Raw genomic sequence first — 227834 nt, forward strand, 5'->3', positions numbered from 1 at the left:
GTGGTCATGGCTTCCAGCGGATTGGCCGAGATGCGGGCGATGGCCCCTGCCCCCAGCACCACGATCATGGTCTCACCGATGGCGCGGCTCGCGGCCAGCAGCACGGCGCCCACGATGCCCGGCAGCGCCGCAGGCAGCACCACTTGGCGGATCGTCTCGGACTGGGTCGCGCCCAGCCCGAAGGAGCCGTCGCGCAGGGATTGGGGCACCGCGTTGATGATGTCGTCCGACAGGGAGGAGACAAAGGGGATCAGCATGATGCCCATGACCAGCCCCGCGGTCAGAACCGAGGTCGCCCCCGACATCCAATCGACGCCCAGAAGCCCCTCTTCCCCGCGTCCGAAGACTTGGACGAGGAACGGCCCAACCGTCAGCAGCGCGAAAAGGCCGTAAACGATTGTGGGGATGCCTGCGAGGATTTCGAGCAGCGGCTTGGCTGTGGCGCGCACCTTGGGGCCTGCATATTCGCTGAGATAGATCGCGGCGAAAAGCCCGATGGGCACGGCCACCAGTAGCGCGATCAGCGAGATATACAGCGTCCCCCAAAGCAGCGGCAGGATCGACAGGTCACTGTCGCCGCGGAAATTCGGCGCCCAGGAAGAGCCGAAGAAGAAGTCGGTCCAGGGGTGCAGGTTGAAGAAATTGATCGTCTCGAAGAGCATCGACAACACGATGCCCACCGTGGTCAGGATCGCGAGTGACGCCGCGAGGATCAGCAGCGCCTTCACGCCCCCTTCGACCCGGTTGCGGGCGCGGAAGGTGGCATCGGTTTCGCGGTAGACCATGGCCAGCCCGGCCAAGGCGATCAGCGCCACGATGATGTTGCGCCAGAAATTGCCCGTCGCCGTCATCTCGCGGTAAGTCTGCGCAGCTTGCAGCACCTCGGGGCTGATCTCGGCCCCCAAGGCAACGCCCTGTTCGCCCAGCCATGCGCGCAGGTCATCGGCAGCGGAAAGATCGGTCGCATCGGCCGCGCTAAGCGCGCCGGAAGAGACGGACGCGTCCAGCCCATCGGCCAGACGACGCACATCGCTCATGATCAGATTGACGGAGGAACCTTCGGGCACAGCCTCGGCGGGGATCATATCGACCACCGAAGATTGCACCAGCATCGGCTGGATCAGCAGCCAGAGTCCCAAAACCAAAAGCGCGGGCACCGCCACGCTCATCACCGCATTGTAGCCGTAGTAGCTTGGCAGCGAATGCAGCTTGCGGCTGTCACCTTGGGCAGAGGCCAAAGCCCGACGCCGCGCAAGGAAATACCCGCCCAGTGCCAGTGCCGCGATCAGGATGACCAGCGGCAGCACCGCGCCTGTTGTCAGTATTTGTCCCACATGTCCCCCGGTGGATCAAAAAGCGAAAAACCGGGGGCAGTCACCCGCCCCCGGCGATAAGGGTAAAGGCTTAGGAGCCGCTGCCCATCACGGTTTCATCGGCAACCACGGACTGGGTGTCGGCCAGTTCAGGGTCGGAGACCAGACCGTATTCGGCCAGCGGGCCGTCGGGGCCGGCAACTTCGTCGGCGACGAAGAACTCAGCGTATTCCTTAAGGCCGGGGATCACGCCGATGTGGGCTTTCTTGACGTAGAAGAACAGCGGGCGCGACACGGGGTAGTCACCCGAGGCGATGCTCTCGGTGGTCGGCTCGACGCCGCCCATGGTGGCAACTTGCAGCTTGTCGGTGTTGTTCTCGTAGAAGGCCAGACCGAAGACGCCGATGCCGTCTTGGTTGCTCTCGATGCGCGCCAGCGTCTCGGTGTAGTCGCCGTCGATGTCCACGGACTTACCGTCGGTGCGCAGGCTGATGCATTCTTTCTCAGCCGCTTTCTCGTCGCCGCCCGCCGCTTCGGCGAAAACTTCAAGATCGCCGGTCTCTTCGCAGCCCGCAAGGATCACTTTTTCTTCGAAAACTTCGCGCGTGCCGTGTTTGGTGCCGGGGATGAAGGCTTGGATCGGCTGAGCGGGGAAGTCGGGGTTGACCTGATCCCATGTGGTGTAGGGGTTCTCGGTCACTTCGCCGTCGACGACAACTTTGGCGGAGAGGGCTTTGTACCAATCGACCGGCGTGAACTCAAAGGTCTCGCCATTGATGTCGGAGGCAAAGACGATGCCGTCATAGCCGATGCGCACTTCGATGATGTCGGTCACGCCGTTCTCGGCACAGGCCGCCACTTCGGCGTCTTTGATCTGGCGCGAGGCATTGGCCACGTCGATGGTGTTCTCGCCCACGCCTTCGCAGAAGCGCTTGAGGCCAGCCGAGGAGCCGCCCGATTCCACGACCGGTGTCGGGAAGTCGAAGTTCTCGCCAAAGGCTTCGGCGACGATGGAGGCATAGGGCAGCACGGTCGAGGAACCGGCAACCTGTACTTGGTCACGCGCGGCAGCAGCGGTTGCGGATACGGCGGCAATCGCCAGGGCGGAAGTGGTGAGTTTTGCGAGTGACATGATATCTCCTGTCAGATGCGAATTGGTGACCACCCCATGGTGATCTGCGCCCCGTCTATGAAGGCGGTGCTGTGCTTTTGTGACAGCAACGTTACAGTTCCATGACAGTCGGCCTGAATCACCAAATTTCTGCAAAAATCAGTCAGAACCCGGTTTCATCGGCAGAATCACGCGGAATTCGGCCCCTTCGCCGGGGGTGCTGGTGATCTTGAGCCGCCCGCGGTGGCGATTCATGATGTGTTTGACGATGGCCAGACCCAGGCCCGTTCCGCCAAGCGCACGGCTGCGGTGGCTGTCGACCCGGTAGAACCGTTCGGTCAGACGCGGCAGGTGAATCGCGTCGATCCCGGGACCATGGTCACGCACGCTTACGTAAACCGCGGGGCCGCGCATCGCCGGGTCATGGGCCGTGCGTTTGACCGAAATCTCAACCCGGTTGTCGCGCCCGCCATATTTGATCGCGTTCTCGATGAGATTGGTAAAGACCTGCACCAACTGATCCGCATCACCCAGCACAAGGGCCGGTGCATCGCCCAGTTTTGGCGCCAGTGTCACATTGCTATCGACCGCCAGCGGCGCGAGGTTGCGTAGGGTGCCGCGCAGCACATCACACACATCAACCGGGGCCTCGGGGCGCACGCGTTCTTCGGCCTCCACCCGGCTGAGTGACAAAAGCTCCCCCACCAGCCGGTTCATTCGTTCGGCTTCTTGCGCCATGATCCCCAGAAACCGCTCGCGCGCCGCCGTGTCATCGCGTGCCGGGCCTTGCAGCGTCTCAATGAAGCCGATGAGCGCGGTAAGCGGGGTGCGCAACTCATGGCTCACATTGGCCACGAAATCGCGGCGCATCTGGCCTGCCTGCGCCATCTCCGTCACGTCGTTGAAACTGAGCAGGACAATCCCGTGGTTCCCCACCGGGCGCAGACTGACGTCATAGGTAGTGCCATGTTCGCCGCCGGTGCTGGTAAAGCGCGCTTGGCAGGGCCCCGCGCCCGCGAGACAGCGCTCGACCGCTTCGACCAGCCCCGGCTGGCGCAGCGCGGTGACGAAATGGCGGCCCAGCAGCCCCTTGCCCAGCAGATCCTCGGCAGGGGCGTTCAGAACGGTGATCCGCTCTTCGGCATTGATGGCCACACTCGGCAGCGGCAGCGCCGCCACCACATCGGAAAGGGTTACGGCGGTGCTGCCCATGTCAGAGCGGTTCAAGATCGCGGCGGAAGCGCGCGGCGTTCTCGGCATAGTGTTTGGCGCTCGCGGTCAACTGTTGGATCGCCCGCGCGTCAAGCTCACGCACCACTTTGCCCGGCACGCCCATGACGAGCGACCCATCGGGGATCACCTTGTTTTCGGTGATCAGCGCCCCTGCCCCGATCAGGCAGTTCTTACCGATCTTGGCACCATTCAGCACTGTGGCCCCCATGCCGATCAGAGAGTTGTCGCCGATGGTGCAGCCGTGCAGCATGACCTTATGACCGATGGTGCAATCTTCGCCGACGGTCAGTGGATAACCCATATCGGTGTGAAAGACGCAATTCTCTTGCACGTTGCTGCCGCGGCCCACGGTGATCATCTCATTGTCGCCGCGCAGGGTGCTGCCGAACCAGACGGAGGCTTCGGGGCCGAGCGTCACCTTGCCGATGACATTCGCATCAGGGGCGACCCATGCATCGGGGGAGACTTCGGGGCGGGCATCGGCGAGGGCGTAGAGGGTCATTTCAATTCCTCGAATTCGGATTGCAGACGGCGAACGTGATCCTTGATGGCGGGCTGTTGGCTCAGCCGCAGGCGCGCGGCGGTGATGATGGATTTCAGCCGCGCCTCGGTCTGGTCGAGATCGTCGTTCACCAGCACGAAGTCATAGCCATCCCAATGGCTGATCTCATCCCAGCTTTTGCCCATGCGCTTGGCAATCGTCTCGGCATCGTCTTGGCCCCGGCTTTCCAAACGGCGTTTCAACTCGGTGATCGAGGGCGGCAGCAGGAAGATCGACAGCGTATGCGTGTTCAGGTCGGAGTTGCGGATCTGCTGTGCGCCCTGCCAGTCGATGTCGAAAAGGATGTCCTGCCCCTGATCGATCGCCGCCTGCACGGGGGCTTTGGGGGAGCCGTAGAAATTGCCGAAGACATGGGCGTGTTCCAGCATTTCGCCCTCGGCCACGGCCTGCCGGAACTCCTCTTCGCCGACAAAGCGGTAATCCTTGCCATCCTCCTCGCCCGGGCGGGGGCGCGGGTGGTGGCGGAGACCGAGAAGTTGATCGTCGGATCCCATGCGCGCAGTGCGCGGGCCATGGTCGATTTGCCCGCCCCGGAGGGGAACTGAGGATGATCAGAAGGCCGCGTCGGCTTGGGTTTGTCACGTCTTACTCCACATTTTGCACTTGTTCGCGCATTTGGTCGATCACCGCCTTCAGGGCCAGACCGACAGTCGTCAATTCGGTGCTCTGCGCCTTGGAGCAGAGCGTGTTGGCTTCGCGGTTGAACTCCTGCATCAGGAAATCTAGCTTGCGCCCCACCGGCCCGCCCTGCCCGATCAGCGCGCGCGCGGCGGCGACATGGGCGGCAAGGCGGTCGATCTCTTCGGTGACGTCGGCCTTGACCGCGATCAAGGCCAGCTCCTGCGCCACCCGGTCCGCATCCGCGCCCTCACTGTTGTCAAGCACGCGGGCAAGGTTGCGGCGCAACTGGGCAGCGGTTTCTTCCTTACGGGCCTCGGCCAAAGCGGCGGCTTCGGCGGCGCGGTTTTCGACCTCGGTCAACTGCTCTTGCATCACATCGGCCAGCGCCGCGCCTTCCTGCGCGCGCATCTCGTTGAAATCACGCAGCAGGGTCGGCACTTCCGCCAGCAATGCGGCGCGCAGCGCGTCGATGTCCTGTGCCTGATCGGCCTGTTCCAACACGCCGCGCATGGAAAGAATGTCGCTCGCCCGCGAGGGCGCCAGCGATACGCCGGCATTCATCGCACGGGCCTCGATCTCATGCAGGGCGGTCAGCAGCGTGTCGACATGCGCCTCGTTGATCTGCAAGCTGCCGTCACTCTCAGCCGAGGAGATGCGCAGGTTGCAGGTGATATTGCCCCGGGCCACCTCCGCCGAAATTTGCTTGCGCAAGGCGGCCTCAAGCCCCTCGACCCAATCGGGCAGGCGCAGCCGCAGGTCTAGCCCTTTGCCATTGACCGCGCGTAGTTCCCAAGACCAGCTCCAACCCTCCAAAGCGCCGGAGGCAGAGGCGAAACCTGTCATGGACCTGATCATCAGCGCGTTCCTTGCAAGGGCGGTCATGTCCTGCCTTACGGCGAAACCCCCGCGAGGGGCAAGCCCCCGGCCCCTCGCCCGGCGGATCCCATGGCTCACGCGTTAACCACTTCAGCGAAAGCATGACGAATTCCTTAACCGCCTGCGGTATTAATGATTTGGTAATCATTTCGGCCGCATTGTGCCGCTGTCGTTTCAAAAACGGCTGCTGTATTGGCCAAGTCCTTATGGGTGAGTTTCAATGGGCAATACAGGCCACACCGCGCAGAATGTTGTCGCCATGTCAGATCATCGGACGCATGTTGGCTATGGCCCGCTGGCGCAGGTCGAAGCCTATTGGGAGGCCCTGCGCGGCAACAGATTGATGCCGCGGCGGTCGGATATCGACCCGCGCGGGATCGAGCAGGCATTGGAATATGCCTTTATCCTCGAACGTGTCGCCGTGGGTGTCGGACGGTTGCGGATTGCGGGCGGCCATCTGCGTGACCTCATGGGGATGGAGGTGCGCGGCATGCCGATCACCGCCTTTTTCGGCACGCAGTCGCGCCCCCGCGTCAGCGAAGCGCTGGAAGAAGTGTTTCAGATGCCCGGCCAGATCACACTGCATTTGGGCGCGGCGGCGAGCTATGGGCGGCCTGCCTTGACGGGGCGGATGCTGCTCTTGCCGCTGAAAAGCGACCTGGGCGATGTCAGTCGGGTGCTGGGCTGTCTCGTCGTGCTGGGGGAGATCGGCCAAACCCCGCGGCGCTTCGATCTGGCGCAGGCCACGCGGCAGAGCGCCTTTGGCGGGGTGGCCAAACCTGTGCGCCATGCCGATCCCTTGCAGCAGCCGCTTTTGCCACGCGAAACCGGATTCGCAGAGCCGAAGGCAAGCTTCACCGCCGCCCCATCGGGTGACATCCCGCCCTATCTCCGCCTAGTGAAGTCAGAGCAGGAATAGCCCGTCCGCCGCCCTCGGAACGCGAAAACGCCGCCCCGCAACTAGCGGGACGGCGTCTCTTTCGTCACAATCAAGTGCAGGCCGAGGCTGTTACCCTGCCGCCCGCGCCGTCTGTGCCACGCGGCGGTTCGACAGTTCCTCGGCCACGAGGAAGGCCAGTTCCAGCGATTGGCTGGCGTTGAGCCGCGGGTCGCAGGCCGTGTGGTAGCGATCGGACAGGTCTTCGTCGCTGACCGCCCGCACACCGCCGGTGCACTCGGTCACGTCTTGGCCGGTCATCTCGAAATGCACACCGCCGGGGACGGAACCTTCGGCGTTATGCACGGCAAAGAATTCATGCACTTCGCGCAGCACGGAATCGAAGGGCCGGGTCTTGTAGCCCGTGGAGGATTTGATCGTGTTGCCGTGCATCGCGTCACAGGTCCAGACGACATTGGCGCCCTCTTCCTGAACGGTCTTGATCAAACGCGGCAGGTGATCGCCCACCTGCCCCGCACCAAAGCGCGAGATCAGGGTGAGACGGCCCCCTTCATTCTCGGGGTTCAGCTTAGCCATCAAACGCTTGAGGTCATCGCTGGTCATCGAGGGACCACACTTCAGGCCAATCGGGTTTTGCACGCCGCTGGCAAACTCCACATGCGCCCCGTCGGGCTGCCGCGTGCGGTCACCGATCCAGATCATGTGACCCGAGCCTGCGAGCCACTTGCCGGTTTGGCTGTCACGGCGGCAAAGCGCCTCTTCATACTCCAGCAGCAGCGCCTCGTGGCTGGTGTAGAATTCCACCGATTGCAGCGTATGCGCGGTTTCGGCGGTCACCCCTGCGGCGGCCATGAAATCAAGCGTGTCGGAGATGCGGTTGGCGATCTCGCGGTATTTCTCGGCCTTTTCGTCATCGGTGAAGCCCAGCGTCCAGCCGTGCACCTGATGCACATCGGCATAGCCCCGGTCGAGAAGGCGCGCAGCAGGTTCAACGTGGCGGCGGCCTGCGTATAGGCGCGCAGCATCTTTTGCGGGTCGGGGATACGGGCCGCTTCGTTGAAGGCCAGATCGTTGATGATATCGCCGCGATAGCTGGGCAGTTCCACGCCATCCACCACTTCGGTCGGGGCCGAGCGCGGCTTGGCGAATTGACCGGCCATGCGGCCCAGTTTGATCACCGGCACCTTGGCCCCATGGGTCAGCACGATGGCCATCTGCAACATCACCTTGAAGGTGTCGCGAATGGCGTCCGAGCTGAACTGTTCAAAGCTTTCGGCGCAATCACCGCCCTGCAAAAGGAAGGCTTCGCCACGGCCCGCGGCGGCCAGATGTTTCTTCAACCGGCGTGCTTCGCCCGCAAAAACGAGGACCGGATAGCGTGCCAGCTGTGCCTCAACCGCTTCCAATGCGGCTTGGTCAGGGTAATCGGGCATCTGGACGCGCGGTTTGCTGCGCCAGCTCGAGGTGCTCCAGTCTGTCATCTTTCTACTCCGCTCCACAGCGCCGAGTGTCGGCGCTTCGTGATCTTTCTCTATACAAAGGCGCGGGGAAAGTGACCAGAACCGAAATGCGCCCTATTGACGTGGCGACAGGCCCGTGGGCAATGTTTCCGGCAAGTTCTGGCGGCCATGGCACATGTCGGCAGAGACGACCTGAATAGAAAGACGCCGTGATGTCCCAACCGCGCCCGGCCACCCGCATGCCCCCCAGACCGACAAGCCGCGGCGCTTCGTCTTTGTGTTGTTGGAGAATTTTACCCTTCTGAGCTTTGCCTCGGCGGTGGAATGCCTGCGGATCACCAACCGCATGCTCGAACGCGAGGTCTATGAATGGCAGGTCGTGGGGGAAAGCGGTGAGACCTGTGTAAGCTCATCCGGCGCGGTTTTCGCACTGGACGGCGGGCTTGAGGCGTTGGGCCGCGACGATACCATCATGATCTGCGGCGGCATCGGCGTGCAGGCCGCGACCACCAAGAAGCTGCTGGCATGGCTGCGCCGCGAGGCGCGCAAGGGGCTGGTTGTTGGCGGGCTTTGTACCGCGGCACATACGCTGGCCAAGGCGGGGCTGCTCGACGGCAAACGCGCCACGATCCATTGGGAGAATCAGGACAGTTTCGGCGAGGAATTTGAAGAGGTCATTCTGACGAAATCGGTCTTCGTGGTCGACGGCAACCGACTGACCACAGCGGGCGGCACGTCTTCTTTGGACATGATGCTGAAACTCATCGCCGATGATCATGGAGAGGAGACGGCCAATGCCGTGGCGGATCAGCTCATTTATTCCTCGATCCGCACCGACCAAGACACGCAGCGCCTGTCGGTGCCCACGCGAATCGGCGTGCGCCATCCCAAGCTTTCCCAAGTGATCCAGCAGATGGAGCGCAATATCGAAGAGCCGATCAGCCCCTCCATCCTCGCCCGCGACGTGGGCATGTCGACCCGCCAGCTAGAGCGTTTGTTTCGCCGCTACCTGAACCGCAGCCCAAAACGTTACTATATGGAATTGCGGCTGCAAAAGGCGCGCAACCTGCTGATGCAGACGGATATGAGCGTGATCAACGTGGCGCTGGCCTGCGGCTTTGCCTCGCCCTCGCATTTCTCGAAATGCTACCGGGCGCATTACCAGACCACGCCTTATCGTGAACGCGGCAGCCAATCCACCCGGCAGCCCGCCTGAGGGTCAGGGCGTGATCCGGTAGACCGTGCCGTTGACCTCTGAGATGAACCAGATCCCACCCTCGGGCCCTTCTACGACATCCCGCACGCGGGCGGTCTCGTCGGTCTTGATTTGCGCCACCTCTTCCAGCGGCGTGCCGCTTAGCCGGGCGATATAGTCGAACTTGAGCGAACCGACGAAGATGTCACCTTCCCATTCAGGGAAAAGCGCGCCGGAGTAGACCATCAGCCCCGCAGGCGCGATGGACGGGTCCCAGTAGAATTCGGGCTGCGCCATCCCCTCTTTCGCCGTGCCCTCGCCGATCTTCGCGCCCGAATAGTGCTCACCGTAGGAAATCACCGGCCAGCCGTAGTTCGTGCCCTTGGTGATGCGGTTCACCTCATCCCCGCCCTTGGCCCCATGTTCCGACACCCAAAGCCGCCCATCCAGATCCAGCCCCGCCCCTTGTGGGTTGCGATGGCCGTAGGACCAGATTTCAGGCAGCACGTCGGGCGTGTCGACAAAAGGATTGTCATCGGGAACCGAGCCGTCGCGGTTCACACGGATGATGCTGCCGTTATGGGTGCTGCGGTCCTGCGCCGCCGGACGATCGCCGCGTTCGCCAATGGTCACCAGCAGCGTGCCATCCGGCGCTTCGACCACGCGCGAGCCGAAGTGCTGGCCGCCACTGCTGCCCGGTTTCATGGCGAAAAGCTCGGTCAGGTTTTCCAGACTGCGGGTATCCTCTGACAGACGCGCGCTGGCCAAAGCGGTCCCCGCGCCGCCGCCCTCTTGGGGTTTGGCATAGGTCAGGAACAGCAGGCGGCTCTGCGCGAAATCCCCGGCCAAGGTGATGTCCAACAGACCGCCCTGCCCGACCACGGCCACTTCCGGCAGACCCGAGACTTCGTGCCGCGTGTCGTTCTTTTGATAGATCAAACGCCCGGCCTTCTCTGTCACCAACAGACCGCCACCGGGCAAGGGGCAACGCCCCACGGGGCTTCGAGATCCTCGGCCACGGGGGTGATCGTGAGACCGCTCTGCGCTGTGGCGGCACCCGCAGCGCAGAGGCTGCCGAGGCTGATGAAGGCGGCAGTGGCGAGGTGTTTTGCGCGGGTCATGGGCAGGCTCCTTTGGGCATGGGGCTTGGATCAAGACATAGCCAGCGCACCGCCCATTTCCACCATCGTTCCCGGTCCACGCGAAAACCCGCCCGCGAAAAACACTTTATAAATCGCCTTTTCTTTTTCGAAACCACGACCTAACGTTCGATCAGAACGAGAGTTCAACTAAGGGAGAGTACCAAATGAAAAAAATACTGATGGCCACAACGGCCGTTGCTCTGCTCGCCACGGGCGCGCATGCGGAAGACACCAAAATCGGCATTCTGCTGGGCTTCACCGGCCCGCTGGAATCGTTGGCCAATGACATGGCCGCCGGTGCCGAACTGGCGATTTCCGAGGTTAACGAGAGCGGCATGTTCCTCGACGGGGCCACCGTTTCGTCTGAACGTGGCGACACCGGCTGTATCGACGCGGGTTTGGCCGTGGCATCGGCTGAGCGTCTGATCACCTCCGACCGCGTGAGCGGCATCGTGGGCGGCATGTGCTCGGGTGAAACCACCGCCTCGCTGCAGAACGTCGCCATTCCGAATGGCATCGTGATGATCTCGCCCTCTGCGACATCCCCGGCCCTGTCGACGGTCGAAGACAACGGCCTGTTCTTCCGCACATCGCCCTCGGACGCGCGTCAGGGTCAGGTCATGGCCGACATCCTGAACGACCGTGGCATCAAGGAAGTCGCCGTCACCTATACCAACAACGACTATGGTAAAGGTTTGGCCGACAGCTTTGAGACCGCCTACAAAGAATCCGGCGGCACCGTGACCATCAACACCTCGCATGAAGACGGCAAAGCGGACTACTCCGCCGAAGTCGGCGCGCTGGCCTCTGCCGGTGGTGAGGTTCTGGTCGTGGCAGGCTATGTCGACCAAGGTGGCGCGGGCATCGTGAACGGTGCGCTGGACGCCGGTGCATTCGACGTCTTCATGTTCCCCGATGGCATGGTCTCCGACACGCTGGAAGAGAAATTCGCCGAGATCGCGGATGGCTCCTTTGGTCAGAACCCGAGTGCGGCTGGCGAAGGCCCGGACAACTACAAGAAGATGGGCAAGGAAGCCGGTTTTGAGCCGACCAACGCCTTCTCGCCTGAATCCTATGATGCGGCGGCGCTGATGCTGCTGGCGATGCAGGCCGCAGGCTCCAATGATCCGGCGGAGTACAAGGAAAAGGTGATGGAAGTCGCCAATGCCCCGGGTGAAAAAATCCTGCCGGGTGAACTGGGCAAAGCGCTTCAGATCATCAAAGACGGCGGCGACGTGGACTATGTCGGTGCCTCGGCGGTCGAGCTGATCGGACCGGGCGAGAGCGCGGGCAACTACCGCGAGATCGAGATGAAGGACGGCAAGATGGTCACGGTCGGCTACCGCTGATCCGCGTTACCATCTAACCGCTAAGAGGGGCCCGGTCGCAGTGCGATCGGGCCTTTTGCTTAGGAAATCGGCTTTTCTTCCGGGGATGCAGCCAGTACAAATCCCCTATTGAGGACGTGGAAAACACGTCCCGTCTGGGAGGACAGGATGAAAAAGCAACGTATGGCCGTCTCGGTCAGGGCTTTGGGCATGTATTTTGCTGAACGTGATTTTGGCAATACGGCGCAATCTGCCTCTGACAAGGCAGCGCAGGGCTTTCTTCAGATCAGGACCGCAGCGGTCCCTTCCAAGAATCTCAGCACATTGTAAACAGGTATGGCGGCGCGCATCTGCCTGCGCGGCCCATATGACGACCAATAAAAACCAGCCACAAGGTGGCGGACACGGGGATGGACATATGATCGTCGTAGACGACGTACACAAACACTTCGGCGGGTTTCACGCCGTCGACGGGGCGAGCCTGTCGATCGAGAAAGGATCGATCACCGGTTTGATCGGCCCCAATGGCGCGGGGAAAACCACGCTGTTCAACGTAATTGCCGGCGTGCTTCAGCCCACATCGGGCCGCGTCACCATGGATGGGGAGGACATCACCGGCCTGCCCCGCATGAGCTTTTCCATAAGGGGCTGCTGCGCACTTTCCAGATCGCGCATGAGTTTTCTTCGATGTCCTGCCGCGAGAACCTGATGATGGTGCCGGGCAACCAGTCGGGCGAGACGCTGTGGAACACATGGTTCGGCACCAAACGCATCGCCAATGAAGAACGCGCGCTCAAGGCCAAGGCCGATGAGGTGCTTGAGTTTCTGACCATCGAACATCTGGCGGAACAGAAGGCGGGCCAGATCTCGGGCGGACAGAAGAAGTTGCTAGAGCTTGGCCGCACCATGATGGTGGATGCAAAAATTGTCTTCCTCGACGAGGTCGGCGCGGGCGTGAACCGGACGCTGCTGAACACCATCGGTGACGCGATCATCCGCCTCAACCAAGAGCGCAATTATACTTTCGTCGTGATCGAGCATGACATGGATTTCATCGGCCGCCTTTGCGACCCGGTGATCTGCATGGCCGAGGGCCACGTGCTGGCCGAAGGCACGTTGGATGAGATCAAGGCGAACGAACAGGTGATCGAGGCCTATCTCGGCACCGGGCTGAAGAACAAGGACAAGGTAGGCGCATGAGCAATGATCCCTACGGCGACCGCGGCAACAAAGATTGGTCGGTCGGCAACGCGAAGGGCCAAGGCAGCATCATGCCCAAGGCCAGCGGCAAAACCCACCCCGCCCCCGGCGGCCCCTTCCTGATTGGTGACGGCATGACGGCGGGCTACGGCAACGGCCCCGACATCCTGCATGACTGCACCATCGCGGTCGACCGCGGCGAGATCGCGGTGATCGTCGGCCCCAACGGCGCGGGCAAATCCACCGGCATGAAGGCGGTCTTCGGCATGCTCGACATGCGCAAGGGCCATGTGCGGCTGGATGGTGAAGACATAACCGAACTCAGCCCGCAGGACCGGGTGGCCAAGGGCATGGGTTTCGTGCCCCAAACCTCGAACATCTTCACCTCCATGTCGGTCGAAGAGAACCTTGAGATGGGCGCTTTCATCCGCCGCGATGACTTTCGCGATACGATGGCGCAGGTCTATGACCTTTTCCCGATCCTCAAGGAAAAGCGCAATCAGGCGGCGGGTGAACTGTCGGGCGGGCAACGCCAGCAGGTGGCCGTGGGCCGCGCGCTGATGACCCAGCCCAAGGTGCTGATGCTGGATGAGCCGACGGCGGGTGTCTCGCCCATCGTCATGGACGAGCTTTTCGACCGGATCATCGAGGTCGCCCGCACCGGCATCCCGATCCTGATGGTCGAACAAAACGCCCGTCAAGCGCTTGAAATCGCGGACAAAGGCTATGTGCTTGTGCAGGGGACGAATGCCTTTACCGGCACCGGCAAAGAGCTGTTGGCCGATCCTGAAGTCCGCAAATCGTTTCTGGGGGGCTGAACATGGATCTGCTCAACGCTTTCATTGCACTTTCGAACTATGTGCTCATTCCGGGCATTGCCTATGGCTCGCAGCTGGCGCTTGGCGCGCTTGGCGTGACGCTGGTCTACGGCATCCTGCGGTTTTCCAACTTCGCCCATGGCGACACGATGGCCATGGGCACCATGGCGACGATCTTGATGACATGGCTGTTCCAGTCTATGGGTCTGAGCCTCGGCGTGCTGCCGACGGCGCTTCTGGCCCTGCCCTTCGGCATTGCCTTTACCATGTTGCTGGTGCTCGGCACCGACAAGGTGGTCTACAAGTTCTACCGTGAACAAAAGGCCAAGCCGGTGATCCTCGTGATCGTCTCGCTCGGCGTGACCTTCATTTACAACGGCATCACCCGCTTCATCATCGGCGCGGATGATCAGAACTTCCTCGACGGCCAGCGCTTCATCATGTCGGCGCGGGATTTCAAGGAAATGACCGGCCTGCGCGAGGGTCTGGCCTTTAAGACCACCCAAGGCATCACCATCGTCACTGCGATCATCGTCGTCGCACTGCTGTTTTGGTTCCTCAACAAGACGCGAGCGGGCAAATCCATGCGCGCCTATTCCGATAACGAGGATCTGGCGCTCTTGTCCGGCATCAACCCCGAGCGTGTGGTGATGATCACATGGATGATCGTGGCCGCCTTGGCGACGATTGCGGGCACACTCTACGGCCTTGATAAGTCGTTCAAACCCTTCACCTATTTCCAGCTTCTGCTGCCGATATTCGCGGCGGCCATCGTCGGCGGGCTTGGCTCGCCGGTCGGGGCCATCGCGGGCGGTTTCGTGATCGCGTTTAGCGAGGTCACGATCACCTACGCGTGGAAAAAGGTGCTGGGCTATGTGATGCCCGAAGGGTTGCAGCCGGACGGCTTGGTGCAGCTCATGAGCACGGATTACAAATTTGCGGTCAGCTTCGTCATTCTTCTGATCGTTCTGCTGATCAAGCCCACCGGCCTGTTCAAGGGGAAATCGGTATGACCCAGACTGTGAAAAACACGATTCTTTTCGCGATCATCGCCTTGATGATCATCTACACCGGCTTTGCGCAAAGCTGGAACTCGGCTCTGCTGATCATCGCCATGGGTCTGATCTCTTCGATCATGGCGCTTGGGGTGAACCTGCAATGGGGCTTTGCGGGGCTGTTCAACGTGGGCGTCATGGGGTTTGTGGCGCTTGGCGGTTTGGCGGCTGTGCTGGTCTCCATGCCCCCGACCGAGGGCGCTTGGTCCACCGGTGGTTTCGCCATTCTGGGGGCGCTGGCGCTTGGGGCGGCCACCGTGGTGGCGGCGGTCATGCTGATGAAACGGATGGCGCCGGGCACGCTGCGCACGCTTTCGGTGATCGCGGTCTTGGTCATCGGCTTCTTCATCTTCCGTGGCCTGCTTGACCCCGCCGTTCAGGCGGTCGAGGCGATTAACCCCGCGCAAACCGGCTATCTCGGCGGGCTTGGCTTGCCGGTGCTGATCTCATGGCCAGTGGGCGGCCTCTTTGCCGCTGGCGCGGCGTGGCTGATCGGCAAGACAGCCCTTGGCCTGCGGTCGGATTACCTAGCGATTGCGACGCTGGGGATTGCCGAGATCATCATCGCGGTCCTAAAGAACGAAGACTGGATGAGCCGTGGCGTGAAGAACGTGATCGGCCTGCCCCGCCCCGTGCCTTATGAGATTGACCTGCAAAACAACCCCGCCTTCGTGGAACGTGCGGCGGGCCTTGGCTTTGATCCCGTGGACGCCTCGACGCTCTGGGTCAAACTGCTCTATATCGCGCTCTTCGCGGCGGTGCTGATCGTCCTGTTGTGGATGAGCCAGCGTGCGCTGCATTCCCCATGGGGCCGGATGCTGCGCGCGATCCGCGACAACGAGGTCGCGGCGGAGGCCATGGGCAAGGACGTGACAGCGCGGCATCTGCAGGTCTTCATCCTCGGCTCCGCCATCTGCGGGATCGCGGGGGCGATGATGACGACGATGGATAGCCAGTTGACGCCCGGCACCTACCAGCCGCTGCGCTTTACCTTCCTCATTTGGGTGATGGTGATCGTTGGCGGCTCGGGCAACAACTTCGGCGCGATCCTTGGTGGCTTCCTGATCTGGTTCCTCTGGGTGCAGGTTGAGCCGATGGGCCTGTGGCTGATGAACCTGATCACCGCGGGCATGTCCGAAGGGTCGGCCCTGAAGGCCCATCTGATCGAGAGCGCGGCGCATATGCGGCTTTTGACCATGGGCATTGTGCTGCTTCTGGTCCTGCGCTTCAGCCCGCGCGGGTTGATCCCCGAGCGGTGAATCCCGCTGAGCTTCACGATGTAAAAAGGGGCGCGGTTGCAATACCGCGCCCCTTTTTCATTTCTCAGGCCGCTTCAGCGCCCCTTGAACAATCCGCCCAAGATGCCGCGCACGATACGGCGCCCGGTGGTGCCTTTCAGTTCTTTGATCACCGCGCTCGCGATGGCATCGCCGAAACCGTCCGTCGCCTTGCGGCTTGTCCGGCTGCCGCCGCTGCGTGCCCCGCCATAGCGGCGGGCCTTCTGGAATTCTCGCGCGGCTGCGTCCTCGGCCTCTGCCGCGGCTTCGATCTTTTCCGCCTCTTTGGCCGCCGCTTCTGCGCGGGCCTTCAGCATTTCATAGGCTGACTCGCGGTCCTGCACGGTCTCGTATTTCCCTGCTAAATCAGAGTCCGCCAGCACCGCCGCGCGCTCCGCCACAGTGATCGGGCCGAGCCGCGAAGACGGGGGCCGGATCAAGGTACGCTCCACCACGCCCGGCACGCCCTTGCGTTGCAGCATGGAGGTCACGGCCTCCCCAACACCGACCTCGCGGATCGCCTCTTCGGTGTCGAAGCGCGGGTTCTCGCGGTAGGTCTCGGCGGCTTGGCGCAGTTCCTTGCGGTCCCGCGCGGTAAAGGCGCGTAGCGCGTGCTGGATACGGTTGCCAAGCTGGCCGAGGATATCGTCGGGCACATCGGCGGGGTTCTGGGTCACGAAATAAACCCCGACGCCTTTGGAGCGGATGAGCCGCGCCACCTGCTCCACCTTATCGACCAGCGCCTTGGGCGCATCGTCAAACAGCAGATGTGCCTCGTCAAAGAAGAACACGAGTTTCGGTTTGTCGGGGTCGCCCACCTCAGGCAGTTCTTCGAACAGTTCGGACATGAGCCACAGCAGGAAAGTCGCATAGAGTTTGGGCGAGGCCATGAGCTTGTCAGCGGCGAGGATGTTGATCCGCCCGCGCCCTTCGGCATCGCCGCGCATGAGGTCCGAGAGCGCCAGCGCCGGCTCGCCAAACAACTGCGCGCAGCCTTGGTTCTCCAGCACCAGCAGCCGCCGTTGAATGGTGCCGACGGAGGCGGTCGAGACATTGCCATAGCGCAGCGCCAAGTCCTTCGCATTCTCTCCCACCCAGACCAGCAGGGATTGCAGGTCTTTCAGGTCCAAAAGCGGCATCCCCTCCTCATCGGCCACGCGGAAGGCGATGTTCAGGATGCCCTCCTGCGCCTCGGACAGGCTGAGCAACCGCGCGATGAGCAGCGGCCCCATCTCGGAAACCGTGGTGCGGACAGGGTGGCCCTGCTCACCAAAGAGATCCCAAAAGGTGACCGGGAAGGATTGATAGCGATAGTCGTCAAAGCCGATCTTGGCCGCGCGTTCGGTGAAAGCGCCGTGCAGTTTGGCGGCCTCGCTCCCCGCGACGGCAAGGCCGGACAGATCGCCCTTCACATCCGATAGGAACACCGGCACCCCGGCATTGGCAAAACCCTCGGCAAGGATTTGCAGCGTCACTGTTTTGCCCGTGCCCGTCGCCCCCGCGATCAGCCCGTGACGGTTGGCATAGCCAAGATCGAGGAATTGCTTTGTCGCATGGTCGGGACCGCCGCCGCCGATAAAGATGTCACTGCTCACGCTGGGGCCTTTCTGTCAATTTTAGCCATTCGTCCGTTCCACTAGAGCATACAAACTTAACCTTTGCGCGCCATAGTGAAGGCATCCCGCTCGCATGTCCTTTCATCGGGTGGGTGTACTTCCTCCCTGTTAGACTTGGCCGCGCCTTCGGGTGCGGCCCTTTTTCTGCCAGGGGCCGTGCTAAAACCCTGACAGATTGTCGCATTTTTCCTGTTGACCGGCATCACGCGCTTGCCTAACGTGGCATTAATAAGTCGGCCCAGTCCGACGGGGAGAAAGTACACCGAAAGGGGGCGCGCTGCGTCCCCTTTTGCATTTCTGGCGTTTAAGCCTCTGACATCGCGGGAAAACCGCGACTGCGGGGTCGGCATGAAATTGCCCGAACCTTGATCGAAATGCGGCTCTGGCCACTGACAATCCCGGGGCGGCGTGGTAAGGGGCGGTAACGCAACAAATGTGGATATGACATGAGCAAGTTTATGACCGCCCTGCCGCTTTGTGCAGCGCTTGCACTGACGGCCCCAATGACGGCTTTCGCCCAGACCGCCACGGAAGAAGACACCGCCCAGACCGAAGAGCAGCAGCCCCAGCCCGGCACCAGCGGCAATGCTTCGCAGATCGAAGAGCAGCTGAGCCTTGGTGAAGATGCGGACAAAGACCCCGATCTGGGCAAGCCCTACACCAAGAAAGAAATCGGTGCTTGGGAGATGCGCTGCATCAAGACCGAGGAAGAGGTCGACCCCTGCCAGATGTACCAACTCCTCGCCGATGGCGAAGGCGCGCCGGTTGCCGAAGTCTCGCTCTTCCGTCTGCCCGGCGGTGGTCAGGCCAAGGCCGGTGCCACGGTTGTTGTCCCGCTTGAGACCGCCCTGCCCGCGCAGCTGACCCTGTCGGTCGACGGTGGCAAGGCCCGCCGCTATCCCTATGCCTTCTGCAACCCCGTGGGCTGCTATGTGCGCATGGGTCTGACCGATGCCGATATCGGCGCCTTCAAGCGCGGCAAGGAAGCGGTGCTGACCATCGTGCCCGCTCTGGCCCCGGATCAGGAAGTGAAACTGACCCTCTCGCTCGACGGGTTCACTGCCAGCTACGACGAAGTCTCGGTGATCGAGCAGTAAGACTGGATTTTACCGATTTGAATGCCGCGCCCGACCTCGGGGGCGGCATTTTTTATGGCCGGGCGTCGCTCAGGCGCGGCGCAGCGCCAGCACGGCGTTCATCCCACCAAAGGCAAAAGCATTGCTGAGCGCCACATCAACCTGCGCTTCGCGCGCCTCATTGGGCACGACGTCGAGCGCGCATTCCGGGTCGGGTTCCTCATAGCCAATGGTCGGCGCGATCACCCCGTCGCGCAGCGCCATGATACAGGCCAAAAGCTCGACCGCGCCGGTGCCGCCGATGATATGACCATGCATCGATTTGCTGGAAGAGATCATCAACCGGTCCGCATGGGTGCCAAAGACATCCGCCACGGCGGCGCATTCGGTCTTGTCATTCGCCGCCGTTCCAGTCCCATGTGCGTTGATATAGCCGACCTCTTCGCGGTTGATCCCCGCATCGGCCAGTGCGCCCTGCATCGCCCGCGCGGCTCCCGCCTTGGAGGGCATGACGATATCGCTGGCATCCGAGGTCATAGCGAACCCCGCGACTTCGCAGAGGATCTCGGCTCCCCTCGCGCGCGCGTGTTCATAGTCTTCAAAGACAAAGACACCCGCGCCCTCGCCTTGCACCATTCCGTTGCGATTGGCTGAGAAGGGGCGGCAGGCATCGCGGCTCATCACGCGCAGCCCTTCCCAAGCCTTCACCCCGCCGAAGCAGAGCATGGATTCCGATCCGCCCGTCACCATCACCGGGCTCATGCCTGAGCGAACCATCGCGAAGGCCTGCGCCATGGCGTGGTTCGACGAGGCACAGGCGGTGGAGACGGTGAAAGACGGCCCGCGCAGGTTCCATTCCATGCTGACATGGCTGGCGGCGGCGTTGTTCATCAGCTTGGGCACCACGAAGGGATGCACCCGGTTTTTGCCCTCTTCGTAGACCGCGCGGTAATTATCGTCCCATGTCGAGACACCGCCCCCCGCCGTGCCCAGCACCACCCCTGCGCGGGCGGCCAAGTCATCGGTGAAGGTCAGGCCCGATTGTTCGATCGCTTCGCGCGCGGCGGTGAGGGTGAATTGCGTGAACCGATCATAGAGCGCGATTTGCTGGCGGTTGTAGCGGCCCTCGGCCTCGAACCCGCGCACCTGACCGCCGATGCGGATGGCCAGCCGCTCCACATCCCGGAACTCCAGCGGACCGATGCCGCATTTGCCCTCGCGCATGGCCGCCAGCGTCTCGGGCACCGACAGGCCCAAAGCGTTGATCGTGCCCGCGCCGGTGATGACAACGCGCCGCATCGATCAGCTCTGTTCGGCTTGCAGCCGTTCGACCCCGGCGACGACGCTGCGCACGGTCGAGATGTCGAAATCGCTTTCGCTGGGGCTGTTGGCGTTGAAAGGCACGTTGATGTCGAATGTCTCTTCAATCGCAAAGATGCATTCCACAACCCCCATGCTGTCGATCCCGAGGTCTTCGAGCGTACTGTCGAGCGTGACATCCTCCGGCTCGATCATGGCCTGTTCGGCGAGGATGGTAATGACCTGATCCTGAGTGTTCATGCGGCGTCCCCCAACATATGTCCGCGGCAGGTTTAGTCAGCCTTGTCGGCTTTGGAAACCACCTTTTGCAGGGCCGCGACATCGCGCAGCAGCTTGGGCAAACGGCGCAGCGCTTTGTAGATTTCGGTCTGCTTGCTCATTTGGGTGGCGGGGTAGCCCAACATGGTGCGTCCCTCGGGCACGTTGGAGAGCACAATGGTCCCCCCGCCCGCGATCACCCGGTCGCCAATGGTGATATTGTCGGCCAGACCGACCTGCCCGCCGAGCACCACATTGTCGCCCACGCGGGTCGAGCCGCCAACGCCCGCCTGCCCGCAGAGCAGGCAGTTTTTGCCGATCACCGCGTTGTGGCCGATATGCACGAGGTTGTCGATTTTGGTGCCGTCGCCGACCTGCGTGTCGCGGATGGTGCCGTTGTCGATGGTGGAACCCATGCCCATTTCGACATCCGCGCCGATGGTCACAGCGCCAAGCGAATGGATACGGGTCCAAGGCTGCGGGGCGGCATCGCCCTGATCGCCGAGCGTTTGCCGCGCGCTTTCCACGGTGGACAGCTCGGCCGTCACGAAAGAGAAACCGTCGCCGCCCAAGCGCACGCCCGACTGCGCGATGAAACCCGATCCAATGGTGACCCGCGCGCCGATGCTGACATGTTCGCGCAGAAAACAGCCGTCACCCAATGTCGCATCCACGCCAACAAAACACAGCGGCCCGATGACGCTGCCCGCGCCGATCCGCGCCCCGGCAGAGATCACCGCCAAGGGGCCGACCGAGACGCCTTCGCCCAGCACGGCCTCGGGGTCGATCGCGGCGGTGGGGTGAATGCCCGGCTTGAACCCCTGCCCCTTGTCGAGCATCCGCGTCACGCCGGAAAGCGCATAGCGCGGACGGTTGGGCAAGATCGCGGCCTTGAGGCCCAGAGCGCGCCAGTCAGCCCCTTCCCAAAGCATCGCCACTTCGGCGGCGCCATCGGAAAGGCTGCTGGCATAGCGCGGGTCCATCGCCAGCGCCATTTCGCCCGATTTGGCGCTGGCGGGTTCCGCGACGCCGCTTACCTTGAGTTCGATGTCGCCCTCGGCGCTGGCGCCGACGGCTTTGGCGATTTGCTGAACACTATAGGTCATTTCGGGCGGCCCTTACTTGTTGCGCGCCCGAGAGTTACCCCTGAACGCCGCGCAAGGCCACCCCCGCCTTGGAGAGCGCGTTCCAGATCAGCGCATCCCGGCCATATACGTCATCGCGGTATTCGGTATGGCCGCGCGCATTGGTCACGGCGGTGCGGTAGATCAGATGCACCGGCACCTGCTCTTCGAGAACGACGCGCGTCTCGCGCCCGCTGCGCAGAATGGCCTGAAACTCACCTTCCGGGTCTGCCGATTGCGGGGCCAGCAGCGCATAGGCGAATTCAAAGGGCTCGGCCAGACGCACGCAACCATGGCTGAAGGCACGCACGTCGCGGGCAAACAGGCTCTTGGCCGGGGTGTCATGCAGGTAGATGTTGTATTTGTTGGGGAACATGAACTTCACCAGACCCAAGGCATTGGTCTTGCTGGGCGGTTGGCGCATGGAGAAGGGGAAGGTCCGCGCGGTGTAGCGGTTAAAGTTCACCGCGCCGCGGTTCACCTTGCGGCCCCGGCTGTCGGTAATCTCGATATGGTTGACCGCATAGGGGTTGCGCTTGAGCTGCGGCAGGTATTCCCCAGTGACGATCGACCGCGGCACATACCAGCTGGGATTGACCACCATATGCTCCATCACGTCCGAGAATTCGGGCGTCGGGCGGTCCTCGCGCGCGGCCCCTACCACCGAGCGGGTCTGGAAGGTGATCTTGCCATCGTCGATGATCTTGGCCGAGAAATCGGGGATGTTCACAAGGATATGACGTTTGCCGCGGTCGGTGTTGAACCAACGCTCACGCTCAAGTGCGACCATGACCGATTGCAGCCGCTGCTCAACGCCAATGTTGATCTGTTTCATCGTGGCCGGACCGGCAACGCCATCGGTGTTCAGCCCGTGGGCCTCTTGGAACTGGCGCACGGCTTCGGTCAGGCTGGCGTCATAGCCCACGGCATTGGACCGCTCCAGAAAGCCCATGGCGATCAGACGGTTGCGCAGGGCAATGACGTCATTCCCGGTATCGCCCGGCTCAAGCTTGCCCGCAGGCACCGAGGGGCCCCAGCCGCCCTGCGACAGCAGCTTTTCCATCGCGATCTTCTCTTTCAGCAGCGCATTATACTCAAGGCTGCGCGGCGGCAGGGCGCGGAAATAAGCGGCGGGCGTGGATTCGGGCAGGTCTTGCAGATAGGTCTTCCGGTCACGGTAGGGGATTTCGCGCACGATCTGGCTGATGATCCGTTTGGGGATCAGCACACCGGTCTGCACGTCGCGGGCATAGCGCAGGAACACGCGGCTCAACTCCACCTCGGCGAATCCGCGATCACGCGGGGTCTCGGCCGTGCGCAGCATCTCCAACACTGCATCGGGGTTGTAACGGGTGACCGGCAGGCCATGATCATCCGCCGTGGTGATCGCCCGCATCAGTTCCGACCGGCGCGCGCGGTGTTCTTCGGCTGCCCCTGTCCAGATGGCGGTATAATCGTTCTCACGGTAGAAGGCGGCGATGTCATCGTCTTGGGCAGCAGCTTCGGCGACGGCTTGTTTGAAGGCGGTGACCTGCGCCGTGGCAGGCGCGGCAAGGACCAGGGCCGAAATCAACAGGGCAAACCCTGCGATAAATTTGGACAGTTGCCGTGAAAAAGTCGCGCTGAATCCCATGTCGTACCCCGTGAATATACCATTGCCGCCGCGCGACCCTATTGCCTGCCCGGTTTGCCAATAATACTACGCGCAAGTCCATTCAAATTTCCGTTCGCAGGAAAAACGCGTGATGGCCTGTGCGGATTGCGCATCGGTTGCCCCTGCAAACATTGAGTTTTTTAACCGCATTGCGCAAAAACTTGCCTAAATTTGAACCACTCGGGAACCATTCCGATTCAGCCCTTGGTCAGGTTTTCCCGCTATGCAATAACAATGTTGCATCTGGGGATGAGATGAATGGCCCATGTAACATCTTGGGTAACTTAGGCAGACGACGGGACAGAGACACATGACAGGCAAAAGCTCCTCGGGGATGACCCGGCGCGCCCTTCTCGGCGCATTCGCAGCAACCACCGTTGCAGCAGCTCCCACCTTCTCGAACGCGGCAGGCTTTCTGCGGGGCGCAGGCGACATTCGCCGCATCCGCATGTATTCGGGCCGCACCGGTGAGCGGTTGGACATGATCTATTGGATCGAAGGTCACTATATCAAAGACGCCTTTGCCGAGATCAACCACTTCATGCGCGACTGGCGGACCGACGATGTCATCAACATGGACCTGCGCACCATCGATATCATGGCCGCGTCGCATAATCTGCTGGATGTGAACGAGCCCTATATGCTCCTCTCCGGCTACCGCAGCCCGAAAACCAACGCGATGCTGCGCTCCCGTTCCAGCGGTGTGGCCAAGAATTCGCTGCACCTCAAAGGTCAGGCCGCTGACCTGCGCCTCGCCTCGCGCTCGGTGCATCAGGTGGCCCGCGCGGCGATGGCTTGTCGCGGTGGCGGCGTCGGGCGCTACTCCGGCTCCAACTTCACCCATATGGACTGCGGCACAGTGCGCAGCTGGGGCGGCTGATCGCAGCCTCTCGGACGGGATGAGTCAATTGTTAAGGGCGCCTTCGGGTGCCTTTTTTGTTGCGCGATATTGTCGCCGGTGGGCTTTCGCTGGCCGTGGTACGGCTCTACGGTCGCGCCAAACACATGCCGGGGAGAGAAATGCAGATAAAGACGGCGCGCATTGCGGTGATCGGTTTCGGGCCGCGCGGCCTTGGCGCGTTGGAGGCTCTGTCGCAACGGCTTACGGGGACCGAAGGGCGGATACAGATCGACATTTATGAACCCGGCCCCATCCCGGCGCGGGTCCGAACTTCGCCCCCTCCGAGCCTGCCTATTGTCTGCTTAACATCCCTAACCGCGATATCGCGATCCGCCCGCCAAAGGGGTCGCTGGTCGGGCATTTCGCGGAGTGGCAAGACCGCGCCGTAGATCCCGACAGTTTCCCCTCTCGCGCCGAAATGGGCCGCTACCTCATGGCGCGGCGGGAGGATCTTTTTGCCCGGGGTTTTACGAAAACGGGCGTGACTTGCAGGGTGATCCCCGCCGCTGTGGACCGCATCTCGCCCGAGGGGGCGGGTTGGCGTGTGCAATCGGAAAGCGGGGCGGAGGCGCCATATGACGAAGTGCTCCTCACCCTCGGGCAGCCCCCTGTCGAGCCGGACGCGCAATGGGCCGATTGGCAAGAGCACGCAGCGCGGCGCGAGGCAGAAGTCGCGCAGGCCTATCCAGCGGCGGATCTGCGCGCGCGGGCGGCGGCATGGCAGGGCAAGCACGTCGCGGTCCGGGGCTTGGGGCTGTCGACCTATGATGTGTTGCGCGGTCTGACCATGGGACAGGGCGGGCGCTTCGACGCGGCGGGTTATCATGCCTCGGGCCGGGAGCCCTGCCGCATTCTGCCCTTCTCGCTCAACGGGCAACCCCCTTCCCCAAGCCACAGGCTGCCGGCTTCGACGCGCTGTTCGATCCCACATCGGAAGAGACCACGGGCTTCTCAGAAGCGGCCATCGCTGCGGTCGATGCGGGACCCGAGGCGGCGCCTTCGTTGATCTCTGACGCCCTCCTCCCCGTGGTCGCGCGTATCCTTGCACCTCAGAATGTGCGGGTGACGGAAATCGCGGACTGGCTTAACGTCGAATGGTCAGACCCCGGCGCGCAGGACCAGTTGCCTCCAATGAAGGCGCTGCGTCACGGGATAGAACTGGCCGCCGGAGAGGTCGCGCCGAGTATTGGCTACACGCTTGGCCAAGTCTGGCGCAAATGGCAAGACACATGGCGTGCGGCATTCAATCCCCGCGACGCGTCGCCCCAGACAGCCAAGCGGCTGATAGACTTCGATGAGGGGCTGAAACGATATTCCTACGGCCCGCCCCTCGCCTCCGCCCGGGAGCTTTTGGCGCTGATCGACGCGGGGCTGGTCGACCTGTCCTTCGCCACCAATCCAGAGATCACGAACAGCGCGCAAGGCTGGACATTGCAGGCGGAGGGGCACGCGGCGGAGGTGTCGGTCATCGTCGATGCGGTGCTGCCTGCGCCGAACCTCTCGAGCATCGCAGCACCGCCCCTGCCCGATCTCATCTCCCAAGGTTTGCTCTCCCAGCTGTCATCCGATCTGGCCGCCGCGACCGCGCCTGACGGGACGCTGCGCGCCCCTGACGGACGCCCCGTGCCCGGCCTTTGCCTGTTGGGGCGGCTGGCGCTCGGCAGTGTGACGGCGGTGGATTCCCTGCACGATTGCTTTGGCCAATCCGCCGGCCGTTGGGCGCAGTGCGTGATCGACAGGCTGTCGGTTTGACGCGCTGCCGCTTGGCTACAACAGTTTGTGATCCGGCTCGCGCGATGGAACGGCAAGGCGCTGAAACGGTTTCCCTTTCAACACGAGATTGAAGAATAGGGGAACGACGCAATGAAGAGACGACATTTCATCACCGGTGTAGCCGCCAGCGGTGCCGCATTCGGCGGTGGCCTTGCCACGCCCGCATTGGCGCATCCGCCCAAGGAAATGCCGAGCTATGACGTGCCGCCAGAGATGATGCCGCGCAAAGTGCCAATCGCGGCGGGCGCGCCGCCCTATGAAATCCACGTCGATCCCGACAATTTCGCGCTCTACTGGACACTGCCCGACAATATGGCGTGGCGCTATACCGTGGGCGTGGGCCGCCCCGGTCTTTATGAATCCGGTGAGTTCTACGTTGGTGCCAAGAAGGAATGGCCGAGCTGGACCCCGACACCGGGTATGATTGACCGCGAACCGGAGAAATACAAGAAATACGCCGATGGTATGGAAGGCGGTTTGGACAATCCGCTGGGGTCGCGTGCCCTCTATCTCTTCACCGAGGAGCGCGGCGATACCTTCCTGCGCATCCATGGCACCAATGACCCCAGCACATTGGGCAAACGCGTCTCGAACGGCTGTGCCCGTTTGGTGAACGATCAGATGGCCGAGCTTTATGACCGCGTGCCAATGAACACCCGCGTGGTGCTTTACGAACCCATCGGCTGAGTTTTCTTTCGGCCACATCAAGCAGCCCGGAGCGGAGAATATCCGCTTCGGGCTTTTTTGTGCCTCTCTGTCGACCTGTAGGATTGAAACATTTCACACGGGCCAAAGAGGTTTGGGTGCGGTGGCGGCACACACGTTTCTGCGACGACTGTGTAACAGGTCTTGAACGCTCTTCGCGGGGCCGGCCAATGTCATAAGTCCCGTTCCGCGGCATGGTGATAACTTATTAAAAACAGTATCTTATGCGGATATGTCAATTTGTTACGATCCAGTCGCGCCGGGTCTCGTTCTGACACCGGGCCGTGATCCGAGTTGCTTTGTAACCGCCCCTCACCGCGCCTTAATATCATTGCATCGAACGGGCCTCCCGACATCCCCGCCTCTCCCCAGAGCGAGAAAGCCGACGCCCTTTCCCAAACCTGAAAGGACTAGAACAATGAAACTCTTTATCGCAACCGCCGCCGCCACTCTGATCGCCACCGCGAGCTTCGCAGGCCAGTCGACACGCTACGAAGACCTGCGCTTGGACACGTCCCTAACGGCTGATGTCGTCCATGCCGCGGATGCCGGTGAAACCCGCCCTAATGAGCGCGCCGCTGACCTGCGGTTGGAAACATTCTCGGACGAGAGTGCGCCGGTCGCCACCTTCTCGACCAGCGGCCCCGTGAGCAGCTTGGGCGAAGGTTTCGCCTATGGTGGTTACGGCGCGGGCAACGACTCCCGCTAAACTGTCATAGGTAGACCCGAGAGAGCCCGGCCCGAAAGGTGCCGGGCTTTTTTCTTGCAGGCGGAGCCGCATGGCCCGATGGGCAACAACTTCTTTCTGGAAAAAAGGGAAAATGGCGGAGCGACAGGGATTCGAACCCTGGAGACGGTCTCCCGCCTACACACTTTCCAGGCGTGCGCCTTCGACCACTCGGCCACCGCTCCGTTGAGGCGGGGTTTAGCTTGGGGGGGCAGTGAGTTGCAAGAGCGAATTCCCCCAGAGAGGATAAATTTATCTAACCGCCCAGATGAACATAGACCCGGCGGTTCAAACGGCCCTTTTTCTCAATCTTTCCAAGGCGAAGCCCGCCGATCTCGCCGGTGCGCGCGACATGGGTGCCGCCGCAGGGCTGTAGATCAATGGGGTCTTGCGCCTCTCCGATGCGGATCAGGCGAATGTCCCCTCGTCCGCGGGGCGGGGCGACCGACATGGTTTTGACCAGTTCGGGCGCGGCGTCCAATTCGGCCTCGGTGATCCAGTCCTCGCTCACCCGCGCGTCGAGGGAGACGAAGTGATTTAATGCCTCCTCCAGTTCCTCTCGGGCCTGCGGCGCATCGGGCATGTTAAAATCGAGCCGCCCATGGGTGGCCGAAATCTGTCCGCCCGTAACCGGATGTGGAATGACGACGGACAAAAGATGCAGCGCCGTATGCACGCGCATATGTTTATGGCGACGGTCCCAGTCGAGTTCCTGTTTCACGAAAGCCCCACCGGCGGCAAGGGACGCGGCTCTGCCGGGACCAGCGCGATGCCGCCGCTGTCGCGGTCGCGCACCGTGGTCGCGATGGTGAGCTCTTGCTTGTCCCAGGTCAGCCATCCGCTGTCGCCCGGCTGCCCGCCGCCCGTGGGGTAGAACAGGGAATTGTCCAAGATCACCCCCCCTTCGGGCGTATGGGCCGCCACGCGGGCCGGGGCATCGCGCAGATAGGTCTCGGTCCGGTAGAGCTCGCTCGTCATGCCTGCGGCTCCGCCTTGTCGCTGCCGTCTTGGACGCTGGCACTGGTCGCGTGCTGCAAGGTCTCAGGGTTGCGCAGCCATAGGTCGCGTTGGGCAAAGGGAATTTCGATCCCTTCCTCTTTGAAACGCGCGGCGATGGCGTGGTTGATGTCGTTCTTGACCTTCATCATCCAATTCACGTCCCGCAGGTAACAGCGCACCTCGAACTCCAGCGCATCGGCCCCGAAGTTCAAGAACAGGACCGCGGGCGGCGGGTTGGTCAGCACGATGGGCTGCGCCTCGGCGATCTCTTGCAGGATGCCTTCGATCCGTTTGGTGTCGGTGCCGTAAGCCACGCCCACGGGCACGATAAGGCGGCCCACGGTATTGCCGCGGGTGTAGTTGGTGACCGTGCCGCTGATCAGGTCGGCATTGGGCACGATCACATCGGTGCGGTCGAAGGTTTCGATCCTTGTGGAACGCACCGAGATGTCGCGCACATAGCCCATCTGGCCGCCCACCTCGATCCAATCCCCTTCGGAGATCGGGCGTTCGATCAACAGGATGATGCCCGAGACGAAGTTCGACACCACGTTTTGCAGGCCGAAACCGATACCGACCGAAAGTGCCCCGGCAACATAGGCCAGCGCAGAAAGGTCGATCCCCGCCCCGGTGATGGCGAGCAGCGCGGCGAGGAAAATCCCCACATAGCCGATCCCCGAGACGATGGCGTTCTGCCCGCCGATGTCCATCCGCGTCTTGGGCAGGACGTTGCTGCGCAGCGCCCCTTGGATCAGTCGGGTGACGGCATAGCCGATCACGAAGATCACCGCGAAGGAGAGGAAATCCGTGGGACGGATCCGCGTCTCGCCAAAGGCGAAGCCCCGGCTGAACAGCGCCCAAAGCTCAGTTAGGTCGGTGACCCGCGCGCCCCATGCCAGCGCCATCACAGGCAGCGACAGCAGCAGCAGGATCAGGCCAAAGAAGACGGGCATCAGCGCGTCGCGTGCCTGCACCCCTTGCCCGGTCATGGCACCGTAAACATCGGCCAAGAAGCGTTGCAGCGTCATCACCAGCCCCAGAAGCACCAGCGTGGTGACATAGGGCGGCAGCAGCGAAACGGCGGCGTTGTAATAGCCGCTGATCAGCAAGAGGGGCGCCACCACGGCCACGATCATCGCGCCCAAGCCCAGCCCGCGCACGACGCGGTTCAGCGTCGAGGTCCGCGGCTCTTCGGCGGCGGAGACATCTTCTGTCACCGGATCGCTATAACCGCGCAGAATTTTCCCGATGCGGAACAGGGCAAAGGCGCTCAGCAGCATTACCGGCAGGCGCAGCACGGCCTCGGTGGTTTCTGCCGGTTGCTGGCCGTCGAAAATGGCGGTGATGATGGCGCCAATGATGACGGTGACGGTGATAATGCTGACGTAGAAACGAACCGCTTTGCGCTCAGCCGCGGGCAGCAGGATCAGCGCCTCGTCCTCATCGCGAGAGAACACCCGTTCGGCGACCCAGCGAACACCCAGCATCGCGCCGCCGATCACCGGGATCAGCTGCACAAGGGTTGAGCCGCGCGGGCCGAGCCAATCGGTCGCCAAGACGGCCATGGCCAGTAAGACCAGACCCACCGTGGGCAGGATGATCCGCAAAAGAGACACGACAAAGCGCCAGATGCCAAAGCCGCGCGCGCCGAATTGCTGAAGCCGACCCACAATCGCGGTCGACCAATGATGGCCACGGAAGATCAGCACCAAGCCCAGAATGGTGAGAGCCAGAACCGCAGGGAGAGAGGAACGCAGGCTGCGTCGCGCCGTGTCGGCATCGTCAGGCGCTTCGGCGGCGATCTCGCCCGCCGCTGTCGCCAGATCGTCTATCGCGGTGCGCCAATGGACGGGGTTGAGCGGCGTGGGCACCACCTCCATCAACTGCTCGGTCTGGCGTTCGCGCAGGGCCACGTCGATCTGCCCGATCAGCGCATCGGCGCGCAGATATGCCGCTTCGGCCCGCTGAACCGGCGTCAGCAGGGTGTTGAGCTGTCGGTTCAACTCTTCACGGTTGGCGGCGACTTCGGGGGATTCCGGCTCGGCCCCTCGCCCTCGGGCGGGGTTCCGAGCGCGGCCAATTGTTCGCGCAGCGCGCTGATCCGCGCGGCATTCAGGTTGCGCGCCGCGTCGAACTCGGCACGGTAATCCACCAGCCGGGCGCGCTGCACCTCCAGCATGGTTTCGGTGGTATCGGGGCGTCCACCGCCTCTTCAGCCGAAGAGGCGACGGTTTCCCATTGGTCGAAATCCGGCAGAACCGGTTCCTGTGCGACAGCAGCGCCGGTCAGCCAGACCAGCAACGCGGTAAGGCCAAGGGCGAAGCGGAGCATTTGGGTCATGTATCCTCGAAAACACCTGGGATGGATTGCGGCGCGGCATCAAGCCAAGCGGGCGTCGGCAGCCCCTTCTCGCGCAGGAACTCCGGGTTGAAGAGTTTGGATTGATAGCGCGTGCCGAAGTCGCACAGCACGGTCACGATGGTATGGCCCGGCCCCATCTCTTTCGCCAAACGCATGGCCCCGGCGACGTTGACGCCCGAGGAGGCACCAAGGCAGAGCCCCTCATTCTCCAGCAGGTCAAAGACGACCGGCAGCGCCTCTTCGTCTGAGATGTTGTAGGAATAGTCGGGCTTGAACCCTTCGAGGTTCGCGGTGATCCGCCCCTGACCGATGCCCTCGGCGATGGAACTGCCTTCGGATTTCAACTCGCCTTCGGTATAGTAGCTGTGCAGCGCCGCGCCATCGGGATCGGCCAGTGCGATCTTCACGCCCTTGGGTTGCAGCGCCATGGCCACGCCGACGAGCGTGCCGCCCGAACCGACCGCGCAGCAAAAGCCATCGACCTCGCCGCCGGTCTGTTCCCAAATCTCGGGGCCAGTGGTTTCGATATGGGCTTGCCGGTTGGCGGTATTGTCGAACTGGTTGGCCCAAATCACCCCCTCGGGCGTGGTCTTGGCCAATTCCTTGGCCAAACGCTCGGAATAGCGGACGAAGTTATTGGGGTTCTTGTAGGGTGCGGCGGGCACCTGCACCAATTCCGCACCGGCCAGCCGAAGCATGTCTTTCTTTTCCTGCGACTGGGTCTCAGGGATGACGATGACGGTCTTGAACCCCATCGACGCGCCCACCAGCGCAAGCCCGATGCCGGTGTTGCCCGCGGTGCCCTCAACAATGGTGCCGCCGGGCTTCAACTCACCCCGTGCGATGGCGTCGCGGATGATGAACAGCGCCGCGCGGTCCTTGACCGATTGGCCGGGGTTCATGAACTCCGCCTTGCCCAAGATTTCGCAGCCGGTCTCTTCGCTCGCGCCGCGCAGCCGGATCAGCGGTGTGTTTCCAATGGCCTCGGCCAGATCTTTAGCAACCTGCATGTTTGCCCCCAGTTCATGTTCCGTCCGGTTTAGCTGTCGCGCCTTCGGACCTCAAGCGTTCGCGGTGGCGGGCAAGCCAATAGGCGCTTGCCACCAATGGCGCATTGGCCAGCGCCTGCGCATCGGCCAAGGCCATCAGATCATCGAATGACATAAGATGCGACCGGATATCCTCGCCCTCCGCAGCCAAACCGCCGGTGCCGATGATATGATCCGGCAAATCCGCCAATCCCACGAAAATGTGAAAGAATTCCGTCGCATTCCCGGGGAGGCATAGACGTTTCCGACCGGTTCCAAGGCGCCCAAGGTGATCCCCGCCTCCTCACGCGCCTCGCGCCGCGCGGCGGCCTGCGGTGTCTCGCCGGGGTCGATATGGCCCGCGATGGGCTCCAACTGCCAGCGGGTATGATCGCCGCGCGCCAGCGGGCCCATGCGGATTTGCTCGACCAGCAGCACGCGGTCGCGCAGCGGGTCATAGGGCAGCACCAAAGCTGCATCCGCGCTGACAAAAACCGCGCGGTCAATCTGCGCCGACATGCTGCCGTCAAAGGTCTCATGCCGCAGCGAGATTTCATCAAGGGCGAAGAAGTTCGCGTAAACGCGGCGGCGGTCGGTCACCTCGACCTTGCCATCGAGCGCCAGCGGATCATGCATGCCCTGTGTCGCCAGCACCTGCTGATGGGCCCGGCGGCGGATCATCGGAAACATCGCATCGACCTCGGCCCGCGGGCGCTTGCCCATATAGCTCATCACTTCGCGCGCGGCGTGGCAGGAAAGCGCGGCCCAATCACGCTCCCATTCAGGCAAGGACCATGGCCCCTGCGCGGTCCAGCGCCCGGGCTGGGGGAGATAGACCTCGGCCCCCTGCCCGTCTGCAAGTGTCACCGGGACCAAATCATAGTCGAACGCGCCTTCATAGAAGTCGAGCCGCGCGAAATCATCCGCGCTCAGGCCCCGCACCAGCAAGCCCTCGGCCTGCGCGCCATCGCGCGTCTCAATCGTGGGAAACGGGCCTTCGGCGGCGGCAGAGACTTGGTAGCCGGGCAGATTGGCGGGGCTGAGGTCAATCGCCTTGGCGGAGCGGCCAAGCACGATTTCCAACAGCGGCAGATGCCGCAGGGTGCCGTAGATAAAGAGATGTCGCATGGGGATCAGGGCCAACGGTTATAAGCAAATTCGGTCAAAAGCCCTGCAATCATGCCCCCGACGACAAGCGCCACGCCGATGGGCACGGTGGCGATCATCAGACCGAATTCCGCGCCGATCTGGAAGACGGCGACGATGGCCTCGAAGGGATCGTCATAGCGGTTGCGCAACGCCAGCCGAACCATTTCATTCGCCGCCTGCAAGAAGATCGCCCAGAGCATCAGCACGAAGACCCCGGCAAAACCGTTGTTGATCGCAGCCACGATGCCCCGGCCCGCGCGCCGGCCCATCACGCGCCAGCCCACGATGAGGCCAAGCACCACGTTAAGCGGCAGGAAATACCCGAAATCCGTGCTTTCCGGCATCAGTGGCACCACCATGCCCGACAGGACAAAGGCCAGCACGGCGAGTGAGATCGCCGCCATAAGTCGCGCACCAGTCGGCATTTTTCGGCTCCTTGCGGGGGCGGACCGCAGGGGCGGTCACACAGGTCGCCGTACCGTAATCTGCGTCACGTCGCAATTGCCACTGTCAAATGTCGCGGCACAGGAAGTGAGGTAAAAATTCCACATCCGGCGAAAGCGTTCGTCAAAGCCAAGCGTGGTGATCTGATCCCATTTCTCGTTAAAGGTCTCATGCCAACGGCGCAGGGTGATGTCATAGCTTTTGCCAAATTCGATCGACCGGTCGACCACCAGCCCTGCCCGCTCGACCTGCCCCCGCAGGATCGTGGGGCTGGGCAACATGCCGCCGGGGAAGATGTATTTTTGGATGAAATCCACTCCGCGTTTGTAGACCTCCCAACGGCGGTCGGCGACGGTGATGATTTGCAAGGTCGCGGCGCGGCCCGGTTTCAGACGTTGGTGCAGCGTATCGAAGTAGACCGGCCAGTATTTCTCGCCCACCGCCTCGAACATCTCGATGCTGGCGATGCCGTCATAGCTCTCGGTCTCATCGCGGTAGTCTTGCAGTTTGAAGGTCACGCGGTCCGAGAGGCCCGCCTTGGCGATCCGCTCCTGCGCGTAGTTGAACTGCTCTTGGCTGATGGTCAGCGCGGTCACTTTCAGCCCGCGTTCGGCTGCGGCATATTCCGCAAAACCGCCCCAGCCGCAGCCGATTTCCAAGACATGATCGCCGGGCTGCACGCCCATCTGATCGACCATGGATTTGTATTTCGCCCGCTGCGCGGCCTCCAGCGATTGCTGGGCGTCGCCCTCGAAAATGGCCGAGGAATAGGTCATCGTATCATCCAGCCAGAGGCTGTAGAACGCATTGCCGAGATCGTAGTGATAGCTGATGTTGCGCTTGGCCTGTTTGCGGTTGTTGCGCTGAAGCCAAAAGCGGAACTTCTCGAACTGACGCAGCAGCCCTTGGCCGGGGAAACCATCATAGACCGTCTCATTCCCCGCATGGACCAAATCCATGAAGGCTTGCAGGTCCGGCGTCGACCACCACTCATCTAGATAGGCGTCGCAAAAGCCCAGATCGCCCTCGCGGATCAACCGTGCGAAAAGGTCATCGTTATGGATATGCAGTTCCGCCACCGGGCCGGGCTTGGCTCCTTCGGCGCGGAACACGCGGCCATCAGGCAGGATAAAGTCCACCCGCCCGTGCTGCATCTCCTGCGCCATGGCGAAGACCTGCGGGAAATAGCGGGGCAGACCTTTCTGCCCCTCGGTGGTCGTAAGCTTCATACCTCGGTTCCGTTCTTGTTCTGGCCTACTGTAACCGCAGGCTGCTGTTTCGCAAAAAGTTAAAAGTCGCGGTTGCGGTAGGCGTCGAGCGCCCGTTCCCGCCCTTCTGACAGATCGACGATCGGATCGGGGTAATCATCCTCTGGGCTCCGGCCCCAGCGGCGTGGGATCGCGGCGAAATAGGCCAGCGCCTCGTCACTCGGTTTCGCGCGGCCCTCGGCGATCCAACGGCGGGTGTAGTCGCGCCCCTTGTCGAAACGATCAAGCTGGGTCTCGGGGTTGAAAATGCGAAAGAACGGCGTCGCATCGGGGCCGGATCCTGCGGCCCATTGCCAGCCCATCGCATTATTGGCCGGATCCCAGTCGATCAAGTGTTCTTCGAACCACTTTTGCCCGATCCGCCAATGGCACATCAGGTGCTTGGTCAGATAGCTCGCCACGATCATGCGACCCCGGTTGTGCATGCGCCCCGTGACCTGCAATTCGCGCATGGCCGCGTCGACGAAAGGCACCCCGGTGCGCCCCTGTTTCCACGCCAGCACCTCGGCGCGGCGCTCGTCCTCGTTCCATGGGAAAGCCTGCCATTCCTCGCGCCAGTTTTGGTCAAGGATGCGCGGCGTGTGATACATCAGGTGATAAGCAAACTCGCGCCATGCGAGTTCCTTGAGGAAGGTCTCAGCCCCGCGCTTGCCCTCCTGCATGGCCCGCTGGCCCGCGTGCCAGCACTGGGCCGGGCTGATCTCACCTAATGACAGGTTTTCCGACAGGGCCGAGGTCCCGTCTTCGCCCGGCATGTCGCGGCTTTCGTCATAGCCTTCGACGATATGGGCCATGAATGAGCCAAGCCGGGCCTGAGCCGCGGCCCCCCCAAGCGGACATAGGGGCGCACTACGTCGCGACCGCGCTGCATCTCGGCGTCCATTTGCCAATCGTCGAGCGCGGCGCTCTGGGGCCAGTTTGGCGGGGCTGGGATGTCGCTCGGGGTGGCCAAGGGGGTTGCCACATCGCGGCCCCGGACTGCCTTCCAATAGGGGGTGAAGACTTTGTAAAAAGCGCCGGTCTTGGTCTCAACCGTCCAAGGCTCGAACATCAGATGCCCGGCAAAACTGCAGGCCTCGGCCCCATCGTCCTTTAGCGCCTCTTTGACCTTGGCGTCGCGGTCGATCGCGGCGGGATCGTAAAGGCGGCTCCAATAGACCGCCCCGCGCCGGTGGCCTCGATTACCTCGCGCAGCACCTCAAGCGCATCGCCACGGCGCAGGATCAGGCGGCTGCCCTTCTCGGCCAAAGTCTCCCCAAGGCAGCCTAAGGCCAGCCCGAGGCGGAATTTTGGCGCCGCGCCCAAAGCTTCCGATTGTGCGTCGTGGATGAACAGCGGGATCACCGGGCGGCCCGACTGGCAGGCCGCCGTCAGGGCGGGATGGTCGCTCAGCCGCAGATCGCGGCGGAACCACATGATAATCGGGGAATTGTCGCTCACGTTCGGGGTCTTGCTCCTGCACTTGTCCCGAAACATAGCGCCCCTGCGCCGGGGTCAAGGATCAGAGCAGATCATCCAGCGCGTTCAACAGTTTGTCCATTTCATCCTGCGTTGTGTAATGGGTGAAGCTGAGGCGGAGCACGCCTTTGGCCTCATCCACCCCCATCGCACCAAGCGCCCGGCCCGCGTAGAAGGTGCCACCCCCTGCCATGATGCCGCGTGCGGCCAATGCCTGCGCCATCTCGACCCCCGGTCGATCAAGCGCCAAGGCCACCGTGGGCGCTCGGGTCGCCGCATCGGTGGGGCCGATGACTCGCACCGAGTTGCGCGCCGCCATGGCATCCAGCAGCGGTTGCAGCAAAGCCGTCTCATGGGCGCGCATTGCGTCATGCACAGCGACACCGCGTGCCGTGGCCCCGGCAGTGCCGCCGATATGGTGGGCGTGGAAGGCGTCGATATAATCCGCCATGCCCGCGCTGGCTGCGATCTGCGCGTGATCCGGCCCGGCGGGGGTGAAACGCTTGTAAAGCACGTCTCCATTGAAGTGATGCGCTTGGTTCGGCAGCAGTTCGGCCAGCGCCCGGCGGATGACCATGACACCCTGATGCGGCCCGAAGGTCTTGTAAGCGGAAAAGAGGTAGATATCCGGCCCCAGCACCCCGAGATCGGCAAATCCATGCGGCGCATAAGAGACGCCATCGACGCAGACGAAAGCACCGGCCGCATGGGCCAGCGCCGTGATCTCGGTCACCGGGTTGATCTCGCCCACCACATTTGAGCAATGCGGGAAGCAGACCAGCCGGACATTCTCGTCCAAGAGGTCTTCGAGCTTTGCCGGATCGAGATGCCCGGTTTCAGGGTCGATCTGCCATTCACGGATCTCGATCCCCCGCTCGGCCAGCCGCCGCCACGGGCCGGTATTGGCCTCATGGTCCTGATTGGTCACGACGATCGCCTCACCGGGCTGCATCATCTGGCCGAAAGCCTGCGCCAACACATAGGTGTTCTGCGTGGTCGAGGGGCCAAAGCTCAGCTCCTCCGGCGTCACGCCAAGGATCGCGGCCATGCGGGTGCGGGCTTCGTCCATCTCCTCCCCACCAAGGCGGCTGGCCTCATAGGCGCCGTAGGGCTGCACCTTTCGCTGGGAGTAGAAGCGATGCAGCCGGTCGATCACTTGGCGGCAGGTGTAAGACCCACCGGCGTTCTCAAAGAAAGCCTGCCCTTGAAGGCTCGGCTCGGCGAAGGCGGGAAATTGGGCGCGGACCCATTCGGAATCAATATGCATGGCGCGAAGGTTGACCGCAGCGCGGCCAAGGTCAAGCGCCCAAAGAAAACGGCGCCCCCGAAGGGCCGCCGTCATCCGTGTTGCAAAGGCTGTGCAGGTTAACGAATTCTACGCTCGTCCTGCAGGCCACGGAAGATGCAGAAGCACATGAAGAGCAGCAGCAGCGTGAACAGCAACCCGGTGGAGATCACCATGGATTGCAGCGCCGCCAAACCGCCGCCGATCAACAGCGCGATGGCCACGGCACCCTCAAAGATGCACCAGAACACCCGCTGCGGCACCGGCGCGTCGACCTTGCCGCCTGCGGTGATCGTGTCGATCACAAGCGACCCGGAGTCGGACGAGGTGACGAAGAACACCACCACCAGCACGATGCCGATGAAGGAGGTGATCGAAGCCAGCGGCAGCGCGTCGAGCATTTTGAACAGCTGCAACGGCAGACCCGCATCTTGCGCCGCGGTGTAGCCGTCGTTCAACACCTGATGGATCGCGGTGCCGCCAAAGATCGACATCCAGAGCACACAGACCAGCGAGGGGATCAGCAGCACGCAGATCACGAATTCCCGCACGGTGCGGCCCCGGCTGACGCGGGCGATGAACATGCCGACGAAGGGTGACCAGCTGATCCACCATGCCCAGTAGAAGGCCGTCCAGCCCTGGGAGAAGTTCACGTCTTCACGGCCAAACGGGTTCGCCAGCGCGGGCAGATATTCGATATAGGCCACCAGCGATTCCCAGAAGAAGGACAGCAGGAAGATCGTCGGTCCGACAAAGAGCGTGAACAGCGCCAGCAAGGCGGCCAGCCCCATGTTGATCTCACTCAGCACCTTCACACCGCCATCAAGGCCGCGCAGAACCGAGACCAGCGCCACGGCGGTGATCAGGGAAATCAGCACGATCTCGGAGGTGGTGCCGGTTGGGATGCCGAATAATTCGTTCAGACCCGCGTTCGCCTGCGTGGCCCCCAGACCGAGCGACGTCGCCAGACCAAAGAGCGTGGCGAAAACCGCGATGGTGTCGATGATATGCCCGGGCCAGCCCCAAACACGTTCGCCCAGAACCGGGTAAAAGGCCGAGCGGATCGTCAGCGGCAGACCTTTGTTATAGGTGAACAACGCCAGCGCCAGCGCGACGATGGCATAGATCGCCCAAGGGTGCAGACCCCAGTGATAGATCGTCGCCGCCATGCCAAGGCGCAGCGAACCGGCCTCGTCACCCGTGGCGGCACCCAAGGGGCCCAGTCGGTGCGCAAACCGTTTTCTGTCGTGATCTCGCCCATGGAGGTCGAGAAATGGGTCAAAGGCTCGGAGACGCCGTAGAACATCAGGCCAATGCCCATGCCCGCCGCGAAAAGCATCGCAAACCAGCCCAGATAGGTATAATCCGCGACCGCTTCATTGCCGCCAAGGCGGACACTGCCAAAGGGCGTGACGATCAGCAAAAGTGCAAAGATCACCACCAGGTCGGCAGAGCCGATCAGGAACCAGTCGAAGTTCTTGGTGGTAAAGTTGAACATGGCCGAGAAGATCGCGGCGGCCTGTTCCGGCAATGCGATGGTGTAGAACACGAAGACCACGACCGCGATCCCCGAGATTAGAAAGACCGGGTTGTGAATATCCAGCCCGAACGGCCCGATCTGCCGTTCGATATTGTCCTGACCGATCTCATAATCGGTATCGATCACATCCGCCTTGCCCTCAGGCTCGGGATGCCGTGCGAATTGGTATCGCTCATTATCTGTTCCCTCTTTGATGACAGATTACCGCGCAAAACGCGGCCTTCTGTTTTTCTCATCCGTGCGCAACAGGATAGAGGCCTGCGGCCATTGGGCAAGCCATTGCGGCCAAGCCCCCTTGGAAACTTGGCTAAAACGACCTTTTCGGTATCTGCTGCGACGTAAGTTTGGGGGACTACCCTGTCCCGAGCGCGGCTGCAATCGCATCGGCCTGTTCGCGAATCCGGTCCATGTCGCCTTGGACACCGGGCGGACGCAGCTTATCGCCCTCATGCCGCGGCAGGATGTGGTAGTGGAGGTGAAAGACCTCTTGCCCGCCTGCGGCCTCGTTAAACTGCTGCACCGTGATGCCATCGGCGCCAAAGGCGCGCAGGCAGGCGTTGGCGACTTTCTGAACCGTCGCAAGACAATCCGCCAATTGTGCGGGGCTCGCGTCGAGCATGTTGCGGCAGGGGGACTTGGGGATCACCAGACAATGCCCTTCGGCGCGGGGCATGATGTCCATGAAGCAATAGGTCTTGTCGTCCTCATAGACCTTAAAGCTGGGGATCTCTTTGCGCAGAATTTTGGCAAAGATATTGTCGTCGTCGTAGCTGGCCATCATGCTCTCCTTCTGGCGGTCGGGCGGCGCGGACCATTAACCACACCGCCCCGCGCCGAGGCAATATCAAGCGTTTACGTCGACGACCACCCGGCCCTTGACCTGCCCTTTCAGGATGTCCGCCCCCAGTTGCGGCAGGTCGCTGAGCCCAGCGGGTTGGACCATCGTCTCAAGCTTGTCAATTGGCAGGTCTTTGGCCACCCGCTCCCAGGCGCGCAGACGGTTGTCATAGGGCTGCATGACGCTGTCGATGCCCAAGAGGTTCACGCCGCGCAGCAGGAACGGGATCACCGTGGCAGGCAGGGCCGCACCGCCCGCAAGGCCCACGGCCGCCACGCTCGCCCCATATTCCATCTGACCCAGCACGCGGGCCAGCATCGCGCCGCCCACGGCATCGACGCATCCGCCCCATGTCTCGCCCTCAAGGGGGCGTTTGACCGTCTCGTTGATCTCGTCCCGCGCGACGATCCGGGCCGCTCCAAGGCTCTTGAGGTAATCTTCGGTCTCGGGCCGCCCGGTGACCGCCGCCACCTCATAGCCGAGGTTGGCAAGGATCGCCGTGGCGACGGAGCCCACGCCCCCCGCAGCACCCGTGACCAGAACCGGGCCCTTCTTGATGCCGTGATCCTCTAGCGCCATGACGGCCAGCATCGCGGTGAAACCTGCCGTGCCCACGGCCATCGCTTGCCGCGTGTTCAGCCCTTCGGGCAGCGGCACCAGCCAATCGGCCTTGACCCGCGCCTTTTGCGCATAGCCGCCCCAATGCGCCTCGCCGACGCGCCAACCGGTCAACACCACCTTGTCGCCGGGCTTGTAACGGTCGTCATTCGAGGTCTCGACCGTGCCGGCGAAATCAATGCCCGGCACATGCGGATAGTTGCGGACCAAGCCACCACCCGGCCCGATGCATAGGCCGTCTTTGTAGTTCACGGTGGAATATTCGACCGCGACCGTCACCTCGGCCTCGGGCAGTTGGTCTTCGGTGATCTGGGTGACCTCGGCCTGGGTCTTGCCTTCGTCATCCTTGTTTACAATCAGCGCATTGAAGCTCATCTTTCATCTCCTTTTCAGGTTTCAATCGACCGGACCTCAGGCCCAGAAACTGTCCCGTACGGTCACGTCACGCGCGCCATCGGGGTGTGCGCCCGCAATCGCGTGCCCGGGTCCCAATGGGTCATGCGCACCATTCCGATGGCGACATTCACGCCAAAGTCGGGGGACCAAACCGCTGAGGTCACCTGCCCCACGCGCTTGTCGCCCGCCATCAAGGGCCAGACACGATCACAAAGCGGCACCGGATCGCCCGCGATCTCTAGGGGACGTATCTGTTGCACCGGACCCTCTTTTGCCACCCGCAGCAGCGCATCTCGGCCGATACAGCCCATCGCCGCCTGCGTGTCGCAGAGCTTGCCAAGACCGCATTCGTGGGGCGTGTTGTCGTCGGTCATGTCATTGCCATAGCTCAACAATCCGCCCTCGATCCGCTCAATCAGGTTCGGACAGCCCGCGCGCACATCCAGATCTCGGCCCGCCTCGAAAAGCGCCTCCCAAAGCGGCATCGCGATGTCGGCCCCTTCGGTATAAATCTCAAAGCCGCCCTGTTTGGAGTAGCCGGAGCGCGCGACATTCATGGCGCGCCCTTGAAACTGGAACTCCCCGAAGCGGAAGAACTTCACCTCCTGCACCCCCGCGCCAAAGACGCGTTCCATCAGGTCTTCGGCTTTCGGCCCCTGCACCGCCAGCAGGTTCACATCCGGCTCATCGACCAAAACATCAAGATGATAACCGTTGCATATCCCTTGGCCCACAACAACAAATCGCTATCGGCGATGGAAATCCACCAACGATCCTCGGCCAGTTTCACCGCCACCGGATCATTGAGCATCCCACCCGTCTCATCCACGATCGGCACATAGACACAGCGGCCCGGCGCCACATCGCGCAGGTCGCGCGGTGTCAGCATTTGCATCAGTCGAGAAGCATCGGGCCCGCGCAGTTCGACCTGTCTTTCGCAAGCAACGTCCCAGACTTGCACGGCTTTCTTCAAGTGGTGATAATCCGCCTCGGTACTCTCAAATACGGTGGGCAGCAGCATCCGGTTGTAGACCGTATAGGCTTTCACCCCCGCCGCCTCGACCCCGGCAGAGAATGGCGTGCGCCTGATCCGGCGCGAGGGAGAGAATTCGGCCATCAGCCCTCCTCCGGCATAAAGATGAAATCGGTCACCGGCGCGTCACATCCGGCGCTGGTGAGCATGGCGTGCACTTGGCCGCGGTGATGGGTTTGGTGGTTGAAGAAATGCACCACACATCCCGCCATCGGCTTAGAAACATCGCGCTGCAAGATACCGGAATGCCACGTTAAATCCCCATCCAGCCTTGACTGCTCCAGCCCCGCCGCCCATTGAGAAATGGCAAGATCGCAGTGCCCTCGCGCCAAAACCCAAGCGTCGCCTGAGGGGCAAAGCTCGGTGTCTTTGCCTTCCGGTTTTGGCGCGGCAGGGTCGAACCGCGACAGCCAGAGTTGATCGCACCACAGAAGATGGTTCAACGTGCCGAGGATGGAGCCGAAGAACGCCCCGCGATCCTGCGTTAACGATGCTTCATCCAAAGTCTGAACGATATTCGACAACTGTCTGTTTTGCCACGCATTATAGCGCGCCATTTCCTTGGCATAGGTGGGGGTGATCACCGCGCCCCCTGCCAGTCGATCGCGCAGACCTCAGCCGATTTGCCACCGAAATCCCAGACCCGGCCATAGTCCCGGACCTTGGATTTTACGCCACGCGCAGCGACGATATTCGGACCCATCCAGTATTTCGAGTTGGTGATCGTCACCGGCTCCCCCGGTTCGGCACCGGCCAACATCTCGATCTCGCCGTTGATCTTTCGGCCAATGTTGATGACCCGGCGGTTGCCGTCGCGAATGATTTCGACCGGGGCGCGTTCGGCGCCGATGATCTCGCTCACCAACATGGTGAACAACCCCGTGGTGCCGCCCGCAGCGCCTGAGAAGATTTGCAGCAACCCGTCATAGGCCGCCTCGCTCGCGCGGTCGTCCACATAGGCGGCGACCTTCCAATTTCCCTCGCCCATGCGGCCCGGGATGTCGACCAACAGCCCGACGTTCAGGCCGGCCAAATCCTCCCCCTCGAAATGGCCTTCGTCGATCACGATGCCCATCCACGCATGGCAGTGGCCTTCGGTCGGCAGATGCGCGCCAAGGCTGACCACGCAGGGGCAGAAGACATCGCAAGAGCAGTTCAGGAATAGCTCGCCCTTGATCGCCCAATCGGCGGGTGTCATCTCTCTGTTTGGCATATCATCCTCCTGTGATCATGGGCCAACCCGCCACGACACCTGCGCCGAGGATCAGGGCGAAACCCATTGGTTTTGTTACGTAATGCCCGATCTGGGGCAGTTTTTCGATGACCATGAAAAGCGTGGCCAGCCCCATCCAAGCAAGGTTCATTACCCCGCCGGCAAAGCCCAGAAGCATAAAGCCCCAGCAGCAACCTGCGCAAAAGGCACCGAGGCCCAGCCCCATGCGAAAGCCGCCCGCGGCGCCGGGGCGCCAGTGGCCCATGAAATACATCATCGGAGAGTGGCAGACGCCGTGGCAAATCTCCTTGGCGCGGGTGAATTGGAAGAGGCCTACAGCCAAAAGCAGCGCCGCCGCCGTCCAGCGCGATTTGGCGATGCCGAGCATGTCGATGACGCCGCCGTGCAGCAGGAGCAATTGCAAACCCGCGATCCCCGCCGCGAAGATCAGCCAGACCGCGAGGTAGCCTGCAAGCACCGCCAGCCAGCCCGCGCGCGTGCCATTGGCCGAAGTCATAAGGTCTTCGTAGGCGCGTAGCGTCGGCACCATGGTCGGGACCATCATCGCCGCCATCATCGCGCCCCACATCACGAACAGTGGAAAGAAACGCGCCATGGGCATATACATATCCATGCCCGGATCCATCTGCCGCATGCGTTCGCCCATGACACCAGGGCGGCCCAGCAGATCGAGATCCATCTGCATCGCCATGCTGTACATCATCCACCAGGCGGCGAGAATTAGGGCGAAAAACCCCAGCCATAGTGTTGATCGTACCATCCCGGTCATCGCCGCCCTCCCCTGCGTGCTCTTGTAGATTTAATGTCAGACAATTAAAGTCCTCGCAAACACTAATTGTAAGACATATGAAAATCGACCCAAGCAACCCCGCCGATCTATCGGCCCAGATCGCCACGGCCATCCGCGACGCCATCATCGGCGGGCATCTGATCGTCGACCAGCGCCTGCCCTCCGAGGCGGAGCTTGCCGAGCAGTTCGAGGTTTCCCGCCCCACGGTGCGCGAGGCGCTCAAGCGGCTGGCCGCGCAATCGCTGATCCGCACGCAGCGCGGGGCAACGGGGGGTGCTTTCGTCAACCGGCTGAGCTTTCCGGATGCCTATGCGCAGCAGATCACCACCTCGACCCTGCTGCTGTCGATGAATGCGGTGAGTTTTGAGACCGCTTGCGAGGCGCGCTTCGCCTTGGAGCGCGCCTGCGCCCCGCTATCGGCAGAACGTCGGACGGCGGACCACCTTGCCACCATGCGCGCGGAGATTCATCGGCAGGCGCAGCCGGGACTGACGGATGAGGCCTTTTGCGCCTCCGACGTGGCATTTCACCGGGCGCTGGTCGATGGTGCGGGCAATCCGGTCCTGAGTTATCAACTTGCAGGCGCGGTTGAGGCGATGCAGCCCCTGATGAATATGATCACCTTCACCGCGCGGGATCGCGCACGGATCGTTGCTCTGCATCAAGAGATCGCGGATGCGGCAGAGGCCCATGACGGCAAGGCGGTGACGGCAGGGTTGACCGCGCTGGAGGCGGAGACGCAACAGCTTGCCCAAAGCGTTTTCGCCGCGCGTGCGGCGCGGAATGCCGAAGCTGCGGGGCGACGCTAGGTTGGGCCATAAAAAACAATGAGATACGCCCTTCTCTTGACGTAGAAAATTCGACGCATCCCACCCCTTGCAATTCACCCATCGCAGCCCTATTTTACTCTTGTCCTTCGGGACTATGGACATAAACACGCTCGTAATAAGCGGTTCGGACCCGGGGCGGTACCCGGCGGCTCCACCAAACATCCTTCATTTGGGGATCATGGGGCCGAAATAGGATCGACGAACGTCTAAAGGGGTTGCTTTGTCTCGGTGAGATACCACCGTTATCGGTTCAAACTGTACAATTGCAAATGACAATCGTGCTCCAGTTGCGATGGCCGCGTAAGCGGTTTCAGCGACTGAAATCTTAAGTCCTTAGGCCTTGCAGCTTAAGGCGGGGTTCGCAGGTACCTGGCAACAGAAACCTGCACTTTTCCCTTCCGTTTCATACCCGTTAGGCGGCGCTCTTGCATTAACTTGACCGCGCTTTCCTCTGTCCCTATCCGTGACGCAGCGAAGCCGTGGTGGCTTTGATGACGCAGGATGGCCCCGATGACCCCACCTAGTTGGCCCGATATGTTTCGCGTGTTTGGCCGGATCGGGTTAATGTCCTTCGGCGGCCCCGCAGCCCAAATCGCCGTGATGCACCGCGAGCTGGTCGAACATCGCCCGTGGCTGAGCGAGCAGACCTACCTGCGGGCCCTTTCGCTCTGTATGCTGTTGCCCGGACCGGAGGCGATGCAGCTGGCGACCTATGCAGGCTGGCGCCTGCGCGGCGTTGCGGGCGGGCTGTTGGGAGGGTTGCTTTTCGTCGTGCCGGGTGCGGTCTTCATCGCGGCACTTGCGCTGCTTTATGCGTGGTATGGGCAGATGCCCTTGGTGCAAACGGCCTTTCTGGGCATCAAGGCCGCTGTTATTATCGTGGTATTCCAAGCGCTTCTGAAGGTTTCTTCGAAGGCCCTTCACGGGCGTCTCGGCTGGGCGCTGGCCTTTGGGTCTTTCATTGCGCTCTTCGTGCTGGGCCTGCCGTTTCCACTGATCATTCTGGTGGCCGGGGCCATTGGGATGCTGACCCAAAGCCCGACGCCCGAGACCGAAGCCGCCAACCTGCCGCCGGCGCATAGCCTCCGCACCCTGCTCATCTGGGGTGGTCTCTGGGCCGCGCCGCTTCTGTTCCTTGCCCTCATCGGCGACGACTTTCTGCTGCAACTGGGGCTGTTCTTTTCCAAACTGGCCGTGGTGACCTTCGGCGGGGCCTATGCGGTGCTGGCCTATATGACCCAGACCGTGGTGCAGGATTTCGGCTGGATCGAGATGGATCAGATGATCGACGCGCTTGGTTTGGCTGAGACAACCCCCGGCCCGCTGATCCTTGTGACGCAATTCGTCGGGATGCTGGCGGGATTTGCGCAAAGCGGCCCCGCGGGGGCGATGGCTGCCGGGCTGCTGGCGCTTTGGGTCACTTTCACGCCTTGTTTCCTGTGGATTTTCCTCGCTGGCCCGTATCTTGAGGCGCTCTCTGAACAGCCGCGTATTGCAGGTGCACTGCGGGCGATCACGGCGGCTGTGGTGGGTGTCATCGCCAATCTCTCGGTTTGGTTCGCGCTGCATGTCCTGTTTGATCGGGTGGGCGCTGACGGCCCGCTCGCCCTGCCCCTGCCCGTTTGGGACAGTTTCAACCCCATGGCCGCCGCGCTTACCCTCTTGGCGGCCGTGCTGATGCTGGCGCTCAAGGGTGGTTTTGTCCTCACGATGGTTCTGCTCGCCACGCTGGCGCTGATCCTTCACGCGATTTAGCGCGGGACCCCCTTTCACTCGCCCCTGAATGGGGTATGCTTACCCTTGCCCATCGCCCGGACCGGAGAGAAGAATGAGCCGCAGCATTGATTACGGCAACCTGATGCACGAAGCCATGCGGGGCCTGATCCGCAGGGTCTTGCAAGACGTATCGGACAAGGGACTGCCGGGGAATCACCATTTCTTCATCACCTTCGACACCTCGCATCCGGATGCGGAATTGGCCGATTGGCTGTCCGACCGCTATCCCGATGAGATGACCGTGGTGATGCAGCATTGGTACGACGGCCTCGATGTGGGTGAAGACGGTTTCGCCATCACGTTGAACTTCGGCGATGCGCCAGAGCCGCTCTATATTCCTTACGACGCGATCCGCACCTTCGTGGACCCTTCGGTTGAGTTTGGCCTGCGGTTCGAACAGCAAGAGACCGAAGAGGAAGACGTGGCGGAAGATGAGGCCACGCTCGACCAGACGGATGAGGCAGAGTTGGAAGTCGCGGAAGAGCCGGTCAAAGATGCCGAGATCGTCTCGCTCGATTCCTTTCGGAAGTAGCGCCGGAATGGCCGTTAGCGCCATCCCCGCATTGCGCAGCGCGTAAGGCGCAGGTACACCGCTGGACAACGATAAGTCACAGCAGGAGCCACAGAATGGCCGATACCCGCACCGAAACCGACAGCTTTGGTCCGCTCGAAGTCCCCGCCGATAAATACTGGGGCGCGCAGACGCAGCGTTCGATCATGAACTTCCCGATTGGCTGGGAGAAGCAGCCCATCGCCATCGTGCGCGCGCTCGGCGTGATCAAGAAAGCCTGCGCGCAGGCGAATGTGGCGCAGGGCTCGCTGGATGAGGAACGCGGTCGCGCGATCATTCAAGCCGCCGGAGAGGTCTTCGAGGGCAAGTTCGACGACAACTTCCCGCTGGTGGTCTGGCAGACCGGTTCCGGCACCCAGTCGAACATGAACGCCAATGAGGTCATCGCCAACCGCGCGATCGAACTCATGGGCGGCACTATCGGCTCGAAAGATCCGGTGCACCCCAACGATCACTGCAACATGGGCCAGTCCTCGAACGACACTTTCCCCACTGCCATGCATATCGCCACCGCGATGACGGCGCGTGACGTGCTGCTGCCGGGGCTGGAGAAGCTGCACGGCGCATTGCAGAAGAAGGTCGAGGAATTCGACGGCATCATCAAGATTGGCCGCACCCATACGCAGGACGCGACACCGCTGACGCTGTCTCAGGAATTCTCGGGCTACACCCATCAGGTTGCCATGGGCATCGCCCGCGTGCGCGACGCGCTTGGCCGTATCTATGAGCTGGCACAGGGCGGCACCGCCGTGGGCACCGGGCTGAACACCAAGCAGGGCTGGTCCGAGACCGTGGCCCACAACATGGCCGAGATCACCGGCCTGCCCTTCGTCACAGCACCCAACAAGTTCGAAGCGCTGGCCGCCCATGACGCGATGGTCGAGATCTCCGGCGCGCTGAAGACCGTGTCGGCATCGCTGTTCAAGATCGCCAATGACATCCGCCTTCTGGGCTCCGGCCCGCGCTGCGGTCTGGGCGAATTGATCCTGCCCGAGAACGAGCCCGGCTCTTCGATCATGCCGGGCAAGGTGAACCCGACCCAATGCGAGGCGCTGACGCAGGTCTGCGCCCATGTCATGGGCAATGATGCCGCCGTGGGCTTCGCCGGATCGCAGGGCCATTTCGAGCTTAACGTCTACAAGCCGATGATGGCCTATAACGTTTTGCAATCCATGCAGCTTTTGGGCGATGCGGCCTCGGCCTTTACCGACAATCTGGTGGATGGCCTCAAGGCTGACGCGGACCGGATCGAGAAGCTGATGCGCGAGTCGCTGATGCTGGTCACCGCGCTGGCCCCGAGATCGGTTATGACAACGCCACCAAGGTCGCCAAGACCGCGCATAAGAACGGCACCACGTTGAAGGAAGAGGCGATTGCCTTGGGCTTCGTCGATGCCGAGACATTCGAGCGTGTGGTGCGCCCTGAGAACATGATCGGCCCGAAATGAGCCAGCCCATCAACCTGAACAAGGCGAGAAAGGCACGCGATCTTGCGGCCCGCCGCGCTCAGGCGGATGAGAATGCGCTGCGCTTTGGCCGCAGCAAAGCTGAGAAGGAGGCGGCGCGCAAAAGCGCCGCCCAAGCCAAGGCCACGCTCGACGCGCATAAGCGCGAGACATGAGCGCACGGCCCCGCAAACATTCGGTGACCCTAACGGGCCACCGGACATCGATCTCCCTCGAAGACGAGTTTTGGGATGAGTTCCGCGCCATCGCCGCAGCGCGGGGCATGCCAATCAACGCATTGGTGGCCGAGATCGACGCCGCCCGTGGGCTGGACATCGGGCTTGCCGGGGCGATCCGCCTGTTTGTGCTGCGGTCGTTAAAGGAACGTTTACCAAAAGCGGATTAGCGTCGGGCCATGTCCGTCGGATCCCCTCTCTCACCCGCCGCTTGGCTGGATGATATTTTTGCCTCAAAGGCGGCTATTCGCGGACAGGTCATTCGACGTAATGCGCGCGATATTGAGAAGTTTGTTGGACGCCAAACATTTGAAAACGAATTAAAACGTCGTGGTTTTCAAGCGGTTGAGAACGCCGGACAGGTCATCATATTTTGCAATAGAGAACCTATCCGGCGGATTGCCTAGCCGTTTTCTTTTAAAGAAAACGGGACCGGAATTTTCAAAAAATTCCGTTTAACAAATCGACGCTTGGTAGATTTTCTCGATGTTCTGCCCGAGCGCCTCATTGAACTCCGCGTCCGTCATCTTGACGTTCAGCCCTTCCGTCAAAGCGCGGGAGAAGCTGGCGATCATCGTCCGGTTTTTGCCCAGCCGTTCGCAGGCTTCCGCTGTGGAATAACCGCCTGACAGCGCCACGACGCGCAGCACATTGGCGTGTTCGGCCAGATCGTCATAGAGACCGGCCTTCTCGGGGATCGTCAGCTTCAGCATCACCATCTCACCTTCGGGCAGCGCCTTCAGGTGTTTCGCGATCTCACCGTGCAGAATTTCTTCGGCCTCGGCCTTGCTCTCGGAGTTGATGTTCACCTCAGGCTCGATGATCGGCACGAGACCGGCGGCGCAGACCTGTTTGGCCAGTTCGAACTGCTGCGCCACCACGGCGGCGATGCCGTTTTCATTGGCCTCATGAATGACAGAGCGTTCCTTGGTGCCGAAGATGCCGTGTTTCACGGCACGGGCCAGCAGATCGTCGATCTCCATGATCGGCTTCATCATCTGCACGCCGTTGGTGGTCTCTTCCAAACCCTTGTCGATCTTCAGGAAAGGCACCACGCCGCGGTCTTCCCAGAGCAGCTGCGCGACCGGTTTGCCGTTGATCGTGTCATCCATCGTGCGCTCGAAAAGGATCGCGCCAATCACTTTCTCAGAGGTGAAATCATCGGCCAGGATGATCCGCGCCCGCATGTCATGGACGGCTTTGAACATCTCTTCGTCGCCGTTGTAATCCGACGGTTCCACGCCATAGAGGCTCAGCGCCTTGGGGGTGGAGCCACCCGATTGATCAAGCGCCGCGATGAAGCCCTTGCCGCTGTCCATTTGCTCAAGTTGCGCCTTGTCGTAGCCCATGTCACTCAGGTCCTATTTTGATTCCGTTCGCTGCGTTTCTAATTGAAACGCACAGCCGATGATAGCAGCTAGCGTCTTGATAGCGCTAACCAAATGCCCTTATCTGAACGGACGGTCAAATGTGCGACAGGCACTGGCACGCGGTCCGGTTGGGCCGTCACGCGGAAGTCGCGCAGGATGCGCGACAGGATCAGCGGCCCCTCGACCATGGCAAAGCCCGCCCCGGTGCAGACCCGCGGCCCGGCGGAGAATGGGATGAACGCGTCGCGCTGGCACTGTTTGCCATTCTCGGTCTGCCAACGGGTCGGGTCAAAGCCGTCGGGGTTGTCCCAAAGCCGTTCGTGGCGGTGCAGATGCCACGGGCTGAGCACCAGTTGCGCGCCCTGTTTCACCTGTCGGTCACGGAAGCGTTCGGGGCAGCGGTTCTCGCGCACCATCATCGGCACCGGCGGGTAGAGGCGCAGCGTCTCGCGAAAAACATCGCGGCTGAGCTTGAGTTTCGACATCACCGCGAAATCGCAGGTCTCAAGCGCCTGCGCCTCTTCGGCCAGCCGCTCTTGCCACGCGGGATGGGTGGCCATCAAATACAGCGCCCAAGCAAGGGCAGACGCGCTGGTCTCATGCCCTGCAAGAAAGAAGATCGCGACCTGATCGACCATCTCTTGGGTGTCGAAGCGCTCTCCGGTTTCGGGATCGGCTTGGGTCATGATCTTGGTGGCAAGATCATCGGGCGCGGTGCCCGCCTCGATCTGCGCCATGCGCGCGCGGGTCAGATCGGTGATCAGCGTCCTGATCCGCGCCGCGCTGGCCCGCGTGTCGCGGCGAAACAGGCGCGGCATCCAGCGCGGCAGCGGCAAAAGCGCCCCGAGGTTCAGGATTGGCTGGCTGCGCTGGTAATTGCGAAACTCGTCAAAGACCGCCCGGGCGACCTCATGTTCGATCGGCAGGGAAAACAGCGTGCGAAAGATCACATCGGCGGCGGCGTGGCTTGTCTCAGCCTCGATCTCGACCACCTCACCCGCCTTGGGGTCCAGCCGTGCCGCAGCCGCCTCTGCCGCGTCCCACATGGCGGGAAAAGTCTCTCGCAGGCGCCCGCCCTCGAAGGCTGGGTCGATGATGCGGCGCTGGCGTTTCCATGTCTCGCCATTGGTCAGAAAGACAGAGTTGCCCAAGAGGGGCCGCAGCCCCTCGCCGATGCGGTCGGACTTGGGGAAATCTTCGGGCCGGTCCTTCAACACGGTTTTGACCAGCTCGGGCTGGTTCATCAGGTAGCTGCGAAAGAAGGGCGTTTTGAACTCGGCCATCCACGCCCGATAGAGCCGCGCGGGCTGGGCCGAGAGGATGTCGGCGCGGAACAGTTTGGCATAGCGCCAGAGCGACACGCGGTCGGGCCGCGCGGGGGTTTGGGCGGATGGCTCATGCGGCGACAGAGGTGTATTTGCTGACCGCGTGGTCGATCCGCGATTTCGACGCGGGCCGCCCGTCATAGCGCGCGGCGAGGGTCTGGGGCCCGGCGGTGATCTGGAAATAATCGTAGTCGCGTGGGCGGTCGAAGGCACAAAGATACTGGAAATGCAGCCGGAAGAAACGCCAGCGCAGCGCTTTCCAACGCGCGGGGCTAAGCGTTTGCGTGAAGGCGGCGGAGAAGACCAGCGGCCAGCGTTTCCCTTCGGGCGCCACGCCGGACACCGACACCGGATCGCAAAGCGCAAAGGCGCAGCCATCGCCCGGGGCGGTGACATCGACCCAAGCCAATTCGTCGCGTGCCGAGAGATAGCGCAGATCGCCGCGCAACCGCTCGGCCCGGGGCAAGAAAGACACCATTGGCACCACCTGCCCCAGCGTGAGGAGACCCAGAGCAGGCCCGCCTTCGGCCACCCTGCCCGACCGGATCAGGTCGGCCAGCACCGAAACCCCCAGATGCGCGCCCGAGGAATGGCCGACGACCAAGACCTCGTCGACATCATCAGTCAGCGCGGCTGCGATGGCATCGCCAAAGGTGGCCATCCGGGCCTCAAGCTGCGGTGGATTCGCGCCCTTGGTGGCGGCGGAATAGGCGTAATCATGCATGAGGTAATAGGCGAAAAACTTGCCGTCCTTGTTTTTGAACCAGCGCAGCAGGGCAACGCCCAACCCCATGCCCAGTGCCGCGGAGGCGAGCCGCGCGGCCCAATGCTCGCTGAGCATGCCGAGAAGGCCATAGGTCAACAGGCTAAGCGCCACCGCCAACAGCGCCTGCGCGATTAACATGCCAACGGGGTAGAGTGCGGCGATCACCGGCCCCTTGCGCAGCCGCATCAGCCGCCAAAGCGCGCCCGACCCGATGTAGACCCAAGCGGTGCGCAACAATTGCCAATAGGTCGCCGGGATCGAACTGCTCATGCTTTCGCGCACGATGTCGGACCAGACCAGCACCTCGACCTGCGCGCTCACCCGCTGCCCGTCGATCTCAGCATTCACCTGCCAGCCGTAATTGCCGCGGCCCGCCTTCGGCTTCAGACCGATCTCATAGCCCGAGATCGCCGCCTGCGCCGCGCTTTCCTTGCGGTACAGCTCGCGGTAGCGGCGCGGGTGAATCGGATCGTAGCCGGGGATGTAGAACACCCGGCGCGTTTTCACCGTCTTTCCCTGCGCTTTGCTTACCATGCCCGCCCTCTTCTTCGGCATAGTCTAGCCGTAATTCGGGGCGAGAATAAGGCTTAACCCACGGTTGCGAGGATCGGGAAGGTTTCGAGCAGCCAGAAGGAGAAAGCCGTGAAAGCACCGGTCAGCAAGGCCAACCCGACGAGCACGAGAAGCCCCCCATGATCCGCTCAATCAGCTTCATATGCGGTTTGATCCGGTTCATCAGCGTCATGGCGCGGGTGATGAACATCGCGGCCAGCAGGAACGGGATCCCCAGCCCCGCCGCATAGACGCCTAGCAAGAGCGTCCCGCGAGAGACGGAAGCCTCGCTCGCTGCGAGCGACAGGATCGCGCCAAGCTGCGGGCCGATGCAGGGCGTCCAGCCAAAGGCGAAAGCCAGCCCCAGAACATAGGCGCCGAAGCTGGAGCCGCCCTTATCGCCCGCGTCTAACCGCGCCTCTTGGTCCAGAAAGGGAATGCGGAAAAGGCCGATGAAATGCAGGCCAAAGACGATGATCACCACGCCGGAAATCTTGGCGAAAAGCGCCTGATTCTGGAGAAAGAACATCCCAAAGGCCGAGGCCGTGAAGCCCAAGAGCACGAAGACGGTGCTTAGCCCCAGCACGAAGAACATCGCCGCCACCACCGCCCGCCGCCGCGCGCTGGATTGGCTCGACATGTCATTGATCGACACGCCCCCATATAGGCCAGATAGGGCGGCACGATGGGCAGCACGCAGGGCGACAGGAAACTGAAAATCCCGGCGACAAGGGCGATGGTCATGGCCGGCAGGATCCCGGCGTCGATGAGGCTTATTTCAAACATGACCGACTCCTAGACCGACATGGCCCCGGCGTCACCTGTCATATTGTCACAAGATCGTGGACCTCGGGACCGGCTTGGCTTAACTGATCTTATGAAGATCGAAAAACTGGATGCCACGGGGCTTCTCTGCCCCCTGCCCGTGCTGAAAGCACGCAAACGACTGGCCGCGCTGGCGCCGGGTGATCAGCTTCACATGACGGCGGATGACCCCGCCGCGGTGATCGACGTGCCGCATTTTTGTGCCGAGGCGGGCCATCAGCTGACGGAAACCCGGACCGAGGGCGCGGCAGAGCTATACATCATCACCAAGGGCGGCTGAGCGGGCGCGGTCGCGCCGTCTTTCTTACCCTATCGCCAAACTGAAAACGGCGGGCCTGAGAGCCCGCCGTTTTCTTTATCTAGAGCACTTTAGCTGCCCAGCGACCACCAGCCGCGCCGTTTGGGTTTGGGCTTCTCGGCGGGCTGCTCTTCGACCTTTTCGGCCACTGGCTCAGGAGCGGTTTCGGCAGCGGGTGCCTCGGCCTCGACCGGCTGCGGCGCGGGGTCGGGCTGCGGCTCAGGCTGAGGCGCTTCCGCGACGGGCGTCGCCGTCTCCGGTGACGGGGCCGCGATGGGCGCTTCGCTCGGCAGGGCTTCGGCCATTGCATCGGGCGTGGCTTCGGCGACCGGCTCGACCGGCTTGGCTTTTGCCCGGCTGCGGCGCTTGGGCTTTGGCGCGGGTGCGGCCTCTTCCTCGCTTGCCACGGCGTCTGCGCTCACGGTCTCTTCCGGCGCTTCGGCTGCGGGTTTCTTGGTCCGTCGGCTACGCTTGGTCTTGGGCTTGGGCGTCTCCTCCCCTTCGGCCTCGGCGCTGACTTTCGGCGCTTCGCCTTCTGCGGCGGCAAGGGCTTCGGGCGCGGGTTCCGCTTCGGGAGCGACTTCGGCCTTAGGCTTGCGCGAGCGGCTGCGGGATTTCGGCTTGGGCTTCTCCTCGGCGGCGGGCGCGGCTTCCGCTTCGGCCTGCGGGGCTTCCGCCTCTACCGGCGCGGTTTTCTCGCCCTCGTCCGATTTCGCCTCGTCCTGCTGCTGAGCACCGTTTTGATCCTCTGCACCGTTCTGCTGATCGCCATTGCCATTGCGACCACGGCCACCCCGGCTGCGACGACGGCGGCGGCGGCGCTTGGATTTGCCCTCTCCCTCTTCACCATTGCCATTGCCGTTCCCGTTGTCGGAGGGGCTGGCGTCCTGTGCGGCGGGGGCCTCTTCGGCCTCGGCGGCGCTCTCATCCTCGTCGATTTGATCCATGAGGGAAGTATCGACCGAGACGACGTGATCCGAGACGGGCGGCACAGTGCGGGTGGCCGTCTTGAACTTCTCGATGTGGAAGTCGGGGCTCACCAGCGACGGATCACCTTCGATCCGCACGGACATGCCGTAGCGCATTTCGATATGGGCGATATGTTCGCGTTTTTGGTTCATCAGGAAGTTGGCGATGCCCACGGGCGCGCGTACCAGTACTTCGCGGGAGCGGCGGCGGGTGCCTTCTTCTTCGATCTGGCGGATGATCGACAGGGCGAGGTTGTCGTCCGAGCGCACGAGGCCGGTGCCGTGGCAAGCGTGGCAAGGCTGGGTCGTCGCCTCGATCATGCCCGGGCGCAGACGCTGACGCGACATTTCCATCAGGCCAAAGCCAGAGATGCGGCCCACCTGAATGCGCGCGCGGTCGGTCTTGAGCCTATCTTTCATGCGCTTTTCGACGGCGGCGTTGTTCTTGCGCTCGTCCATGTCGATGAAGTCGATCACGATGAGCCCGGCAAGGTCACGCAGACGCAGCTGGCGCGCGACCTCATCGGCGGCTTCAAGGTTGGTCTTGAGCGCGGTCTGTTCGATCGAGCCTTCCTTGGTGGCCCGGCCCGAGTTCACGTCGATCGCCACCAGCGCTTCGGTCACACCGATCACGATATAGCCGCCCGAGGGCAGTTGCACCGTGGGGTTGAACATGCCCGAAAGGTAGCTTTCGACCTGGTAGCGGGCGAAGAGCGGCAGGCTCTCGTTGTAGAGCTTCACGTTCTTAGCGTGGGACGGCATGATCATCTTCATGAAGTCCTTGGCGATGCGGTAGCCGCGCTCGCCCTCGACATGAATCTCGTCGATCTCGCGGTTGTAGAGGTCGCGGATCGAGCGTTTAATCAGGTCGCCTTCCTCGTAGATCTTGGCCGGCGCGATGGACTTCAGGGTCAACTCGCGGATCTGCTCCCACAGCCGCTGGAGGTATTCGTAATCCCGCTTGATCTCGGCCTTGGTGCGTTTCGCCCCGGCGGTGCGCACGATGAGGCCAGCACCTTTCGGCACCTCGATCTCGGTCGCGATTTCCTTGAGCTTCTTGCGGTCGGCGGCATTGGTGATCTTGCGGCTGATGCCGCCCCCACGGGCGGTGTTGGGCATCAGAACGCAGTAACGACCGGCGAGGCTGAGATAGGTGGTCAGCGCCGCACCCTTGTTGCCGCGCTCTTCTTTGACGACCTGCACCAACAGGATCTGGCGGACCTTGATGACTTCTTGAATCTTGTAGCGGCGCGGGCGCGGTTTGCGCACGGGGCGGATGTCTTCGCTGTCGTCTTCATCGGCGACGGATTCGATGGAATCGTCCTTCGCCGTGGCATCGCTGCCTTTGTCCTCATCGCCATCGGCGTCTTCACCGTCGGCCTGCGCGTCATCCTTGGTGTCGGCATCCTCGGCCTTTGCCGCGTCATCCGCCTTGGCTGGGGGCGCGTCCTCGGCCTTAGCGGCGTCGTCGTTCGCGTCGCTCTCCGGCTCTTCGACCGGCGTTTCCGCGACCCGCTCCATGGGCGAGCTGCCCTCTTCGCTGTCGAGATCGACGGTTTCCATCCCCGCGATCTGATCGCTGTTGTCCTCGGCGGTGGCTACGGCGTCATCGCTGTTGGTCTCGGCTGCTTGGCTCTTCGACCGGCTGCGCGACCGCGAGCGGGTCCGCTTGGGCTTTTCTTCCTCATCGTCCTTGGCGGCCTGCGCTTCGGCATAGGCGCGCTCTTCTTCCAGCAGCGCCTGACGGTCGGCCACGGGAATCTGGTAATAATCGGGGTGAATTTCCGAGAAAGCGAGGAAACCGTGACGGTTGCCGCCATAGTCGACAAAGGCCGCCTGAAGCGACGGTTCGACCCGTGTAACCTTGGCTAGATAGATATTGCCAGCAAGCTGGCGTTTGTTTTCCGATTCAAAATCGAATTCTTCGACCTTGTTTCCGTCCACGACCACGACCCGAGTTTCCTCGGCGTGGGTGGCATCGATAAGCATTTTCTTAGACATAGATCCATTATGCACAGCACCCGCGCACAAAAGGCCCCTGGCGGGGCTTCGGGCTGGGAGGTGTGACTTGTCAGGGCGATGGAGGACGCGGCAACAGCAGGGCCACCAAGGGCCCCCGACTGTCTGCTCTGAGCATCTGCGCGCGTCATCGCGGTTCTTCTCCGATGCGAGGGCTCTGCGGCCTCTCCCATCCATTAATTAGCTGTGCTTCGGTCGGGCTAACCCTTGCGAATATCAGCGGTTCTTCGGCCGTTTCCGGCCCAATCGGTCTGCTGGCCCCCGGTATCGGGCGGGCACGGCAGCGAAACTGTCAAAAGTCACCCCACGCCGGTCGGGCGTTACGGGACTTATCCGGCTAGTTAAGGGCTTTACGGGGTGAAACACAATGGTCAATCGAATGAGCAACAGTCAAATGCGCTTTATCCCCGGTCGGTTGACAAGGTGCATGGGCTTGGAAACATTCAGACTGTCGTGGCGGCTGTCGTCGGGCGACGCTATAGAATTGCCTTGCCGCCGATGCGGCCCAGAGTTTCAAAGGACCGCTTTCATGCCTAAATTTCTGCGCCCCGCGCTTTGTCTGACCCTTCTGGGCCTCGCCGCCTGTGATGAGATCGCCGTGGCCGACGACCCCGCAGCGCTGGCGGAATTGCGCGGGCAGAAAAGCTGTATCTCCGCGGTGGCCCAGCAAACCGGAGCGGCGGGGGTTGCGATCAATACCACCCGCCCGGTGGTTGAGCTTTACCGCCATATCGTAGATGTGCCCGGCGCGGCGAGCTGGTCTTGCATCACCGATCCGAATGGCAAAGCGGTCGAGATCGCAGAGCAGCGCAACGGTTAAGCCGCGCTGCTTGTGGGGCGCGGTCAGAGGTAATCTGACCGCTGCAACCCGTATTTCGCCATCTTCTCGTTCAACGTCCGGCGCGGCAGGCAAAGCTCGTCCATCACGCTGGCGATCGAGCCCTTGTGGCGGCGCATGGTGTTGTCGATCAACATACGCTCAAAGGCTTCGACATATTCCTTCAGCGGCTTGCCCTCGGTGGTCATCACCGGCTGCATTTCGTCATGGTCGCTCATCAACAGCGAGGCGATGGTGCCCGAGCCACGGCGCGATTGCAGCACGGCGCGTTCGGCGACGTTGATGAGTTGGCGCACATTGCCGGGCCAAGGCGCTTGCAACAGCTGTGCCGCCTCTTGTGCGCTGACCTGAGGCGCTTCGCAACCGTATTCATCCGCGAATTGATCGCTCAACCGGGTGAAGAGCGTCAGAATATCTTCGCCCCGCTGGCGCAGCGGGGGCACGGTGATGCGCAGCGCCGCCAGACGATAAAACAGGTCCGAGCGCAGCGCGTCTTCCGAGGTGCGCCCTGCCTCTTGCAGGTTCGAGATGGCAACGATCCGCGTCTCCGCCGGGGTGCCCTGCTCGTTGATCGCGCTCAGCAGCCGGGCTTGGAGTTGCTCGGACAGCGCTTCGATATCCTCCAAAACCAAAGTGCCGCCGCGGGCCTCTTCGATGGCGGGCAGTTGCGCGTCTTCGGGCTGCATCGGGCCGAAAAGCCGTTTGGCCAGCGCCTCTTCCTCCAAGGCGCCGCAGGAGACGAGCACGAATTTCTTGCCCGCCCGCGAGCCTACGGCGTGCAGCGCATGGGCGACCAAAGTCTTGCCCGTCCCGGTTTCCCCATCGATCAGCACATGCCCATCGGCCTGCCCCAGATCGAGAATATCCTCGCGCAGGCGTTCCATCACCGGGGATTGGCCGATCAGCTTTTTCATCAACTGGCCGCCGTCTGACAGTTCACGCCGCAGGGCGCGGTTGTCCATCACCAGCCGCCGCGCGTTGGTGGCTTTCTTAGCCAACTCACTCATCCGGTCGGGGTTGAAGGGCTTTTCGAGGAAATCGAACGCGCCCACCCGCATCGCCTCAACCGCCATCGGCACATCGCCATGGCCGGTGATCATAATGACCGGCAGGGCCGAGTCGCTGCCCATGAGTTTTTTCAGAAACTGCATCCCGTCCATGCCCGGCATCTTGATGTCGGAAATGACGATGCCCGGATAATCGGGCCCCAATGTCTTGAGCGCGTCCTCGGCGCTGCCGAAAGTTTCCGTGTCATAACCCGAAAGGGCCAGCCACTGGCTGATCGACTGCCGCATGTCCTGTTCATCATCTACAATCGCGATTTTCATTGCCTGAGCCATGCGTTCACTCCGCCGCTTCTATCTTCGTTTCATCTGCCAATATGGGCAGCTGCATTTCAAATACAGCGCCACCGTTCTGTCCGTTGCGCGCCGTCAGCCTCCCGCCGAGGTCGTTGACGATCCCCGATGAAATGGCAAGACCCAGCCCCACGCCATCGCCGGGCTGTTTGGTCGTGTAGAAAGGTTCGAACAGCGCGTCCAAGTCTTCGATCCCCGGGCCATTGTCGCGCACGGTCAATGTCGCCGTCTCCCCCGCTGATAGTATAATGTCCACCTGAGGGTTTCGTTCCGATTTTGTTGCGTCCAATGCGTTTCTTAACAGGTTTACCATAACTTGCTCGATCCGCATACGGTCTCCCATCACCATGACGGGATTATCGGGTAGAATCCGGCTGATCTGGACCTGTCGTTGGCGCAATTGTGGCTCCATCATCGACAAGGATGAGGCCAAGGCCGCGCCCATATCCACCGGAGAGAAGGCCTCCTGCCCCTTGCGGGCATAGGATTTCAGCTGCCGGGTGATTGCGCCCATCCGTTCGATCAGGTCGTCGATCCGCCCAAAGGACGACAGCGCCTCATCCTGCCGGTTACGATTGAGCAACAAACGCGCGCCCGCCAGATAGGTCTTCATCGCGGCAAGCGGTTGGTTCAACTCATGGCTCACAGCGGCGGACATCTCACCCAAGGCAGCGAGTTTCGATGACTGTTCAAGGGTCTGCTCGGCCACGGCGAGGGTCTGTTGCACGCGCTTTCGTTCGGCAATCTCACGTTGCAGGGCGAGGTTCAGCGCCCTGAGTTTGGCCGATTCCCGTTGGAAGATCGCCAGCCTTCCGGCCGTGCGGCGGCTGAGGAAGTAGAATGCCAAAGCCAGCAGGATCGCAAAACCCATCACCTCAAGCGCCAGCACGCCGTTCACCTTTTCGCGGACCGAGGCATAGGTGGTGTAGCTGCTCATCCGCCAGCCCCGGAACGGAATCCGGTTTTCCAGACGCATCACCGCTTCGCCCTGCAAATAGGCGTCGGGGGCAGCGCGGTCCAATCGGTGGTGGCTTGGATGGCGCGCTCAATGGCGCTTTGCGGCGTGTGGTTGGCCAAGGCTTCGGGTTCGGTCAGCCCGCGCCAGCGCGGCTCGGTGGCGAGAATGATCTGCCCGGTGCTGTCCATGACAATCACCGCATCGGAAATCCCGGCCCATGCGCGCTCGAACTTCTGCAAGTCGACCTCGACCGCGATCACGCCAAGGGTCGTGCCGCCCGACTGCATGCGCCGCGAATAGAGGAAACGATAGCCGCCCTGCTCCCGCTCAATCGTTGAAAAGATTGTGGCGTTGGAGCGGATGGCGTCGACGAAATAGGGCTCGGATTTATGCGCAGAGCCCAAACGGTTGCGGTCGGTCGCCGCAACGGTACGCCCGTCGATGTCATAAAGCATCAAGGAGGCCGCGCCGATCTCTTCCACGAAGGAGATAAGCCGCTGCGTCGACAGGGAATAATCCGCCGTTTGCAGCGCCCCGATCAAGGTGGGATCACGCGCCAAAAGCTGCGGGACGATGGCATTCTGGCGCAGTTCCGCCAGCAGGTTGCCGCTATAAAGCGCGATGCGCAGTTCGGCGCGGTTGCGGGTGCTTTCGGTAAAACGGTCGGTCAGCAGTTTGTTGGTGATCGAAATGGTCACCACGGCGAGGATCATCAGCGCCGCGATGGCGAACCGCACCCGCCAGGATACGGCCATGCTATTGCCTTCGGAACCGGATGTATCACTCATCGCGGCAACCTACGCGCTCTGCGCGCCGCACTCAAGTCAGGCGGTTTGCAAAGCACCGGTCAATGCGCGGAAGAGCGCCGCCCCATCCGTATTGCCATGCGCCGCTTCCGCCGCCCGCTCAGGATGCGGCATCATGCCCAGCACCCGGCGGTTTTCCGACAGGATGCCCGCGATATCATCGCGCGCGCCATTGGGGTTCTCGGCATAGCTGAAGGCCACGCGATCTTCGCCGCGCAGTTTCGCAATCGTCTCGTCATCCGCGAAATAGTTGCCGTCGTGGTGGGCGATCGGAATGTCGATGGCCTGACCGGCGGTGTAGCCGCTGGTGTAATCGCTCGCCGTAGTCGCAACCTTCAGACCAACGGTTTTGCATATGTATTTCAATCCCGCGTTCCGCAGCAACGCGCCCGGCAGCAGGCCGGTTTCGGTCAACACCTGAAAACCGTTGCAGATGCCCAGCACATAGCCGCCCCGTTCCGCATGGGCGGCCACTGTGCGGCAGATCGGCGAATTCGCGGCGATGGCCCCGCAGCGCAGGTAATCGCCATAGGAGAACCCGCCGGGAATGCCTACAATATCAACGCCTTGCGGCAGTTCGCTGTCCTTATGCCAGACCATGGAGACCTTGGCGCCCGCGGCTTTGAAAGCCACGGCAAGGTCGCGGTCGCAATTGGACCCGGGAAAGACAACCACCGCTGCGTGCATCAGGCCAGCTCCACCGAATAGGATTCGATCACCGTATTGGCCAAGAGCTTTTCGCACATGGCGTTTACATCGGCCTCGGAGGTGCCTTCGGCGAGGTCAAGTTCGATCACCTTGCCCTGACGCACACCGTTCACCCCGTCAAAGCCCAAGGCTCCGAGCGCGTGGCGAACCGCTTCGCCCTGAGGGTCGAGCACCCCGTTCTTCAGCATCACATGCACCCGTGCTTTCATGGCGCGACACCCCTTTGTAATATCTGCAAATTAAACGGCGAAGCCGCGTTAATTGATCAGCGTCGGCTTGGTCACCGGCGCATTGTTCTTGGGCATGACGCCAAGGCGTTTGGCCACTTCGGTATAGGCATCGGTGAGCGAGCCCAGATCGCGGCGGAACACGTCTTTATCGAGCTTCTGACCCGTTTCGATGTCCCACAGGCGACAGCTGTCAGGGCTTATCTCATCGGCGACGATCAGACGCTGGAAATCACCGTCGTAAACGCGGCCAATCTCGATCTTGAAGTCCACCAGCTTGATGCCGACGGCCATCATCACGCCCGACATGAAGTCATTGACCCGCAGCGCAAGGCTCAGGATATCGTCCATGTCTTGCTGGCTGGCCCAGCCGAATGCGGCGATATGCTCTTCTGTCACCAGCGGATCGCCGAGCGAGTCGTCCTTGTAGCAATATTCGACAATCGGGCGCGGCAATTGCGTGCCCTCTTCGATGCCAAGGCGCTTGGACATGGAACCGGCGGCGTAGTTGCGCACGATCACTTCCAGCGGAATGATCTCAACCTGCCGCACGAGCTGTTCGCGCATGTTCAGGCGTTTGATGAAATGCGTCGGCACGCCGATGCTGTTCAGGCCAGTCATAAAGAACTCGGACAGGCGGTTGTTCAACACGCCCTTGCCTTCGATCGTGGCTTTCTTCTCGGCGTTAAAGGCCGTGGCATCGTCTTTGAAATATTGAACGATCGTACCGGGCTCGGGACCTTCATAGAGGATCTTTGCCTTGCCTTCGTAGATCTTGTTGCGCCGGGCCATGGGCATCCTTTCCAACAGGGGCCGGGAACATCCCCGCCGCTTGCGCTTCTCTTAGTGCAAGCACCCCGCTGCTGCAAGCATGGCCCGCCACCTTTGCCCCACCACTTGCGAGAACGGGCAGGCGTTCGCATATCAAACGGGTAACAACAGCAATCGGAGACCCGCCATGAGCAACTTTGACGACCGCGCAAATGCCTTTGAAAGCAAGTTCGCCCACGACGCGGACATGCAATTCCGCGCCGAGGCGCGGCGCAACAAGCTTCTGGGCCTCTGGGCTGCTGAACTTTTGGGCAAATCCGGCAGCGATGCCGAGGACTATGCCAAAGAGGTCGTGAAATCCGATTTCGAAGAGGCGGGCGACGAAGACGTTTATCGCAAAGTCTCGGGCGATCTGGGCGACCGCGCGGATGAGGCGACGATCCGCAGCAAGATGCAAAGCCTAATGGCCGAGGCCAAGGCGCAGCTGCTGAGCGAGACAAGCTGACACTCTGCGCCCCGGTCTCGGCATCGGGGCGCAGCCTCTCCGCCTGCCCTCATAATGAAGATGAATATTATGAGATTGCCCCCAAGTGGCCAGCGTGACATCAGGCGAAATTCCCAGACCCAACAGGAGCCCCCATGAGCAACGCATTCACCGATCTTCTCGCTGAAAAGGGCACATTGCTCGCCGATGGGGCCACGGGCACCAATCTGTTCAACATGGGTCTGATGTCGGGCGATGCGCCCGAATTGTGGAACACCGACGAGCCTGCCAAGATCACCAAGCTCTACCGTTTCGCAGTGGATTCGGGCAGCGATCTCTTCCTGACCAATTCCTTCGGCGCCAATGCCGCCCGTCTCAAGCTGCACGACGCGCAGAACCGCGTGCATGAGCTGAGCCGCGTCTCTGCCGAACTGGCGCGCGAGGTGGCCGATACCGCCGAGCGTAAGGTGATCGTTGCAGGCTCCGTCGGCCCCACGGGTGAGATCATGGAGCCTGTGGGCACCCTGTCGCATTCCCTCGCCGTTGAGATGTTCCACGAGACCGCCGATGGGCTCAAGGCCGGCGGTGCCGATATCGGCTGGCTAGAGACGATCAGCGCTCCCGAAGAATACCGCGCCGCTGCTGAGGGGTTCCAGCTTGCCGGTCTGCCGTGGTGTGGCACGATGAGCTTTGACACCGCGGGCCGCACGATGATGGGGCTGACCTCCGAAGGGATGGTCGACTTGGTGCATGGGCTCGACAACATGCCGCTGGCCTATGGGGCCAACTGCGGCACCGGCGCCTCTGACCTGCTGCGCACCGTGCTTGGCTTTGCCGCGAAGAACGGCACGCTGCCGATCATCTCGAAAGGCAACGCAGGCATCCCGAAATACGTCGAAGGCCACATCCACTATGACGGCACGCCCGAGTTGATGGCACGCTACGCGGTGATGGCCCGCAACGCAGGCGCAAGCATCATCGGCGGCTGCTGCGGCACCCTGCCTGAGCATCTGGTCGCCATGCGCGAGGCGCTCGACAGCACCGAAAAAGGCCCGGCCCCCACGCTGGAGCAGATCCGCGAAGAGATCGGTGATTTCTCTTCCGAAAGCGATGGCACCGATGGCCAAGGCCCGACGCGCGCGCCGCGCCGCGGGCGTCGCCGGGGCTGAGGCTCAGAACAAGCTCAATTGATCGCCCTTTTCGGAGGGCGGTCGAAACAGATCGCAGCGCAGCGGTACGCCAGAACGGGCCAACCCCAGACGCTTCACCGCCAGATCAAAGCGTTGCGCCACCATCTGCGCATATGGCCCCTCGCCCCGCATCCGCTTATGCCAGCCCGCGTCATATTCCTTGCCGCCATGCATATCGCGCAAGCGCGCCATGATCCGACCGGCCCGGTCGGGGTAATGGGTGGCGAGCCAGTCCTGCACCAGCGGCGACACCTCTCGCGGCAGGCGCAGCATGATCCAGCTTGCGTGCCGCGCGCCGGCCTCGCGCCCGGCGGTCAGGATCGCCTCCAACTCCGGGTCGGTCAGCGCCGGGATCATCGGCGATGCCATGATCCGCACCGGGATCCCTGCTTCCGACAGCTTTCGGATCACCTGCAACCGCCGCTGCGGCGCGGGCGCGCGCGGCTCCATCAAGCGGCTCAGCTTTGCGTCGAGCGTGGTCACCGAAATGCCGACCGCCGCCAATCCGCGCCCTGCCATGTCGCCCAAGATGTCGATGTCGCGTTCGATCAGGCTGCCCTTGGTGACAATCGCGACCGGGTGATTGAACGCGGCTAACACTTCGAGACATTCTCGCATGATGCCATGGGTCTTTTCGATCGGCTGATAGGGATCGGTGTTGGTGCCGATGGCGATGGGCGCGACCTGATAACGCTTCGACCGCAGTTCCCGCGCCAGAACGTCCGGCGCTTCGGGGCGGGCGATCAACTGCGTCTCGAAATCCAAGCCCGGCGACAGGCCGAGGTAGGCATGGCTGGGACGCGCGAAACAGTAGACGCAGCCGTGTTCGCAGCCGCGATAGGGGTTGATCGAGCGGTCAAAAGGCAAATCCGGCGAGCGGTTGTAGGTGATCACCCGGCGCGGCACTTCGATGCTGGTCTGGGTGCGCAGCACCGGAAGCACCTCGTCACGCGCCCAACCGTCATCTTCGGCGACGCGGGTATGACGCTCAAACCGGCCCGCATCATTGCTGCCTGCCGCGCGGCCAAGCACGCGGAATCGCTGGTCTTCCCTATCCATGAAAGAAGGTTAGAACATTGCGCGAACATCAGCAAGTAACCTCGTGCAAACCCTTGTCCTTACACCGCAAAAAGCAGTAGTTTGCCCCCAAGGCGTCGCGCAAGGCGCGGCCGATGTCGCAAACCGCGACCCCGGCGCTAACATTCCGTGAGACAAGGGCTCAAGTGTCATGCACCTGCACGCCCAGCAGAAGGAAACACCATGTCGGAAGAAGACGATATCATCCTGGCCGAGTTGGACGACGAAGAACTGGTCCAGCAGATGTTCGATGACCTGTATGACGGTCTCAAGGAAGAGATCGAAGAAGGGGTGCAAATCCTGCTCGACCGCGGCTGGGAACCCTATGAGATCCTGACCAAGGCGCTTGTCGGCGGCATGACCATTGTCGGGGCCGATTTCCGCGATGGGATCCTCTTTGTGCCCGAGGTGCTGCTGGCCGCCAATGCGATGAAGGGCGGCATGGCCATCCTCAAGCCGCTGCTTGCGGAAACTGGCGCGCCGCGCGTGGGCAAGATGGTGATCGGCACCGTCAAAGGCGACATTCACGACATCGGCAAGAACCTCGTCGGCATGATGATGGAAGGCGCGGGTTTCGAGGTTGTCGATCTGGGGATCAACAACGCGGTCGAAGCCTATCTCGAAGCGCTCGAAGCGGAAAAGGCCGATATCCTTGGCATGTCCGCCCTGCTGACCACGACCATGCCCTATATGAAAGTGGTGATTGACACGCTGGTCGAACAGGGCAAGCGCGACGACTATATCGTGTTGGTCGGTGGCGCGCCCCTGAACGAGGAATTCGGCAAGGCCATCGGGGCCGATGCCTATTGCCGGGATGCCGCCGTGGCGGTGGAAACCGCGAAAGACTGGATGGGCCGTCGACATAATTCGGCCAACGCCTGAGCCTCTCGCCCCTGCCCGCTTGGCTTAACACGCGGTGACATGCGATGGTATCGGCATGGATGACACAGTGCTGCCAGATGACCGGACCCTGACCCAAGACGGGCTCGCGCCCACCCGCGCGGGCCGTATCTTGCTGATCGCCTGCGGGGCGCTGGCGCGTGAGATTTTGGATCTGAAAGCCGCCAATGGTTGGACCCATCTGGATCTGACCTGCCTGCCCGCGAAATATCACCTTTACCCGGAAAAGATTACCCAAGCGGTGCGTGATACGGTCGCCAAACACCGTGCGGATTACGACGATTTCTTTGTTGTCTACGCCGATTGCGGCACGGGCGGTGGGCTGGAACGCGCCTGCGCAGAACTCGGCGTGCAAATGGTCGCCGGGCCGCATTGCTACAGTTTTTTCCAAGGCAACGATAGCTTCGCCAAATCCGCCGAAGATGAGATCACCACCTTCTATCTCACCGATTTTCTGGTCCGGCAGTTCGACGCTTTCATCATCAAACCCATGGGCCTCGACCGGCATCCCGAGCTGCGCGACATGTATTTCGGCAATTACGAGAAATTGGTCTATCAGGCGCAGACAGATGACCCGGCGCTGACCGAAAAGGCCCAAGACTGCGCCGCGCGGCTTGGCCTCGCGTTCGAGCGGCGATTCACGGGGTACGGGGATTTAAAGAGCGCGTTGCGCGCCCTCTGAGCGTTAGGCTTCCTGCGCTGCCGTTTCGCGCACCCGCTCGATCATCGCGCGCAATCCGTTCGAGCGCTGTGCCGAGAGGTGGTCGTTCAACCCCAGCCGCGCCAGTTCCGCCTTGGCATCGACCCCGCCCACCTCACTAGGTGTCAAGCCGTTGTAAAGCTTGCGCAAAACCGCGATCAGCCCTGAGACGATCATCGCGTCGCTGGCACCGTCGAAATGCAGTTTCCCGCCCTCGAACTGTGCGTGCAGCCAGACCTGAGAGGCGCAGCCGTCGACCTTGGTCGCAGGGACGCGCAGCGGCTCGGGCAGCGGCTCCATCGCTTTGCCAAGGTCGATCACATGGCGATAACGGTCTTCCCAATCGTCCAAAAACTCGAAATCCTCGACCAGTTCTTCAAAGGCGGGCGTGGCCATCTGTGCACTCTCTTCGGGTGAATTCCATTGCCTGACAGGTAGGATGCCCATGGGCAAAGGTCCACCCCCTTCCCAAGGCTGGCGGGATGGGGTAGCACAAGGCAAGTAAACTTAACGGCGGTTCCCATGCGCAAGACAATCCTCGCTCTTTTGGCTTCGACCCTTTTGGTATCCGCCTGCGGCACGGTCCGTGACAGTCGCATCAATCCGTTGAATTGGTTCGGCCCTGCCCGTTCGGTAGAGGCCGCCCCGGCGGAGAGCACGAACCCCCTGATCCCGCAGCGCAGCGGGCTGTTTGCGCGGCGCGCGGTTGAGGTCGATACCTATGAGGGGCGCCCCTTTGAGCAGATCACCGATTTGACCATCGAGCCGGTGCCGGGCGGTGCGATTCTGCGCGCCACGGGGCTGGCGGCACGCCAAGGCATCTACAAAGTGCGCCTGACCCCCGCGACGCCGGATGAGACGCCCGTCGACGGTGTTCTGACCTATCGTTTGGAAGGGGTCCGGCCCGACAAGGCCACCCCGCAAGGCAGCCGCCCCACCCGCGAAGTGATTGCCGGGCGTCGCCTGACCGATCAGAAGCTGGCCGGGGTGCGTGAGATTCGCGTCGAAGGGCAGCTAAACGCGCTGGTCTCTCGCCGCTAAGATGCCGCATGCCCTCTATTGAGAAAGAGCCGCCCCTAATTGGGCGGCTCTTTTCGTTTCAGACTTTGACGGCTTTCACGTCATTGCCATCAGCGGCCAAGGCGATCTTGCCCTCGCAGAGCAGCAGCGCATCGGCGCCAAAGACCTCATGCCGCCAGCCGCGCAGTGCCTGCACGTCACGCTCCCCCGCCGAGAGCATGTCGAGATCGCTGGCCGAGGCGATGAGCTTGGCCGCGACGCCCGCGCTTTCGGTCTTGGCCTTGAGCAGCACGCGCAGAAGATCGGCCAGCGCCGGGTTCACCTGCAACTTGTCGCGCTTGCGGTCGGGCTGGGGCATGTCGGCAGGCTTGCAGGCCACACCTGCGGCGACCGCTTTCAGGATGCCTTCGGCGATTTCGCCTTTGCGGGCCTCGCGCAGCAGCAGCCGGGCGCGGTTCAACTCTTCGCCATTCGAGGGCTTGAGGCTCGCCAATTCGACCAGCGCGTCATCCTTGAACACCCGGTTGCGCGGGATGTTTCGGTTGCGGGCGTAATCCTCACGGAAGGCCGCCAACTCACGGACAATCGCCAGAAACTTGGGCGAATTGGTCCGGGTCTTGACCCGTTTCCACGCGTCCTGCGGTTGGGTGACATAGGTATCGGGGCTGAGCAGCGTCTCAAGCTCTTCGGCCACCCACCGCGCGCGTCCGGTCTGTTCAAGCTTGCGGGCCAGAAATTCGTAGATTTGGCGCAGATGGGTCACGTCGGCCAGCGCATAGGTCTTCTGCGCCTCGGTCAGCGGGCGGCGCGACCAATCGGTGAAACGCGAGGTTTTGTCGAGCGACTGATGCGCGATCTTGCGCACCAAAGTCTCATAACCCACCTGTTCCCCAAAGCCGCAGACCATCGCGGCGACCTGCGTGTCGAACAGCGGCTTGGGGAAGACTTTGGCATCGACATAGAAGATCTCAAGATCCTGCCGCGCGGCGTGGAAGACCTTGACCACCGAGGTGTCGCGGAACAGATCGTACAGCGGTTCAAGCGAGATGCCATCGGCCAAAGGGTCGACCAACACGGCGTTGCTGTCATCGGTGCCGGGCATGGCAAGCTGAACAAGGCAGAGTTTGGAATAATAGGTCCGCTCACGCAGGAATTCCGTGTCGACGGTCACGTAATCATGGCGCGCAGCCTCTTCACAGAATAGCGCGAGGTCGGCGGTCGTGGTGATGGTTTTCATATATGCTCTTTGACATGTTGCACGCCCGGTCATCGGGCTTTGCCAAAGAGGTACATCACGCGGGCGGGTTTGACCAGCGTCAGCCCGTGAGCAAGACCGGCTCCCGCTCACCAGCGGCGAAACGGCGCAGCACGGCGGGGTAGAGGCGGTGTTCCTGTACCAAGACCCGTTCGGCCAAACTTTCGGCCGTGTCGCCGGGCAGAACGGGGATGCGCGCCTGACCGAGGATCGGACCGTCGTCGAGTGCGGCGGTCACCTCATGCACGGTGCAGCCATGTTCGGTATCGCCAGCCTCCAGCGCGCGGGCATGGGTGTGCAGGCCGCGGTATTTCGGCAATAGCGAGGGGTGGATGTTGATCATCCGCCCCGCCCAGGCATCGGTAAATCCTTCGGTCAATTTACGCATGAAACCGGCAAGGCAGATGATGTCGGGCGCATGGGCCTCAAGCGCAGCGCTAAGCGCCGCCTCAAAAGCCGGGCGGTCTTTGCCGAAGGGGCGGTGATCGACCACTTCGGTCGCGATCCCCTGCCCCTGTGCCCAAGCGATCCCCCCGCATCCGCGTTGTTGGACAGCACCAGACAGGGGCGGCCCGCATGGTCGCCGGTCATATCCTCGACCAGCGCCCGCATATTGGAGCCGGCGCCCGAGACGAAAATCGCAACCCGCTTGGTCAAAGCAGCGCGCCGGAATAGGTGACGCCATTGCCAGTGGTGATGCGGCCAATCTCAATGGCGGCATGGCCATCCTCGGCAAAGGCGGCTTTGGCGGCCTCGACCTTATCGGGGGAGACAACGGCGACCATGCCAATCCCGGCGTTGAAGGTCTTGAGCAACTCGGCCTCGGCCATGCCGCCTTGGGCAGCCAGCCATTTGAAGACCGGCGGCAATTCCCATGCGTTCAGGTCGATCTCGGCGGCGAGGCCCACGGGCAGCACGCGCGGCAGGTTCTCGGTCAGGCCACCGCCGGTGATATGCGCAAGAGCCGAGACGGCATCCGCGCGCAGAGCCGCCACAGCGCCTTTGACGTAGAGTTTCGTGGGGGTGAGCAGCGCATTGCCCAGATCACCTTCGCCCCATGGGCAATCGTCACCCCAGCCCAAACCGCTGCGCTCGACAATCTTCCGCACGAGGCTGTAGCCGTTGGAATGCACCCCGTCGCTCGGCAGACCCAAGAGCACGTCGCCCTCTTTCACGTCCCGCGGCAGCTCGGTCCCGCGTTCCATCGCGCCGACCGAGAAACCAGCGAGATCGAAGTCGCCTGCGTGATACATGCCCGGCATTTCAGCCGTCTCGCCCCCGATCAAGGCACAACCGGAATCGGCGCAGCCCTTGGCGATGCCTTCGATGATCCGCGCGGCGCTGTCGAGCTCCAGTTTGCCGGTGGCGAAATAGTCGAGGAAGAAGAGCGGCTCGGCCCCCTGACAGACTAGATCGTTGACGCACATGGCGACCAGATCGATTCCGATACTGTCGACATTGCCGGTGTCGATCGCGATGCGCAGCTTGGTGCCCACACCGTCTGTCGCGGCGACCAGCACCGGATCGGTGAAGCCTGCGCCTTTGAGATCGAACAGCGCACCAAAGCCGCCGAGGCCGGACATGACACCGGGCCGCGCGGTGGATTTCGCCGCCGGTTTGATCCGCTCCACAAGCGCATTGCCTGCATCAATATCCACGCCTGCTTCGGCATAGGTGATTCCGTTGTCGGATTTCGTCATGGTCATGGCCCCCGGCGCGCATTTTCCCTTGCGCGCGGAGTTAGAGTATTGCGCCGCCCACTGCAATCATTTGGTGCAGCTAATGTCTTGACGCTCGGCCTGCGGCGTCATACCCAAACGCTCATGGCGGGCCTGTAGCTCAATTGGTTAGAGCAGAGCGCTCATAACGCTTTGGTTGCGGGTTCAAGTCCTGCCGGGCCTACCATACTTCCGCCCCCGCCTTTCGTGGCCTTCACCGTTTGGCGCTGACGTGCCAGTTCACCTGCATCTCAACCACCGTCTCACCCGCCTCGTTCTGGATGTCGACCGCCACGTCAAAGGCGACTTTTCCGTCTTCTTGCAGCGCGCTCAACAGGTCGGCCCCGGGGCGCGAGGTTTTGGCATAGGCGGTCAGCGTGCCTTCGGCGATCTTATTGAAGGTGATCTGCCCCATGGCCGCCACGGGGCGCATGTCCATGATCACCGGCGCAATAGCCCCGGCCATGGCGGCCCCCGATGCGGCTTCGCCCAGCGTGAACATTGCGCCCGCGTGCTGCGTGCCGATGTGGTTCGAGGTCTCATGCCGCTGCACCAATTCGGCGCTGGCGGTGCCGTCTCCGATCTCAAGCAGTTTCACCCCGACATGGGCGGCAAAGGGCACGGCCGTGTCGAGATGGGCTTTGATCATGTCATAGGGGGTCATCGCTGCGCTCCGTATTAGGGTCACCTCACTGTGGCAAAGACGGGCGCGTCGCACAATCATGCCGCCGGGTCACCGCGCGATGACGATATCGGCGCGCAGCCCGCCAAGGCGGTCCGATTCCCCAAGCCGCAGCACCCCGCCATGGGCGCGGGCGATGTCGGAGGCGATGGCAAGGCCAAGCCCCACGCCGCCGCCCTTGTCCTGATTGCGCGCAGGATCAAGCCGCGAGAAGGGCCGCGTCGCCTCGTCCCGCCGCGCTTCTGGGATGCCGGGGCCGTCGTCTTCGACCCGGATGCGCAGGGTGCGATCACTCAGCATGACCGAGACTTCGGCCTGCGTGCCATAGCGCACGGCGTTGGAGATCAGATTGTCCACCGCCCGGCGCATCGCCACTTTGCGGAGCTTCACGATCCCCTCGCCTGCGCCCTCGGGCGGCAGCAGCGTGACCCTGCGCCCGGCCCGCTGCGCGTCTTCGACGATGGCGCTGACGAAACCATGCGGGGCCACCTCTTCGGGCTCGCCCTCGGCGGCGCCCTTGGCGAAGTTCAGGAATTCGTCCAGCATCCGCTGCATATCATCGACATCGGCCAGCAGCGGGGCTGCGTCCTCCTCGTCGATCATCGACAGGCCGAGGCGCATGCGGGTCAGCGGCGTGCGCAGGTCGTGGCTCACGCCTGAGAGCATCAGCGTGCGCTGCTCGATCTGCCGCTCGATCCGGGCGCGCATGTCGACAAAAGCATTGCCCGCCGCACGGACTTCGATGGCGCCGGTGGGGGTATAAGGCTCATGCCGCCCCGGCCAAAGGCCTCCGCCGCGCGGGCCAGACGTTTGATCGGGCGCAGCTGATTGCGCAGATAGATCGTAGCGATATAGCTCAAAAGTACGCCGAAAAACACGGTGTAGACGAAAAGCTGATGCGGGTTCGAGGCCGAGATGCGCCGCCGCTCGAACTGGATGCGCAGCGGTCCGTGCACGCTTTCTATATAGAGCACGACGAAATCGTCATCGCTGAGGTCCACCGCTTCGATCCCGTCCATCTTGCTGCGCAGCCGCGGGATGAGCACGCGGCCCGAATAATCGTACCACAGCATGCTGTCTTCTTCGGGCAGCGGACGGTTGGCAGGGGTCACCACGAAATCAAGCGGACCCGCCCGCGCCTCAACCGCCGTGGGCACGGATTGCGCATCGGGGGCCGTGCCGACCGCCAGCATGACCAGTTCCAGTTCCCGCAGGACCGTATCGGTCATCTGGCCGGTGACACCTTCGAAATGTCTCTGCGCAAAGATCACCACGACGACCAACTGCAAAAACACCACTGGTAACAGCAGGATCAGCGCGGCGCGTCCATAGATGCCGCGCGGCACATATCGTTTGAGCCAGGCAAAATTCATGGCTAGACCTTAGCCAGCCCCCTGCCCCAGCGAAAGGTGAATCCATGCTGCCGCCCGACAACTTCGACCCCGAGATTGGCCTCGCCGAAACCTTGGAACCCGGGCTGCGGCGGATCGTGGCGCCCAACCCCTCGCCGATGACCTATCGCGGCACCAATACCTATCTTTTGGGCGAGACTGATGTGGCGGTGATCGACCCCGGCCCCGACAGCCCCGCACATCTTGAGGCGATCCTCTCCGCGATCCAGCCCGGGCAGCGGATCAGCCATATCATCGTGACCCATACGCATCTGGATCACTCCCCCCTTGCCCGACCGCTGGCCGCGCGTACGGGGGCCGAGGTCTGGGCCTTTGGTGAGGCCACGGCGGGCCGTTCGGCGGTGATGCAGGGGCTGGCCGAGGCGGGGCTGATGGGCGGCGGCGAAGGTGTGGACCACCGCTTTCGCCCCGATCACACTTTGGCCGATGGGGAGCTGCTGAAGGCAGACGGCTGGACGCTGGAAGTGCTGCACACGCCGGGCCATATCGGCAATCACGTCAGCCTCGCTTGGGGGGATGCCTGTCTGACCGCGGATCACGTCATGGGCTGGGCGACCTCCCTCGTCTCGCCCCCGATGGGGATTTGACCGATTTCATGGCCTCTTGTGAAAAGCTGGGCGCGCGGCAATGGCGGGTGTTCTACCCCGGTCACGGCGCCCCGGTGAGCGATCCCAACGCGCGGCTCGACTGGTTGGTCGCGCATCGTCGCGCGCGGGAGATGTCGATCCTCGACGCGCTGGCTGCCGGGCCAGCGACGGCGGAGGACCTCGCCCGCGCCATCTATACCGAAACGCCTGCCGCGCTTTTGGGGGCGGCCACCCGAAACGTGCTGGCGCATCTGGTCGATCTGACAGGCCGGGGGCGCGTGGCCCCAGAGGGCACCTTGCAGGCAGAGGCGCGTTTCAGTCTCAACTCATAGGGGAATGCGGGCCTTTCCGTCGCAAAATCGCAACAAATGCCCCATTCTGGGCGCAATCTGGCCCCTTTATGGACCCGAACCGCGCCCAAGCTGGTTGCGGGGGTGAGAGACATCAAACCCCAGCGAGCAGCAAAGGAGCTACCCGATGGCCCGACTTGACAGAACGCCGCAACCGCAGAAACCAAAGCCTGCGCCGAAGCCGAACGGCACCTCGGCCCAACCGCCGCAGCGCCCTACGCCGCTGATTACCGACTACGCCAGTCTTTGAACGGCGCTCCCCGCGCACCGGATGGGGCCGGTGGATGGGGGAACTTTGGGGCCGGACCATGCGTTTGCCGGCTAGAGCAACACGCAAGGAAAGATATGAAACCCCATACCCCCTCTCACGAGGCTGACCTCGCCCGTCTGCGCCGTTTGGCCGTCAGCATGGACAGCGCCTATAAGCTGCCGATCGTCGGCGTGCGGATGGGATGGGATTCGATTCTGGGCCTCGTGCCGGTGGTGGGCGATACGCTCGCCCTTCTGCCCGCAGCCTATATTTTGAAAGAATCGCACCGTATGGGCGCGCCGAAAAGTGTGCTGGCGAAAATGCTGGTGAACACCGGGGTCGACTATGTGATCGGCTCCGTCCCGCTGGTCGGTGACCTCTTCGATATCGGTTGGAAGTCGAAGCTGCGCAACGTCGACTTGCTGGAGCGTCACCTGAAAGACCAGGCTGCTAAAGCCCCGCCGATGGGCAATGTCGAAGGGCGCATGTCCTCACACCACCCGACGCTCAACAACTGATTGCCAAAGAAAAAGGGCCGCCCCAAGGCGACCCTTTCAGTCTTTCCGAAGAACGGGTGGCTTAGCCGACCAGCTCCAGACCGGAGAAGAAGTATGCGATCTCAACCGCTGCGGTTTCCGGCGCGTCGGAACCGTGGACGGAGTTTTCGCCAACGCTTTCAGCGAATTCTGCGCGGATGGTGCCCTCTGCCGCATCGGCAGGGTTGGTCGCGCCCATCACTTCGCGGTTCTTCGCGATGGCGTTTTCACCTTCGAGAACCTGAGCTACGATCGGCGCGGAAGCCATGAACTCGCACAGTTCGTCGTAGAAGGGACGCTCAGCGTGCACCTTGTAGAACTCGCCCGCCTGCGCTTTGGTCAGGTGGATGCGCTTTTGTGCGACAACGCGCAGGCCCGCGTCTTCGAATTTCTTGACGATGGCACCGGTCAGGTTGCGGCGGGTTGCGTCGGGCTTGATGATCGAGAAGGTGCGTTCGAGGGCCATTGGCTGTACTCCATAGCGGGTGTTGATTTGCGCGCTCCCTAGCATGGGGTCTGGCCCATGAAAAGCCGTGATTGACCTTCGGCCCCGCTTGCTCCAAACGGCTTTCATGTTACGCATTTCAGAAATCAACTACTCCGTCGAAGGCCGCCTGCTGTTCGAGGAAGCCTCCGCCGTGATCCCCGAGGGGCATAAGGTCGGCATCGTCGGGCGCAACGGCGCGGGCAAGACGACGCTGTTCAAAATAATCCGTGGTGAGCTGTCACTCGACAGCGGTGATATCTCTTTGCCCTCCCGCGCCAAGATCGGCGGTGTGGCACAAGAGGTGCCCTCGTCAGAGACCTCGCTCATCGACACGGTGCTGGAGGCCGACATTGAACGTGCCCGGTTGATGAAAGAGAGCGAGACCGCCGAAGACCCCGCCCGCATCGCGGACATCCAGACCCGTCTGGCCGATATCGACGCTTGGTCCGCCGAAGGCCGCGCGGCGTCGATCCTCAAGGGGCTTGGTTTCGACGACGAAGAACAGCAGATGCCCTGCTCCGCCTTCTCCGGCGGCTGGCGGATGCGCGTGGCGCTGGCCGCCGTGCTCTTTGCCCAGCCCGATCTGCTGCTTTTGGACGAGCCGACCAACTACCTCGACCTTGAAGGCGCGCTCTGGCTGGAAAGCTATCTGGCGAAATATCCCCATACGGTGCTGATCATCAGCCACGACCGCGGCCTGTTGAACCGCGCCGTGGGCGGCATCCTGCACCTCGAAGACCGCAAGCTGACCTATTACCAAGGCCCCTACGACCAATTCGCCCGCCAGCGCGCCGAGAAACGCGCGCTGCAGGCGGCGATGGCCAAGAAACAGCAGGCCCGGCGGGACCATATGCAGGCCTTCGTCGACCGTTTCAAGGCCAAGGCCAGCAAGGCCAAGCAGGCGCAATCGCGTCTGAAGATGATCGAGAAGATGGACATGATCACCGCACCCGAGGACGTGGCGCGCAAGGTCTTCACCTTCCCCGAGCCCGAGGAACTCTCGCCGCCGATCATCAATATCGAGAACGGCGCGGTCGGTTATACTGACGACATCCCGGTTCTCACGCGGTTGAATCTGCGGATCGACCAAGACGACCGCATCGCCCTTCTGGGCAAGAACGGTCAGGGCAAATCGACGCTGGCGAAACTCCTGTCGGACCGCTTGCCGCTGATGGCGGGGCGGCAGGTCAATTCCTCCAAGTTGCGCGTGGGTTTCTTCGCCCAGCATCAGGTGGACGAATTGATTGTCGAGGAAACCCCGCTGCAACACATGATCGCCGCCCGCCCCGGCGTGTTGCAATCGAAGCTGCGCGCGCAGCTTGCGGGCTTCGGCCTTGGCCCCGAACAGGCCGAGACCGAGGTCGGGCGGCTTTCGGGCGGCCAGAAGGCGCGTCTTTCGCTGCTCTTGGCAACGCTCCATGCGCCGCATCTGCTGATCCTCGACGAGCCGACCAACCACCTCGACATCGAAAGCCGCGAAGCACTGGTGGAAGCGCTGACGCGCTATTCGGGCGCGGTGATCCTCGTCAGCCACGACATGCACCTGCTGTCGTTGGTGGCCGATCGGCTGTGGCTGGTGTCGAAAGGCACGGTCAAACCCTATGAGGAAGACCTCGAAGCCTATCGCAAAATGCTGCTGACGCCGGAAAAGCCGGTCAGCAAGAACCCCGCCAAGCCGAAAGAATCCCCCAAGCCCAAACGCGCCAGCCGCGATGAGGTGTTGGCCCTGCGCAGCGAGGTCCGCAAGGCCGAAGCGCGGATGGAAAAGATCAACGAGATGCGCGACAAGCTCGCCAAGAAACTCGCCGATCCCGCGCTTTACGAGGACGCCAAAACCGGTGAGCTTGAGGTCTGGAACAAGAAATACGCCGAGGTGATGGAGGCGCTGGACCGCGCGGAATCGCTTTGGATGGGCGCACAGGAAAAGCTGGAGAAGGCCACTGCCTGACCCGTAAGCGTTCACTTTATCGCATCGCAGGGGTCGCCTCAGGGGCGGCCCTCGTGCATTCTGGCAAGAAGCCCCGCGCCAAGGAAGTCCCATGACCCTCGACACCGCCTATATGATCACCGCCCTCGTCACGATGTTCGTGGTGATCGACCCCATCGCCATCGCGCCGGTCTTCCTCGCGCTTACCCGCGGGATGAGCAACGCAGAGCGGCGCAAGATCGCATGGCGCGCAGTGGGCGTGGCCGGGTTGGTGCTGCTGATCTTTGCCGCTTTCGGCGAAGCGGTGCTTGGCTTCATCGGCATCTCCATGCCCGCTTTCCGCGTGGCGGGCGGCATCTTGTTGTTCATCACCGCGCTCGACATGCTCTTCGACCGCCGCACCAAACGGCGCGAGGATCGCGCGGATGAAGACGACCACGACGATCCGTCGGTCTTCCCCATGGCCATTCCTTTGATTGCGGGCCCCGGCTCCATCGCCTCGGTCATCCTGCTGACGGGGGAAAAACCGGGCGGCGAAGGGCTGTTGACCATTATCGTGATCACCGCGCTGACACTGGTGGTCATGGCGCTGACCATGCAGGTCAGCGGCGCGCTTGAGCGGGCGATGGGCAAGACGGGCATCAACATCGTGACCCGCCTGCTCGGCATGTTGCTGGCGGCGCTCTCGGTGCAATTCGTGCTCGACGGCTTGGCGGCCTTTGGCTTTGGCCCCGGCCCCACGTCCGGCTGACATTTCCGCGCGGCCTTCCTATATGAGATCTAAGGGGGCGTTCATGGCCGAAATCGACACAGCACATCTGATCTATCTCATCGTTCTACTGGCGATGGTGGCGGGCTGGTTCTTCATGCACAGCCGCCCCAATATGAACAAAACCTTGCAACAGGCGGCGGTCTGGGGGCTGATCTTTACCGGTGCCGCGGCGGGCGTCGGCCTGTGGCAAGACATCACCCGCGACAGCGCCCGCCAACATCTCACCATCAGCGAAGAGGGTGACATCGTCCTGCCCCGCGGGCGCGATGGGCACTACTACCTGACGGCCCAGATCAACGGCGCGCCGGTGCGCTTCGTCGTTGATACGGGCGCATCCGATATCGTTCTTACCAAATCCGACGCGGGGCGCATCGGCATCGACCCCGAGGGGCTGGATTACCTCGGCCGCGCGGGCACCGCCAATGGCGAGACGCGCACCGCCTTCGTGCGCCTCGATGAGGTGGTGGTGGGCCATGCGGTCGATCACAACGTCCCCGCGGTGGTGAATGACGGGATCATGTCGCAATCGCTTTTGGGCATGGGCTACCTGCAACGCTGGGGCCGGATCGAGATCAGCGGCGGGGAGCTGCGCCTAAGCCGCTGACGGAATAGGGCAAGACCTTGCCGGAAATACGCGGGAAAACATCAAATACGCCGCGAAATAACGCCGCATTCGCCGTGAATTGAACAGGTTTCCGCCCTTTTGAGCGGATATCTGCAGGGCACAACTGTACCTAATTTTGGAGAAAGTGCTGCTATGCTGATGAACATTTTTGGTGGGTCATCCTCCTACCAACAAAGCAACAAACCCGCTAAGGCGGAGAAGACTGAAAAGCCGCAGGAAGCCGAGAAAGCCAAGGACAAGCCATCTCAGGCGCAGGCAAAACCTGCCACTGACGGGCAGAACGCGCAGAACAGCGCGGCGGCGCAGGAGGCATCCAAACCTCAAGCCGTGCAAGCGCCTGCCAAGACCGAAACGGTGCAAGCCGTGGCGCAGGCTACACCGGTCGAGACGGCCCAAAAGGCCAGTAGCGCGGATGACGAGGCCTTTGCCCGCGCTGCAGCACAACGCAGCGTCGACAGCCAGCGCACCCGCGCCCTGCTGGACACGATCGCGCCGGTGAACAACAGCGCGGTCGAAGCGGCCAAATCCTATGTCAGCAAGGTCGAACCCGCAGCGCCTGAGGCCGAGGCGAGCAAATCCTCCGCTGCCGCGAAACCCGCGCTCGACAAAGCGGCCTGATCCGCGTCCAGGGGCGGCGGGCTTTCGGCCCCTGCCCCTGCACTGCCGTCCTTTAAGTCTCGGCCTTCTTTTCCCAGCGACCGCTTTCCTCGGACCAATATTGGGCCGAGGCGCCGTCGGCTTTAAGCCGCTTCCACAGGCCGCGCGCCTGATCCAGCGCCACGGGATCATGCCCGTCGAACAAGACGCAGACCCGTTGGTGCGCTGCCACTTCCGCAGCGGTGACATCGGCCCCATGCACCGTCATCAGACAATCCGCCCGATTGGGGGCGCCATCCTCCAGCGTCAGCAGTACCGGCTGATCCGCGTCCTGCGGGCCGCCCGCCATGCCATGGGGCAGAAAGCTGTCATCCGCATAGGTCCAAAGCGCCCGGTCCAGCGCCTGTAGCCCCGCCCGATCCGTCCCGCGCAGGGCCACGCGCCAGCCATTGGCGAGCGACTTTTCCAGCAGCATCGTCAGCGTCTCGACCAGAGGTCGCTGGGTCAGGTGATAGAAGTAAGCCGCCCCCATCAGTCGCTTAGCCCTTCTCGAAACGGTCAGCGACGAGACGGTTCAGCGCCGCCACGCCCCAGCCCGTCGCACCCGCGGGCGCCAGCGTGCTTTCGGATTTCAATGAGGCAACACCGGCGATATCGAGGTGAATCCAAGGCGTCTCATCCTTGACGAACCGCTTGAGGAATTGCGCCGCGGTGATCGACCCCGCCGGGCGCCCGCCGATGTTCTTCATATCTGCGACGCGGCTTTTCAGCAGGTCATCATAGCCCTGTCCCAGCGGCATCCGCCACGCGCCCTCCCCTTCGCTCTCGGCGGCTTTGAGGAAATCGTTGCACAGCCCGTCGTCATTCGAAAAGACCCCGGCGTTCTCATGGCCCAGCCCGATGATGATCGCCCCGGTCAGCGTGGCCAAATCGATCATCGCCGCAGGTTTGAAGCGGTCTTGCGCGTACCACATGACATCGCAAAGCACCAAACGCCCCTCGGCGTCGGTGTTGATGACCTCTACCGTGTCGCCCTTCATCGTGGTGATCACATCGCCCGGACGGGTGGCATTGCCCGAGGGCATGTTTTCCACGATGCCCACAAGCCCCACGACATTCGCCTTGGCCTTGCGCAGTGCAAGTGTGCGCATCACGCCCGAGACGACGCCCGCGCCGCCCATGTCCATGGTCATGTCTTCCATGCCAGCCCCGGGTTTGAGGCTGATGCCGCCGGTGTCAAAGACCACGCCCTTGCCGACCAGCGCCAGAGGGGCTGCGTCATCCGCGCCGCCTTCCCACCGCATCACGACCACTTTCGATGGGCTGTCCGACCCTTGGCCTACAGATAAAAGCGTGCGCATTCCAAGCTTTGCAAGCTCTTCCTCATCCAGAACTTCAACTTTCAGGCCCAAGCTCTCCATCTCGGCCAGACGTTCGGCGAAATTGGTGGTGGTCAGGATATTGGCGGGCGCATTGGTCAGATCGCGGGTCATGAAGGCCCCCTCGGCCACGGCCATGAGCGGTGCGGCGGCCTCACGCGCGTCGTCGGGTTTGGAACACATGACCTCAACCGTGCCTTTGCGCACCTTGGGCGCGGATTTGTGATCTTCGAACCCGTAGTCCCGCATTGCCAGACCAAAGGCCACATCGGCCACCCGGCGTGTCGCGGCGGCGAGCATCAGCAGATCGCTGTCACCCCGGCGTTTGGCCAGCGACGCCCCGGCCTTGCGCGCGGTCATCACCTCGGCCCGGCGCGGCATATGAACCACGTCGACCGCCTCTGCCGCCATGCCTGCGGGGTAGCCCATGCTGAGAACGTCACCGGGTTTCAGCGCGGCGAAACGTTCACTTTCCACCAGCCGCTGCAAAGCGCCTTTGGTCAGACGGTTCACCCGCCGCGCCCCGGCATCCAAACGGCCCTCAGGCTCTAGAAACAGCGCGATCCGCCCGGAATGCCCCGCGATACGGTCGATGTCGGTCTCGGCGAATGTGATGGGGGTCAGATCGGTCATGGCATGCCTCATGGTTGATTTTCCCCCAGACCTAGCGCGCCGCGCGGCGCATGGCCAGATAGCAGTTTTCCCGCCCCACGAATTGCTTTAAGATCCGCGCAAAGGCCGTCAGAGCATCTCGGGGGATCAGAGTGGCAAGAATTGACCGCTACATGCTGTCGCAACTTCTGGTTATGTTCGGCTTTTTCGCTTTGGTGCTGGTGGCGCTTTTCTGGATCAACCGCGCGGTTGTCCTCTTCGACCGTTTGATCGGCGACGGCCAATCCGCATTGGTGTTTTTGGAGTTCACGGCCCTCGGCCTGCCTAAACTCATCGTTACCGTCCTGCCCATCGCGACCTTTGCCGCTTCGGTCTATGTGACCAACCGCATGTCGGGCGAATCCGAGTTGACGGTGCTTCAGGCCGCAGGCTCCGGCCCGTGGCGGCTGGCGCGGCCCGTCTTTGTTTTTGGCCTCTGCGTGGCGGCGATGATGACGGTGCTGAGCCATTTTCTGGTCCCCATGGCGCAGGGCCAGTTGAAACAGCGCGAGGCCGAAATCTCGCGCAACCTCACCGCGCGGCTACTGACAGAGGGGACTTTTCTGCATCCCTCCGACGATGTCACCTTCTATACCCGCGCCATCGACAGCGACGGCGTGCTGCGCGATGTTTTCCTGTCGGACCGGCGCAAGGCCGACGAAGGCGTGATCTACACCGCCGCCGAAGCCTACCTCGCCCGCAACGGCGACGACACGACGCTGATCATGCTCAACGGCATGGCGCAACGGCTGGACACCGAGAGCAACCGTTTGGCCACCGCCAAATTCCGCGACTTTTCGTTCGATATTTCCCCGCTGGTCAGCAGTGGAGACGCGATCGACCTGTCGGTGAGTGCCATGGTCACGCCTGATCTGCTTTGGGATTGGGACGGGGTCGCGGCGGCGACCGACACCTCGCCGGGCGTGGTGGCCGAAGAGCTGCATGGCCGCTTCGCGCAGCCGCTGTTCTGCCTCGTCGCCGCGATGATTGGCTTTGCGACTTTGATCCTCGGCGGTTTCTCCCGCTTTGGCGTCTGGCGCGAGGCGGTGATCGCTTTTGGCCTGCTCATCGCCATCGACGGGCTGCGGGGCACGATGGTCGTGCAAATCCGCGAGGCGGCGGCGCTCTGGCCGCTGGCCTATTTGCCCTCGCTCATCGGGGCCGTGCTGACGCTGGCGATGCTTTGGCAAGCCGCACATCCGCGCTGGATAAGGCGGCGTCTGCGTGGCAAGAGGGCCGCCACATGATCCTGCATTTCTATTTCGCCCGCCGCTTTTTCATGAGCTTTCTCGTCATCACCGGGGTGCTGGCCGCGCTGGTGATGCTGGTCGACGGTGTGGATCAGGCCCGGCGTTTCGCCGATGACGATGTGGGCTGGGATCAGGTGCTGGGCATGACGCTGCTGCACATGCCCCAGACCATCAACATGATCCTGCCGCTGATCATGATCCTTGCCACGGTGGCGCTTTTCATTGGGCTTGCCCGGTCCTCCGAACTGGTGGTGACCCGGGCCGCGGGCCGCTCGGCCCTGCGCGCGCTGGTGGCCCCGGCGGTGGTGGCCTTGATCATCGGCACGCTGGCCGTGGCCATGCTGAACCCCATCGTTGCGGCGACCAGTGAGCGGGCCGAGCAATTGACCCAAGAATACCGGTCCAATGGCCGCGCGGCGCTTTCGGTCAGTGACGAGGGGCTGTGGCTGCGGCAAGGCACGGAGGAAGGCCAATCGGTCATTCGCGCATGGCGCACCAACGCCGACGCCTCCGTCCTCTATAACGTCACGATCATCAGCTATGACGCTGAGAAGGGCCCGATCCGGCGCATTGAAGCCGAAAGCGCACAACTTAGCAGCGGCGATTGGGAGCTCACCGGGGCCAAGATTTGGCCGTTGGCAGCCGGGGTGAACGCCGAAGGCGCGGCGGAGGTGCATGAGACCCTGACGATCCCCTCCTCCCTCACCGTCGAGCGTATCCGCGAGAGCATTGGCCGTGTCGCTGCCGTCTCGATCTATGAACTGCCCGAATTTATCCGACAGTTGGAACAGGCCGGGTTCAGCACGCGCCAGCATGAGGTCTGGCTTCAGGCCGAGCTTGCGCGACCCTTCTTTCTCGTGGCCATGGTTCTGGTTGCGAGCGCATTCACCATGCGCCATACCCGCTTTGGGGGGACCGGCGTCGCTGTGCTGGCCTCGATTTTGCTGGGGTTCGGTTTGTATTTCATTCGCAGTTTCGCACAGATCCTTGGCGAGAATGGCCAGATCCCCGTGATCCTTGCCGCTTGGGCGCCGCCCGTGGCGGCGATCTTTCTGGCGCTAGGCCTGCTACTGCATGCGGAGGACGGCTGACATGCGCGCGGCCCTTGTTGGACTTGCCCTTTCATTCGCGCCTCTGAGCCTTGCCGCCCAGACCGCGCCTGCCAGCGACCGCCCCGCTGTTCTGGTGGCCGATCAGGTCTTCATTACACGCGATAAGGTCTTGGTCGCGCAAGGAAATGTCGAAGCCTTCCAAGGGGAGACGCGGCTGCGCGCCACGGCGATCCGCTATGATCAGGCCACCGGCGCGCTCAGCATCGAAGGGCCGATCGTGCTGTCTGAGGGGGAGAATACCACGATCCTCGCCGATGCGGCCTCACTCGATGCGGGCTTGCAGTCCGGCCTTTTGCGCGGCGCGCGGATGATCCTTGAACAGCAGTTGCAGCTTGCCGCCGTGCAGATCAACCGGGTCGAAGGGCGTTATAGTCAACTTTACAAAGCCGCCGTAACCTCTTGCAAAGTCTGCGAAGATGGCGAAACGCCGCTTTGGCAAATCCGGGCGAAACGGGTGGTGCATGACCAAGTGGCGCAGCAGCTTTACTTTGACGAGGCGCAGTTCCGGATCAAGAACGTGCCCATTGCCTACCTCCCCCGCCTGCGCCTGCCCGACCCCACGTTGGACCGCGCTACTGGCTTTCTGGCGCCCACGATCCGCTCGACCTCGCAGTTGGGCGTGGGGCTGAAACTGCCCTATTTCATCAAGATCGGCGATCACCGCGATCTGACGCTGACCCCCTATCTTTCCGCCGAAACCCGCACGCTTGAGTTCCGCTACCGTCAGGCTTTCGTTTCGGGGCGGATCGAGTTCGAAGGGGCGATTACCGATGATGAGTTGGACCCCGGCAAGACCCGTGGCTACCTTTTCGGCACCGGCAGTTTCGATCTGCGGCGCGACTACAAACTGTATTTTGATCTCGAGACTACGAGCGACAGTTCTTATCTCAGCGACTATGGCTATTCGGGCAAGGACCGTCTGACCAGCGAATTGACCGTCAGCCGCGCGCGGCGCGATGAATATATGCGGGCGAGCCTGCTGAACTACCAATCTCTGCGCGATGGCGAGGACAATGATCTGCTGCCCAATCTGGTTTTGGATGGCGAGTTCGAGCGGCGCTATTTCCCGACCTCTCTGGGCGGCGAACTCCGCCTGACGCTTGAGGCCCATAGCCACCGGCGTGCGTCGGACTTCAGTTCTGATGGCAATGGGGATGGCGAAGCCGATGGGCGCGACGTGTCGCGGCTCAACGGGGAGGCCGCTTGGCTGCGGCGCTTCACCTTCGGCAATGGTCTGGTGACCGATGTTGAGGCCGGGGCGAGCTTTGGCCTGTTCAACATCGCGCAGGATGCCGTCTTTGACGGGCGCTACTCCGACCTCGTGCCCCATGCCGCCGTTACCATGCGCTACCCCATGCAGCGCCGCGAGGCCGCGGGCGTGGTGCAACAGCTTGAACCGTTGGTGCAATTGGGCTGGACTGGCGGTGATCGGCTCGACATTCCGAATGAGGAAAGCACGCTGGTGGAATATGACGAGGGCAATCTTCTGGCGCTCAGCCGCTTCCCCCGGCCCGACCGGCGCGAACGGGGTGCTGTGGCTGCCATCGGGCTGAATTGGGCGCGGATTGATCCCAACGGCATGGATGCCAGCCTGTCTTTCGGTCAGGTGATCCGCGCCGACGCGGATGATGCCTTTAGCTTTAGCTCAGGCCTGCAAGGCACCTATTCCGATTTCCTGCTGGCCGGGCAATTGCGCAGCGACAACGGTTTGGCGCTCATCGGGCGCGGGCTGGTCGATGATGACTTCGAGGTCGCCAAGGCCGAGCTGCGCGGGGTCTGGGATTTCAAACGCGGGCAGATCTCGGGCAGCTATGTTTGGCTACACGAAGATGCCGCCGAGGACCGCAATGAAAACGTGTCGGAGATCACCTTTGACGGCAGCTATTCGATCAACAGCCAATGGCAGGCGTCCGCCGAATGGCGGTTCGACCTTGCCGATGAACGCGCGGCGACGGCGGGTCTTGGCCTGAGCTACAACAATGAATGCGTGCAGGTCGACCTTTCGGTGAACCGCAGCTATTCATCCTCAACAAGTGTTGAGCCCTCAACGGATATCGGTTTTAACATCGGCCTCAGGGGCTTTGCCGCAAACACCGGAACAGAAAGATACGTACGCTCATGTGGGAAGTAACGAAACAGACCGTCCGCACCGGGATCCGTGGGACTGCGGCACTCGCCCTTGCTCTGGTCATCGGCCAATCCGCAGCGGCGCAGAACCTCTTTGCGCCCGTGGCGCGTGTCAATGACGAGGTGATCACCGGCTACGAAGTGCAGCAGCGTCAGCGCTTTATGCAGCTGATCGGCGCGCCGGGGGCCGATACCGACAGCGTGATCGACAGTCTGATCGACGACCGCCTGCGTGGGCAGATCCTTGATCAAGCCGGGCTTGAAGTTACCCCCGAGGGCATTCGATCCGGCATGGCAGAATTTGCCAGCCGCGCGGATCTGACGACCGAGGAGTTTCTGAAAGTCCTTGGCCAAGCGCAGATTTCCGAAGAAACTTTTCGCGACTTTATCGTGATCAGCGCCGCCTGGCGTGACCTTATTCGCGCGCGCTACAATGGCCGGGTCGACATCACCGACGAAGAGGTCGACCGCGCGCTTGGCAGCAGCCGGGGCAATAACGGTCTGCGCGTGCTGTTGTCGGAGATTATCATTCCCGCCCCGCCGCAGAATGCCGATCAGGTAAACGCGCTGGCCGAACGCATTTCGGAAAGCCGCTCGGAAGCCGAATTCTCGTCCTATGCCAGCAAGCATTCCGCCACCGCCTCGCGCGGGCGCGGCGGTCGGATGCCTTGGACACCGCTCGAAAAACTGCCCGCCAGCCTGCGGCCCATCCTCCTGGCTCTCGCCCCGGGTGAGGTGACAGCGCCGCTGCCGATCCCCAATGCCGTGGCCCTGTTCCAACTGCGCGGCATCGAAGAGACCGGCAAGCCGAGCGTCGAGTATTCCGAGATCGACTATGCCGCCTATTACATCCCCGGTGGCCGGTCCGAGGCTGCCCTGTCGCGCGCGGCAGAGCTGCGCGGTCAGGTAGATCAATGTGATGACCTCTATGGCATGGCCAAAGGCCAGCCCGCCAATGTGCTGGACCGTGGCACCAAGGCCCCGGCGGAGATTCCGCAGGACGTGGCCATTGAACTGGCGAAACTCGATCCCGGCGAAGTCTCCACCGCGCTGACCCGTGCCAATGGGGAGACTTTGGTCTTCCTGATGCTTTGCAACCGCACCACGGCGGCCAATGCCGATGTGAACCGCGAGGCGGTGGTCAGTTCGATCCGGCAGCGCAAGCTTGAGGGCTATGCCACACAGCTGCTGGAACAGGCCCGCGCCGAAGCCCGTATCACCCGCCAATGAGCCGCCCGTCCCGGCCGGTGGCCATCACCTGCGGTGAACCCGCCGGGATCGGCCCCGAGATCGCCGCCCGCGCTTGGGCGGCGCTTTCGAAGGACATCCCGATGGTCTGGATCGGCGACCCGCGTCATCTGCCCAAGGATGTGCCGCACCGTGTGATCGACAGCCCGGATGAGGTGAGCGCGCCCAGTGCCGATGCGCTGCCCGTGCTCCCCCATCCCTTCGACAGCGCCGCCCTGCCCGGCGTGCCGCAGCCCGGCCATGCGCAGGGGGTGATCGATGTGATCGCCCGGGCGGTCGATCTGGTGCAGACGGGCGTGGCCTGCGGCGTCTGCACCGCGCCGATTCACAAGAAGGCCCTGCAAGACGGGGCCGGTTTCGCCTATCCGGGCCATACCGAATACCTCGCCGCACTTGCAGGTGTCGATGACGTGGTGATGATGCTGGCCTCCGACCAATTGCGCGTCGTGCCTGCCACGATCCATATCGCGCTGGATCAGGTGCCGCAGGCGCTGACCCCGATGGGCCTGCGCCGCACGATTGAGATCACCGCGCAGGAATTGCAAAACCGCTTTGGCATCGCCCGCCCCCGTATTGCCGTCGCCGGGCTGAACCCGCACGCGGGCGAAGGCGGCAGCATGGGCCGGCAGGAGATTGACTGGATCGCGCCGCTGATCCTTGAGATGCAGGGCGAAGGCTTTGCGCTGACCGGGCCGCTGCCTGCCGATACGATGTTCCATGGCCGCGCCCGCGAAGGCTATGACGCGGCAGTGGCGATGTATCACGACCAAGCGCTGATCCCGATCAAGACCTTAGATTTCGACCGGGGCGTGAATGTGACGTTGGGGCTGCCCTTCGTGCGCACCTCGCCCGATCACGGCACCGCCTTTGACATCGCGGGCCAAGGGCGCGCCAACCCGACCAGCATGATCGAAGCGATCAAATTGGCATGGCAGATGGGCCAGAAGACATGAGTGCAATCGACAATCTCCCGCCGCTGCGCGAGGTGATCAACACCCACGAATTGGCCGCGCGCAAGTCTCTCGGCCAGAACTTTCTGCTGGATCTGAACCTCACGGCCAAGATCGCGCGGCAAGCCGGAGATATGGCCGATTGCGACGTGTTGGAGATCGGCCCCGGGCCCGGCGGTCTCACCCGTGGGCTGCTGGCTGAAGGCGCGCGTCATGTGCTGGCGATCGAAAAGGACCGCCGCTGCCTGCCCGCGCTGGCCGAGGTGGCGGACCATTACCCCGGTCGCCTGACCGTGATCGAAGGCGACGCGCTTGAGATCGACCCGCTGAGCCATCTGACCCCGCCCATCCGGGTGGCGGCCAACCTGCCCTATAACGTCGGGACCGAACTGCTGGTCCGCTGGCTCACCCCGCCCGACTGGCCGCCGTTTTGGCAAAGCCTCACGCTGATGTTCCAGCGCGAGGTGGCGGAGCGGATCGTGGCGCAGCCGGGGGCGAAAGCCTATGGGCGGCTGGCCGTGCTGGCGCAGTGGCGCAGTGATGCGCGGATCGTGATGCAATTGCCGCCGGGCGCCTTCACCCCGCCGCCCAAGGTCTCGTCGAGCGTGGTGCATCTGACCGCCCTGCCCGAGCCGCGCTTCCCTGCCGATCCGAAGGTGCTGAGCCATGTGGTCGCGATGGCCTTCAACCAGCGGCGCAAGATGCTGCGCTCGGCGCTTAAAGGTGCCGCGCCGGATATCGAGGACCGTCTGACCGCCGCGGGGCTGAAACCCACCGACCGCGCCGAACAGGTGCCGCTCGAGGGGTTCTGCGCCCTCGCCCGCGAGATTGCCAAGGGGTAACCATGTTCTACCGACTATTGCTCGTCTTTGCCCTGCTGCTGGGGCTTTCCGCCTGCGCCCTGCCGCGCAACGGCCCACCACCTCTGGGCACCGAGGCCGAGATCACGGAACTCGCCCGCGCTATCGAAGACCTCTCGCCGCAGGTAAATCCCGAAGAGGCCGCCCGTGCCGCGCGGATCGCTTACCGGCATACCCATGAACTGGCGATCGCCTATCAAATCACCGACCCGCCGCTGATCCATAACGTGAAGGTCAACAACGGCAGCAAGCCGCGCGGCCTGTGTTGGCATTGGGCAGAGGATTTGGAGAAACGCCTGAAGGCCGAGGGTTTCGCCACGCTCGACCTGCACCGCGCCATCGCTAATGGCGACTCGCGGATCCTGCTGGACCATTCCACCGCCATCATCTCAGCCGCCGGGGCACCGATGCAGGCGGGGCTTGTCCTTGACCCTTGGCGCCGCGGGGGCGAGCTGTTCTGGTCGCCGGTCACCAGCGATCCGCGGTATGATTGGGCGCCGCGCGAAGAGGTGCTGCGGCGCAACGGGCGGATCAGATATGTGCAGGCGGGGATGGAAGGGTAGATCTGTGCCGTGCTGCCGACCATCACCACTTATAAAAAAGCCCCGCAATTTGCGGGGCTTTTCTTATTCTGCGACCTTTGCGGTGTCGCTCTTGCTGTCGCCACCCTCCTGCGGCTGTGCCTCTGCCGCTTTCGGCTTGGGCTTGCGGCGCGGGGCGCGTTTCGGCTTCGGCTTGCTCTCGGGCGTGTCGACCAGCGTGCTCTCTTCGCTGTTCGGCTCGGCCTCGGCCTGCTGTTGCGCGGGCTCTTGCTGCTCGGGCTGTTTGTCGGCTTTCGGCTGCTCGCCCTGCGACTGGCCGCCCTGCTGCGCCTCGCGCTCCTGACGCTCGGCCCGCTCGCGATCCCGCTCGGCCTGACGCTCACGGTTCTGGCGCTCTTGCTCCTCGCGGCGCTGGTCCACTTCGCGCTGCGCCTCGCTCAGCAGGCGCAGGTAGTGTTCGGCGTGCTGTTGAAAGTTCTCGGCGGCCACACGGTCATTGCTCAACTGGGCATCGCGGGCCAGCTGATTGTATTTCTCGATAACCTGCTGCGGCGTGCCGCGCACCTTGCCCTCGGGGCCGGAGCTGTCGAAAACACGGTTGACGACATTGCCGCCGCCACCTTGCGACGAGCGTTTGCGGTTATTCTTCGACCGGGAGCGTGATCTGGGAGAATTCATGGAATGATGTCAGCCTTGTGTGCTGTGTGTCGTTCACCGGGGGTGCAAAGCACGTCTTGAACCCGGCCTAAGCGATATGTTGGGCATAGTGCCGCGCGGGACCGCCTGTGGCATCCACCGCTGCAACACCCCTGACTAACCATGCCAGAAAGGCTTGGGCAAGAAGAAACTGCCACTTAGCCCGCCAAATGGCGGTTTTTTCGCGATTTCACGCCGGTTTATCGGCTGAAACGACCCTTGGCCGCCCATCGAGATCATGCGCCAGCGTGACCCGGCCCCAGCCCGCCGCGGCAAAGATTTCCTGCACCGCTTCGCCCTGTTGCCAGCCGATTTCGACCATGACGCGGCCTTGGGGCGTGAGGTAGCCCTGCGCCTCGGCGGCGATGATCCGGTAGATGCTCAGCCCGTCTTGGCCGTCGGTCAGCGCCATTTCCGGCTCATGCTGGCGCAATTCTGGAGAGACATCGGCCATTTCCTCGGCGGCCAGATAGGGCGGGTTCGACAGGATCAGATCAAATCGCCCCTCAACGGCGCTGAACCAGTCGGACTGCCGGATATCGGCGCGGTCGGCCACCCCGTGCTGCACCGCATTGGCGCTGGCTTGAAGGCAGGCGGCTTCCGAGAGGTCCACCCCCAACCCCGTCGCCGCTGGCCGTTCGGCCAGCAGGGTGACGAGGATACAGCCCGAGCCGGTGCCGAGGTCCAGAATGCGGGTGAAATCCTCGCCGAGCGCGAGGTCAATCAGGGTCTCTGTCTCGGGCCGCGGGTCAAGCACATCGCGGCTGATCGCGAAATCGCGGCCATAAAAAGCCCGCCGCCCGATCAACTGCGAGACTGGCACGCGCACGGCGCGCAGGGCGATGAGCTGGTCAAAGCGTTCGGCAACCTCGGGGGCGATTTCCTCGGGCGCGATGAGGGTCACGCGGGCGGCATCGACAGAGGCGGCATGGGCGAGCAACAGCCGCGCATCCCGCGCCGGATCGGGCACACCGGCGGCACGCAGCCGTCCGGCGGCGGCGGCCATGGCTTGGGCGGCGGTCTGAGGGCTCACCCCTCCATCTCCGCCAATTGCCGCGCTTGCGCATCGGCAGTCAGCGCATCGACGATCTCATCCAGATCGCCCTGCATCACGGCTTCGAGCCGGTAAAGCGTCAGGTTGATCCGATGGTCCGTCATACGACCTTGGGGGAAATTATAGGTGCGAATCCGCTCAGAGCGGTCACCGGAGCCCACCTGCGCCGCGCGGTCGGCAGAGCGCTCGTTGTCCATCCGGCTGCGCTCCATATCATAGAGCCGCGCTTTGAGCACCTGCATCGCCTTGTCGCGGTTGCGGTGCTGGGACTTCTCCGACGAGGTAACGACGATCCCGGTCGGAATATGGGTGATCCGCACGGCGGAATCGGTGGTATTGACGTGCTGCCCCCCCGCGCCCGAAGAGCGCATCGTGTCGATCCGCAGGTCATTTGCGTTGATCTCGATATCCACGTCTTCGGCCTCGGGCAGCACCGCCACGGTCGCCGCCGAAGTATGGATGCGCCCGCCGCTTTCGGTGGTGGGCACGCGCTGTACGCGGTGCACGCCGCTTTCGAACTTGAGCCGGGCAAAGACGTTCTGGCCGGTGATATGGGCCACGACCTCTTTCACGCCGCCGAGTTCGGTCATCTGGCTTTCGATCAGGTCAAACCCCCAGCCCTGTGCCTCGGCATAGCGTTGGTACATGCGCAGCAGGTCGCCGGCGAAAAGCGCCGCCTCATCGCCGCCCGTGCCGGGGCGGATCTCCAACATGGCGGGTTTCGCATCAGCCGCATCGCGGGGCAGAAGTGCGAGTTGCAACCCCTGCTCGACCTCCGGCAGACGGGCGCGCAGGCGCGGCAGCTCATCCCGCGCAAGCTCAGCCATCTCGGGGTCTTTCAGCATCTCTTCGGCTTCTTCGAGGTCGCGCTGAAGCTGCTGGTAAAGGTCGATCTGATCGACCACGGGCTTGAGATCGCTGTATTCTTTCGCGAGGGCTGCAAAATCGGCCCCATCAGAGCCTGCAGACATGCTGGCCTCCAGAAACTGGAAGCGTTGCGAGATTTGCGCGAGGCGGTGCATCGGGATCATGGGGTTCCTGTCGCTTATGCAAATGCTTTGGTCAAGAGGCGGCTTGTGCTATCATGAGCTATGACACGTCTTATGCCGCTCATCTGCCTTATGGGCCTGACGGCCCTGCACCCTGCCCTTGCGGATGTCAAAGCGCCGGGCGGCAAGACGATTGATTGCTATTGCACCAACAGCAGCGGCGCCCGGGTGGAACTGGGTGAGACGATTTGCCTACAAGTGGATGGGCGCATGTTCATGGCGCAATGCCAGATGTCGCTCAATGTGCCGATGTGGCGGGAGGTGCAGCAAGGCTGCCTGTCATCGCGCCTCGATTTGATCGAGCCATCCGTTGACCCGCTTGGCGTTGACCCCCAGATCTGATCGGCCAAAGCGCGAGCGGCCATAGACCTCGACATAGCGCGGATCACCGCCATAGATGCCGATGGTGGTGAAATCAGGATAGCCCATCAATTTGGTGCGGGTGACATAGGTGACCTGCCCCTCAGCAAGCGATCCGGCGACGACTTCGGTGCGCGGGGTTTGCAGGATCACCCGGTCAAGCTGGGCCAAGGTCTCGGCCCCGTCGCCCTCGACCGGCGCGCGCCAGACATAGCTGTTAGTGCCTTGGGTCTTGCCCATCTTCTGCCCGTCGGCCTGAACATGCCAACGCGCGGTGTCGATGGGCGCAAGGCGGATATAGGCCACCAAGGCGACGAGGGCGATCACGATGATCCAGAACAGCATTTTAAGCACCTTTCAAAGCTCGGCGGTCAGGGGCGACGGAGGTCGCAGCAAACAAGCCAGCCCGCCTTTCAGCGGACCGGCGCGTGATGTCATGGCTTTCGCTCACGCGGTTCTCATGCGGTGACCCAGCAGCGACAGGATCTCGGTCGCGACATGGGCGCCTGCCACCGCTGTAGCGCCGGTGGTGTCGAAGGGGGGCGAGACTTCGACAACGTCACCGCCCATGATGTTGATCCCCGCAAGATCGCGCAGCATGATCGACGCCTGCGCCGAGGTCAGCCCGCCCCACACCGGCGTGCCGGTGCCGGGGGCAAAGGCCGGGTCCAGCGCGTCGATGTCAAAGGTCAGATAGCAGGGGCGATCGCCGAGGATCTCCTTGATCTTGGCAACGGTGGCCTGCGGCCCTTTCTCATGCACCTCGCGCGCGTCGATGATATTGACGCCCATCGTGTCCTCATTGGTGGTGCGAATGCCGACCTGCACGCTGGTCGACGGGTCGACGATGCCGGACTTCACGGCTTTGTAGAACATCGTCCCGTGGTCGATCCGGTCCATGTCGTCGTCTTGCCAAGTGTCCGTATGCGCATCGAACTGTAACAGGCTGATAGGCCCGTATTTTTCCGCATAGGCCTTGAGGATCGGGAATGAGATGTAGTGATCTCCCCCAGCACCACAGAGGCCGCGCCGGCATCGAGAATGGTCTTGATATGGGCCGTCAGGGCGGCGGGAAACTGGCTGACATGGCCATAGTCGAAGGCCAGATCGCCATAGTCCGCGATGGCGAATTCGCTCAGCACGTCGAAATCCCAGCCATAGGGCGCGTCGGGCGCTTGCAGCGCGCTGGCTTCGCGGATGGCGCGGGGGCCAAGGCGGGTGCCGGGGCGGTTGGTCACCGCTTGATCGAAGGGCACGCCTGTTACCGCGATGTCGACGCCGGCCAGATCCTTGGTGTATTTCCGTCGCAGGAAGGAGGTCGCCCCGCCAAAGGTCAACTCATAGCTCGGCCCTTTGAGGTCCTCGCGGGTAAAGGCCATATCCATCTGTTTGGCCGCGTCTTCCAATGCCATTATTTGCCTCCTGCTGGCTGTGCCCGCTCAACGATACGGGCGAAAAAGGATGCGCCAAGCGGCGCGATCTCGTCGTTGAAGTCGTATTCCGGGTGGTGCAGCCCTGCGCCTTCCCCGGCCCCGAGGAAGAGATAGGCACCGGGGCGTTTTTCAAGCATGAAGCTGAAATCCTCTGCACCCATCTCGCGGCCATAGTCGCCGTGAACTTGGGCCGCGCCCACCACTTCGGTCGCTGCCGCGATGGCGGCCTCGGCCTTGGCCGGGTCGTTGACCGTGGCGGGATAGCCAACCTCATAGTCCAACTCGGCGGTGACGTCATAGCTTGCCGCCTGCCCGTCCACGATCTGCTGCATCCGGCGCATCACCATGGCTTGCACCTCACGGTCAAAGGTGCGCACCGTGCCGTTGATATAGGCGGTTTCGGGGATGATGTTATCGGCGGTGCCGGTGTGGATCTGCGTGACTGAGACCACCAGATCCTGCGCCGCGACATGGTTGCGGCTGACGATGGTCTGAATGGCCGTGGCGATGCCGCAGGCCGCCACGACGGGGTCGCGGCTCTCATGGGGCATCGCGCCATGGCCGCCTTTGCCCTTGATATGAATGTGGAATTCATCCACCGCCGCCATGATCGGACCCGGCGTGGTATAGAATGCGCCTTCGTCAAAGCCGGGCGCGTTGTGGATGCCGTAAACCTGCGCGATCTCGAACCGCTCCATGATGCCCTCTTCGACCATCACGCCCGCGCCGCCGCCCGCCTCTTCGGCGGGTTGAAAGATCAGCGCCACCCGGCCTGCGAAATTGCGTGTCTCGGCCAGATATCGCGCCGCGCCCAGAAGCATGGTGGTGTGCCCGTCATGGCCGCAGGCGTGCATCTTGCCCTCCCGCGTGCTGGCATAGTCCTTGCCCGTTGCCTCTTGGATCGGCAGCGCATCCATATCGGCGCGCAGGCCGATGGTCGGGCCTTCGCCCTGCCCTTCGATGATCGCCACGATACCGGTTGTCGCGATGCCCTCGTGCAGCTCATCCACACCAAATTCGCGCAGCCGCTCGGCCACGAAAGCCGCCGTCTCATGGCAGTCGAACGCCAGTTCGGGAATCCCGTGCAAATGGCGCCGCCATGCTGTCATATCCTCCGCAAAGGCGTTGATGCGGTTCACCACGGGCATGGGCTGGACTCCTTGGGGTTGGTTTGGTCAGGGTGCATCTGACACCAGACATACGGGGCCTGCAATGCCGGACAACACAAAAGCCGATCTCATTCACGATTCAGATGCCGGGATCGAACGGTTGCTCGAAATCATGCGCCGCCTGCGCGACCCTGAGACGGGCTGCCCCTGGGATATCGAGCAGGATTTCGACAGCATCGCCCCCTATACCATTGAAGAGGCTTATGAAGTCGCGGATGCCATCGCCCGGCGTGATTGGGGCGAGCTTGAGGGGGAGTTAGGCGATCTGCTGCTGCAATCGGTCTATCACACGGCGATGGGTGAAGAAGCGGGGCATTTCACCTTTCAATCCGTGGTGCGCAACATCAGCGATAAAATGGTGGCGCGGCACCCGCATGTCTTTGGCGACGAATCCCGCGACAAGAGCGCCGAACAGCAGACCGCCGATTGGGAGAAGATTAAAGCCGCCGAACGCGCGGGCAAGGCACAGGGGGCACCTTGGACGGGGTGGCAATCGGCCTGCCAGCGCTGTTGCGGGCGATGAAGCTTCAGAAACGCGCGGCGCGTGTGGGGTTCGACTGGCCCGAGACGACGCAGGTGCTCGACAAGATCACCGAAGAGGCCGCCGAATTGGTCGAGGCGAAGGACCAGCTGAGCCAAGCGGAGGTCGAGGAAGAATACGGCGATCTGCTCTTCGTCATGGCCAATCTGGGCCGCCATTTGGGCCTTGACCCGGAAGCCGCTCTGCGCGCCGCCAATGCCAAATTCACCCGCCGGTTCGAAGGGGTCGAGGCCCGGCTCGCCGCGATGGGCAAAACCCCGCAAGACAGTGATCTGGCCGAGATGGACGCGCTGTGGGAGGCGGTGAAACTGGCGGAACGCGGCTAATCCCCCGGGCAGCGGCTGGACAAAGACCCGCCCCTCCGGCAAGGCTCTGCCCCAAGCAATTTGACGAAAGTAAGCCCATGACCCCGCGCAAAATCATCATCGACACCGACCCCGGACAGGACGACGCCGTGGCGATCCTCCTTGCCCTCGCCAGCCCGCAAGAGATCGAGGTTCTGGGCATCACCTGTGTCGCGGGCAACGTGCCGCTGGACCTGACTTCGAAAAACGCGCGGATCGTTTGCGAATTGGCGGGGCGGGATGATGTGAAAGTCTTTGCCGGTTGCGACCGCCCGCTGGGACGTGATCTGGTGACGGCGGAACATGTGCATGGCAAGACTGGCCTCGACGGCCCCGACCTGCCCGACCCAACCATGCCGCTGGCCGAAGGGCATGGGGTGGATTTCATCATCGAACAGGTCCGCGCCCATCCCGCAGGTAGCGTAACCCTTTGCCCCTTGGGGCCGTTGACCAATATCGCAACCGCCCTGCAAAAAGCGCCCGACATCGCCGAGAAGGTGCAAGAGATCGTGCTGATGGGCGGCGGCTATTTCGAGGGGGCAACATCACGCCCACGGCGGAATTCAACATTTACGTCGACCCCCATGCCGCTGATATCGTTTTCAAATCCGGAATTCCGATCGTCGTGATGCCGCTCGATGTCACCCATAAGGCACTGGTCACCAAACCGCGCAACGATGCCTTCCGCGCGCTTGGCACCAAGGTCGGCGTCGCCGTGGCCGAGATGACCGATTTCTTCGAGCGGTTCGACAAAGAGAAATACGGCTCCGAAGGCGCGCCGCTGCATGATCCTTGCGTCACCGCCTATTTGATCAACCCCGATCTTTTCCAAGGTCGTCATATCAATGTCGAGATCGAGACCCAGTCGGAACTGACCATGGGCATGACCGTCGCCGACTGGTGGCGCGTGACCGACCGGGCGCCCAACGCGCTCTTCGTAGGCGATCTTGATGCCGACGGGTTCTTTGCCCTGCTCACCGAAAGGCTGGCCCGTCTATGAGCGCACATCTCACCCTCGGCGCGCCTGAGCATCTCGACAAGCTCGTAGCACTTGTCGCGGCATTTCACGCCGAAGCGGGGATCGAGATGAGCGATGAACAGCGCCGCCGCGGGCTGGCGCCGCTGTTGGATGGCATCCCCCATGGCGCGGCCTATCTGATCGGCCCGCCCCGCGCGCCCATCGGCTATGTGGTGATCTGTTTCGGCTGGTCGGTTGAATTCGGCGGGTTGGACGCCATCATTGATGAAATCTACGTCCGCCCCGGCGTGCGGGGTCGCGGCATCGCCTCGGAGGCGCTGATCGCGCTGCCCCGGGCGCTGGCGGCGGGTGGGCTGCGGGCCGTCCATCTTGAGGTGGATCGCAACAATGCCGCGGCGATGAAACTCTATACCCGTGCGGGCTTTCGCCCGCGCGAGGATTACATGCTTATGTCCCGGACCCTGTGATGCGTATTCCTTTCGATAACAGCTATGCCGCCCTGCCAGAGGGGTTCTTTACCCGGCTGGCTCCCACGCCTGTCAAAGCGCCCCAGCTTTTGGCATGGAACGCCGAATTGGCGGTGGAACTGGGTATCGAAGGGGCGGAGCCCGCGCAAATCACGCAGATCTTTGCCGGCAACGAAGTGCCTGCGGGGGCGATCCCCTGGCGCAGCTTTACGCCGGGCATCAGTTTGGCAACTTCAACCCGCAGCTTGGCGATGGCCGGGCGATTTTGTTGGGCGAAGTCGTCGATCAGAGCGGCCAGCGCCGCGACATCCAGTTGAAAGGCTCAGGCCCCACGCCCTATTCGCGGATGGGTGATGGCCGCGCATGGGTCGGGCCGGTGCTGCGCGAATATCTGGTGAGCGAGGCGATGCATGCGCTTGGCGTGCCCACCACCCGCGCCTTGGCTGCTGTGGCTACTGGTGAGCCGATCCTGCGCGAAAGCGGCCCCCTGCCCGGTGCCATCGTGACCCGCGTCGCCGCCAGCCACCTGCGCGTCGGCACCTTTCAGGTCTTCGCCCATCGCGGAGAGACTGGCGCGCTCAAAACCCTCACCGACTATGCCATCGCGCGCCATTACCCCGAGGCCGATGGCCCGCTTGGCCTTCTGCGCGCGGTCTGTGCTGCGCAGGCGGAATTGGTGGCGCAATGGATGGCCCTAGGCTTTATCCACGGCGTGATGAACACCGACAATTGCAGCATCTCGGGCGAGACGATCGACTATGGCCCCTGCGCCTTTATGGATGCCTTCCATCAGGGCCGGGTCTTTAGCTCCATCGACCGGCAGGGGCGCTATGCCTATGGGAACCAGCCGCAGATCGTGGTCTGGAACATGGCGCAGCTTGCCACCTCGCTCTTGCAGCAGATGGAGGACAAGGAGAGCGCCGTCGAAGAGGCCACCGAGATCGTCCACGACATGCCCGACTTGATCGAAGCCGCATGGCTGCGCCGTTTCGCGGCGAAGATCGGCATCTCGACACCGCGGGCCGAAGATGTCGACTTGATCAACGAATTGCTGGGGCTGATGCAAAAGGATGGTACGGACTTCACCAATGCCTTCCGCGCGCTTCCCACAGATCAAGCCCGCGATCAGTTCACCGACCGCGACGCTTTTGACACATGGGCCAAAGCCTGGCGCGCGCGGATTGAAGGCGAGCCCGATCCGCAAGCGGTGATGAATGCGGCGAACCCCGCCGTGATCCCGCGCAACCACCGGATAGAAGAGATGATCGAGGCCGCCGTCGCGGGCGACATGGCCCCTTTCGAGCGGTTGATGAAAGCCCTAGCCACCCCCTTTGACGAGACGGACCCCGAGCTTCAGCGCCCGCCGACCGAGGACGAGATCGTGCCCGCCACATTCTGCGGCACCTGAGCCTAGTGGCTGCGGGGTTTACGGTTAATCAGGTAAATCCCCGCCGCCACTAGCAGCAATGCGGCCCAGATACTCAGCCCTACCTCTTCCGAGAGGATCAGCCAGCCCAGAAGCACGGCAAAGACCGGCGACAGGAAGCTAAAGGAGGCGACGGAGGCTGCGGGATAGATCGTCAGCAGCCAGAACCACGCCAGAAAGCCAAAGCTCGCCACCGCGATGATCTGATAGGCAAGCCCCGCCAGATGCACCGGGGCCACTTCGCGCAGCAAGGGGCCGAAGAGCGGCGCAAGCAGCAGAAGGATCGGGGCGGAGATCACCAGTTGCATCATCAGTTGCTGCGCGGGCGGCACCTTGGCCAGCGGCGTGACGCGAACGCAAAGCGCGATGCCTGCCCAGCAGAGGGCGGCGAAAAGCGCCAGAAGATCGCCCAGCCAATAGGCCCCTTCGGTTCCACCATCGCTTAGCGCCAGCACCACGCCGCCCATGGCCAGCCCCATGCCGATGAGCCGCGCCCCGCTCAGCCGCTCTCCCGGCAGCCACAGATGCGCGGCGATGCCAAGCCAGACCGGCATGGAATAAAGCAGGATCGACGCGCGGCTGACCGTGGTCAGATCGAGCGCGAGGAACAGGCAGACAAACTCTAGCGTAAAGAAAAGCCCCGCCGCCACACCGCCCCATAGCGCAGCACGCGGGATCGACAGGCTGACGCCCCGCAGCCGCATCCAGATCAAAAGCAAAAACACCGCTCCGAGAGAGCGCAGCCCGGCCAGAAAGACCGGGTTGAAGCCGCCGGTGCTGACTTTGATGACGACTTGGTTAAAGCCGAGGTTCAGCGCGAAGAGCACCAGCGCCACGGCGCCGAATGTGTCGATATTTGATTTGCGTTCCATCCCGACAGAAGCGCCGCCCGGATCGGATAAGTCAATGGCGCGCCGTGGTTTTCCGGGCGCGCCATTTCGCTGTCACAGTGATGTGCCTTGGCTCAGGCCGCCTGCTGGCCACCCGACTTGCCGCCGCCGCCACGCCTGCGACGCCGCCCGCCGCTTGGCTTGCCCGCGCCTTCACCACCGCCGCCGCCGCCACCGGGACGACCGCCACCACCACCGGGGCGACCACCGCGTCTGCGGCCCCGGCCCTTGGGTTTGGCAGGCTCATCGATCACTTCCCAAGGGCGGCCCGAGGCCACGGGAATCGAAATGCCCATGGTCTTTTGGATCGCCTTCAGTTCGCCCATCTCATCGGGGGCGCAGAAGGCTACGGCGGCCCCATCTTTGCCCGCCCGCGCGGTCCGGCCGATGCGGTGGACGTAGTTGTCGGGCACATTCGGCAGGTCGAAGTTATAGACGTGTTTCACATCCGGAATGTCCAAGCCCCGCGCCGCCACATCGGTGGCCACCAGCACGGTGATATCGCCATTCTTGAACCCCGCAATCGCGCGGTCCCGCTGACCTTGGCTTTTGTTGCCGTGGATCGAAGCGGCGTCAAACCCGGCCTTCACCAGCGTCTTCATCAGCTTTTCCGAGCCGTGTTTCGTGCGGCCAAAGACCAGTGCCCGTTCGCCCTTGTGTTTGGCGAGCAGCTCTTTCAGCAGTTCGGTCTTCTCGGCCTTGGCGATGAAATGCACCTCTTGCGTGACCTTGTCTGCCGCCTTGCCCGGAGGCGAGACTTCGATGCGGATCGGGCTGTTGAGATAGCTGTTGGCGATCTCGTTCATCAGCTTGGGCATGGTCGCCGAGAAGAGCATCGTCTGGCGCTCTTTCGGGATCATGTTCGAGATTTTGCGCAGATCATGGATGAACCCCATGTCGAGCATCTGATCGGCCTCATCCAGCACGAGGAAGGTCGTCGTGTCGAGCTTGACCGCGCGGCGGTCGAGCAGGTCCAGCAGACGGCCCGGTGTGGCGATCAGCAGATCGACACCGCGTTCCAGACGTTTGATCTGCGTGTTGATCGACTGGCCGCCAACCACCATCGCCACTTTGATCGGCGTGCCTTCGGCATAGCCGCGCAGGTTCACGGCGATCTGCTGCGCCAACTCGCGCGTAGGCGCAAGCACCAGCCCGCGCACGGAACGCGCTGCGGGGCGGCCCTCGATCTCCATCATCTGGGCCAGCAGCGGCACGCCAAAGGCCGCCGTCTTGCCGGTGCCGGTTTGGGCAAGGCCCATCACGTCGCGCCCGTTCAGCGCATGGGGGATCGCCTGTTTCTGGATCGGGGTCGGCTCGTTCAGCCCCATCTCTTTCAATCGGGCCACCAGTTTGGCAGGCAGGCCCATCATGTCAAAATCGCTCATTCGTTCACTTTCCGGCCCGCGAAAACGCGCGCCATGTTCTTTCGCCGCGCCACTCAACAGGCGCCACGGGGTCGCGCAAGCCAGATCGCGGGCGCAGGCCACATGCCTCACACCCGTCTGTCGCGCTTGGCCCCACGCGTGATTTTGGGAACATCGGCGGGCCTTGTCGTCAGCGTCCCAGAGGCCCCTCATGGGGCTTGGCGCTGATACTGCTCACGCGGCAGAAGGCTTCGCTTGGACCCCACATGGGCGGTGCGGGTGCAAAAGTCAACCGGCGCGGTCAATTCCGGTGGCGTCCGGCGGTGCTAAAATGCTAGGACCGTAGTCCGACGGACGAAGGGCGAGACGATGCGCAACCCGATCATCAAACGCTGCGAGGCGATGGGCCTGCGCATGACAGGGCAACGCCGGGTCATCGCACAGGTGATTCACGACAGCGAAGACCACCCCGATGCCGAAGAGATCCTGACCCGCGCCAGCGTGATCGACAGCGGCATCTCCATCGCCACGGTCTACCGCACTGTGAAGCTGTTTGAAGAAGCGGGCATCCTCGACAAGCTGGAATTCGGCGATGGCCGGGCGCGCTATGAAGACGCGCAGCGGGCGCATCACGACCACCTCATCGATGTGAACTCGGGCGAGGTTATCGAATTCGTCGACGCGGAAATCGAAGAGCTTCAGGAACGCATCGCGCGCAAGCTGGGTTACAAATTACAAGGCCACCGGATGGAACTCTACGGTGTGCCGATCAAGAAGGATGACCCATGACAGAACGTGACCGCCCTTTGCTGGCCGTGTTGATCGACGCCGACAATGTGCCCGCAAAACATGCCGCAGCCATCATGCGGGAGGTCACGACGATTGGAGAGCCCGCCCTGCGCCGGGTCTATGGCGATTGGTCGAACGACCACCTTAAGGGCTGGAAAGCGCCCATCCGCGAGTTGGGTTTGGTGGCGCATCAGGAAACCGCGAACACCAAGGGCAAGAACGCCAGCGACATCGGGCTGGTCATTCAGGCGATGGACATTCTGCACAGCCGCCGCTTCGACATCATCGTGATCGTTTCCTCCGACAGTGACTTCACAGCGCTGGTGAATCGCCTGCGCGAAGACGGGGTGACCGTTATCGGCATCGGCGAGAAGAAGACCCACGATTCGCTGCGCAACGTCTACAACCGCTTCATCCTGATCGAAAACCTTGATGAGGTAGAGCCGGACACCCCCTCACGGGCCAAGGCCAAGGTGGGCGATGCCCTGCCCCTGTTCAAAGCAGCGATGGACAAGATCGACACCGAAGACGATTGGTACAACCTCGGCCAGATCGGCCAGACCATTCAGGCAGCGCATCCCGATTTCGACAGCCGCACCTATGGTCATGGCAAGCTGAGCGCCTTGGCCGCCGACCTTAAAGCCTTGGAAACGCGCAAAGACGGCAACCGCTTGATGATCCGCCTAAACAGCTAACGCCGGATCACTCGGCGGCGCGCTGCTCTTGCCGCGCCACGCGGGCGAGCATGGCGGGCAACAGCAGGCTCAGCACCACCAGACGCATGATGTGGCAGGCGGCCACGAAGCCCGGCACCACTGCCAGCACGGCGCCGAGGGCGATCATCGTCTCCAGCCCGCCGGGTGCGAAAGCCACCAGCACATGCCCCAGCGGCATGCCGAGCGCCCAGGCCACCGGCACCGCGCCAAGGCCCGCGAGCCCCACCGCCACGCCGGTAATCGCCAGCCCCGCGCCAAGCCCGCTTGCCAGACGCGCAGGCGTGATGCCGGAAAACCGCGTACCGATGAGGCTGCCGAGCACGAGATAGGCGACAAGGGTCAGCCAGCCCGGCAGAACGCCAGTCTCTAGCCCCGTCAGATGCGCGATGGCCGAGACCACCATCGCCCCCATCAAAAGCGGCGCGGGCACGGAAAGCCAGGCAAAGATCATCCCCACGACGACGGAGACGCCGATCATCACGAGGATCGACAGTAGGCTCATCCCCGCGCCCGCGGGGGCGATATTGCCGGTCATATCGACGCCCATCAGCAAAGCGGCGAAAGGCACGACGATGGTCAGCGCCAAAAGCCGGACCGACTGCGTGATCGAGATGCGCGGCACGTCCGACCCGCTGTCGCTGGCAATCGCCATGACGAAACTCAGATGTCCGGGGGCCGAGGCCAGAAGCGCGGAACGTGGATCAAAGCAAAAATACCGCGCCAGCATCCAACGGCAAAGCGCCATGATCCCCCAAATCACCCCGGTCATAAAGACAAAGGCCAGTGGCCAGCGCAGCATGGCGTTCACCGCATCTTGGTTGAACCCTGCCCCCACGGCGATGCCCAGCACGACGAAACAGGCATCCCGCAGCCGCGGATCGACCGCCGTGCGCACCCCCATCAGGCCCAAGAGGCTCACCGCGATCACCGGGCCAAGCAGCATATAGACCGGCGCATTCAGCCACCAGAACAGCAGCGCACCAAAGGCCCCGGCCGCAAGGGTCAGCACTGTGTCGCGCGGGGCGAGCGAGGGGATCGGCCATCTCATGCGATAGGGCTAGCACTCCGGTAGAGCCTGCGCCAGTGCCACACGCATGACGCGCATCGCGCGCCCTTGCCCTTTCGTCGCAAAAGGTTCATGGGCGACTGGCAATACCACGGGATGAAAGGGCGTGATCATGGACAATCTGCGCGGCGCGATGCTGATGGTGCTGGCCATGGCCGGTTTCGCGGTCGAGGACATGTTCGTCAAACTGACAAGCGATGCCCTCCCCGTCGGTCAGATCATCGCGCTTTTGGGCGCGGGCGGCGGGGCGATCTTTGCCGTGATCCTGCGCATTCAGGGAAAGCGCCTGTTCTCTGCCGATATGCTGACCCAGCCAATCCTGCTGCGTGCCGTGGGCGAAGTGCTGGGCACGCTTTGTTTCGTCACCGCCATCGTGCTGACGCCGCTCTCTTCGGCCTCAGCTATTTTGCAGGCGACCCCCTTGGCCGTCACCCTCGGGGCGGCGCTGTTCCTTGGCGAGCCGGTCGGCTGGCGCCGCTGGAGCGCGATCATCGTAGGCTTCCTCGGTGTGCTCTTGATCGTGCGCCCGGGGCTGGAGGGGTTCAACGCGCTGTCGCTTTTCGCCGTGGCCGGTGTCATCGGCCTCGCCTTGCGCGACTTGGCGACGCGCAAAGTTCCCAAAAGCATCAGTTCCATGCAGCTTAGCTTTCTCGCCTTTATCGTCTTGGTCCCCGCGGGGCTGATCCTGATGCTGGCCGCAGGCACGCCCGCCGCCATGCCCGGCGGGGCCGAGGTGCTCTATCTCGCCGGGGCGATGGTGATCGGGGTGCTGGCATATTACGCCATCGTCGCCGCCATGCGCGTGGGCGAGGTGAGCTTCGTCACCCCCTTCCGCTATACCCGCATGCTCTTTGCGCTGGTGGCGGGGATCGTGGTTTTTGACGAATCCCCCGACAGGCTGACGCTGGTCGGGGCCGCGATCATCATCGCCTCGGGGGTCTATACCCTCCTGCGCGAACGCAAAATCACCCCCGGCCCCGCCGCGGTCTTTCCAAGCCGGGCCTGCCGGGGTAAACCGCCACAAACCCGAACATGAGGACAAAGCCCATGAGCACGATCATCGACATCCACGCCCGCGAAATCCTCGACAGCCGGGGCAACCCGACGGTCGAAGTCGACGTTATCCTCGAAGACGGCACCATGGGCCGCGCCGCTGTCCCCTCCGGTGCCTCGACCGGCGCCTATGAGGCGAACGAGCGGCGCGATGGCGACAAGTCGCGCTATCTGGGCAAAGGCGTGCTCGAAGCCTGCGCCGCCGTGAATGGCGAGATTGCCGAGGCGCTCGTTGGGGTCGAGGCGACCGAACAGGTCGAGATCGACGAGATGATGATCGAACTTGACGGGACCGAGAACAAATCCCGCCTCGGCGCCAATGCGATCTTGGGCGTCTCGATGGCCGCGGCCAAGGCGGCGGCGGACTACTGCGCGCAGCCGCTCTACCGCTACATCGGCGGCACCACCGCGCGGGTTCTGCCGGTGCCAATGATGAACATCATCAACGGCGGCGAACATGCCGACAACCCGATCGACATTCAGGAATTCATGATCATGCCGGTCGCCGCGGAGAACATCCGCGAAGCCGTGCGCATGGGGGCCGAGGTGTTCCACACGCTGAAGAAAGAGCTTTCCGCCGCGGGCCTCTCGACCGGGATCGGCGACGAAGGCGGCTTTGCCCCCAACATCAACTCCTCGCGCGATGCGCTTGATTTCATTCTGAAATCCATCGAAAAAGCGGGCTACAAACCGGGCGAAGACATGTATCTCGCCCTCGATTGCGCGGCGACGGAATACTACAAAGACGGCAAATATGTCCTCTCCGGCGAAGGCAAAACCCTGTCCAGCGCAGAGAACGCCGACTACCTCGCGGCGCTCGTGAACGACTACCCGATCATCTCCATCGAAGACGGCATGGCCGAAGACGATTGGGACGGTTGGAAGGCACTGACCGACCTCTTGGGCGGCAAGGTGCAACTGGTGGGCGATGACCTTTTCGTCACCAACCCTGCCCGTCTGAGCGATGGCATCCAGCGCGGCGCGGCGAACTCCATGCTGGTCAAGGTCAACCAGATCGGCACCCTGACCGAGACCCTCAAAGCCGTCGATATCGCGCATCGCGCGGGCTACACCAACGTCATGTCGCACCGCTCGGGCGAGACCGAAGACGCCACGATTGCTGACCTTTCGGTGGCCACCAACTGCGGCCAGATCAAGACCGGCTCGCTGGCGCGTTCCGACAGACTGGCGAAGTACAACCAGTTGATCCGTATCGAAGAAATGCTGGGCGAGACCGCTCAATACGCGGGCCGCTCGATCCTGCGCGGCTGATGTCGGCCCTCACCATCCGCCCTGTCACCACCGCTGCGGACCTCGCGGCGGTGGTCGACCTCTGCTGGGCCTATCGCGACTTTCTCTACCACTTCGGCCCGACCGAACAGCGGATCGTTGAGACCTTCTACCCCCAAGACAAATATAGCGCCCTGATGGCGCGCCTGCCCGAGGAACACGCCCGCCCGCGCGGCATCATCCTCTTGGCCGAGCGGGATGGCATCCCCCTGGGCTGCGGCATGTCCCATGCGCTGACCGAGACGGAGAGCGAGATCAAACGCGTCTTCGTCACCAATGCAGCCCGTGGCACGGGGGCGGGCCGGGCGATCTGTCAGCGCCTTGTCGATCAAGCGCGGGAGGACGGGTTCGAGAAGGTCTATCTCGACACTTCCGTGGGCTTCGCCCCTGCCCGCGCGCTCTATCGCTCGCTTGGGTTTGTTGAACGCGGCCCCTATCAACCGATGCCGGATTTCACGCGGGATGCGATCTGTTTCTTTGAGATGCCGCTGAGGGATGTGGCCGCGCCAGCCGAATAACGCAAACGGGGCGGCCAGATTACCGCCCCGTTTTTCATTGCCGCACGGTTTACCCGGCGAAAAGCTGTAGGAACTTCTGCTTCGAATACCCCAGCTTCAGCGCCCCACGGTCCGACAGGCGCGGCGCGATGCGCATGCGGATGATGTCCCGGTCGGTATCAAGGGCTGCGTTGAGGCGCAGCACCGCGTCCACCTTGCCGTTTGGCCCCGGGGCGACCTCTTCGATCATACCTACCAAGACACTGTCTTTGCTCCAGACCGGCGCGCCGATGAGGGTCGCGATGTTGATCGGCCTTGGGGTGGTGGCACTGTTGTCGCCGCCGGTGGTCGCCCGGCCTGCGGTCGCCGTGGGGTGCTATCGGGGTCATCCGTCCCGCTGCGGCCGCTGCCCCCGCCGACCGAGACGCCAGCCCCGGCCCCAGACCGTCACTGCCGCCCACCGAAGCGCCAACGCCTGCGTTCACACCGTCACCGCCGCCGACCGAAGCACCCACCCCGGCCCCGATGCCGTCACTGCCGCCAACCGAAGCACCGACACCGACATCCGCGCCGCCATGGTCGCCATGCCCCCGACGCTGACCCCAACACCGAGCCCGATTTCGGCCTGCGCCGCGGGCGCCAGCATGAGCGCCACTGCCGTAACAGCGATGCTGTTCTTGAAAGCACCTGTGTGAAAGATAGTCATAGCGAATCTCCTTCTCTAAGCCTGTCGAATGCCTTCGACCCTTGGCCCCCACAGGGAACCTACGCGGGAAGTCGCGACGACGTTTCAAGAAAATTGCGTAGCAGGGGAATTTTCGCAACTTTGTTAACCGGTGGGCGTGCCAGCCGATATGGCGGCATAGCGGCTGCACGCTGGGGCCTTAAAATCCTTTTCCGGCACCTTTCCGTCAAAGTTAGGCAACGCCCTGCTCACCTCACTCCCGGCTGACGGTGCCCCCGCCAACGGCGGCGCGGACGCCTGTCGTGCCGGGGCACGAGGTGGGCAGCCCGCGCGCCACGCGTACTGCCAGATAGGCAAAGGCCTGCGCCTCCAGCATGTCGCCATCGAGGCCGATCTCCTCCACCGCGGCGACGGGGCAATCGAGGCTGACATCCAACATCCGCATTAGCACCGGATTATGCCGCCCGCCGCCCGTCACATAGACGCGTTCGGGCGGGGCTGGGCAATGCTGCATCGCCTCGGCCACGCCAGCCGCGCACATGGCGGTAAGGGTGGCGCAGGCATCGGCATCGGAGAGCTCACCCACAAGGGCCACCATCTCGGCAAAATCATTCCGGTCGAGGGATTTGGGCGGCATGCGTGCGAAATAAGGCTCGGCTAGAAACAGCTCCAAGGCTCCCTGCTCCACCCTGCCCGCGCGGCGAGCTTGCCGCCTTCGTCATAGTCTTGGCCAAGGCGGGTCTGCATCAAATCATTGATCGGCGCATTGGCGGGGCCGGTGTCAAAGGCCAGCAGCGCGCCGTCCTTCTCCGGGCGGGCCACGCGCGGGTCGACCCATGTGAGGTTGCCCACGCCGCCGAGGTTCAGAAAGGCCACCGGCCCCTTTTGCCCGGCGTAGCGCGCGCAGGCGTGGTGAAAGAAGGGGGCGAGCGGTGCGCCCTCGCCGCCCAATTCAACATCGGCGCTGCGGAAATCCCAGACCACGGGCAGGCCAATCTCTCGCGCCAGCAGCGCGCCGTCTCCGACTTGCAGGGTGCCCTGCATGCGTGGGGCATGGGCGAGGGTTTGGCCGTGAAAACCGATGAGGTCGACCTCGGGCGCATCTTTCAGCAGATCGGCCAAGAGCGCCAGATGCGCGGCCTCCACCGCCTTGGCGGCTTCCTCGACCTCGGCCCCATGCCACTTGCCGAAGCCCGCGGCGATCACGCGGCGCTCTTCGGCGGCATAGCTGCGGTAGGCGCTGCGGCCAAAGCCTGTAATATCCTGCCCGTCAGTGCGCAAAATAGCGGCGTCCACCCCATCCAAAGAGGTGCCCGACATCATTCCCAAAGCCGTCACCACTTCGGTTCCGGCATCTTGCCTGTGCTTGGCCCTATTCATGGCCTTTTCCTTTGCCGCTCGTGCGCATATAGATTGCCCCGCAATACAGTTTTGAGGCAAGTCACCATGACATACCATCCCAAATCGGAGTTCATCCACACGATGATGCAGCGCGGCTTCCTGGCCGATTGCACCGATTATCAGGGGTTGGACGAAGCCCTGCTGAAAGGCGCGGCCCCGGCCTATGTGGGCTATGACGCCACGGCCAAATCGCTGCATGTGGGGCATCTGGTCAATATCATGATGCTGCGCTGGCTGCAGAAATGCGGCGGCAAGCCGATCACCCTGATGGGCGGCGGCACGACCAAGGTGGGCGATCCGTCCTTCCGCTCGGACGAGCGCCCGCTGCTGACGCCCGAGGCGATCGACGACAATATCGAAGGCATCCGTCAGGTTTTTGCCCAATACCTCGATTACGGCGAGGGCGAGACTGGTGCCTTGATGCTGAACAACGCGGAATGGCTCGACGGGTTGAACTACCTCGACTTCCTGCGCGACATCGGGCGGCATTTCTCGATCAACCGGATGCTGAGCTTTGAAAGCGTGAAGTCCCGTTTGGACCGCGAACAGTCGCTTTCCTTCCTCGAGTTCAACTACATGATTCTCCAGGCCTATGACTTCATGGAACTGCACCGCCGCTATGGCTGCATTCTCCAGATGGGCGGGTCGGATCAATGGGGCAATATCGTCAACGGCATCGACCTGACGCGCCGGGTGATCGATGGGGAGGTTTATGGCCTGACGTCACCGCTGCTCACCACCAGCGACGGCAAGAAGATGGGCAAATCGGCGGGCGGTGCGGTCTGGCTGAATGGCGATATGCTGAGCCCTTATGAGTTCTGGCAGTTCTGGCGCAATTGCACCGATGCCGATGTGGGCCGTTTCCTCAAGCTCTATACCGAGCTGCCGGTCGATGAATGCGACCGTCTGGGCGCGCTTGCCGGATCCGAGATCAACGAGGCGAAGGTACGTCTGGCCAATGAGGTCACCGGTCTGCTCCACGGGGAAGAGGCCGCCCGCAACGCCGAAGCCACCGCGCGCGAAGTCTTTGAAAAAGGCGGTGTGGGCGATGACCTGCCCACCCTGACCCTGTCGGCGGCGGATGTGGGCGATGGGGTTTCCATCGTGCAATTGCTGGTGAAATCGGGCCTTGCCGGCTCTGGTAAAGAAGCCAAGCGTCTGATCGCCGAGAACGGCGCACGGATCGACGACAAGCCGCTGACGGATGCGGGCATGATGCTGGATGCGGTCGCGCTGTCTTCTCCGGTTAAGCTGAGCGCGGGCAAGAAGCGCCACGCGCTGGTGCAGGTCGGCTAATCTCTCACGGGGCGGGCTTCGGTCTGCCCCGTCTTCCCTGCTCCCGCAGCCCTCCTCCCGCCGCAACGGCATCTCTTGCATGGGGTGAGACTTCGTGCTGAACTGAACAAGTGTTCATATCGGGGGAGCCATCATGAAACTAGACAGTACAGCCGCCATCATCACCGGGGGCGCCTCGGGGCTTGGCGAAGCCACGGCGCGCTATTTTGCGTCGCAGGGCGCGCAGGTCACCCTGTTGGACCGTGACGCCACCCGAGGCGAAGCCATCGCGAGAGAGATCGGCGGCCACTACGTCTTGACCGATGTGACGGATGAGACCTCGGTGCAGGAAGCGGTGGACTATGCCCAAGAAAAGATGGGCTGGATCACCGCTGCAGTGAATTGCGCGGGCATCGCGCTTGGGATCAAAACCACGGGGCGCGACGGGCCGCATCCGCTCGACGCCTTTCAACGCACCATCGACATCAACCTCGTCGGCAGTTTCAACGTGGCGCGGCTGGCGGCGGTGGCCATGGCCAAGAACACCCCCGAAGACGACGGCGCGCGCGGGGTGATCATCAACACCGCCTCCATCGCCGCCTTCGACGGGCAGAAGGGCCAAGCCGCCTATGCCGCCTCCAAGGGTGGGATTGCGGGCATGACCCTACCGATGGCGCGGGATCTGGCCAAGGAAGGGATTCGCGTGATGACCATCGCGCCGGGCATTTTCAAAACGCCGATGTTGGCCGGGCTGCCGGAAGAGGTGCAGGCCGAATTGGCCAAGGATGTGCCCAACCCGCCGCGCCTTGGCGATCCTGCGGAATATGGCCGGCTTGCCGGGTTCATCGTCGAAATGGGCTATCTTAATGGTGAGGTGATCCGCCTCGACGGCGCGCTCAGGATGCGCTGATGCCGCTGCAAAATCGCGTTCAACCGGATGGGGAGATCATCGCCCATCCGGCGCGGGGCAGCTTCATGGGCAACCGTGGCATCCTGCATGACGAAAACGGCCTGCGCCCCAAACGCCGTTGGGCGCATCAGAATTGGGTCTGTTGTCGGCTCAGTTTCAAGGAGCGTCGCCGCAAGCTGATGGCGCCCCGCCACTATACCGAGCTGTTCTTTCTTGATGAGGCCGTGGCCTTTGCCGCCGGTCACCGCCCTTGCGCGGAATGCCGTGCTGCGGATTATCGACGGTTTCGCGCGTGTTGCAACCTCCCCGGCCCCGCCGCGGATTTGGACCGTCAGTTGCACGCCGAACGCGCCGTGCCGCGCGTTTTTCGTCAGCGCCGCCATGGGGATGTAAAAGCGCAGGACCTGCCCGACGGCAGTTTCGTCTTGGATCACGACGGCCAGAGCGGCGTGCTTCTCGGCGATGCGCTTCACCCCTATGCGCCGGAGGGCTACGGGGCCGCGCAGCGACGCCCGCAGGGCCGCGTCACCCTGCTCACCCCGCCGAGCATCGTCGCGGCATTCCGCAACGGTTACCGCCCGCAGATCGCCCTGGCAGAGGCGCGGGGTTAGCCCTGCGCTTTCTCCTCAAGCGCCATCCACTCTTCTTCGGCGTTAGAGAGCTTTTCATGCCGCTGAACCAGCGCATCGGTGGCTTTCTGAAACTTCACCGGCTCGCGGGTGAAAAGCTCTGCATCGCTGAGCAGTTCTTCGAGCTTGCCGATCTCGGCCTCCAACCGCTCGATCTCAGCAGGCAAGGCTTCGAGCCGGTGTTTTTCGGTAAAGCTGAGCCCGCCCGCGGATTGCTTTTTCTCCGCCTTCGGCTCGGCCTTGCTCGGCTTGGGTTTGACCACGCTTTGTGCGAAATCATCCTGCCCACGCTGTGCCAGATAATCGGACCAGCCGCCCGCATAGACCGTGGCGCGGCCATCGCCCTCCATCGCGATGGTGGTCGCCGCCACCCGGTCGAGGAAGTCACGGTCGTGGCTGACCAGCAGCACGGTGCCGTCATAGGTGCCCAAGAGTTCCTGCATCAGGTCAAGCGTCTCAACGTCGAGATCGTTCGTCGGTTCGTCGAGCACCAAAAGGTTCGAGGAGCGCGCCATGATCTTGGCCAAGAGCAGCCGCGCCTTTTCGCCGCCCGAAAGCGAGCGGACCGGCGCGCGGGCCTGTGCTTCATCGAAAAGGAATTCCTTGAGGTAGCCGACCACATGTTTCGGCTGACCCCGCACCAGTACCTGATCGGCCTTGCCCGAAACGCGCATCTCAGGATCGCCGGTGAGGCTGTCCCAGAGGGTCATGTCCCCGTCAAGCTGCGCGCGCGCTTGATCGAACAGCGCGAGTTCCAGATTGGTGCCCAGTTTGATCTCGCCCGCGTCGGGTTCTTCTTTGCCGATCAGCATGTTCAACAGCGTGGTCTTGCCCACGCCGTTTGGCCCCACCAGCGCAATCCGGTCGCCGCGCTGCACCGTGATCGAGAAATCGCGCAGGATCTGTTTGTCACCGAACTTCTTGGCGATGCCGCTCGCTTCGATCACCTTGCGGCCTGACTTCGGCCCAGCCTCCAGCGCCATGGCCGCGGTGCCCTGCCGTTTGATCTGCGCCGAGCGTTCGGCGCGCAACTCTTGAAGCGCGCGCACCCGGCCCTGATTGCGTTTGCGCCGGGCCGAGATCCCCTCAACCGCCCAACGCGCCTCGGCCTTGATCTTGCGGTTCAGCTTGTGGCGCTGCATGTCTTCTTCTTCCCAGACCTGATCGCGCCATGCCTCGAACCCTTCAAAGCCGATGTCCTGACGGCGCACGGTGCCGCGGTCGACCCAGAGGGTCGCGCGGGTCAGCTCGCGCAGGAAGGCGCGGTCGTGGCTGATGATGACAAAGGCGGTGCGGGTGCCCTTTAGCTCGGATTCGAGCCATGCGATGGCTTCGATGTCGAGGTGGTTGGTCGGCTCGTCCAAGAGCATCAGTTCCGGCTCTTCGGCCATCAGCCGCGCCAGTGCCGCGCGGCGACGCTCCCCGCCCGATGCGGTGGCCACAGGGCGTGCGGGGTCAAACTTCAGCCCCTCGCCTGCGCGTTCCACCTTATACATCTCACCCGGATCGAGCCCGTGGGCCGCGAAGTCGCCAAGCGTCTCAAAGCCCGAGAGGTCAGGCTCCTGTTCCATATAGCCGACCGAGACGCCGGGCCCGGCCACAACCGCCCCGCTGTCGGGCTCTACCAGCCCGGCCATGACCTTCATCAGCGTCGATTTGCCCGAGCCGTTGCGGCCCACCAAGGCCAACCGATCGCCGGTCTGAACCACGAGGGAGAGGTCTTGGAAAACAGGATCGCCGCCAAAGGTCAGCGAAATGTCGGTGAGTTGTAAAAGGGGTGCGCGTGCCATGCCTGCCAGCTATCTTTCGGCGCGGGCAAGGTCAATGTCCAAAGGCGGTGCGGCTTCAGGCCAGCGCCCGCAAAAGCCGCGCGCGGTTGGGCGGGATCGCGGCGATCTCCAGCGCGGTAAAAACATGCAGCGTGCCCATTTGCCGGTCGATCACGGCGTGGTCGCTGACCCAGCCCCCCATCGCCAGATAGCTGCGCAACAGCGGCGGGATTTGCTGGCGCGCGCGCCGGGGATCGGGGCTGTGGCGGTCGCGGGCATAGGGGTGGACCTCAGCCGCCCTGACGCGGGGGCGCCATTCCGCGGGGGCAAGATGCTGCTGTTTCAACAGGGCAAAGGCATCGCGGTAGCGAGTCGGATCGGTGCCCGTGAAAGAGGAGCAGCCGAACAAAAGCGCCGCCCCGCTGTCATCGACTTCCCGCGCCAATTGCCCCCAAGCGAGGCGCTGGATGTCGGGGTCTTGCCATTCTGGGTGGATACAAAAGCGACCCAGTTCCAGCATGGCGCCTTTCATGCGCTCCAGACGGCTCAGTTCGTAAAACTGCGCGGCATAGCTCTGGGCCAGCTCCGCGCCATGAAACCGGGTCAGGCGAAAGCAGCAGACCAATGTGCCGCTGTCGCGATCCTCTATCAGAAAATGCCGTGCTGCCGCGTCGAATGCATCACGGTCGACGGTCCCGGTCTGAAAACACTGCGTCCGCAGCGCCTGCGCCCGGGTAATGTCCCCGGGCGTGAGGGCTTCGCGCGTCAGATATCGGCCCGGGGGCGCTTGGGTCATCTGCGAGGTCGCCTTCGCTTATCCGCGGCCCTGCCCCGCTGCCGGGACATGCCGAGGGGAACTTAGCTGCCGAAGGCCGACGGGCTGAAGCGGCCAAGGTTGCCCAGAAGCTGGCGCAGGAAGGTGTTGTCGGCCACAGGCGATGTCGTCACGCGGCGCGACAGCGGCACGACCTGCCCGCGTTCAAGCCCGAAGCGTTCGACATTCGACACCACACCGGCTTCGTTGAAGCTGACGGTCACCACCTCACGCTCGATCTCTTTCGGGGCCATGAAGCCCAGAGCGCGTTTGCGCATCTTAACGTAATAGTAACTATCATCGCTCAAAACACCCGAAACCGTGGGCACACCGATCTTCTGCGCGACGCTTTCTTTGGTATCGCTGCCCACAACGACCTGCTCAAGCTGGTCTTGCGGCGGCACATAGCCGTGGTTTTCATACTGCGGGCTACAGGCGGTCAGAAGCAGTGCAAGGCCCATACCCGCGATCCGGAGGTGCGTCTTGCCGGTCTGTTTGGTTTTGCGCATTTGGTCTGCCCTCTTGCCCTGACGGATTATGGCTTTTATTTCGCATACACCAAGGCACCCCAAGTGTACAAGAAACGAAAGTCGGATCTCATGTCGCGCAAATCACCTACGCCAACCGCTCTTCGGGTCGCGGACCTGTCCCAGACGGAGCCAAACGCGTTCGCGTTGCGCCCTGAGGCGGAAGCGCTGGCGCAGATCGCCGAGGAGCTCGATCTCTCGGCCCTGCGCAAACTTAGCTTTTCAGGCAGCATCAAACCGCTCGGCAAACAGGACTGGCAGCTTGACGGGAAACTTGGCGCGACCGTGGTGCAGCCCTGCGTCGTCACGCTTGAGCCAGTGACCACGCGGATCGACGCCGATATCACCCGCCGGTTCATCCATGATTTCGAACTCCCCGAAGAAGAGGAGGTCGAAATGCCTGAGGACGATACGACAGAGCCTTTGGGCCAATGGATCGACCCCGCGCAGGTCATGATCGAGGCGCTGGCACTGGAAGTGCCGGAATATCCCCGCAAGGGCGACGCCGAACTGGGCCAGATGGTCCATGCCGAACCGGGCCAAAAGCCGATGACGGACGAAGACGCACGTCCCTTTGCCGGCTTGGGCGCGCTGCGCGATGCGCTGAAGAAAGACGAAACCTAAAGAAACAAGCGGAAAACCGCGGAAATTCGCGCTTGCATCGCGCCGGTTTCGCGTTATTTTGCCGCCCTCACCCGAATTAAGGTTGGACATTGCGCGGCTGCGGCCCTAAAGCGTCGTCACGCCCGAAACGGGGTCCGAATTGAAACACGGTTGCGGCCTGCTTTGCCAAGTCAGCAACCCCGAAGGCAAAGGCACCAGACATGGCTGTCCAACAGAATAAAGTATCCAAATCCCGCCGCAACAACCGCCGCGCCCACGATTCGCTCTCTGCGGCGAACCCGAACGAATGTTCGAACTGCGGTGAGCTGAAGCGCCCCCACCACATCTGCGCGGCTTGCGGTCACTATGACGACGCCGAAGTTGTCGCCCTGACCGAAGAAGTGGACCTGGAAGACGACGCAGCATAAGCTGCGGTAGTTTTTAAGGTTTTCTCTTAGGCAGTGAGGCATTCGCACTGATGACGGCCCAGCCCGATCACCCCAACGCGAAAGCCGGACACACCCTGATCTCGGTCGACGCGATGGGGGGTGACGAAGGCCCGGCAGCAGTTGTTGCCGGGTGTGCGCTTTCTGCGACAGCAAATCCCGATATCGGTTTTATCCTGCATGGTCCCCGTGATCAGTTGGAGCCTTTGATCGCCAAACGTGCTGAGTTGTCGGGCCGTTGCGAGATACGTCACGCCACGGATGTCGTCACGATGGACGACAAGCCGAGCCAAGTCGTGCGCACCGGCAAAGACAGTTCCATGTGGTCTGCCATCGAATCCGTGCGCAGCGGAGAGGCGGCTGTGGCTGTCTCTTGCGGCAATACCGGCGCTCTGATGGCGATGTCGATGATACGGCTGCGCAAATTGCCGGGCGTGAATCGCCCTGCGATTGCGGTACTCTACCCCTCTTCCAACCCGCAGGGTTTTAACGTGATGCTCGACGTGGGCGCCGATGTGCGCGCCGACGCCGATGATCTGTTGCGTTTCGCGCTGATGGGCACCTCCTACGCCCGCAACGGTATGGATTTGCAGCGCCCCGCGTGGGGCTGCTGAATGTCGGCACCGAAGAGCATAAGGGCCGCACCGAACTCAAAGAAGCCTATGATTTGATTCGCGCCCAAGGTGATGCTACCGGGTTTGAATTCGTCGGTTTCGTTGAGGGGGCGATATCTCGGGCAACCGCGCCGATGTCATCGTAACCGATGGGTTCACCGGCAATGTCGCGATCAAGACCGGCGAAGGCACGGCCAGCATGATCGGCGACCGGCTGCGCGAAGCGTTCAAATACTCGCCCCTGTCGCGCCTCGCCTCGCTGCTGGCCTATACCTCTCTGCGCCGTCTCAGCAAAAAGATCGACCCGCGCCGTGTGAACGGCGGCGTCTTTCTGGGCCTGAACGGCACGGTGGTGAAATCGCACGGCTCCGCCGATGCGACCGGCATCTCCGCTGCGATCAAACTCGCCGCGCAGTTGTCGCAGAATAAATTCAATGACAAGCTAGCCGCTCGCGTCGCCGCGACGCTGCCAGCTGAGGAGTCCGTCAAATGAGCCTGCGCGCCGTTGTCACTGGTTGTGGCCACTACCTGCCCGCCCGTGTCGTGGAAAATGCCGAATTTGAAGCGACCCTCGACACGAATGACGAATGGATCCGCTCGCGCTCGGGCATCGAACGCCGCCACTTTGCCGCCGAAGGTGAGACGACCTCTTCCATGGCCAGCGCCGCCGCGCGCAAGGCGCTTGAAGACGCGGGGCGCGATGTCTCCGATGTTGACGCGATCGTCGTGGCCACCTCCACCCCCGACCTGACCTTCCCGTCGGCCGCGACCATGGTGCAGGCCGAATTGGGCATGACCAATGGTTTCGCCTTTGACGTGCAAGCGGTCTGCGCGGGCTTTGTCTATGCGCTGGCGAACGCCAACGCGCTCATCGTTTCCGGTCAGGCACGCAATGTGCTGGTGATCGGGGCCGAGACGTTCAGCCGCATCATGGATTGGACCGACCGGTCGACCTGTGTGCTTTTTGGCGACGGCGCGGGCGCGCTGCTGCTTGAGGCGCAAGATGGGCAAGGCACGCCAGAGGATCGCGGGATCCTCGCGACTGACCTGAATTCCGACGGGCGCTACCGCGAGTTGCTCTACGTCGATGGCGGCGTCAGCACCGGCACCACGGGCTATCTGCGGATGCAGGGCAATCAGGTGTTCCGCCACGCCGTCGAAAAGCTCGCTGCCACGGCCAATACCGCCATGGAGCGCGCCGGTGTCAGCGCCGAGGATGTCGATTGGATCGTGCCGCATCAGGCCAACATCCGCATCATCCAAGGCACCGCGAAGAAATTGAACCTGCCGATGGAGCGCGTTGTCGTGACCGTGCAGGACCACGGCAACACCTCTGCCGCCTCGATCCCGCTGGCGCTGTCGGTGGGCCGTGAGCGTGGTCAGATCAACAGGGGCGATCTGATCGTCACCGAAGCCATTGGCGGCGGTCTGGCTTGGGGCTCTGTTGTCCTGCGCTGGTAAGTCCCTGAGCTAACGCGGAAAATCTCTGCCGAATCGTGCTCGATCCGGGCATTGATGTTGACTCTAAAAATCTGAGCAGCATATGCTATTGGAAAGCATGGGGGATATAATGCCGAACAAGACATTGACGCGCATGGATTTAAGCGAAGCTGTATTTCGTGAGGTCGGTCTTTCTCGCAATGAGAGTGCTCAGCTGGTCGAAGCCGTGCTTGAGCATATGTCCGACGCTCTGGTCGACGGGGAACAGGTCAAGATTTCCTCTTTCGGCACTTTTTCGGTACGCGACAAAACCGCGCGTGTGGGCCGCAATCCGAAAACCGGCGAAGAGGTTCCGATCAACCCGCGCCGGGTGCTGACCTTTCGCCCCTCGCATCTGATGAAAGACCGGGTTGCCGAAGGCAACAAGTCCTGACCCATGGTCAAATCGCCGGACGCTTTTCGCACCATCTCCGAAGTCGCTGACTGGCTCGGTATCCAAGCCCATGTTCTGCGGTTTTGGGAGAGTAAGTTTACCCAAGTGAAACCCATCAAACGGGCGGGCGGGCGGCGCTATTACCGCCCCGCCGATATGCTGCTGCTTGGTGGGATCAAGAAGTTGCTGCATGACGATGGGCTGACCATCAAAGGCGTTCAGAAGATCCTACGTGAGGAAGGGATGACCCATGTCTCCTCCCTCTCCGCCCCGCTTGATGAGTTGGATTTCGTGGAGCCGCGCCCTGCGCCGAAGCCGGACATCATCCGGCCTGAGACTGGTGTGGTTTTGAACTTTGGCGCGAAAACGGAAGCGCGCGGGGATGAGGTGAGCGCTGAGACGGTCGACACGCGCCAGGAGACGACAGCAGAGCTGGAAGAAGCCGCCCCCGCGGCAGCGCAGCGCCCCTCGCCCATGCCGCCCGCCGACGATCACCCACGGGCCACGCCCGATCCGCTGGCCCCCTCTGACAGCAACACGCCCGATGCGCCGCAACTCCCCGCGTCCGAAGCTAAGCCCGAAGAGGAACCTGCATCGGAGACCGGCCTGCCCGAGTTCCTCAAGCGCCCGCTGGCGGCTGAGCCGGAGAAGATCGCAGAGGTTTCGCCCGCCCCTGCCGAAGCCGAGGCGGAAGACCCCGCAGACGACACGCCAAAACCCGCGATCATCGACCTGCCCGATTTCACCCCGGAAGCCGATTTTCCCGCCCGTCCGGGGCTGCTGAGCGTCGGTGCGCGTGTCCATCGCCTGCCCCGTGACGTGCAACCTCAGGTCGCCGGTCTGCTGCTGGATCTGGCTGAATTGCGCGCGCGCATGGCCGCAGAAGCCGGCGCGGAAACAAATTTCTAATCGCGATGAAAAGATTGGAAATTCCCTCTTGCACCCCCTGCGAGATCGGGTATGAAGCCCACGTAGTCGGGCTATGGCGCAGCCTGGTAGCGCGTCCGTCTGGGGGACGGAAGGTCGCAGGTTCGAGTCCTGCTAGCCCGACCAACCGACTACAACAAAACGCCCGCGCCGGTAACGCGCGGGCGTTTGTCATTTAAGAAGGCCGCGCCCGATGCCCAATGCGATGAACGGGGTGCTCCCCAACCAGCAGATTGCAGCCATGATCGAAAGCGGCGCCATTGCCGCCGATCCCGCGGTCACCTCTGCCCAGATCCAGCCCGCCAGTCTTGACCTCCGCCTCGGCAGCGTCGCCTATCGGGTCCGCGCTTCTTTCCTTGCCGGGCATGGGGCCAAGGTCTCGGATCGTTTGGCGGAGTTCGAGATGCACCGCGTCGACCTCAGCGAAGGGGCCGTGTTGGAGAAAGGCTGTGTCTATGTGGTGCCGCTGATGGAGCGGCTCGCGCTGCCCGAGGGTGTCTCTGCCGTGGCAAATGCCAAAAGCTCCACCGGGCGGCTCGACCTGCTGACCCGTACCATCACCGATGGCGGCACCGAATTCGACCGCATCGCACCGGGCTACACCGGCCCGCTCTACGCCGAGATCTGTCCGCGCTCTTTCTCGGTGCTGGTGCGGCCCGGGATGCGGCTCAATCAGATTCGTTTCGGCAGCGGGGATGCGACCCTCGACGATGACGCGCTGCGCGCGCTGCACGATAAGACACCACTGGTGGATGGGACCGCCGTGATCGATGAGGGGTTGGGCTTCTCCGTCGATCTGCGGCTCCCCGGCACCAGCCTCGTCGGCTACCGCGCGAAGCCGCATACCGGGGTGATCGACCTCGATAAAATTGGCCATTACGATCCCGCCGCCTATTGGGAAGAGGTGCATAGCACCAACGGTCAGATCATCCTCGACCCCGGCGCCTTTTACATCCTCGTCAGCCGCGAAGCGGTGACGATCCCGCCTGCCTATGCCGCTGAAATGGCACCCTATTTGGCGATGGTCGGAGAGTTCCGCGTGCATTACGCGGGCTTCTTCGATCCGGGCTTTGGCCATGCCGAGGCAGGCGGCGCAGGCTCACGCGGGGTGTTGGAGGTGCGCTGTCACGAGGCCCCCTTTGTGCTGGAGCATGGGCAAGTCGTGGGCCGTTTGGTCTATGAGCATATGGCGCAGATCCCCAGCCAGCTTTACGGCGCCGACATCGCCTCGAACTACCAAGGTCAGGGGCTGAAACTGTCCAAGCATTTCCGCTCCGCGTAAAGACTCGGCGCCGGTCAATCCTCGAACAGCTCGCTCTGCCCTTCGGTCGCTTCCGGCTCGTCTTCGCCATCGCCCACGGTGGGCAGCAGACCGGCGGGTGGACGGTTCTCCAACAACCCGGCAGAGCGCAGCTCTTTCAGCCCCGGCAGATCCCGCGCGCTTTCCAGACCGAAGTGATCCAGAAACTCCTGCGTGACGACGAAGGTCACCGGACGGCCCGGGGTCATCTTGCGGCGGCCAAAGCGGATCCACTCCATCTCAAGCAACTGGTCCACCGTGCCCCGCGACACCGATACGCCGCGAATCTCTTCAATCTCGGCGCGGGTGACGGGCTGGTGATAGGCGATGATCGCCAAAGTCTCGATCGCGGCGCGGCTGAGCTTGCGGGTCTCGACCGTTTCCTTATGCATCAGGAAACCAAGGTCCGGCGCGGTGCGAAAGGCGTAGGCATCGCCCACTTTCATCACCTGCACGCCGCGCCCCTGATACCGGTGCCGCAGGAAGGCCATCGCCTCGCCCACGTCTGACCCGCGCGGCAAACGCTCTTCGAGTTCGCGCAGGGTGATCGGCTCGGAACTGGCGAAAAGCACGGCTTCGATCATACGCTCCTGCTCGGCGAGTGAGGGCGCGTCGAACAGTTTCTTTTCTTTGGTTTCAATCTCTTCCGACACGCATCAATCCTTCTTGCGCAGTTGGATGGGGGCGAAAATCTCTTTTTGGCGGATCTCCATATGCCCCTCTTTGACCAGTTGCAAAGAGGCGGCAAAGGTCGCCGCCGTGGCCGAGCGGCGGCGCTCCGGGTCGCTTTCCCAACCCTCGGGCAGGTAGCTGGTCAAATCGCCCCAATCGCCCGCATAGCCGATCAGCCCGCGCATACGGTCCAGCGCCTCTTCCATGGTAAAGACCTTGTCGCGGTCCATCACGAAGGGGCGGAAATCCTCACGCGTGCGGGTGCGCGCATAGCCCTGCATCAGGTCCAGCAGAGTCGCGGTATAGGTGACCTTTTTAACGCTGGTGATCTCTTGGGTCTGGCCGCGGGCAAAGAAGTCCCGGCCAAGCTGATCCCGCGCCATCAGACGCGCGGCGGCGTCGCGCATGGCTTGCAAACGTTCCAGTTGGAAGGCCAGATGCGCGGCCATTTCCTCGCCCGATGGGCCCTCTTCGGTCGGGTCCGGGGGCAGCAGCAGGCGCGACTTGAGGAAAGCCAACCACGCCGCCATGACGAGGTAATCCGCCGCCAGTTCCAGCCGCAACTCCTTTGCCCGTTCGACAAAGGCCAGATACTGCCGCGCCAGTTGCAGCACCGAGATCTTGCGCAGATCGACCTTTTGCGTGCGGCTCAGCGACAGCAGCAGATCAAGCGGCCCTTCATACCCTTCGACATCGATGATGAAGGCTTCGGCGGCCAGCCGGTCGGCCACGGTGCTGCCCGCCCCGCCCCGGTCTTCCTGAAATGTCGTCTCAGCCATGCAATGTCCCGCCCAGAAGCGTCTCAAGCTGGGCGCTGAGGGCGTCGATGTCAACGTCATCGGGGGTTTGCCGCGCATCCATCGCGCGCAGGGCGCGGGTCTGGGCGGCGGGGGTCATCTCGCCCGCGGCTTCGGCCACGGCGCGGCGGTCTTCGAGCGGGCCATTGCAGAAAAGCGCCACGTCACAGCCCGCCGCGATAGCGGCGCGGGTGCTTTCCGCCGGGGTCATTTGCAGCGCTTTCATCGAAATGTCGTCGGTCATCACGAGGTTGTCGAAGCCGATCTCTTCGCGGATCAGCCGCATCACCTCGGGCGACAGGGTCGCCGGGGCATTGTCCAGCGCGTCATAGACCAGATGCGCGGTCATCCCCATCGGCAGATCGCGCAGGCTGCGGAAGGGGGCGAAATCGACCGCCTCCAGATCGATCCGGCGGGCCGCAACCCGGGGCAGATCGTGGTGGCTGTCAAGCGTCGCGCGGCCATGGCCGGGCATGTGCTTCATCACTGGCAAGACCCCTCCGGCCAGCAGTGCATCCGCCACGGCGCGGCCAATCTCGGCCACCTGCCCCGGCGTTTCGCCGTAACAGCGATTGCGCAGAAAACGGTGGGTGTCCGGCCCGGCCACATCGATCAGTGGCGCGCAATTGCTGTCGACCCCGACGCTGTGCAGCTCATGGGCGATGATCCGGTACATCAGGTAAAAGGCGTGGCGCGCTTGATCGCCGGCGCGGGCGGCGAGGTCCATCGGCGGCAACCAATCGCGCCAGTGGGGGCGCGCATACGCTGCACGCGGCCGCCCTCTTGGTCGATGGTGATGACGGCCTCATGCCCCGCCGCCTCGCGCATCTCTTCGCAGAGCGCGCGGAGTTGGTCGGGGCTGTCGATGTTGCGGGCGAAGAGGATAAAGCCAAAGGGCCGCACGTCCCGAAAGAACGCCTTTTCCTCGACGCTGAGCCGATGGCCCGTCGCGTCGAGGATCGTGGCCCCGAAGGGGCGCATCAGCGCATCACCACCGGGATGCAATCCGCGTTTTCGGCCACGAGGGCCGAGCAGAAGCGGCGTGCGTCGGCGATGTCGTTAAAGCCCATGGCACGCAGGCGGTAGAAGACCCGCCCGCCGCTGGTGGCCTTTTGCACGACGCGGCTCTTGCCTTCGAGATAGGCACCGAAACGGCCCTGCAAACGGTCCCATTGTTCGCGCGCCACCTCGGGGCTGTCAAAGGCGCCAAGCTGGGCCATGCGGGTGCCAGCGGGCAGCGATGCGGGATCGACTTCTTGGGTGGCCGCGGCCACTGGATTAGGTTGCACGGCGGCGGGTGTCACCACGGCACCGCCCGCCGGACGGCGGCGCGGCCGCAGGGAGTTGCGCACGCCGGGCGCGTTCAGCACGGCCTTGACCACCTTGGGCTGCACGGAGGTATCGGCCAGCGCCATCGCCACGGCGGCATCGACAGGATCGCCAGCGGCGGCCTCCTCACCGGTGAGCGGGGCCACGCCATTGGTCAATTGCGCCACGAGGTCTTGGACATTGCCCGAGCGGATCGCTTCGGAGGCGTCGATCAGGTCGCCGTCATCCTCACGCGCCACGGCTGGGGTCGCCGTACCCTGTGTCTTTGAGGCAACCATTGCCACTTTGACGGGCTGGTCTTCGTCTTGCAATTCGATCTGGCGCGGCGCGAGGCGCAGCTCATCTGCCGGGCGCCCGGCGCTGCCTTCGGCGGCGACGACATTGACCGAAAGCCCCTGATGGCGGGCCAATTCGCCACCCGGCTCTTCGGGGCGCACGCGCATCTCGCCTTCGATCGCGCGGACCACCGGGATGCCGGTCACGTCACGCACAAGCAGTTTGTAGCCCCAAACACCGATCCCCGCCACCAGCGCCAAGGACACCACGGCGCCCGCGATATTGGTGAGCGTTGTCAGGGTCTTGGGCGCGCTGCCCACTGCGTAGCTATGCGCGGAATCGGGCGCATAGCCCGCCGTCGTCGGGGAAGACGTGAAATCTGCCATCTCTGCCTCTTTGCCCGGCGTGATACATCGCCACGCGGGTCTGGTCATGGGGTTGCCTGTTTTCGGCGCGCTGGTGCGGTTACCGCATCTCTTGCGCCGGTGTGACCCCGAGAATACCAAGACCCGCCGCAATTACAATCGCAACGGCACGCGACAGCGCGATTTTCGCCTGCGAGGTGGCCGCGTCCCCTTCTTGCAAGGCGCGCAAGCCATCCTCAGACCGGCCCAAGTGGTAGAGGCTGTGGAAATCGGAGGCCAATTCATAGAGGTAGAAGGCCACCCGGTGCGGCTCATTGCTGCGCGCGGCGGTCTCGACCAAACGGGGCCATTCGGCAAGCTTGCGCAGCAGGCCGATCTCGGCCTCATGGTCGAGCTTAGACAAATCCGCGTCCAGCAGCGTGGCATCCGCCACCTCGATCCCCGCCTCTTCGGCTTTGCGCAGGATCGACGCGACCCGGGCATGGGCGTATTGCACGTAAAAGACCGGGTTCTCGCGGCTTTGCTCCAACACCTTGTCGAAATCGAAGTCGAGCATCGCGTCGTTCTTGCGCGTCAACATGACAAAGCGCGTCACGTCCGGGCCGACCTGATCCACCACATCGCGCAGGGTCACGAAAGTCCCTGCCCGTTTGGACATCTTGAACGGCTCGCCGTTTTTGAAAAGCTTCACCAACTGCGTCAGCTTGATATCGAGCGGCACATGCCCGTCGCTCAGCGCCGAAACTGCCGCTTTCATCCGTTTGACGTAGCCGCCATGATCCGCGCCAAAGACGTCGATCAGCATGTCGAAATCACGGCTGACCTTGTCATAGTGATAAGCGATATCGGGGGCAAAATAGGTCCAAGACCCGTCGGATTTCTTGACCGGGCGGTCGACATCGTCGCCATGTTCGGTGGATTTGAACAGGGTCTGTTCGCGCGGTTCCCAATCGTCAGGCTTCTTACCCTTCGGCGGCTCCAACACGCCTTCGTAGATCAACCCTTTGGCTTCGAGCGAGGCGATGGCCGCTTCGATCTGACCCGTGCCATAGAGCGATTTTTCGCTATAGAACACGTCCATTTCAACACCCAGTGCCGCCAGATCGTCGCGAATGAGGTTCATCATCGCATCGGTGGCGAATTCGCGGATATCGTCCAGCCATTCGCTTTCCGGCTGGTCGACCAGCTTGTCGCCGTACATCTTGGCCAGCGCTTCGCCCAGCGGGATCAGATAGTCGCCGGGATAGGTGCCATCGGGGAAGGCCACCTCTTTGCCATTGGCTTCAAGGTAGCGCAGATAGACCGACCGGGCGAGCACATCGACCTGCGCACCGCCGTCGTTAATGTAGTATTCCCGCGTCACGTCATAGCCGGCGAAGTCCAGCAGGCTCGCCAGCGCATCACCAAAGACCGCGCCCCGGGTGTGGCCCACATGCAGCGGCCCCGTCGGGTTGGCCGAGACATATTCAACGTTCACCCGCTGACCGGCGCCAAGGATCGCGCGGCCAAAGTCGGTGCCTTGGCTCAGCACCTGACGGGCGACATTCTGCCAAACCGAAGGCGCAAGGCGCAGGTTGATGAACCCCGGCCCCGCCACTTCGGCAGAGGTGATGCGCGGATCGTTTTGCAATTGCGCGGCCAGTGCTTCGGCAATGTCGCGCGGCTTCATGCCCGCAGGTTTGGCCAGCACCATCGCGGCATTGGTGGCCATGTCGCCATGGGCCGCGTCACGCGGCGGCTCAGCGGTGATCGGGTCAAAGTTCAGGGTCGCAGGCAGGGCTTCCTGCGCGACCATCTGTTCCAGCGTCGCAATGATGAGATGGCGAATTTCGGCAAATAGGTTCATGTCGGGTATCCTTGTTCCCCGCCCGTTTATCATGTGCGGGGGTGCAGTCAATCAAGCGTCGGGCCGTCGCGGCCCAAGTTGGGGAGTGGCGTTTGAAACGGCGTGCTCAGCCGAGGTCCAAACGCCCAGATCGGAGCCGTCGCCCCGCTTCGGAGCCAAGGAACAGCGCGCTTTCCGCTGCAAGCTCTGCCTGCCCCTCTGGCACGGTGATCAGGTGGAAATGCAACCCCCGTGGCCCGAACACCTCGTCGAGCGCGGCATTGGCCGCTTCAAACGCACCGATCATGGCATGCCCGGCCAGCGCCAATGGTTGACTTGGCCGCGGCAGGACGGTCACCACCGCCCCCTGCCCGGCCACCAGACCCCGGCCCAAGGCACGCATCATGGCCGAAAGCCCGCGGATCTGCGCATCCGTGCCTTTGCAGCAATCTTCGGGGTCGAGCGGCATCAGGTTCAGCACCATATGCAGCGGCGTGCCGCCCCAATTGCGGTGCAACGGCTCAAACCGCGCGACCAGATCGCCGGCCAGCGCCAGTGCTTCGACACGTTCTGCCGATTGGCTCATCAACCGCGCCAGCACCGTAGGATCGCGGTCCATCGCCACGACTTCCGCCCCCAGATCCGCCGCGCGTTTGGCCACCGCAGGCCCCGGCGCTTGCCCCGCCGAGAGGATCGCGAATGTCGCGTCACCGGCCAGACTTTCCGGCAGAACGGGGGTTTGTATCATGTCATCTCACCTATGGATCATCAAAAGAAGACTACCATGCCGCGAAGACTAGCGGAAGCTGCGCAGGTCGCTGTCGAAGAGACGCGCGTGTTCTTGTAGGGCGAAACGGTCGGTCATGCCCGCAATATAATCAGACACCATCCGCGCCAACGTGGTTTCATCCTCTGCCGCCTCAATCGCCGCCGCCCAATGGCGCGGCAGGAGGTTGGGCTGTGACAGGAACAGCGGGAACAGGTCCTCGACCACCTTGGTCACCTTCTCGCGATTCTCCATCACCGAGGGGGCGCGATACATGCGGGTGAAGAGAAACTTGCGGATCTCGCGCAGGTCTTGCCAGACGGGGTCTGAGAAACGGATCACTGGGCGGCCCAGATGGCGGATGTCGTCAGGGGATTTCGCCCCCGAGTCCTTCAGCAGTTTGGCCGAGGTTTCAATCACATCGCCGACCATAACCCCAAAGACCCGCCGCAGCGCCTCGTGACGGCGGCGGTAGCTGTCGGTCTCGGGGTAGAGCCGGTCAACCTCAGCATAGGCGGGGCCGACCATGGGCAGTTCGGCAATCTCACTTTCCGTAAACAGCCCTGCGCGCAGACCGTCGTGCAGATCGTGGTTGTTATAGGCGATGTCATCGGAGAGCGCGGCGACCTGCGCCTCGGCGCTGGCATGGGTGTGCAGTTCCAGATCGTGCCGCGCGTTGTAATCGGCCAGCGCATGGGGTACCTCGCCCGTCACCGGCCCGTTGTGTTTCGCGATGCCTTCCAGCGTGTCCCACGTCAGGTTCAGCCCGTCGAATTCGGCATAGTGCCGCTCCAGCGTGGTGACGATCTTGATCGCCTGCGCGTTGTGATCGAAGCCGCCGTAGGGCTCCATCAGCTTGTGCAGCGCATCTTCGCCGGTGTGGCCAAAGGGCGTGTGGCCCAGATCATGGGCCAGTGCCACCGCCTCGGTCAGCTCGCCATTCAGACGCAGCGCGCCTGCGATGGTCCGCGCGACCTGCGCCACTTCGATGGAATGGGTCAAACGGGTGCGGAAATAGTCGCCCTCATGCTCCACAAAGACCTGTGTCTTATGTTTGAGCCGCCGAAAGGCGGAAGCATGAATGATCCGGTCCCGATCCCGCTGATAACAGGAGCGAAAAGTGCTTTCCTCTTCCGGCACCAACCGTCCCTTGGCGGTGTCCGGATCAGAGGCGAATTCTGCGCGCATCGCGGCTGGTCCTCTCTCGCGGTCCTTGTGACCTGTCCTCGTGCTTTCTATATGTTAGAGGAACGCGAAAGAAAACCGATGCATCGGAGCCCGCAGATGAACCTGCCCCCAAAGTCACCCCCCGCGCCTTTGAACGCCTCGCCGAGATCGGGGCCGCAGACGAAGGCAAGGCCCTGCGCATCGCTGTCGAAGGCGGCGGCTGCTCGGGCTTTCAATACGACATCGCGCTGGACGAGCCCGCCGAAGATGACCTCGTGCTCGAAGGCAGTGGTCAGAAGGTGGTGGTCGATAGCGTCTCCCTGCCGTTTCTGGCCGACGCCGTGATCGATTTCACCGAAGAGTTGATCGGCGCGCGTTTCACCATCGAGAACCCCAATGCGACTGCGGCCTGCGGTTGCGGCACGTCCTTTTCGATGTAAGTCTTTCGGGCGCGTTTAACCGCGCGCCCGGGCGAACCCCTCGAAGAATTCGTCGAAATATGGCCCGGCGCGTTCGGCGCGCAGTAGGATCGCGTGGCTTTCCGCGCAAAGATACGACAGCACATGCGGGCGCATCTGCCCCCAGTCAGCCCGGCGCTTTGCGCCCATGTCGTTGAGGCAAGCCGCCAGCGGGCGCAGCGCCCCCTCCCCCTTTCGACCTTTGTGGAAACGCAATGCGCCTTTTGGGATATCGGTAGATCGCATCGGGCGGCCCGCAATCTGCAGGGCCCAGCCGGTGACGAGCCATTCGTGGTAATCGTCCTGCAAAGGCGCGCCTTCATCAGCGTAGACCCGCATGGTACGGTGGCTGGCGGCAATGGTATCCTCCCACAGGGGGCTGGGGCCCTGCCCGGCAAAACGCAGCGCGGCGCAGACCTCGGCCAGCAGGTCCATATCCTGATCGAGAAAAGCCAGCAGCCCCGTGAAATGCAGGCTTTTCAGCGCGGCCTCCGGCAGGACGGGGGGCCGGCGGCCATAGTCCGACAGGTAGAAAACGATATGGGTCAACTCATAGGCCGCCTTCCGATTGGGCATGGCGAAGGTGGCACTGCGGACGATGAAATCGCGCAACCGTTGAGCGAGGGCCCCGTCCTCCACCCGTGGCCCCACACCCCGACGGCGCAGCAGACGGCGTGCCTCGGCCCGTTGTAGATCCGACAGCTCCGCCCCCTCCAGCCCTGCCCGCGCAACCTTGGCGCAAAGGGCCGCGCCGTAGTGCCGAGGCAAACCGAGGTCTTCGAGGTCGAGGCAGATCGACAGGATGAAACGGTAATACTGAGGAAAATCGCGCAGCAGGTCCCGGCAACCCCGATGGAAGGCCGCGAGCGGCTGAAGCGCCGCGGTGTCGAGCGTGGCCCCCGTGCTGGCCAGCGCCCCGAGCAGTTCGGCGTTTTCCTTTAGCCAAAAGACATCCCCCTGCGTGCGACGCCCCTCTGCAAAGGCTCGGATCAGCCGGGCCGTTTGCACGGCCGGGTCTTGGCTTTCGTCAGGTTTGAGCAGAACAACATTGGTCATCACATGGCCTCCGACAGGGGGAACGGCGGGCGACAAAGCCGCCCGCTTGCACAGGCTTCAGCCGCTGAAGGGCAGCCCCTCAGCCGGGGCGAGGCCAGTGGTGAACAGGCCGACCCCGCCGCCTTGCGTGATGCTGCTGTCCTGCTGTAGCCCCGTGGTGAACATCTCGACCCCCTCCCCCAACAACATGTCACCGCCCCACGGTTGAGGCCGGTGGTGAAAAGGCCAACACCGGCGCCAAGCGCCATGGGATTGTCCTCTGTCTGAGGGGCTGTTACGGGGGCGAAGTCGCTTGCAAGAATAGCAGTCATCGTGAGGTCCTTTCAAAGGGATTTGCAATTTAAAGATGTAGTTCTTCGACTGACGCACGTTAAGCGTGTTTATCCAAGCATTTTTCGGCTAACGTATTGTACTGAAAGACTTATCCACATTAAGGTCGCGCCACAGTTTCGCCTCAAACCTCAATTTCTCTTGCGCCCTGTGGAGAAAAAGAAATGCCGCCCACAGGGCAGGATCGAGACAATACGGGCAACCGCCTCGCGGACTTTCTATAATAGCGAGAAATCTGACCCGAGAATCACCTTAAGCGCGCAAGCCTTCCCCTTGCTCCGCGACGCCAATTGCGCGATAGCAGTCGGACGTCGAAAGAGGGCCGGATATGAAAATCGCGAGTTTCAACATCAACGGTATCAAGGCCCGCGCGGCGGCCCTTCCCGAATGGCTTGATGAGGCGCAGCCGGACGTTGTCGTGCTGCAAGAGATCAAGTCAGTGGATGAGGCCTTCCCCCGCGAAATGCTCGAAGAGCGGGGCTATAACGTCGAAACCCACGGGCAGAAATCCTTTAACGGCGTGGCGATCCTGTCGAAACTCCCGCTTGAGGATGTGACCCGCGGCCTGCCGGGCGATGATGCCGATGATCAGGCCCGCTGGATCGAAGCGACGGTTGTGGGCGACGATATGGCGCTGCGGGTTTGCGGGCTCTACCTGCCCAATGGCAACCCGGCGCCGGGGCCGAAATATGACTATAAACTCGCATGGATGGCGCGGCTGCAAGCCCGTGCCGAAGCGCTTCTGGCCGAGGAAACGCCCTTCCTCATGGCGGGGGATTACAACATCATCCCGCAAGCGGAAGACGCGGCCAAACCCGACAGCTGGCGCGAAGATGCCCTCTTCCGCCCCGAGTCCCGCGCCGCGTGGCGGCGGCTGGTGAACCTTGGCCTCACGGACGCCTTCCGGGCGCGCACCCAAGGGCCGGGGCATTACTCATTCTGGGATTATCAGGCGGGTGCGTGGAACCGCAACAACGGCATCCGCATCGACCACTTCCTCCTGTCGCCCACTGTGGCCGACCGGCTGCGCGAGTGCCAGATCGACCGCGACGTGCGCGGGCGCGACAAGCCGTCGGATCACGTGCCCATCTGGGTCGAACTGGATATCTGAGGTCAGGCCTCCAGTTCGGCATCCCAATAGAGGAAATCCATCCAGCTTTCATGCAGATGGCCGGGCGGGAATTTGCGGCCCATGTTGCGCAGCTCTTCGGCGGCGGGTTGCCGCGGCGGTTTGCGCAGGGCAAGCCCCGTGCGGTGCAGGGGCCGCGAGCCTTTGCGCAGGTTGCAAGGGCTACAGGCGGCGACCACGTTTTGCCAACTGGTCACCCCACCGGCGGCACGGGGCACCACATGGTCAAAGGTCAGATCGCCCTTCGCGCCGCAGTATTGGCAGCGGAATTCATCCCTCAGAAATAAATTAAAGCGCGTGAAGGCCACGCGCTTTTGAGGTTTGACATAGTCTTTGAGAACGACAACCGAGGGGATCCTGATCACCGTAGAGGGGCTGCGCACCACCTCGTCATATTCGGCGACGATCTCGACCCGGTCGAGCCATTTGGCCTTTACCGCCTCCTGCCATGGCCAGAGCGACAGCGGGTAATAGGATAAAGGTCGGTAATCCGCGTTGAGCACCAGCGCGGGGTGGTGTTTGAGCGCCGCCGGGTGGCGGGTAAATTCGGTCCTGAAATCGCCGTCCATCTGGTCGCGTCCTCTGCCCGTTTTAGTCACTATATCTCGCGGTTTCTCTCTGGCAAGACAAAGGTGAACCACTAGATGTCGCCGGTTTTGCCCAAAGATTACGACAGAGGCGTGACAGATGGGCAGAGTTTGTTAACGTTGTGGCATGTCGAAAAGCCCCCTCCCCGATGCGCCCGCCCCGCAATCCCTGCTCGAAGCCGCCGTCTATGCCGATGATCTGGACGCGGCGCGGGGGTTTTACCGCGACATTCTGGGGCTGAAACTGTTTCAGGAGGTGCCGGGCCGGCATATGTTCTTTGCGCTTGGGCCTTCGGTCTTGCTGGTCTTCAACTCCACCGCCACGGCGCAGCCGCCCGGCAATCCGAAAATGCCGGTGCCGCCCCATGGGGCGCAGGGCCCGGGGCATGTCTGCTTTGCGATGAAACGCGCTGAGATCGCCACGATGGAGACGCGGCTGCGGGCCGCCGAGGTCGAGATCGACACCAGCTTTGATTGGCCCAACGGGGCGCGCTCGCTCTATGTGCGCGACCCCGCGGGCAATTCGGTCGAGTTCGCCGAACCCTGGCTTTGGGACGAAATGAAGGGTTAAAGCCCCAGTTTGTCACGCATGAAGGCGAGCGCCACGCTCAGCCCATCGGGCGCGATGCCATGGCCAGTGCCCTTCATCACATGGGCGTAAACGTCTTGCCACCCCGCCTCTTGCAGCGCTTCGGCGGCCTGCGGCAAGGATTGCGGCGGCACCACGTCATCGGCATCCCCATGAACCAGCAGCACCGGCGGTTTGACCTGCGCCTCTTCGGCCAGCGCTTCGGGGTTGAGCAGACGGCCCGAGAAGGCCACGATCCCCGCCACCGCATCTTCGCGGCGCGGGGCCACATGCAGCGACATCATCGTGCCTTGGGAAAAGCCGAAGAGCACGACCTGTTCGGGCAGCACGTCTTCGTCGACCATCAGCGCATCGAGGAAGGCGTCGAGGTCTTCGACCGCGCTCATCATGCCGCGCATCGATTCCTCTTCGGATGATCCGTCGATCCACGGGATCGGGAACCACTGATAGCCCATCGGCGCACCGGCGCAGGCCTCGGGCGCGTCGGGGGCGACGAAAAGCGTGTCGGGCAAATGCTCGCTCAGCGGATCGGCAAGGCCCAGCAGATCGGCGCCATTCGCGCCGTAGCCATGCAGGAACACCACCACCGACCGTGTGGTGCCAGAGACCGGCGCGCGGCGCTCGGCGTTCAAAACCCGTGTCATGACAATCCTTCCTTTTGTTTCAACACCCGGTAGTAGGCGAAGAGCAGCCGCGCCGCAACCGACCGCCAAGGTGACCATGCGGCGGCCATGGCGGAGAGGTCTTTCGGCGTTGGCCGGGTGGGAAGATCAAACAGCCCCCGCGCGGCTTCTTGCAACGCCAGATCGCCGCTTGGGAAAACATCGCGCCGACCAAGGCAGAACATCACATAGACCTGCGCGGTCCATGGCCCGATGCCCGGCATGGCGATCAGTGCTGCGATGGCTTCGTCATCGGACAGGCAATGTAGCGCGTCAAAATCGAAATCACGTTCCGCCAAGGCCAACACATAGCGCGCCTTGGGGCGGCTCAGCCCCGCAGTACGCAGGCCCTCGTCTCCGGCGCGCAGGACGTTTTCGGGCCGATCCAACCCCGCCGCGACAAGCCGCGTATAGATCGCCCGCGCCGAGGCCACGCTCACCTGCTGCCCCACAATGATGTCGAGCAGCCCCGCGAAACCGGGCGGGCGGAGGCGCAGGGGCAGCGGGCCGGTCTGGGCCAGCGCCATGGCGAAACGCGGCTCTCGCTCGGCCAGCCATGCCGCGCCCTCGGACACATCGGCGTCGCAGGTGATTGGAGGCGCGAGCCTCACAGCTGTGCCACCCAATCCAGCATCGCGTCGAGATCTGTTAGACAAGGTGCGCCCTTTGGCAGTGGCGGTCTGTCGATCAGGATCACCGGCAGGCCGAGCGACAGGGCGGCATCGACTTTCGGGCGGCTGGCCTGCCCGCCGAGGTTGCGGCAAATCAGCAGGTCGACGCCGAGGTCGCGGAACAATGCCGTTTCACTCTCCACGGTGAATGGCGGATCGCCAAAGATCAGGTCGACAAAGTCAAAGGGCGCGGCGCGGTCATGGCGGCTCGTCTGTCGCAGCATGAGGCGCGCGCCCTTGAACGGTTGGAAGGTTGGCAGGCTGGCCCAACCAGTCGCGGCAAAGACGCGGGCAGCGGGCGGCACGGCGCGGGCGGCGGCCGCGACATCCGGCACCGATTGCAGCAACGGATTGTCCAGCGGCCAAAGGGGCCGCGAAAAGCTGACGAAGGGTTTGCCCAAAGACGTGGCGGCGGCATAGCCTGCGTGGCTCAGCCCCGCATCGAACCCATGGCTGAGATCGAGCACCGCATCAAAGCCCGCCATATCGCGCCGCAGCGCCGCGGCATCCCCGGCATCGCGCATCTCATAGGTTATCGGCATCGGGTTGCTGCCGCGCGGCGGCTCCGTCAGCCAAGCGGTGACCCGGTGCCCGGCCTGCGTCAAGGCACGGGCAAGCTGCCGCGCTTCGGCGGTGCCAGCGAGCAGAAGAAGGGTCAGCGAAGGGCGAACGGCGGCGGTCATCGGCGCGATCATCGGCGAGCTTGCCGCCGGGCGCAAGCGGGATCGGCGGCGCAAAAACCGATGCCGGGCTTGCCCTTACCCAAGGGCAGGGCTACCCCTTGGCGGGAAGTGAGGAATTCAGACATGATCGACGACAGACGCGCGCGGCGCAATGTAGCGGTGCTGGTGGCAGCACAGGCCTTTCTCGGGGCGCAGATGCCGATGATTTTCCTTGTCGGCGGTCTTGCCGGGCAGTCGCTTGCGACGAACGTCTGTCTTGCCACCCTGCCGATCTCGATGATCGTTCTGGGCTCCATGCTTTCGGCCACGCCGGTCTCGGCCATCATGCAGCGCTATGGTCGCCGCGCGGGGTTCTTTCTGGGCGCGGCAGGCGGTGCCTTGGGCGGCGCGGTCGCGGCCTACGGGCTTTATCTGGCGTCCTTTCCGGTTTTCCTGCTGGGGTCGCTTCTGACGGGCATCTATATGTCGGCGCAGGGCTTCTACCGTTTCGCCGCCGCCGATACCGCCTCGGATGATTTCCGGCCCAAGGCGATCTCCTATGTCATGGCGGGCGGTCTTGTCTCGGCCATCATCGGGCCGCAGCTTGCCACGGCCACGTCGATGAGCCTCGTCGTGCCCTTCCTTGGCACCTATATGGCCGTGGTGGCGGTGAACCTCATCGGGGCGCTGCTGTTTCTTTTCATCGACATTCCGAAACCGCCGATCCCGGCCCATGACGCGCCCAAGGGCCGCAGCCGGTGGGAGCTTTTGACCACGCCGCGCATCGCCGTCGCTGTGATCTGCGCCATGGTCTCATACGCATTGATGAACCTCGTGATGACCTCGACCCCGCTGGCCGTCGTCGGCTGCGGTTATAGCCAAGACAGCGCGGGCTATGTGGTCACCGGCCATGTGCTGGCGATGTTCGCGCCGTCCTTCTTCACCGGCCATTTGATCAACCGTTTCGGCGTCGAACGGATCATGGGCCTTGGCATCGCGATCCTTGCCGCCGCCGGGGTGGTGGCGCTTCAGGGGGTGGAACTGGGCAACTTCTTTGTCGCGCTGATCCTGCTTGGACTGGGCTGGAACTTTGGCTTCATCGGGGCCACCACCATGCTCGCGGGCGCGCATGAGCCGCATGAGCGCGGGCGGATGCAGGGCCTGAACGACCTGCTGGTGTTCGGCGGCGTGACCGTGGCCTCGCTGGCCTCGGGCGGGTTGATGAACTGTTCGGGCGGCAGGGCGCAGGAAGGCTGGGCGGCGGTGAACCTTGCCATGGTGCCCTTCTTGGTGCTGGCGGGCGGATCGCTGATCTGGCTGGTGCTGCGTAGCCGCAAGGAGACGCAGCTGAGCTAAGCGCCTACCAGCGCGACGCCATGGCCCGCAGCGCGAAATGGCGGCGCGGGTCAGGCAGCGCGGCTTGCGAGACCTTATCCGGCGCATCCAACGCGGCCCGCAAGACCGGATCCGCATGGGCGGCAGGCAGCAGCGCCGCGCGCGCCGCCTTGGGGATCTTGCCCCGATTGGCCCGCGCCGATTTCAGCCGGTCGAGCGCCCCCTCGGCAAGGGCCGAGACTCCCTCCGCCGTGCCGTCCAGCAGCGGCACGCGGCCCGCCTCTTCCAAATTCGGAATGGCGCAGAGCCATGCGGCGATGCCAGTGGCATAGGCCGCATCCCGCACCACCGCTTCATCCGTCGCCCCAAGGCGGCGGGCGGCGACCCACATCAGATGGCCTGCGGTCTGGTCGATGTAGCGCTCGAAATGCGCGGCATCCTCAAAGGGGTCTTTGTAGATGTCCCACCGCCGCGCGGCGACGAGTTCATCGAGCAGTTCGGCATCCTGTGGCGCAATCGCGCGGGCCAGCGGCGTGGTCACCTCATGCCGCCGAACCGGGCCGCCCTTGGCGATCTCCTCCAGCGCGTCGCGCCACCATTGCAGGCGCATCTCGGCGATCATCGTCTCTTGGGTAACCCATGGGGCGCGGGCAACTTCGACGTTGAAGGCATAGAGCGGGAAGAGCAGCTTGCGCGTCTCGACGGGGGCGGCCATGGCGGCGCGAAAGCGCCAAGGGTCGGCGCGCTCTACCATGGCGGCGCAGGCGTTCAGATCGGCGTCAAAGGTCATGCGGGGCGTGCCACCGTCAGAAGATAGCCGAACTCATCCCGATGGGCGCGCCAACAGGCGATCTCCGCCGCGGCGGCATCGAGCACTTGGGCCAAATCATCATCCGCACCGGGGCGCAGCTTTTCGATCCGCGCCTCCAAGGGGGTGTAGTAATTCTCCCAAGCCTCATCCGACAGGACACGGGTCGCCACGACCTCATAGCCCGCCGCGCGGACCCGCTCGGCAATGCCGTCCGCGTCGCTCATCGCGGGGTAGTCCGCCCATTGCGCGCGGGCCTCTTCCGACGGGCTATCCGTCAGCCAGCAGGGCTCGGAGAAGGCCACCACCCCGCCCGCGCGCAGCGATTTACGCCAGCGGGTCAGCGCCTCGGTCACACCGAGGAAATAGACCGCACCGGCGCACCAAATGAGATCATATTCATTGGCGATGGCGGCCATATCGGCGCGCAGCAGGGTGACATTGCCATCGGCCACGAAACGGCCCCGCGCGGTGTCCACGAAATGTGCAGTTTGATCGAGGGCCGTCACATGGCCCTGCGGGATCGCCGCGCGCAGCGCGCCGATGTCGCTGCCGGGGCCGCAGGCCACATCGGCAATCTCGGCCCGCGCGGGCAGATCGACCTGATCCACGGCCCAGTTCACATCCGAAGGCTCCCCCGGCCCTTCGCGCGGCAGATCCCGGTGGAGGGTGAAAAAGGCGGTCATATCATCTGTCATTGGGCGCGGTCCCGGATCAATTTCCAACGTATCGCATCAAGCAGCGCTTCGAATGAGGCGTCGAGTATGTTGGCGCTGACGCCCACGGTGGACCAGCGCCGCCCCTGCCCGTCTTCGCTGTCGATGATGACGCGGGTGGTGGCTTCGGTGCCGCCTTGGGTGATGCGCACCTTGAAGTCAACCAGACGCATGTCCTCCAGAAGGCTGCTGTATTTGCCCAAGTCCTTGGCCAGCGCCTTGGACAGCGCGTTGACCGGGCCACGGTCCGCGCCGTCCTCGTCCAGCGATTCCGAGACCGAGAGCCGTTTTTCCCCGTCCACATCGATCACCACGACCGCTTCGGAGAGGCTGACCATCCGGCCTTCGGCATTGCGGCGGCGTTCGACGGTGACGCGGTAGCGCTCGACCTCGAACAGATGCGGCAACTGGCCCATCACGTCGCGGGCCAGCAGCTCAAAGCTCGCCTGTGCGGTGTCATAGGCATAGCCCTGCGCCTCGCGGTCCTTGACCACCTCCAAAATCCGGCCAAGCGCAGGGTCGCCCTTGGCGACCGAGAGGCCCGCATCGCTCAGCCGTTTGCGCAGGTTGGATTGCCCGGCTTGGTTCGACATCGGAATGACGCGGGTATTGCCGACCAGCGCGGGGTCGATATGCTCATAGGTGCTGGGGTCTTTGGCGATGGCGCTGGCATGCAGCCCCGCCTTATGCGCAAAGGCCGAAGACCCGACGAAGCCCGCCTGTTTCATCGGCACGCGGTTCAGGATTTCATCCAGCATCCGGCTGGTGCGTGTAAGCCCGCGCAGCGCCTCAGGGCTCACCCCAATCTCATAGCGGCTGGCATAGGGCTCTTTCAGCAGCAGGATCGGGATCAGGCTGGTGAGGTTGGCGTTGCCACAACGCTCACCCAGCCCGTTGAGCGTGCCTTGGATCTGTCGCGCGCCCGCATCAACGGCGGCCAGCGTGCAGGCGACGGCGTTTTCGGTGTCGTCATGGGTGTGAATGCCCAGATGATCCCCGGGATGCCCGCCGCGATCACGGCGCGGGTGATGCGGCCAATCTCATCGGGCAGCGTGCCACCATTGGTGTCGCAAAGCACGATCCAACGCGCGCCCGCGTTATAGGCTGCGCGGATCGCTTCCAGCGCGTAGCCGGGATTTGCCTTGTAGCCGTCAAAAAAATGCTCGGCGTCGAAGAGCGCCTCGCGCCCTTGGGCGACAAGATGGGCGACGGATTTGGCGATGTTGTCGGTGTTCTCGGCCAGCGTGATGCCGAGGGCGGTTTTGACGTGGAAGTCATGGGTCTTGCCGACGATGCAGACGGATTTGGTGCCTGCGTTGAGCACGGCGGCCAGCACGTCGTCATTTTCAGCCGACATGCCCGCGCGTTTGGTCATGCCAAAGGCGGTGAGCCTTGCCCGCGTCGGCGGGGCGGCGTCGAAAAAGGCGCTGTCGGTCGGGTTGGCCCCGGGCCAGCCGCCTTCGATGTAATCCACGCCGAGCGCGTCGAGCGCGCTGGCGATTTGGCGTTTCTCGTCGGTGGAGAACTGCACGCCTTGGGTTTGCTGCCCGTCGCGCAGGGTGGTGTCGTAGAGGGTGAGGCGCGCGCGGGTCATGGGGCATTCCTCCTGCCACGAACCTCAGCAGAGGTGCGCAGGTGCCATGCCCGACCTCGGGAGGGCCGTGCTGAATAGAACAACCGGCGCTTTGACACTCTCTGATCACAGCGCGCGTGGCGGATGTTGTGATATGCCCTCCCGGGGGGAGGTCGGGCATGGCGCATGCGCGCCGGGGGGCGGTTGGGGCTATGGTCACAACAACCCCTCCAACTGGCCCCGGTCAAAGCCCGGCGGCGGCGTCAGCTTCACCCCATCCTTGCTCATCTGCACCTCGATCCCGACCGAGGTCAGCGCTTTCTTGATCCGGTCCACCTCGGCGAAATCCTTGGTCTCCATCGCAGTGGCGCGGGCATCGCTGAGGAAGGCTTCGATATCGGCCAGATCCAGCGCCTGAACCGCGGCCCATTCGGGGATCAGACCGTCCAGCAGCCCCAAAAGCGACAGCGCCCCGCGCAAGCCTGCCGTATCGCCCGCGTTGGACAGCCGGTGGCATTCGGTCAAAGCGCCGTGGGTGTTAAGATCATCGGCCAAAAGCGCGACCAGTTCAGGCCCGGGCGTCGCGGCCTCGGCCTCCGCCGCCTGAAGGTACCATTTGCGCAGGGTCTTCTCGGCCTCCTCGCGCTTCTTCTCGGTCCAGTCCATCGGCTTGCGGTAATGGGTCGAGAGCATCACGAAGCGGATGACCTCCCCCGGCACGCCTTGGTCCAGCAGATCGCGGACGGTAAAGAAGTTGCCCAAGGACTTGGACATCTTCTTGCCCTCGACCTGCAACATCTCATTGTGCAGCCAGTAGTTGGCGAACCCGTGGCCCGCGCATTTCGACTGGGCGATCTCATTCTCATGATGCGGGAATTGCAGGTCTATGCCGCCGCCGTGGATGTCGAACCGCTCCCCCAACAGGTCATGCGCCATGGCGGAGCATTCGATATGCCAGCCCGGGCGCCCCTCACCCCATGGGGAATCCCAGCCGGGGGTGTCTTCGTCCGAAGGCTTCCACAGCACGAAATCCATCGGGTCTTCTTTGTACGGTGCCACCTCGACCCGTGCACCTGCGATCATATCATCGACCGACCGGCCCGAAAGCGCGCCATATTCGGAATATTTGCGCACCCGGAACAGCACATGGCCCTCGGCCTCATAGGCGTAACCCTCATCCATCAGCCCGCGGATCATCGCGACCATCTGGGGGATATACTGCGTGGCACGCGGCATGTGATCGGGCTCCAAGGCGCCCACGGCGGCCATGTCATCCAGATACCACTGCGTCGTTTCGGCGGTGATCTGTCCAATGCTGCGCCCGCTTGTCGCGGCGCGGGCGTTGATCTTGTCGTCCACATCGGTGAAATTGCGCACGTAAGTCACATGCTGCGGCCCATAGACATGGCGCAGCAAGCGGTAGAGCACATCGAAAACGATCACGGGCCGTGCGTTGCCCAGATGCGCCCGGTCATAGACGGTGGGGCCGCAGACATACATCCGCACATTCTGCGCATCGATCGGGGTGAAATCCTCTTTCTTCCGGGTGGCGGTATTGTGCAGCTTGATCGTCAGGTCACGGGTCATGGGCAGGCGTCCTTGCGCGGGTGTGACGCGGGCTTGGCATAGTTTTGTCAGAATGGGAATGACGTGAACAGCGGCCCGCGAGGATGTCTCAGCGGGTAATGCAGCAAATAATGAGCGTTGCGGTGTTCATGACCGGGTTGTAGCAAGCGCGCCGCCCTGCGCCAAGCCCCTTGTCCGGTTAAGTTTTATGCAACCCTGCCCTCCGCCTTCCCCGCGCGGATTGACAAAGCCCCGAGGCTCTGCCCCCTTGTGCGGAAAATTTCGGAGGCATCATGGATAGATCATCGCGCATCAAAGGGGTTCTGGCCGGAGGGTCCGACGGCTGGGAAGTGTTTCACAAATCGCGTGCGATGATCGCGGCGGGGGTGCCGGTGACCGAGCTGACCATCGGCGAGCATGACATCCGCACCGCCGCCCCGATCCTGCAAGAGATGCACCGCAGCGCGCTCGGCGGCCATACCGGCTATGCCGCCGTGCCGGGCACCGATGCCCTGCGCGACCGGATTGCAAAACGCGCCGAAGAGCGGACTGGCGTGCCGACGACCCGCGACAATGTGGTGGTCACCCCGGGCGGGCAAGCGGGGCTATTCGCGGCGTTCATGGCGGTCTGCGACCCCGGTGATGCGGCGCTTTACATCGACCCTTATTATGCCACCTACCCCGGCACCCTGCGTGCTGCCGGGGCACGGGCCGTGGCGGTCGAAGCGCGGGCCGATCACGGGTTTCTGCCCCGCAGGGCGGATCTGGCGGCAGCCGCCGAGGCCGCGAAGGCGCTGTTGATCAACACGCCCAACAACCCGACCGGCGTGATCTACGGCCGCGAAACCTTGGAAGAGATCGCGCAGGTCTGCCAAGATCACGACCTTTGGCTCGTCTCGGATGAGGTCTATGACACGCAGATTTGGGAGGGTGCACATCTCAGCCCCCGCGCCCTGCCCGGCATGGAGGAGCGGACGCTGGTCATCGGCTCCATGTCGAAATCCCACGCGATGACCGGCAGCCGCTGTGGCTGGATCATCGGGCCCGAAGACATCATCGCCGACCTGATCGACCTTGCCACCCATACCAACTACGGCGTGCCGGGATTCATTCAAGACGCGAGCGACTATGCCCTCGACCAGGGCGCCGCTTTCGAAGAGGAAATTAGCGCCCCCTTCGCCCGCCGCCGCGCGCTGGCGCAGCGGGTTTTGAGCACTCAGAACGTGGTGCGTTCGGTGCCCTCGCAAGGCGCGATGTATCTGATGCTGGATATCCGCGCCACGGGCCTCAGCGGCAGCGAATTTGCCGATGCCCTGCTTGAAGACCAGCAGATCGCGGTGATGCCGGGCGAAAGTTTCGGCGCGGCGGCGGCGGGCCATGTCCGCGTGGCCATGACGATCGAAGACAGCGCGTTTGAGGCGGCCCTGCGCGACCTCTGCCGCTTTGCCGAAGGGCGCGCCAGCCGCGCCGCGTAAACAAAAATGACCGGCCTCCTTTCGGAAGCCGGCCCTTCATCAAAGCGGGTCATCCCGCCAAGACAGATTAGAAGCGCATGGAACCGCGCAGGGAGATCGTGGTCGCATCCAGATCGTCGCCTGTGCCGCCTACGTCATCAAATTTGTGCTGCAGCACTTCGCCACCAACGGTGTAGCGGTCGGTCACTTTGTAGGTAACGCCCAGACCGGCGAAGGGGCCGGTTTCATCGCCAACGCTTGTGTCGGCACGGGCCGCACCTGCTGTTGCGTAAACCAGTGTCTTGCCGAAGTCGTAGCCAGCTTTGACCTTGGCGCGTGCCACGGAGTCCACATCGCCGGCGCCGTTGCCCAGATCGATGTCGGTCTTGTCGTAGTCGAGTTCGCCACCCAGAACGAATTTGCCGAAGTCATAGTCGTAACCGGCGTGGAAACCGTAGGACGTGTCGTCGCCGTCAAGGTTGCCGCTGTCGCTGTCGACGTCGGTCTGGCCGACCTGAAGACCGGTGTAGAAGCCTGTCCAGTCGCCATCAACGGCCACGGGTGTCGGCGCCGGTGTGAAAACCGGTGCTTCAACGGTGGTGTCTTCCAGCGAACCGGCTGCTGCTGCACCCGCGAAGGCGCTGGATGCGATCAGGGCGATGCTGGCGATGGTTGTCGTGCGTTTCATGTTCTGCTCCTTAAATACAGGTGACCCCGCGATCCTCGCCGCAGGGTCACTCACGCAACGCCCCATTTAGGGTTGGGTTTCAGGTTTTTCACATCACAGAATTGCGATGCGCTGATTGTCGCACATTTGCAACAAATCCTCGGCTAGGGGCCGCTTAAGTTATGTATCATGTGGTGAATTAGACGGTGCGCAGATGCATTTTGCCACTTTAAATCAGAGGGTTGATCCCGCAACGCGAATTCGCAGCCTTGTTTGCCCTCACCGCAGCGAAAGTTCCGGCAGAGAAACGGCCCAGAGACAACTGCGCAAAAGAGGCTCCCCGATCGACAAGCACTAAAACGCCCCCGGCCCCGCGCCATTCCTGCGCGCCAGACCCCGTCCGAGGCTTGCTGTCACCACCGAACGCGTTATCTGCTTGTATTGTCAGCAAGAAGGAGCAGGCCCCACCCCATGTCTTGGATCACCACCCATCTGGAAGTCGTCATTATCGTGATCCTGACGCTGCTGGCGGCGATCGTGATCTTGCAACAACGCCGCACGCCGCAATCCACTGCCGCTTGGCTGTTGTTCATCATCGTGCTGCCTTGGGTTGCGGTGCCGCTGTTTCTGGCGCTCGGCTTTCGCAAACAATCCTCGCGCTACACGCCGGTGCATTTTTTGAAAGGTGATACCGGCGGCCCGCCGCCCCGCCCTGTGCATACGCTTGACGCGACGATGCAGTATTTCGGCCTGCCCGCCGCCGTCCATGGCCAAGACCTGCGGCTCTTGGGCGACCCCACGGCGGCCCATGAAGCGGTGATGGCGCTAATCCAAGGGGCCGAGAAACGGCTCGACGTGCTTTTTTACATCGTGGCAAATGACGACACCGGGCGCATTTTCGTCGACGCGCTAACCGAACGGGCCAAGGCGGGCGTGAAGGTTCGGCTGCTGATGGACCGTTTGGGCACCCTGCGTGGCCCGACAGCCGCCCTGCGCCGCCTGCGTGAGGCGGGCGGCGATGTGCGCTTCTACTCTCCGCTGTTGCAACTCCCGGGCTCGGGCCATTTGAACCTGCGCAACCATCGCAAAATGATCATCGCCGATGATGCGCGGGTCTTTTCCGGGGGCATGAACATTGGCGCGCATTACCTCGGGCCTGCGGCCTTGGAGGATGGCTGGACCGATCTGGCCTTTCTGCTTGAGGGGCGCGCGGTGCAGAGTTTCGGCGATGTGTTCCGCTCAGACTGGGGCGTCGCCAGCGGGGAGGCTTTGGACCCAGCCCCCTCGGTCGCGGCCCATACGGGCGGGACGGCAACGGTGCAGCTCGTGCCCTCCGGCCCTGATATCGCCGAAGACCCGCTGCATGATGGTCTGATCCGCGCGATTCATCTGGCCGAGGCACGGATTTGGCTGGTGACCCCCTATTTCGTCCCGACCGAGGCGCTCGGTTCGGCTCTGACCACTGCGGCCCGGCGGGGTGTGGATGTGCGGGTTCTGGTCCCCGAACGCTCGAACCAACGGATGGCGGATTTCGCGCGGGGCGCCTATCTGCGCGATCTGCATGAGGCGGGCGGCCATGTGCTCTATTACCAGCCCGGAATGATCCACGCCAAAGCCGGGATCATCGACGATATGGGGCTGGTGGGCACGGCCAATTTCGACGTGCGCAGCATGTTGCTGAATTTCGAGGTCACGCTTTTCGTCTATGACGCGGCCTCTGTCGCAAAACTGCATGACTGGTTCGAACATCTCTCGGAGCATTGCGCCATGGAAAGACCGCCTAGCGGGATGTTCCGCAAGGTGGCCGAAGGGCTGTTTCGTTTGGGAGCGCCCATCCTATGATCCCCGCCGTCGCCCCGCAATCGCTGCGCATCGTCAGCTATAACATCCGCAAGGCCATGGGCACCGACCGGCGCCGGGACCCTGAGCGGATCATGCGGATCATCCGCAGCCTGCACGCCGATGTGGTGGTGCTGCAAGAGGCCGACCGCCGCCGCGCGCCGCGCCCCTCGGCCCTTCCACTCGACCGGGTTGAAGCGGTGACGGGCCTGCGCCCTGTGCCCACGCCGAGCGACGTCAGCATCGGCTGGCACGGCAATGCCGTTCTGGTCCGCCCCTCGGCCAAGATCGACCGGGTGGCGCATCTGACCCTGCCGGGGGTGGAGCCGCGCGGCGCCATGGTGGCCGACCTGCATATCGGCGCGCGTCAATTGCGAGTGATCGCCTCGCATCTCGGTCTGCTGCGTCCGTCGCGCAAGGAACAACTGAGCGCGATGATCGCCCATCTCGATGCCTGTGCCGCCTGCCCGACGTTGATCGCGGGCGATCTGAACGAATGGTCGCAAAAGGTGGGGCTCGGGCGTCTGGCGAAACGGTTCACCATCCATGCGCCGGGCAAGAGCTATCACGCGCGGATGCCCGTGGCCTTTCTAGATCGCATCGCCTTGGACCAGCATCTTACCGTGCGCCAAGGCGGCGTGATCGAGACAGCCCAGACCCGCCGGGCCTCGGACCATCTGCCGATCTGGCTCGACGTGGCGCATCGCTAGACGCCCTCACCCCGTGGCCCAAGCCAATTCGCCCACCATCATGTTGCAGGCCTGTTGCGGGGTCGAGAAGGCGACCTGCATATCAAAGGCCATGCGCACATCCGCCCGCGCCTTTGCAATCGTGGCATCCGTCGCCCCAAGCCGCCGCGCGGTCGCAATGTTCTGGTTCGCGTCATGCCGCAGCTTGCGCACGCTTTCATAGCCGCCCGCAAAACCCGCACATTGTTTCGCCGTCAACTCCGCCGCCGCCGCTTTGCGCGCCGCGGCCTCCATCGGTGAGGCCGGAGGTTCCACACAGCCCGCCAGCGATCCGGCGAGAAATCCCGATATAATAAGACGTTTCATCAAATTCTCCCTTTCACGACCTTGATAGGGAGAGACTGGTTTAATTTTGGTTAACGCAATCTGGATGGCAGCGCGGATATTAACCCTTTCGCGCAACTACGCGAGAGGCGCCCCGGCAGCCTCGTCGGGCGGGCCTTGCGGCCCTGCCCCTGCGCGCCCCTTCCGGGGCACATCTCATCAGCTACAGCCCGAGGTGCCGCCGCAGGTGTTGCACTTCATGCAGGTGCCGTTCCGAACCAATGTGTAGTTGCCGCATTCACCGCAGGCTTCACCCTCATAGCCCTGCATCTTGGCTTTGGCCCGCGCATCGAGGCTGACCGCGCCAGTGCTGACGGAGGTCGAGGGTTGCACCGCAACCGCCATGTCGCCGCCGCTCACTTGGGGCGCGTAAGCGGTGCTCGGCTCGACACCCTGCCCGCCCTGCAACACCACCAACTCTTGCGGCAGCCGGTTGCGCAGATAGCCGGTGGAGCTGATTTGCTTGAGCACTTCCAAGGACTTATTCGCGGCCCCCTCGCTCAACTCGCTGACGTTCGAAAGGTTCTCTTCCTCGCCCCGGCCCAGATCGTCAAAGGTCGCCCCCTCAGGCTTCACATGCGCCAGATCGGTACGGTCGAGGTAGCTCACCGCCAATTCACGGAACACATAGTCGAGGATCGAGGTCGCCTGTTTGATGCTGTCGTTGCCCTGCACCATGCCCGCCGGTTCGAACTTGGTGAAGGTGAAAGCGTCGACGAATTCCTCCAGCGGCACGCCGTATTGCAGACCGACCGAGACCGCGATGGCGAAGTTATTCATCATCGCCCGGAAGCCCGCGCCTTCCTTGTGCATGTCGATAAAGATCTCGCCCAGCTTGCCGTCCTCGTATTCGCCGGTGCGCAGATAAACCTTGTGACCGCCGACGTTGGCCTTCTGGGTATAGCCCTTGCGGCGCTGCGGCATCTTTTCGCGGTGTGATTTGATGATCTCTTTGACGATCACCTTCTCGACGATCTTCTCGGCCAGAACGGCGGCCTTCTCATGGGTGTTGCCGCTTTCCAGCGTCTCGGCGGCGTCTTCGTCGTCCTCCACGAGGGCCGCGGCCAGTGGTTGGCTCAGTTTCGAACCGTCGCGGTAGAGCGCGTTGGCCTTGATCCCGAGCGACCAACTGAGCTCGTAAGCCTTCTGGCAATCCTCGATCGTCGCGTCATTGGGCATGTTGATCGTCTTGGAGATCGCCCCCGAGATAAAGCTCTGCGCCGCCGCCATCATGTGGATGTGGCTGTTGACCGACAGGTAACGCTTGCCTTTCTTGCCGCAGGGGTTGGCGCAATCGAAGATGCCGTAATGCTCTTCGCGCAGATGCGGCGCGCCTTCCAGTGTCATGGTCCCGCAGACGTGGTCATTGGCCGCTTCGATATCGGCCTTGCTGAAGCCGAGGGAGCGGAGCAGATCAAAGGTCGGGTCGTTCAGCTTTTCGGTCGGGATGCCCAGCACCTGCGTGCAGAAGGCTTCGCCCAGCGTCCATTGGTTGAACACGAAACGAATGTCGAAGGCCTGTTTCAGCGCCGCGTCGATCTTGGCCAATTCATTGGCGCCAAAACCATGCCCTGCCAGCGTGGTGTGGTTGATCGCGGGCGCATTGCCGATGGTGCCGTGGCCGACGGCGTAGCTGACGATCTCTTCAATCTGGGCCGACCCGTAGCCGAGCTTTTCCAGCGCGGCAGGCACGGATTGGTTGATGATCTTGAAGTATCCACCCCGGCAAGCTTCTTGAACTTCACAAGCGCGAAGTCGGGCTCAATGCCGGTGGTATCGCAGTCCATGACCAGACCGATGGTGCCGGTGGGCGCGATGACCGAAGTTTGCGCGTTGCGGTAGCCATGGGTTTCGCCCAGTTTCAGCGCCTCGTCCCAGCAGGATTTGGCGATGTCGACCAGCCCTGCCTGCGGGCAATTGGCGTGATCCAGCGGCACCGGTTTGACCGAGAGTTGTTCATAGCCGTCGACCTTGCCATGGGCCGCGTTGCGGTGGTTGCGGATGACGCGCAGCATGTGCTCGGCGTTCTTGGCATAGCCCGGGAAGGCGCCCAATTCGCCCGCCATCTCGGCGGAGGTCGCATAGGCCACGCCGGTCATGATCGCGGTCAGGGCACCGCCCAAAGCACGGCCCTCGTCGCTATCATAGGAATAGCCCATGTTCATCAGCAAGCCGCCGATATTGGCATAGCCCAGACCCAGCGTGCGGAAGTCATAAGACCGCTGCGCGATTTCCTTGGAGGGGAACTGCGCCATCATCACGCTGATTTCCAGCGTCACGGTCCACAGGCGCGCGGCATGCATGTAGTTCTCGACCTGAAAGACACCGTCCTTGAGGAAGGTCAGCAGGTTCATCGAAGCCAGATTGCAGGCCGTGTCGTCGAGGAACATATACTCCGAACAGGGGTTCGAGCCGCGGATCGCACCGTCCTCGGGGCAGGTGTGCCAGTCGTTCACGGTGTCGTGGTACTGGATGCCCGGATCGGCGCAGGCCCATGCGGCATGGCCGACCTGGTCCCAGAGGTCACGGGCGCGGACGGTCTTGACCACCCGGTTCTCGGTGCGGCTGATGAGCTCCCAGTCGGCATCCTTCTCCACGGCCTTCAGAAAGGCATTGGTGACGCGGATCGAGTTGTTGGAGTTCTGGCCGGAGACAGAGTTGTAGGCCTCGCTATCCCAGTCGGTATCATAGGTCGGGAACTCGATGCCGGTGTGGCCCTGCTTGGCGTAGTCCAGCACGCGCTTGACGTATGTCTCGGGGATCGCGACCTTCTTGGCCTCGCGGATCGCCTGTTTCAGCGCGGCGTTCTTCGCAGGGTCATAGGCATCCGCCTCGGCCCCGTCCCATGCCTTGATCGCGTCGAACAGAAGGTTCAGCTTCTGCTCGTGCATCTTGGAGCCGGCGACGATCGAGGCCACCTTCTGCTCTTCGAGCACCTTCCAGTTGATGAAATCCTCAATATCGGGATGGTCGGCGTCGACGATCACCATCTTGGCCGCGCGGCGGGTGGTGCCGCCGGATTTGATGGCGCCGGCTGCACGATCGCCGATCTTGAGGAACCCCATCAAACCCGACGACTTGCCGCCGCCCGACAGCTTCTCGCCCTCTCCGCGGAGCGATGAAAAGTTGGTGCCCGTGCCCGAGCCGTATTTGAACAGACGTGCCTCGCGGACCCAGAGGTCCATGATGCCGCCATCGCCCACCAGATCGTCGCCGACGGACTGGATAAAGCAAGCATGCGGCTGCGGGTGCTCATAGGAGGATTTCGACCGGGTCAGCTTGCCGGTTTTGTAGTCGACGTAGTAATGCCCCTGCGCCGGGCCGTCGATGCCATAGGCCCAATGCAGGCCGGTGTTGAACCACTGCGGGCTGTTCGGGGCCGCGCGCTGGCTGGCCAGCATGTGGCGCATCTCGTCGTAATAGGCGCGGGCGTCTTCCTCGGTGGTGAAATAGCCGCCCTTCCAGCCCCAGTAAGCCCAAGCGCCCGCCAGACGGTCGAAGACCTGCTTGGAGGAGGTTTCACCGCCCATCTCGGCACCCTCGGCGGGCTCGGAGCGCCACAGGAACTCAGGCACGTCCTTTTCTTTGACCTTCCGGGTCTTGCTGGGGACGCCCGCCTTGCGGAAATACTTCTGAGCGATCACGTCGCTGGCGACCTGGCTCCAGGATTTGGGCACTTCGACGTTGTCGAGCTTGAACACCACCGAACCGTCAGGGTTGCGGATCTCTGACACCGTGGTGACAAAGTCCAAATCCGCATAGGCATCCTGCCCGGCCTTGGTGAAATTCCGTTCAATCTTCATCGTCGCTGCCCTTTTTCAAACTCTCAAAATCCTGAGCCGACATGCCCACGGCAGGCCGTCTCACCCCTATGTGCTGGCAGTTTGAACAAAGCTTCCCCGCGCCACCTGCTGACGCAAGCGCCCCGAAACCGATTAAAACACTGGCTCTATACTCTGTCCCCGCCGCCCAAGCGCCCTGTTGCGTTAACCACAACATATTGTGGCGCTTTACTTGACCCCCACAAACTGACGTAGATCGCACTATTTGGTCAACGGTTTTTTTCGGAATTATTTCGGGGCGGGCAGTTGACCGGAGCCCCCCAATTTGCCCCGCGCCCTACCCCAGTGATTCAGCCTCAGGATATCCCCAAAGATACCCGCAAGCCCGGCTGGCGGGCGGCTTTGAAATAATCCATTGCCGGGGCCGGGTTAGCGGAGGTGTTTGAGAGATTGGTTGAATTCATCCACAGCCCAAGACCGCCCGCCGGTCGACAGGCCGCCGAACGTGGGCGCTGTGCCACGATCACCCGGCCCAAGCCCCCTGCCCCATGTCCCCGCCAAGAACCGCGGCAGAATCATCACGATCTCGGCGTGCGCAGGCGCAAACCTGCCAATACGGCGGCGGTAGCTACTATATCTTGTGCAGAATGAGGATAAGACAACGGGCGCGCCTCAACCAAAGCGGGAAGCGCTACATCAGCGATGTAGGAAGAAAGTGGTCGGAGCGAGAGGATTCGAACCTCCGACCCCCTGTACCCAAAACAGGTGCGCTACCAGGCTGCGCCACGCTCCGACTGGGGCTTCTTTAGCCATAAGCCCGCCAATTGAAAAGCCCCGATTGACCTTAAAATCGGAAAATCCGCGAAGTCTTTAGCAGGGCCAAGCCGGAGCGTTCCCGGCAAAGGCCGGATGGCGGATTTCGCTGCCTTCGGTGATGCCAAGGCGTTTTGACAAGCCACCGTTAATCTCCAGCACCGCCAGCAAATCGTCGCCGCCCCGGATCGGTGTTTCGTCCAGCGGTTTGGCGGAGTGGTGGATCTTCTGCACCACGCCCCTTGCGTCGATGAACAGCAGGTCCAGTGGGATCAACGTGTTGCGCATCCAGAAATTCAGGGGCTGAGGTCTTTCGTAGATAAAGAGCATGCCCGCGCTCAGGGGCAGCGAACGCCGGTGCATCAGCCCCTTGGCGCGTTCCGCCGTGTCATCGGCCACTTCGACAGAGAAGCGGGCCTTCCCCCAATCGCCGCGGAGCGTCACGGAATCGACACGGCAAACCTCGGCCACCGCCGCGCCGGTCAGCAGCAGACCAGCCAGTGCCGCCCCTGCCATATGCCTTGCCAGTCGCCTGACCTTTAGCCGTCTATCACCGCGTCCCATGAGCTTACCTCCGCCGCCAGATGGCCCCGATCGCCAACAATCACACGCATGGCAAGTGCTTCGCCCGGTTGCAAATCACAAAGTCCGGATTGGCGCAGCACGTCGATATGCAGAAACACATCTTCCGCGCAGCCAAAGACATTTGCAAACCCGAATCCCTTGGCCTTGTCGAACCATTTGACACGGGCGGGCTCAAATTCGGCGGTGGCCAGCTGCTCGGGGTCGAAACCGGCGAATTCCACCACGGCGGCAGGCAATTCACTGGGCGCCTCGACAGAGAGCACTTCGACCGCCTGCGCCCCGCGCTCGGTCTGTTGGACGCGCACCGCCACCCGCGCCCCATCCGCGACAGAGCTTTGGCCGTAATTGCGCAGGACATTGACGTGCAGCAGGATGTCCGCCCCGCCTGCATCCGCGACGACAAAGCCGAAGCCCTTGACCGGGTCGAACCATTTGACCACGCCTTCGAGGGGGTCATCTATCGCCGCTGGTTCCGCTTGGGTTTCAGACACATCTTTCATGGGGTATCGCGCCGTCAGATCAGGGGTTGAGCCGGGTCACGGCCCAGGGTGCCGCGACATCTGCGCGCCGCCATTGGAAACGGTCATGCAGGCGAAACTCGCCATCGGCCCAGAATTCGATTTCCAGCGGGGTGATCCGGTAGCCGCCCCAGAACGGGGGACGCTCAGGGTTCACCCCCTTCTGCGCCGTCACCTTGGCCACCTCGGCCATCAGCGCACCGCGGCCTGAGAGCGGCTGAGATTGGCGCGAGGCCCAAGCCCCCAGACGGCTTTTGAGCGAGCGCGAGGCGTAATAGGCATCGGCCTGCGGCCCGTCCTCTCGGCTGATCAAGCCGCGCACCCGCACCTGACGGCGCAGGGATTTCCAATGCATGACAAAGGCCGCCTTGCCCGCGCCGTCCAGTTCCTGCGCCTTCTGGCTTTCGTAATTGGTGTAAAAGACAAAAGCCTCCGGCTCGATCTCTTTCAGCAGCACCATGCGGGCGTTGGGCAGCCCTTGCGAATCTACCGTGCTGAGCGCGATGGCATTGGGATCATTAGGCTCGGTCGCCTCTGCTTCGGAAAGCCAACGCTGCGCAATTGCAAAGGGATCATCCCCCGCAAAAATACCAGTCCGCGTCTCCATTCGGCATCTCCTTCAGAGTGCTTTGCCTGTCACCGGTTCTACGCCGGGGTCCGATCTCTTCGGTATGGCATTTGTTAACAATCGGCAACTCAAAGGACAACCTCACCCGATTTCCGACAGTTAGCCGCCGATCTTATGGCAAATCTCGGGGTGAAGGCGCCTGTGCAGTCTTGATGGTAGCGCTGCAATCGCCTAGACCAAGACAACCTCAACGGAACATAGACAAGAACATAGACAAGGCGGCGGAATGGGAAACGAACTGATGCAGGGCAAGCGCGGGCTCATCATGGGGCTGGCGAATGACAAATCCATCGCATGGGGCGTGGCCAAGGCGCTGGCCGATGCGGGGGCGGAGCTTGCTTTTTCCTACCAAGGCGAAGCGCTGAAGAAACGCGTCGGCCCGCTGGCCGAGCAGCTTGGCAGCGACATCGTTCTGCCCTGCGACGTGGGCGATGAAGCATCGATCGACGCGCTTTTCGAAAGCCTGAAAGAACGTTGGGGTGAGCTGGATTTCATCGTTCACGCCATCGGCTTTTCCGACAAGGGCGAGCTGCGTGGCCGCTACGTCGACACCAGCCGCGGCAATTTCGCCATGTCGATGGACATCTCCGTCTACTCCTTCACCGCTGTGATGCAGCGCGCCGAGAAGATGATGTCGCCCGGGGCCAGCGCGCTGACGCTGACCTATTACGGCGCCGAGAAGGTGATGCCGCATTACAATGTCATGGGTGTGGCCAAGGCGGCGCTGGAGGCGAGTGTTAAATACCTCGCCGAGGATCTGGGCAAGGACGGCATCCGCGTCAACGCGATCTCGGCGGGGCCGATCAAGACGCTGGCGGCTTCCGGCATCGGCGATTTCCGCTACATCATGAAATGGAACGAGTACAACTCGCCCCTGCGCCGCAACGTGACCACCGAGGACGTGGGCAAGGCCGCGCTGTTTTTGCTGTCGGATCTGGGCAGCGGCACCACGGGCGAGAACCTGCATGTCGACGCGGGCTATCACGTCGTCGGCATGAAGGCGGTTGACGCGCCCGACATGTCCAAGGAATAAGCCGCCCAAATTAATTCGCGCGGGTGCCCGCGCCAGCTGCTGCAAAGGACCACCATGACCAAATCCAAGGACGCCTCGCGCCTGCCCCATGAAAAGGGCTTTCACATCTCCTGGGATCAGATCCACCGCGACAGCCGCGCGCTGGCGTGGCGGCTCGACGGTCTGGGCCCCGACGATGGCGCTTGGCGTGCCGTGGTGGCGATCACCCGCGGCGGCATGGCGCCCGCGATGATCGTCGCGCGCGAACTCGACATCCGCACCGTCGATACGATCTCGGTCATGTCCTACCACTCGGGCGGCGGGGCCGCCGACCAGCGCCGCGAGGCGAAGGTGCTGAAATCCCCCGACGCCGAGATGATGGGCGACGGCACCGGCATCCTGATCGTCGATGATCTGGTCGACAGCGGCAAGACCATCGAACTGGTACGCGAACTCTACCCGCAGGCGCATTTCGCCACCGTCTATGCCAAGCCCGAGGGCGAGCCGCAGGTCGATACCTTCATCACCGGCGTGAGCCAGGACACATGGATCTTCTTCCCATGGGACATGGCCCTGCAATATGTCGAACCCTACCGCGGCAAGGACTGACCGGCCCCGCGCCACCTGCCCTGCCCCTATCTGACCGGATACCCCCATGACGCTTCCGCGCACCGCCACCACGTTCTTCCCCCGGTGATGGAGGCGCGGCGCTGGCTCGACGGGGTCGACTTCCCGCCCGACCGACCGCTGATCAATGTCAGCCAAGCCGCGCCCGTCGATCCGCCCCCCGAAGGGCTACGCCGGGCGATGGCCGAGGTCACGCTGAACAACGATGAGGCGCATCTCTACGGGCCGGTACTTGGCCTGCCCGAATTGCGCGCCGAACTGGCGCGGCAGACGGCCGAGAAATACGCGGGCGTGGTGACCGACGAACAGGTCTGCATCACCTCCGGCTGCAACCAAGCCTTTGCCGCCGCCATCGCCACGCTCTGCGGCGAGGGCGACGAGGTCATCATCCCGACGCCGTGGTACTTCAATCACAAGATGTGGCTCGACATGAGCGGCGTCACCGCGGTGCCGCTGCCCGTCGAGGCCGACATGCTGCCCGACCCCGAGAAGGCCGCGGCATCCATCACCCCGCGCACCCGGGCCATCGCGCTGGTCACGCCCAACAACCCCGGCGGCGTGGAATATCCCGCGGCGCTGGTGCAGGAGTTCTTCGAACTGGCCCGTCGCCACGGCATTGCGCTGATCCTTGATGAGACCTACCGCGACTTCCACAGCCGCCCCGGCGCGCCACACGCGCTGTTCCGCGACCCCGATTGGCATGACACGCTCATCCACCTCTATTCCTTCTCCAAGGCCTACCGTCTGACCGGCCACCGCGTCGGCGCGCTGATCGCCAGCCGCAAGCGTCTGGCCGAGGTCGAGAAATTCCTCGACACCGTCGCCATCTGCCCCGCGCAGATCGGCCAACACGGCGCGCTTTGGGGGATGCAGAACCTCAGCGCATGGCTTGCCGAAGAACGCGAGGAAATCCTGTCGCGCCGCGCGGCCATTGCCGACCTGATGCCCAAGCTCGAACCGCTGGGCTGGGAGCTTCTGGGTCTGGGCGGCTACTTCGCCTATATGCGCCACCCTTTCAGCGTTTCCTCGGCTGATCTGGCGCGCGATCTGGTGCGTGACGCAGGCGTACTCTGCCTGCCCGGCACGATGTTCCAGCCCGAGGGTGACGCCCGCGGTGAAAGCCAGTTGCGCATCGCCTTTGCCAACCTCGACGCCGCCGGTCTAAAGGTGCTTTTCGACAGGCTTGCAGCCCTGCCACGCAACGCATAGACAGGTCCGAAATCAACGAGGGACCGTGTCATGGCCAAAAAGGGCTTCAGCTTTTCGAAAACCGCCGTCTGGGCCTTGATGGCCCTTTTGATCTTGGGTCTGGGCGGCTTTGGCGCGATCAACCTCAGCGGCAATCTGCGCAGCATCGGCACCGTGGGCGACAAGTCGATCTCGGTCGATCAATATGCCCGCCAGTTGCAGCAGGAAATCCGCGCAATCGAAGCGCAGACAGGGGAGAGCCTGCCCTTTGCCCGCGCCCAAGAGATGGGGCTGGACCGGGCCGTGCTGCAACGGATCGTGCGCAACCGCGCGCTGGACCATGAGGCCGACGAAATGGGCATCTCCATCGGTGACGCCACCCTGCGCGATGAGATCGTGGCAATCTCGGCCTTCCAAGGGATCGACGGCAACTTTGACCGCGAAGGCTATCGCTTTGCCCTTCAGCAAAGCGGGATGAGCGAAGCCGAGTTCGAACGCTCGATCCGCGAAGAAGCCGCGCGTGGCCTGCTGCAACGCGCCATTCTGGGCGGCGTCTCCATGCCCGACACCTATGCCCGCACGCTGGTCGATTACGTCGCCGAAGAGCGCAGCTTCACTTGGGCACGGCTGAGCGAGGATGACCTCGACGCGCCCTTGCCCGCCGCCACCGAAGACGAATTGCGCGCCTATTACGACGCCAACACCGATGACTTCATGCTGCCCGCCAGCAAAAGCATCACCTTCGCTTGGCTCGCGCCCGAAGACCTGCTGGACGAAGTCGAAGTGCCCGAAGAAGAACTGCGCGCCGAATATGACGCCCGCCGCAACGAATACGACCAGCCCGAGCGGCGTTTGGTCGAACGTCTGGTCTTTGCCGATCAGGAGGCCGCAGATCGCGCCGCCGCAGCGCTTGAGGTCGACGGCACCACTTTCGAGGCGCTGGTCGAAGAGCGCGGCTTGGCCTTGGCGGATGTCGATCTGGGCGATGTCGCGAAATCCGATCTTGATGACGCAGGCGATGCGGTCTTTGCCGCCGAAAGCGGTGACATCGTAGGCCCGCTGCCCAGCTCGCTCGGGCCGGCCCTGTTCCGTGTGAACGCCATCCTCCCCGCGCAGCATGTGCCTTTCGAAGAGGCCCGTGACGAGCTGGAAGAGACCCTCGCCATCTCCCGCGCCACCCGCGCCGTCGAAGCCCGCGCGCAAGAGATTGACGACCAGCTTGCCGGGGGTGCCACGCTCGAAGACTTGGCCCAAGAGACCAAGATGCGCCTCGGCACCATCGACTGGACCCAAGACAGCAGCGAGGGCATCGCCGCCTATGGCGCCTTCCGCGAGGCCGCCGCGGGGCTGAGCGCCAATGACTTCCCGCAGATCGATCAACTCGAAGACGGTGGCATCTTTGCCATGCGTCTGGATGAAACCAAGGACGCGCGCCCTGAACCTTTCGAAGCGGCCCGCGACGCGGTCGAGGCCGCATGGCGCGACGCCCAGATCGTCGAGGCGCTGACGGAAAAGGCTGAGAGCCTGACCGAGACGCTGGCCGAAGAAGAGGGATTCGAGGCCGCCGGTCTCACGCCGCAGCTTGGCGAAGGGCTGACCCGCAGCTCCTATGTCGACGGCACGCCGGACGATTTCATGGATCAGGTCTTTGACCTCGACGAAGGCGGCGTGGCCGTCCTGCCCGCAGGCGATAGCGTCGTGGTTCTGCGCCTTGATGCCGTGACACCGGCAGGCGAAGACGACCAGACCCAAGCGCTGATGGACCGCCTCTCGCAGCAGTTGGATCAGGCGCTGGCTCAAAATCTTTTCGATATCTACAGCAATGCCGTCATGCGCGACGCCGATCCCCAGATCGACCAGCGCGCGATCAATGCCGTGCATGTGAACTTTCCCTGATAGGCAATTTTGATGGCCCTGACCCCTGATTTCGATAGTTTCGCCCGCGCCTATGAGGCGGGCGAGAATCAGATCGTCTACACCCGCCTTGCCGCCGATCTCGACACGCCTGTGTCCTTGATGCTGAAACTCACCGGCGCGGCGGAGAATGCCTTTGTGCTAGAATCCGTCACCGGCGGCGATGTGCGCGGGCGGTATTCGATCATCGGCATGAAACCCGACCTGATCTGGCGCTGCCGGGGCGAGACCTCCGCGCTCAACCGTGCGGCGCGCTATGATGCCGATGCCTTTGAGGATATGCCCGGTGACCCGCTGGACCGTCTGCGCGACGTGATCGCGGAATCGCGGATCACCCTGCCCGACGATCTGCCGCAAGCCGCCGCCGGGCTATTCGGCTACCTCGGCTATGACATGATCCGGCTGGTGGAACATCTGCCCAATGTGAACCCCGACCCTCTGTGCCTGCCCGACGCGGTGATGGTGCGCCCTTCGGTGGTCGCAGTCCTCGACGGGGTGAAAGGCGAGGTCACCATCGTCTCCCCCGCTTGGGTGTCCGAGGGCCAAACCGCCCGCGCGGCCTATGCCCAAGCCGCCGAGCGGGTGATGGACGCCGTGCGCGATCTGGAACGCGCCATGCCACAAACCTCCCGCGATTTGGGAGAGGCCGAAGACGCGCCGGAGCCGGTCAGCAATTTCACCCGCGATGCCTATAAATCCGCCGTGGAGAAGGCGCGCGACTATATCAAGGCGGGCGATATCTTTCAGGTGGTGCCAAGCCAGCGGTGGGCCCAAGGTTTCACCCAACCGCCCTTCGCGCTCTACCGCAGCCTGCGGCGCACCAACCCCTCGCCCTTCATGTTCTATTTCAACTTCGGCGGCTTCCATGTGGTCGGCGCCAGCCCCGAGATCCTCGTCCGGGTCTTCGGCAACGAAGTGACCATCCGACCCATCGCAGGCACCCGAAAACGCGGCGCCACCCCGGAGGAGGATCGCGCGCTAGAAGCCGATTTGCTTAGCGACCCCAAGGAGTTGGCAGAACACCTGATGCTGCTGGATCTGGGCCGCAACGACGTGGGCCGGGTCGCCAAGATCGGCAGCGTGCGCCCGACGGAAGAGTTCATCGTCGAGCGCTACAGCCACGTCATGCACATCGTCTCCAACGTGGTGGGCGAGTTGAAAGAGGGCAAGGACGCACTCGACGCCTTCTTTGCGGGCATGCCTGCGGGCACCGTTTCCGGCGCGCCAAAGGTCCGCGCGATGGAGATCATCGACGAGTTGGAACCCGAGAAGCGCGGCGTCTATGGCGGCGGCGTGGGCTATTTCAGCGCGGGCGGCGACATGGACATGTGCATCGCCCTGCGCACCGCTGTGGTGAAGGACGAGACCCTCTATATCCAAGCAGGCGGCGGCGTGGTCTATGACAGCGACCCCGAGGCCGAGTTCATGGAAACCGTGCATAAATCCGGCGCGATCCGCCGCGCGGCTGCGGATGCATCGCGTTTCGGTGGCAAGGGCAACGGCTGACCATGGCCCCCGCGCGCCTTTCCAGATCGCGGGGCATTCCGTCGCCCCCGGCAGCAGCCTTGCCGTTGATCTGCCCGTTTCGATCCTGCCCGATCACACGCCGGTGCATCTGTCGCTGGAAATCTTCCACGGCAAACGGCCCGGGCCGACGATGTTCGTCTCAGCAGCAGTGCATGGGGATGAGGTGATCGGCGTGGAGATCCTGCGCCGCCTGTTGCGCGCGCCGCAACTCTCGGCGCTGCGCGGCACGCTCATTGTCGTGCCTGTCGTGAACTCCTTCGGCTTCCTGAACCGCTCGCGCTACCTGCCCGACCGACGCGATCTGAATCGCTGCTTCCCCGGTTCGCCCACCGGCAGCCTCGGCGCGCGACTGGCGCATATCTTTTTGCAAGAGGTGGTGCTGCGCTGCGACTTCGGCATCGACCTGCATTCGGCGGCGATTCACCGCACCAACCTGCCGCAGGTGCGCGTCTCTCCGGCGGATAAGGTGACCCAGAAAATGGCGCTGGATTTCGGCGCGCCGGTGGTGCTGACCTCCCCCTGCGCGACGGATCGCTGCGCGCGGTCGCCGCGAAACAAGGCACGCCGATCCTGCTTTACGAGGCGGGCGAAGGGCTGCGCTTTGACGAGATGGCCGTACGTGCGGGTCTTGCGGGCATCCTGCGCGTCATGCGCGGCCAAGACATGCTGCCCGCCAAGGGCATCGCCCGCGCCCGCAGTGCACCCTATATCTGCACCGCTTCCCATTGGCTGCGCGCCCCCGCAGGTGGCCTGCTGCGCACCTTCCGGGCCGAGGGGGAAACCGTCGCCGGAGGCGATCTTCTGGCCATCGTCTCAGACCCTTTCGGCAAGGAGGAGGCCGAGCTTCTGGCCGATGCGCCCGGCATCCTCATCGGGCGGGCGATGCTGCCCATCGTTAACGAAGGCGATGCTGTCTTTCACCTTGCCAAACTTAGCCCCCGCGCGGCGGAGGCGACGGTGGACGAACTCGCCAGCCAGTTGGAGGAAGACCCGCTCTTCGACGAGGACGAGATTATCTAACGTCAACCCCCGCCCCGCGCGGAGTCACTCCTCGCGCAGCAGCACCGCCGAGATCGGGACCAAGGCCACATCGCTCGCCCGGTCTTGCAGCCCCCAGAGCAGCAGGGCGGAGACGGTATCGGGCCGCAGGCGGCCCAGCATGATCACCGCGCCCTCCTGCCCCGCTTTGAAAGCCGCTTGATCCAGAAAACGCCGGATCACCCGCGCGGATTGCTCCTTGCTGTCAAAATCGCGAAACACCGGATCGGCAGGCACACCCGCCTTGCGGGCCAGCTTGGGCATGGTGTTAAGCCCCTTGTCCTGCGTCACCAGCCCGTGGCCGGATTGCGCGAGGATATCGGTCACCTGATCGGCCAGCGCGCGGCTGCCTTGGAAGCCGCTTTCGGTGCCTTCCAACACCCCCACCACCGGGCCGATCTGGTCGAGCGTTGCGCCAAATGTGGTCTCGGCATCGCTGGGCTGCGCGCCCTGCGGCAGGTCGACCATGGCCAAAACCTCGAACCCTGCCTCGCGGTAGGTTTCCACCCGCTCGGCGGCGTCCGGCAGGGTGCTATCGACGGCGAAACTCAGCGGATAGGGAAAGCTGCGCAATGCGGCCAACCCGGCGCTGCCTGCGGTGACCGAGGTGCCATCATCGATCAGCACCACGCTCATCAGCGGCTTGCCCTCCTGCAGGTCGCTCGCGAGGCTGTTGACCACCACGGGGCGCGGGTCTTCATTCACGATTTCGTCAGCTTCAGCGGGCTCTGCCACCACCTCTGCGCCGGGGCGGTTGATCACGACGCCTGTATCTCGCTCGGTCAGGCTGGTCGCTGGTGTGCCGATGGCCGGGCGATTGTCGGCTTCAGTTTCAGCAGGCTCTGGGGTGGCTTCGGCAACCTCCGTCTCTTCCAGCGGCGCGGGGCTTGCCCCCTCGATGCTCTCCGGCTCAGGCACCGGGGAAGACAGGTCAGCCTCAGCGGCCTCCGCCTCACCGCGGGGCGCGTCTTCAAGCGCATCGGCTTCAACCTCCGGCTCTTCGATCACGACCTCCTCCGCAGGCAGGGTGATCGCCTCCTCCTCTTCGACCTCCGGCGCGGCCATGCCCTGCGGCGCGTCAAAGGCCCCTTCGATATCCGCCACATCCGGCGCGGGCGGCTGCGCGGGTTCGGTGCTGATCGAAAGCTCATCCGCCGCGGGCGGCGCATCCGGCGCCGTGGCCTGCGGATTGGGCATGACAGGCTCTTCCGCGCCGGGCGACATCGGCGTCTGCCCCTCGGGGGCCGCGGGGGTGCTGAGCCCCTCGGCACCGCCGGTCTCTGGCAGGCTGGCCGAGGTCTGTGTGTCGGGGTCGAGCGCGGCGAGGCTGTCTTGCTGCGGCACATCCGCGCGCGGCGCGGGGGCGTTCAACACCGGCGCGGTATCGCGGCTGCGCCCCTGCTCGCCTGCATCCGTCACGTTGATCCGCGCCGGGGCGGGGCCGGATCCGGGCGCATCGCCCACCTGCGGCGGCAGCGGCAAAGGCATCATCAGCGACACCGCACCGGCCACACCGATGCTTGCCACACCGCCCCAAATCAGCCCGCTCAGAACTCCGCGTGCCATCTGCGCTACTCCTGCTGTCTGCGCCATGGCCAGAAAGCCCGGCGTTCCCCTCAATTGGCTTGCCCCAAACTCTTGACGATGGGGTTCAAGCCTGAACATGTATGCGAAAACCTATACCGCGCTCCGGCGCGGTTTCTCCAGTCCTAATACAAAGAAATGCCTGCCTGTGCTGCTGCTCATCGATAACTACGACAGCTTTACCTATAACTTGGTCCACTATCTGGGCAGCCTCGGGGCGGATGTGCAGGTGCACCGCAACGACGCGCTCAGCGTGGACGAAGCGATGGCCATGAACCCCGCCGGTATCCTGCTGTCTCCCGGCCCCTGTGACCCCGACCAAGCGGGAATTTGCCTAGAGCTGACCCATGCCGCCGCCGCCGCGCGCGTGCCGCTTCTGGGGGTCTGCCTTGGCCATCAGACGCTGGGCCAAGCCTTCGGCGGTAAGGTCGTGCGTGCGGATGATATCGTGCATGGCAAACTGGGCCAGATGCAGCACGACGGGCGCGGGGTTTTCGCCGGCCTCCCCTCGCCCTTCGGGGCCACGCGCTATCACTCGCTGGTGGTCGAACGCGCGAGCTTGCCCGACTGCCTTGAGATTACCGCAGCGCTTGAAGACGGCACCATCATGGGCCTGCAACACCGCGAGTTGCCGCTACACGGCGTGCAATTCCACCCGGAATCGATCCGGTCCGAGCATGGCCACGCCCTGCTGCAAAACTTCCTGAACGAGATGAAGGTCCCGGCATGAGTAGCGCGTTGAAACCCCTGCTTGATGCCGCCGCGAACGGGCCGCTGACCTCGGATCAGGCCGTTGAAGCCTTTGAAATTCTGTTCGAGGGCGAAGCGACCCCCAGCCAGATCGGCGGTTTCCTCATGGCGCTGCGCACGCGCGGCGAGACGGTCACCGAATATGCCGCCGCGGCAAAGGTCATGCGCAGCAAATGCAACCCTGTGCATGCGCCCGAAGGCGCGATCGACATCGTTGGTACCGGCGGTGACGGCAAGGGCACGCTGAACATCTCGACCGCCGCCGCCTTCGTGGCCGCAGGCGCGGGCGCTGTCGTGGCGAAACATGGCAACCGCAACCTCAGCTCGAAATCGGGTGCTTCCGACGCGCTGTCGCAACTGGGGATCAACGTCATGGTCGGCCCCGCGGTGGTCGAGCGTGAATTGGCCGAGGCCGGTATCGGTTTCATGATGGCGCCCATGCATCACCCCGCCGTCGCCCATGTCATGCCGACCCGGTCCGAACTTGGCACCCGCACGATCTTTAACATCCTTGGGCCGCTGACCAATCCGGCAGGGGTCAAACGGCAGTTGACCGGCGCCTATACGCGCCAGCTGATCGAACCGATGGCGCTGACGCTGAAACAACTTGGTTCGGAAAAAGCATGGCTGGTGCACGGCTCGGACGGCACGGATGAGTTGACCATCACCGGTGTCAGCTGGGTCGCAGCACTGGAAGACGGTGTCGTCAACCTGCGCGAATTGCACCCCGAAGACGCGGGCCTTCCGGTCCATCCGTTCGAGGCCATCGCCGGGGGTGAGCCCGCCGAAAACACCAAACATTTCAAGGCGCTCCTTGACGGAGTTCCATCAGGCTACCGCGACGCGGTGCTGCTGAACGCGGCCTCTGCTTTGGTGGTGGCCGATGTGGCCCCAGATCTGAAAACCGGCGTTGAGATGGCCCGCGAAAGCATCGACAGTGGCGCTGCGCGCGAGCGGATCGAAAAAGTGGCGCAGATCAGCCAGTCGGCATGACGCTACCCAGCCTCACTGCCCTCGGCGCATGGGCCGAGCTGCCCTTTTTTGCCGAGGATTGGCCGCGTATTGCCGAGCAGCTTGCCGCAGAAACGAGGGTGGTCCTACCGCCCGCCCCGCAGATATTCGCAGCACTTGAGCATCTGCAACCAGCGGCTGTGGAGGTGGTGATCCTTGGCCAAGACCCCTATCCGACACCCGGCCACGCCCATGGCTATGCCTTTTCGGCCGAGCCGGATGTGCGCCCCATTCCCCGCTCCCTTGCCAATATCTTCAAAGAGTTAGACGCCGATCTTGGCGCATCACCGCAAGACCCGGATCTGCGGTTCTGGGCCGATCAAGGGGTTCTGCTGCTCAATAACGTGCTGACCGTTCCGGCGGGCTGCGCGCATGGGCATGCGAGGCTCGGATGGCGAAAGTTGACCGCTCAGGTGCTCAACGGTCTTTCTGATCGCCCCCGCGCCTACCTGCTTTGGGGGGCGCATGCGCAAAAGGCGGCGGCAGAGGTCGATCCGGCGCGCAACCTGAAGATAGAGACGCCGCACCCTTCACCGCTGTCGGCAAGGCGCGGCTTCTTCGGCTCACGCCCCTTCAGCCGCGTGAATGACTGGTTGCAGGGCCAAGGCAAGCCCGGCATACATTGGACAAAGCCGTGAGGAAGCCATGACCGCCACAATTCTTGAAAAAATCAAAGCCTATAAGCTGGACGAAATTGCCGCTGCCAAGGCCGAAAAATCGCAGGCAGAGGTCGAGGCCGCGGCCCGCGCGGCCCCGCCAGTCCGCCCCTTCGCGCAGAGCTTGCACAAAGCCTCCCGCGAAGGCTATGGCCTGATCGCCGAGATCAAAAAAGCCAGCCCCTCCAAAGGTTTGATCCGCGAAGATTTCGAACCCGCCGCCCTCGCCCGCGCCTATGCCGCAGGCGGCGCGACCTGCCTCTCGGTCCTTACCGACACCCCGAGTTTTCAGGGCGCGAAGGAATTCCTCGTTGAAGCCCGCGCCGAATGCGATCTGCCGGTCCTGCGCAAAGATTTCCTTTACGATCCCTATCAGGTCGCCGAAGCGCGCAGCCTTGGTGCCGACTGCATCCTGATTATCATGGCCTCCGTCTCTGACGCGCAGGCCGCGGAACTTGAGCAAGCGGCAGATGAATGGGGCATGGACGCGCTGATTGAGGTTCATGACGCGGATGAACTGGCCCGGGCCGAAAAGCTCAACAGCCGCATGATCGGGATAAATAACCGCAATCTCAACACCTTCGAGACCTCTCTTGATGTGACGCGTCAACTGTCAGAGGCCGTCCCCCACGACCGTATGCTGGTTTGTGAATCCGGCCTCTACACCCCCGCCGATCTTGCCGATATGGCGGTCTACGGCGCACGTTGCTTCCTCATCGGCGAAAGCCTGATGCGCCAGCAAGATGTCGAACAGGCCACCCGCGATCTGCTCGCCAACCCGCTTGTTCCCGGAGGGATGTAATGGCGCTCACCCATTTCGACGCCGAGGGCGACGCCCATATGGTCGATGTCTCGGAGAAAGCCGTGACTTCGCGGGTGGCCAAGGCTGAAAGCTACATCAAGATGACGCCGGAAACCCTTGATATCATTACTGAAGGGCGCGCAAGAAAGGGGGATGTTCTGGGGGTCGCAAGGCTTGCCGGGATCATGGCGGCCAAACGGACGGCAGACCTGATCCCGCTTTGCCATCCTTTGCCCATCACCAAGGTCAGCGTTGATCTGACTCCCGACGCCGCACTGCCCGGCATCCGAATTCTCGCCACTGTCAAAACCACCGGTCAAACCGGGGTTGAGATGGAGGCCCTCACCGCAGCCTCCGTCACCGCCCTCACCGTCTATGACATGGCCAAAGCCGTGGATAAGGCGATGGAGATTGGCGGCACGCGGGTCGTTCTGAAAGATGGCGGTAAATCAGGCCGTTACGAGGCGACATGATCAGCGTCGAAGCGGCTTTGGAAGCCGTCCTGAACCTTGTCGCCCCTCTGGAAACCGAAGAAGTCGCCCTTCGCGGCGCCAATGGCCGTGTCTTGTCGCAGCCCGTGCGCGCGCGGCGCAGCCAACCGCCTTTCGCCGCCTCCTCTATGGACGGCTACGCCCTGCGCCGCGCCGAAGTCGAACCGGATGCGATGTTCAAGGTCGTCGGCGAAGCCGCGGCGGGCCATGCTTACGCGGGCAGGCTGCGGGCCGGGCAAGCCGTACGCATTTTTACCGGCGCGCCGGTGCCCGAAGGCGCCGATTTCGTGGTGATCCAAGAGGATGTGACCCGGCGCGGCGACCTTATCACCCTCGGCCACCATATTGATGACAAAGACAATATTCGCCCCGCTGGCGGAGACTTCACCAAAGGCGAAGACCTAACCGCCCCGCGCATTCTCCGGCCCGCCGATGTGGCACTGCTCGCCGCCATGAACGTGGGACAGGTGCCTGTCACCCGCAAACCCATCATCGCAATCCTCGCTACGGGGGATGAATTGGTGCAACCCGGTGAAAACCCCGGCCCCGACCAAATTATCGCCTCCAACAGCTACGGTCTCGCCGCGATGTTCGAAGAGGCGGGCGCCGAGGTACGCATGCTGCCCATCGCGCGGGACACCACAGCATCGCTCAAACAGGCCTTCGCCCTGGCCCGTGGCGCTGATTTGATTGTCACCATCGGCGGCGCGTCGGTGGGTGATCATGACCTCATCGCGCCCGTGGCGGCTGAGCTTGGCATGGAGCAATCATTTTACAAGGTCGCGATGCGCCCCGGCAAGCCGTTGATGGCAGGCAAGATCGGTGATGCCGCGATGATCGGGCTGCCGGGAAACCCAGTTTCTGCAATGGTTTGCGGTGCGATTTTCGTGTTGCCCATGCTGCGGCGCATGCTTGGGCTGACCGAAGTACATGCTGTCATGCGCGAAGCCCCCCTTGGACGCGAGATTGGCCCGAATGGGCCGCGTGCGCATTACATGCGCGCCCATCTTCGGGATGGCGCGCTCTACCCGGATGATCGGCAGGATTCGTCACTTCTATCCGTGCTCGCGCAGGCCGATGCACTGATGATCCGCCCGCCTAATGAACCGGCGCGCAAGGCGGGCGATTTGCAAAAGTACATCTTGATTTAACGCCAACCCACGGTTGACACAAAACAAGAACATCCCTAGAACAAAAGCAACAAAAGCTTCAGGGGCCGCGCGATGCTGACCAAAAAACAACTCGATCTGCTTTCTTTCATTCACCAACGCGTGCAGCGCGACGGCGTCCCGCCCAGCTTTGATGAGATGAAACTGGCCCTCGACTTGCGGTCGAAATCCGGCATCCACCGGCTGATCACGGCATTGGAGGAGCGGGGCTTTATCCGGCGCCTTGCCCACCGTGCGCGTGCGATCGAAGTGGTCAAATTGCCCGAAAGCCTTGGCGGTGCGCCCGGTTTCGCCCCCCGCGTGATCGACGGGGACCGGCCCGATGCCCCGCCCCCGCCTGCGGCGCAACCGGTCACGGCGCATCATGCGTTCGATGTGCCGGTCATGGGCCGGATTGCTGCCGGTGTCCCGATCGAGGCGATCTCCCAAGTTTCCCATAGCGTCACGGTGCCCGGCGGGATGATCGCTGGTCAGGGGGAGCATTACGCCCTCGAAGTGCGCGGCGACTCGATGATCGAGGCGGGTATTAACGATGGCGATATCGTGGTGATCCGAGAAACCTCTGTCGCCGACAATGGCGATATCGTGGTGGCCTTGGTCGAAGATCAGGAAGCGACACTGAAGCGTTTCCGCAGACAAGGGTCTTCGGTCGCTTTGGAAGCCGCCAACGCCGCCTATGAAACGCGAGTCCTGCCCTCGGACAAGGTGAAGGTTCAGGGGCGACTGGTCGGGTTGATCCGCACTTACTGACGCTGCTGGCGGCTGTTCCATAAACGCGTCCCGGCGCGGTCTTTCGCGGTGGTGACTTCCCAACCCTGCGCCGATTTGTTCAGCGCGATTGCGCCGGTTTCACGCAGGCGCAAGGGATCGTAGACTTGGCAGCCCCAATTTCGGGCGGTCGTCATATCGGCGGACGCAACCACGACCTCCTCGGGCTGGCAGCCGCTAAAGGCGGCGACCGCGCGTTTTCCTGACAGATGGATGATACCCTCCTCTCGGCCCGCCCATCTTTGGGCAGCCAAGGCTTGATCCGCGCCGTCGCCATCATTCTCCAACCAATTGCGCGCGACGAAACCTGCGGCTTTGTCTTTGCTGAGCGCCCTGCCCGCCGGGGTCATGACGCCCACGAGCGTTCCCGTGTCGGCGACAAGCACGTCCGGGCGTGTGGTTCCTTGCCAGAGGGTGAAAGACAGCATGATCGCGGGCAGGCCGAACCAACGTAGATGACCTTGCCACAGGACGAGCCAGAGAAACCCGAGCGACAGGAGCGGCAGCACCCATCCCCCCGGCCCTGGCACGAAGCTGCGCGCGCCGGGGAGATGTGCCACCACATCCGCGACCGATAGGATCCACTCAAGGCCCAGACCCATCGCCCAAAGCGGTATCCCTTCACCGCCGAAGGGCGCAAGGATCGCCGCCAGCACGGCGGCGGGGATAACCAAGACCCCCATCAAGGGAACCGAAAGCAGGTTCGCGACCAATCCATAATGCGCGATCGTGTTGAAATGCGCGGCCGATATAGGCGCGGTGGCGATGCCTGCCACGGTCGAAGAGATCACCACCGCGGCAACGGGGCGGAGGCGTTTGGGAATGACCTCGCCTTCGAAGTCGCGGATCCAGCCAAAGACGGCGACGAGCGCCGTGGTCGCGGCGAATGACATCTGAAACCCCGGCCCCATTAGCGCCTCGGGTCGCAGGGTCAGCACGATGATGCCCGCGATGGCGACCGCGCGCAGAGAGATTGCCCGCCGCCCGATCATCAGGGCGCATAGCGCCACGGCGCACATGACATAGGCCCGCTCGGTCGCGACATTTCCGCCCGACAGCGCGAGGTATCCGGTGGCGGCGATCAGAGCGGCCCCCGCGGCGATGCTTCGGCTTGGCCAACGGGTAGCGGTGACCGGATGCAACGCGAGAAGCAATCGCGCTGCGCCGAAGACAACTCCGCTGAGCAACCCCATATGCAGGCCCGAGATCGCCAATAGATGCGCCAAATTGCTGCTGCGCAGGTCTTGCAGGGCGTCTTGTGAGATGGCGCTGCGGTCACCGGTGGTGATGGCGGCGGCGAAACCGCCGATATCGCCGGAAAGATGGGCGCGCACCCGCGCGGAGGCGGCCATGCGCAATCGGAAAAGGATCAACGCGATGCCCCCTTCCACAGGGTCCGCCATGCCCAAGAGCGGCACGCGGGTGTAGCCCACCGCGCCCAATTCGGCAAACCAAGCATGGCGCTGAAAATCAAAGCCGCCCGGCTCGACCGGGCCTGCGGGGGGCGACAGATGCGCCGTGGTCATCACCTGCATGCCGGGCCGTGGCGTAATTGCGCCGGGGAGCGTCGAATGGAGTGAGACGCGCACCCGGGGCGGCGTGCGCGCGGGCGGGACCCGATCCAACCGGACCTGATCGAGCGTCACGCGGGCCGCGTCGGACTGGCTTCGGTCAAGCGCCACGACACGCCCCTCGACCGGGCCATAGTAACGCCAGCCGAGAACTGGGGCCGCCACCGAATGCGCCCGAAACGCCGCCAGCAGCAGCCCCAGCAAGACCAAAGCCGCGCCGACAGCAAAGGGGGCCGTGATCTCGGGCAGCGCCCGCGCGACGACCGCCAGCACGACCACGACACATGCCCCCGCCGCCAGCATCACCTCCGAAGGCTCCGCCCGCAGCGAAAAATACCAGCCGATCCCCAAGGCGAGGCAGACCGGCACCCAGCAAAACAGATGCCCGCGCTGGCGCAGCATCACGGCGCTAAACTGGTTCCAAAGGCCCATGCTTGCCCCCGCGGATCGCACTGGGTAGACAGGCGTCAAACCCTAAGACCGGGATGGTTACCAATTGGTAAACGCCGCTCCGAACACCATATCTCTGACCGAAAGGCCCTCCGCCATGAACGCCCCTGTTGTGACCCGTTTCGCCCCTTCTCCCACCGGGTTCCTGCATATCGGCGGGGCGCGGACCGCCCTGTTCAACTGGCTCTATGCCCGTGGCCGGGGGGTAAATTCCTGCTGCGCATCGAAGACACCGACCGCGCCCGTTCCACCCCCGAAGCGACGGCGGCGATTCTGCAGGGCATGTCGTGGCTCGGCCTCGACCACGATGGCGAGATCGTCAGCCAGTTCGAGAATGCCCCGCGCCACGCCGAAGTCGCGCAGGAACTGCTGGCCGCCGGCAAAGCCTATAAGTGCTTCGCCAGCCAAGAAGAAATCACCGCCTTCCGCGAGGCGGCCAAGGCCGAAGGGCGCAGCACGCTCTATCGCTCCCCTTGGCGCGATGCCGATCCGGCGAGCCACCCGGACGCACCCTATGTCATCCGCATCAAGGCGCCGCTGGAAGGCACCACCGTGATCCGCGATCAGGTGCAGGGCGATGTTACAATCCGCAACGACCAGCTCGACGATATGATCCTGCTGCGCTCGGACGGCACGCCGGTCTATATGCTGGCCGTCGTGGTGGACGATCACGACATGGGCGTGACCCATGTCGTGCGCGGCGACGATCACCTCAACAACGCCGCCCGCCAGATGATGATTTATGAGGCGATGGGCTGGGACGTGCCGGTCTGGGCGCATATCCCGCTGATTCACGGCGCGGATGGCAAGAAGCTGTCGAAACGCCACGGCGCCTTGGGCGCGCAGGAATATCAGGTGATGGGCTATCCCGCGGCGGGCATGCGCAACTACCTCGCCCGTCTGGGCTGGAGCCATGGGGATGACGAATTCTTTACCGACGCACAGGCGCAGGAATGGTTCGATCTGGACGGGATCCGCAAAAGCCCCGCACAGTTTGACCTGAAAAAGCTGGAAAACCTCTGCGGTCAGCATATCGCACAGGCCGATGATGCCGCGCTGCGGCGCGAGATCGAAGCCTATCTTGAAGCGGCAGGAGAGCCTGCGCTGACCGAAGGTCAGGCCGAGGGGTTGGAACGGGCGATGTATTGCCTCAAAGATCGCGCGAAGAAATTCCCCGAACTGCTTGAAAAAGCGACCTTTGTCTTGGCCGAACGCCCGATCACCCCAGATGAGAAAGCGGCAAAGAATCTCAATACGGTATCCCGTGGCATACTGTCGGAATTGACGCCGCAATTGCAAAATGCTAGCTGGAACAAAGAAACGCTGGAGGAGGTACTGAACGGCTTTGCTGCCGCGCATGACACCAAATTTGGCAAGCTGGCGGGGCCGCTTCGGGCGGCCTTGGCTGGCAGGGCAGTCACCCCATCGGTTTTTGACATGATGTTGGTGCTGGGGCGCGATGAGACCCTTGCCCGACTGACGGACGCCGCGGCCTAAGTTTTGGTTCACCACTTCTTTGGGCGGCAGGTATAACTGAACGGGACAGCCCCATATGGGGCTAGGCCCAGACGGCGGGGGCATCTCCGCAGCCTACATTCGGGAAGGGATTTCATGACCAATAACAATAAAACCGCAACGCTGACGATCGACGATCAAAGCTTCGATCTGCCGATTCACAGCCCCACTGACGGGCCCGATGTTGTCGATATCCGCAAGCTCTATGCGCAGGCGGGTGTCTTTACCTACGACCCGGGCTTCACCTCGACCGCGGCTTGCGACAGCACGATCACTTTCATTGACGGTGACAAAGGCGTGCTGCTGCACCGGGGCTACCCGATCGAACAACTGGCGTCGAAGTCGCATTACCTCGAAGTCTGCTACCTGCTGCTTTATGGTGAGCTGCCCTCCCCCAAGGCGTTGGAAGATTTCGAGTGTCTGGTGACCAACCACACCATGCTGCACGAGCAGATGATGAACTTCTTCCGCGGCTTCCGCCGCGATGCGCATCCGATGGCGATCATGGTGGGCGTGGTCGGTGCGATGTCGGCCTTCTATCACGACAGCACCGACATCAACGATGAGCACCAGCGCGAGGTCGCCACGATCCGCCTGATCGCCAAGATGCCAACCATCGCGGCGATGGCCTATAAATACACCATCGGCCAGCCCTTCGTCTATCCGCGCAACGATCTCGACTACGCGTCGAACTTCCTGCGCATGTGCTTTGCGGTTCCGGCCGAAGAGCATGAGGTCAACCCGATCCTCAGCCGCGCGATGGACCGGATCTTTACGCTCCACGCCGATCACGAGCAAAACGCCTCGACCTCGACCGTGCGTTTGGCGTCGTCTTCCGGTGCGAACCCCTTCGCCTGTATAGCCGCTGGCATCGCCTGCCTCTGGGGTCCGGCGCATGGTGGTGCGAACCAAGCCTGCCTTGAGATGCTCAAGGAAATCGGCACGCCCGATCGCATCCCTGAGTTCATCGCCCGCGCCAAGGACAAGAACGACCCCTTCCGCCTGATGGGCTTTGGCCACCGCGTCTACAAGAACCACGACCCGCGCGCGACCGTGATGAAGGAAAGCGCCGACGAGGTTCTCGAACTGCTGGGCGTGGAGAACAACCCGATCCTTCAGGTTGCGAAGGAGTTGGAGAAAGCCGCGCTGGAGGATCCGTATTTCGCGGAGAAGAAACTCTTCCCGAACGTGGATTTCTATTCCGGGATCATCCTAGAAGCCATGGGCTTCCCCACGTCGATGTTCACCCCGATCTTCGCGCTAGCGCGGACCGTGGGCTGGATCTCCCAGTGGAAAGAGCAGATCAGCGATCCGCAGCTCAAAATCGGCCGTCCGCGTCAGCTCTACCTCGGCGAGGACAAGCGCGATTACGTCGATATCGAGAACCGCTGAAGCGACCTTCAGAGACCATGCAAACGCCCCGGATTTCCGGGGCGTTTCGCGTTTCGACCGCCACTGCTCACAATACCTATGATTGAAGTTGTTGACCCTAGGGCAACAATGAACCCGCCGGTGGGGAGACTGATTCCGCACGCCCGAATCGCGAAAACCGGTGCCCTTTAACGCACTGTCGGCAATGGCGTGAAAAATCAGTGAATGTTTCCAAGCGTTTTGCCGGACACGAAACACCGGAGCCGAAAATACGGCCAAATTGCGGCACTGTTTCACACCTCGTGACAATGCCACCGCCCCGCTTGACGGGATTCCCCCGCGGCGGTAGCCTCCCTTCACGATGTCTTTTCGGGGTGGGAAGGGCATCATTGCGGCACTGCCGAAGGGGTTCGCTCTTTGGCAGTCCGACCGGCGTTCACCCCATTGTAGACGCCCAGCAGTACAGCCGGGCCGCGACGAGAGGATGCAGGATGACCGCAACGGACCGGACCAAAGGGCTTCGCTGGGACTGCGCCACCGGTCTGACGTCTGCAAAGGCCGACGACGTTCCCGGCCCTCAGGGTGCGCTCGTCCCCGATACATTGCATGACTGCGACCAAATCGCCGTGGTCTATGACAAGGGCCAGACCCCGCCGCGCATCACCATCGCGCAGGTCTCGAACTCGGTCCATACGGTTTTGGCGGATGGCGTCGCTGTGGCGGTGGTGGCGCGGGCCAATGGCCCGGCACCTTCGGCCAGCGATGTGCTGCTGATTGAGCGAAGCTGCTAGCGCTCAGCGCCCCTGAAACTTGGGGCTGCGCTTTTGGGTAAAGGCCGTCACCCCCTCGGCGAAGTCTTGCGACTTGCCGCAGCGGCCCTGCGCCTGGGCCTCCAGCGAGAGTTGATCCTCCAACCCATTGTCCCATGACGCGCGGATCGCCTTCTTGGCCTCGGCATAGGCAGCGGTCGGACCAGCGGCCAATTGCGCGGCCTTGGCGCGCCAATGGGCATCGAACTCCGCATCCGGCACGGCCTGCCAGATCATCCCCCAGTCGTCAGCCTGACGGGCGGTGATCTTATCGGCGAAGAGGGCCGCCCCCATTGCCTTGGCCATGCCCATTTGCCGCGGCAGCGCATAGGTGCCGCCCGCGTCGGGGATCAGGCCAATGCGGGTGAAAGCCTGCATGAAATAGGCGCTCTCGCTCGCAAAGACGACATCGGCGGCCAGCGCGATATTCGCCCCTGCTCCTGCCGCCGGGCCGTTCACGGCGGCGATGGTCGGCACAGGGCAGTTGATGATGGCGCGCAGCAGCGGCGCATATTCTTCGCGCAGCGTTTTCTCCAGATCGGCCACGCCGCCCGCCCGGTCGGCCAAGTCTTGGCCCGAGCAAAAGGCACGCCCCGCACCCGTCAGAACCACGACCCGCGCCGCGCGCCCACCTTCGGTCACCGCATGGGTCAGCTCCGCCCGCATCTGCGTGGTGAGCGCGTTCATCTTATCGGCGCGGTTCAGCGTGATCAGCGCGACATCGTCGGTCAGCGCATAGGTGATCGTTTCATAGTCCATCTTGCTATCCTCGATTGCTTGGCCGCAGCATATCAAAGCAATGTGCCGCTGCCAGTGCAACGGGGCGTCAGCGGTCAAGAATATCGCGCAGGCGGGCTTCTTCCTCTGCCGAAAGGGGCGCTTCGCTTGGGGTTTTGCTGCGGGCGCGGCCGCGCAGATAGATCACGCCCAGCCCCCCGGCCAGCAAGAGCATCAGCGGCCCTGCCCCCCAAAGCAGCCAATTGGCCCCCGTCGCCTGCGGGCTCAGCAGGACATATTCACCGTATCGGTCGACGATGAAATCCACCGCCTCCTCATCGCTGTCGCCCGCCCCCAGCCGCTCGCGCAGCAAGATGCGCAGGTCACGCGCAAGGCTCGCGTTGCTCTCATCAATGCTTTCGTTCCGGCAAACTAGGCAGCGCAGACCTTGGCTCAACTCCCGCGCACGGGCCTCCAACGCGGGATCGTCGAGCAGTTCGTCAGGCTGCACCGCCCAGAGGGGGCTGGCGAGCAGGGTCAAGATCAGCAGCAGCCGTTTCATTCCGCGGGCACCCCCGCCGGTTGCTTGCGCGCACCCGCCGCGACCCGGAAGCGCCGGTCGCTGAGGCTCAGCACCCCGCCAAGTGCCATGAGCGCGCAGCCGATCCAAATCCAATTGGTCATCGGCTTGATATAGGTCCGCACCGCCCAACCGCCGCCGTCCTGCGCATCGCCGATCACCACATAGACGTCGCGGGCGAGGTTATAGTCGATCGCCGCCTCAGTCGTCGGCATCTGCGCCACGGGGTAGAACCGTTTTTCAGGCCGCAGGGTAGAGATCACCGCGCCGTCCTGCGCCAGCGTAATCTCGGCCATGGTGCTGAGGTAGTTTGGCCCTCGCACGTCACTCACATCCCGCAGGGTCAGCGTGTAGCTGCCCACGTCAAAAGGTTCATCGATCCGGGCCACGCGGATGTCGTCCACGGCCCAAGCCATCAGCCCCGCGATCCCGGCCATGGTGACGCCCAGCCCGCCATGCGCGGTGGCCTTACCCCAATCCGCACGCGGCAGGCGGCGCAAACGGCGCAGCTTGCCCGGGCCACGCCCAAGACGCTGCATCACATCCACCACAGTGCCCATCACCAGCCACGCCCCGAGGAACAGGCCCACAGGCCCCAGCAGGCCGCGCCCGGTCTGCATGGCAAAGGCCAGCCCCCCAAGCGCCAGTGCCAGCAGGAAGGCATAGCGCAACGGGTAGAGCGCGCGCATGATCTTGGCCCGTTTCCATGGCATCGCGCTGCCAATCGGCAGGATCAGCCCAAGCGCTACCATGAAAGGGGTAAACGCGGCGTTAAAGAACGGCGGCCCGACGCTGAGTTTCCGGTCGAGGAACATCTCGGCCACCAGCGGCCACATGGTGCCCACGAAGACCACGAAACAGGCCACTGCGAGCAGCAGGTTGTTCACCACGAGGGCCGTCTCGCGGCTCAGCAGGCCAAAGACGCCTTTCGCCTCAAGCGCCGAGGCGCGCAGCGAATAGAGCACCAGCGCCCCACCGGTAAAGACCCCAGAATGGCCAGAATAAAGACCCCGCGTTCGGGGTCGTTGGCGAAGGCATGGACGGAAGTCAGCAGGCCAGAGCGCACGATGAAAGTCCCGATCAGCGAAAAGCCGAAGGCGAGGATCGCCAGCAGGATGGTCCAGCTTTTCAGGCTCTCGCGTTTCTCGACCACGATGGCGGAATGCAGCAGCGCCGCCGCCAAGAGCCAAGGCATGAAACTCGCGTTTTCGACCGGATCCCAGAACCAGAAACCGCCCCAGCCAAGCTCATAATAGGCCCACCAAGACCCAAGCGCGATGCCAATGGTCAGAAACACCCAAGCCGCCAGCGTCCACGGCCGCACCCACCGGCCCCAAGCCGCATCCACGCGCCCTTCAATCAGCGCCGCCACGGCAAAGCTGAAGGCCATGCTGAGGCCGACATAGCCGAGATAAAGAAACGGCGGGTGGAAGGCCAAACCGGGGTCTTGCAAAAGCGGGTTTAGGTCTTGGCCATCAAAGGGCGGCGTACCCATGCGCAGAAAGGGGTTCGAGGTGAAAAGAATGAACGCCAGAAAGGCCACCCCAATCGCCGCCTGTACCGAGAGCACCCGCGCGCGCAGGCGCGGCGGCAGGTTGCCGCCAAACCACGCGGCCATCGCCCCGAAAAGCGCCACGATCAACACCCAAAGCAGCATCGACCCTTCGTGATTGCCCCATGTGCCGCTGATTTTATAAAGCATCGGCTTGGCGGAATGGCTGTTGGCCACCACCAGTTGCAGGCTGAAATCCGAGGTAACGAAGGCCCACATCAGCGCGCCAAAGGACAGGGCGATCAGGATAAATTGCGCCGCCGCCGCCGGCTCGGCCACCGCCATCCAACCCGCGCGGCCCCGCCAAGCGCCCCACATCGGCACCACCATCTGTACAAGCGCCACGCCAAAGGCGAGCACAAGCGCGAAATGTCCAAGCTCTGTAATCATGGGCCGGACTATAGGGGGCCGAAGCCCCCTAAGCCATGGCAAATCAAACGTGAAATATGGTCAATCGGTCGCAGTCAGCCCCGGCTGCGACGCCAAGCATCAAGGGCCGCATTCTCCGATGGCGCGACCGCAGCGAGGGCCAGACGGCTGTCGGCACCGGTGTCGGCAACCTGAGGGCTGTCGGCGCGCATCTCGCGCAAGGCTTCGATATTCTCGACCACCTGCGGCACCCGCGCGATGGTGCCGACGATGGCACGCTGAAACTCCTGCGATTTTACCTGCTGCCGCGCGCCGAAATAGAAAGAGACGATCACCCCCAACAACCACCAAAGCGGCTCGGGCACCAAGGCGATGCCCTGCATTCGTTCGGCGAACCACAGCGGGTTGACCATGGCGGTGACGAACAGGCCGAGCGTGCCGAGCGCCAGCATCGGGCGCGGCAGCCGGTTGATCCCATCCATGAAGCGATCAAAGCCACCTTGCCGCGCTTGGGCGAACTCGGCCCCATATTGCGCCATGGCTTGGCCCTGCACCGCATGGGCGCGCCGCGCCCCGGCCTCGGCATTCTCGCGGAACACTTCGACCGTGTCCCGGATGACGTTCCGCTCACCGCCGAAGATTGTCGTGAAGATACGTTCGATCAGCCCCATTGTGCCACCCTCCGTGCAAAATCGGCCTCGCTCATGTGATACCGCGGCGCGATGAACTCTTCGGCCCTGCGTATCCAACCCCCTTGCCGCCTGCCCGGCTGCGCGCGTATTTGCGGCTGGCGGGGCGGCGGTCGGCAAGGCGGAAGTAATAGTTGCGCCGCGCGATGCCGTAGGCGTCGACCAGATGTTCGGGGGCGGCCTGCCACGCGGCATGGGCGGCGCGGATCGTCTGCGGGCCGATCGCCCCGTCAACGGTGATGTCCTGCCCCATCTCGCGCAGCAGGCTTTGCAGGATTTTCACCGCGTTGCTGCCAGCGTTGACATACATGTCGAAAACGCTCGGCTGCAAAGGTGCGGGCAGTTCGGCGATGCGCGGCGCGTTGAAGTAATGCCGGACAAAAATATCGACCGCCTGCGTGCGGCCAAGGCGGCGCACATCCGCCACATCGACCGCCCCATCGCCGGTCAGGTCCAATCCCAAGCGGCGCATGGTGTAGATCGTGACCCCGTATTTCGTCGCCCCGCCGGGGTCGTCGGGGTCATTCACAAAGCCGCCCTCGCGGGCGACGATGGCGCTGGCGATCTCACGCACGGACTGCATCGCGGCTCTCCTGTTCTGCATGCAAACAGGCTCCGCCGGATTGGTTAACCGATGCTCACGCCCCCGCGCGTTGCGCAGCGGTCAGCCTTCGGATTCGCGATAAACGCCCTGCTCTTTCAGCGCGTCCGTCACTTCCTTGGGCATGTAGGTCTCATCATGTTTTGCAAGGATTTCAGTGGCTTCAAACACGCCGCCGACATAGCTGCCGGTGCCGACCATGCCTTGGTTCTCTTCAAAGAGATCAGGCAAGACGCCGGTAAAAACCACCGGGACAGAGGCCCCGCCATCGGTCACGGCAAAGCTTATCTGCTCCCCCTGCCCGCGCTTCAGCGACCCTTCTTCAACCAACCCGCCGATGCGGAACACCTCTGTCGGGCCGGGCGGCTCGGCGATGACTTGGCTCGGGGCGCGGAAATAGTTGATCCCGTCGCGCAGCGCATAGCCGATCAGTGCGGTCGACAGGACCAAGGCCACCGCCGCCACGGCGATGATCTGGATCCGGCGCTGTTTCTTGAGGCTCTTCATGGGAAGAGCGGGGCCATCATCAGCCCCTCGGTTTCTGGCAGACCCAGCATCAGGTTCGCGTTTTGCAAGGCTTGCCCGCTGGAGCCCTTGGTCAGGTTATCGAGCGCTGCGACCACCGTCGCCCGCCCGGTCTGGCGGTCAGCGACCACACCGATATGACAGAAGTTCGAGCCGCGCACATGCCGCGTGCTGGGCGCTTCGCCGAGGGGCAGCACCTCGATAAAGGGTTCATCGGCATAGGCTTTTTGCATTGTCTCATAGATCGCCTGCGCGCCACCTTTGACATAGCAGGTCGCCAGAATGCCGCGGTTCGCAGGCACCAGATGCGGGGTGAACTGCACCTGCACGGGCCGCCCGGCGAGGGCCGAAAACTCCTGATCGAACTCCCCCAGATGCCGGTGTGTGCTGCCAAGCGCATAGCCGTGATAGCCTTCGCTCAACTCCGCATGCAGCAGGTTTTCCTTGAGCGACCGCCCCGCGCCCGAGACCGCGCATTTCAGGTCCAGAATGATATCGTCCAAGTCGATCACCCCCGCCGCGATCAGCGGGCGCAGGGCAAACTGCCCCGTGGCCGCATTGCAGCCCGTCCCCGCCACCAGCCGCGCGGCGGCAATCTCATCGCGGTAGAATTCGGTGAGGCCGTAGACCGCCTCTTTCTGCTGCTCAAGAGCAGCATGTTCATTGCCGTACCACTTGGCATAATCCTCAGGGTCGCGCAGGCGGAAGTCGGCGGAGAGATCGACGATCTTCAGGTCTTTCGGCAGCGCCGCGATCACCTCTTGGCTGGTCTTATGCGGCAATGCGCAAAAGCACAGGTCAATCTGGGAAAAGTCGATTTCATCAACCGTGACCAATGTGGGCAGATCGAGATGGCGCAGATGCGGAAAGACCTCGGCCATGGTCTGGCCGGCCTTGGAGTTCGCGCCCAAAGCCGTGATCTGCATAGAGGAATGGCCAGCGATCAGCCGGATGAGTTCTGCCCCGGTATAGCCGGAGGCGCCAAGAATGGCGATGTTCTGGGTCATGGTCTGTCCCCTTGTTCGGAACGAAATGTAATTGGAGTTCAGGCGGCGGTGAATGTGATCTGTCGTCGCAGGAACTGCGTCGCGCGGTCGCTCACCCGGGCGGGATCACCGGTGGTGAGAAAGGCGGCTTCACCCGTGCCTGTCATATCAGGATGCCGCTCAAGGTAATCGGCCAAGGAATCCGCCACCAACTCGGCCTGACTGAAGACTTTGACCTGCCCGCCCAAGGCTGCCTGAAAAGCTTCCTGCATCAGCGGGTAATGGGTGCAGCCAAGGATCGCCGCATCGGGGTTGGGCATCTTGCGCTTCAGCGCGTCGACGTGGCTGCGCACCAGCGCTTCGGCAAGGATCATGTCACCCTCTTCGATGGCATCGACCACCCCACCGCAGGCCTGCGCCTCGACATCCACACCGATGGCGCGGAAAGACAGTTCACGCTGAAACGCGCGGCTTGCCACCGTGGCAGGCGTGGCGAAGAGCGCCACATGGTTGACGGCCACCTCGCGCGGGGGAGAGTTGTCGCCCCACTGCCGCTCGGTCATCGCTTCGATCAAGGGCACGAAAACCCCCAGCACCCGCTTGTCGCGCGGGATCCACCCCTCTTGCATCCGGCGCAGCGCGGCGGCAGAGGCGGTGTTGCAGGCAAGGATCACCAGATCGCAGCCCGCATCGAACAGCCGCTGCACGGCGGCACAGGTCAGCTCATAGATGTCATCGGCGTCGCGCACGCCGTAGGGCGCATGGGCGCTGTCAGCAAGGTAGACAAAATCCACCTCCGGCAGCCGTTCTTGCACCTTGTTCCAGACGGTCAGCCCGCCCAGCCCCGAATCGAAAATACCAACTGCCATGGTCTGTCGTCACCTGTCGGCTCTATGCCGTTCCTCAAACTCGTAACCGAGGCCCTGATACTGGCCCGGCTTTGGTGACAACTCATAGGTGGCTTTGCGCAGGAAATCCATCATCGCTTTTGCGTCCCCCGCCAGAGGGTCGAGCGTGGCGCGCGGAATGGGCGCGCCGATGGCCACGCGCACAGGCGTATCGACGCGGGCGCGGAACTCTTTGATCAGCAGCCCCATGCGCAGGTTGGCATGCAGGTGACTGGCGATCTGGAACAAGCGGCTGGTGTGACCGTCAAAGTAGATCGGCACCACCGTGGCGTCAGACTTGGCGATCATCCGCGCCGTGAAGCTGCGCCAGCCGGGGTCCAACGGCTGCGAAAAAGGCCGTGCGGCGGTGCTGACGGTGCCTCCGGGAAAGATGCCAATCGCCCCGCCCTGCGCCAGATAGTTCAACGCGGTCCGGCGGGTGGCGAGGTTGAGCGCCAGTGCGGCGCGGTCTTCGGCAAAGCTGATGGGCAACAGATGATGCGCCAGATCCGGCGCTTGGCTGAAAACCGCATTGGCCATGATGCGAAAATCGCCGCGCGTCTGGCTCAGGATATGGCCCAGCATCAGCCCATCCAGAATGCCGTAGGGGTGATTGGCGATCAGAATGACCGGCCCCCGCGTCGGGATATCCGCCAAAGCGCCGCGCATCACGTCCAGCGTCAGACCACAGCGCTGCACCATCGCATCGAAGAACCCCAGCCCCGCGGCCAGATCGTCTTCGTAGCCTTCGGCCCGTTTCAGCAAAGACACGCGCCCGGTGGTGTTTTCCATCAATCGAATGAGCGCCCTCCCGCCCCGGGTTCGGGCGGAATGGGCATAGCTTATGTCAGGGGCGTAGGTCACATCTCGGCCTCAGGATCGTCTTGGCGGACACCTTAAGGCAAAGATGTAACAGCGGTATTACTCCGCCGCCTTGGCCGTGGCGGTGCCGCCTGCGCGGATCACCGCCAGCAGTTCCTCGCGCCGTTTCGCGGCCTTGGCCTCATTGGCCTGTTTCACCGGCCCGAAGCCGCGGATTTGTAGCGGCAGTTCGGCCAGCGCCACGATGGCGTCGCGGGTCTGATCGGTCAGATTTGGCAGCACCTCGGCCATATCGGCCTCATATTGCTTAATCAACGCACGCTCCATCTTGCGCTCGGCGGTATAGCCGAAGGGATCGAGCGGCGTGCCGCGCAGCCCTTTGAACTTCGCCATGACCCGCAGCGGCCCTTCCAGCCACTGGCCGAACTCACGCTTCTGCGGGCGGCCATTCGGCCCCATCTTCGAGATCAGCGGCGGCGCCATGTGGAAGGTCATGTTGAAGTCGCCATCGAACTGCGCCCGCGCCTTGTCACGGCTGGTGATCAGAAGGCGGGCGACCTCATATTCGTCCTTGTAGCTCAAGAGCTTGTGATACCCCAAGGCCACCGCCGCCTTGACGTCACGGTCCTCGATACCGTCGAGCATCTTGGTATAGCGTTTGGCCAGTCCCTTGCCCTGATAGTCGGTCAGGTGGTTCTCACGGAAGGCGATCTTCTCCCCCAGCGATTTGGGCAGTTCGACCACGTTATCGGGCTGGCTCACCGCTCTAGCATCTTCAGGGTAGAGCACGGCCCAGCGACCGATCTCGAAGGCTCGTTTGTTGCGCTCCACCGCCGCGCCGTTCATCTCGATCGCCTGCATCAGGCTCTCGAACGTCAGCGGCAGCAGGCCACGCTGCCACGCGGCACCGAAAATCATCATGTTGGAGAAGATCGAGTCGCCCAAAGTCGCCTTAGCGAGATCCGAGGCATCGAACATCGTCACGTCATCCTTCAGCCGCGCCTCGAGCGCGAGGCTCAGCCGGTCGTAGGGCATCTGAAACTCGGTGTCGCGGGTGAAGTCGCCGGTGATGATCTGGTGCGAGTTCACCACTGCACCGGTACGGCCCGCGCGGGTCAGACCCAGCGTCTTGTGGCCAGCCGAAACCACCAGATCCCCGCCGATGAGCGCATGCGCCTCGCCGGTGGCCACGCGGATCGCGCTGATGTCCTCGGGGCGTTCGGCCAGACGGCAGTGGATATGCACCGCACCGCCCTTCTGGGCGAGGCCCGCCATCTCCATCATGCCCGCGCCCTTGCCGTCGAGCTGTGCCGCCTGCGCCAGGAGCGCGCCGATGGTCACGACGCCGGTACCGCCCACGCCGGTGATGACGACGTTATGGGTGCCGTCGATCTTGGGCAGGTCCGGCATCGGCAGGTCGGGAATGCTGAGATCGGTGGTCGGATCTTTCCGGATCTTGGCGCCTTCCAGCGTCACGAAAGAGGGGCAGAACCCGTCGAGGCAGGAGAAATCCTTGTTGCACTGCGACTGGTCGATGGCGCGTTTGCGGCCCAACTCGGTCTCGTTCGGCACCACGGCCACGCAGTTCGACTGCACGCCGCAATCGCCGCAACCCTCGCAGACGTCCTCGTTGATGAAGACGCGTTTGTCGGGGTCCGGGAACAGCCCGCGCTTGCGGCGGCGGCGTTTCTCGGCGGCGCAGGTCTGGATGTAGACGATGGCCGACACGCCCTTGTGCTTGCGGTAGGCCTTTTGCACGTTCGGCATCTCGGCGCGCTCATGAATTTCCACGCCCTTGAAGCGGGCAAGGTCCACGTCTTCCTTCTGGTCATAGACCACGGCGACGTTCTTCACGCCCATGGCTTTCAGCTCTTCGACGATGCGATAAGCGTCGAGATCGCCCTCGTTGTGCTGGCCACCGGTCATGGCGACGGCATCGTTGTAGAGGATCTTGTAGGTGATGTTGGTCCCGGCCGCGATAGCCGCACGGATCGCCAGCACGCCGGAGTGGTTGTAGGTGCCGTCGCCGAGGTTCTGGAAGACATGTTCGGTGTTCGAAAACGGCGCCTCGCCGATCCAGTTCGCGCCCTCGCCGCCCATATGGGTGAAACCCGTCGTCTCGCGGTCCATCCACTGCACCATGTAGTGACAGCCGATGCCCGCATAGGCGCGGGAGCCATCCGGCACCTTGGTCGAAGAGTTATGCGGGCAGCCCGCGCAGTAATACGGCAGGCGGGCTGCGATATCCTCGGCATTGTCCGAGCGGCGCGCTTCGTTGAGCGCCTCAAGGCCCGCGCGGATGCCATCGGTCTCGCGGCCTTCCTCCAGCAGGATGCCGCCGATCTTCTCGGCGATCAGGATGGGGTCGAGCGCGCCGCGCGTCGGGAACAGCTCCTCGCCATGCTCCATGCCCGCACCACCCTTGTGCCAGCCGTAAACCCGGCGGTGCGTGTCGTTGAAGAGCGCTTCCTTGATCTGCACCTCGATCAGCTTGCGCTTCTCCTCGACCACGACCACCAGATCGAGCCCATCGGCCCAATCATGGAAACCCTGCATGTCGAGCGGGAAGGTCTGGCCGATTTTGTAGGTGGTGATTCCGAGCCGCTCGGCCTCGTTCGCGTCGATGTTCAGCAGGCTCATGGCGTGCACGAGGTCGAGCCAGTTCTTGCCCGCCGCGGCAAAGCCGATCTTGGCCCCGCGCTTGCCCCAGACGCGTTTGTCCATCTTGTTGGCATGAGAGAACGCCTCGGCCGCGAAGCGCTTGTAGTCGATCATCCGCGCTTCCTGCAGATGCGGCGTGTCGTTCAGCCGGATGCTGAGGCCGCCGTCGGGCATGTCGAACTCAGGGAGCACCAGCTTCATCCGGTTCGGATCGCCGTTGACCACGCTGGTGGCCTCCACGGTGTCCTTCATGGTCTTGAGACCGACCCAGAGACCCGAGAACCGGCTGAGCGCCCAGCCGTAGATGCCGTAGTCGAGGATTTCCTGAACACCGGCAGGAGAGACCACGGGCATATAGGCATCGACCATGGCCCATTCGGACTGGTGTAGCACGGTGGAGGATTCGCCGGTGTGATCGTCGCCCATGGCCATCAGCACACCGCCATGGGGCGAGGTGCCCGCCATGTTGGCATGGCGCATCACGTCGCCGGTTCGGTCCACGCCCGGCCCCTTGCCGTACCACAGGCCGAAGACGCCGTCGTATTTACCCTCCCCGCGCAGTTCCGCCTGCTGACTGCCCCAGAGCATGGTCGCGGCGAGGTCTTCGTTCAGCCCCGGCTCGAAGCGCACGTTATGCTCGGCCAGCTTCTTCTCGGCGCGCTGCATTTGCAGATCCACGCCCCCCAGCGGGCTGCCCCGGTAGCCGGTGACATAGCCCGCGGTATTCAACCCCGCGGCGCGATCCCGTGCCGATTGCATCATCATCAGCCGGACCAGCGCCTGCGTGCCGTTCAGCAGCACCGGGCTCTTGTCGAGGTCGAAACGGTCGTTCAGTGAAATCTTTTGCGTCGTCATGGCGGGCCCTCCCTAGCACGTCAGTCTTGCATGATTGCCCGGATTATAGGTCACAGTTGCTGACCTGTATAGCAGTTATTCCGCAACGGCAGTCCCGCAGGCGACGGTTTGTGCTGTTTTCTCCCGGCTATTAAGGTAGGAGAAAGGCTGGGCAAGGAAAGTACGGGCCATGGATTGGGACAAACTCAGAATTTTTCACGCCGTGGCCGATGCCGGGTCGCTGACCCATGCGGGGGACAAGCTCAACCTGTCGCAATCCGCCGTCAGCCGACAGATTCGCGGGCTCGAAGAGCAGCTCAACACCAACCTCTTTCACCGACATGCGCGCGGGCTGATCCTGACCGAACAGGGGGAGCTTTTGTTCGACGCGACCTCGGCCATGGCCAAACGCCTTGACGCCGCCGCCGCACGCATCCGTGACAGCGAAGAAGAGGTCTTTGGCGAGCTACGTGTCACGACGACGACCGGCTTCGGCACCCTTTGGCTCGCCCCGCGTCTGCCCAAACTCTACGAGCAATATCCCGACCTCAAAGTCGACCTGATGCTCGAAGAACGCGTGCTTGACCTCCCGATGCGCGAGGCCGACGTGGCGATCCGCATGAAGGAACCGAGTCAGGCCGATCTGGTCCGCAAACGGCTGATGTCCGTGCGCATGGGCCTTTACGCCAGCCCGGAATACCTCGAAAAACACGGCACGCCCGCGCGGATGGAGGATATGACCGATCACCGGCTGATCTGTCAGAACACCGACAGCGATCAGGTCGGCGCGGGGCTGCAACTGGTCAAAGAGCTGATGATGTACGACCTGCGCTCGCTTTTGACGGTGAACAACTATTTCGGCGTGCTGCAAGGCGTGGTGCACCACCTTGGCCTCGGCGTGCTGCCCAACTACCTGATCCAAGACTTCCCCCATATCGTGCAGGTCATGCCCGATATCGAATCCGCCGAAGTGCCGGTCTACCTCGCCTATCCAGAAGAGCTGCGCCAATCCAAACGCGTCGCCGCATTCAAGGATTTCGTTCAGGAAGAGATCATTACCTACCGCAAACAATGGCGCGAACGGGTAGAGGGCGAAGGCTGAACCGCAGCCCATGGCCAGCCATGCAATAGGCGCATATCGGCCATGATGACTTGCGATGTTAAATAGCCTTGATTTGGGCAGCCCTGCCTCCTATTTCACCATCATGAAGATTGACAGCCTGAGGGCGCGTCGCTTCATACCTCCCTGTTGGACTTGGCCGAGCTTTTAGCTCGGCCTTTTTTTTGGCCCATCGCCTTCTTTCAGCCCGCAGGCGGCCAAAGCCACTTCCCCCCGGCATTTCCCCTTGTATGAGGGCGCAAACGCGCCAGCCGGGGAATTTCCATGCAAGATCCAGCCATCACGCCCGACCTCATCGCCAGCCACGGGTTCACCCCCGAGGAATACGCCGAGGTCGTCAACATCCTCGGGCGCGAGCCGAACTACACCGAGATGGGCATTTTCTCGGCCATGTGGAACGAACACTGCTCCTATAAATCCTCCAAGAAATGGCTCCGCACCCTGCCGACCTCCGGCCCGCAGGTGATCTGCGGCCCGGGCGAGAATGCAGGCGTGGTCGACATCGGCGATGGCCAAGCGCTGGTCTTCAAGATGGAGAGCCACAACCACCCCTCCTACATCGAACCCTACCAAGGTGCGGCGACCGGCGTCGGCGGCATCCTGCGCGATGTCTTCACCATGGGCGCGCGCCCCATCGCGGCGATGAACGCGCTGAGCTTCGGCCGCCCCGACCACCCCAAAACCCGCCAGCTTGTGCACGGCGTCGTCGAAGGCGTCGGCGGCTATGGCAACTGTTTCGGCGTGCCAACCGTTGGCGGCGAAGTGCGTTTCGACAAAGCCTATGACGGCAACTGCCTCGTCAATGCCTTCGCGGCGGGCCTCGCCGATGCCGACAAGATCTTCTACTCCGCCGCCTCCGGCGTGGGCATGCCGGTGGTTTACCTCGGTGCGAAGACGGGCCGCGACGGCGTCGGCGGCGCCACCATGGCCAGCGCCGAATTCGACGACACCATCGAAGAGAAACGCCCCACCGTTCAAGTCGGCGACCCCTTCACCGAAAAGCGCCTGATGGAAGCCACACTCGAGCTGATGGCCACCGGCGCCGTGATCTCAATCCAAGACATGGGCGCTGCGGGGCTGACCTGCTCTGCCGTGGAAATGGGCGACAAAGGTGGCCTTGGCGTGCGTCTCGACCTTGAAAAGGTCCCGACGCGCGAGCCGCATATGACCGCCTATGAAATGATGCTCAGCGAAAGCCAAGAGCGCATGCTCATGGTGCTGCGCCCCGAGCTTGAGGCCGAGGCCAAAGCCGTCTTCGACAAATGGGACCTCGATTTTGCCATCGTGGGCGAAACCCTCCCCGAAGACCGCTTCCTCATCTGTCTCGATGGTGAGGTCAAAGCCGATCTGCCGCTGTCGAAACTCGCCTCCACCGCGCCCGAATACGACCGCCCTTGGGTGGAAACACCCGCCGCCGCCGCGCTGACCGATGCGCCCAGCATCGACCCGATCGAAGGCCTGCGCGCCCTGATCGGCTCCGTGAACCACGCCTCGAAAGACTGGGTTTACGAACAATACGACACGATGGTCATGGGCGATACGGTCCGCCTGCCCGGCCTCGGCGCGGGGATCGTGCGGGTGCATGGCACCGACAAGGCGCTGGCCTTCACCTCTGACGTGACCCCGCGCTACGTCAAGGCCAACCCGACCGAAGGCGGCAAACAGGCCGTCGCCGAAGCCTATCGCAACCTCTGCGCCGTGGGCGCCAAACCCTTGGCAACAACCGACAACCTCAACTTCGGCAACCCCGAAAAGCCCGAGATCATGGGCCAATTCGTCGGCGCCATCAAAGGCATCGGCGAGGCCGTGGGCGCGCTCGACATGCCCATCGTTTCCGGCAACGTCTCGCTCTATAACGAGACCGACGGCAAGGGCATCCTGCCCACGCCCACCATCGGCGCGGTCGGCCTGATCGACAGCCTCGACCAAGTCATCAGCAATCAGCTGCGCGACGGCCATGTCGCCCTCATGATCGGCGCGGCGGGCAGCCACCTCGGCCAATCCGCTCTGCTCGCCGAAGCCTTCGACCGGGCCGAGGGCGACGCCCCCCATGTCGACCTCGGCACCGAACGCCGCCACGGCGAATTCATCCGCGCCCAAGCCAGCCAAATCTCCGCCTGCACCGACCTCGGCGACGGCGGCCTCGCCCTCGCGGCCTTCGAGCTGGCCGAAACCGCAGGCATCGGCGTGGAAATCGAAAGCGAAGACACCGCCACCCTCTTCGGCGAAGACCAAGCCCGCTACCTCGTCGCCTGCACCGCCGACGCCGCGGAAACCCTGATCGCCGCGGGCAAGGAAGCGGGCGTAGCGGTCACCGCCGTCGGCGCCTTTGGCGGCGACAAGGTCAGCTTCGGCAGCGCCTCCGCGCCCCTGTCGGACCTGCGCACGATCTACCGGACCACTTTCGCCCAGACCTTCGCCTGAACCTCTGGTTTCGGAGCCGCCCTTGCTTGAGACCAAACGGTCGCGCGCAGGGCGGCGGGGCAGGCTAAATCGCCGAGGGGCCCCTTTAGGGGATACGGCTATTTCGCTTGAACCGACGACAGGCGGGTGACAGGCCGGGATCAATCAAGGGTGGCTTCGAAACCCCTCTGGTTTTGGAGAGACCCGCAGCCCTCCGCCTGCCCCTCATTGGCTAAACCTCTGCGTTCAACCCCGCCAACATCCGCGCCTTCTCCCCCGCATCATCGGGGCGCGAGATCGCCTCGGCCAGCGCTTCCAAAGATGCAATCGAGTGCCCGGCGCGAAAACTATCGACATGGGGCAGCATCACGCGAATGCCAGCCGCCTTGGGCGCGAAACCGTCCCAGCGAAGCAGCGGGTTCAGCCAGATCACCCGCCGCGCGGTCAGATGTAGCCGCTGCATTTGCCGCGCCAGTTCTGCCGGGTCGTCCCGGTCCAGCCCGTCAGTGATCAACAAGACCACCGCCCCCTGCCCCATGACCCGCCGCGACCAGTCTCGATTAAAGGCCGCCAACGCCGCGCCGATACGCGTGCCGCCCTCCCAATCCTGCGCCTGCGCCCCCGCCGCGGCGAGCGCCGCATCCACATCGCGGGTCGCGAGATGCCGGGTGATATTGGTCAGCCGGGTGCCAAAGGTGAAACCATGCACCTGCGCCCAGCCTTTGCCCCTGCGGTTGGCCACCGCATGCAAAAAATGCAGGATCACCCGGCTGTATTGGCTCATCGAGCCGGAAATATCGCACAGCACAACGAGGTTCGGGTAGCGCGCGCGCGGTGTCTTCCGATAAAGCCGGTCCGCCTCTCCACCCCGCCGCAGCGCCGCTTTCATCGTGCGCGCCACATCGATCTGCCCCCGCGCCGCCGCCTCATTGCGGCGGCTCGGCATCGGCGGCACCGGCAGGTCGAGCTTGGCCAACATCCGTTTCGCCTCAGCCATCTCCGCGAGGCTCATCTGTTCGAAATCCAATGTCCGCAACCGCTCCCGCGCGGACATGGTCAGGCTTGCATCCACCTCGACGAGGGTCTCCTCGGGCTGAGGCGCGTCCTCCCGCTTCGGTGCCTCGGCCCCGTCTAACAGGGCCTCTGCCGCGCGTTTCTCGGCGGGCGTGGCGGGGCGATCCTCTTGCACGCCGCGGATCGCAGGCAGCATCGCGGCCATCATATGCTCCAGATAGCGCGGGTCACGCCAATAAAGCCGGAATATCTGCGCAAAGACCCGCGCCTGTTCGGGGCGGCTCACGAAACAGGCGTGGAGCGTCCAATAGAAATCGCGGCGGCTGGTGAAGCCCACGGCGGCGACAGCCTCCACCGCCTCCACTACCCGGCCCGGCCCGATTGACAACCCCGCCCGGCGCAGGGCGCGGGCGAAATGCGTGATATTCCCCGCAAGCTTGGGGTCCTCGGGCAGGTCCAAAGGTAGGTCTTCGGCCATCACGCTCAGCTAGGCGCCAGCGATGCGCGGGCCTGATCGAGAATGCGCGCCGCCTCAGAGCCTTGCAGCTTGGCGATGTCATCTTGATACTTCAGCACAGCCCCCAGCGTATCGGCGATAACCTCGGGGCTGAGCGTAGTGACATCCAAGGCCAGCAGGCATTTCGCCCAGTCAATCGTCTCCGCCACGCCCGGCTTCTTGAACAGATCCTCGGTCCGCAATTGCTGGACAAAGGCCACCACCTCGCGGCTAAGCGCCTCTGCCGCCTCAGGCGCGCGGGCAGCAAGGATCGCCATCTCCCGCGCCACATCCGGATAATCGACCCAGTGGTAAAGACAGCGGCGTTTCAGCGCGTCATGCACCTCACGCGTGCGGTTCGAGGTCAGGATCACGATTGGCGGCTCGGGCGCGCGGATCGTGCCAAGCTCGGGGATGGTCACCTGAAAATCGCTCAACGCCTCCAGCAAGAACGCCTCGAAAGGCGCATCGGTGCGGTCCAACTCGTCGATCAGCAGCACCGGGGCGCCATTCTCATCCGGGCGCAACGCCTGCAACAGCGGGCGTTCGATCAGGTAGTCGTCGCTGAACAACTCCTGAGTCAGCGCCCGCCGGTCTGCGCCACCACCCGCCTCCGCCGTGCGGATCGCCACCATCTGAGCGGGAAAATTCCATTCGTAAACCGCGCTGGAAGCGTCGAGCCCCTCATAGCATTGCAACCGGATCAACCGCCGACCCAGACCGGCGGCCAGCGCCTTGGCGATCTCGGTCTTGCCGACGCCCGCCTCGCCCTCCAAAAACAGGGGCCGCCCCAGCGTGAGGCTGAGGAACACCACGACCCCAAGCGCGCGGTCGCAGACATAGCCCTCAGCGCTCAGCATCTCTTGGACCGCGTCGATCGTATCTATGTTTTTCATGGCCCCAGTGGTGCATTCCCGCCCCGCCCCGTCAAGAGGGCAGACCGCGCGGCGGCAGATTGACGGGATTTCCCCGCGCTGGCATAGTCCTGCGCAATAAACGACGGCTTCCGGCAACAAGGGGGTCACAGGGGCGGATATGGGACAGAGCATTTTCATCGCGATCCGGCGCGGCGGGGTCTGACATGCGCATCACCGCTGTCACCTGCGTCAAGAACGAAGGCCCGTTTTTGCTGGAATGGATTGCCTTCAACCGGGTGATCGGGGTCACGGATTTCCTGTTCTACTCCAACGATTGCAGCGATGGCACCGATGCCCTGCTCGACGTGCTTGCCCGCCACGGTATCGTCACCCATCTGCCCAATCCGGCCACCAATCGAAACTACCAGATGCAGGCGCTCAAGGATGCGCGGCGTCACCCCATCGTCACGCAGGCCGATTGGGTCTGGATTGCCGATGTGGATGAGTTTCTGAACATTCATGTCGGCGACCACCGCCTGCCCGCCCTGATCACGGCCTGCGGCAACCCGCAGGCGATCTCGCTGAATTTCCAGTTCTTCGCCAATGGCGGGGTCGAGGATTTCACCGACGCCCCCGTCATCGGGCAATTCACCCATAGCCATAACCCCGACATCTGCTGCGCCGATACGGCGATTGAGGTTAAGACCTTGGTCCGGCGAGATTTCCCCTTGGGCTACTACGGGGCGCACCGGCCCTTCCACGACGACACGAAGCACCAGCCGCATTGGACCGATGGCGCGGGCCGTCAGGTGCCTAAGCCCTTCCGCAGTGCCGCCACCAAACGCCGCATCCGGGCCTTTCCCGCCCGCGGTGCACGGCGCTTTGCCACGCTGAACCACTACGCATTGCGCTCGCTCGACAGCTATCTGGTCAAGAACGACCGTGGCGACGTGAACCGCGAACACCGCGCTTTTGATGACAGCTATTGGCGCGACCGGAACGACGCGGCTTGGGAGGATCGCTCCATCCAGCGTTACCTGCCTGCCTTGCAGGCCGAAATCGACCGCCTGAAAGCGCTGCCCGGCGTCGCCGATCTGCACGCCGCTTCCGTCGCCGCCCACCGCGCGCGCCGCGACGCGCTGCTGACCGATCCGAGCTACCGCGAAATGCAGGCCCAACTGCGCGAAGCCAGCCCGTTCTGCGCCGCCGAAGCGCGGATCCGCGCCGAGATCGGCCTCACATGACAGGACCGCGGATCGTCAACCTCGGCCTGCCCAAGACCGGGACAACCACGCTCACGGATGCGCTGCGCCACGCCGGACTCAAGGTCGCGGATTGGCGCATTCGCAAGGGCCAAAGCAACTCTCCCGAGATCACCGGCGCGCATCTGGGGCGGATCATCTATGCCGATTACTTTGCCAGCGGCGACCCGCTGGCGCGGCTGCACGAGTTCGACGTGATCAATGAGATGAGCGCCGTGCGCCGTGACCGCAGTCTCTGGCCGCAGACAGATTGGGGCGTATTAAGTGCCATTCAGCACCACCACCCCGAGGTCAAGTTTCTGCTCTCGCACCGCGATCCGGCCAAGACGGCCAACAGCATGATGCGCTGGAATAATCTGGGCCGCCGACGCTTGCCACAGGCCGATGTGCCGGGGCTGCCCCGCGGCTTTGGCCGCGACGAGGCCGAGCTTGCCCGGTGGATCGAAGGGCATTTCGCCTTCTGCCGCCGTGTCTTTGCCGGTTGTGCCAACTTTCTGGAGTTCGACATCGAAGACCCCGATGCGCGCGACAAGATCGCAAATTATCTTGAGATTGACTTGCCGTGGTGGGGCCAAAGCAACACCGGCAAAGCGGAGGCCGAGTAATGCGGCTGACCCTCTTCATCGGTCCGACCGAACGCGCTGCCGCCCGGCTGCGCAACATCCTGCAACAGCAAAAGGACGCGCTGCTCGAGCAGGGGGTTCTGGCGCCCGACTGGAACCACGTCCGCCTCTATGCCGCTTGCGCCGCCCCGGAAGCGGTGGGTCTGCTACGGCACCGCCGCGGCTTGGACAGCCCCCTGATCGGCACCACCCTGCGCGATGAATTTCACGCGCTGATCCCGCATGAGTTGGCCAAGACCCGCGCCGATCATGTGGTGCTGAGCGCGGCGCAACTGGGCAACCTGTTGTCGCGGCCCGAGGAACTGCGCGCCCTGCACGATCTGCTGCGCCCCTATTTCGACGATATCCGCGTGGTCGCGCATCTGGATGAACAGGCGCGGACGCTGGTCGCGCATTACGGCTTTGCTGTGGCCGAAAGCCGCCGTCATCCGCTGACGCAGGAACTGGCCTTGGCCGAGCGCGGCGACTGGTGGCATGGCGCGCTTGCCCAGAGAGAGACCGCGCCGGATTTCGGCCTTTTCCCCGAGGTGCAAGCCCCGCCCTTTTGGCTCGATTATCAAGCGCTGCACGCCCATTGGGCCGCCGCCTTCGGAGCCGACAACATTACGTTTCGCCCGCTCGACCTGCCCCATCTTATGTCAAGGGCCGGGGCCAGCGAGATCACCGAGAGCCTAGGCCTTTCCACGCCCCTCGGCCCCGTCGATCCCGGGCGCGCCCTCGCGGCCCTGCCCGCGCCTTGGCTGACACGGATGCGGCAGTTCAACGATGTGCTGGTCCGCTATCAACAGACCCATGACCTCGCCTGCCCGCGCAGCACATGGAGCCAGATGTTGCAAGCGCTGCAAATCGGCGGCCCCGTGATCAAACCCGGGAGCCTCGCCGCGATCTCCGACCATTTCGCCCGCGACAACGCCGCACTCATCACCCGTTTTCCAGCGCTGGATCAAGCGCTTACCCCCGACACGCCCGAGGCCCCGTGGCAAGAAGCCGACCCCCAGTTCGGCTTTCGCGCCACCCAATACCTCGCCGCCTTCGCCCACCGCATCCGCAGCACCGCGACCCCGCTCGCGCAAAAACGCGCAGATGCCGAGGAGGCCCGCCGCTCCGCGGCGAGGTTCGAGGTGCTGTTGCACGATCCCGACGCCCCGAAGAGACACGCGCCGCCAATGATCGGCTCCTCACCCGGCTAAAGGTCAACCACGAAACCATTCTGCGCGGCCCCTTCCGCCCCCACAACGGCGCAGCCCCTGCGGGCGAAGACCAACCCGCGCCCGCCTATACCGCCGTGCCCCCGCGCACATTGCCGCCCGGCAGTAGCGGCAATGTCATCGTCGCCTGCATGAAGAACGAAGCGCCCTATATCGTCGAATGGGTGGCCTATCACCGCGCCGTGGGCTTTGATAACTTCCTAATCTACACCAATGATTGCAGCGACGGCACCGATGCCGTTTTGGGGCGTCTGCAAGACATGGGCATTCTCCAGCACCGCAACAACGACGATTGGAAAGGCAACTCCCCCCAACAACACGCGTTGAACCAAGCGCTGGAGGAACCGCTCGTCCGCCAAGCGGAATGGATCGCGCATATCGACGTGGACGAATTCGTCAACATCCGCACCGGCAACGGCAGGCTCGAAGACTTCTTCGCCGCCGCCCCTGAGGCCACGAATATCGCAATGACGTGGCGCCTCTTCGGCCACAACGGCGTGACCGCCCTGTCGGAGGCCCCCGTGATCGGCCAATTCAACCACTGCGCGCCGAGCTTCTGCCCCAAACCCCATACCGCATGGGGGTTCAAAACGATGTTCCGCAACCTCGGCGCCTATGGCAAGCTGTCCTGCCACCGGCCAAACAAATTGGACGAGGCCGCGGTATCCGAGGTCAAATGGGTCAACGGCGCGGGCCACGACATGACACGCGACGCGCTGCGCAACGGCTGGCGGTCCTCGCGCAGCAACATCGGCTATGACCTGCTACAGTTAAACCATTATGCCCTCCGGTCAGCCGACTCCTTCCTTATCAAACGCCAGCGCGGGCGCGCGCTTCATGTCGACAGATCCATCGGGATCAACTATTGGATCCGAATGGACTGGAACGACCACCGCGACCTGTCGATCCAGCGCAACCTGCCCCGTCTGCGCGCAGAGATGAACCACCTCCTCGCCGACGCCGAACTGCGCAAACATCACCAAACGGGCCTCGACTGGCACCGCGCCAAGGCCGAAGAACTGCGCCAGAGACCGGAGTTCCGCGATCTCTACCGCCATGCGCTTAACATCAAGTTAACCGCAACCGAACGCGCTGCCTATGCCCTTGCCCTTGATATGGAAAGCTGACCCGTGACACAGGCCGCGCCCCCGTCTGAACCCAATTTCATCTACTCCCGCGGCATGAAGTTTCCCGACGATCCGGCGATCCTGCGCGGGCGGATCCGCAAGCTGCTCCGACAGAACGCCTATGAAGCCAAGGAGAGTGAGGCCGCGCTGCGCGTGGTCCGCGAAGGCGACAGGGTGATCGAACTAGGCGGCGGGGTTGGCTATATGTCGACGCTGGTGGCCAGCAAACGCAATGTCGCCTCGGTCCATAGCTTTGAGGCGAACCCCAACCTCATCCCCTATATCCGGCGGGTCCACGCGGCCAATGGGCTGTCCAACGCCCATGTCACCAACGCGATCCTCGGCCCCAACCCCGGCAAGGCGGATTTCTATGTGCGCGACCGCATCCTGTCGTCTTCCCTGACCCGGTTCATAGACGAAGACCCACCTGAAGCCCATCAGATCGACGTGCTCGACGCGGCCCAAGTCTTTGCCGCCCTCACCCCAAGCGTATTGATCTGCGACATTGAAGGGGCCGAGGTCGATCTCATTCCCAATCTGCCCCTCGACACCCTCCGCGCCGCGATCATCGAATTGCACCCGCAATGGATCGGCCCCGATGGCGTCAACAAGGTCTTCGCCGCCTTCATGCGGGCGGGCATGGCCTACTATCACCGCAGCTCGCACAACAAAGTCGTGGCTTTCCGCCGTAGCTGGTAACGCGCCTTCGACAGCCGCGCCCCCGGAAAACCGTCACATTCTCTTCAATTTCTCACGGATTTTCCGCATTTTCGCCCTAATATCCGGCTACACCCAGCTGAAACGGCGGTTCTGCCCCGCCCCGACAAGCCCGAGGATGCCCGATGCCGCGCGAGACGCCCACGATCGAAAGCTCACTGGCCGATATGCCCAAACGCAAATGGCTGCGCGCGATTGAGGCCGTGGCCGAAGAAGATGGCTATTTTCAATCGCTGGGCGAAAGCCATTTTTCCGCCTTCATCGAGCGTGAAACGACCCTGCTCGTCACCTTCGAGACCTATCAAGGCATGCATGCGCTCTCTGACAAGGCGCAGCCTTTGGGCTGGGACATGGTGCGCAATCACGACTGGTCGCATCTGTGCCTTGCCAGCGACGGAGACACATGGTTCCGCGCCGAAGAGGTCTATGCCTATTTCGACCGGCTGATCGACGACGGCTTCTTCGACGAATTCGATCAAGTGCTCTTCTACGGCGCGGGCCCCTGCGCCTATGCCGCCGCCGCCTATTCCGTGGCCGCCCCCGGCGCGGCGGTGGTGGCAATCCAACCGCAAGCCACGTTAAACCCGCGCATCACCGAATGGGATGACCGTTTCGCCGATATGCGCATCCTCGATTTCACGTCGCGCTATGGCTATGCGCCCGATATGCTCGACGCCGCCGAACGGGTCTTCGTCCTCTATGACCCGCGCGAGAGGCTCGACGCGATGCATGCGGCGCTCTTCACCCGTGCCAATGTCACCAAATTGCGGATGCCCTTCATGGGTGATGCGCTGCAAACCGACCTGCTAGAGATCGACCAGCTCGACCCACTGTTGCAAGCCGCCGCCGAGGGCACGTTGGACGCAGCCCGCTTCGCCGCCCTCTACCGCGCGCGGCGCGATTACCTGCCCTATCTGCGCAACCTCAGCCAAGCGATCAACACCCAAGGGCGCGAACTGCTGCTCGAAGCGCTCTGCGCCAATGTCTCAGCCCGGATGAAAGCCCCTCGCTTTGCCCGCCGCCTAGAACGCATCCGCGCCAGACGCAAGGCCCGCGTGGCCGAGGCCGCGACCGCCACCGGATAGGTTTTCAATCTGGCGCGCGGCCCCGCTCTGTGCTAGCCCCGCGCCCATGACACAAAGCCTCACGATCCGCCGCCCCGATGACTGGCACCTGCACCTACGCGACGGCGACATGCTGCGCGCCGTGGTCCCGCACAGTGCCCGCGACTTTGCCCGCGCCATCATCATGCCCAATCTCGTGCCCCCCGTGGTGACAGGCGCCCAGGCCGCCGCCTACCGCGACCGGATCATGGCCGCCCTGCCCGAGGGCGCGGATTTCACGCCCCTGATGACCCTCTACCTGACCGAGGAGACGGACCCCGACGATGTCGCCCGCGCCCATGCCGAGGGGTTGATCCACGCCGTCAAACTCTACCCCGCAGGCGCCACCACCAACTCCGCCAGCGGCGTGTCGAACTTCGACAATGTCGCCCCGGTGCTCGACCGCATGGCCGAGATCGGCCTGCCGCTGTGCACCCATGGCGAGGTCACGGACAGCGAGATCGACATCTTCGACCGCGAAGCTGTCTTCATCGACCGCGTGCTCGACCCGATCCGCCGCGCCCACCCCGCGCTGCGCGTGATCATGGAACATATCACCACCGCCGAGGCCTCCGACTATGTGCGCAGCAACGACAGCGGTCTTGCCGCCACGATCACCACGCACCACCTGGTGATCAACCGCAACCACATCCTCGCCGGTGGCATCCGCCCGCATTATTACTGCCTGCCAGTCGCCAAACGCGAGACCCACCGCCGCGCCCTGCGCCAAGCGGCCACTTCCGGCGATCCGCGCTTCTTCCTCGGCACCGACAGCGCGCCCCATACCGATGGCGCCAAGCTGCAGCCCTGCGGCTGCGCGGGCTGTTTCACCGCGCCCAACACGATGTCGATCCTCGCTCAGGTGTTCGAAGAAGACGGCGCGCTCGACAAGCTCGAAGCCTTCACCTCGCTCAATGGCCCCGCCTTCTACGGCCTGCCGCCAAACGAAACACAAATCACCCTGCGCCGCGAAGCGCCCCAGCACCCCGACAGCATCGACACGCCCGATGGCCCGGTCACGGTCTTCGACCCCGGTTTCGATCTGCACTGGACCACCTGATCTTCATCCTTTCTTAAATACCGCTCCGACCTCTCTCCACCCAAGGACGTCTGCCATGATCCCCACCAGCCACCCAAGCCCCCAAGAAATGGCCCGCCTCACCGCGCGCATGTTGCTGGAGATCGGCGCGGTGCATTTCAACGCGGAGGAGCCCTTCACGCTGGCCTCGGGTCTGCCATCGCCCACCTATATCGACTGCCGCAAGCTGATCTCTCACCCGCGCATCCGGTCCACGCTGATGGATTTCCTCGCCGTCACCGTCATGCGCGACGCAGGCTTTGAGGCCTTCGACAATATCGCCGGGGGCGAGACGGCGGGTATCCCCTTCGCCGCCATGGTCGCCGAACGGATGGCCCTGCCGATGACCTATGTGCGCAAAAAGCCCAAAGGCTACGGTCGCAACGCGCGGATCGAAGGTGAGATGACGCCGGGCCAGCGCGTGCTGCTGGTCGAGGACCTCACCACCGATGGCGGCTCGAAACTCAGCTTCGTCGACGCGATTCGCGAAACCGGGGCGACCTGTGCCCATACGGCGGTGATCTTTCACTACGGCATCTTCCCCCAGACCGAAAAGACCCTTGGCGACCATGGCGTTACGCTCCACGCGCTCTGCACATGGTGGGACGTGCTGGCCGAGGCCCGCGCCCAAGGGGCCTTTGACGCGGCCACGCTGACGGAGGTCGAAGCCTTCCTGAACGCCCCGCGCGACTGGCAGGAATCCCGCAAAAGTTAACCGAATTTCCGCAAAATGTTGACCGAAGGCCCCACCACAAGGCAAAATGTGGTGGGGCCTTTTGTTGGTAAAGATATCCACAAAAGATACAATTTGCGCCGGGCGAACCCACTGGCTATGAGGTCCATCTGGGTAGAAATGGGTGAGGTCATGAACGAGATTACATCGCTGAACGCGAACCAATTGGCCGTGCAGGCACCGGAGTCGATGCCGCATTCGATCGAGGCCGAACAGCAGCTTTTGGGCGCGATCCTGACCAACAATGACGTCTACGACCGCGTGGCTTCCGTCATCGGGCCCAAGCACTTCTACGAGCCGGTCCACGCCCGCATCTTCGACATCGCGGCTCAGCGGATCGCCAAAAACAACCTCGCCTCCCCAGTCACGCTCAAGGCCTTCATGGAAGACGACGAGGGGCTGAAGGAGCTGGGCGGCCCGGCCTATCTGGCCCGTCTCGCGGGTGCGGCAATCAGCGCCTTCGCCGTGCGTGACTACGCGCAGATGATCTATGACCTCGCCGTGCGCCGCGATCTGATCCAGCTGGGCCGTGACATCTCGGCCAAGGCCGCACAGGTCGATGTCTCCTCCGAGCCGCGCGAGCAGATCGTCGAGGCCGAGCAGGAGCTTTATAAGCTGGCCGAACAGGGTCAGGTGGAAAGCGGTTTCCAGTCCTTCCTCAAGGCCGTCACGGATGCGGTCAACGTGGCCAATGCCGCCTACCAGCGTGACGGTGGCCTCTCCGGCGTTTCCACCGGTTTGATCGACATGGACAAGAAACTGGGCGGATTGCACCGCTCGGACCTTCTGATCCTCGCGGGGCGTCCTTCGATGGGTAAGACCTCGCTGGCGACCAACATCGCCTTCAACGTGGCCAAGGCCTACAAGCGCGGGATGAAGCCCGACGGCACTGAGGGTGCCATCGACGGCGGCGTCGTGGGCTTCTACAGCCTTGAGATGAGCGCCGAACAGCTTGCCTCGCGGATTCTGTCGGAAGCTGCCGAGATCCCCAGCCACCAGATCCGCTCCGGCGACATGACCGAGGCCGAGTTCCGCCGTTTCGTTGATGCCGCCAAGGCGCTCGAGGCCTGCCCGCTCTTCATCGACGACACGCCCGCCCTGCCGATCAGCCAGCTTGCCGCCCGCGCGCGGCGCCTGAAGCGGACCCACGGGCTCGACGTGCTGATCATCGACTACCTACAGCTCGTGCGCGGCACCGGCAAATCCGAGAACCGGGTAAACGAGATTTCCGAGATCACCATGGGTCTCAAGGCCATCGCCAAGGAACTCGACATCCCGGTGATCGCCCTGTCGCAGCTCTCGCGTCAGGTTGAAAGCCGCGACGATAAACGCCCGCAGCTTTCGGACCTTCGGGAATCCGGCTCGATCGAACAGGACGCCGACGTGGTGATGTTCGTGTACCGCGAGGAATACTACAAGGAACGCGAGAAGCCCGGCGATCACGAGCTCGACAAGATGGCGGTCTGGCAGGAAGAGATGGAGCGTCTGCACGGCCGCGCCGAGGTGGTGATCGGCAAGCAGCGTCACGGGCCCATCGGCACGGTGGACCTCAGCTTCGAGGGCAAGTTCACCCGCTTCGGCAACCTCGTGCAGCCTTGGCAGCAGGGTGGCGGGGACGATCAGGAGTTTTGAGGGCTATCGTCTGCAGTTTTCCTAACCGGAACCATAGGAAAAAGGGCCATCGCCTGCCCGCGGGTCGGCGATCCCCGGTAGCCTCGCCCCACTTTATTTTTCAAACCTGATGTGCGTTTCGCGAGGGATCACCCAGCCTCGCCAAATCGCCTACCCGTCCGGGCGGGCAGGCGATGGCCCGGCGCCTACGGCTTGATTCCGGGCTGAGTGGCAACTTTGACCAAGGGCCATCGCTTGCCCGCGGGTCGGCGATCCCCGGTAGCATCGTGCCACTTTATGGTTCAACCATGATGTGCGTTCCGCAAGGCATCACCCAGCCTCACCAAATCGCCTACCCGGCCGGGCGGGCAGGCGATGGCCCGGCGCCTGCGGCTTGTTCCGGGCCAGGGTGGCAAGGAGGCCCGGCGTTTCCACCGGGCCACGCCCCTCACTCAGCCGCCGATTTCACCTCATACATCAGCCCCTTCGCGGTCCCCTCCGGGAATCCCTTCCAATAGCTGTGGTCTTCCTTCTCGGTCCCATCCTCCTCGGCCGACCAGACGCCGTCGTTCGAGTTCTCTACCAGATCGAGATACGCCGCCTTCGCCTCCTCACCCTTCAAATGACTGTCCATCCACGCGGTCACGAAATGCTGGGCGATATTGTTCATCCGCACCGTGTCCCAGACCGCGTCGGTGTAATGCTCCGAGATGTTGAAGCCCTTGTCTTCGCTGAAGTAATAGGCCTCCTCCGGCGCCGGCATCGGGGCGCCCGCGTTGTGACCTGCGTTCATGTAGGTCAAAAGCGCCCGGTCGACGTTCGAGGTGTTTTCCCAGATCGCGCGGATGCCGTTCTTATAAAGCGAGACATCATCCTGCGAGCCTGCGATAAAGAGCATCGGGATTTGCACGCCCGCCAATCCCTCGGCATCCCAGAAGCCACGGTTCATCCCCCAGGGGCCGAAGGCCACCGCGGTCTTGATGCGTGGGTCGGGCAGCGCGTCATGGGTCTCGGAGCCCGCCTGATGGATCCCGAGCGTTCCATGCGGACCGCCCCACGTATAGCCGACCGAGGTCTCCGTCACCCCGCCCCCGGCGGTGATGATCGCGCCATAGCCGCCCATGGAGTAGCCGATCAGACCGGTGTTCTCGGCGTCATAGAGCCCCGCGAAATCACCGCCCTCCGCGGCCTTCTGCGCCATCTGCTCCAGCACGAACAGCTGATCGAGCGAGCGGTTCACCAGCGTCGAGCCAAAGGCCGCCTGCGTGCGGTAGGTGCTGTCGGTATGGTCGATCGAGGCCACGACATAGCCCTTGGAGGCGAGGTTCTCTGCCAGATGCGACATGAGGTAACGGTTGCCCGGATAGCCATGGCTGATCAGCACCAGCGGAAAGGTCTCGCCCTCCGCCGGCTCGACGTCGCGCATGGCCTGTCCCTCGAGCGTGACCTCGGTGGTGCCGTCGCGGAGATAAGCCTTGAAGGAGGTGTCGCCCTCCGCCCCCTCGGCGGCGGGATAATACATCTCAACCGTGAGCGGCCGGTCGTAGCGCGGCATCTCCTTGGGCTTGTCGGCGGCGGGGTCGATGGCGAGGATGTCGATCTGGTCGGGGTTGACCATCTCCAAAGTGCGCACCCCCACGGCATGGTCGCCATAGGCCGCAAGTTCGGGCGCATTCGGCAATTGCCGGTCGATCCGGTTTTCCGCCTGCGCCACGCCAGCGGTAAGGCCCGCGGCAAGCAGGGCTGTGGTGGTCATATGTCGGTGCATGGTTCGTCCTCCCTTGAATTGGGCCAAGCCTACCCGCGCCACGGGGACAGGCAAGCGCCCTTCGGGTAACGTCACGGAAGTTTCACACCTACCCCGCGCGGCGCGCGCCACTTCGGCCTCGCTCAACCCGTATTTCCCAGCGAACCGCGCGCGAGCGGCTAGCAGTCTTGGATCGTCGGGCCTCATACCCAAGGTGCGGATGAAGGCAATGCGCTGCTGCTGTTTCAAAGCCTCGGTGTCAATATCGGTGCCCATGGCCCGGTCAATGATCTCCCCGCCCGGGCTGACGTGGAACCATTTGTTGAAGTCGCGAAAGTGATGCTGGTTGTGCAGCCGCGTGACATGCCGCTCCACCGCCGTTTTCGGCACCGTCAAATGCGCCGTCATGTGAAACCACTCATAGCCCAGAAAGGTCAGCACCCCGCCCAGAGGCACGATCGCCGTGGCGATCCAGACGCTCGCCTCGAAGCCCAGAAGCGCCGCGATGCCCCAGACCAGAAGGAAATTCCCCACGAGCATCGGCAGCGCGACCCAGACCGGCACGAAGAACAGCCCGTGATTGGTCGGGAAGTCATGGTGCCCGTAATGCGCGCGGTACAGCAGATCGAAGGCCCATTGCTGCTTGGGCGGGGCAAGGTGAAAGACATGCCGGTGCAGGTTGTACTCATTAAGCATCTGCGCTGCGACCCCCAGCGGGACCAGCGCCCAAGACCACAGCGGCGCCCCCCAAAGCATCGCAACAAAGGCCACCACAGCGGCCAGCGCCATGAGCGACACGCCCGCATGGCCGAACATGATCTTGATCCGTGACATCCGCCTGACCTCCCCATCCTGCGCATCCGGTAGGCAAAACTGTAACAAATCCCACGCCTGCCTGTCGCGCATGACGTTAGGTGCCCTTGGCCGCTTGACCTCCCCCCGCATTCCGGCCCACATCCGCGCATGAGCAAAGCGACCCTGACCATCGACCTACAAGCCATCGCCGACAACTGGCGCGCCCTCGACCGTATGACAAAGGCCGAGACCGCCGCCGTGGTCAAAGCCGACAGCTATGGGCTGGGCGCCGCCCGTGTGGCCAAGACATTGGCCGAGGCCGGTGCGCGGCAGTTCTTCGTGGCCCTGACCGAAGAGGGCGTGGCCCTGCGCCAAGCCTTGGGCGAAGGCCCGGTGATCAATGTCTTTTCCGGGCATATGCCGGGCGATGCAGAGGCGATTGCCGGTGCCGCGCTGACGCCGATGATCAACTCGACAGAGCAGCTGCTGCGCCAGTTTGAGACCCTGCCCGGCCATGCTTTCGGCATCCAACTCGACAGCGGGATGAACCGGCTCGGGATGGAGCCTGCGGAATGGGCGGCCCTGCGCGACATCGCGCTGAGCCAGAACCCCAGGCTGATCATGTCGCATCTGGCCTGCTCGGACGCGGCGGATCATGAGATGAACGACGCGCAACTGCGCAGTTTCCGCGAGATGACCGAAGGGGTCGAGGTGCCGCGCTCGCTCTCCGCCACGGGGGCATTCTGCTGGGGCCGGAGTATCATTTCGACGTCACCCGGCCCGGCATCGGTCTTTACGGCGGACGCCCATTCACAGAGGCGCGGCCCGTGGTCACCCTCGACGTGCCAGTGATCCAGACACGCAGCGTCACCCCCGGTGAGACTGTGGGCTATGGCAACACATGGACGGCGGAGAGCACCGTCAAGCTCGCCACCGTGGCCGCGGGCTACGCCGACGGGCTTCTGCGCGCGATGGGCAATGCGACCGGCACCGCCTGTTTCCAACATGAGGGTGTTACCCTGCCCATCCTCGGGCGCGTCTCGATGGACCTGATCACGGTAGATGTTTCTGCATTGGAGGAGGTGCCCGCGACCTTGCAGCTGCTGGGGCAAAGCCAAGGCGTTGACGATTTGGCGGATTGGGCGGGCACGATCGGCTATGAGGTGCTGACCTCATTGGGCGCAAGATACGCGCGAAACTACGCCGGTTAGGTCGGCGATTTTCCCCCGCATCGCAGCACGCCGCCGAGAGCGTCGCTGGGCGACTCACCCCCACTCCCCACGGCACGCCTCGCCTCTGCCCTGCGCTGCCGATCACGAATTGCACTGCGCAGGCGCAAATAACTTCCGAAAAACCTGCGGTTGTGCCATTATCTCGGCAAAACTACGTTAAATCCTCAGCATAATTCCGCAGGGAATGGGAACAAAGAAGGATAAGGAGGCGTTGGTCGGCAGAAACTTGCTTAGTAGCTCTTCCAGGGGGGAGAAAGTATGTCCCAGCTTCGTTCCTTTGCCTACCTTATCCAATTCGCCTTTCAGCGGCTCGCCCTTGTGGTCTTTGCCCTCGCGGCGCTTGCCCTTACCGGGGCCAGCATCATGGCGGCCCTTGGCCTGTGGAATTGGATCAGCCTTGATCTGCAATACGGCGGTGAGCCTGTCGAAAACGCCGGGATGTACGCCCAACTGGCGCTGACCGTCCTTGCCGTGGGCCTGTGCTTTTTCCTACCCACCAACCGCCGCGTCATGCAGCTTGAGACCTCGCACCGTCAGTTCAATGTCGGCATGCAGGACGTGGCCCGCGCCTATGCCGCCGTGCATGCCGCCGACCGGGCCGAAACCTTTCAGATGAGCTCGGAATTCGATTCGGTGCGCGAACGTCTGGCGTACCTCCGCGATCATCCCGACCTCGCCACGCTGGAGCCTGCCGTGCTGGAAATGGCCGCTCAGATGAGCCATGTGGCCCGCGATCTGGCCGAAGTCTATTCGGATGAGAAACTGGCCCGCGCCCGCAGCTTCCTCAAGCAGCGTCAGGAAGAGGTCGAGCTTTTCAACAGCCGCCTCGATCAGGCCAAAGCGATCTCGACCGAGATGAAACATTGGCTGCACGAAGTCGAACTCGAAGAAAGCGTCGCCGTGGCCCAGCTTGAGCGTCTGCGCGAGGAAATGCGTGAGATCATGCCTGAGCTTGGCCTTGAACGTGTGGTCCAAACCGAAACACCCGAGCGCAAGCCCGAAACCACATCGCTCGACAATATCGTGATCGACCTGCCGCCCAAAGCCGCTGAGTAATGCCAGCGGCGGCATCCGGCCCATTGGGTTCCCCCCGGGATCATCACCCAAGGGCCGGATGCTTTTCCTTTGACGCCATCGGGCACCTGCGCGAAAAGGGCCCATGGCCAAATCCTCCTCCAGTTTTTCCTGCGCCGAATGCGGCGCGAAACATTCCAAATGGTCCGGGCGCTGTGACGCCTGCGGCGCTTGGAACTCCATCGTCGAAGACAAAGGCATTTCCGCAGGCCCGCCCAGCAAATCCTTGGGCGCACGGCGCGGCTCTGCCATTGAACTCACCGATCTTGCCACACAAGAAACCCCGCCCCCGCGTGCACAGTCGGGCATTGCGGAGTTGGACCGCGTGTTGGGCGGCGGGCTGGTGCCTGCTTCGGCGATCCTTGTGGGCGGCGATCCCGGCATCGGTAAATCGACCCTTCTGCTGCAAGCCGCCGCGCATTTCGCCAATTCTGGCCTCAAGACGATCTATGTCAGCGGGGAGGAAGCCAGCGCGCAGGTCCGCATGCGCGCGCAACGACTGGGGCTGTCCGAAGCGCCGGTGAAACTGGCCGCGGAAACCAACCTGCGCGACATCCTAACCACGCTTGAGGCCGAGCGCCCGCAGCTTGCCATCATCGACTCGATCCAGACCATGTGGGCCGACAACGTCGAAAGCGCGCCCGGCTCGGTCAGTCAGGTCCGCGCGGCGGCGCATGAGCTGACCAGCTTCGCCAAACGCCGCGGGGTCGCGGTGATCCTCGTGGGCCATGTCACCAAGGAGGGCCAGATCGCTGGCCCCCGCGTGGTGGAGCATATGGTCGACACCGTGCTCTATTTCGAAGGCGAGCGTGGCCACCAGTTCCGCATCCTGCGCGCGGTGAAAAACCGCTTTGGCCCGGCGGATGAGATCGGCGTTTTCGAAATGACGGGCGGCGGTCTGTCAGAGGTGATCAACCCCTCGGCGCTCTTCTTGTCGGAACGCGGGCAACCCTCCCCCGGTTCGGTCGTCTTTGCAGGCATCGAAGGCACCCGGCCTGTCTTGGTTGAGCTTCAGGCGCTGGTGGCCCCCTCGCCCCATTCCCAAGCGCGCCGCACGGTGGTGGGTTGGGATTCGGGGCGTCTGGCGATGATCCTTGCGGTGTTGGAAGCGCGTTGCGGAATTCCTTTCGCAGGGCTGGATGTCTACCTCAATGTGGCGGGCGGGATGAAGATCTCCGAACCCGCCGCCGATCTCGCGGTGGCCGCCGCGATCCTCTCGGCGCGGGAAGACGCGGCCCTGCCCGCCGAAACCGTTGTTTTCGGTGAGATTAGCCTCTCCGGTGCGCTGCGCCCCGCCAGCCAGACGGAAAACAGGTTGAAAGAGGCGCAGAAACTTGGTTTTACGAGCGCTATTGCACCGCGCGGCGGCAAGGCTGTGGGTGTGACCGGAATTGCGCTGAATACGATGAGCGATCTGACCGGATTTGTTGGCGAAATTTTCGGGGCGGGCTGATCCCCCCTTAGACGAGGGCGAGAACGCGCATGGACGGTTTTACCATTATTGACGGGGTGGTCGCGGTTGTCATCGTGCTATCGGCATTGCTGGCCTATGGCCGTGGGCTGGTGCGCGAGTTGATGGCGATTGTCGGCTGGATTGCAGCGGCCGTGCTGGCCTTTCTCTTTGCGCCGCAGGTCGAACCGCTGGTGCGTGAACTGCCCTATGTGGGCGAATTCTTGGCCGATAGCTGCGAATTGTCGGTGATCGGTGCCTTCGCGCTGGTCTTTGCCGCGGCGCTGATCGTGGTCTCGCTCTTCACGCCGCTCTTCTCTTCGCTTGTGCACCGCTCAATGCTGGGTGGCGTGGACCAAGGGCTTGGCTTCATCTTCGGCGTTGTGCGCGGCGTGCTGCTCGTCGCGATTGCCTTCTTCGTCTACGACACCGTCATCACTGGTGAGCGGACCACCATGGTCGAAAACAGCCGCTCCGCCGCCGTATTCTCGCGCTTCACCGGCCAGATCGAAGAAAAAGACCCGCAAGAGGCGCTCGGCTGGATCACCAACCGCTATGAGGCGCTGGTCGGCAAATGTAGCGCCTAAGGCCTTCATAATCTCTTAACACAATCCTTTTAGACAGGCGGCCAGAGCATCATGGCCGCCTGTTTTGCGTTTGGGCTTGGCAGGTTACGGGGGCCGCCTCCTCGGCGGGCAATGCGGCGCTTTATCCTGCCTCATGCCCCCCGCAGGCGACATGCGGGGTGACAGCCGCTTGCGAAGCCCCTACATAGGCAGCGACCTCACCCGGATTCGGAGTTGCCCCGTTGTCCAAGCACATGCCGCCCGCCCATCCCTTTGACACTTCCTATCTGCGTGACAGCGGAGATGAGGATAAACTGAAGGAGGAATGCGGCGTCTTTGGCGTGGTTGGCGTTGCCGATGCCGCCACTTTCGTGGCCCTTGGCCTGCACGCCCTCCAGCACCGTGGGCAAGAGGCTGGCGGCATCGTCAGCTACGATCCCGCCGCCGGTTTCCAATCGGCCCGCCGCTTTGGCTATGTCCGCGACAACTTCACCTCGCAGGATGTCATGCAAACCCTGCCCGGCGAGCTGTCCATCGGTCACGTCCGCTATTCGACCTCTGGCAACAAGGGCCCCACCGCGATCCGCGACGTGCAGCCCTTCTTTGGTGAGTTCGCCATGGGCGGGGCCGCGATCGCCCATAACGGCAATATCACCAATGCCAACGCGCTCCGCCGTGAGTTGATCGAGCGGGGCTCCATCTTCCAATCCTCATCCGACAGTGAGTGTATCATTCACCTGATGGCCCGGTCTTTGCAGCAGAACATCCCCGAGCGGATGGAAGATGCGCTGCGCCGGGTCGAGGGGGCCTTTTCGGTCGTTGCCATGACCCGCACCAAATTGATCGGCGTGCGCGATCCGCTGGGCGTCCGCCCGCTCGTGCTGGGCCGTGTTGGCGATGGCTGGGCGCTGAGCTCGGAGACCTGCGCGCTCGACATCATCGGCGCGGAATTCGTCCGCGAGATCGAACCCGGCGAGATGGTGGTGATCACCGAAAAAGGGGTTGAGAGCCACTTCCCCTTCCGTCGTGTCGCCTCGCGGTTCTGTATTTTTGAGCATGTCTACTTCAGCCGCCCCGACAGCATCCTCGGCGGTCGCTCGGTCTATGAAACGCGTGAGAATATTGGCCGCGAACTGGCCAAAGAAAGCCCTGTGGAGGCCGATCTCGTCTGTCCCGTGCCCGACAGCGGCACCCCGGCGGCGATTGGCTATAGCCTGGAATCCGGCATCCCCTACGCGATGGGCATCATTCGCAACCAATATATGGGCCGGACCTTCATCGAGCCGACCGAGCAGATCCGCAACATGGGTGTCCGTCTCAAGCTCAACGTCAACCGCGCGCTGATCAAAGGCAAGCGGGTGATCTTGGTCGACGACTCGGTGGTGCGCGGCACAACCTCGCGCAAGATCAAAGAGATGATCCTCGACGCGGGCGCGAAAGAGGTGCACTTCCGCATCGCTTCCCCCCCACGGCTTGGCCCTGTTTCTACGGCGTCGACACCCCGCAGCGCGAAAAGCTGCTGGCGGCGACCATGTCCGAGGATGAGATGCGCGACCATTTGCAAGTCGACAGTCTCAAGTTCATCTCGCTCGACGGTCTCTACCGCGCGGTGGGCGAAGCCGAAGGCCGCAACACCGACTGCCCGCAGTATTGTGACGCCTGTTTCTCTGGCGACTACCCGGTGACCCCTGCCGATCAGGTTAAGGAAGGTTTCCAGATGAAGCCCGCCGCCGAGTAACCCGCCAGAGGGATCAAACCAAAGCAAAGGCCGCGCCCGGTTCCCCGGACGCGGCCTTTGCTTTTCCGCGTTGCGCGGAGCCGCTTAATTCTGCGCCGCAGGCTCCGCCGCGTCATTGGCGCTCTCGGTCGCGTCATCCACCGCATCGCTGATCGCCTCCCCGGCGGCATCCACGCTGCCTGCGATTGCATCGGCGGCGTCTTCGGCGGCATTGGTCATATCTTCGGCCACTTCGGGCGCATTGATCGCCTCGGAAGCGTCGATGGCCACTTCCTGCGGCCCCTTGCCGGTGAAAAGCATATAGCCCGCCAGCGCAATCAGCGCCGCCACGACCAACCAGACCAGATTCTTCATTCCATTCCCCTTAATCTACGCCCCGCGAGGTTAAAGATTTCCCCCGGGGCCGCATAGCCGTGAATTGCGCCACAATCGCCCTAGATCAAGGGGAAATCGCCCCAAACCCCACGCATAGCGTGATTTTGCGACTTGAAGATGGCCCCACGCGGGTTTACCTTGCATTCTCGAATTAGGTAACAATCAAAGGACCATCACCATCGCTCGCAGACCTCATAACGCGCCGCCCCAACGTGACACCGGCCCGCGCGTCAACGACAAGATCCGTGCCCCCGAAATCCGCCTGATCGGTGCCGATGGCGAAAACGTCGGCGTTGTCACGCCGCAGCGTGCCATGGAAATGGCCGATGACGCCGGCCTCGACCTTGTTGAAATTTCGCCCAATGCCAAGCCGCCCGTGTGTAAGATCATGGATTTCGGCAAGTTCAAATATGAACAGCAAAAGCGCGAGAGCGAAGCCCGCAAGAAACAGAAGATCATCGAGATCAAAGAGGTCAAGTTCCGTCCCAACACGGACAAGAACGACTACGATGTGAAGATGCGCAATGTCTTCAAGTTTCTTGAAGGTGGCGACAAGGTGAAGGTTACCCTCCGGTTCCGTGGCCGTGAGATGGCGCACCAGAACCTCGGTCGTGAGCTTTTGGAACGCGTCGCTGCCGACACCAAAGAGATCGGCCGGGTGGAGAACTTCCCCAAGATGGAAGGCCGCCAGATGGTCATGGTGATCGGGCCGCTGCCCAACAAGTGATCAGCTCAATCGGGTCCGCATGACGGGCCCGACTGCCACATTCACCATCCAATAACGCAAAACGCCCCCGGATCGCTCCGGGGGCGTTTTCTGTTTGGGGGCTTGGTCTGCTTAGCGCAGCAGACCTGTAATGTTGCGCACCACGGCGCGCCGGTTCGCGGGTTCCGCCGATGTGGTCGGCACGCGCAGCTGGCTCTCGCCATAGCCCTGCGTGATCAGGTTGGCGGGGGCACGTCAAAGTACTCGGTCAGTGCCAGGGCCACGGTCTCGGCACGGCGGTCCGACAGGGCGAGGTTATAGCTCGCATCGCCCACCGCATCCGTGTGACCTTCGACGAGGATCACGGTGCGCGGGTCCTTCTGGATCAGGTCACGCAGTGTGGTGCCGATATTGGCAAGCGCGCGGGCCTGTTCTGGCTGGATCGCGGCGGAGCCGGTGGGGAAGCGCACGGCATCTAGTTCGAGTTCCGGCGCGAGGGAGCGTACCTCACGGATTTCGCGCACCTGACGCAGGGAGAATGTCCGCCCCTGATCGTTGCGCATCTCAGCTTGCAGAGCCTGACGGAGCGCGGCTTCGTCTTGGGTGCTGGCGCGCTGTGCTTGCTGGGTCTGCTGAACCTGCGGCAGATCGTTCACGACGACTTCGCGCTCTTCCACGAGGTCATCGACCAGCACATATTCACGGCCCTGCGCATCGAAGTTCGTCCGGCGCAGCACGGTGCCATCGCGCGAGCGGATGGTCTCGACCCGGCTTCCGTCGCTTTTGGTCACGATGGTCCGGGTGGAGCCGTCGTCGAAGGTCTGGGTCTGCACTTCGTCACCGGGGCGGCGAAGCAGTGCGTTATCGTCCTTCAGCACGCGCAACTCGCCCGCGTCGTCCTGCACGACCACACGATCACCGGAGCGGCTGACGATTTTCTCACCGTTGTTCAGAACCGAGCCGACAGCGACGGCCCCAAGGCCGAGCAGCAGCGCTTTTTCGAAGTCCGACATCCCGCTGTCGTCGTCATCAGCGGCGGCGGCATTGGCGTCACCTGCGGCAGTCACTTCGGTTTCGAAGTCCTCGTCCGAGCTGCGCACGTCTTCTTCGGTCACTTCCTCGGTCACGACTTCGGCGTCCGCATCGCTTTCGGCGGCAGCGGCGGCGGCGGCGGCAGCTTCACGCTCGGCGCGGCGTTGCTCACGGCGCTCTTCGCGGCGTTCGGCACGGCGGGCTTCGCGGCGCTCTTCACGGGCTTGGATCTGCTCTTCGGTCAGACCGGCGTTGTCTTCCTCGCCGACCGCTTCGCCGCTGGTTTCCGCTTCCATTTCGGCCTCGGCTTCTTCCGAGGTCTCGACGGCAGTCTCATTGGTTTCCGCGTCAGCCGCGGCTTCGGCGTTTTCGTCGGTTTCTTCGCTTTCGGTCGCCTCAGCATCAACTTCAGCGGTCGCTTCGGCTTCAGCTTCCACGTCCAGTGCGGTCTCGGCCTCGGCGTCTTCTTCAATCTCGGCCTCTTCCTCAACCTCGGCTTCGCTTTCCTCCTCAGCTTCCACTTCGGCCTCGGTCTCAACCTCTTCCTCGACTTCGACCTCGCTCTCAGCCTCGGCGGTCATTTCGGCTTCGGCCTCCGCTTCCGCTTCGCTTGCGGTTTCCTCTGCCGCCTCGGCTGCGGCTTCAGCCTGCGCCTCTGCTGCATCAGCGGCCTCTTCGGCCTGTTCGGTCACGTCATTCACAGCAGCCGCGGCCGCGTCACCCGTCGCTTCAACCGCGCCGGTCGCCTGATCCAGCAGCGAACCCGCCTCGGCTTCGGTTTCCGCCTCGGCCTCGACCTCTGCTTCACCTTCGGCTTCGACTTCCGCCTCGGCCTCACCGCTTAGCCCGGCCATAACACGAAGCTCTTCGGCGCTCTCTACCGTCTGATCGTCGAATGCGCAGGGGAATTCGGTCGCTTCGCCCACGGGGCCGCATTCATTCAGATTCTGCTCCTGCGCAAAGGCGCCATGGGGGAAAGCCAAGGCAAGGCTCAGACCCAGCGAAGTCGTAGATCTCAGTAGGTTTTTCATGTTCACGTCCTCATCATTACGGGAACGCCGTTCGGGCAGCGCTTGTCACCCAACGCATGATGGGGGCACTGGTTCCGCTATCCAATATCAAGAGCTTACCCCATGAAAATACCGCGCCCCCTATGGGGACGCGGCAAGAGTTTACGCTGCTGTTATCGGCTATCAGGCGATGGCGGCCACGGCGCGGCGGGTCATCACGCCGCACAGATGGGCGCGGTAGGCGCCGCTGCCGTGCAGATCGCTGATCATGTCACCCGCGTCGAGTGTCAGCCCTCCAAGGCTTCCGGCGCGAACCGTTCCGTCAGGGCAGCTTCGGCTTCGGTCCAACGGAAGACACCGTCGTTCGACGCGCCCGTGATCGCCACGCGCACCCCATCGCCGAGGCGCGCGACATAGGCTGCGACCAGCGGGAAGCGCGAGGCGGGCTGGATGAATTTCTCGTAATGCGCGGCCTTAGGAATGGGGAAACGGACGCCGGTGACGATCTCCCCTTCCTCCAACGCGGTGGTGAACATGCCTTGAAAATAGTCATCCGCGGCAATCTCGCGGCGGTCGGTCTCGATCGTCGCACCGCTGGCCAGAGCGCCCGCCGGGTAGCAGGCAGAGGGGTCGTTATTGGCGAGCGATCCGCCGATGGTGCCCCGGTTGCGCACCGCCGGGTCGCCGATCCGTGCGGCGAGGCTGGCGAGCGCCGGGTAGCTTTCCGCCGCCTCGCGCATGACCGTGGCGTGGGTCGTGCCGCCACCGATCCACAGCGCGCCATCGCGCATCTCAACCCCTTTGAGCGCATCAATCCCCGCCAGCGACACCAGAACCGAGGGCATCGCCAGCCGCGCCTTCAGTGTGGGGATCAACGTTTGCCCGCCGCTGAGCGGTTGCGCATCCTCCTGCCCCAAGACCTTGACCGCATCCGCCACGCTGCCGGGGCGCTCTACTTCGAAATCATACATCTTTCATCCTTCCCAGAGGCCGCCCGAGCGTTGCCTCTCTTCTCAAACCAATCGTCAGCAGACGCCTAGCCATTCATCGCCTCCCAGACCCGCGCGGGGCTGACCGGCATGTCGATATGGCCGATGTCCTTCCCGCCCGAGCGCATGGCATCGAGCACTGCGTTGACCACCGCAGGCGGCGAGCCGATGGCCCCCGCCTCCCCGCAGCCTTTCACGCCCAAGGGGTTGTGGGTGCAGGGCGTCTGGCAGGAGTGATCCACGTCATAAAACGGCAAATCGCTGGCGCGCGGCATGGCGTAATCCATGTAGGACGCGCTGAGGAGTTGGCCGTCTTCATCGTAAGCGCAGTTCTCCAAAAGCGCCTGACCGATGCCTTGGGCCAAACCGCCGTGGACTTGGCCGGTCACGATCATCGGGTTCACCACATTGCCGAAATCATCGGCAGCAGTGAAACGTTCGACGGTGACATGGCCGGTTTCGGGGTCCAACTCGACCTCGCAGGCATAGGCCCCCGCCGGATAGGTGAAGTTCGACGGGTCGTAAAAGGCGGTTTCCTCAAGCCCCGGTTCGATCTCTTCCAACGGGTAGTTATGCGGCACATAGGCGGCAAGCGTCACATCGCCCCAAGCCACGGATTTATCCGTGCCCGCAACACTAAAGGCCCCATCCTTCAACTCGATATCCCCTTCCGAGGCTTCGAGCAGGTGACTTGCGATCTTCTTGGCCTTGGCGATGATCTTTTCGGTCGCCCGCACCATGGCGCTGCCGCCCACCGCGAGCGAGCGCGAGCCATAGGTGCCCATGCCCATCGGCACCTTAGAGGTGTCGCCATGGACAATCTCGACCATATTCTCGTCGATGCCGATCATATCGGCCACCACCTGCGCGAATGAGGTCTCATGCCCCTGCCCGTGGCTGTGGCTGCCGGTCATCACGACCAGCCCGCCGGTGGCGTTGACCCGCACCGTCGCGCTTTCATAAAGCCCCGCCCGCGCGCCGAGTTGGCCGACAAGGTTCGACGGCGCAATGCCGCAGGCCTCGATATAGCAGTTCACGCCAAAGCCGCGCAGCTTGCCCTTCGCTTCACTCTCGCGGCGCCGCGCCGCAAAGCCTGCGTGGTCGGCGATCTCTTCCAGCTTGTCCATCGTGGCGTGGTAGTCGCCCGTGTCATATTCCACCGCCACCGGGGTGGCATAGGGAAACTCCGTCACGAAGTTTTGGCGGCGCAGTTTGATCGGGTTGACCTGCAACTCATGCGCGGCCTTGTCGATCAAACGCTCCAACTGATAGGTCGCTTCGGGCCGACCGGCCCCGCGATAGGCATCTACTGGCACGGTGTTGGTAAAGACCGCCTTAACGTTCACGTAGATTAGCGGCGTTTTGTAGTTCCCCGCCATCAACGTGCCGTGCAGCCAGGTCGGCACCGAGGGCGCGAAGGTCGAAAGATAGGCCCCCATATTGGCATAGGTATCGGTGCGCAGGGCGGTGAAGTTATTGTCGGCATCCAGCGCCAGTTCGATCTTGGTCACATGGTCGCGGCCATGGGCGTCGGACATGAAGGATTCCGAGCGGCTCGAGGTCCATTTCACCGGACGCCCCACCGCCTTGGCCGCGAAGGTGCAAAAGGCCTCTTCCTGATAGTGGAAGATCTTGGTGCCAAAGCCACCGCCGACATCGGGAGCCACCACGCGCAGCTTGTGCTCGGGAATGCCCAGCACGAAGGCGCCCATCAGCAGGCGGATCACATGCGGGTTCTGGCTGGTGGTATAGAGCGTGTGTTCCCCGTCCGACCGGTTGTAGTCGCCGATGGCCACGCGGGGCTCCATCGGGTTGGCGACGAGGCGGTTGTTCACTAGTTCCAACGTGGTGACATGGGCGGCCTCGTCAAAGGCTTTGTTCACCGCCTCCTTGTTCTCTTCCACGAAACCCCAGTCGTAGCAGAGGTTGCTGGTCAGGTCGTCATGCACCTTGGGCGCATCCTCTTTCACCGCGTCTTTCATGTTCACCACGGCGGGCAACGCGTCAATATCGACGACAATCGCCTCGGCAGCGTCCCGGGCCTGCGCCAAAGTCTCGGCCACTACGGCGGCGATAGGCTCGCCCACATGGCGGACCTTTTCATGGGCCAGCACGGGGTGTTTCGGCTCTTGCATCGGTTGGCCGTGTTTGTCGGTCACCTGCCAGCCGCAGGGCATCCCGCCCACTTCGGCGAAATCCGCGCCGGTGAAAATCTTTAGCACGCCGGGCATGCCTTCGGCGGCAGAGGTATCGACCCCGGTCAGCCGCCCATGCGCCACATCCGAGCGCAGGAAAAACACATGGGTCTGGCGGCGCAGGTTGATGTCATCGGTATAGCGCCCCGACCCGGTGAGAAAGCGAATATCCTCCCGCCGTTTGCTGCTGGCCCCAATTCCGCTGCTCGGTTCAAAATCCTTTGGCATAATATCCTCCCGTTTGGTGGCGGTGCGGATGCACCTGATCCGTCACGCGGCGCCCGGCTCTGGCGGTCCTCCCTCCGCCATCACCGGCCTGCCCGGCGCGACACTGCTTCCAACGTTACTCTGCCGCCAGCGCGCTGACCTCTTGGCCGCTGGCCGCCATGATCGCTTTGACGATATTGTGGTAGCCGGTGCAGCGGCAGATGTTGCCGTCAAGGTAATGGCGCACCTCGGCCTCCGAAGGTTTCGGGTTTTCCTTGAGCAGCGCCGCCGCCGACATCACCATGCCCGGTGTGCAAAAGCCGCATTGCAACCCGTGGTGATCCTGAAACGCCTGTTGGATGGTGCTGAGCGTACCATCGGGCGCCGCCTGCCCTTCTATGGTCTCGACCTCGGCGCCATCGGCCTCGACCGCGAACATGGTGCAGGCTTTGACCGCATTGCCGTTCACATGGACCACGCAGGCGCCGCATTGGCTGGTGTCGCAGCCCACATGGGTGCCCGTCAATTCCAGATCATCGCGCAGGAAATGCACCAGCAGCGTGCGGCCTTCGACCTCTCCCGACGCGGGTTTGCCGTTCACGGTCATCTTGACCTGTGTCATGTTCTTCCTCCCAGTCTGACGCTTGTTGCGATCAGTTAAGCACGACAAGCCCTAGTTGAGAACATATATTTTCCTAAGGTTTTGCCTCAGCCGTTGCCCGCGCTTTTGCCGGGGTTGCGCGGCTGCGGGCGCGTGGGGATCTCTTTCAGCAAGCCGCCCACCCCATCGCCGCGATATCCGCGCTGGTGACGGGAATGCCGCAGACCAGCCGCGACAGCACCCAATCGGCTCCGTTGAGCGCGGGCGAACGGGCACAGCCCGGCAGGCCGATCACGGCGCGGGTGCCAAGTTGGCCGAGAAAAAGCAGATTGCCCGGATCGACCGGCATGCCAAAGCGCGTCACCTCGCCCCCGCCGCGCGCAGGGCGGAGGGGGCCACGTCATTGATGTCCGACGTGGCGGAGGCGGTGAGGATCAGGACCAGATCGGTCTCTGCCGCGGCAATCGCCTCGGCCAGCGGGGCGCTGCGATGGGGAACGGTTACAACATCGCAAAGGGTCACATTAAGCGCCGTCAGCCGCCCCTCCACCGCGGCGCGGCCCTTGTCACCGGCGCCGCCGGGCACATCAGTAATGATCAGCGTGGCATCGCGCAGCACAGGCGGCGCGAGGCGCAAGGCGCCCTCTCCCGCCGCCGCGCAGGCGGCCTCGACTGTGCTTTCAGCCAGGGCGTAGGAGATGATCTTGATCGTCGCCACCATGCCGCTCTCGCCCATCTGCTGATAGGGTGGCACGGTGGCCAGCGTGATCATCGGGTCCACCGCATTGACCGCCTCAAGCGCCGCGCGGTCCATCACCACCACCCCCGGCCCATCGGCCAGCAGGTTCACCCGCCCGGTGAAGGGTTTTGACATCCGCAGCCCTGCACCGCAGAGGCTTTCGGCCAATCGCGCGGCGCCTGCGTTCTCGTCAATATCACCGGGGTCGAGCCGGGCGACGATCACCTCTTCGATGCCTGCGCCTTTCAGTGCTGCGATATCCTCTTGGGTCAGCACGCGGCCCTTGCGCAGCCGCCCCTGCTCAACGGCGACGGAATGGGCCAGCGTCGCGCCCAAAGCCGCGCTTAGAGGAACCGGGCCAAACCTCATGGGCGGCGCAGGCTTTGGATCATCTGGGCAAGAATCGACACGGCGATCTCAGCCGGGCTGGCCGCGCCGATATCGAGGCCGACCGGCCCGTGGATACGCGCCGCTTGCTCTGCCGCCATACCTGCTTCCGCCAGCCGGTCAAGCCTGCTGGCCTGCGTCCGGGTCGAGCCGAGCGCGCCGATATAGAAAGCCTCGGACCCGAGCGCCACATGCAGCGCCGGATCGTCGAGTTTCGGGTCATGGGTCAGCAAAACCACGGCGGTACGCGCATCAACCCCGATCTCGCGCAGGGCGGCGTCGGGCCAATCGTTCACCACTTGGCAATCGGGGAAACGGGCGGGTGAGCCGAAAGCCTCCCGCGGGTCGACGACGATCGGATCGAACCCCGTCTCTGTCGCCATGCGCACCAGATGCTGCGCGATATGCACGGCACCCACGATCACCAGCCGCAGCGGCGGATTGTGGATGGCAATGAACCGCCCCGTGTCATCCTCGACGCCTGAGCGGTCGCGGCGAAAGCGGTCCTCATGCCCCGCCCCTGTCAGCCGACGGTCGCTGCCGTCCAACGCCACCTCATAGGCCACCGGCTTACGGGCCGCGCGCCTTGCCACCAGTTCCCGCAGCATCTCAAGGCTGAGCGCCTCCGGCCCCACCGGCTCTACCAGCACCTTGATCGTGCCGCCGCAGGCCAGCCCTACGGCAAAGGCATCACCATCGCTGACGCCATATTCCAACAGCCGCGTGCGGCCATCCTCCAACGCCTCCAAAGCCTCAACCACCACCGCCCCTTCGACGCAACCGCCCGAGACGGACCCCATCATCGTCCCATCCCCCGCCACGACCAGCTGCGCGCCAGCGCGCCGGGGGCGGAGCCCCATGTTTCCACCACCGTGGCAAGGGCCACAGGCTCTCCGGCTTCGGCCCAGTCGAGCGCTTGTTCGGGATCCGGTCCATCGGTTGTCCTTTCAACGTGAGGGCGCAAAGTGTGTCGCAATAGGGGCAAAGGTCAATGGCCGATCCGGCCTTCGGCTTCGCCTTGCACGCCGTGGCCTGCGGCACTACATCTAGCCCAAGCACTCACAACAGCCGGAGCCACCCCATGCCCATGCAAGCCAGCGAAATCGAAGACCTGATCCGCGCGTCCTTTCCGGATGCCAAGATCACCGTCGAAGGCAATGATGGCGTGCATATGGCGGCCATGGTCGTGGACGAAAGCTTTCGCGGCATGAACCGGGTCCAACAGCAGCGCGCCGTCTATGCGGCCCTCAAGGGCAAGATGGACGGGTCAAACGGCGAATTGCACGCGCTGGCGCTGACCACCCGGACCCCGGACTAACCATGTGGGGCTGGGTCGCTGTGGCTCTCGTGGGCGGGATCGCCGCCACCGCCTATGCCCAGCACCGCGCCCGGCGCGGGCAGCATGTGCCGCTGTCGCAGCGCCAGCCGCCCCGGCCTGAGACCGGCAAGGTGCCGCTGGGGATGGAGGCGCTGGATTTGGATGCCGTGGCCCGCACCGCACGGCGCAACGAAAGCCTAGAGCGCGGGCATACGAATTGGACCAAGAAACGGGGCGGCTTTTTCCTCGGCGGGGCCGAGGTCGAGGTCAAACCCTGGGCCGACAACGAAACCTATGCGCGGCGCTATCACGCTGCGTTCAAAAAACCAGATACGAAGGACGAATGACATGAGCGATGCCGCAAGCCAGATCAAGGAACAGATCACCGAGAATGACGTGGTTCTGTTTATGAAGGGCACCAAGGAAATGCCGCAGTGCGGCTTCTCCAGCCGCGTGGCCGGGGTGCTGAACTACATGGGCGTGAACTACAGCGACGTGAACGTGCTGGCGGATGAGAACCTGCGTCAGGGGATCAAGGATTTCTCCGACTGGCCGACCATCCCGCAGCTCTACGTCAAAGGCGAATTCGTCGGCGGCTGCGACATCATCACCGAGATGACGCTGTCGGGCGAATTGGACACACTGTTCGACGAGAACGGCGTCGCCTTCGACAAGGACGCCGCCGACAAGATCCGCGAAGCCAACGGCTGAAGCGGTGACAGTTTAAACGAAAACACCCCGGAGCGGCTTGGCCCTCCGGGGTGTTTTTTGTGCGCTACGCGCAAGCTGCGCTTCCGGCGGTGCCTCAGTCTTCGATGGCCGAGATCATATCGACACGGCGGCCATGCCGCCCGCCTTCGAATTCGGTATCGAGAAAGGCATCCACGATCTCAAGCGCGAGACCGCCGCCGATCACCCGCGCGCCCATCGACAGCATATTCGCGTCATTATGTGCCCGGATCATCTTGGCCGAAAAGGTATCGCTGCACACGCCGCAGCGGATGCCCTTGACTTTGTTGGCGGCCATCATGATGCCCTGCCCCGTGCCGCAAATCAGAATGCCCAGATCGAACTCCCCCACCGCGATGCGCCGTGCGGCGGCCTCACCATGTTTGGGGTAATCGGTGCTTTCCGCCGTCGCGGGACCGATGTCTTCGACAGTGAACCCGCGTTCGGCCACATGGCGCGCGATGTCTTGGCGCAGGGCGATGTCGGCGTGGTCACTTGAGATGATGATGCGGGGTTTGGTGGTCATCTGAGGGCGTCCTGATTTTGCGTCATGGAGGGTCGCGCCGTAGGGCGCGTTTCGCGCCCCCAGAGCATATTGCAGCCCGCGCCGCAATCCCGCCCCTTCAATCTTGCGGCAAACAGTCAGTGTAGATCGGGGTCACTTCGCCATCGGTCGTTGCTCGCCAAGCCAGCGAAGCACGGCCCTGATGCTCCCACCACTCATAGCCCGCGCCGTCCGAGGGCCAGCCATAGCGCGTGCCCGAGGCGGACGGCAGGCGGCGCAACTGGATCAACCGCCCCTCGACATAGAGCACTGCCACGCCCGGATCGGCATCGGGCACATAGACCACCGGCACCGAAACGCCGCGCTCACAAATGTAAGTAACGGCGGAGGTTTCGGCGCCCGCAGGCGCGGCCCAGAGCAGCGCGCAAAGGGCTGCCCTGAGGACCCGGCTCATTTGCCCGCCTTCTCCTCGATCTCGGCGGCCAGCGCCTCGGCCCGGGCGGCGATTTCGGCAAGGGTGTCTTTCACCCCCTGCGGCACCACCGGCACTTCGATCCGCTCAGGCTCGACCTTGACGTTGCGCAGGCTGGTGAGTTCGGCCTCACGTTCGGCCAGTTCCGCGCGCAGCTCTGCGATGCGATCTTCAACGCTGGCAGTCTTGTCGGCCAAAAGCAGGCCCGCCATCAACAGCATCCGCGCCTCGGGCATGCGGCCCACTTGATCGCTCAGCACGCGGGCTTCGTCGTCCAGCATCTTCGCGGCGGCTTGCAGATAGCTTTCTTCACCTTCCTGACAGGCGACTTCGAAATGGCGGCCGCCAATGGTGATCCGTACCTCGGGCATCAGTCGGCCCCTCCTGACTTGGGTTCTTCTTCGGCGCTGTCGTCTTGCGCAGCGCTTTCGGGCGCGGGCGCTTCGGCTTTGGCCTCTGCCCCCGTTTCATCCGCAGCTTCAACTTCCAGCTCGCCCTCTTCGACCAAGGGGGCCAGCGCGGTCAATACCGCGTCGATCTCGGCCATCTCGATCGCGCGGGTGGCGCGCAGGCTCTCCAACTCTGCAATCACGGCGGTGTCGATCAGCTTGGGATCGGCCAGCCCCTCGGCATTGGCCAGCCGCAATTGCTCACAGGCCGCCGACAGCTGCTCATTCGCCTGACGCAGACGCTGCACGTCCATATCAAGCTGGGTCACCCGGTCGTTGTTGAAGTCCATCTGCGCGCGCAGGTCGTCCAACTCGCCCTGATGGCTTTCCTTCAGCGTCTTGACCCGGTCGGTTAGCTGAGCGTTGGCTTGCCGCTCCTCTTCCAAGGCCTGCACGATATCCTCATCCGGCTCTGCGGGCGCGGCGCTCAGCCGGTCCACCCCCTTGGCCATCTGGTCCATCGCGGCCGTGATGCGGCGCTGATAGTCTTCAAGTTCACTCATCCGCATGAATTCTCCTCACTCGTCCTGCTCTCTCGGCGGCGTTTTCGCCTGCCGTGCCCCGGGCTGCGCCCTGTTACGGCGGCCCGTCCCGCAGATAGCGCGCGCCCCGCCCAATGTCACGCGCGCGAATCGCCCGTATCAGCCGGTTTTCGCAATCCTAGCCAAAGCGCGCTCAAATTGCGCCCCCCTTTCGTTTCAGCGACTTGAGCCGCCAAGTTCACTCTCGCCCCCGCTATGGGCCGCCCCGGACCCGCCCGCGCACCCAGTTGTGCTTGAACTTTGCCCCATCGCTGGTATGCACGAGCCCAATCTGCCACAGCCCCAAAGGAAGCCCCCGTGGATCTGACAGCCCTCGCAAGCGCAAACCCCGACCACTGGTCCAAGGCCACCGCCATTCGCGCGCTGACCCTCGATGCCGTGGCCGCCGCCAATTCCGGCCACTCCGGCATGCCGATGGGCATGGCCGATGTGGCCACCGTCCTCTTTGAGAAACACCTGAAATTCGACGCGTCCAACCCGCTTTGGCCCGACCGCGACCGCTTCATCCTGTCGGCAGGCCACGGCTCCATGCTGCTTTATTCGCTGCTGCACCTGACGGGCTATGAGCAATTCCCCATCGAAGAGTTAAAGAATTTCCGCCAAATGGGCGCGCGCACCGCGGGCCACCCGGAGAACTTCCTCGCCGATGCGATTGAGACCACCACCGGCCCGCTGGGCCAAGGCATCGCCAACTCCGTCGGTTTCGCCATGGCCGAAGAGATGCTGCGCGCGCAATACGGCGCAAAGGTCGTGGACCATTACACCTATGTCATCGCTGGCGACGGCTGCCTGATGGAAGGCGTCAGCCAAGAGGCAATCACGCTGGCGGGCCGCCACAAGCTGAGCAAGCTCATCGTGATGTGGGACAACAACAACATCACCATCGACGGCCCCGTCACCCTGTCGGACAGCACCGATCAGGTCACCCGCTTCAAGGCCGCAGGCTGGCATGTGATTGAGATCGACGGCCACAACCCCGATGAGATCGACGCCGCCCTGACCGAAGCGAAATCTACTGACCTGCCCTCAATGATTGCCTGTAAGACGCATATCGCGCTCGGCCACGCAGCACAGGACACGTCGAAAGGCCACGGCGCGCTGACCGACGCCGACCAGATGGCCGAAGCCAAAGCCGCCTATGGCTGGACCACCGGCCCCTTCGAAGTGCCCGCTGACGTGAAATCCGCTTGGGAAGAGATCGGCAAACGCGGCGCCGACGCCCGCCGCGACTGGGAAGAGCGTTTCGACAAACTGCCCCGCGCCAAGCGCGAGACCTTCAACCGTGCGCTCGCCCTCGACGCGCCAAAAAAGATGAGCGCGACGGTCAAGGCCTTCAAAAAGCAGATCACCGAAGGCGCGCCCAAGATGGCAACCCGCGCGGCAAGCGAGAAAGCCCTCGAAGTGCTGAACCCGATCCTGCCGGAAACCGTTGGCGGCTCGGCGGACCTGACCGGTTCGAACAACACCAAGACCAGCGATCTTGGCATCTTCGACGTCGACAACCGTGGCGGGCGCTATGTCTACTGGGGCATTCGCGAACACGGCATGGCAGCGGCGATGAACGGCATGGCGCTGCACGGCGGCCTGCGCCCCTATGGCGGCACCTTCATGTGCTTCACCGACTACGCGCGCCCCGCGATGCGTCTGGCGGCCTTGATGCAAATCCCCACGGCCTTCGTCATGACCCATGACAGCATCGGCCTTGGCGAAGATGGCCCGACCCACCAGCCGATCGAGCATTTGGCGATCAGCCGCGCCACGCCCAACACTTATGTCTTCCGCCCCGCCGACGCGGTGGAAACGGCAGAGGCTTGGGAAATCGCCTTCACCGCGAAAACCACGCCATCGGTTCTGTCGCTGACCCGTCAGGGCCTGCCCACCGTGCGTCTGGAGCACAAAAACAACAACCTCACCGAAAAAGGCGCCTATGTGTTGGCCGATGCCGAGGGCAAACGTCAGGTGATCCTGATTGCCACCGGCTCTGAGGTGCATGTCGCACTGGCCGCGCGCGAGCTGCTCCAAGCCGAAGGCATCGGCACCCGCGTCGTGTCCATGCCTTGCATGGAACTCTTCGCCGCGCAGGACGAAGCCTACCGCAAGCGCGTGCTGCCCGGTGGCGCCGTGCGCGTCGGGATTGAGGCTGGCGCACGTCAGGGCTGGGACCAGTGGCTCTTTGGCGAACGTGGCAAATACGGCAAAGCCGATTTCGTCGGCATGGACCGTTTCGGCGCCTCCGCCCCGGCGGAAGAACTCTTTGAGCGCTTCGGCTTCACCGCAGAGAACGTGGCAGAGAAGGCCAAAGCGCTGCTCTGATCTGCGGGTCATACAATACAAAAAGGGGGCGACGGTTCATCCGTCGCCCCCTTTTTCATTTGCGAGATAAGGTCGCTCTTAAACGGCTGCCTTATGAAACACCTTGCGCCAGATCGGCGTCACGATCTTCTCCCCGATCGGGATCAGCACCAGACCAAGCGCCAAACCGAAGAGCCCGTCGATCCCCGCCGTGGTGATCCATTCGACCGCCCCTTCGAACTGGGCCGGAACCGCATGGCCAACGGTCGCGGCGATGTCGTGGATCCATTTATAGGGCGCGGCAAAGCCCATCTGCTCCAACCCGTGAATGATAATCGACCCACCGACCCAAAGCATGGCCGCCGTGCCAACGATGGTGAGCAGCTTCAAAAACCCCGGCATCCCGCGCACCAGCGCCCGGCCAATGCTCCGCGTCAGGCCAAAACGGCCCTTGTTCGCCATCACCAAGCCCACATCGTCCATTTTGACAATCAAGGCGACAGAGCCATAGACCGCCACGGTAATCATGATTGCCACCGCCGCAAGCGTCGCCGCCTCCATCCAAAAGTTGCTCTCCGGGATCGCAGAAAGGGCAATGGTCATGATCTCCGCCGACAGGATAAAGTCAGTCTTGATCGCGCCCGCGGCCTTCTTCTCTTCCAGCTGCGCAGGATCTTCGACCACCTTCTCCTTATCGGGATAATCCTCATGTCCATGCCCCCAACCGAGCGCATGGGCGACCTTCTCGGCCCCCTCGAAACACAGGTAAGCCCCGCCCAGCATCAAAAGCGGCGGGATCGCCCATGGCGCGAAATTCGCCAAAAGCAGACCCACGGGCAGCAAATACACGAGCTTGTTGCGCAACGACCCCTTGGTGATCCGCCAGATCACCGGCAATTCACGTTCGGCCTTGAACCCATGCAGATATTTCGGCGTCACGGCGGCATCGTCGATCACCGCGCCCGCGGCCTTGGAGCCCGCCTTGGCCGCCTGCCCGATCACGTCATCCACGCTCGCCGCTGCAACCTTGGCGATCGCCGCCACGTCATCCACAAGTGCCAGTAAACCGCTCATTCCATGCCCCTTTTTGCGTGCTGCATCCGAAGTAGCATGTGCAGCCCATCTGGCAAGTCCGAAGCCACTGCGACCTTTACCGCTAACATGTAAGTTTAACGCTAACATATGGAAATCATTTGGTTTTGCCCCTTTCCCCTGACCGCCCCTGCCGGATATAGAACCCGCGACCCCGACATACGGCCCCCCACCTGCGCGGCCCGAGACAAGGAATGCACCATGACCATCAAAGTTGGCATCAACGGATTTGGCCGCATCGGCCGCTGCACGCTCAGCCATATCGCGGCCTCGGGACGCGATGATATCGAAGTGATCAAGGTCAATGCCACCGGCCCGCTCAGCACCGCGGCGCATCTCATCAAATACGATTCCGTCCATGGCCGTTTCCCGGGCGAGGTGCAGATCGACGACGGCTACATGAACCTCGGCCAAAACGACATCGAGATGATGTCGACCTACAACCTCGAAGAGCTTGACTGGTCCGGCTGCGACGTGGTGCTGGAATGCACCGGCAAATTCAACGACGGCAACAAAGCAAACGTACACCTCGAGAACGGCGCCAAACGCGTGCTGCTCTCGGCGCCGGGCAAGAACGTCGACAAGACCATCGTCTACGGCGTCAACGACGACCAGCTTCAGGTCTCCGACCGGATGATCTCCAACGGGTCCTGCACCACCAACTGCCTCGCGCCGCTGGCCAAAGTGATGCATGAGGCCGTGGGCATCGAAAGCGGCCTGATGACCACGATCCACAGCTACACCGGCGACCAGCCGACGCTCGACCGCCGCCACAACGACCTCTACCGCGCCCGCGCCGCCGCCATGGCACTGATCCCCACCTCCACCGGCGCTGCCAAGGCCCTGGGCGAGGTGCTGCCCGCATTGAAAGGCAAACTCGACGGCACAGCAATGCGCGTGCCCACCCCCAATGTCTCCGCCGTTGACCTGACCTTCCAGGCCAGCCGCGACGTGACGGTCGAGGAAATCAACGCCGCCGCCCGCGCTGCCGCCGATGGCCCGATGAAACGCGTACTGGCCTACGACCCCGAGCAGAAGGTCAGCATCGACTTCAACCACACCGAGGAAAGCTGCATCTTCGCCCCCGACCAGACCATCGTCGTGGCAGGCCGCACGGTGCGCGTGCTGGGCTGGTACGACAACGAATGGGCCTTCTCGGTGCGCATGGCCGACGTCGCCGTCGCCATGGGCAAACTGGGCTGAGGCTTGCACGGCGGGGATGTGCCTGTAATATCAGGCCATTCCCCGGCCGGAGCCACACCATGACCAATCCAATCGCCATCGTGCTGGCCCTCGTCATTGCCGGGGCGATGGCGGTCGACCTCTATGTCTATGGGGCCGACCATATGATCTATCTCGGCAAGAAACTCTTCGCGCTGATCGAATGGATGGCCTTCTGGCGGTAACCTCCCCCCGCAGAACCAAAAAGACGCGGCCACCAATCAAGCACCACGCCCCTCCCCCTTCATCCTTTTAAAAATACCTCGCAGAACCGCGCCTCACGCGACCCACTCACCACTTCAAACGCTACCTCTGCGAAAACCGCTCAATCAGCACCTTATTCACCGCCGGCGTCACGAACTTACTGACATCCCCATCCAACCGCGCGATCTCTTTCACCAATTTGCTGGCAATCGCCTGATGAGTGGCCTCGGCCATCAAGAAGACCGTCTCGATGGAATCGTCCAACTGCCGGTTCATGCCAACCATCTGGAACTCATATTCGAAATCGGACACGGCGCGCAGGCCGCGCACGATGGTCTGGGCGCCCACGTCGCGGGCACAGTCGATCAGCAGGTTTTCGAAAGGATGCACCACGATCTCGACCCCGGTCTCTTCGGCCAATTGCGCGCATTCCGCTTCGATCAAGGCGACCCGTTCTTCGAGGGTGAACAACGGCCCCTTGTCGCGGTTGATGGCCACGCCGATCACCAACCGGTCGACCATACGGGCCGCGCGGCGGATGATGTCGATATGCCCCAGCGTGATCGGGTCGAACGTACCGGGGTAAAGGGCTATGCGCATGTAATTTTCCTGCGTATCTGCTGCGTTGCGGCACAGCCAATCATTTCACCGCCCCAAGCGCAAGTCGGTTAGCGGTAGCATTGCCCCGCCGTCAGTCGGCGGGGACCACAGTTCAAAGGCCGCTTCAGTGGCCCATGATCATGCCTTCAAGGGCCTGTTTCTCCATCGACAGCTCTTGCAATTGTGCTTTGACCACATCGCCGAGGGAGATCAGCCCCACCAATTCGCCGTCCTCAAGCACCGGCATATGGCGGAAGCGACCATCGGTCATCTTTTGCAGCACCGCATCGGACCGGTCGTCGCGGCTACAGGTTACCAATTTCCGGGTCATGAGGGTTTCGGCCGCCTGCTCCAGACAGCCCGCGCCCGCGCGGCCCAGCTCGCGCACGATGTCCCGCTCGGACAGGATCCCATCCGGCGTCTTGCCATCCGCCGAGATCACCAGCGTCCCGATCCGTTTCTCGGCCAGCATCGCCGCCGCCTCGGAGATCGCCAATCCGGGTTTGGCCGTCACCACCTTGTCATCGGGCTTGGTCTTGAGAATCTGCGATACGAGCATCTGGCGCCTCCTTGGGTACAGGGCAAAGTCACCTCCAGCGTCACCGCGAAATCCTTTTCTGTCAAGCTTTTGGCGCAGCCCTGCCCGAGGCCAGCGCCTCCAGCCGCGCGGTCTCGGCCCGCAGCCCGGTGGCCAGCGCCTCGGCAAAAGCCGCCAACCGGGCATTGCGGCGGTCATCGGCGTGGCGGATCAGATAGAAGGCGCGTTTGAGGCTGACAGCATCGGTGAGGATGCGCCGCACCCCCTGCGTCGCGGCGAGCGAGAAGTCATGCGCGACCCCGATCCCCCCGCCCTGCTGGATCATCCGCACCTGTACCGAGACGGAATTCGACGCCAGCGCCACCCGGCTGATGCCAAGGTCCGCAAGGTAATCCAACTCACGGTCAAAGATCATATCGGGGATATAGCCGACCATCCGGTGCCCTTGCAGATCGCCCACGGCGGTCACCTCAGGATGCTGTGCCAAGTAGCTTTCGGCGGCGGCGAGATGGAGGTGGTAGTCCGTCACTTTCTGCACCACCAGCCGCCCCGCCGTGGGGGCGCTCACCCCGATGGCCATATCCGCCTCGCGCCGGGATAGGTTGAATACGCGCGGCAATGCGATGATCTGCACGTCCAGATCGGGGTTCTTCGCGGCAATCGCCGCACAGACCTGAGGCAACAGATAGTTCGCCGCCCCATCGGGCGCGCCGACACGGATCTGCCCCGAAAGCTGATCGCTTTGCACCTGCACCCCGGCGGTGGCCGCGCGCATCGCCTGTTCAGCCCGCTCTGCCCGCTGCATCAGGTCTCGCCCCGCCTCGGTCAGCATATAGCCCTGTGGCGATTTCACGAAGAGGACGGTCTGCAGCGCCTTTTCCAACCGCGCCATGCGGCGGCCCAGCGTTGCGGGATCGAGCCGCAGCAGCTTGCCCGCGCCAGACAGGCTTTCCTCTCGTGCGACGGCCAGAAACAGCCGCAGGTCGTCCCAATTCTGATCCATTTACCTGCCCTCCTACGCTTTGCAAAAATGCAAGACGGTTTTGTCATCCTTCCTCTGTTCCGGTTCTTTTTGCAAGGCTATCGTGCCGCCAACCATAGAGGAGACCGATCATGCAAGAGATGACGCATTACCTGAACGGCGAACACGTCAAGGGCACCTCCGGGCGCTTTGCCGATGTGATGAACCCCGCCACCGGCGAGGTGCAGGCCAAGGTGCCGCTCGCCAATGGCGACGAGTTGAACAAGGCCGTGGAGTACGCTCAAGCCGCGCAGCCGAAATGGGCCGCCACCAACCCGCAGCGTCGCGCCCGCGTGCTGATGAAATTCGTGGCCCTGCTGAACCGCGACATGGACAAGCTGGCCGAGGCGCTGAGCCGCGAGCACGGCAAGACCCTGCCCGACGCCGCCGGCGACGTGCAGCGTGGCCTCGAAGTGGTGGAATACTGCATCGGTGCGCCGGAACTGCTGAAGGGTGATTTCACCGACAGCGCGGGCCCCGGCATCGACATGTACTCCATGCGCCAGCCCTTGGGTGTCACCGCGGGCATCACGCCCTTCAACTTCCCGGCCATGATCCCGATGTGGATGTTCGCGCCCGCCATCGCCTGCGGCAATGCCTTTATCCTCAAGCCTTCGGAGCGTGACCCCTCCGTCCCGCTGATGCTGGCCGAACTTCTGGAAGAAGCCGGTCTGCCCAAGGGCATCATTCAGGTCGTCAACGGCGACAAGGAAGCGGTCGACGCGATCCTGCACCACGACGTGATCCAGTCCATCGGCTTCGTCGGCTCCACCCCGATCGCCGAGTACATCTATGCCACCGGCTGCGCCAACGGCAAACGCGTGCAGTGCTTCGGCGGTGCCAAGAACCACATGATCATCATGCCCGACGCCGACCTCGACCAGGCCGCCGACGCGCTGGTGGGTGCAGGCTACGGTGCAGCTGGCGAACGCTGCATGGCAATCTCCGTCGCCGTGCCGGTGGGCGAGGAAACCGCCGACCGCCTGATCGAGAAGCTGGTGCCGCGCATCGAAAAGCTGAAAGTTGGCCCCTACACCGCGGGCAATGACGTGGACTACGGCCCCGTGGTCACCGCCGCCGCCAAGGCCAACATCGAGCGTCTGGTCCAGACCGGCATCGATCAGGGCGCGGAGCTGGTCGTCGATGGGCGCGACTTCAAACTGCAGGGCTACGAGAACGGTTACTTCGTCGGCCCGCACCTGTTTGACCGCGCGACCAAGGACATGGACATCTACCAGCAGGAAATCTTCGGCCCCGTGCTGACCTGCGTCCGCGCCAAGGACTATGAAGAGGCGCTTGGCCTTGCGATGGACCACGAATACGGCAACGGCACGGCGATCTTCACACGTGACGGTGACGCGGCGCGTGACTTCGCCAACCGCATCAACATCGGCATGGTCGGCGTGAACGTGCCGATCCCGGTGCCGCTGGCCTATCACACCTTCGGCGGCTGGAAGAAATCCGTCTTCGGCGATCTGAACCAGCACGGCCCCGATGCGTTCAAGTTCTACACCCGCACCAAAACCGTCACGGCCCGTTGGCCGAGCGGCATCAAGGAGGGTGGCGAGTTCTCCATCCCCGTGATGGAGTGATCCATCACGCCGGCTGCCCCAGCGGCGGTCGGCCCCAATGAACGAGGCCAGCGCCATGCAAAAAGAATTCACCATCGGTATCGAAGAAGAGTATCTTCTGGTCGACAAGGATTCACTGGCGCTGGCCGACACGCCAGAAGGGCTGATGGAGGATTGCCGAAAAGACCTTGGCGATCAGGTCAGCCCCGAAATGCTGCTCTGCCAGATCGAGATTGGCAGCAAACCCTGTGGCACTGTGGCCGAGGCCCGCGACGATCTGCGCCACCTGCGCAGCACCATCGCCAAACATGCCGCCAAACACAACCTCGCCCCCATCGCCGTGTCCTGCCATCCCTTCTCGGATTGGAAGAACCAAGAGATCACCCACAAGGAACGCTACGCCAAGATCGAGAGCGAGTTGGAAAACATCGCCCGCCGGATGCTGAGTTGCGGCATGCATGTGCATGTCGGCATCGACGGCGACGACCTGCGGGTCGACCTGATGCCGCAATTCTCCTATTTCCTGCCCCATCTGCTCGCGCTCTCGGCCTCCTCCCCATATTGGCAGGGCGCCGATACCGGCCTAGCCTCCTACCGCCTTGCGGTGATGGAGAGCATGCCGCGCACCGGCCTGCCACCGCTGCTTCATAGCTGGGGGAATATGAGCGCAGCACGCAGGCGCTGATCGACCTCGACATCATCCCTGATCAGTCTAAAATCTGGTGGGACCTGCGCCCCTCGACCCATTACCCCACGCTGGAAAGCCGCATTTGCGATGTGCAACCGCGCCTGTCGCATGCGCTTGGGCTGGCGGGTCTGACCCAATCCATCGCGCGCTTCCTGCTGCGCCTGCGCGACAGCAATCTGCGCTGGCGCGAGTATGACCGTTTCCTGATCGAAGAAAACCGCTGGCGCGCGCAGCGCTACGGGGTGAACGA

General features: G+C 63.1%; 196 protein-coding genes, 4 tRNA genes, 1 other RNA gene and 36 pseudogenes (2 of these 237 cut by a window edge). 114 read left to right on the plus strand and 123 right to left on the minus strand.

Features of this window, described 5'->3' with window-relative positions:
* From pstC to CUR85_RS15255, 6 genes and pseudogenes are all read right to left on the minus strand, one after another.
* On the minus strand, positions 1 to 1307 hold the 5' portion of the coding sequence (gene pstC / locus CUR85_RS15230) for a phosphate ABC transporter permease subunit PstC (protein WP_197470959.1). 163 nt of this gene lie to the left of the window's left edge; the window shows 1307 of its 1470 coding nt (coding positions 1–1307); it begins with the start codon at positions 1305 to 1307; its stop codon lies off the left edge, out of view.
* Positions 1308 to 1404: 97 nt separating this feature from the next.
* Positions 1405 to 2445, minus strand: a complete 1041-nt coding sequence (locus tag CUR85_RS15235) for a substrate-binding domain-containing protein (RefSeq protein WP_067266775.1) — start codon at positions 2443 to 2445, stop codon at positions 1405 to 1407.
* Between the two features lie 138 nt (positions 2446 to 2583).
* A complete protein-coding gene (locus tag CUR85_RS15240; RefSeq protein ID WP_067266776.1) occupies positions 2584 to 3636 on the minus strand; it encodes an ATP-binding protein in 1053 nt (350 codons plus the stop codon).
* Between the two features lies 1 nt (position 3637).
* On the minus strand, positions 3638 to 4159 hold the full coding sequence (locus CUR85_RS15245) for a gamma carbonic anhydrase family protein (RefSeq protein ID WP_067266778.1): 522 nt from the start codon (positions 4157 to 4159) through the stop codon (positions 3638 to 3640).
* A pseudogene (gene gmk, locus CUR85_RS15250) lies at positions 4156 to 4801 on the minus strand (guanylate kinase). The gene CUR85_RS15245 and the pseudogene gmk overlap by 4 nt, the downstream one beginning before the upstream one ends.
* Positions 4802 to 4804: 3 nt before the next feature.
* Positions 4805 to 5683, minus strand: a complete 879-nt coding sequence (locus tag CUR85_RS15255; RefSeq protein WP_280322807.1) for a YicC/YloC family endoribonuclease — start codon at positions 5681 to 5683, stop codon at positions 4805 to 4807.
* A gap of 253 nt (positions 5684 to 5936) precedes the next feature.
* Here CUR85_RS15255 and CUR85_RS15260 point away from each other — a divergent pair, with 253 nt between their 5' ends.
* Positions 5937 to 6635, plus strand: coding sequence for a PAS domain-containing protein (locus tag CUR85_RS15260; RefSeq protein WP_067266782.1), 699 nt, complete (start codon positions 5937 to 5939; stop codon positions 6633 to 6635).
* A gap of 90 nt (positions 6636 to 6725) precedes the next feature.
* Here the strand turns inward: CUR85_RS15260 and CUR85_RS15265 are convergent.
* Positions 6726 to 8095 (minus strand): annotated as a pseudogene (locus CUR85_RS15265) (class II 3-deoxy-7-phosphoheptulonate synthase).
* 256 nt (positions 8096 to 8351) lie between these two features.
* On the opposite strand from CUR85_RS15265, the gene CUR85_RS15270 reads away from it, so the two are divergent.
* Positions 8352 to 9290, plus strand: coding sequence for a GlxA family transcriptional regulator (locus CUR85_RS15270; protein WP_425520142.1), 939 nt, complete (start codon positions 8352 to 8354; stop codon positions 9288 to 9290).
* 3 nt (positions 9291 to 9293) lie between these two features.
* Here the strand turns inward: CUR85_RS15270 and CUR85_RS15275 are convergent.
* Positions 9294 to 10390 (minus strand): annotated as a pseudogene (locus CUR85_RS15275) (PQQ-dependent sugar dehydrogenase).
* A gap of 185 nt (positions 10391 to 10575) precedes the next feature.
* Between CUR85_RS15275 and CUR85_RS15280 the strand changes: the two are divergent.
* The 6 genes and pseudogenes from CUR85_RS15280 to CUR85_RS15305 all read left to right on the plus strand — a co-directional run bounded on the left by CUR85_RS15280 (position 10576) and on the right by CUR85_RS15305 (position 16071).
* Positions 10576 to 11760, plus strand: coding sequence for an ABC transporter substrate-binding protein (locus tag CUR85_RS15280; RefSeq protein WP_067266789.1), 1185 nt, complete (start codon positions 10576 to 10578; stop codon positions 11758 to 11760).
* A 147-nt stretch (positions 11761 to 11907) separates the two neighbouring features.
* Positions 11908 to 12069, plus strand: a complete 162-nt coding sequence (locus CUR85_RS15285) for a hypothetical protein (protein ID WP_156505744.1) — start codon at positions 11908 to 11910, stop codon at positions 12067 to 12069.
* Between the two features lie 88 nt (positions 12070 to 12157).
* Positions 12158 to 12939: pseudogene (locus tag CUR85_RS15290) on the plus strand (ABC transporter ATP-binding protein).
* Positions 12936 to 13757: an ABC transporter ATP-binding protein gene (locus CUR85_RS15295; protein WP_082851948.1), complete on the plus strand. Its 822-nt coding sequence runs from the start codon at positions 12936 to 12938 to the stop codon at positions 13755 to 13757. The pseudogene CUR85_RS15290 and the gene CUR85_RS15295 overlap by 4 nt, the downstream one beginning before the upstream one ends.
* Positions 13758 to 13759: 2 nt before the next feature.
* A complete protein-coding gene (locus CUR85_RS15300; RefSeq protein ID WP_067261483.1) occupies positions 13760 to 14770 on the plus strand; it encodes a branched-chain amino acid ABC transporter permease in 1011 nt (336 codons plus the stop codon).
* Entirely contained in the window at positions 14767 to 16071 is a 1305-nt protein-coding gene (locus CUR85_RS15305) for a branched-chain amino acid ABC transporter permease (protein ID WP_067261481.1), read from the plus strand. Before CUR85_RS15300 ends, CUR85_RS15305 begins: the two co-directional genes overlap by 4 nt.
* A 74-nt stretch (positions 16072 to 16145) precedes the next feature.
* On the opposite strand, the gene CUR85_RS15310 is transcribed toward CUR85_RS15305, so the two are convergent.
* Positions 16146 to 17684, minus strand: a complete 1539-nt coding sequence (locus CUR85_RS15310; RefSeq protein WP_136720115.1) for a helicase HerA-like domain-containing protein — start codon at positions 17682 to 17684, stop codon at positions 16146 to 16148.
* 467 nt (positions 17685 to 18151) lie between these two features.
* On the opposite strand from CUR85_RS15310, the gene CUR85_RS15315 reads away from it, so the two are divergent.
* On the plus strand, positions 18152 to 18802 hold the full coding sequence (locus CUR85_RS15315) for an invasion associated locus B family protein (protein WP_067267361.1): 651 nt from the start codon (positions 18152 to 18154) through the stop codon (positions 18800 to 18802).
* A gap of 69 nt (positions 18803 to 18871) precedes the next feature.
* Here the strand turns inward: CUR85_RS15315 and CUR85_RS15320 are convergent, their stop codons facing one another.
* The 4 genes from CUR85_RS15320 to CUR85_RS15335 are packed head-to-tail and all read right to left on the minus strand — an operon-like array spanning position 18872 to position 23116.
* A complete protein-coding gene (locus tag CUR85_RS15320; RefSeq protein ID WP_067267363.1) occupies positions 18872 to 20080 on the minus strand; it encodes a beta-ketoacyl-[acyl-carrier-protein] synthase family protein in 1209 nt (402 codons plus the stop codon).
* A gap of 3 nt (positions 20081 to 20083) precedes the next feature.
* Positions 20084 to 20341, minus strand: a complete 258-nt coding sequence (locus tag CUR85_RS15325; RefSeq protein ID WP_067267365.1) for an acyl carrier protein — start codon at positions 20339 to 20341, stop codon at positions 20084 to 20086.
* 32 nt (positions 20342 to 20373) lie between these two features.
* Positions 20374 to 21465 carry a UDP-3-O-(3-hydroxymyristoyl)glucosamine N-acyltransferase gene (gene lpxD, locus CUR85_RS15330; RefSeq protein WP_067267367.1) on the minus strand — a complete coding sequence of 364 codons (1092 nt, stop codon included), beginning with the start codon at positions 21463 to 21465 and terminating at the stop codon, positions 20374 to 20376.
* Positions 21466 to 21499: 34 nt separating this feature from the next.
* Positions 21500 to 23116 (minus strand): L,D-transpeptidase family protein, encoded by a 1617-nt coding sequence (locus CUR85_RS15335; protein WP_082852127.1) that lies wholly within the window; start codon positions 23114 to 23116, stop codon positions 21500 to 21502.
* Positions 23117 to 23447: 331 nt separating this feature from the next.
* Here CUR85_RS15335 and mepK point away from each other — a divergent pair, with 331 nt between their 5' ends.
* From mepK to CUR85_RS15360, 6 genes and pseudogenes are all read left to right on the plus strand, one after another.
* Positions 23448 to 24017: a peptidoglycan L,D-endopeptidase MepK gene (mepK, locus tag CUR85_RS15340; RefSeq protein WP_067267369.1), complete on the plus strand. Its 570-nt coding sequence runs from the start codon at positions 23448 to 23450 to the stop codon at positions 24015 to 24017.
* A 140-nt stretch (positions 24018 to 24157) separates the two neighbouring features.
* Positions 24158 to 24274: pseudogene (locus CUR85_RS20575) on the plus strand (hypothetical protein); the annotation flags it as partial.
* A gap of 26 nt (positions 24275 to 24300) precedes the next feature.
* Positions 24301 to 25044 (plus strand): annotated as a pseudogene (locus tag CUR85_RS15345) (FAD/NAD(P)-binding protein); the annotation flags it as partial.
* Between the two features lie 20 nt (positions 25045 to 25064).
* The gene (locus tag CUR85_RS15350; RefSeq protein WP_280322810.1) at positions 25065 to 25790 is read left to right on the plus strand and encodes a hypothetical protein; all 726 of its coding nucleotides are present in this window, start codon (positions 25065 to 25067) and stop codon (positions 25788 to 25790) included.
* A gap of 111 nt (positions 25791 to 25901) precedes the next feature.
* Positions 25902 to 26498: a L,D-transpeptidase gene (locus CUR85_RS15355; RefSeq protein WP_067267373.1), complete on the plus strand. Its 597-nt coding sequence runs from the start codon at positions 25902 to 25904 to the stop codon at positions 26496 to 26498.
* Positions 26499 to 26934: 436 nt separating this feature from the next.
* Positions 26935 to 27225 carry a hypothetical protein gene (locus CUR85_RS15360; RefSeq protein ID WP_067266706.1) on the plus strand — a complete coding sequence of 97 codons (291 nt, stop codon included), beginning with the start codon at positions 26935 to 26937 and terminating at the stop codon, positions 27223 to 27225.
* Positions 27226 to 27338: 113 nt separating this feature from the next.
* On the opposite strand, the gene CUR85_RS15365 is transcribed toward CUR85_RS15360, so the two are convergent.
* The 18 genes and pseudogenes from CUR85_RS15365 to CUR85_RS15445 form a co-directional block, all read right to left on the minus strand.
* Positions 27339 to 27428 (minus strand) — tRNA-Ser (locus CUR85_RS15365).
* A 71-nt stretch (positions 27429 to 27499) separates the two neighbouring features.
* Positions 27500 to 28221, minus strand: a pseudogene (locus CUR85_RS15370) (alanyl-tRNA editing protein).
* Positions 28218 to 30245, minus strand: a complete 2028-nt coding sequence (locus CUR85_RS15375; protein WP_280322811.1) for a DUF3772 domain-containing protein — start codon at positions 30243 to 30245, stop codon at positions 28218 to 28220. Before CUR85_RS15375 ends, CUR85_RS15370 begins: the two are co-directional and overlap by 4 nt.
* Before the next feature lie 109 nt (positions 30246 to 30354).
* Positions 30355 to 30582: a hypothetical protein gene (locus tag CUR85_RS15380; protein ID WP_280322812.1), complete on the minus strand. Its 228-nt coding sequence runs from the start codon at positions 30580 to 30582 to the stop codon at positions 30355 to 30357.
* Positions 30579 to 31613 (minus strand): cysteine synthase A, encoded by a 1035-nt coding sequence (locus tag CUR85_RS15385; RefSeq protein ID WP_067266701.1) that lies wholly within the window; start codon positions 31611 to 31613, stop codon positions 30579 to 30581. The genes CUR85_RS15380 and CUR85_RS15385 overlap by 4 nt, the downstream gene beginning before the upstream one ends.
* Positions 31614 to 31626: 13 nt before the next feature.
* Positions 31627 to 31767, minus strand: coding sequence for a hypothetical protein (locus tag CUR85_RS20350; protein WP_343245461.1), 141 nt, complete (start codon positions 31765 to 31767; stop codon positions 31627 to 31629).
* On the minus strand, positions 31749 to 32759 hold the full coding sequence (locus tag CUR85_RS15390; protein ID WP_343245462.1) for an NUDIX domain-containing protein: 1011 nt from the start codon (positions 32757 to 32759) through the stop codon (positions 31749 to 31751). The genes CUR85_RS20350 and CUR85_RS15390 overlap by 19 nt, the downstream gene beginning before the upstream one ends.
* A gap of 5 nt (positions 32760 to 32764) precedes the next feature.
* Positions 32765 to 33205: a TrgA family protein gene (locus tag CUR85_RS15395; RefSeq protein WP_067266699.1), complete on the minus strand. Its 441-nt coding sequence runs from the start codon at positions 33203 to 33205 to the stop codon at positions 32765 to 32767.
* A gap of 36 nt (positions 33206 to 33241) precedes the next feature.
* Positions 33242 to 34453, minus strand: a complete 1212-nt coding sequence (locus CUR85_RS15400) for an SAM-dependent methyltransferase (RefSeq protein WP_067266698.1) — start codon at positions 34451 to 34453, stop codon at positions 33242 to 33244.
* Positions 34454 to 34512: 59 nt separating this feature from the next.
* Positions 34513 to 35932 (minus strand): annotated as a pseudogene (locus tag CUR85_RS15405) (cryptochrome/photolyase family protein).
* A 61-nt stretch (positions 35933 to 35993) separates the two neighbouring features.
* Positions 35994 to 37217 carry an aminotransferase class V-fold PLP-dependent enzyme gene (locus CUR85_RS15410; protein WP_067266710.1) on the minus strand — a complete coding sequence of 408 codons (1224 nt, stop codon included), beginning with the start codon at positions 37215 to 37217 and terminating at the stop codon, positions 35994 to 35996.
* A 98-nt stretch (positions 37218 to 37315) separates the two neighbouring features.
* Positions 37316 to 38970: pseudogene (locus CUR85_RS15415) on the minus strand (BCCT family transporter).
* Between the two features lie 157 nt (positions 38971 to 39127).
* Complete coding sequence (locus CUR85_RS15420; RefSeq protein WP_067266693.1) at positions 39128 to 39553, minus strand: HIT family protein; 426 nt, start codon at positions 39551 to 39553, stop codon at positions 39128 to 39130.
* A 66-nt stretch (positions 39554 to 39619) separates the two neighbouring features.
* Complete coding sequence (gene acuI, locus CUR85_RS15425) at positions 39620 to 40606, minus strand: acryloyl-CoA reductase (RefSeq protein ID WP_067266691.1); 987 nt, start codon at positions 40604 to 40606, stop codon at positions 39620 to 39622.
* Between the two features lie 36 nt (positions 40607 to 40642).
* Positions 40643 to 41744, minus strand: a pseudogene (locus CUR85_RS15430) (dimethylsulfoniopropionate demethylase).
* Positions 41744 to 42244: a DinB family protein gene (locus CUR85_RS15435; RefSeq protein ID WP_231886385.1), complete on the minus strand. Its 501-nt coding sequence runs from the start codon at positions 42242 to 42244 to the stop codon at positions 41744 to 41746. The pseudogene CUR85_RS15430 and the gene CUR85_RS15435 overlap by 1 nt, the downstream one beginning before the upstream one ends.
* Complete coding sequence (locus CUR85_RS15440) at positions 42241 to 42873, minus strand: DUF1326 domain-containing protein (RefSeq protein ID WP_067266687.1); 633 nt, start codon at positions 42871 to 42873, stop codon at positions 42241 to 42243. Before CUR85_RS15440 ends, CUR85_RS15435 begins: the two co-directional genes overlap by 4 nt.
* A gap of 1 nt (position 42874) precedes the next feature.
* Positions 42875 to 43663, minus strand: coding sequence for a DUF2182 domain-containing protein (locus CUR85_RS15445; protein ID WP_067266686.1), 789 nt, complete (start codon positions 43661 to 43663; stop codon positions 42875 to 42877).
* A 77-nt stretch (positions 43664 to 43740) separates the two neighbouring features.
* Between CUR85_RS15445 and CUR85_RS15450 the strand changes: the two genes are divergently transcribed.
* The 8 genes and pseudogenes from CUR85_RS15450 to CUR85_RS15485 all read left to right on the plus strand — a co-directional run bounded on the left by CUR85_RS15450 (position 43741) and on the right by CUR85_RS15485 (position 48948).
* Positions 43741 to 44493: a FadR/GntR family transcriptional regulator gene (locus tag CUR85_RS15450; protein WP_067266684.1), complete on the plus strand. Its 753-nt coding sequence runs from the start codon at positions 43741 to 43743 to the stop codon at positions 44491 to 44493.
* 63 nt (positions 44494 to 44556) lie between these two features.
* Positions 44557 to 44904: a transfer-messenger RNA gene (ssrA, locus tag CUR85_RS15455) on the plus strand.
* Positions 44905 to 45024: 120 nt separating this feature from the next.
* Complete coding sequence (gene chrA, locus CUR85_RS15460) at positions 45025 to 46269, plus strand: chromate efflux transporter (protein WP_067266682.1); 1245 nt, start codon at positions 45025 to 45027, stop codon at positions 46267 to 46269.
* A 73-nt stretch (positions 46270 to 46342) separates the two neighbouring features.
* Complete coding sequence (locus CUR85_RS15465) at positions 46343 to 46822, plus strand: SspB family protein (protein ID WP_067266680.1); 480 nt, start codon at positions 46343 to 46345, stop codon at positions 46820 to 46822.
* Positions 46823 to 46917: 95 nt separating this feature from the next.
* A pseudogene (gene fumC, locus CUR85_RS15470) lies at positions 46918 to 48308 on the plus strand (class II fumarate hydratase).
* Entirely contained in the window at positions 48305 to 48481 is a 177-nt protein-coding gene (locus CUR85_RS15475) for a DUF4169 family protein (protein ID WP_067266677.1), read from the plus strand. Before fumC ends, CUR85_RS15475 begins: the two are co-directional and overlap by 4 nt.
* Entirely contained in the window at positions 48478 to 48711 is a 234-nt protein-coding gene (locus CUR85_RS15480) for a ribbon-helix-helix domain-containing protein (RefSeq protein ID WP_067266675.1), read from the plus strand. Before CUR85_RS15475 ends, CUR85_RS15480 begins: the two co-directional genes overlap by 4 nt.
* Before the next feature lie 9 nt (positions 48712 to 48720).
* The gene (locus CUR85_RS15485) at positions 48721 to 48948 is read left to right on the plus strand and encodes an N-(5'-phosphoribosyl)anthranilate isomerase (RefSeq protein WP_082852110.1); all 228 of its coding nucleotides are present in this window, start codon (positions 48721 to 48723) and stop codon (positions 48946 to 48948) included.
* 48 nt (positions 48949 to 48996) lie between these two features.
* Here the strand turns inward: CUR85_RS15485 and CUR85_RS15490 are convergent, their stop codons facing one another.
* The 4 genes and pseudogenes from CUR85_RS15490 to CUR85_RS15505 form a co-directional block, all read right to left on the minus strand.
* Positions 48997 to 49890, minus strand: a complete 894-nt coding sequence (locus tag CUR85_RS15490; protein ID WP_067266674.1) for a fructose bisphosphate aldolase — start codon at positions 49888 to 49890, stop codon at positions 48997 to 48999.
* Between the two features lie 68 nt (positions 49891 to 49958).
* The gene (locus CUR85_RS15495; RefSeq protein WP_280322813.1) at positions 49959 to 51272 is read right to left on the minus strand and encodes a cytochrome P450; all 1314 of its coding nucleotides are present in this window, start codon (positions 51270 to 51272) and stop codon (positions 49959 to 49961) included.
* 34 nt (positions 51273 to 51306) lie between these two features.
* Complete coding sequence (locus CUR85_RS15500; RefSeq protein ID WP_067266671.1) at positions 51307 to 52536, minus strand: hypothetical protein; 1230 nt, start codon at positions 52534 to 52536, stop codon at positions 51307 to 51309.
* 53 nt (positions 52537 to 52589) lie between these two features.
* Positions 52590 to 53340 (minus strand): annotated as a pseudogene (locus CUR85_RS15505) (cytochrome c biogenesis CcdA family protein).
* Positions 53341 to 53431: 91 nt separating this feature from the next.
* Here CUR85_RS15505 and CUR85_RS15510 point away from each other — a divergent pair.
* The gene (locus CUR85_RS15510) at positions 53432 to 53659 is read left to right on the plus strand and encodes a sulfurtransferase TusA family protein (RefSeq protein WP_067266668.1); all 228 of its coding nucleotides are present in this window, start codon (positions 53432 to 53434) and stop codon (positions 53657 to 53659) included.
* 89 nt (positions 53660 to 53748) lie between these two features.
* Here CUR85_RS15510 and CUR85_RS15515 read toward each other — a convergent pair whose 3' ends face one another.
* The gene (locus CUR85_RS15515) at positions 53749 to 56646 is read right to left on the minus strand and encodes an Rne/Rng family ribonuclease (RefSeq protein ID WP_067266666.1); all 2898 of its coding nucleotides are present in this window, start codon (positions 56644 to 56646) and stop codon (positions 53749 to 53751) included.
* A gap of 547 nt (positions 56647 to 57193) precedes the next feature.
* Here CUR85_RS15515 and CUR85_RS15520 point away from each other — a divergent pair.
* The gene (locus CUR85_RS15520; protein WP_067266665.1) at positions 57194 to 57484 is read left to right on the plus strand and encodes a hypothetical protein; all 291 of its coding nucleotides are present in this window, start codon (positions 57194 to 57196) and stop codon (positions 57482 to 57484) included.
* Positions 57485 to 57507: 23 nt separating this feature from the next.
* On the opposite strand, the gene CUR85_RS15525 is transcribed toward CUR85_RS15520, so the two are convergent.
* The 5 genes and pseudogenes from CUR85_RS15525 to purC form a co-directional block, all read right to left on the minus strand.
* A complete protein-coding gene (locus CUR85_RS15525) occupies positions 57508 to 58842 on the minus strand; it encodes a sigma-54-dependent transcriptional regulator (RefSeq protein WP_067266663.1) in 1335 nt (444 codons plus the stop codon).
* 4 nt (positions 58843 to 58846) lie between these two features.
* Positions 58847 to 60573: pseudogene (locus CUR85_RS15530) on the minus strand (sensor histidine kinase).
* A gap of 69 nt (positions 60574 to 60642) precedes the next feature.
* On the minus strand, positions 60643 to 61311 hold the full coding sequence (purQ, locus tag CUR85_RS15535; RefSeq protein ID WP_067266659.1) for a phosphoribosylformylglycinamidine synthase subunit PurQ: 669 nt from the start codon (positions 61309 to 61311) through the stop codon (positions 60643 to 60645).
* Positions 61311 to 61541: a phosphoribosylformylglycinamidine synthase subunit PurS gene (gene purS / locus CUR85_RS15540; protein WP_067266658.1), complete on the minus strand. Its 231-nt coding sequence runs from the start codon at positions 61539 to 61541 to the stop codon at positions 61311 to 61313. The genes purQ and purS overlap by 1 nt, the downstream gene beginning before the upstream one ends.
* Positions 61542 to 61589: 48 nt before the next feature.
* On the minus strand, positions 61590 to 62351 hold the full coding sequence (gene purC, locus CUR85_RS15545) for a phosphoribosylaminoimidazolesuccinocarboxamide synthase (protein WP_067266657.1): 762 nt from the start codon (positions 62349 to 62351) through the stop codon (positions 61590 to 61592).
* A gap of 166 nt (positions 62352 to 62517) precedes the next feature.
* Here purC and CUR85_RS15550 point away from each other — a divergent pair, with 166 nt between their 5' ends.
* Both CUR85_RS15550 and bmt read left to right on the plus strand, forming a co-directional pair.
* Positions 62518 to 62835 (plus strand): DUF1476 domain-containing protein, encoded by a 318-nt coding sequence (locus tag CUR85_RS15550; RefSeq protein ID WP_067266656.1) that lies wholly within the window; start codon positions 62518 to 62520, stop codon positions 62833 to 62835.
* Positions 62836 to 62969: 134 nt separating this feature from the next.
* Positions 62970 to 63983, plus strand: a complete 1014-nt coding sequence (gene bmt, locus CUR85_RS15555; RefSeq protein ID WP_067266654.1) for a betaine--homocysteine S-methyltransferase — start codon at positions 62970 to 62972, stop codon at positions 63981 to 63983.
* Between the two features lie 3 nt (positions 63984 to 63986).
* Here the strand turns inward: bmt and CUR85_RS15560 are convergent, their stop codons facing one another.
* Positions 63987 to 65063: a PA0069 family radical SAM protein gene (locus CUR85_RS15560; RefSeq protein ID WP_067266653.1), complete on the minus strand. Its 1077-nt coding sequence runs from the start codon at positions 65061 to 65063 to the stop codon at positions 63987 to 63989.
* A gap of 201 nt (positions 65064 to 65264) precedes the next feature.
* Here CUR85_RS15560 and CUR85_RS15565 point away from each other — a divergent pair, with 201 nt between their 5' ends.
* Entirely contained in the window at positions 65265 to 65963 is a 699-nt protein-coding gene (locus tag CUR85_RS15565) for a corrinoid protein (RefSeq protein ID WP_067266651.1), read from the plus strand.
* Between the two features lie 55 nt (positions 65964 to 66018).
* Positions 66019 to 66663 (plus strand): DUF1638 domain-containing protein, encoded by a 645-nt coding sequence (locus CUR85_RS15570; RefSeq protein WP_067266650.1) that lies wholly within the window; start codon positions 66019 to 66021, stop codon positions 66661 to 66663.
* Positions 66664 to 66666: 3 nt separating this feature from the next.
* Here CUR85_RS15570 and CUR85_RS15575 read toward each other — a convergent pair whose 3' ends face one another.
* Positions 66667 to 67077, minus strand: a complete 411-nt coding sequence (locus CUR85_RS15575; protein WP_067266648.1) for a SufE family protein — start codon at positions 67075 to 67077, stop codon at positions 66667 to 66669.
* A gap of 126 nt (positions 67078 to 67203) precedes the next feature.
* Between CUR85_RS15575 and CUR85_RS15580 the strand changes: the two genes are divergently transcribed.
* A complete protein-coding gene (locus CUR85_RS15580) occupies positions 67204 to 67722 on the plus strand; it encodes a hypothetical protein (RefSeq protein ID WP_067266646.1) in 519 nt (172 codons plus the stop codon).
* Positions 67723 to 67780: 58 nt separating this feature from the next.
* On the opposite strand, the gene rnd is transcribed toward CUR85_RS15580, so the two are convergent.
* From rnd to purM, 3 genes and pseudogenes are all read right to left on the minus strand, one after another.
* Positions 67781 to 68938, minus strand: a complete 1158-nt coding sequence (rnd, locus tag CUR85_RS15585) for a ribonuclease D (RefSeq protein ID WP_067266645.1) — start codon at positions 68936 to 68938, stop codon at positions 67781 to 67783.
* Between the two features lie 79 nt (positions 68939 to 69017).
* A pseudogene (gene purN / locus CUR85_RS15590) lies at positions 69018 to 69568 on the minus strand (phosphoribosylglycinamide formyltransferase).
* A 41-nt stretch (positions 69569 to 69609) separates the two neighbouring features.
* Positions 69610 to 70656 (minus strand): phosphoribosylformylglycinamidine cyclo-ligase, encoded by a 1047-nt coding sequence (gene purM, locus CUR85_RS15595; protein WP_067266707.1) that lies wholly within the window; start codon positions 70654 to 70656, stop codon positions 69610 to 69612.
* A 128-nt stretch (positions 70657 to 70784) separates the two neighbouring features.
* Between purM and CUR85_RS15600 the strand changes: the two genes are divergently transcribed.
* Positions 70785 to 70861 (plus strand) — tRNA-Ile (locus tag CUR85_RS15600).
* A gap of 27 nt (positions 70862 to 70888) precedes the next feature.
* On the opposite strand, the gene CUR85_RS15605 is transcribed toward CUR85_RS15600, so the two are convergent.
* Positions 70889 to 71338, minus strand: a complete 450-nt coding sequence (locus tag CUR85_RS15605; protein WP_067266641.1) for a DUF4442 domain-containing protein — start codon at positions 71336 to 71338, stop codon at positions 70889 to 70891.
* A 69-nt stretch (positions 71339 to 71407) separates the two neighbouring features.
* Positions 71408 to 72729, minus strand: a pseudogene (locus CUR85_RS15610) (ATP-binding protein).
* A gap of 44 nt (positions 72730 to 72773) precedes the next feature.
* Between CUR85_RS15610 and CUR85_RS15615 the strand changes: the two are divergent.
* From CUR85_RS15615 to CUR85_RS15625, 3 genes and pseudogenes are all read left to right on the plus strand, one after another.
* Positions 72774 to 73687: pseudogene (locus CUR85_RS15615) on the plus strand (MBL fold metallo-hydrolase).
* Positions 73688 to 73832: 145 nt separating this feature from the next.
* Positions 73833 to 73955 carry a hypothetical protein gene (locus tag CUR85_RS15620; protein ID WP_269451603.1) on the plus strand — a complete coding sequence of 41 codons (123 nt, stop codon included), beginning with the start codon at positions 73833 to 73835 and terminating at the stop codon, positions 73953 to 73955.
* A gap of 95 nt (positions 73956 to 74050) precedes the next feature.
* The gene (locus CUR85_RS15625) at positions 74051 to 74473 is read left to right on the plus strand and encodes a DUF4112 domain-containing protein (protein ID WP_067266632.1); all 423 of its coding nucleotides are present in this window, start codon (positions 74051 to 74053) and stop codon (positions 74471 to 74473) included.
* A 61-nt stretch (positions 74474 to 74534) separates the two neighbouring features.
* Here the strand turns inward: CUR85_RS15625 and ndk are convergent, their stop codons facing one another.
* Positions 74535 to 74957, minus strand: a complete 423-nt coding sequence (gene ndk, locus CUR85_RS15630) for a nucleoside-diphosphate kinase (protein ID WP_067266630.1) — start codon at positions 74955 to 74957, stop codon at positions 74535 to 74537.
* Positions 74958 to 75063: 106 nt separating this feature from the next.
* Here ndk and CUR85_RS15635 point away from each other — a divergent pair, with 106 nt between their 5' ends.
* From CUR85_RS15635 to CUR85_RS15650, 4 genes are all read left to right on the plus strand, one after another.
* Positions 75064 to 76926: an ABC-F family ATP-binding cassette domain-containing protein gene (locus CUR85_RS15635; protein WP_067266627.1), complete on the plus strand. Its 1863-nt coding sequence runs from the start codon at positions 75064 to 75066 to the stop codon at positions 76924 to 76926.
* 91 nt (positions 76927 to 77017) lie between these two features.
* The gene (locus CUR85_RS15640; RefSeq protein WP_067266625.1) at positions 77018 to 77656 is read left to right on the plus strand and encodes a MarC family protein; all 639 of its coding nucleotides are present in this window, start codon (positions 77018 to 77020) and stop codon (positions 77654 to 77656) included.
* A gap of 43 nt (positions 77657 to 77699) precedes the next feature.
* Positions 77700 to 78281, plus strand: coding sequence for a retropepsin-like aspartic protease family protein (locus CUR85_RS15645; protein WP_067265981.1), 582 nt, complete (start codon positions 77700 to 77702; stop codon positions 78279 to 78281).
* Positions 78282 to 78434: 153 nt separating this feature from the next.
* Positions 78435 to 78920: a dihydrolipoyllysine-residue succinyltransferase component of 2-oxoglutarate dehydrogenase complex gene (locus tag CUR85_RS15650; RefSeq protein WP_082852095.1), complete on the plus strand. Its 486-nt coding sequence runs from the start codon at positions 78435 to 78437 to the stop codon at positions 78918 to 78920.
* Positions 78921 to 78972: 52 nt separating this feature from the next.
* Here the strand turns inward: CUR85_RS15650 and CUR85_RS15655 are convergent, their stop codons facing one another.
* Together CUR85_RS15655 and CUR85_RS15660 are read right to left on the minus strand one after the other, a co-directional pair.
* A complete protein-coding gene (locus CUR85_RS15655) occupies positions 78973 to 79431 on the minus strand; it encodes a DNA polymerase III subunit chi (protein ID WP_067265978.1) in 459 nt (152 codons plus the stop codon).
* A 7-nt stretch (positions 79432 to 79438) separates the two neighbouring features.
* Positions 79439 to 80911, minus strand: coding sequence for a leucyl aminopeptidase (locus CUR85_RS15660; RefSeq protein WP_067265975.1), 1473 nt, complete (start codon positions 80909 to 80911; stop codon positions 79439 to 79441).
* Positions 80912 to 81042: 131 nt separating this feature from the next.
* On the opposite strand from CUR85_RS15660, the gene lptF reads away from it, so the two are divergent.
* The 7 genes from lptF to CUR85_RS15695 are packed head-to-tail and all read left to right on the plus strand — an operon-like array spanning position 81043 to position 89039.
* On the plus strand, positions 81043 to 82176 hold the full coding sequence (lptF, locus tag CUR85_RS15665; RefSeq protein WP_067265972.1) for an LPS export ABC transporter permease LptF: 1134 nt from the start codon (positions 81043 to 81045) through the stop codon (positions 82174 to 82176).
* Positions 82173 to 83270: an LPS export ABC transporter permease LptG gene (gene lptG / locus CUR85_RS15670; protein WP_067265969.1), complete on the plus strand. Its 1098-nt coding sequence runs from the start codon at positions 82173 to 82175 to the stop codon at positions 83268 to 83270. The genes lptF and lptG overlap by 4 nt, the downstream gene beginning before the upstream one ends.
* A gap of 1 nt (position 83271) precedes the next feature.
* A complete protein-coding gene (locus CUR85_RS15675; RefSeq protein WP_136720120.1) occupies positions 83272 to 85422 on the plus strand; it encodes an LPS-assembly protein LptD in 2151 nt (716 codons plus the stop codon).
* Positions 85410 to 86648 (plus strand): peptidylprolyl isomerase, encoded by a 1239-nt coding sequence (locus tag CUR85_RS15680; RefSeq protein WP_067265963.1) that lies wholly within the window; start codon positions 85410 to 85412, stop codon positions 86646 to 86648. The genes CUR85_RS15675 and CUR85_RS15680 overlap by 13 nt, the downstream gene beginning before the upstream one ends.
* Positions 86645 to 87619, plus strand: a complete 975-nt coding sequence (gene pdxA / locus CUR85_RS15685) for a 4-hydroxythreonine-4-phosphate dehydrogenase PdxA (protein WP_067265959.1) — start codon at positions 86645 to 86647, stop codon at positions 87617 to 87619. Before CUR85_RS15680 ends, pdxA begins: the two co-directional genes overlap by 4 nt.
* Positions 87616 to 88458: a 16S rRNA (adenine(1518)-N(6)/adenine(1519)-N(6))-dimethyltransferase RsmA gene (rsmA, locus tag CUR85_RS15690; RefSeq protein WP_067265956.1), complete on the plus strand. Its 843-nt coding sequence runs from the start codon at positions 87616 to 87618 to the stop codon at positions 88456 to 88458. The genes pdxA and rsmA overlap by 4 nt, the downstream gene beginning before the upstream one ends.
* 2 nt (positions 88459 to 88460) lie before the next feature.
* Complete coding sequence (locus tag CUR85_RS15695) at positions 88461 to 89039, plus strand: hypothetical protein (protein ID WP_067265953.1); 579 nt, start codon at positions 88461 to 88463, stop codon at positions 89037 to 89039.
* Positions 89040 to 89102: 63 nt separating this feature from the next.
* Here CUR85_RS15695 and CUR85_RS15700 read toward each other — a convergent pair whose 3' ends face one another.
* The 3 genes from CUR85_RS15700 to prfA all read right to left on the minus strand — a co-directional run bounded on the left by CUR85_RS15700 (position 89103) and on the right by prfA (position 91799).
* Positions 89103 to 89696, minus strand: coding sequence for a DUF4167 domain-containing protein (locus tag CUR85_RS15700; RefSeq protein ID WP_067265950.1), 594 nt, complete (start codon positions 89694 to 89696; stop codon positions 89103 to 89105).
* Positions 89697 to 89904: 208 nt separating this feature from the next.
* On the minus strand, positions 89905 to 90747 hold the full coding sequence (gene prmC / locus CUR85_RS15705; protein ID WP_067265948.1) for a peptide chain release factor N(5)-glutamine methyltransferase: 843 nt from the start codon (positions 90745 to 90747) through the stop codon (positions 89905 to 89907).
* Complete coding sequence (prfA, locus tag CUR85_RS15710; protein WP_067265928.1) at positions 90744 to 91799, minus strand: peptide chain release factor 1; 1056 nt, start codon at positions 91797 to 91799, stop codon at positions 90744 to 90746. Before prfA ends, prmC begins: the two co-directional genes overlap by 4 nt.
* A gap of 60 nt (positions 91800 to 91859) precedes the next feature.
* Here prfA and CUR85_RS15715 point away from each other — a divergent pair, with 60 nt between their 5' ends.
* Positions 91860 to 92159: a hypothetical protein gene (locus CUR85_RS15715; RefSeq protein ID WP_082852094.1), complete on the plus strand. Its 300-nt coding sequence runs from the start codon at positions 91860 to 91862 to the stop codon at positions 92157 to 92159.
* Here CUR85_RS15715 and CUR85_RS15720 read toward each other — a convergent pair.
* The 3 genes and pseudogenes from CUR85_RS15720 to CUR85_RS15730 form a co-directional block, all read right to left on the minus strand.
* Positions 92097 to 92522, minus strand: a complete 426-nt coding sequence (locus CUR85_RS15720; protein WP_067265925.1) for a DUF1499 domain-containing protein — start codon at positions 92520 to 92522, stop codon at positions 92097 to 92099. The two genes, CUR85_RS15715 and CUR85_RS15720, sit on opposite strands and share 63 nt — an antisense overlap.
* Before the next feature lie 102 nt (positions 92523 to 92624).
* Positions 92625 to 93589, minus strand: a pseudogene (gene speB / locus CUR85_RS15725) (agmatinase).
* Complete coding sequence (locus CUR85_RS15730) at positions 93589 to 94758, minus strand: M20 aminoacylase family protein (protein WP_136720121.1); 1170 nt, start codon at positions 94756 to 94758, stop codon at positions 93589 to 93591. Before CUR85_RS15730 ends, speB begins: the two are co-directional and overlap by 1 nt.
* Positions 94759 to 94822: 64 nt before the next feature.
* Here CUR85_RS15730 and mazG point away from each other — a divergent pair.
* The 4 genes and pseudogenes from mazG to CUR85_RS15750 all read left to right on the plus strand — a co-directional run bounded on the left by mazG (position 94823) and on the right by CUR85_RS15750 (position 98518).
* Positions 94823 to 95646, plus strand: a pseudogene (gene mazG, locus CUR85_RS15735) (nucleoside triphosphate pyrophosphohydrolase).
* A gap of 77 nt (positions 95647 to 95723) precedes the next feature.
* Positions 95724 to 96664 (plus strand): annotated as a pseudogene (locus tag CUR85_RS15740) (nucleoside hydrolase).
* Positions 96661 to 97110 (plus strand): GNAT family N-acetyltransferase, encoded by a 450-nt coding sequence (locus CUR85_RS15745; RefSeq protein ID WP_067265911.1) that lies wholly within the window; start codon positions 96661 to 96663, stop codon positions 97108 to 97110. The pseudogene CUR85_RS15740 and the gene CUR85_RS15745 overlap by 4 nt, the downstream one beginning before the upstream one ends.
* A pseudogene (locus CUR85_RS15750) lies at positions 97110 to 98518 on the plus strand (protein adenylyltransferase SelO). The gene CUR85_RS15745 and the pseudogene CUR85_RS15750 overlap by 1 nt, the downstream one beginning before the upstream one ends.
* A 2-nt stretch (positions 98519 to 98520) precedes the next feature.
* Here CUR85_RS15750 and CUR85_RS15755 read toward each other — a convergent pair.
* Together CUR85_RS15755 and CUR85_RS15760 are read right to left on the minus strand one after the other, a co-directional pair.
* Positions 98521 to 99408: a DMT family transporter gene (locus CUR85_RS15755; RefSeq protein WP_067265906.1), complete on the minus strand. Its 888-nt coding sequence runs from the start codon at positions 99406 to 99408 to the stop codon at positions 98521 to 98523.
* 92 nt (positions 99409 to 99500) lie between these two features.
* Positions 99501 to 100811, minus strand: a complete 1311-nt coding sequence (locus CUR85_RS15760; RefSeq protein WP_067265903.1) for a DEAD/DEAH box helicase — start codon at positions 100809 to 100811, stop codon at positions 99501 to 99503.
* 348 nt (positions 100812 to 101159) lie between these two features.
* On the opposite strand from CUR85_RS15760, the gene CUR85_RS15765 reads away from it, so the two are divergent.
* Together CUR85_RS15765 and CUR85_RS15770 are read left to right on the plus strand one after the other, a co-directional pair.
* Positions 101160 to 101579 carry a Fur family transcriptional regulator gene (locus CUR85_RS15765; RefSeq protein WP_067265902.1) on the plus strand — a complete coding sequence of 140 codons (420 nt, stop codon included), beginning with the start codon at positions 101160 to 101162 and terminating at the stop codon, positions 101577 to 101579.
* A complete protein-coding gene (locus tag CUR85_RS15770) occupies positions 101576 to 102274 on the plus strand; it encodes an NYN domain-containing protein (protein WP_067265900.1) in 699 nt (232 codons plus the stop codon). Before CUR85_RS15765 ends, CUR85_RS15770 begins: the two co-directional genes overlap by 4 nt.
* Positions 102275 to 102281: 7 nt before the next feature.
* On the opposite strand, the gene CUR85_RS15775 is transcribed toward CUR85_RS15770, so the two are convergent.
* The gene (locus CUR85_RS15775) at positions 102282 to 103343 is read right to left on the minus strand and encodes an AbrB family transcriptional regulator (RefSeq protein ID WP_067265898.1); all 1062 of its coding nucleotides are present in this window, start codon (positions 103341 to 103343) and stop codon (positions 102282 to 102284) included.
* 130 nt (positions 103344 to 103473) lie between these two features.
* On the opposite strand from CUR85_RS15775, the gene CUR85_RS15780 reads away from it, so the two are divergent.
* The 3 genes from CUR85_RS15780 to CUR85_RS15790 are packed head-to-tail and all read left to right on the plus strand — an operon-like array spanning position 103474 to position 106222.
* A complete protein-coding gene (locus tag CUR85_RS15780; protein ID WP_280322819.1) occupies positions 103474 to 104397 on the plus strand; it encodes a DMT family transporter in 924 nt (307 codons plus the stop codon).
* Between the two features lie 11 nt (positions 104398 to 104408).
* Positions 104409 to 105686, plus strand: coding sequence for a phosphopyruvate hydratase (gene eno / locus CUR85_RS15785; RefSeq protein ID WP_067265895.1), 1278 nt, complete (start codon positions 104409 to 104411; stop codon positions 105684 to 105686).
* The gene (locus CUR85_RS15790) at positions 105686 to 106222 is read left to right on the plus strand and encodes a GNAT family N-acetyltransferase (protein ID WP_067265893.1); all 537 of its coding nucleotides are present in this window, start codon (positions 105686 to 105688) and stop codon (positions 106220 to 106222) included. The genes eno and CUR85_RS15790 overlap by 1 nt, the downstream gene beginning before the upstream one ends.
* Before the next feature lie 49 nt (positions 106223 to 106271).
* On the opposite strand, the gene CUR85_RS15795 is transcribed toward CUR85_RS15790, so the two are convergent.
* The 3 genes and pseudogenes from CUR85_RS15795 to CUR85_RS15805 all read right to left on the minus strand — a co-directional run bounded on the left by CUR85_RS15795 (position 106272) and on the right by CUR85_RS15805 (position 108266).
* Entirely contained in the window at positions 106272 to 106451 is a 180-nt protein-coding gene (locus CUR85_RS15795; protein WP_280322820.1) for a hypothetical protein, read from the minus strand.
* Positions 106452 to 106682: 231 nt separating this feature from the next.
* On the minus strand, positions 106683 to 106907 hold the full coding sequence (locus CUR85_RS15800) for a hypothetical protein (protein ID WP_280322821.1): 225 nt from the start codon (positions 106905 to 106907) through the stop codon (positions 106683 to 106685).
* A gap of 232 nt (positions 106908 to 107139) precedes the next feature.
* Positions 107140 to 108266, minus strand: a pseudogene (locus CUR85_RS15805) (anhydro-N-acetylmuramic acid kinase).
* A 66-nt stretch (positions 108267 to 108332) separates the two neighbouring features.
* Here CUR85_RS15805 and tyrS point away from each other — a divergent pair.
* The 3 genes from tyrS (at position 108333) to CUR85_RS15820 (ending at position 111083) form a co-directional block, all read left to right on the plus strand.
* Complete coding sequence (tyrS, locus tag CUR85_RS15810) at positions 108333 to 109583, plus strand: tyrosine--tRNA ligase (protein ID WP_067265889.1); 1251 nt, start codon at positions 108333 to 108335, stop codon at positions 109581 to 109583.
* Between the two features lie 133 nt (positions 109584 to 109716).
* Positions 109717 to 110472, plus strand: coding sequence for a 3-hydroxyacyl-CoA dehydrogenase (locus CUR85_RS15815; protein ID WP_067265887.1), 756 nt, complete (start codon positions 109717 to 109719; stop codon positions 110470 to 110472).
* Entirely contained in the window at positions 110472 to 111083 is a 612-nt protein-coding gene (locus CUR85_RS15820; RefSeq protein WP_067265883.1) for a hypothetical protein, read from the plus strand. Before CUR85_RS15815 ends, CUR85_RS15820 begins: the two co-directional genes overlap by 1 nt.
* Here CUR85_RS15820 and CUR85_RS15825 read toward each other — a convergent pair.
* The 3 genes from CUR85_RS15825 to CUR85_RS15835 form a co-directional block, all read right to left on the minus strand.
* Positions 111080 to 112891 carry an ABC-F family ATP-binding cassette domain-containing protein gene (locus tag CUR85_RS15825; RefSeq protein ID WP_067265881.1) on the minus strand — a complete coding sequence of 604 codons (1812 nt, stop codon included), beginning with the start codon at positions 112889 to 112891 and terminating at the stop codon, positions 111080 to 111082. The two genes, CUR85_RS15820 and CUR85_RS15825, sit on opposite strands and share 4 nt — an antisense overlap.
* Before the next feature lie 55 nt (positions 112892 to 112946).
* The gene (locus CUR85_RS15830) at positions 112947 to 113666 is read right to left on the minus strand and encodes a GNAT family N-acetyltransferase (RefSeq protein WP_067265879.1); all 720 of its coding nucleotides are present in this window, start codon (positions 113664 to 113666) and stop codon (positions 112947 to 112949) included.
* 62 nt (positions 113667 to 113728) lie between these two features.
* The gene (locus CUR85_RS15835) at positions 113729 to 114193 is read right to left on the minus strand and encodes an outer membrane protein assembly factor BamE (RefSeq protein ID WP_067265877.1); all 465 of its coding nucleotides are present in this window, start codon (positions 114191 to 114193) and stop codon (positions 113729 to 113731) included.
* 90 nt (positions 114194 to 114283) lie between these two features.
* On the opposite strand from CUR85_RS15835, the gene CUR85_RS15840 reads away from it, so the two are divergent.
* The 8 genes and pseudogenes from CUR85_RS15840 to CUR85_RS15880 all read left to right on the plus strand — a co-directional run bounded on the left by CUR85_RS15840 (position 114284) and on the right by CUR85_RS15880 (position 119956).
* Positions 114284 to 114835 carry a YceD family protein gene (locus CUR85_RS15840; RefSeq protein WP_067265875.1) on the plus strand — a complete coding sequence of 184 codons (552 nt, stop codon included), beginning with the start codon at positions 114284 to 114286 and terminating at the stop codon, positions 114833 to 114835.
* A 200-nt stretch (positions 114836 to 115035) separates the two neighbouring features.
* Entirely contained in the window at positions 115036 to 115242 is a 207-nt protein-coding gene (gene rpmF / locus CUR85_RS15845) for a 50S ribosomal protein L32 (RefSeq protein WP_067265873.1), read from the plus strand.
* 113 nt (positions 115243 to 115355) lie between these two features.
* A pseudogene (plsX, locus tag CUR85_RS15850) lies at positions 115356 to 116367 on the plus strand (phosphate acyltransferase PlsX).
* Positions 116364 to 117335 (plus strand): beta-ketoacyl-ACP synthase III, encoded by a 972-nt coding sequence (locus CUR85_RS15860; RefSeq protein WP_067265869.1) that lies wholly within the window; start codon positions 116364 to 116366, stop codon positions 117333 to 117335. Before plsX ends, CUR85_RS15860 begins: the two are co-directional and overlap by 4 nt.
* A gap of 109 nt (positions 117336 to 117444) precedes the next feature.
* Complete coding sequence (gene ihfA / locus CUR85_RS15865) at positions 117445 to 117747, plus strand: integration host factor subunit alpha (RefSeq protein WP_067265868.1); 303 nt, start codon at positions 117445 to 117447, stop codon at positions 117745 to 117747.
* A gap of 3 nt (positions 117748 to 117750) precedes the next feature.
* The gene (locus tag CUR85_RS15870) at positions 117751 to 118656 is read left to right on the plus strand and encodes a MerR family transcriptional regulator (RefSeq protein WP_067265866.1); all 906 of its coding nucleotides are present in this window, start codon (positions 117751 to 117753) and stop codon (positions 118654 to 118656) included.
* A gap of 67 nt (positions 118657 to 118723) precedes the next feature.
* Positions 118724 to 118800, plus strand: a tRNA-Pro gene (locus CUR85_RS15875).
* A 79-nt stretch (positions 118801 to 118879) separates the two neighbouring features.
* Complete coding sequence (locus CUR85_RS15880; protein WP_067265991.1) at positions 118880 to 119956, plus strand: 2'-deoxycytidine 5'-triphosphate deaminase; 1077 nt, start codon at positions 118880 to 118882, stop codon at positions 119954 to 119956.
* 14 nt (positions 119957 to 119970) lie between these two features.
* Here CUR85_RS15880 and scpB read toward each other — a convergent pair whose 3' ends face one another.
* The 7 genes and pseudogenes from scpB to CUR85_RS15915 form a co-directional block, all read right to left on the minus strand.
* The gene (scpB, locus tag CUR85_RS15885; protein WP_067265864.1) at positions 119971 to 120627 is read right to left on the minus strand and encodes an SMC-Scp complex subunit ScpB; all 657 of its coding nucleotides are present in this window, start codon (positions 120625 to 120627) and stop codon (positions 119971 to 119973) included.
* A 3-nt stretch (positions 120628 to 120630) separates the two neighbouring features.
* A complete protein-coding gene (locus CUR85_RS15890) occupies positions 120631 to 121425 on the minus strand; it encodes a segregation and condensation protein A (protein ID WP_067265862.1) in 795 nt (264 codons plus the stop codon).
* Positions 121418 to 122424, minus strand: a pseudogene (gene nagZ / locus CUR85_RS15895) (beta-N-acetylhexosaminidase). Before nagZ ends, CUR85_RS15890 begins: the two are co-directional and overlap by 8 nt.
* Positions 122424 to 123482 carry an SPOR domain-containing protein gene (locus CUR85_RS15900; protein WP_082852093.1) on the minus strand — a complete coding sequence of 353 codons (1059 nt, stop codon included), beginning with the start codon at positions 123480 to 123482 and terminating at the stop codon, positions 122424 to 122426. Before CUR85_RS15900 ends, nagZ begins: the two are co-directional and overlap by 1 nt.
* Positions 123483 to 123513: 31 nt before the next feature.
* Positions 123514 to 125259: an arginine--tRNA ligase gene (gene argS, locus CUR85_RS15905; RefSeq protein ID WP_067265857.1), complete on the minus strand. Its 1746-nt coding sequence runs from the start codon at positions 125257 to 125259 to the stop codon at positions 123514 to 123516.
* Between the two features lie 106 nt (positions 125260 to 125365).
* Positions 125366 to 125986, minus strand: a complete 621-nt coding sequence (locus CUR85_RS15910; RefSeq protein ID WP_067265855.1) for a hypothetical protein — start codon at positions 125984 to 125986, stop codon at positions 125366 to 125368.
* 48 nt (positions 125987 to 126034) lie between these two features.
* Complete coding sequence (locus tag CUR85_RS15915; RefSeq protein WP_067265853.1) at positions 126035 to 127192, minus strand: deoxyguanosinetriphosphate triphosphohydrolase; 1158 nt, start codon at positions 127190 to 127192, stop codon at positions 126035 to 126037.
* Between the two features lie 146 nt (positions 127193 to 127338).
* Here CUR85_RS15915 and CUR85_RS15920 point away from each other — a divergent pair, with 146 nt between their 5' ends.
* A complete protein-coding gene (locus tag CUR85_RS15920) occupies positions 127339 to 127611 on the plus strand; it encodes a HesB/IscA family protein (protein ID WP_280322892.1) in 273 nt (90 codons plus the stop codon).
* 15 nt (positions 127612 to 127626) lie between these two features.
* Here CUR85_RS15920 and CUR85_RS15925 read toward each other — a convergent pair whose 3' ends face one another.
* Entirely contained in the window at positions 127627 to 128685 is a 1059-nt protein-coding gene (locus tag CUR85_RS15925) for a DUF6902 family protein (protein ID WP_067265851.1), read from the minus strand.
* Positions 128686 to 128742: 57 nt separating this feature from the next.
* Positions 128743 to 128874: a hypothetical protein gene (locus CUR85_RS15930; RefSeq protein ID WP_280322824.1), complete on the minus strand. Its 132-nt coding sequence runs from the start codon at positions 128872 to 128874 to the stop codon at positions 128743 to 128745.
* Positions 128875 to 129343: 469 nt separating this feature from the next.
* On the opposite strand from CUR85_RS15930, the gene xth reads away from it, so the two are divergent.
* The gene (gene xth / locus CUR85_RS15935) at positions 129344 to 130126 is read left to right on the plus strand and encodes an exodeoxyribonuclease III (protein ID WP_067265846.1); all 783 of its coding nucleotides are present in this window, start codon (positions 129344 to 129346) and stop codon (positions 130124 to 130126) included.
* 2 nt (positions 130127 to 130128) lie between these two features.
* On the opposite strand, the gene CUR85_RS15940 is transcribed toward xth, so the two are convergent.
* Positions 130129 to 130713: an HNH endonuclease gene (locus CUR85_RS15940; RefSeq protein WP_067265843.1), complete on the minus strand. Its 585-nt coding sequence runs from the start codon at positions 130711 to 130713 to the stop codon at positions 130129 to 130131.
* Positions 130714 to 130858: 145 nt separating this feature from the next.
* On the opposite strand from CUR85_RS15940, the gene CUR85_RS15945 reads away from it, so the two are divergent.
* The gene (locus CUR85_RS15945) at positions 130859 to 131302 is read left to right on the plus strand and encodes a VOC family protein (RefSeq protein ID WP_136720126.1); all 444 of its coding nucleotides are present in this window, start codon (positions 130859 to 130861) and stop codon (positions 131300 to 131302) included.
* Here CUR85_RS15945 and CUR85_RS15950 read toward each other — a convergent pair.
* The 3 genes from CUR85_RS15950 to CUR85_RS15960 are packed head-to-tail and all read right to left on the minus strand — an operon-like array spanning position 131299 to position 133336.
* Entirely contained in the window at positions 131299 to 131964 is a 666-nt protein-coding gene (locus tag CUR85_RS15950) for an alpha/beta hydrolase (protein ID WP_067267442.1), read from the minus strand. The genes CUR85_RS15945 and CUR85_RS15950 overlap by 4 nt on opposite strands.
* Positions 131961 to 132593 (minus strand): DNA-3-methyladenine glycosylase family protein, encoded by a 633-nt coding sequence (locus tag CUR85_RS15955; RefSeq protein WP_067267443.1) that lies wholly within the window; start codon positions 132591 to 132593, stop codon positions 131961 to 131963. The genes CUR85_RS15950 and CUR85_RS15955 overlap by 4 nt, the downstream gene beginning before the upstream one ends.
* On the minus strand, positions 132590 to 133336 hold the full coding sequence (locus CUR85_RS15960; RefSeq protein WP_067267455.1) for a precorrin-6A/cobalt-precorrin-6A reductase: 747 nt from the start codon (positions 133334 to 133336) through the stop codon (positions 132590 to 132592). The genes CUR85_RS15955 and CUR85_RS15960 overlap by 4 nt, the downstream gene beginning before the upstream one ends.
* A gap of 123 nt (positions 133337 to 133459) precedes the next feature.
* Here CUR85_RS15960 and CUR85_RS15965 point away from each other — a divergent pair, with 123 nt between their 5' ends.
* Positions 133460 to 134671, plus strand: a complete 1212-nt coding sequence (locus tag CUR85_RS15965) for an MFS transporter (protein ID WP_067267445.1) — start codon at positions 133460 to 133462, stop codon at positions 134669 to 134671.
* A 4-nt stretch (positions 134672 to 134675) separates the two neighbouring features.
* On the opposite strand, the gene CUR85_RS15970 is transcribed toward CUR85_RS15965, so the two are convergent.
* The 4 genes and pseudogenes from CUR85_RS15970 to cysS all read right to left on the minus strand — a co-directional run bounded on the left by CUR85_RS15970 (position 134676) and on the right by cysS (position 139334).
* Complete coding sequence (locus tag CUR85_RS15970; RefSeq protein WP_067267447.1) at positions 134676 to 135440, minus strand: squalene/phytoene synthase family protein; 765 nt, start codon at positions 135438 to 135440, stop codon at positions 134676 to 134678.
* Positions 135437 to 136156 (minus strand): class I SAM-dependent methyltransferase, encoded by a 720-nt coding sequence (locus CUR85_RS15975; protein WP_067267448.1) that lies wholly within the window; start codon positions 136154 to 136156, stop codon positions 135437 to 135439. Before CUR85_RS15975 ends, CUR85_RS15970 begins: the two co-directional genes overlap by 4 nt.
* Positions 136153 to 137768 (minus strand): annotated as a pseudogene (cimA, locus tag CUR85_RS15980) (citramalate synthase). Before cimA ends, CUR85_RS15975 begins: the two are co-directional and overlap by 4 nt.
* A gap of 195 nt (positions 137769 to 137963) precedes the next feature.
* On the minus strand, positions 137964 to 139334 hold the full coding sequence (gene cysS / locus CUR85_RS15985) for a cysteine--tRNA ligase (RefSeq protein WP_136720128.1): 1371 nt from the start codon (positions 139332 to 139334) through the stop codon (positions 137964 to 137966).
* 272 nt (positions 139335 to 139606) lie between these two features.
* Here cysS and CUR85_RS15990 point away from each other — a divergent pair, with 272 nt between their 5' ends.
* Positions 139607 to 140788: a pyridoxal phosphate-dependent aminotransferase gene (locus CUR85_RS15990; protein WP_067261607.1), complete on the plus strand. Its 1182-nt coding sequence runs from the start codon at positions 139607 to 139609 to the stop codon at positions 140786 to 140788.
* A 67-nt stretch (positions 140789 to 140855) separates the two neighbouring features.
* Here CUR85_RS15990 and CUR85_RS15995 read toward each other — a convergent pair whose 3' ends face one another.
* Positions 140856 to 141455: an outer membrane protein gene (locus tag CUR85_RS15995; protein WP_067261606.1), complete on the minus strand. Its 600-nt coding sequence runs from the start codon at positions 141453 to 141455 to the stop codon at positions 140856 to 140858.
* A 450-nt stretch (positions 141456 to 141905) separates the two neighbouring features.
* On the opposite strand from CUR85_RS15995, the gene CUR85_RS16000 reads away from it, so the two are divergent.
* Positions 141906 to 143276: a phospholipase D-like domain-containing protein gene (locus CUR85_RS16000; protein WP_067261604.1), complete on the plus strand. Its 1371-nt coding sequence runs from the start codon at positions 141906 to 141908 to the stop codon at positions 143274 to 143276.
* A complete protein-coding gene (locus CUR85_RS16005; RefSeq protein ID WP_067261602.1) occupies positions 143273 to 143983 on the plus strand; it encodes an endonuclease/exonuclease/phosphatase family protein in 711 nt (236 codons plus the stop codon). The genes CUR85_RS16000 and CUR85_RS16005 overlap by 4 nt, the downstream gene beginning before the upstream one ends.
* Before the next feature lie 6 nt (positions 143984 to 143989).
* Here the strand turns inward: CUR85_RS16005 and CUR85_RS16010 are convergent, their stop codons facing one another.
* The 7 genes and pseudogenes from CUR85_RS16010 to pdxH all read right to left on the minus strand — a co-directional run bounded on the left by CUR85_RS16010 (position 143990) and on the right by pdxH (position 150651).
* Positions 143990 to 144328 (minus strand): hypothetical protein, encoded by a 339-nt coding sequence (locus CUR85_RS16010; RefSeq protein WP_067261600.1) that lies wholly within the window; start codon positions 144326 to 144328, stop codon positions 143990 to 143992.
* A 177-nt stretch (positions 144329 to 144505) separates the two neighbouring features.
* Positions 144506 to 148149: pseudogene (locus tag CUR85_RS16015) on the minus strand (vitamin B12-dependent ribonucleotide reductase).
* Between the two features lie 408 nt (positions 148150 to 148557).
* Positions 148558 to 148710 carry a hypothetical protein gene (locus tag CUR85_RS16020; RefSeq protein WP_280322825.1) on the minus strand — a complete coding sequence of 51 codons (153 nt, stop codon included), beginning with the start codon at positions 148708 to 148710 and terminating at the stop codon, positions 148558 to 148560.
* Positions 148711 to 148844: 134 nt separating this feature from the next.
* A tRNA-Pro gene (locus tag CUR85_RS16025) sits at positions 148845 to 148921 on the minus strand.
* 77 nt (positions 148922 to 148998) lie between these two features.
* The gene (locus tag CUR85_RS16030; protein WP_067261597.1) at positions 148999 to 149457 is read right to left on the minus strand and encodes a DUF192 domain-containing protein; all 459 of its coding nucleotides are present in this window, start codon (positions 149455 to 149457) and stop codon (positions 148999 to 149001) included.
* A 23-nt stretch (positions 149458 to 149480) separates the two neighbouring features.
* A complete protein-coding gene (locus CUR85_RS16035) occupies positions 149481 to 150026 on the minus strand; it encodes a cold shock domain-containing protein (protein WP_197470812.1) in 546 nt (181 codons plus the stop codon).
* Between the two features lie 19 nt (positions 150027 to 150045).
* Complete coding sequence (gene pdxH / locus CUR85_RS16040) at positions 150046 to 150651, minus strand: pyridoxamine 5'-phosphate oxidase (protein ID WP_067261596.1); 606 nt, start codon at positions 150649 to 150651, stop codon at positions 150046 to 150048.
* Positions 150652 to 150898: 247 nt separating this feature from the next.
* On the opposite strand from pdxH, the gene fabI reads away from it, so the two are divergent.
* The 6 genes and pseudogenes from fabI to CUR85_RS16070 all read left to right on the plus strand — a co-directional run bounded on the left by fabI (position 150899) and on the right by CUR85_RS16070 (position 157960).
* Positions 150899 to 151705: an enoyl-ACP reductase FabI gene (fabI, locus tag CUR85_RS16045; protein ID WP_067261594.1), complete on the plus strand. Its 807-nt coding sequence runs from the start codon at positions 150899 to 150901 to the stop codon at positions 151703 to 151705.
* 54 nt (positions 151706 to 151759) lie between these two features.
* Positions 151760 to 152293, plus strand: coding sequence for a xanthine phosphoribosyltransferase (gene gpt / locus CUR85_RS16050; RefSeq protein WP_067261592.1), 534 nt, complete (start codon positions 151760 to 151762; stop codon positions 152291 to 152293).
* A gap of 87 nt (positions 152294 to 152380) precedes the next feature.
* A complete protein-coding gene (locus CUR85_RS16055) occupies positions 152381 to 153520 on the plus strand; it encodes an aminotransferase (protein WP_067261610.1) in 1140 nt (379 codons plus the stop codon).
* Positions 153521 to 153550: 30 nt separating this feature from the next.
* The gene (locus CUR85_RS16060) at positions 153551 to 155395 is read left to right on the plus strand and encodes a peptidyl-prolyl cis-trans isomerase (RefSeq protein ID WP_136720130.1); all 1845 of its coding nucleotides are present in this window, start codon (positions 153551 to 153553) and stop codon (positions 155393 to 155395) included.
* Between the two features lie 12 nt (positions 155396 to 155407).
* A complete protein-coding gene (gene trpE / locus CUR85_RS16065; RefSeq protein ID WP_067260659.1) occupies positions 155408 to 156919 on the plus strand; it encodes an anthranilate synthase component I in 1512 nt (503 codons plus the stop codon).
* Positions 156885 to 157960 (plus strand): annotated as a pseudogene (locus tag CUR85_RS16070) (succinylglutamate desuccinylase/aspartoacylase family protein). Before trpE ends, CUR85_RS16070 begins: the two are co-directional and overlap by 35 nt.
* Before the next feature lie 24 nt (positions 157961 to 157984).
* On the opposite strand, the gene CUR85_RS16075 reads toward CUR85_RS16070, so the two are convergent.
* Positions 157985 to 159544, minus strand: a complete 1560-nt coding sequence (locus CUR85_RS16075) for a divergent polysaccharide deacteylase family protein (RefSeq protein ID WP_067260663.1) — start codon at positions 159542 to 159544, stop codon at positions 157985 to 157987.
* 166 nt (positions 159545 to 159710) lie between these two features.
* Between CUR85_RS16075 and CUR85_RS16080 the strand changes: the two genes are divergently transcribed.
* The 7 genes from CUR85_RS16080 (at position 159711) to lexA (ending at position 165191) form a co-directional block, all read left to right on the plus strand.
* Entirely contained in the window at positions 159711 to 160292 is a 582-nt protein-coding gene (locus CUR85_RS16080; RefSeq protein WP_067260724.1) for an anthranilate synthase component II, read from the plus strand.
* On the plus strand, positions 160289 to 161305 hold the full coding sequence (trpD, locus tag CUR85_RS16085) for an anthranilate phosphoribosyltransferase (protein ID WP_067260666.1): 1017 nt from the start codon (positions 160289 to 160291) through the stop codon (positions 161303 to 161305). Before CUR85_RS16080 ends, trpD begins: the two co-directional genes overlap by 4 nt.
* On the plus strand, positions 161302 to 161961 hold the full coding sequence (locus CUR85_RS16090; protein WP_067260670.1) for a uracil-DNA glycosylase: 660 nt from the start codon (positions 161302 to 161304) through the stop codon (positions 161959 to 161961). The genes trpD and CUR85_RS16090 overlap by 4 nt, the downstream gene beginning before the upstream one ends.
* 7 nt (positions 161962 to 161968) lie before the next feature.
* Complete coding sequence (gene trpC, locus CUR85_RS16095; protein WP_067260673.1) at positions 161969 to 162781, plus strand: indole-3-glycerol phosphate synthase TrpC; 813 nt, start codon at positions 161969 to 161971, stop codon at positions 162779 to 162781.
* Positions 162781 to 163254: a cyclic pyranopterin monophosphate synthase MoaC gene (moaC, locus tag CUR85_RS16100; RefSeq protein ID WP_067260675.1), complete on the plus strand. Its 474-nt coding sequence runs from the start codon at positions 162781 to 162783 to the stop codon at positions 163252 to 163254. The genes trpC and moaC overlap by 1 nt, the downstream gene beginning before the upstream one ends.
* Positions 163251 to 164423 (plus strand): molybdopterin molybdotransferase MoeA, encoded by a 1173-nt coding sequence (locus CUR85_RS16105; protein WP_067260678.1) that lies wholly within the window; start codon positions 163251 to 163253, stop codon positions 164421 to 164423. The genes moaC and CUR85_RS16105 overlap by 4 nt, the downstream gene beginning before the upstream one ends.
* A gap of 72 nt (positions 164424 to 164495) precedes the next feature.
* On the plus strand, positions 164496 to 165191 hold the full coding sequence (gene lexA, locus CUR85_RS16110; RefSeq protein ID WP_067260680.1) for a transcriptional repressor LexA: 696 nt from the start codon (positions 164496 to 164498) through the stop codon (positions 165189 to 165191).
* Here lexA and CUR85_RS16115 read toward each other — a convergent pair.
* Positions 165185 to 167212 carry a ComEC/Rec2 family competence protein gene (locus tag CUR85_RS16115; RefSeq protein WP_067260683.1) on the minus strand — a complete coding sequence of 676 codons (2028 nt, stop codon included), beginning with the start codon at positions 167210 to 167212 and terminating at the stop codon, positions 165185 to 165187. The genes lexA and CUR85_RS16115 overlap by 7 nt on opposite strands.
* A 115-nt stretch (positions 167213 to 167327) precedes the next feature.
* Here CUR85_RS16115 and gltX point away from each other — a divergent pair.
* From gltX to CUR85_RS16130, 3 genes and pseudogenes are all read left to right on the plus strand, one after another.
* A pseudogene (gltX, locus tag CUR85_RS16120) lies at positions 167328 to 168727 on the plus strand (glutamate--tRNA ligase).
* Positions 168728 to 168841: 114 nt separating this feature from the next.
* A complete protein-coding gene (locus CUR85_RS16125; protein WP_067260690.1) occupies positions 168842 to 170137 on the plus strand; it encodes a citrate synthase in 1296 nt (431 codons plus the stop codon).
* A 470-nt stretch (positions 170138 to 170607) separates the two neighbouring features.
* Entirely contained in the window at positions 170608 to 170907 is a 300-nt protein-coding gene (locus tag CUR85_RS16130; RefSeq protein ID WP_067260691.1) for a hypothetical protein, read from the plus strand.
* A gap of 3 nt (positions 170908 to 170910) precedes the next feature.
* Here CUR85_RS16130 and CUR85_RS16135 read toward each other — a convergent pair whose 3' ends face one another.
* From CUR85_RS16135 to CUR85_RS16180, 10 genes and pseudogenes are all read right to left on the minus strand, one after another.
* On the minus strand, positions 170911 to 171684 hold the full coding sequence (locus CUR85_RS16135; protein WP_067260694.1) for an enoyl-CoA hydratase-related protein: 774 nt from the start codon (positions 171682 to 171684) through the stop codon (positions 170911 to 170913).
* A gap of 67 nt (positions 171685 to 171751) precedes the next feature.
* Positions 171752 to 172204, minus strand: coding sequence for a cytochrome c-type biogenesis protein (locus tag CUR85_RS16140; protein ID WP_067260697.1), 453 nt, complete (start codon positions 172202 to 172204; stop codon positions 171752 to 171754).
* A pseudogene (locus tag CUR85_RS16145) lies at positions 172201 to 174164 on the minus strand (heme lyase CcmF/NrfE family subunit). Before CUR85_RS16145 ends, CUR85_RS16140 begins: the two are co-directional and overlap by 4 nt.
* A 74-nt stretch (positions 174165 to 174238) precedes the next feature.
* Positions 174239 to 174814, minus strand: a complete 576-nt coding sequence (locus CUR85_RS16150) for a holin family protein (RefSeq protein WP_067260701.1) — start codon at positions 174812 to 174814, stop codon at positions 174239 to 174241.
* Positions 174805 to 175415 (minus strand): annotated as a pseudogene (locus CUR85_RS16155) (holin-associated N-acetylmuramidase). The gene CUR85_RS16150 and the pseudogene CUR85_RS16155 overlap by 10 nt, the downstream one beginning before the upstream one ends.
* Before the next feature lie 81 nt (positions 175416 to 175496).
* Positions 175497 to 175940, minus strand: coding sequence for a cytochrome c maturation protein CcmE (gene ccmE, locus CUR85_RS16160; RefSeq protein WP_067260705.1), 444 nt, complete (start codon positions 175938 to 175940; stop codon positions 175497 to 175499).
* Positions 175937 to 176965 (minus strand): N-acetyl-gamma-glutamyl-phosphate reductase, encoded by a 1029-nt coding sequence (gene argC, locus CUR85_RS16165; protein ID WP_067260708.1) that lies wholly within the window; start codon positions 176963 to 176965, stop codon positions 175937 to 175939. The genes ccmE and argC overlap by 4 nt, the downstream gene beginning before the upstream one ends.
* A 38-nt stretch (positions 176966 to 177003) precedes the next feature.
* Positions 177004 to 177813 (minus strand): glutamate racemase, encoded by an 810-nt coding sequence (locus CUR85_RS16170; RefSeq protein ID WP_067260710.1) that lies wholly within the window; start codon positions 177811 to 177813, stop codon positions 177004 to 177006.
* A 9-nt stretch (positions 177814 to 177822) separates the two neighbouring features.
* The gene (locus CUR85_RS16175; RefSeq protein ID WP_067260712.1) at positions 177823 to 178695 is read right to left on the minus strand and encodes a lysophospholipid acyltransferase family protein; all 873 of its coding nucleotides are present in this window, start codon (positions 178693 to 178695) and stop codon (positions 177823 to 177825) included.
* Between the two features lie 57 nt (positions 178696 to 178752).
* On the minus strand, positions 178753 to 182169 hold the full coding sequence (locus tag CUR85_RS16180) for an indolepyruvate ferredoxin oxidoreductase family protein (RefSeq protein WP_067260715.1): 3417 nt from the start codon (positions 182167 to 182169) through the stop codon (positions 178753 to 178755).
* Positions 182170 to 182338: 169 nt separating this feature from the next.
* Here CUR85_RS16180 and CUR85_RS16185 point away from each other — a divergent pair, with 169 nt between their 5' ends.
* Both CUR85_RS16185 and purL read left to right on the plus strand, forming a co-directional pair.
* Positions 182339 to 183250: a LysR family transcriptional regulator gene (locus tag CUR85_RS16185; RefSeq protein WP_067260717.1), complete on the plus strand. Its 912-nt coding sequence runs from the start codon at positions 182339 to 182341 to the stop codon at positions 183248 to 183250.
* Positions 183251 to 183532: 282 nt separating this feature from the next.
* Positions 183533 to 185692 carry a phosphoribosylformylglycinamidine synthase subunit PurL gene (purL, locus tag CUR85_RS16190; RefSeq protein WP_067260719.1) on the plus strand — a complete coding sequence of 720 codons (2160 nt, stop codon included), beginning with the start codon at positions 183533 to 183535 and terminating at the stop codon, positions 185690 to 185692.
* A 211-nt stretch (positions 185693 to 185903) separates the two neighbouring features.
* On the opposite strand, the gene CUR85_RS16195 is transcribed toward purL, so the two are convergent.
* Together CUR85_RS16195 and CUR85_RS16200 are read right to left on the minus strand one after the other, a co-directional pair.
* On the minus strand, positions 185904 to 187163 hold the full coding sequence (locus CUR85_RS16195; RefSeq protein WP_067260720.1) for a vWA domain-containing protein: 1260 nt from the start codon (positions 187161 to 187163) through the stop codon (positions 185904 to 185906).
* A gap of 5 nt (positions 187164 to 187168) precedes the next feature.
* Positions 187169 to 188077, minus strand: a complete 909-nt coding sequence (locus CUR85_RS16200; protein ID WP_067260723.1) for an AAA family ATPase — start codon at positions 188075 to 188077, stop codon at positions 187169 to 187171.
* A 185-nt stretch (positions 188078 to 188262) separates the two neighbouring features.
* Here CUR85_RS16200 and CUR85_RS16205 point away from each other — a divergent pair, with 185 nt between their 5' ends.
* The 9 genes from CUR85_RS16205 to CUR85_RS16245 all read left to right on the plus strand — a co-directional run bounded on the left by CUR85_RS16205 (position 188263) and on the right by CUR85_RS16245 (position 197521).
* Positions 188263 to 189282, plus strand: coding sequence for a glycosyltransferase family 2 protein (locus CUR85_RS16205; protein ID WP_067268268.1), 1020 nt, complete (start codon positions 188263 to 188265; stop codon positions 189280 to 189282).
* Positions 189279 to 189905, plus strand: coding sequence for a sulfotransferase (locus tag CUR85_RS16210; RefSeq protein ID WP_067268266.1), 627 nt, complete (start codon positions 189279 to 189281; stop codon positions 189903 to 189905). Before CUR85_RS16205 ends, CUR85_RS16210 begins: the two co-directional genes overlap by 4 nt.
* Complete coding sequence (locus CUR85_RS16215; protein WP_280322826.1) at positions 189905 to 191113, plus strand: hypothetical protein; 1209 nt, start codon at positions 189905 to 189907, stop codon at positions 191111 to 191113. Before CUR85_RS16210 ends, CUR85_RS16215 begins: the two co-directional genes overlap by 1 nt.
* A gap of 149 nt (positions 191114 to 191262) precedes the next feature.
* Complete coding sequence (locus tag CUR85_RS16220; protein ID WP_280322828.1) at positions 191263 to 192258, plus strand: glycosyltransferase family 2 protein; 996 nt, start codon at positions 191263 to 191265, stop codon at positions 192256 to 192258.
* Positions 192259 to 192312: 54 nt separating this feature from the next.
* On the plus strand, positions 192313 to 192957 hold the full coding sequence (locus CUR85_RS16225; RefSeq protein WP_067268274.1) for an FkbM family methyltransferase: 645 nt from the start codon (positions 192313 to 192315) through the stop codon (positions 192955 to 192957).
* A 143-nt stretch (positions 192958 to 193100) separates the two neighbouring features.
* Positions 193101 to 194060 carry a phosphoadenosine phosphosulfate reductase gene (locus tag CUR85_RS16230; protein WP_067268257.1) on the plus strand — a complete coding sequence of 320 codons (960 nt, stop codon included), beginning with the start codon at positions 193101 to 193103 and terminating at the stop codon, positions 194058 to 194060.
* Positions 194061 to 194106: 46 nt separating this feature from the next.
* Positions 194107 to 195138: a dihydroorotase gene (pyrC, locus tag CUR85_RS16235; protein ID WP_067268255.1), complete on the plus strand. Its 1032-nt coding sequence runs from the start codon at positions 194107 to 194109 to the stop codon at positions 195136 to 195138.
* 55 nt (positions 195139 to 195193) lie between these two features.
* Positions 195194 to 195871: an orotate phosphoribosyltransferase gene (locus CUR85_RS16240; RefSeq protein WP_067268253.1), complete on the plus strand. Its 678-nt coding sequence runs from the start codon at positions 195194 to 195196 to the stop codon at positions 195869 to 195871.
* Between the two features lie 150 nt (positions 195872 to 196021).
* Entirely contained in the window at positions 196022 to 197521 is a 1500-nt protein-coding gene (locus tag CUR85_RS16245) for a replicative DNA helicase (RefSeq protein ID WP_067268251.1), read from the plus strand.
* Between the two features lie 427 nt (positions 197522 to 197948).
* Here CUR85_RS16245 and CUR85_RS20580 read toward each other — a convergent pair whose 3' ends face one another.
* Together CUR85_RS20580 and CUR85_RS20585 are read right to left on the minus strand one after the other, a co-directional pair.
* Positions 197949 to 199256 carry an alpha/beta hydrolase family protein gene (locus tag CUR85_RS20580; protein WP_067268250.1) on the minus strand — a complete coding sequence of 436 codons (1308 nt, stop codon included), beginning with the start codon at positions 199254 to 199256 and terminating at the stop codon, positions 197949 to 197951.
* A gap of 270 nt (positions 199257 to 199526) precedes the next feature.
* Positions 199527 to 200204: pseudogene (locus CUR85_RS20585) on the minus strand (sterol desaturase family protein); the annotation flags it as partial.
* A gap of 6 nt (positions 200205 to 200210) precedes the next feature.
* Between CUR85_RS20585 and alr the strand changes: the two are divergent.
* The 5 genes and pseudogenes from alr to purF all read left to right on the plus strand — a co-directional run bounded on the left by alr (position 200211) and on the right by purF (position 206102).
* Positions 200211 to 201253 (plus strand): annotated as a pseudogene (gene alr / locus CUR85_RS16255) (alanine racemase).
* Between the two features lie 279 nt (positions 201254 to 201532).
* A complete protein-coding gene (locus tag CUR85_RS16260; RefSeq protein WP_067268244.1) occupies positions 201533 to 202330 on the plus strand; it encodes a DNA repair protein in 798 nt (265 codons plus the stop codon).
* A 103-nt stretch (positions 202331 to 202433) separates the two neighbouring features.
* Positions 202434 to 203801, plus strand: a complete 1368-nt coding sequence (gene radA / locus CUR85_RS16265; protein WP_067268243.1) for a DNA repair protein RadA — start codon at positions 202434 to 202436, stop codon at positions 203799 to 203801.
* 29 nt (positions 203802 to 203830) lie between these two features.
* Positions 203831 to 204385 carry a CvpA family protein gene (locus tag CUR85_RS16270; protein WP_067268241.1) on the plus strand — a complete coding sequence of 185 codons (555 nt, stop codon included), beginning with the start codon at positions 203831 to 203833 and terminating at the stop codon, positions 204383 to 204385.
* Between the two features lie 233 nt (positions 204386 to 204618).
* A pseudogene (purF, locus tag CUR85_RS16275) lies at positions 204619 to 206102 on the plus strand (amidophosphoribosyltransferase).
* Positions 206103 to 206186: 84 nt separating this feature from the next.
* Here purF and CUR85_RS16280 read toward each other — a convergent pair.
* Positions 206187 to 206456, minus strand: coding sequence for a hypothetical protein (locus CUR85_RS16280; protein WP_067268237.1), 270 nt, complete (start codon positions 206454 to 206456; stop codon positions 206187 to 206189).
* A 286-nt stretch (positions 206457 to 206742) separates the two neighbouring features.
* On the opposite strand from CUR85_RS16280, the gene infC reads away from it, so the two are divergent.
* Positions 206743 to 207204: a translation initiation factor IF-3 gene (gene infC, locus CUR85_RS16285; RefSeq protein WP_231886449.1), complete on the plus strand. Its 462-nt coding sequence runs from the start codon at positions 206743 to 206745 to the stop codon at positions 207202 to 207204.
* Between the two features lie 215 nt (positions 207205 to 207419).
* Here infC and CUR85_RS16290 read toward each other — a convergent pair whose 3' ends face one another.
* The 7 genes and pseudogenes from CUR85_RS16290 to CUR85_RS20595 all read right to left on the minus strand — a co-directional run.
* Positions 207420 to 209246: an OmpA family protein gene (locus tag CUR85_RS16290; protein WP_280322829.1), complete on the minus strand. Its 1827-nt coding sequence runs from the start codon at positions 209244 to 209246 to the stop codon at positions 207420 to 207422.
* 162 nt (positions 209247 to 209408) lie between these two features.
* Positions 209409 to 210196, minus strand: a pseudogene (locus tag CUR85_RS16295) (FAD binding domain-containing protein).
* A gap of 65 nt (positions 210197 to 210261) precedes the next feature.
* Positions 210262 to 212637, minus strand: coding sequence for a xanthine dehydrogenase family protein molybdopterin-binding subunit (locus tag CUR85_RS16300; protein WP_067268230.1), 2376 nt, complete (start codon positions 212635 to 212637; stop codon positions 210262 to 210264).
* A 115-nt stretch (positions 212638 to 212752) separates the two neighbouring features.
* Complete coding sequence (locus tag CUR85_RS16305) at positions 212753 to 213238, minus strand: (2Fe-2S)-binding protein (RefSeq protein ID WP_067268228.1); 486 nt, start codon at positions 213236 to 213238, stop codon at positions 212753 to 212755.
* 86 nt (positions 213239 to 213324) lie between these two features.
* Positions 213325 to 214324, minus strand: a pseudogene (locus tag CUR85_RS16310) (molybdopterin-binding protein).
* On the minus strand, positions 214321 to 214950 hold the full coding sequence (locus tag CUR85_RS20590; RefSeq protein WP_425520161.1) for an XdhC family protein: 630 nt from the start codon (positions 214948 to 214950) through the stop codon (positions 214321 to 214323). Before CUR85_RS20590 ends, CUR85_RS16310 begins: the two are co-directional and overlap by 4 nt.
* 156 nt (positions 214951 to 215106) lie before the next feature.
* Positions 215107 to 215228 (minus strand): annotated as a pseudogene (locus CUR85_RS20595) (XdhC family protein); the annotation flags it as partial.
* A gap of 195 nt (positions 215229 to 215423) precedes the next feature.
* Here CUR85_RS20595 and CUR85_RS16320 point away from each other — a divergent pair.
* From CUR85_RS16320 to grxD, 3 genes are read left to right on the plus strand one after another with little or no spacing between them, the layout of a single operon-like run.
* Positions 215424 to 215660: a BolA family protein gene (locus tag CUR85_RS16320; RefSeq protein ID WP_067268222.1), complete on the plus strand. Its 237-nt coding sequence runs from the start codon at positions 215424 to 215426 to the stop codon at positions 215658 to 215660.
* Between the two features lie 2 nt (positions 215661 to 215662).
* The gene (locus CUR85_RS16325; protein WP_082852170.1) at positions 215663 to 216007 is read left to right on the plus strand and encodes a hypothetical protein; all 345 of its coding nucleotides are present in this window, start codon (positions 215663 to 215665) and stop codon (positions 216005 to 216007) included.
* 1 nt (position 216008) lies between these two features.
* Complete coding sequence (gene grxD, locus CUR85_RS16330; protein WP_067268220.1) at positions 216009 to 216371, plus strand: Grx4 family monothiol glutaredoxin; 363 nt, start codon at positions 216009 to 216011, stop codon at positions 216369 to 216371.
* Between the two features lie 94 nt (positions 216372 to 216465).
* Here grxD and rpiB read toward each other — a convergent pair whose 3' ends face one another.
* The 4 genes from rpiB to CUR85_RS16350 all read right to left on the minus strand — a co-directional run bounded on the left by rpiB (position 216466) and on the right by CUR85_RS16350 (position 218318).
* Complete coding sequence (rpiB, locus tag CUR85_RS16335) at positions 216466 to 216915, minus strand: ribose 5-phosphate isomerase B (RefSeq protein ID WP_067268219.1); 450 nt, start codon at positions 216913 to 216915, stop codon at positions 216466 to 216468.
* A gap of 97 nt (positions 216916 to 217012) precedes the next feature.
* On the minus strand, positions 217013 to 217348 hold the full coding sequence (locus CUR85_RS16340) for an MliC family protein (protein WP_082852169.1): 336 nt from the start codon (positions 217346 to 217348) through the stop codon (positions 217013 to 217015).
* On the minus strand, positions 217345 to 217737 hold the full coding sequence (locus CUR85_RS16345) for a cell division protein ZapA (RefSeq protein WP_067268217.1): 393 nt from the start codon (positions 217735 to 217737) through the stop codon (positions 217345 to 217347). Before CUR85_RS16345 ends, CUR85_RS16340 begins: the two co-directional genes overlap by 4 nt.
* The gene (locus CUR85_RS16350) at positions 217737 to 218318 is read right to left on the minus strand and encodes a hypothetical protein (RefSeq protein WP_156505810.1); all 582 of its coding nucleotides are present in this window, start codon (positions 218316 to 218318) and stop codon (positions 217737 to 217739) included. Before CUR85_RS16350 ends, CUR85_RS16345 begins: the two co-directional genes overlap by 1 nt.
* A 336-nt stretch (positions 218319 to 218654) precedes the next feature.
* On the opposite strand from CUR85_RS16350, the gene tkt reads away from it, so the two are divergent.
* On the plus strand, positions 218655 to 220670 hold the full coding sequence (tkt, locus tag CUR85_RS16355) for a transketolase (RefSeq protein WP_067265456.1): 2016 nt from the start codon (positions 218655 to 218657) through the stop codon (positions 220668 to 220670).
* A gap of 78 nt (positions 220671 to 220748) precedes the next feature.
* Here the strand turns inward: tkt and CUR85_RS16360 are convergent, their stop codons facing one another.
* Positions 220749 to 221723 (minus strand): DUF808 domain-containing protein, encoded by a 975-nt coding sequence (locus CUR85_RS16360; RefSeq protein WP_067265454.1) that lies wholly within the window; start codon positions 221721 to 221723, stop codon positions 220749 to 220751.
* A 219-nt stretch (positions 221724 to 221942) separates the two neighbouring features.
* Between CUR85_RS16360 and gap the strand changes: the two genes are divergently transcribed.
* Together gap and CUR85_RS16370 are read left to right on the plus strand one after the other, a co-directional pair.
* Positions 221943 to 222944, plus strand: coding sequence for a type I glyceraldehyde-3-phosphate dehydrogenase (gene gap, locus CUR85_RS16365; protein WP_067265452.1), 1002 nt, complete (start codon positions 221943 to 221945; stop codon positions 222942 to 222944).
* Positions 222945 to 223003: 59 nt separating this feature from the next.
* Positions 223004 to 223147, plus strand: coding sequence for a hypothetical protein (locus tag CUR85_RS16370; RefSeq protein WP_169306043.1), 144 nt, complete (start codon positions 223004 to 223006; stop codon positions 223145 to 223147).
* Between the two features lie 121 nt (positions 223148 to 223268).
* Here the strand turns inward: CUR85_RS16370 and coaD are convergent, their stop codons facing one another.
* The 3 genes from coaD to CUR85_RS16385 all read right to left on the minus strand — a co-directional run bounded on the left by coaD (position 223269) and on the right by CUR85_RS16385 (position 225307).
* Positions 223269 to 223766, minus strand: a complete 498-nt coding sequence (coaD, locus tag CUR85_RS16375) for a pantetheine-phosphate adenylyltransferase (RefSeq protein ID WP_067265450.1) — start codon at positions 223764 to 223766, stop codon at positions 223269 to 223271.
* A 124-nt stretch (positions 223767 to 223890) separates the two neighbouring features.
* Positions 223891 to 224325, minus strand: coding sequence for a CBS domain-containing protein (locus CUR85_RS16380; protein ID WP_067265447.1), 435 nt, complete (start codon positions 224323 to 224325; stop codon positions 223891 to 223893).
* A gap of 61 nt (positions 224326 to 224386) precedes the next feature.
* Entirely contained in the window at positions 224387 to 225307 is a 921-nt protein-coding gene (locus CUR85_RS16385) for a LysR family transcriptional regulator (protein ID WP_067265445.1), read from the minus strand.
* Between the two features lie 110 nt (positions 225308 to 225417).
* Between CUR85_RS16385 and CUR85_RS16390 the strand changes: the two genes are divergently transcribed.
* Together CUR85_RS16390 and CUR85_RS16395 are read left to right on the plus strand one after the other, a co-directional pair.
* Positions 225418 to 226917: a CoA-acylating methylmalonate-semialdehyde dehydrogenase gene (locus tag CUR85_RS16390; RefSeq protein WP_067265442.1), complete on the plus strand. Its 1500-nt coding sequence runs from the start codon at positions 225418 to 225420 to the stop codon at positions 226915 to 226917.
* A gap of 55 nt (positions 226918 to 226972) precedes the next feature.
* Positions 226973 to 227834 (plus strand): annotated as a pseudogene (locus tag CUR85_RS16395) (carboxylate-amine ligase) (it continues 247 nt past the right edge of the window).

This window comes from Sulfitobacter faviae, from assembly GCF_029870955.1.
Taxonomy (GTDB): Bacteria; Pseudomonadota; Alphaproteobacteria; order Rhodobacterales; family Rhodobacteraceae; genus Sulfitobacter; species Sulfitobacter faviae.

Coding starts and splice junctions, on each gene's coding strand:
- CUR85_RS16340 (WP_082852169.1), bottom strand. CDS start 217,348: ATGAGCCGGGTCCTCAGGGCAGCCCTTTGCGCGCTGCTCTGGGCCGCG.
- CUR85_RS15285 (WP_156505744.1), top strand. CDS start 11,908: ATGAAAAAGCAACGTATGGCCGTCTCGGTCAGGGCTTTGGGCATGTAT.
- trpE (WP_067260659.1), top strand. CDS start 155,408: ATGGCCCTGACCCCTGATTTCGATAGTTTCGCCCGCGCCTATGAGGCG.
- ihfA (WP_067265868.1), top strand. CDS start 117,445: ATGCCGAACAAGACATTGACGCGCATGGATTTAAGCGAAGCTGTATTT.
- CUR85_RS20350 (WP_343245461.1), bottom strand. CDS start 31,767: ATGTCATTCGATGATCTGATGGCCTTGGCCGATGCGCAGGCGCTGGCC.
- CUR85_RS15745 (WP_067265911.1), top strand. CDS start 96,661: ATGAGCGCACATCTCACCCTCGGCGCGCCTGAGCATCTCGACAAGCTC.
- CUR85_RS16060 (WP_136720130.1), top strand. CDS start 153,551: ATGGCCAAAAAGGGCTTCAGCTTTTCGAAAACCGCCGTCTGGGCCTTG.
- CUR85_RS15390 (WP_343245462.1), bottom strand. CDS start 32,759: ATGCGACATCTCTTTATCTACGGCACCCTGCGGCATCTGCCGCTGTTG.
- CUR85_RS15240 (WP_067266776.1), bottom strand. CDS start 3,636: ATGGGCAGCACCGCCGTAACCCTTTCCGATGTGGTGGCGGCGCTGCCG.
- CUR85_RS15235 (WP_067266775.1), bottom strand. CDS start 2,445: ATGTCACTCGCAAAACTCACCACTTCCGCCCTGGCGATTGCCGCCGTA.
- CUR85_RS15640 (WP_067266625.1), top strand. CDS start 77,018: ATGACCCTCGACACCGCCTATATGATCACCGCCCTCGTCACGATGTTC.
- CUR85_RS15620 (WP_269451603.1), top strand. CDS start 73,833: ATGGCCCGACTTGACAGAACGCCGCAACCGCAGAAACCAAAGCCTGCG.
- CUR85_RS16035 (WP_197470812.1), bottom strand. CDS start 150,026: ATGAAAGATGTGTCTGAAACCCAAGCGGAACCAGCGGCGATAGATGAC.
- CUR85_RS15800 (WP_280322821.1), bottom strand. CDS start 106,907: ATGACTATCTTTCACACAGGTGCTTTCAAGAACAGCATCGCTGTTACG.
- CUR85_RS15445 (WP_067266686.1), bottom strand. CDS start 43,663: ATGACCGGGATGGTACGATCAACACTATGGCTGGGGTTTTTCGCCCTA.
- CUR85_RS15720 (WP_067265925.1), bottom strand. CDS start 92,522: ATGCTGTTCTGGATCATCGTGATCGCCCTCGTCGCCTTGGTGGCCTAT.
- CUR85_RS15815 (WP_067265887.1), top strand. CDS start 109,717: ATGAAACTAGACAGTACAGCCGCCATCATCACCGGGGGCGCCTCGGGG.
- prfA (WP_067265928.1), bottom strand. CDS start 91,799: ATGATCCCGATGCACCGCCTCGCGCAAATCTCGCAACGCTTCCAGTTT.
- CUR85_RS15395 (WP_067266699.1), bottom strand. CDS start 33,205: ATGCCGACTGGTGCGCGACTTATGGCGGCGATCTCACTCGCCGTGCTG.
- purL (WP_067260719.1), top strand. CDS start 183,533: ATGCAAGATCCAGCCATCACGCCCGACCTCATCGCCAGCCACGGGTTC.
- CUR85_RS20580 (WP_067268250.1), bottom strand. CDS start 199,256: ATGACCACCACAGCCCTGCTTGCCGCGGGCCTTACCGCTGGCGTGGCG.
- CUR85_RS15645 (WP_067265981.1), top strand. CDS start 77,700: ATGGCCGAAATCGACACAGCACATCTGATCTATCTCATCGTTCTACTG.
- CUR85_RS15880 (WP_067265991.1), top strand. CDS start 118,880: ATGAACGGGGTGCTCCCCAACCAGCAGATTGCAGCCATGATCGAAAGC.
- CUR85_RS16090 (WP_067260670.1), top strand. CDS start 161,302: ATGACGCTACCCAGCCTCACTGCCCTCGGCGCATGGGCCGAGCTGCCC.
- CUR85_RS15295 (WP_082851948.1), top strand. CDS start 12,936: ATGAGCAATGATCCCTACGGCGACCGCGGCAACAAAGATTGGTCGGTC.
- CUR85_RS15300 (WP_067261483.1), top strand. CDS start 13,760: ATGGATCTGCTCAACGCTTTCATTGCACTTTCGAACTATGTGCTCATT.
- CUR85_RS16200 (WP_067260723.1), bottom strand. CDS start 188,077: ATGAAAAACATAGATACGATCGACGCGGTCCAAGAGATGCTGAGCGCT.
- CUR85_RS15490 (WP_067266674.1), bottom strand. CDS start 49,890: ATGGGCTACGACAAGGCGCAACTTGAGCAAATGGACAGCGGCAAGGGC.
- CUR85_RS15830 (WP_067265879.1), bottom strand. CDS start 113,666: ATGACCCAAGCGCCCCCGGGCCGATATCTGACGCGCGAAGCCCTCACG.
- chrA (WP_067266682.1), top strand. CDS start 45,025: ATGACCCCACCTAGTTGGCCCGATATGTTTCGCGTGTTTGGCCGGATC.
- CUR85_RS15700 (WP_067265950.1), bottom strand. CDS start 89,696: ATGAATTCTCCCAGATCACGCTCCCGGTCGAAGAATAACCGCAAACGC.
- pdxH (WP_067261596.1), bottom strand. CDS start 150,651: ATGGAGACGCGGACTGGTATTTTTGCGGGGGATGATCCCTTTGCAATT.
- CUR85_RS15315 (WP_067267361.1), top strand. CDS start 18,152: ATGAGCAAGTTTATGACCGCCCTGCCGCTTTGTGCAGCGCTTGCACTG.
- CUR85_RS16130 (WP_067260691.1), top strand. CDS start 170,608: ATGACCGCAACGGACCGGACCAAAGGGCTTCGCTGGGACTGCGCCACC.
- CUR85_RS15900 (WP_082852093.1), bottom strand. CDS start 123,482: ATGACCAGACCCGCGTGGCGATGTATCACGCCGGGCAAAGAGGCAGAG.
- rnd (WP_067266645.1), bottom strand. CDS start 68,938: ATGAAAACCATCACCACGACCGCCGACCTCGCGCTATTCTGTGAAGAG.
- CUR85_RS15335 (WP_082852127.1), bottom strand. CDS start 23,116: ATGGGATTCAGCGCGACTTTTTCACGGCAACTGTCCAAATTTATCGCA.
- CUR85_RS15280 (WP_067266789.1), top strand. CDS start 10,576: ATGAAAAAAATACTGATGGCCACAACGGCCGTTGCTCTGCTCGCCACG.
- CUR85_RS15360 (WP_067266706.1), top strand. CDS start 26,935: ATGAAACTCTTTATCGCAACCGCCGCCGCCACTCTGATCGCCACCGCG.
- CUR85_RS15660 (WP_067265975.1), bottom strand. CDS start 80,911: ATGACCGATCTGACCCCCATCACATTCGCCGAGACCGACATCGACCGT.
- CUR85_RS15245 (WP_067266778.1), bottom strand. CDS start 4,159: ATGACCCTCTACGCCCTCGCCGATGCCCGCCCCGAAGTCTCCCCCGAT.
- CUR85_RS16055 (WP_067261610.1), top strand. CDS start 152,381: ATGGAGGCGCGGCGCTGGCTCGACGGGGTCGACTTCCCGCCCGACCGA.
- gap (WP_067265452.1), top strand. CDS start 221,943: ATGACCATCAAAGTTGGCATCAACGGATTTGGCCGCATCGGCCGCTGC.
- CUR85_RS16150 (WP_067260701.1), bottom strand. CDS start 174,814: ATGGGGCTGATCGAACGTATCTTCACGACAATCTTCGGCGGTGAGCGG.
- ndk (WP_067266630.1), bottom strand. CDS start 74,957: ATGGCCCTCGAACGCACCTTCTCGATCATCAAGCCCGACGCAACCCGC.
- CUR85_RS15715 (WP_082852094.1), top strand. CDS start 91,860: ATGACACGTCTTATGCCGCTCATCTGCCTTATGGGCCTGACGGCCCTG.
- CUR85_RS15550 (WP_067266656.1), top strand. CDS start 62,518: ATGAGCAACTTTGACGACCGCGCAAATGCCTTTGAAAGCAAGTTCGCC.
- CUR85_RS15860 (WP_067265869.1), top strand. CDS start 116,364: ATGAGCCTGCGCGCCGTTGTCACTGGTTGTGGCCACTACCTGCCCGCC.
- CUR85_RS15960 (WP_067267455.1), bottom strand. CDS start 133,336: ATGACCGCCGCCGTTCGCCCTTCGCTGACCCTTCTTCTGCTCGCTGGC.
- CUR85_RS15650 (WP_082852095.1), top strand. CDS start 78,435: ATGCTGATGAACATTTTTGGTGGGTCATCCTCCTACCAACAAAGCAAC.
- pyrC (WP_067268255.1), top strand. CDS start 194,107: ATGACACAAAGCCTCACGATCCGCCGCCCCGATGACTGGCACCTGCAC.
- cysS (WP_136720128.1), bottom strand. CDS start 139,334: ATGACCCGTGACCTGACGATCAAGCTGCACAATACCGCCACCCGGAAG.
- CUR85_RS15380 (WP_280322812.1), bottom strand. CDS start 30,582: ATGACCCAAATGCTCCGCTTCGCCCTTGGCCTTACCGCGTTGCTGGTC.
- acuI (WP_067266691.1), bottom strand. CDS start 40,606: ATGAGCTTCAATGCGCTGATTGTAAACAAGGATGACGAAGGCAAGACC.
- purC (WP_067266657.1), bottom strand. CDS start 62,351: ATGGCCCGGCGCAACAAGATCTACGAAGGCAAGGCAAAGATCCTCTAT.
- CUR85_RS16230 (WP_067268257.1), top strand. CDS start 193,101: ATGCCGCGCGAGACGCCCACGATCGAAAGCTCACTGGCCGATATGCCC.
- CUR85_RS20590 (WP_425520161.1), bottom strand. CDS start 214,950: ATGCTGCGGGAACTGGTGGCAAGGCGCGCGGCCCGTAAGCCGGTGGCC.
- CUR85_RS15795 (WP_280322820.1), bottom strand. CDS start 106,451: ATGATCGAAGAGGTCGCCCCGGGGCCAAACGGCAAGGTGGACGCGGTG.
- CUR85_RS15870 (WP_067265866.1), top strand. CDS start 117,751: ATGGTCAAATCGCCGGACGCTTTTCGCACCATCTCCGAAGTCGCTGAC.
- CUR85_RS15765 (WP_067265902.1), top strand. CDS start 101,160: ATGCGCAACCCGATCATCAAACGCTGCGAGGCGATGGGCCTGCGCATG.
- eno (WP_067265895.1), top strand. CDS start 104,409: ATGAGCACGATCATCGACATCCACGCCCGCGAAATCCTCGACAGCCGG.
- bmt (WP_067266654.1), top strand. CDS start 62,970: ATGAGCAACGCATTCACCGATCTTCTCGCTGAAAAGGGCACATTGCTC.
- CUR85_RS16140 (WP_067260697.1), bottom strand. CDS start 172,204: ATGAAACGGCTGCTGCTGATCTTGACCCTGCTCGCCAGCCCCCTCTGG.
- CUR85_RS15420 (WP_067266693.1), bottom strand. CDS start 39,553: ATGGCCAGCTACGACGACGACAATATCTTTGCCAAAATTCTGCGCAAA.
- CUR85_RS16105 (WP_067260678.1), top strand. CDS start 163,251: ATGATCAGCGTCGAAGCGGCTTTGGAAGCCGTCCTGAACCTTGTCGCC.
- CUR85_RS16300 (WP_067268230.1), bottom strand. CDS start 212,637: ATGCCAAAGGATTTTGAACCGAGCAGCGGAATTGGGGCCAGCAGCAAA.
- rpiB (WP_067268219.1), bottom strand. CDS start 216,915: ATGACCACCAAACCCCGCATCATCATCTCAAGTGACCACGCCGACATC.
- CUR85_RS16360 (WP_067265454.1), bottom strand. CDS start 221,723: ATGAGCGGTTTACTGGCACTTGTGGATGACGTGGCGGCGATCGCCAAG.
- moaC (WP_067260675.1), top strand. CDS start 162,781: ATGGCGCTCACCCATTTCGACGCCGAGGGCGACGCCCATATGGTCGAT.
- CUR85_RS15465 (WP_067266680.1), top strand. CDS start 46,343: ATGAGCCGCAGCATTGATTACGGCAACCTGATGCACGAAGCCATGCGG.
- CUR85_RS15995 (WP_067261606.1), bottom strand. CDS start 141,455: ATGAAACGCACGACAACCATCGCCAGCATCGCCCTGATCGCATCCAGC.
- CUR85_RS16245 (WP_067268251.1), top strand. CDS start 196,022: ATGAACGAGATTACATCGCTGAACGCGAACCAATTGGCCGTGCAGGCA.
- CUR85_RS15305 (WP_067261481.1), top strand. CDS start 14,767: ATGACCCAGACTGTGAAAAACACGATTCTTTTCGCGATCATCGCCTTG.
- grxD (WP_067268220.1), top strand. CDS start 216,009: ATGAGCGATGCCGCAAGCCAGATCAAGGAACAGATCACCGAGAATGAC.
- CUR85_RS15570 (WP_067266650.1), top strand. CDS start 66,019: ATGGATGACACAGTGCTGCCAGATGACCGGACCCTGACCCAAGACGGG.
- CUR85_RS15790 (WP_067265893.1), top strand. CDS start 105,686: ATGTCGGCCCTCACCATCCGCCCTGTCACCACCGCTGCGGACCTCGCG.
- CUR85_RS16280 (WP_067268237.1), bottom strand. CDS start 206,456: ATGAAGAATCTGGTCTGGTTGGTCGTGGCGGCGCTGATTGCGCTGGCG.
- CUR85_RS16000 (WP_067261604.1), top strand. CDS start 141,906: ATGTCTTGGATCACCACCCATCTGGAAGTCGTCATTATCGTGATCCTG.
- CUR85_RS16325 (WP_082852170.1), top strand. CDS start 215,663: ATGTGGGGCTGGGTCGCTGTGGCTCTCGTGGGCGGGATCGCCGCCACC.
- tyrS (WP_067265889.1), top strand. CDS start 108,333: ATGACATACCATCCCAAATCGGAGTTCATCCACACGATGATGCAGCGC.
- CUR85_RS15385 (WP_067266701.1), bottom strand. CDS start 31,613: ATGCAGGTTGCTAAAGATCTGGCCGAGGCCATTGGAAACACACCGCTG.
- CUR85_RS16225 (WP_067268274.1), top strand. CDS start 192,313: ATGAAGTTTCCCGACGATCCGGCGATCCTGCGCGGGCGGATCCGCAAG.
- CUR85_RS16290 (WP_280322829.1), bottom strand. CDS start 209,246: ATGAAAAACCTACTGAGATCTACGACTTCGCTGGGTCTGAGCCTTGCC.
- CUR85_RS15440 (WP_067266687.1), bottom strand. CDS start 42,873: ATGCCAAACAGAGAGATGACACCCGCCGATTGGGCGATCAAGGGCGAG.
- CUR85_RS15990 (WP_067261607.1), top strand. CDS start 139,607: ATGGATAGATCATCGCGCATCAAAGGGGTTCTGGCCGGAGGGTCCGAC.
- CUR85_RS16390 (WP_067265442.1), top strand. CDS start 225,418: ATGCAAGAGATGACGCATTACCTGAACGGCGAACACGTCAAGGGCACC.
- CUR85_RS16260 (WP_067268244.1), top strand. CDS start 201,533: ATGTCCCAGCTTCGTTCCTTTGCCTACCTTATCCAATTCGCCTTTCAG.
- CUR85_RS16195 (WP_067260720.1), bottom strand. CDS start 187,163: ATGGCCGAAGACCTACCTTTGGACCTGCCCGAGGACCCCAAGCTTGCG.
- CUR85_RS16205 (WP_067268268.1), top strand. CDS start 188,263: ATGCGCATCACCGCTGTCACCTGCGTCAAGAACGAAGGCCCGTTTTTG.
- CUR85_RS16135 (WP_067260694.1), bottom strand. CDS start 171,684: ATGGACTATGAAACGATCACCTATGCGCTGACCGACGATGTCGCGCTG.
- CUR85_RS16185 (WP_067260717.1), top strand. CDS start 182,339: ATGGATTGGGACAAACTCAGAATTTTTCACGCCGTGGCCGATGCCGGG.
- CUR85_RS15510 (WP_067266668.1), top strand. CDS start 53,432: ATGAAGATCGAAAAACTGGATGCCACGGGGCTTCTCTGCCCCCTGCCC.
- rsmA (WP_067265956.1), top strand. CDS start 87,616: ATGAGTGCAATCGACAATCTCCCGCCGCTGCGCGAGGTGATCAACACC.
- CUR85_RS15410 (WP_067266710.1), bottom strand. CDS start 37,217: ATGCATATTGATTCCGAATGGGTCCGCGCCCAATTTCCCGCCTTCGCC.
- purQ (WP_067266659.1), bottom strand. CDS start 61,311: ATGCACGCAGCGGTGGTTGTCTTTCCCGGGTCCAATTGCGACCGCGAC.
- CUR85_RS15480 (WP_067266675.1), top strand. CDS start 48,478: ATGAGCGCACGGCCCCGCAAACATTCGGTGACCCTAACGGGCCACCGG.
- CUR85_RS15915 (WP_067265853.1), bottom strand. CDS start 127,192: ATGCGCGCAGAATTCGCCTCTGATCCGGACACCGCCAAGGGACGGTTG.
- CUR85_RS15475 (WP_067266677.1), top strand. CDS start 48,305: ATGAGCCAGCCCATCAACCTGAACAAGGCGAGAAAGGCACGCGATCTT.
- gpt (WP_067261592.1), top strand. CDS start 151,760: ATGACCAAATCCAAGGACGCCTCGCGCCTGCCCCATGAAAAGGGCTTT.
- CUR85_RS15940 (WP_067265843.1), bottom strand. CDS start 130,713: ATGGACGGCGATTTCAGGACCGAATTTACCCGCCACCCGGCGGCGCTC.
- CUR85_RS15485 (WP_082852110.1), top strand. CDS start 48,721: ATGTCCGTCGGATCCCCTCTCTCACCCGCCGCTTGGCTGGATGATATT.
- CUR85_RS16010 (WP_067261600.1), bottom strand. CDS start 144,328: ATGAAACGTCTTATTATATCGGGATTTCTCGCCGGATCGCTGGCGGGC.
- CUR85_RS16075 (WP_067260663.1), bottom strand. CDS start 159,544: ATGGCACGCGGAGTTCTGAGCGGGCTGATTTGGGGCGGTGTGGCAAGC.
- CUR85_RS15675 (WP_136720120.1), top strand. CDS start 83,272: ATGCGCGCGGCCCTTGTTGGACTTGCCCTTTCATTCGCGCCTCTGAGC.
- CUR85_RS15565 (WP_067266651.1), top strand. CDS start 65,265: ATGTCGGAAGAAGACGATATCATCCTGGCCGAGTTGGACGACGAAGAA.
- CUR85_RS15730 (WP_136720121.1), bottom strand. CDS start 94,758: ATGCCCGTGGTGAACCGCATCAACGCCTTTGCGGAGGATATGACAGCA.
- CUR85_RS15925 (WP_067265851.1), bottom strand. CDS start 128,685: ATGACCAATGTTGTTCTGCTCAAACCTGACGAAAGCCAAGACCCGGCC.
- CUR85_RS15840 (WP_067265875.1), top strand. CDS start 114,284: ATGTCGCGCAAATCACCTACGCCAACCGCTCTTCGGGTCGCGGACCTG.
- CUR85_RS15450 (WP_067266684.1), top strand. CDS start 43,741: ATGAAAATCGACCCAAGCAACCCCGCCGATCTATCGGCCCAGATCGCC.
- lptG (WP_067265969.1), top strand. CDS start 82,173: ATGATCCTGCATTTCTATTTCGCCCGCCGCTTTTTCATGAGCTTTCTC.
- CUR85_RS15775 (WP_067265898.1), bottom strand. CDS start 103,343: ATGAGATGGCCGATCCCCTCGCTCGCCCCGCGCGACACAGTGCTGACC.
- trpC (WP_067260673.1), top strand. CDS start 161,969: ATGACCGCCACAATTCTTGAAAAAATCAAAGCCTATAAGCTGGACGAA.
- CUR85_RS16170 (WP_067260710.1), bottom strand. CDS start 177,813: ATGGCAGTTGGTATTTTCGATTCGGGGCTGGGCGGGCTGACCGTCTGG.
- CUR85_RS15930 (WP_280322824.1), bottom strand. CDS start 128,874: ATGTTGTTGGGGGAGGGGGTCGAGATGTTCACCACGGGGCTACAGCAG.
- CUR85_RS15755 (WP_067265906.1), bottom strand. CDS start 99,408: ATGGAACGCAAATCAAATATCGACACATTCGGCGCCGTGGCGCTGGTG.
- CUR85_RS15500 (WP_067266671.1), bottom strand. CDS start 52,536: ATGGTAAGCAAAGCGCAGGGAAAGACGGTGAAAACGCGCCGGGTGTTC.
- CUR85_RS16125 (WP_067260690.1), top strand. CDS start 168,842: ATGACCAATAACAATAAAACCGCAACGCTGACGATCGACGATCAAAGC.
- CUR85_RS16210 (WP_067268266.1), top strand. CDS start 189,279: ATGACAGGACCGCGGATCGTCAACCTCGGCCTGCCCAAGACCGGGACA.
- CUR85_RS15945 (WP_136720126.1), top strand. CDS start 130,859: ATGTCGAAAAGCCCCCTCCCCGATGCGCCCGCCCCGCAATCCCTGCTC.
- CUR85_RS15910 (WP_067265855.1), bottom strand. CDS start 125,986: ATGATACAAACCCCCGTTCTGCCGGAAAGTCTGGCCGGTGACGCGACA.
- CUR85_RS15320 (WP_067267363.1), bottom strand. CDS start 20,080: ATGCGGCGCGTTGTCATCACCGGCGCGGGCACGATCAACGCTTTGGGC.
- CUR85_RS16345 (WP_067268217.1), bottom strand. CDS start 217,737: ATGCCCGAGGTACGGATCACCATTGGCGGCCGCCATTTCGAAGTCGCC.
- lpxD (WP_067267367.1), bottom strand. CDS start 21,465: ATGACCTATAGTGTTCAGCAAATCGCCAAAGCCGTCGGCGCCAGCGCC.
- xth (WP_067265846.1), top strand. CDS start 129,344: ATGAAAATCGCGAGTTTCAACATCAACGGTATCAAGGCCCGCGCGGCG.
- CUR85_RS16305 (WP_067268228.1), bottom strand. CDS start 213,238: ATGACACAGGTCAAGATGACCGTGAACGGCAAACCCGCGTCGGGAGAG.
- CUR85_RS15255 (WP_280322807.1), bottom strand. CDS start 5,683: ATGACAGGTTTCGCCTCTGCCTCCGGCGCTTTGGAGGGTTGGAGCTGG.
- CUR85_RS15635 (WP_067266627.1), top strand. CDS start 75,064: ATGTTACGCATTTCAGAAATCAACTACTCCGTCGAAGGCCGCCTGCTG.
- CUR85_RS16115 (WP_067260683.1), bottom strand. CDS start 167,212: ATGGGCCTTTGGAACCAGTTTAGCGCCGTGATGCTGCGCCAGCGCGGG.
- purS (WP_067266658.1), bottom strand. CDS start 61,541: ATGAAAGCACGGGTGCATGTGATGCTGAAGAACGGGGTGCTCGACCCT.
- CUR85_RS15780 (WP_280322819.1), top strand. CDS start 103,474: ATGGACAATCTGCGCGGCGCGATGCTGATGGTGCTGGCCATGGCCGGT.
- CUR85_RS16240 (WP_067268253.1), top strand. CDS start 195,194: ATGATCCCCACCAGCCACCCAAGCCCCCAAGAAATGGCCCGCCTCACC.
- CUR85_RS15975 (WP_067267448.1), bottom strand. CDS start 136,156: ATGACAGATGATATGACCGCCTTTTTCACCCTCCACCGGGATCTGCCG.
- CUR85_RS16320 (WP_067268222.1), top strand. CDS start 215,424: ATGCCCATGCAAGCCAGCGAAATCGAAGACCTGATCCGCGCGTCCTTT.
- CUR85_RS15695 (WP_067265953.1), top strand. CDS start 88,461: ATGTTCTACCGACTATTGCTCGTCTTTGCCCTGCTGCTGGGGCTTTCC.
- CUR85_RS15950 (WP_067267442.1), bottom strand. CDS start 131,964: ATGACACGGGTTTTGAACGCCGAGCGCCGCGCGCCGGTCTCTGGCACC.
- CUR85_RS15890 (WP_067265862.1), bottom strand. CDS start 121,425: ATGGCTGAGACGACATTTCAGGAAGACCGGGGCGGGGCGGGCAGCACC.
- CUR85_RS15965 (WP_067267445.1), top strand. CDS start 133,460: ATGATCGACGACAGACGCGCGCGGCGCAATGTAGCGGTGCTGGTGGCA.
- CUR85_RS15260 (WP_067266782.1), top strand. CDS start 5,937: ATGGGCAATACAGGCCACACCGCGCAGAATGTTGTCGCCATGTCAGAT.
- fabI (WP_067261594.1), top strand. CDS start 150,899: ATGGGAAACGAACTGATGCAGGGCAAGCGCGGGCTCATCATGGGGCTG.
- mepK (WP_067267369.1), top strand. CDS start 23,448: ATGACAGGCAAAAGCTCCTCGGGGATGACCCGGCGCGCCCTTCTCGGC.
- CUR85_RS15770 (WP_067265900.1), top strand. CDS start 101,576: ATGACAGAACGTGACCGCCCTTTGCTGGCCGTGTTGATCGACGCCGAC.
- CUR85_RS15575 (WP_067266648.1), bottom strand. CDS start 67,077: ATGGCCACGCCCGCCTTTGAAGAACTGGTCGAGGATTTCGAGTTTTTG.
- CUR85_RS16220 (WP_280322828.1), top strand. CDS start 191,263: ATGAAGAACGAAGCGCCCTATATCGTCGAATGGGTGGCCTATCACCGC.
- CUR85_RS15625 (WP_067266632.1), top strand. CDS start 74,051: ATGAAACCCCATACCCCCTCTCACGAGGCTGACCTCGCCCGTCTGCGC.
- CUR85_RS15560 (WP_067266653.1), bottom strand. CDS start 65,063: ATGGATAGGGAAGACCAGCGATTCCGCGTGCTTGGCCGCGCGGCAGGC.
- CUR85_RS15580 (WP_067266646.1), top strand. CDS start 67,204: ATGCGCAAGACAATCCTCGCTCTTTTGGCTTCGACCCTTTTGGTATCC.
- CUR85_RS15525 (WP_067266663.1), bottom strand. CDS start 58,842: ATGGCTCAGGCAATGAAAATCGCGATTGTAGATGATGAACAGGACATG.
- CUR85_RS16270 (WP_067268241.1), top strand. CDS start 203,831: ATGGACGGTTTTACCATTATTGACGGGGTGGTCGCGGTTGTCATCGTG.
- CUR85_RS16030 (WP_067261597.1), bottom strand. CDS start 149,457: ATGGCAGGGGCGGCACTGGCTGGTCTGCTGCTGACCGGCGCGGCGGTG.
- CUR85_RS16215 (WP_280322826.1), top strand. CDS start 189,905: ATGCGGCTGACCCTCTTCATCGGTCCGACCGAACGCGCTGCCGCCCGG.
- rpmF (WP_067265873.1), top strand. CDS start 115,036: ATGGCTGTCCAACAGAATAAAGTATCCAAATCCCGCCGCAACAACCGC.
- argS (WP_067265857.1), bottom strand. CDS start 125,259: ATGAACCTATTTGCCGAAATTCGCCATCTCATCATTGCGACGCTGGAA.
- CUR85_RS16380 (WP_067265447.1), bottom strand. CDS start 224,325: ATGCTCGTATCGCAGATTCTCAAGACCAAGCCCGATGACAAGGTGGTG.
- CUR85_RS16370 (WP_169306043.1), top strand. CDS start 223,004: ATGACCAATCCAATCGCCATCGTGCTGGCCCTCGTCATTGCCGGGGCG.
- CUR85_RS16005 (WP_067261602.1), top strand. CDS start 143,273: ATGATCCCCGCCGTCGCCCCGCAATCGCTGCGCATCGTCAGCTATAAC.
- CUR85_RS15655 (WP_067265978.1), bottom strand. CDS start 79,431: ATGGGGGCGGCTTACTTCTATCACCTGACCCAGCGACCTCTGGTCGAG.
- CUR85_RS15680 (WP_067265963.1), top strand. CDS start 85,410: ATGTGGGAAGTAACGAAACAGACCGTCCGCACCGGGATCCGTGGGACT.
- CUR85_RS16350 (WP_156505810.1), bottom strand. CDS start 218,318: ATGAGTGAACTTGAAGACTATCAGCGCCGCATCACGGCCGCGATGGAC.
- CUR85_RS16385 (WP_067265445.1), bottom strand. CDS start 225,307: ATGGATCAGAATTGGGACGACCTGCGGCTGTTTCTGGCCGTCGCACGA.
- argC (WP_067260708.1), bottom strand. CDS start 176,965: ATGACCCAGAACATCGCCATTCTTGGCGCCTCCGGCTATACCGGGGCA.
- CUR85_RS15605 (WP_067266641.1), bottom strand. CDS start 71,338: ATGACCCCCTATGACATGATCAAAGCCCATCTCGACACGGCCGTGCCC.
- radA (WP_067268243.1), top strand. CDS start 202,434: ATGGCCAAATCCTCCTCCAGTTTTTCCTGCGCCGAATGCGGCGCGAAA.
- lexA (WP_067260680.1), top strand. CDS start 164,496: ATGCTGACCAAAAAACAACTCGATCTGCTTTCTTTCATTCACCAACGC.
- pdxA (WP_067265959.1), top strand. CDS start 86,645: ATGAGCCGCCCGTCCCGGCCGGTGGCCATCACCTGCGGTGAACCCGCC.
- CUR85_RS15520 (WP_067266665.1), top strand. CDS start 57,194: ATGCCTAAATTTCTGCGCCCCGCGCTTTGTCTGACCCTTCTGGGCCTC.
- ccmE (WP_067260705.1), bottom strand. CDS start 175,940: ATGAAGAGCCTCAAGAAACAGCGCCGGATCCAGATCATCGCCGTGGCG.
- CUR85_RS15760 (WP_067265903.1), bottom strand. CDS start 100,811: ATGAGCGATTTTGACATGATGGGCCTGCCTGCCAAACTGGTGGCCCGA.
- trpD (WP_067260666.1), top strand. CDS start 160,289: ATGAGTAGCGCGTTGAAACCCCTGCTTGATGCCGCCGCGAACGGGCCG.
- coaD (WP_067265450.1), bottom strand. CDS start 223,766: ATGCGCATAGCCCTTTACCCCGGTACGTTCGACCCGATCACGCTGGGG.
- CUR85_RS16180 (WP_067260715.1), bottom strand. CDS start 182,169: ATGACGACGCAAAAGATTTCACTGAACGACCGTTTCGACCTCGACAAG.
- CUR85_RS15515 (WP_067266666.1), bottom strand. CDS start 56,646: ATGTCTAAGAAAATGCTTATCGATGCCACCCACGCCGAGGAAACTCGG.
- CUR85_RS15820 (WP_067265883.1), top strand. CDS start 110,472: ATGCCGCTGCAAAATCGCGTTCAACCGGATGGGGAGATCATCGCCCAT.
- CUR85_RS15825 (WP_067265881.1), bottom strand. CDS start 112,891: ATGGCACGCGCACCCCTTTTACAACTCACCGACATTTCGCTGACCTTT.
- CUR85_RS15325 (WP_067267365.1), bottom strand. CDS start 20,341: ATGAACACTCAGGATCAGGTCATTACCATCCTCGCCGAACAGGCCATG.
- CUR85_RS15835 (WP_067265877.1), bottom strand. CDS start 114,193: ATGCGCAAAACCAAACAGACCGGCAAGACGCACCTCCGGATCGCGGGT.
- CUR85_RS15400 (WP_067266698.1), bottom strand. CDS start 34,453: ATGAAGCTTACGACCACCGAGGGGCAGAAAGGTCTGCCCCGCTATTTC.
- CUR85_RS15970 (WP_067267447.1), bottom strand. CDS start 135,440: ATGACCTTTGACGCCGATCTGAACGCCTGCGCCGCCATGGTAGAGCGC.
- purM (WP_067266707.1), bottom strand. CDS start 70,656: ATGACGAAATCCGACAACGGAATCACCTATGCCGAAGCAGGCGTGGAT.
- CUR85_RS15355 (WP_067267373.1), top strand. CDS start 25,902: ATGAAGAGACGACATTTCATCACCGGTGTAGCCGCCAGCGGTGCCGCA.